Source organism: Weizmannia sp. FSL W8-1119 (assembly GCF_038008605.1).
Lineage (GTDB): Bacteria > Bacillota > Bacilli > Bacillales > Bacillaceae_C > Weizmannia > Weizmannia coagulans.
In genome coordinates this window covers 1,204,959-1,435,644 of the sequence record NZ_JBBOZL010000001.1, presented here as the reverse complement: position 1 = coordinate 1,435,644, position 230,686 = coordinate 1,204,959, and the positions used below count along the sequence as shown (strand labels likewise).

Genomic DNA, 230,686 nt, shown 5'->3' with positions numbered 1-230,686 from the left:
CTCATCAGCCAAAGCCAATTTTTCATCCCCGCCAAGCGTCGCCATTTTCGCTTCCGCTGCATCTACTGCCTGATCCCCCCATTTTTCGCGTGCCTCACGCTCATACGGATTGTTGTCAAAGCGGAAACCGGCAAATTTTTCTTCACTGGACATTTCCATTCCCTCTTTCTCTGATTGGATTGTTTTTTCGATCAAGGCAATCATTTTCGCGAGCCGCTTCTGTTTTTCAATCAGCAAATGGCGCTGGAGCTCGAGCGCCCCGAGCCTGTCAAACGAAGGGCTTTCCATGATTTCCTTGATCTTTTGCAAAGGGAAGCCCAATTCCTTGAAAAATAAGATTTGCTGGAGCGTTTTTAGGTTTTCTTCCGAATAGTGCCGGTAACCGGACGGTGAAACTTCAGCCGGTTTTAGCAGCCCGATGTCGTCATAATGGCGCAATGTCCGGATGCTGACGCCGGCCAGCTCTGCAACTTCTTTAATTCTCATCGTGCAGCCCCCCTTCCTTTTTTACTGTAAGGGGTGACGCAGCGTGAGGGTCAAGACATTTTTTCAAGTTTTTCCTGGAGGGCAAACAGCACTTCGTAAATTTTTACGAAAGCTTCCATGAGCGGCATTTCTTCCTTGAAACCGGGCACATCGTTCAACGGAAAGTTCACATCCCAGATGCCTTCATTGCCATCAAAAACGATTTCCCCTTTCCCGTCTCCTTCGAGCAGTTCAGACAACCCCGTTTGAATCGCCGGCCCGTATTTCTTCTGCACTTTGAGCCCGAGCATGCAATTGTAATGGCCGAAGACATCATCCAGCTCAAGGGCAATCCCGTCGATGCCGATGATGCCAAACCAGTGTGACGCGATGTAAACATATTCTTTCCTATGCTTTTTCAAATAGAGGACAGGTTCATTTAAAAACACCGCCGTTTCCACTGCAAGCGTCTCATCGGTTTCCTTGCTGCACCGTTCAATAGATGCATCGGCAAAACGGGCGGTACCCTCTTTTTCAACAATTTCTTTTTCCCTGACAGCATCTTTGAAAAAATCCTTATAGCGCTCCAAATACGCTATTTCTTGTTTACATAATATTATTATAGTATCCTTTTGGTTTTCGATATATGTTTTTAAATTTTTTCCCAGCATGGCAACCATCCTTTATGAGGTATTCTGCTAAACAGTATGTCCCAATTGGAAGCTTTTGTAAAGAAACAAAAAACTGTGCCCGGAGAATAAAATCCTTCTAGGCACAGTTTGTAAAATTATTTATTCACCGCTGCCGGTTTATGAAAATCACGTCCGTCACGGATCGCTTCTACAATTCCGGCGCGGATGACGAAATCCCCGAAATGTTCGCCTTCCTGCCGTTCTTTTGCATATTGCAAAAGAATCGGGCGCAGTGACGAGAGGATCTCTTCTTCCCCGATATTTTCCTTATAAAGGCAAGCAAGCCTGTCGCCGGTGAAGCTGCCACCCAAATACAAATTGTATTTTCCGGGGCCCTTTCCGATAAAAGCCATTTCCGCAAGCGCCGGCCTTGAACATCCGTTCGGGCAGCCCGACATCCGGATGACGATTTCTTCTTCGCGCAGCCCCGCTTCGTCCAAAATCTCCTCGATTTTTCCGAGCAGTTCCGGCAAGTACCGTTCTGCTTCCGCCATCGCAAGGCCGCAAGTCGGGAATGCGACACAGGACATCGAGTTTCTTCTGAGGGCGGAAGCATGCTTGCCGTCCGTCAGATGGTATTTTTCAACCAGTTCGTCAATCTTTCCTTTCATTTCGTCGGTTACATTGGAAATGATGACATTCTGATTCGGGGTCAGGCGGAACTCGCCCTGATGGATTTTTGCAATTTCGCGCAGCCCGGTCATCAAAGGATAGCCGTCAAAATCTTTGATCCTGCCGCTTTGGACAAATAACGTCAAATGCCATTTGCCATCGCCTTTGATCCAGCCGTAACGGTCGCCGTTATGGTCAAAATGGAACGGGCGGGCCTCCCCGAGATCCCAGCCGAGCCGTTCATTCAGTTCCGCCTTGATCCATTCAAGCCCCCGCGCGTCAATGGTGTACTTGAAACGCGCATTTTTCCGGTTCGCGCGGTTGCCGTAGTCGCGCTGGATCGACACCACTTTTTCCGCCACTTCAATCACCTGGTTCGGCGTGCAAAAACCGATGATCCGGGCAAGCTGCGGATATGTTTTCGGATCGCCATGGGTCATGCCCATCCCGCCGCCAACCGCGACATTAAACCCTTCAAGCTTCCCTTCATTCAAAATGGCGATAAACCCTAAATCCTGTGAAAAAATATCGACATCATTGGAAGGCGGCACAGCAAACCCGATTTTAAACTTCCGCGGCAAATACTTCGGGCCGTACAGCGGTTCGGAATCTTCCTGCTCTTTTGTATCAATGATTTTTTCATCTTCCAGCCAGATTTCATGATACGCGGAAGTCCGCGGCAACAAGTGGTCGCTCGTTTTTTTCGCCCATTCATACACCTCGGCATGCACATCCGACTGGTACGGGTTCGGGTTGCACATCACATTCCGGTTCACATCCCCGCACGCAGCAAGCGTCGTCATGAGCGCATCGTTCATTTCGCGGATGGCCTGCTTTAAATTCCATTTTAAAATGCCATGCATCTGGAATGTCTGCCGGGTCGTCATACGCAGCGTTCCGTTCCCGTATTTTTGCGCCAGTTCATCCATCACAAGCCACTGTTCCGGGGTCGCAACGCCGCCCGGAATGCGGACACGCACCATAAACTGGTAAGCCGGCTCCAGTTTCTTTTTGCGCCGCTCGTTGCGGATATCCCGGTCGTCCTGCTGGTAGCTGCCATGAAATTTCAACAGTTTATTATCGTCCTCGGATATCGCACCGGTCAGCGGATCTTTGAGTCCTTCCGCAATCGTTCCTCTTAAAAATCGGCTTTTTTCTTTTATCGTTTCAAGCGGATCAAGTTTTTTATCAGCCATCTTCCTGCCCCTCTCTGTTAATACACATCACGCTGGTATCGTTTTGCCCGTCGCATTTCCTGTAAATAATCCTCTGCCTCTTCCCTCGCCATATTGCCTTCTGTTTCAAGAATGTGAAGCAGCGTTTCCTGGACGTCGCGGGCCATGTGCTTCTCATCACCGCACACATACACACAGGCGCCTTTTTCAAGCCATGCATAAAAATCTTTGCTTTTTTCAAGCATCCGGTGCTGGACGTATATTTTTTCTGCCTGGTCGCGCGAAAAAGCCACATCCATCCGTTCGAGCACGCCATTTTTCAGCCAGTTTTGCCAGTCAAGCTGATACAGAAAATCCGTCGCAAAATGCTGGTCCCCGTAAAACAGCCATGTTCGGCCGGTGATCCCTTCCGCTTCCCTTTCTTCCAGGAAAGAACGGAACGGCGCCACGCCTGTTCCCGGCCCGATCATGATCACCGGCACATCCGGGTCAGCCGGAAGTTTGAAATTCGGATTGCGGTGGACATAAACCGGCAGCTTGTCTCCCGGTTTTATCCTGCCTGCGACTTGCCCGGAGCAAACTCCTTCGCGCACCCTTCCGTTTGCTGTATAGCAGTCCAGTGCAATGACAAGATGGACTTCATCGGGGTTCGCTTTCCAACTGCTTGCGATCGAATAAAGCCGCGGCGGCATTTTCCGGAGCATTTGTACAAAAGCTTGCACTTCCACTTTTTCCGGCGGATATTCCTCGACAAGATCGATCAGGCCCCGTCCTTCAAGGTATGCCTTTGCCTCCGCTTCATTTTCAAGCAAAGCCGTAAGCCCTTTGTTTCCGAAAAGCACGGCTGCCTGCTGAAGCAGTGGTTTTGTTAATCTCGTAATTTCATAATGTCTGAGCAATGCTTCCCTGGCCGGCAGTACTTCCCCTTTTTTATTGATCGGAACCGGTTCTTTTGGATCCCAGCCGAGCTTTTCGATCAGCCGTTCCACGAGTTCCGGGTCATTTTCCGGGTAAATCCCGATGCTGTCCCCCGGTTCAAATGTAAAACCGGAACCTTCAAGGGATAATTCGATATGGTGCGTTTCTTTATTGGACCCTTCCCAGTTCAAATTGATATTTTCCAGCACTTCCGCCTGGAACGGGTTGGATTTGGAATAATCGGTGTTTGCAGGCCGGGTGGCATCGGCAGCGGTTGAAGGCGGCAAGGCAGATGACTGGAGCACGCCTGTAACCCCTTCAAACCATTCCTGGGCGTCTTCTTCATAATCCACATCGCAATCCACTCGCGGATAGAGCCGTTCCCCGCCCAACTCTTCCAGCCTCTTGTCGATCTCTTTTCCGACCTTGCAAAAAAACTCATATGTCTGGTCCCCAAGCGCCAAAACGGAAAAAGGGACCCCGTCCAGTTTTGGGGCTTTTCTGCTGTGGATCAGCTCATAGAAAGACAATGCGTTGTCGGGCGGGTCCCCTTCCCCTTGTGTGCTTGTAATGATGAGCAGATACCCTGCATTTTTTAAATCTTTCGGCTTGGCCGCATCGAGTGCCGAAAAAGATACGGCAAACTGCATTTCTTTTAATCTGGCGGCGAATGCTTCGGCAAGCGCCTGGGCATTGCCTGTCTCGGAACCAAACAGCAGCGTAACCGTTTTGGTTGCCGTCTGTACCGGCTTTTCAGCAACAGCTGTACTTCCCGGGGGATTCGTTCCTTGTTCGGCAAACGGATAGGTTAAATATCCGCTCAGCCATAATTTTTGCTGATCCGTTAACATTTGCAGCAGTTCATTTAACTTTTCCGCCTGTTCTTTACTAAACGGGCTGTTTTGTACACTTAACGGCAAATCTTCCACCTCGCAATGTTTGCATGCACTTTTCATTTGTTTATTTATGTATGACATCCTAATCCAAATAGACATAGAAGTTTACTTGGATTTTAATCCGCTTCTTTCCATGAGAAGCACCTTCGAAAAAAGCTCTTCTTACAAAGATAAGAAGAGCCGGCGCACAATGGTCAACTTCTCTTATCTTTCAGACGATTGTCTGCAGGAATTGGCACAGTGTTTTTCAACCTGTTGCCGAGGCTTCAAAGGGCCTTTCCCTCCACCTCTCTGGATAAGAAGAACGAATCATTATTTAGAAATCATTGAAAACATTATACAATCAAATGCGGCGGGAGTCAATTCTTTTTTGAACAGACGGGGGCGATAAAAAAAGAAAAGGGTGGCAAGTTCCGCATCAAGCGTCCCTCCAATATACTTTATGTATCTTTTGCACAGAATGAGGGGGGAATGGATGAACATCCACATTTACCAGGGGAATGAGATCACGCCGGAAGACGGGGATGCCAATATTGTGATCGATGTGATCCGCGCGTTTACGGTTGCCCACCATGCCTTTTTGGGCGGCGTAAAAGAGATATGGCTGGCAGACTCAAAAGAAGCGGCTTTTTGTATCAAAGACAAATACCCGCATGTCTTGCTCACGGGCGAAGGGAACGGGCTTCCGATACCGGGATTTGATTTGGGCCATTCACCGGCCGCCATCGCCAAACAGCCGTTAGCCGGCAAAACGCTGGTGCAAACATCCACAAACGGGGTAAAAGCAGCCTTCCGCGCCCTTTGTGCAAAGGAAGTCTATGTTACCGGCTTTTCGAATGCAAAAATGACGGCAAAATGGGTCCTGCGCAAATGGAAAGGCAAAGACAACGCCCGCATCAACATGATCGCTTCCCATCCGACGGGGGAAGATGACCTGGCATGCGCATTATACATGGAAAGCATCCTTACCGGCTCCGGCACGATAAAGCCGGAATCAGTGATCAAGGAGATTGTAAATGCCAGTGTTGCAAAGAAATTTCTTGATCCCGGACAGCCTGCATTTAACCCGGCTGACCTAGAATTTTGCATCAACGAAAGAGACTGCGGGTTTGTTATGAAAATTGATCCAACAGGAGAATTTCCAACGATCGTGAGGGTTGAAGATGAATGACCATGGTTTGACACTGCCTTTACGCAATGAGAAACCGCGGGATTGCGGAATCACCATCTTAATTGACAATGGCATTCCGCTGAACTTTTTTAAAGATACCATGAACAGTGCAGCCCCTTATATTGATTTCGTCAAATTCGGCTGGGGAACATCGGTGGTTTCGCGCCATTTGGAAGAAAAAATAGATCACCTGAGGCAAAACGGCATTGCCTTCTTTTTCGGCGGCACTTTATTTGAAAAGTTTGCCAGCCAGGGAAAGACGGATCGGTACGTTCAATACTGCCGGCGGTTTGCATGCGAATATGTTGAAATCTCAAATGGCACCCTGCCGCTGTCCAATCCGGAAAAGTGCCATTATATTGCGGAATTTTCAAAGGAGTTTAAAGTGTTAAGTGAAGTTGGCTCAAAAGATACTGCCAAATCAATAGCCGACACGCCGGCGTTATGGCTGGAATCGATTAGCCGGGATTTAGAAGCAGGCGCATATAAAGTGATGACAGAGGCAGGGTGCCATTTGGAAGAAAAAATAGATCACCTGAGGCAAAACGGCATTGCCTTCTTTTTCGGCGGCACTTTATTTGAAAAGTTTGCCAGCCAGGGAAAAACGGATCGGTACGTTCAATACTGCCGGCGGTTTGCATGCGAATATGTTGAAATCTCAAATGGCACCCTGCCGCTGTCCAATCCGGAAAAATGCCGCTATATTGCGGAGTTTTCAAAGGAGTTTAAAGTGTTAAGTGAAGTCGGCTCAAAAGATACTGCCAAATCAATAGCCGATACGCCCGCGTTATGGCTGGAATCGATTAGCCGGGATTTAGAAGCAGGCGCATATAAAGTGATGACAGAGGCAAGGGAAAGCGGCACGAGCGGCATTTGCAACGGGGACGGGGAAATACGGGAGGAGATGTTTGCGGCCATCCTGGACTCGGGGATTCCCCGCGATGCTTTCATTTTCGAAGCACCCAACAAGCAGCTCCAGGCTTTTTTTATCCAACAGCTCGGCCCGGATGCCAATCTGGCCAACATCCCTTTTTCGGATGCCCTTGCGCTTGAAACATTAAGGCTCGGTTTGCGATCAGATACTTTTTTATTGGAGGAGATTCCCATGAGAGAAACGGATAAAATTTTTCATTTGGCGATCCCGTGCAAAGATCTTGATGAAACAGCCGATTTCTATCAGAAATTAGGCTGTAAGGTGGCGCGCCGGTATGATGACCGGGTCACTTTCAATTTTTTCGGGGACCAGCTTGTCTGCCATCTGAGCCCTGAAAAAATAGACCCCAACCCGAAAATGTATCCCCGCCATTTCGGCATTACTTTTTTGGATAAAGCAGCATTTGAGGAAACCCTCCAATCTGCAAAGAAAAACCGCTTGGCATTTTTCCAGGAGAAAATGGTCCGGTTTGGGGGCAGGCAAGAGGAACTTGGACATTTTTCCTCCAAGATCCCTCCAACAACTTGCTCGAATTTAAATATTACCACGATGAAAGCATGGTGTATTAACCAGTCCCATTCATTGCTCAAAGCATGCGATGCGGCTTTTTCCGGAAAGAGCCGCATCGCATGCTTTGCCATTTGGGCCAGGCGATAAGCGTTTTTTCCTGGCCCGAGACGTTTGATCGTTATGTTCAGCAGGATGGCAAAGCCCCGGAGGCCCTTTTTAGGCTTAACATGCAAACCGCAGGCATACAGCTGCGGTTTTTTTGCGGCTTCCCGCAGGAACATGCAGCGCTTGAAGCGAATAACATACTCTGCATGTTCCGCCACCCGGTTTTGTGATCCCATGCTGGCGGAAGCCAAAGCGATTTGGCTTCCAGAATGCTCCTTATTTATTTTCTAAATGGACAAAAGCTTTTGCGGCATTGACATGTGTTTTTGTGATCTTTGTCTGGTACAGCCAATCCGAAACGTCTTGCCATTTTTTCAGGCCCTGATCGGCAATCGTTTTATTTTTTTCGCTCATCAGCGGCAGCAAAATGTGCAGGCTCTTCGTTTCCACATTTTTATCCAGCGGTGAAGAGGCATCTTCATGTTTTAACAAAATGGCAAGCGCCTTTTCCGGATGTTTTTTGACATATTGCTGGCCTTTTTCGGCGGCAGCAAGAAATTTTTTAAAAATGTCTGGCTGCTGTTTCAGCTTATTTTCGTTTGCGATGAAAACGAGTTCGGCATAATCCGGAACACCGTATTTTGCCGGATTGAATGCTCTAACGGGTACGCCTTCCTTTTCCAGCAGCAACTGTTCATGATTAACAAAACCGCCGACGATCGCATCAGTTTTACGGGCTGTCAGAGCAGGGATTAAATCATAGCCAACATCCACTGTTTTCACCTTGTCCGGATCGCCCCCGTCTGCTTTGACCATTGTCCGAACGACTGCTTCTTCCAGCGGAATGGAAGAATAGCCGACCGTTTTGCCCGCCAGGTCTTTCGGTGAGCGGATACCACTTGAAGCTGGCACCATCACACGGTTCAGCGTATGGCGGACGACGGTGCCAAAAGATTGGACCGGAATATTCTCATCGCGCGCGATTAACACTTGGGGTTGATAACTTAATGCAATATCAATTCGATTCGCAGCCGCAAGTTTTAACGGGTCATTTGTGTCAGAAGGCATTTTGATGCTGACATCAAGGCCCTGCGCTTTAAAATAGCCTTTTTCCTTGGCTACATAAAGAAAAGAATGAACCGCATTTGGATACCAATCCAGCATGATCGTTACTTTTTGCGCATGTTTCGTTGCTTGCTGCGAATGATTGCTGCAGGCACCTAGCATACACGCCAGTACAGCGACCATTACCCATCGTTTCTTCATTGAACATCCCCCTAAATTTTTGTTCTGTTTTTCAATAAGCTTTTTTCCATCCCATAAATAAGCAAAAATAATCCCATGCCGAGTGCAGCCAAAAGAAAAACGGCCGAAAAAACAGCGCCCGACTGCAAATACCCAGACATTCGCTTGCTAAAAAAGCCAAGCCCCGCAGTTGCGCCAAGCCACTCCCCGATCGCTGCCCCGCTGACACAATATACAACCGATAATTTCAAGCCGGATAAAAATTGGGGAAGGGCCATCGGGACAGAAAGTTTTCGGAAAATATCCCAACGGCTGGCGCCCATTGTCCGAAACAAATTCAGATAGGCGGGATCGACGGTTTTTAATCCGTCAAAAGTGCTGATTACAATCGGAAAGATAGCCGTTAACACAATAATCGCTACCTTGCTCCAAACTGAATAGCCGAACCACATCATAAAAACAGGTGATACGGCGACAAGCGGGATCGTTTGCGAAATAACAAGAAACGGATAAAAGATTTTTTCAGCCGTTTTGGAGACATACATGATGACACCGATCATCACTCCACCCGCAACAGATAAAAGAAAACCGATGCCGACTTCCTCCACTGTCGCAGGCAAATGCACATTTATTAGTTGCCTGTGATTTTCTATGAAAGATGCATAGATTTGGGTAGGGGACGGCAAAATGAAAGACGGGATCACCCCTTTCTGTATGACCCACTGCCAGCCGGCTATCAAGACCAGCATCGTAACGCAAAAAAGTCCGTAATCCCCCAGCCATTTTCGCCACTTCATTTAGGAAACCTCCTTTCATCCGAACTTCCAATATGTACAAGCTGCAAACCGTTCCAAAGCCCGTTCAACCATTTGAATTTTTTCCTGCTATAGCAATCTTCCACCTACTTTTTGTTTTTATTTCTTCCTGCCCGTCGTCATTGACGAGGTTTTTCCGGTTACCGCCCTAAAAGCAGCTATTTTCCCTCCCTTCCAACAGAAAAAAGCCAGGCCTGTAAAAGACCTGACTTTAATAAGCAAGAAAATTTCCCAAAATCCCTACTTTCCTACGCCGGCATGATCCGGATCAGGTCCAAAGGGTTGAAAAACCAAATGTTTTTCTCTCAGCCCGCCAATCCGGGCACCCCTAGTAGTCTGAAATATTCACTTTCTTCCATTATAGGCTTTCTATTTGCCTGTGTAAAGTGGTGCAGGCTTTTTTTAATTCAATTTTCTTTCTTCCCTTTCTGCCCTCCTGCTGTTTGGAATAAAGGAGCCAACATTACAGGCCCCGGTAAAAAGAGATCCTGAACATCGGGAAAAGTTCGCGCTAACTGAAGGATTCCGCTTTCTCTCCGGCTTTCCCGTTTTAAAAATGGGCCTGATCGTTTTTTGTACCATGATACTGGCCTTGCAAATTTCCGATTCCCAGGCCATGATATTAATAACTAAAACTTGAAAGTACGAAAATCGTGCAAACTCCTTGTCGCCACTGCGGTTATCCCGTCTAATTTAGAGCTAAGCTGCTTTAATTAGGTGTTTTTGATAGCTGACAGATAACTTTTTTTAAATTGCTCAAAGTAGTATTTAGTACTTCTTCACAAAGGATATACTCATCCTTAAAAGCTTCTTTAAATAAATCAATCAATTGTTGAATCGCTTCTGCGAAGGTGATGTCAGTAAGTTCATCAACCATGAGATAAAACAACTCACCCAGGGTCCGATCATCTACCTGTTCACGGTGTTGGACTGCAAGGATTGAGTAACCAATTGCGACAAGAGCGGTATGTGCAAAGATACCGTCATAAGACAATCCTTGATATTTTGCCAGGCGGAGGTACTATTTACACATCTTGAAGTATACTTCAATCGACCAGCGCTTTCCGTAAAGCTGAATAACTTCATCTTCAGAGAGCCGGGTGTCCGTTGTCGCCAAGACAAGGTAATCATTTCGTTTATTGCGGTTGCGGATATAAACGAGTTTGACTGGCACCGACGTTTCCCCGTCAACTGCTTCAACAAGAACGGATAACAGATAGCGTGAACGTCCGCGACGTTTCTTCTGGGTGTTAAAGATCGTTTTCACATCCATCAGTCCACCGTTGAACTGGTAATAAACTTTCTTAGAACGTTTCACCATGGCTACTCCATGAAGTCCCATTTCACGCAACTGATGAAACATCTTAGGGCTAGAAAACCAGGAATCAAACAAGACGTAGGAAGCATTCACTCCTTGAGACAAGGCTGATGATAACAATTCCAACACTACATTGGTTGCTTTGCGCTGTGCCTGAATCTTACGCTTTCCTGAAAATGTACGGCCGTCAATGGATTTTGGGCTGCACACTTGATTCTTGCCAGAAAGCAAGGAAAAGTTAACAGGAAGGAATGTATTGCCGTCACTCCAACCGAGTTGAAGAAACCGAAAGCCACGGGTATGTTTGTGTTTCGCATGGTCAAACTGAAACGCCGCAAGTTCAACATACTTTGCGCTGGCTCGCTCATACATGGAATCATCCACAATGAATACATTCCGGCGTGTTGGTTCGGTCAAGGGTTCGATGAACACAATGATACGGCGGCAGAGCAAAACCAAGAACTTTTGCCAATTGATTTTGCCGTTATTCAGCAGATTACGGAAGGTCTTATCTGAGAATCCGAGCTGATCTTGATGCTTCAAATAATCACGGTATGCAGATCTGTTTGAGAAAAGTGTACTGATCAAATAACAGAACAGCGTTCGAAATGGAACACCTTTTGTCTTTACAGCGTTTGAAACCTTCGCAATTTGAGATAAGCGAAAACGCAAAAAAAAAATGCTTCGATTGAAGATAAAACTTCAAGAGACTGATGGTCGTTTTGTGTTATAATTTTCATAACATGAACACTCCTCGATTAATTGTTAGTTAGCACTTCAATTATACCGAGTTTCCAGTGTTCATGCTTTTATTTTTGCTCTAAACCCTTGTAAGACAAGTAATGAGAATGAATTTTAGTGTTTCAAGTTTTAGACGATAATCTATAAAGCCCAAACCTGTTTCTAATTAAAGCGGGTTTGGGAAACTTGATTACTATTTTTTGTAAAGTTCCCCTACCGCACACTTCATTTTTGTTTAACAAGACGATGAATCATAATAAAAAGCCGCAGATTATAATCTGCGGCTTACTTTGGCCCGGCAACGTCCTACTCTCGCAGGGGGAAACCCCCAACTACCATCGGCGCTGGAAAGCTTAACTTCCGAGTTCGGGATGTATTCGGGTGTGGCCTTTCCGCCATCATCACCGGACCTGTATAATTTTGGGATGTGTTCCCTGAAAACCGGATGGGAGAAAAAACTGTAAACGGAGAATAGCTTTGGTTTCTAACTTTGAAAATTGTCTAGCTCCAGCGCCTATCGGCTAGCGTATTTCTGCGCTTTCTCCCTACGATAAGCGGGCATCGACTCGCCTTTAGGGGCTCGCCGTGTTTCCTTTATCTCAGTCGAAAGCTCCGAAATCCGTACGCCGATGACCAAGGCGCTTCCGCTTTTCTATTGTCCAGCTCCGGTGCCTAGCCCCTCGAGGTCGAATAACCTGCCCGTCACGGAGCCAAAAGACGGCTCCATGCCGGTCAGAACATTCGCTTGTCGGGGCTAAACAAGGCACCTTCGCTTTTCTATTTGGTTAAGTCCTCGATCGATTAGTATCCGTCAGCTGCACGCGTCACCGCGCTTCCACCCCGGACCTATCAACCTGATCATCTTTCAGGGATCTTACCAGTTAAACTGTGGGAAATCTCATCTTGAGGGGGGCTTCATGCTTAGATGCTTTCAGCACTTATCCCTTCCGCACATAGCTACCCAGCGATGCCTTTGGCAAGACAACTGGTACACCAGCGGTGCGTCCATCCCGGTCCTCTCGTACTAAGGACAGCTCCTCTCAAATTTCCTGCGCCCGCGACGGATAGGGACCGAACTGTCTCACGACGTTCTGAACCCAGCTCGCGTACCGCTTTAATGGGCGAACAGCCCAACCCTTGGGACCGACTACAGCCCCAGGATGCGATGAGCCGACATCGAGGTGCCAAACCTCCCCGTCGATGTGGACTCTTGGGGGAGATCAGCCTGTTATCCCCAGGGTAGCTTTTATCCGTTGAGCGATGGCCCTTCCATGCGGAACCACCGGATCACTAAGCCCGACTTTCGTCCCTGCCCGACTTGTAAGTCTCGCAGTCAAGCTCCCTTATGCCTTTACACTCTGCGAATGATTTCCAACCATTCTGAGGGAACCTTTGGGCGCCTCCGTTACCTTTTAGGAGGCGACCGCCCCAGTCAAACTGCCTGCCTGACACTGTCTCCCACCCCGGTAAGGGGTGCGGGTTAGAATTTCAATACAGCCAGGGTAGTATCCCACCGATGCCTCCGCCGAAGCTGGCGCTCCGGTTTCCAAGGCTCCTACCTATCCTGTACAAGCTGTACCAAAATTCAATATCAGGCTGCAGTAAAGCTCCATGGGGTCTTTCCGTCCTGTCGCGGGTAACCTGCATCTTCACAGGTACTATAATTTCACCGAGTCTCTCGTTGAGACAGTGCCCAGATCGTTACACCTTTCGTGCGGGTCAGAACTTACCTGACAAGGAATTTCGCTACCTTAGGACCGTTATAGTTACGGCCGCCGTTTACTGGGGCTTCAGTTCAGAGCTTCGCCTTGCGGCTAACCCCTCTCCTTAACCTTCCAGCACCGGGCAGGTGTCAGCCCCTATACTTCGCCTTGCGGCTTCGCAGAGACCTGTGTTTTTGCTAAACAGTCGCCTGGGCCTATTCACTGCGGCTTCCCGGGGCATACACCCCAAAAAGCACCCCTTCTCCCGAAGTTACGGGGTCATTTTGCCGAGTTCCTTAACGAGAGTTCTCTCGCTCACCTTAGGATTCTCTCCTCGCCTACCTGTGTCGGTTTGCGGTACGGGCGCCTTTCACCTCACTAGAGGCTTTTCTTGGCAGTGTGGAATCAGGAACTTCGGTACTTTAATTTCCCTCGCCATCACAGCTCCGCCTTGGCGCGAAGGATTTGCCTCCGCACCGGCCTAACTGCTTGGACGCGATCAACCAGTGTCGCGCTTGCCCTATCCTCCTGCGTCCCCCCATCGTTCAAACGGTGAAGAGGCGGTACAGGAATATCAACCTGTTGTCCATCGCCTACGCCTTTCGGCCTCGGCTTAGGCCCCGACTAACCCTGAGCGGACGAGCCTTCCTCAGGAAACCTTAGGCATTCGGTGGAAGGGATTCTCACCCTTCTTTCGCTACTCATACCGGCATTCTCACTTCTAAGCGCTCCACCGGTCCTTCCGGTCCGGCTTCAACGCCCTTAGAACGCTCTCCTACCACGGACACCAAACGGTGTCCATCCGCAGCTTCGGTGATACGTTTAGCCCCGGTACATTTTCGGCGCAGCGTCACTCGACCAGTGAGCTATTACGCACTCTTTGAATGATGGCTGCTTCTAAGCCAACATCCTGGTTGTCTAAGCAACGCCACATCCTTTTCCACTTAACGTATACTTTGGGACCTTAGCTGGCGGTCTGGGCTGTTTCCCTTTCGACCATGGATCTTATCACTCACAGTCTGACTCCCAAGCATAAGTTTTTGGCATTCGGAGTTTGTCTGAATTCGGTAACCCGATGAGGGCCCCTCGTCCAAACAGTGCTCTACCTCCAAAACTCTCCGCTTGAGGCTAGCCCTAAAGCTATTTCGGAGAGAACCAGCTATCTCCAAGTTCGATTGGAATTTCTCCGCTACCCACACCTCATCCCCGCACTTTTCAACGTGCGTGGGTTCGGGCCTCCAGCAAGTGTTACCTTGCCTTCACCCTGGACATGGGTAGATCACCTGGTTTCGGGTCTGCGGCCTCATACTCTTTCGCCCTGTTCAGACTCGCTTTCGCTGCGGCTCCGCTTCTTCAGCTTAACCTTGCATGAGACCGTAACTCGCCGGTTCATTCTACAAAAGGCACGCCATCACCCGTTAACGGGCTCTGACTACTTGTAGGCACACGGTTTCAGGATCTCTTTCACTCCCCTCCCGGGGTGCTTTTCACCTTTCCCTCACGGTACTGGTTCACTATCGGTCACTAGGGAGTATTTAGCCTTGGGAGATGGTCCTCCCGGATTCCGGCGGGATTCCTCGTGTCCCGCCGTACTCAGGATCCACTCGGGAGAGAACGAAGTTTCAGTTACAGGGCTTTTACCTTCTCCGGCAGGCCTTTCCAGGCCGCTTCACTTACCCCGTTCTTTTGTAACTCCCATATGAGTGTCCTACAACCCCGGAAGGCAAGCCTTCCGGTTTGGGCTGTTTCCTGTTCGCTCGCCGCTACTTGGGAAATCGCAATTGCTTTCTCTTCCTCCGGGTACTGAGATGTTTCAGTTCCCCGGGTGTGCCCTTCCTGCCCTATGGATTCAGGCAGGAATCCTGTCCGATTAAAGACAGGGGGTTTCCCCATTCGGAAATCTCCGGATCAAAGCTTACGTACAGCTCCCCGGAGCATATCGGTGTTTGTACCGTCCTTCATCGGCTCCTAGTGCCAAGGCATCCGCCGTGCGCCCTTTCTAACTTAACCATAAAAGGTTTAAATCCAAAAATAAGCGATTCTCGGTTTACTTGGTTTATTTCTCCTATCCGGTTTTCAAAGAACACATACTGAAGGATTGGACCTTCAAAACTGAACAAAACGGAAACGCCAAACTTAATTTCGGAAAACCGAAGGTTTTCCTTTTATGTCTAGCTCCGGGCGCTATCGGCTAGCGTATTTCTACGTCTTCTCCCTACGATAAGCGGGCATCGATTCGCCTTTAAGGCTCATCGTGTTTCCTTTATCTCAGTCGAAGACTTCGAAATCCGTACGCCGATGAACGAGCGCCCTACGCTTTTCCCCTTAGAAAGGAGGTGATCCAGCCGCACCTTCCGATACGGCTACCTTGTTACGACTTCACCCCAATCATCTGTCCCACCTTCGGCGGCTGGCTCCGTAAAGGTTACCTCACCGACTTCGGGTGTTACAAACTCTCGTGGTGTGACGGGCGGTGTGTACAAGGCCCGGGAACGTATTCACCGCGGCATGCTGATCCGCGATTACTAGCGATTCCGGCTTCATGCAGGCGGGTTGCAGCCTGCAATCCGAACTGGGAATGGTTTTCTGGGATTGGCTTAACCTCGCGGTCTCGCAGCCCTTTGTACCATCCATTGTAGCACGTGTGTAGCCCAGGTCATAAGGGGCATGATGATTTGACGTCATCCCCACCTTCCTCCGGTTTGTCACCGGCAGTCACCTTAGAGTGCCCAACTCAATGCTGGCAACTAAGGTCAAGGGTTGCGCTCGTTGCGGGACTTAACCCAACATCTCACGACACGAGCTGACGACAACCATGCACCACCTGTCACTCTGTCCCCCGAAGGGGAAGGCCCTGTCTCCAGGGAGGTCAGAGGATGTCAAGACCTGGTAAGGTTCTTCGCGTTGCTTCGAATTAAACCACATGCTCCACCGCTTGTGCGGGCCCCCGTCAATTCCTTTGAGTTTCAGCCTTGCGGCCGTACTCCCCAGGCGGAGTGCTTAATGCGTTAGCTGCAGCACTAAAGGGCGGAAACCCTCTAACACTTAGCACTCATCGTTTACGGCGTGGACTACCAGGGTATCTAATCCTGTTTGCTCCCCACGCTTTCGCGCCTCAGCGTCAGTTACAGACCAGAGAGCCGCCTTCGCCACTGGTGTTCCTCCACATCTCTACGCATTTCACCGCTACACGTGGAATTCCACTCTCCTCTTCTGCACTCAAGCCTCCCAGTTTCCAATGACCGCTTGCGGTTGAGCCGCAAGATTTCACATCAGACTTAAGAAGCCGCCTGCGCGCGCTTTACGCCCAATAATTCCGGACAACGCTTGCCACCTACGTATTACCGCGGCTGCTGGCACGTAGTTAGCCGTGGCTTTCTGGCCGGGTACCGTCAAGGCGCCGCCCTGTTCGAACGGCACTTGTTCTTCCCCGGCAACAGAGTTTTACGACCCGAAGGCCTTCTTCACTCACGCGGCGTTGCTCCGTCAGACTTTCGTCCATTGCGGAAGATTCCCTACTGCTGCCTCCCGTAGGAGTTTGGGCCGTGTCTCAGTCCCAATGTGGCCGATCACCCTCTCAGGTCGGCTACGCATCGTTGCCTTGGTGGGCCATTACCCCGCCAACTAGCTAATGCGCCGCGGGCCCATCTGTAAGTGGCAGCCGAAGCCGCCTTTCCTTTTTCCTCCATGCGGAGAAAAAAACTATCCGGTATTAGCCCCGGTTTCCCGGCGTTATCCCGATCTTACAGGCAGGTTGCCCACGTGTTACTCACCCGTCCGCCGCTAGCCTTGTTAAAAGCAAGCTTTTAACAAGGCCCGCACGACTTGCATGTATTAGGCACGCCGCCAGCGTTCGTCCTGAGCCAGGATCAAACTCTCAGTAAAGATGTTTGATAAAAGCTCAAAAAGAATTTGACATTTCGTTTTGTCCAGTTTTCAAGGAACAATCTTTGCTGTTCTTAACAGCGACTTAATTATTATATCAAAATATCAATTCGCTGTCAACATCTTTTTTTAACCCCGTTGTTTATCCACCTAACGGGTCAGCTCATTTATCATAACATTTATCCGTAACTTAAGTCAATAAGATAGAGCAAGGTAATGTTTTCCATCTTTTTTTAAGATCCCTGCTCCTTAATATAATGAAGAAACAGGGATCTATGCTACAAGTTAAGATGGCGGAACAGCATTGAGCTTCCTCTGTTACATACGTACAGGTCGTTTTCAGGGAACCGCAGTACTCCTGTCACAGCAGCCGTTTCTTTTATCCATTCCCTTTTTTCAGCCATAATTTCCGGAATGGTTTTTGCCAGTCACTGGCAAGCACCTTTACACTTAAAATTTCTTCTATCGCATCAAAATTTGTTCTATCATGGTATCTGATGTTATTGATATGCAGGATGGAAAGCTGTTTTTCCCCTTTTTCAAGCAGGTTAAAGCTGTCATTTTTCCGGACAAAGCCTTCTTCAAGCACACGCATATAGAAGCCGAACCAGCCGGTTTCCACAATGTCAGCAGGAAAACTGTCCAATCCGTGTTTCGCAGCAATTTTATAGCAAGGCTCCCGCGGCTGTGATACCTGCACAACCGCTTCCCCCATTTGAAAAACATCGCCGATATGGATATCTGCTTCCGAACATCCCGAGAGCGTAATATTTTCGCCAAATGCCCCCGGCTCAAAAGTCCGGTTAAATTTCTTCCCCCATACTGGAAAATGATCAGCGGCATACACGCAGACTGCTTTATCCGCTCCGCCATGATGCACAAGGTCCGCCTGCTTGTCCCCTTCAAAATTATCTTTTGCCAGATATACCGGGCCCTCCTGCGGTGTTTTAAAAATGCCGCTCTGCACCACTTTTTGTTTATAGGCAAGCGCCTTTGGTTTGCCTGTATTTACCGAAACAACAACACCGTCTGCCATCATGCCTGCTCCTTTCCCAAATTGCTATCTAAATTTTACCATCATTTGCGTAAACTTTGAAAAACATTTTAAGAAAATCCCGCATGTCTCCCGTTTGACTTTCCGGATTCGCTGTTTTCAATCCTTTTGCAAAAAGGTTTCTAAAAGTTTTACCGCTTCATTATATTTTAGCGTAACTTTTCTTGTTGCCGCTGCCGGAATAATAGCAATTTCGCCCAGGTGCTTCAAACATTTCGTCTGGCCTTGTTCTGCCGGTAAATGAAAGGTGTAGTCTTCCAGCTGAATGAGCAGCAATTTCTTTCCATTCTGAGTATGATAGCCGATCATTTCAGCCTTATTTTCATCAAGCAACTTGCGGAGGACAGCATCTTTTAATGCATACAGTTTTAATTGCCGTGTTTTTGCTCTGTTGACCACACCATAATTCCTGTCAAAATAGTTTATCTTTTTTGTATCCCTGCTTTTTTTAGCTGACTTGTTGATAATATATAGAGATTCAGCGATGTTATGAATCGTCATTTCGAGTTTGGATATGTCCGTTTGTCTTTGTTTCACGACCTGTGTTTCGTTTATATCGTACAAAGGATATTTTTTTCCGCGATAGCCGATTTTCATCGCTTTGGGTTCCCCGACAGGCTTCCGTTTTAATGCTTTCAGCTGTGTTTTTGTTTTCAGATTTTCCGGTACATCCTCCCATTTTCTGTAATTTTCCACTGCCTCTCCCCCTTATTCGCATAAACCATTCTCTGCGCCTTGCCAGCACAAAAAACAACAAATGATGAGAGGTTATCTGGTTTTAACAGCCCTCACCTTCCCTTCCACCGGAATGTTTGTTTGTATTTTATCACAAGAACAAACGTTTTATCAACCAAGATATTGAAAAATTCTCGCAAAAAATTCACCGCCATTCAGCCTGCTTGGCACCAAAAAAGCCAGGCTCCTACACCCGGCTTATCTTGATTCCATTTTTAAACTGTCAAAAGGCGCAGGGCTTTACGCCTTCATTATAAAGCGAGCTCCCTTTTCAACAGGACAGCTGCCGCTTCTGCATCTTCCGCGCCTGCGATCGCAGAAATGACGGAAACGCCGTCTGCGCCCGCTTCTATGACGCTTTTTGCATTGCCCGGCCCTATGCCGCCAATTCCGACAATTGGAATCCGGATGCCATTTTGGCGGATTTCGCGAATGACGGTTGTCCCTTTCGCCGCTTTCGCATCTTCTTTCGATTTCGTCGGAAAAATGGGGCCAACGCCAAGATAATCCGCGCCTCCGTTTGCTGCCTGCCTGGCTTCCTCCAACGTATAGGCCGAGACGCCGATGATCTTATCCCCCAACTTTTCTCGTACGGATGCCAGCGGTTCATCTTCCTGCCCGACATGCACACCATCAGCATCCAGTTCCAACGCAAGTGCAATATCATCATTTACAAGAAAAGGAATCCCGTTTTTTTGGCATATCCACTTCAATTTTTCACCAAGCGCTTTCTTTTCTTCGCCTTTTCGTGCACCGTTCCCTTTTTCACGGAATTGAAAAAGGGTGACGCCGCCCCTGATGGCCTTTTCCAGCACTTGTTCCGGCGGCAGCGTGCAGTTCGGGCTACCCATAATAAAATACAGTTTCAATGCGCCACGCAAATATTCGGCTGTCATCCGTTTTTCATTCTCCTTTTTTGGTACGCCCAATGGTTTGTCGGCCCGTGCCCGTGTCCAATTTGAATGCCGTCTTCGATCGCGGCGGAAATGAATGCTTTTGCTGTCGACACTGCAGCAAATATATCCGCGCCTTTTGCCAATTCCGCCGTAATCGCCGAAGAAAACGTACAGCCGGTGCCGTGCGTATTTTTTGTTGCGTACCTTTTCGCTGTATATTCGTAAAAATTCACCCCGTCAAAAAGCAAGTCGCTCGAAACCGGGGAAGATGCGTTATGGCCGCCTTTAATAAGGACATACCGGGGGCCGCAATCCGCAATGATGCGTGCCGCTTCCTTCCGATCCCCGGCATTTCGGATGGGCATTCCTGCCAGTTCCTCTGCTTCCGGAAGATTCGGCGTCACAATGAAGGCGAGCGGAAGCAGCTTGCTTTTTAAGGCTTGAACCGCTTCCTTTTGCAAAAGGGTTTCCCCGCCTTTTGCAATGATCACCGGGTCCACAACGAGTTTTTCCCAGCGGTAGGTTTTGATTTTTTCCGCGGCCACTTCGATGATGCCGGAATCAAACAACATGCCGGTTTTTAGCGCATCCGTCCCCATATCTCCGGCAATGGACTCCAATTGGCGGGAGACGGCTTCGGGTCCGAGCGGAAATACCCCCTGGACGCCGCGTGTATTTTGCGCTGTCACCGCGGTAATCACGGACATGCCGTATACTTCCAATTCCTGAAATGTTTTCAAGTCCGCCTGGATGCCGGCACCGCCCCCGGAATCAGAACCGGCAATCGTGAGTGCTTTTTTCATGATGTTCACCCTTCTTTCTTTTCAAAAGAGGCATATTTTTGGATTTCTTCAGCCCCTATTTCTGCCAGCTGGTCTAAAAATGCCATTTGAAAACTGCCCGGCAAATCCCCGCCTGTTTTTTCTCTTGCGATTTCCGCAGCAGCGCCGTAAATCGCAAGCGCCGAAACGGATGCCTGAACCGGATCTTCCTCAACAGCGAGAAAGGCGCCGCAAACTGCGGACAAAAGGCAGCCTGTCCCGGTGACTTTTGTTAAAAGCGGGTGGCCGTTATGTACGAGATAGAGTTCGGAACCGTTTGACACCGCATCCGTCTTGCCACTTACCACGACCGTAGTATGAAGCGTTTTTGCCGCTTTTAAAGCGAGTTCGCCCGTATCCAGGCTGGTATCTCCTGCATCGACGCCTTTAACTTTGGCATCTATTCCGACCAGATTGGCGATTTCTCCGGCATTTCCCCTGATGGATGTGAAGCGGATTTCTTTCAGCAATTTTTTTGCCGTTTCTGTCCGGTAACGGGTTGAACCGGCAGCTACCGGATCAAGGACGACCGGAACGCCATTTTCATTTGCAGACTTTCCCGCCAAAATCATGGCTTCGACGGCTTTTTCATTCAAAGTGCCGATATTTAATACGACCGCATTTGCCGCTTTCGCCATATCGGCAACTTCTTCCACCGCATCGGCCATTACCGGAGATGCGCCAAGTGCCAGCAGCCCGTTTGCTGTGAAATTAGCCACCACAATATTCGTGATATTATGGATAAGCGGATTGGCTTCCCTGATTTTTTCAAGCAGTTCAATTGGTTTTTCCTTTTCCATTTTCATTCCCTCCTAATCCATTACAAGTCCGCCGTCAACGACGAGGTTTTGCCCGGTTACCGCCCTGGCCCATGGCGATGCAAAAAACAACACGGCATCCGCAACGTCTTCCGGTTCTGTCACCCTTTGCAGCGGGGTTGTTGCCTGAATCAATTGAAAAACCTCTTCAGATGTGGCCGCACTTGCATCCGTCGTTTTCAGAAGGCCGCCGGATACCATATTAACGGTAATGCCATATTGCCCCAGATCTTTCGCCATGCTCCGGGTGAAGCCGAGGAGCGCAGCCTTGCTCGTATTGTAATCATGGTAGGCGACAACCGGATTTTGAAACAGGTTTGTGCCAATATTGATCACCCTGCCGAAATGCAGCCGTTTCATTCCCGCAAGGCCGGCCTGGATGGTATTTAATGCGCCGCGAACCGCACCTTCCATCTGCAGGCTGTATTCCTCCCACGAAATCCGGGAAGCATCGTGCCGGGATTCCGGATCAAAGCGGAAATGCACAAGGGCATTATTTACAATCGTCGTGACAGGCCTGGAAAAATAAGCTTCGGCCTGCCGGAACATCTTTCTTACCTGGACCGGATCCCTTACATCCGCCTTCAGGGCAACCGCTTTTTCGCCTAAAATATGCTGAAGGTCCTTTGCCTTCCCCTCACTCTCAAAATAGTTGATGACAACGCCCGCCCCCTCTCTTGCAAAAGCTTTTACAAGCGCCTTGCCCAACCCCCTGCTTCCGCCGGTGACGGCAACCACCTGCTCATCGAGTTTCATTTGTCCCACCCCTTTCCATGCAAAAAAGCCAGGCCCGAAAAGACCTGACTTTATCAGCAAGAAATTTTTTACAAATTCCTACTTTCCTACGCCGGTATGATCCGGATCAGGTCCAAAGGGTTGAAAAACGCCGGTTTTTCTCTCAGCCCGCCAGATCCGGGCACCCCTAGTAGTTTGAAAGATTATTTTTTAGCTATTATATCCCTTTCCAACGAAGATGTAAAGTTTACAATCTTTTTAAAAAAACATAACTGACTTTATCATAATCCATTTTTTCTTCATAAAACCGGTGTGCGTCTTTTCTCTGCAGGCCGGATGACAGGGATACAATGCCGTATCCGTTTTCGCCGGCCTGTTTTTCCACATGCGCCAAAAGCCTGGCGCCGTACCCTTTTGATCTGTGCGCTTCATCCGTCACCAGGTCGCATACCCAAATAAACCGCCCGTTGTACAAGGTAATCATCGGCATATAGCCGGTTACCGCCACAATGTTTCCGTCATCTATTACTGCGGCCATCTTGTAATCCGATTTTTCTGCCGCCTCTTCCACCAGCTGGAGATAGTGTTCTTCGTCCAAATGTTTACGCAGCTGTTTCATCACCGGAAACGCTGCTTTCCACTCTTCCCGGTTTGCAAGTTCTTTTATTTCCATCTGTATATCCCTTCTTTGCCTAAATGGTAATGCATAATAATCAATTCGCCTTTTTTTCCAAACATCCTGCCCCCTTCATCCACAAACCCGGCTTGTCTGTACAAATTTTGGGCAGCAACATTTTCCGTATTCACCCCAAGAACCATCTGCTCTATTTCCGGAAAATGGGTACGGACAAAATGGGGCAGCTGTTTTAAACATTGCCTGGCGTATCCTTTTCCCTGCTGGTGGAAATCGGTTGAAAACGTCCGCAGCAATATGGCATGCGGATGACTTGTATATGGCCTGGCGCCATTTTTTTCATGAAGCACAAAAAAGTTTGTGATCATGTTATGGCGGACTGCAACAACAGGGTGCCGTTCCGGATCATCTTTTGCAAGGGCAATGGCTTCATCCGGATGGCCGGTGAAACGGAGCTGATCATCCGTTATTGTATAGTTGTCCAATTGCTGCTTGAAATCATCATTGTAAAAGACCAGTTCCAATTCCATTACCCCTTGCATGTCGTTTCTACCAAATCGAGGGATAACCGTACCATATCCCGGCAGCGAATCCCGTTTTCATATATCGTTTCAGCATAATGCCTGACGAAAAAGCCTCTGTCCACCCCGGAGATCCGGAAACCGCATTTTTGATACAAGGCCAGCTGGCTGATGCTGGAATTGCCGGTGCCTACTTCGATCGTTTTAAATCCTCTTTTTCCTGCCCTCCGGATGGCATCCAGCACAAGCCGTTTTCCAAAGCCTTTCCCTTGATGTTCTTTTGCAACCGCCACATTCGCCAATTCCACGATTCCCGGCCTCGCCGGTAGCAGGATGTAAACGCCGATCACCTTTTCTTCAATTTCCGCCACATAGCATTCTCCGCGGTTGGCATAAGCCATCACCATTTCGCGTGACGGGTCGGCAAGGAGCAGTAAATCCATCGGAAGTTTTTCCTTGCCGCCCAGCCGCCGGATGTTTAACGCATTTTTTGCTTCCAAAACTGCCAGCTCCCCATCCATATTTTGTTAAATTCTAACATATCTTTCTTTATCAGTCTATGATCCTAGGAACATTTCATCAATTCTGCCTTTTATGCAGGAATGCAAACAAAAGTTCCCCTTTTTATGATAAAATAATGGCAGACAGTACTTTTCGGGAATATAGGGAGGCGGAGATTTGGAAACGCTGTTTTTTAAAACTTTTGTTTGGCTTTGTTTTGCCGGTCTCGTGATCTATACTTACCTGTATGGAAAAAATGAAGAAAAGATAGATGCAAAAGTTTTTCTGATCCGGAAAATCTGGTATTTGGTTTATTTATTCGGTGCGCTGGTTTACTGGACGATCCATCCGGCGAGCATTTTCATGAATTTTAAAAACTATGCCATCACCGCGCTTATTTTTGCAGCAATCGACGGTTTTATTTTTTTAAATATGTATTTCCGCAAAGCCGGAAAATATGAATTGGAAAGATTTACGAAAACCGTTTCTGCAAATGAGTCTCTGATCCAGGACAATCTGTTAATGGCTAAAAATATGCTCGACATCTTGAATGATGAGGGCATCGTAGGGTATTATGGTAGTAAAGAAGGATATCTGTTAGGTTTAAAAGAAGTACTGTCATCTTATGCGGAAAAAGCGGATATGAGCGTTAATATTTTGCCGTTTACAACACCGTTAGAGAAAGATCAGGCATTGTATCGTTACAAAAATCCCGGTTCCGTCCGCGCAAAATTGGACAGGCTGGAGACGGTGTATCATGTCGATGGAAACGATGCGCTCCATCCGATTTATCTTTTTCATGATGCATTGTATCTATTAAAAATATCCGGTTCCAGAGCCATTACAGAAATGGATTGTATCCTGTTTGTCATCATGGCCCATGTTTATGATTTTGCGGCTCCGCCGGACGACATGGATTGAAAAACAAGGCGGTGACAAAAATGAAAAAAAACAGCGCGCTCCTGGCACAGAGAAATGAAACCGGAAATATCCGGAGAACTTTCAGAAGAAAATCAAGAGTCCGTGTTCCTTCGGTTGGCACAAGCCCGACGACTTTAAAAATCATGAAAGAAAACGAACAGATCCTGAAAAAGTACGGCAAAAAATCTTCAGGGCAATAACAAACCGGTTATTGCCCTTCATATTTTTTCGCAGCTTTGCATACACTATTGCAGATAATCAGCTGAGGTGATCATGTGAAAAAGTTCCATAAAGAAACAAGCGTTTACTCTCCGCCCCCTTCCGCTTCCCCAATGGAAAAAAACAGAAAAAAACAGACAGCGGAACTCCTCAGCTTTATGGATAAGCTGAAAAATAAGCGGGCAACATGAAATCAGATTAGCACCCGCAGATTTTTTGTTCTTGCAAATGGGATATGTAACATACCTCTCTTACGGCATTGAGCGGACAGTAAGGGTAATGAGAACCGTCAAAACCGCTAAACCGCAAAGCAGGACAGCGGAACCGAGTGCAAGCCGGCTGAAGACCATCACCATTTTTTCTCCGGAACTCAACTTTTTTAAGATCATATATAAAAGCAATCCTGACAAAAAGGCTATTCCCCAGCCCACCATACCGGGAATCGTTGCAAGTTTTTGCCATTTGGCAAGCCATATATACAAAATAGTAGCATCAGCAGCCAGTAAAAATACAGTCAGCACCAATAAGCATTTTTTTAACATCCAGTTGCCCCCTCATCTCCAGCGCTTTTTTATGTCAACTTGGCGATGTACTCCCCATTCGGCTCAAAACAACCGCAGGACGCCATCTTTTCGCGTTTTTCATCATCTTTCTTAATGCGTTGTGATCATGATGACACCCATCACAATACAGAATGCTGAAAGGTACATCAACCAGGTTGACAGGATGGGGACACCCGATAATACATCGAATATTTCAATCAGCACAAATACCTTTTGGGTTTTCGGGGAAAATTTCCGGTAGGCTTTCCATTCTTTTTTAAACTGCAAAATGCCAAACGGAAGAAGAATCACACCGATAACCACAAAAATCACGCCAGCCATTTTCAAAAAAATCATCCCCTGTCTGCAAGCGATACATCTAATATTAACTATTGTGGGCACACATGCAAAATTCCTTCTTGTAAATTGAATATTTTCATTTGTAGCAAAATGATAATCTCCAATATGGCAAAGCAGAGAAGCCGGACATTGATAACCGGATCAAAAGCAGGCAAACCGGTGTTAAGGCTTTTTTCAGTAATACGAAAATAACAATCCCACCAGCGCCACGGTTAAAACCAGGGCATTTATTTTCCTCGGGTATTACAACCATTTTATCACGCGGGATCTGCTCTTGGAAACGAATTCATGTGCCGGGCAGCAACCGCAATCCGGAAAAATAAAATTTTACAATCCTCATTTCCTTTTGATGTATGATATATTTTATTTAAACCCATATTATTTTTACTTTTCAGCAAAATAGAGAAGGAGAATCCGTAATGAAGCCAGCAGACAATTGGAATGCCGAATTGTATGATACCAAACACAAATTTGTATCGGAATACGGAAACACCCTGATCGGGCTGCTCTCTCCGCAACCCAGCGAAAACATTCTCGACCTCGGCTGCGGAACCGGCGATTTATCTTATAAAATCGGGGAAAGCGGCGCACATATTGTTGGCATCGATCAGTCGGAAAATATGATCCGGCAGGCTTCAAGCAAATATCCAGACATCGCTTTTGATGTACAGAATGCGGCAAAACTGCCCTATACGAACCAATTTGATGCTGTTTTTTCAAATGCTGTCCTCCATTGGATCAAGGAACCGGGCGCCGCATTGGAAGGTGTGTTCCGGAGCCTGAAACAAGGCGGCCGATTTGTCGCAGAATTTGGCGGCAAAGGTAATGTAGAATTGATCACGTCTTCGCTCATCCAGCAAATCACAGAAACCGGGTTCGAGTTCTCTCCGGAACAGTTTCCCTGGTACTATCCCAGCATTGGCGAGTATACCGCTTTGATGGAAAAAGCCGGATTTTATGTTACGTTCGCTATGCATTTTGACCGGCCGACACCGTTGGAGAGAGAAGACGGCCTGAAAAACTGGATCCGAATGTTTTGTACGCAGTTGCTGGAAGGCATCCCGGAACAGGAAACAGAAATGATCATTGCGAATACAGAAAAACAACTGAAAGGCAGTTTGTGGAAAAACGGGCACTGGATCGCAGACTATAAACGCATCCGGGTGATTGGAATCAAACCATCTGCACTTACATGGGGAGGAAAGATGAGCAAGTACCATGAATCGCAAAAGCCGGAAGATCAATAACAGATGGTCGAAAATAGAGACAAAATTATTCTCGCCTATTGAGGATTACGTCAAAATACAAAGCGGCGGATTATGGTACAAAAAAACTTTCAATTAGGCGGCGCGCCCAAAGGGATTACTGGGTGGGTATCCGGCTTGGCTTTATCATCATCCCTGCAATAATTTCTATTATCAACGCCATTTTTCAAAATGAAGAAGGAACCGGATCAGAAATGGATCCGGTTGGGTTTGTCCAAAATGCCAGACGTTTATTTTGTTTAATCCAAAAGGTTTCCAAATAACCCCTGCTGGCAGATTGCAGTCTCCGGTTGATCTCTTCCTTCCCCTTTTCTCACGCCCGGCCTCTGGCCATGAGAAATCAGGGCATTTTTCCGCCGGAAGTGGGACTGCTTGATCTTTGGCAACAATATTTTAAACCTTTATCTGATTTTTATAAAATGCTAAAATAATAGAAAAGGGACAAAGTAATTTTAGAAATTCAGCCCCGATGATCCATTGAACACTTCCCCAATACGGCTGTCCTTCCTGTAAGTCAAGATGATCACCAGGCACCCCCTTCGATTTTTTAAAACAGTTGAGAGGAGTTTGAAAGATGACAACGTATAAATTAGGTGTATTATATGGCGACGGGATCGGGCCTGAGATTGTAAGCGCTACTGTTAAAGTGTTGAAAGCTGCAGCTTCAAAAGCAGCAAACGGAACCGAATTTGTTTTCATAGAGCTTCCAATGGGCTGGGAAGGAATTAAAAAATACAATGATCCTATGCCGGACGTGACAAAACAAGGGCTGAAAGAAACCGATGGCTGGTTGATGGGGCCGCATGATTCCTCCGCATATCCGGATGAACACCGTTTATTCAAAAGAAATCCAAGCGGCGAGTTACGGCATTGCTTTGATTTATTTGCCAATATTCGCCCAAGTCGGACTTTTCCCGGGACAAAAAGTGTCGCCGGGTTTAGCGACCTGATAATTTTACGCGAAAACTCCGAAGGCTTTTTATCCGATCGGAATATGTACATCGGTACCGGAGAGTGTATGGTTACACCGGATGTAGCACTTGTAACCGGCGTTTTTACCAGAAAATCAATTGAAAGAATTGCCCATGAAGCATTTAAGCTGGCTATGTCCCGGAGAAAGAAGGTCACGATTGTCCACAAAGCCAATGTCATTAGATTGGCATTCGGGTTATTCCGCGATATTTGCTATGAAACCGGCAAAAAATATTATCCTGAAGTCAAAGTGGAAGATGTCCTTATTGATGCAATGGCAGCACGCCTCGTGCGCAGGGCCGGTGACTTTGATGTCATTGTGACAGAAAACTTATTCGGTGATATCTTGTCGGACCTGGCCGGTGAATTGGCGGGAAGCTTGGGATTATCCCCTTCCTTAAACACAAACGGGAAACAGGCAATGGCCCAGGCGGCACACGGTTCAGCACCGGACATTGCCGGACAGGATCTTGCAAATCCAACAAGCATGCTGCTGTCAGCTGTCATGCTGTTGCAATGGTTAAGTGCACATCACCGCGATCCCCGCCTGAATGAAATTGCGAAAAAAATGGAAGATGCATGTTTGGGTACCATTGCAGATGGGACCGTTACCCATGATTTGGGGGGCTCTGCTTCCACAACAGCTTTTACAGATGCTGTGATCAAAAAAATTTACCAGCTCTCATGATTTGTGCGAATTGCCTAAAGACTGTTGAACGGGCATTTTTACAGCTTTCCGAGATCCCGCGGACGGCGGATGATTCCGCAATTTCCCGCCGCCTTGAATGGCACAAATCGCTCCTGTGCCCCATCTCTTATGTTTATAACATGGAAATGTTGCATATTATTAAACAATATAAAGGATTTCCTGTCTTTCTGGAAGAATAGAATACGATGAAGATATGCATGGGAGCTGGTCAAATGAGCAAAGGGATAAAAACCTTGTTAAAATCATTCATATTTGCCATTCTGCTTGTTGCGGTCATCAGGGGATTTTTCATTGCCCCTTATATGGTTGAAGGGGAATCAATGGAGCCGACACTTCATAACCACGATAAAATTCTCGTTTATAAAGTCCATTCTGCTGCCGATTACCAAAGAGGCGATATCATCATCATCAAGGGAGAAACGGAAAACTATGTAAAGCGGATTATCGGCCTTCCCGGAGATACCATTCTAGTCAAAAATGACCATCTCTACATTAATGGGAAGTTGCACAAAGAGCCTTACCTTGCAAAAAACCTGAAAGCAGCACGTAAAAAAGGCAGCAAGTTGACGAATAACTTCGGGCCTCTCACCGTACCAAGAAATAAATATTTCGTAATGGGCGATAACCGGATGTACAGCGAAGACAGCAGAAACGGGCTCGGCCTTATTCCGAAGAAAGAACTGGCGGGAAAAACCGAAGCGGTATTTTACCCGCTCTCGCAAATCCGGGAAGTCCGTTAACTATTCTTGCGGGCAGAGCCGGTATCTATTAATAAAAAGCAGGGGGGGAATTTCCTTGAAACACGCTTTAGTGGCAGGCAGAACCGGCATGCTTCCCGCTTTACATCAATGAATTTCAAATTTCTTCCCCTAATGCTTTTAAAATATTGCTCCAATCAACAAGAAAATAATGCTTGCTAATAAGAAAGCTGAAGGAACACCTATTAAGCCTCTATTTAGATATAACTTAAATCCATCATACTTTGTATTAAACGATAATCTGGGGATATAATACGAAATCAAGATAATCACTGATACCACAATAAAGATAGCTGTAATACTGTCCATCGTTTTCATCACCTCTTCATAAGATTATCGTGCCCATTAATTTCCATTTTTTCTATCCTGAAAAATTGCACCGGCTGATTTTCATTCGTCTGCTGGTGCCGCGTTCACTGCGGCATGGGTGTCTAAATCCAAATAGTTTGCCACTCTTTATATTTGCACTCAGAAGAGCAAATATGGCTCCTAATATGGTTTCTGCTACAGTCCAGGCAATGACTGGACTTAACGCTACAGGTGGTGCCTTGATACCTCGTTTCATTGCCGGTAAAAATCTATAGGGATTGAGGCATTTTGCCCATGATTTCTTCAGCTTCTTTTATGACATGGTCAATCAATGCTTTTGCCGTTTGATGTTTTGCGAGCCGCGGGCTTTGGCCGGACCAAAGTGACATAAACTCACGGTTGTTCTGCTTTCCGGCAGCCTTTCTGATATCCTGTGTGAGCGCATTTTGCACGGGATAATCCGGAAAAAGCGCTTCATGCGGCTTCATTTCCGAGATAAACGCATTTTTTACGCCTCTTGCCCATTTTCCGGAAAATGACCGGGTGAGGACAAGCTCATCTTCTTTCGCATGGAGAACGGCTTCCTTATGGGCCTGATGTGCGCCGCTTTCCTTACAGGCCAGGAAGGCGGTTCCCATTTGCACGCCTTTCGCCCCCAAGCAAAGCGCTGCTGCAAGCCCCCTGCCATCCATCACGCCGCCTGCCGCAATGACGGGAATCCGGACATTGTCGGCAACCTGGGGAACCAGTGACATCAGGCCAATCATGCTTTCCTCATGGTCTTTCAAAAAGTTTCCCCGGTGGCCCCCCGCTTCACTGCCTTGCGCAACCACCATGTCCATCCCGGCCTGCTCCACTTCAACCGCTTCATCGACGGTTGTTGCCGTTCCAATAAGGAGGATCCCGTTTTGTTTCAGCCTTTCGATCACTTTCCCGGAAGGTATTCCAAAAGTGAATGAACAAACAGGCACTTTCTCTTCGATGGCCACTTGCACCTGTGCCAAAAATTGATCTTGTACGCTATATAAATCAGGAACTTCTATTTCCGCTTTTGCCTCTATTTTTAACTGTTTGCGGACCCGATTTAAAATGTCATTTGCGGCTGTTATTTTTTCATTTGCCGCTTCAAACCCGCCGGGAACAAAAAAATTGATGCCAAAAGGGTTTCCGGTTAACTGTTTGATTTCCCGGATTTGTTCTTTTGTTTGAGCAGCGGTTAAGTACCCCGCCCCGATCATGCCCAGCCCGCCGGCGTTTGACACCGCAGCCACCAACTCTGGTGTTGTGATGCCCCCTGCCATCGGAGCCTGAATCAACGGGTACCGTGTTTTCAGCCGTTTGGCCAAATCGTTTTTCAACATCCAAATTCCTCCCTTTTGCCTTTCCCCCATTGTAACAGGTTTCCATATTGTTTTAAACGTTTTCAAAATAACGAAAACATTATTTGGAGGAGGCAACCGTTCCTTGGTGAAAAACCATTTTCCAGCTCCTGTCCGTATATTTCCAAATGGAACTGCGCAAGGTTTGCTGCTTTCTTGTTCGGTCGTCCACCCTGCAGGTTGCAAGGACCACGCCATCAGCCAATGGATGCATTTCAAAATCTGTAAGCGCCATCTCCCTCACCCCAATGCCGCCCGGTCCGGTATATTTCCGTTTATGCCAGATGTTTCCCGATGAGCCGAATTCAAAAAAAGATTCCGCCAGCAATGCGCCCAATTTTGCCGGATCCGAACGTGTCGAAGGTTCAAGCAGCGATTTTTCCAATTGGAGGATATGTTCTTTAAGTGAGAAGATTTTGCATCCTTTCTTCTTTAAGATTTGTTTACTATGCTACATAAAGCGAACGAAATTTTGCCATTCTGTTGCCTGTCCAAATGAATGATGTGATTTTTATTAGTTTTAAAGCAGAGCTTTTCAAAATATGGGCAGAAAAAAACTTTTCCGTATCAATATGTTGTATTTACGTTGTTTTTCTGTTATAATTTTATAAGTGTAAAGCCCGAGTCCCGCAAAAAATTCCTGCGCACGACGGATAACATGAAACTGCCCGCTGCAATATTTTTACTACTAACTGCATCTTCAACTACTAACAAACTTTCCGAACGAAGCATATGTTTTAAAAAAAGAACAATGGGTAAACAAAGAAGAGGTGATAACATATGAGAAACAGAATTTTCAACTTCATTATTGACGGACGATTGATTACGGTAAAAGGAAAGTCCGTTAAAGAAGCAAAGCGCCATGCACAACAAATTGCGCGAAGTATGAAAGCGGAAGAAAACATGGGCAACCAGTCAGCCATCTGATTGGCTGCCTTTTCCATTTTTCCGGGTAAACAGGCATCTCAGCGGTAAAGAAATGTTTAGTTTTTTATAACATTATTATGTAAACTAGTTCCCGTTTTTTGGAGCGTGGCTGTCCCGTTCTTTTGAAAAATGGCGTGTATTCCACACGCCATTTTTTTAGTGCCGGTTTGTCGGCAGCTTTTCACTCGGGCTTCCGTTCCCCTGCCGTTTTTTATTTTGTTCCTGCTTCTTTTGCTGTTCATTCAGCTTCTGCACATATTCATTCGTGTTGTCCATGTTTATACCTCCTTCCGTCCTTGTTACTTTAACCAAGACCCGGGCAGGCATGCACGCATTTTGGATTTCCAGACGGATTTGCTTTCATGATTGCGCAATTTTACAGTGATATTGCCAATTTCTCATTTCACCATTTTGCACGTTTTTTTACTTGCTCTTCCATTCTAAAAATTCGAGCCGGTTTCCGAATGGATCAGTTGCGTAAATACGCGCTGCTCCTGGAAGCTTGCCGTCTTCTGCCCACTTAACTTGATAGCGGGCAAACCTGTCTTTCAAGCTTTCGAGATTTCTGACTTCAAATGCAGGATGCGCTTTTTTGGCGGGTAAAAAAGGTTCTTCAATGCCGATATGGATTTGTATTTTTCCGTTTTGAAACCAGCAGCCGCCGCGTTTTTTCAATTCTGCCGGTTTTCAAACTTCCGTAAATCCGAGGATTTCCGCGTAAAACTTTTTGGCTGTCTGTTCACTGCCACGTGGAGCAGCAAGCTGGACATGGTCGATTGCGATAAAATGAAATGCCACCCTCATCCCTCCTCCCCTTAATCTTACATTCCTTCTTTTATCATTATAAATAATGGCTTTTTCATCTTAATTGATATGTTTTACTTATGAGTTAGCACGCCCCGGCATGCTTTTTTCATGAGCCTGCCAGAAAAAAAGCACACGGGGGGGTAACCCGCCGTGCGCTTTGTAAAAAATGATTTATTTTGCAGCGACTGTCACTTTACCGGTGTCTTCTTTTTTGTTCCGGATGGTGGCCTGTGCAGCGGCGAGCCTTGCGAGCGGTACGCGGTAAGGCGAGCAGCTGACGTAGTTCAGGCCCGTTTTGTAGCAGAATTCGATCGAGCTTTTTTCACCGCCGTGTTCGCCGCAAATGCCGGTTTTCAAGCCCGGTTTTGTCTGGCGGCCGAGTTTGACGCCGGTTTCGACAAGTTTGCCGACGCCTTCCTGGTCAAGGACGGCAAACGGATTTTCCGGCAGCACTTTTTGCTCGATATACTGCTGCAAAAATTTTCCTTCCGCATCGTCGCGGCTGAAGCCGAATGTCGTTTGCGTTAAGTCATTCGTGCCAAACGAGAAGAAATCGGCTTCTTCTGCAATTTGGTCTGCGGTAAGGGCGGCGCGCGGTATTTCGATCATCGTGCCGACTGTATAATCGAATTTCAAGCCCTTTTCCTCCATGACCTGATTCGCCATATCCGTCACGAGCGCGCGCATCCGTTTCAGCTCATTCACATGGCCGACAAGCGGAATCATAATTTCCGGCTGGACTTTTATTCCCTTTTGCAGGACGGCAGCGGCAGCGTAAAAAATTGCTTTGACCTGCATTTCGTAGATTTCAGGGAAAATCATGCCGAGCCGGCAGCCGCGGTGGCCGAGCATCGGATTGAATTCAGCAAGATGCTGGACTTTTTTCAGCAAGTATTCTTTTTCTTCCAGTTCTTTTGAGCCTGGTGCCGTAAGCTGCAGTTTTGTTACTTCTACTAGCAGTTCTTCCTTATCCGGCAAAAATTCGTGCATTGGCGGATCGAGCAGGCGGATCGTCACCGGATGGCCGGCCATTTCCTCAAAGATGCCTTCAAAATCGCCCTGCTGCATCGGAAGCAGTTTATCCAAAGCTTTTTCGCGCTCTTCCAAAGTCTCGGCGAGGATCATTTCCTGAACGATCGGCACGCGCTTAATGTCCATAAACATATGCTCCGTCCGGCAAAGGCCGATGCCGTCTGCACCGAATTCGAGCGATTTTTTCGCGTCCGCCGGGTTGTCGGCATTGGCGCGCACGCCGAGATCGCGCACCTCATCCGCCCATTCAAGCAGCGTTTTGAATTCGCCGGAAAGCTCAGGGTCGATCATCGGGACTTCGCCGAGCATCACTTCACCTGTCGAACCGTCGATCGTGATGACATCCCCGTAACGGACAACCGTATCGCCGACCGTAAATTGTTCCGCTTTCAAATCAATTTTCAAAGATTCGCAGCCGCAGATGCATGCTTTCCCCATCCCGCGCGCGACAACCGCCGCATGGCTCGTCATCCCGCCGCGGCTTGTCACAACCGCCTGGGATGCAATAATGCCGTGAATATCATCCGGTGTCGTTTCGGGGCGGACTAAAATCACTTTTTTCCCTTCCTTGCCGAGCCGTTCCGCTTCATCAGCATCAAATACAACGGCGCCGGTTGCAGCTCCCGGGGATGCCGGCAGCCCTTTTGCAAGATGGTTTTTGGCCGCGACATCATCAATACGGCGGTGCAGGAGCTGATTCAACTGTTCCGGATCAACCCTTAAAAGCGCTGTCTTTTTATCGAGAATGCCTTCTTTCACCATTTCAACGGCTATGCGGATTGCAGCCTGCGCCGTCCGTTTGCCGTTCCGGGTTTGCAAAAGGTACAGTTTGCCGCGTTCCACCGTAAATTCAATGTCCTGCATGTCTTTGTAGTGTTCTTCCAGTAATTTGCTTGTTTTTACAAACTGGCGGTACACTTCCGGCATGTCTTTTGCCAGCACCTGGATCGGCTGCGGGGTGCGGATGCCGGCGACGACATCCTCGCCTTGGGCATTGATTAAATATTCGCCGTACAGCACGCGTTCGCCTGTTGACGGGTTCCGTGTAAAAGCGACGCCGGTTCCGGAATCATCCCCCATATTTCCGAATACCATGCTTTGGATATTGACGGCGGTCCCGAGATGGTCCGGAATTTTATTCAGGCGGCGGTATACAATGGCACGCTGGTTATTCCACGAATCGAAAACGGCATTTACGGCAAGGTACAGTTGCGTTTTCGGGTCTTGCGGGAAATCCTGTTTCGTATGTTTTTTAACGATTTTTTTATAGCCGGCTATGATGTCTTTCCAGTCTTCCGCAGTCATTTCCGGATCAGCTGTATACCCTTTTTGTTCCCGGGTTTGTTCAAGCAAGTGTTCGAAATGGTATACATCAATGCCGAGCACCACGTCAGAAAACATTTGGATAAACCGGCGGTACGAATCGTAAGCAAAGCGCGGATTGCCGGTCAGTCCTGCGACAGCTTCCACGGTCTCGTCGTTCATGCCGAGGTTCAGTACCGTATCCATCATCCCTGGCATCGAAAACACAGAGCCGGAGCGGACGGAGACGAGCAGCGGGTTCTCCTTGCCGCCCAGTTTTTTGCCGGTTTTTTCTTCCAGTGTCAAAAGCGCTTCTTCAATTTGCGTTTCGACTGTGCTCGAAATTTTTTTGCCGTTTGCATAATAGTCATTGCATGCCTCGGTTGTAATTGTGAAACCGAACGGCACCGGCAGGCCGATGTTTGTCATTTCCGCTAGATTGGCCCCTTTGCCGCCGAGCAGGTCGCGCATATGGCTGTTGCCTTCGTTGAACAAGTAGACAAATTTTGTCATTTGAGCAGCTCCTCCCTGTTTTTGAACATTTCAATAATAAGGCTTGCTGTTTCCTCCACCGCTTTATTCGAAACATCAATGACCGGGCATCTGAGTCTCCGCATGATGTTCTCCGCGTAAACGAGTTCTTCATAAATCCGTTCAAAGCTCGCATAATTGGCGTCCGATTTTAAACCCATTGCCCTGATCCGTTCTTTCCGGATTTCATTCAGTTTCTCGGGCGAAATCATCAGCCCGATGCACTTTTCCCGCGGGATGGAAAACAATTCATCAGGCGGCGCGATTTCCGGCACGATCGGGACATTCGCCACTTTAAAGCTGTGGTGCGCCAAATACATGGACAACGGCGTTTTCGACGTCCGGGAGACGCCGAGCAGGACAATGTCCGCTTTTTTCAGCCCGGTTGGATCGCGCCCGTCATCATATTTCACGGCAAATTCAATGGCTTCGATTTTTTTAAAGTATTCCTGATCCAGCTTGCGCATTAATTTCGGGCGATGGTACGGCTCCTTGTGAAACTTTTTCATAAAAGCTTCCATCAACGGATTCATCAGGTCGACCGCAATAACCCCCTCTTCGCCGGCGCGGCGGTCAATGTATGCTTTCAAAGGGGTAACGACAATCGTGTAAGCAATGATGGCATTTTGTTTTTTTGCCGCCTCAATTACCGGTTCGATATCGTCTGTTTCTTCCACATGCGGGTGCCGCCTGATTTCAATGTGGCCGCCGTTAAACTGCGCAGCAACCGCTTTTACAACAAATTCAGCCGTTTCTCCGACCGAGTCCGAGATGATATGCACTATTTCTTTTTGTTCCATGTATCGTTCCCATCCTTTTCGAACCGGAAAATGGCTCCGTATGTATGTGGTTTCTTTTCACTGCCCCTCCCGTATGCCACCAGTATATGCACTGTTTGACAAATGTGTTATACTTTTCGTTCATTAGTATAACACATTTAAAAGGATACGTGAACCATTTTACCGGTTTTTTTAAAAATTTTTATTATCATTCAAACGGGCAGCTGCTGTGCGCCGTTTCCCGGATCATCACCGTCCCGAGCACGCCAAAAAGCGAAAAGAACGCCGGGATTAAAAAGCCGTAATGGTAACCGGCCGCATCAGCAGCATTGAAATGGTCCAGCACTTTCCCAAACAAGCTCGGCAAGAGCACCGCGCTTAAAAAGCCGCCGGTATTGGCAAATCCGGAAACCGATCCGACTTCCCTCACGTCAAAGGAGTGGCGGACTTTCGCATGCGCATGTGCTCCCCCTTCCCGTTTTTGCGGCAGCCGGATAAGCACGGCATTACAGCATCACCGTACTTGCAAGCAGCAGGATGCCGGTTACAAAAAACGGCAGGCGCCATCCTGAAGCTGATATTCAGGCTGTCAGCGGAACGGTTGCGAGCAAAGAACCCACGCTTCCGCCCATGCCGGCATAACCGATCAGCCCGACAAACTCTTTCGCATAAAACCACTGGCTTAAGATCAGGACAAGATTAATCAAATGGCCGCATCCCCCATGCCGGCGAGCACCCGGGATATGAGCAGGCACGCTTCATTCGGCGAGATGCTGTATAAGAACGTGCCGATGCCGCTAAATAAAGTGCCTGTAACCAGAAAAATATTCGGCCCGAACCGGTCGGAAAACATCCCAATCGGAATTTGCAGCCCCGCATAAGCGAGAAACTGCACACCTGTCAACAAACCGATGACGGACGCTGTCAAATGAAACTCGCTCATCAGTTTATCCGGAATCAAGCCCGGTGCCGTTCGCTGGCTGACAATCACCATATAGGAAAACAGCACCGCGAAAAAAACAATCCATCTGTACTTGCTTTTTTGTCTGTCCAATCTGCTCTACCCCTGTTTTATTTGTAATTTATTACTATTATAATCTATTTTTGCGCAAAAACATTTTCAATTTTCAAATCCGCATAAAAAAACTCCCAGCGCGGGAGTTTTTTTATGCATTTGCCGGCTGCCATTTGGCACGGACCAGGATCCATTTGCCGTCTTCAAAATACCATGTTGCCTTGACATCGCCCAGTTTATCTGCATGATAGGCGCCGCTTATTTGCTGGTAACCTTCGAGCCCGCATCCTTTTTTGCCTTTTATTTTCACCGGTTTGTAAACCGCCACCGGATCGATCATCAGTTCAAACGGCTCATTGAGCATTCCATCCTTTTGGTAAATGCCGAGCCGGATATAATCTTTTTTCCGTTTTCTTAAATCAATCAGGAATGTTTCGTTCGTATTTTCAATGTTAAGCCTTGCCGACAGGGCATTTTCAAATTTGCCGCTAAGCTTTAACACGGGCGGCATCGGCAAATATTTTAAAATGCCGCCTTTCAGCGTATCGAGGCGGTACTGGTTTATGCCCCCGCTTCCGCCGCTATTGCTTGATCCGAGCATGTCCTTTACACCGTCATGGTTGAGGTCTTTGAACCGGATTTCCGGTTCATACCCGGGCTCATACGGCAGTTTATATTTCTTTCCTTCCGACGCGGCAATCCGCGCCCAAATCTTTTTCATATACGGGCTGCCAGCAGCAAACGGGATGCCTTCCAGTATAATCGCATCCTTTTTTCCGTCCCCGGTTACATCCGCCTCATACCGGTGAATCACCATTTTGCCGGCTTTCGTCTTCCCGCCCGCGTCCGCGATCACAACCGTGCCGGCTGCCATAAACCATAATGCGAGCAGTGCAAGCATGTATTCTTTTTTCATCTTCTCACCCCGCATCCGTTTTCCTTTAGGATACGCCGCAAGAATAGAATTATGTAAAACTTGCCTGAAGATGGAAAAAGTGTTTGCCGAAAACGGCAAACACTTTTTTCAATCGTTTTCTTCCGCGGCAGCCTCTTCCGGTTCCTGCTTCCATACTTCTGCCACTGTCCCGTTTTCTTCTTCATCAATGGCAAATGAGCCATTTGAATAACGGTCATGGTCGCGCAAGTCATGGAGTGGAATGTCTTCCTGATGCCCTTTTTCCGTTACGACCGAGACGGTTTCCCCATTGCCTGCAATCACGGCCCCGGCGATCCGGTGCGGATGGGCTTTTAATTCGCGCAGCATGAGGACGCCGCGTTTGGCCCGGCTTGTTTTGTCAAATTCGGACACTTTCATCTTCTTGACGGCGCCTCTTTGGGTCGCAATGAAAACTTTATCTTTTTCCGGATCTTCAATGATTTTCCCGCTAACGAGCCGGTCGCCTTCTTTCAGGTTCATGCCTTTTACCCCTGCTGCCCGCTGGCCGACAACGCTGATTTCCGCTTCATCAAACCGGAGCCCGTAACCGAGGCGGGAAGCGAGGAAGACTTCTTTCGAGCCGTCTGTCAGGTGGACATCGACCACTTCATCATCGCCCTTTAAGTTTATTGCGACAAGGGCTTTCGAATAGCGCTGTGCCTGGTACTGCTGCAATTCCGTTTTCTTCGCCATGCCGTTTTTCGTAAAAAACAAAATAAACTGCGGCTGGTTGAAATCTTCAATCGGGAGCACTTTGATGATGCTTTCATCGCGCTCAAGCGCCACAAGATTGGAAACATGCTGCCCGAGATCTTTCCAGCGGATATCCGGCAGTTCATGGACCGGCAAATAGATATAGCTCCCTTTATTTGTGAAAAGCAGCACCGTCTGGACGGTATTGAGCTGCCGTTTAAAGAGCAGGCGGTCGCTGTCTTTAATAGCAAGGTCCCGGCCGTTTGAAGCGGTGTAAGAACGGATGCTTGTCCGTTTAATATAACCATCTTTCGTAATGGTGACCATCACATCTTCATTCGGGATCATTGCTTCCAGATTGATTTTTAGTTCCTGTATTTCCGCTTCAATCGTTGTCCTTCTGTTATCGGCGTATTTTTTCCGGATTTCTCTCAGTTCTTTTTTGATTACCGTGAACAGTTTTTTCTCGCTGGATAAAATCGCGAGATAGGTCTCAATTTTTTTCTCAAGGTCTTCCGCTTCATTCTGCAGCGTCGTAATATCCGTATTGGTCAGGCGGTAGAGCTGCAGCGTGACGATCGCTTCAGCCTGGGGCTCGGTAAAATCAAACTTTGCGATTAAGTTCGCTTTGGCATCTTTTTTATCTTTGGATGCCCGAATCGCCGCAATGACTTTATCGAGAATGGAAAGTGCCTTCATCAGGCCGTCGACAATATGCTTGCGGTCACGTGCTTTTTTGAGATCGAATGCCGTCCTTCTTGTGACCACTTCTTTCTGGTGTTCAATATAAGCATCAAGCAATTCGCGGAGTCCCATCAGCTGCGGGCGGCGGTTATGGATGGCCACCATATTGAAATTGTAGGAAACCTGGAGATCGGTGTTTTTAAATAAATAATTCAGGACGCTGTCTGCATCCGCATCTTTTTTCAGTTCGATCACAATCCGGAGCCCGGTCCGGTCGGTTTCATCACGGACTTCGGAAATGCCTTCCACTTTCCGGTCAATCCGGAGCTCGTCGATTTTTTTGACAAGATTGGCTTTATTGACTTCATAAGGAATCTCTGCGATGACAATCTGCTTCCGCCCGCCGCGGATCTCTTCAATCGATGTCCTGCCTCTTACGACCATTTTGCCTTTGCCAGTTTCATATGCTTTTTTAATCCCGTCAATTCCCTGGACAATGCCGCCTGTTGGAAAATCAGGGCCTTTTATGACCGCCATCAGGTCGTCCACCGTGCAATCCGGGTTTTCCATCCGCATGATGGCCCCGTCAATGATCTCCCCGAGGTGGTGCGGCGGAATTTCGGTTGCATATCCGGCCGAGATGCCGGTCGAGCCGTTCACCAGCAGGTTGGGAAACCGGGCGGGCAGCACAACCGGCTCATTTGCGGTATCATCGAAATTCGGGATAAATTTAACCGTTTCTTTATCAATATCATGAAGGAGTTCGGATGCAATCGGGGCGAGCCTTGCTTCCGTATACCGCATGGCCGCGGCCGGGTCGCCGTCAATGCTCCCGTTATTGCCGTGCATCTCGATGAGCACATTTCGCAGCTTCCAGTCCTGGCTCATCCGCACCATCGCTTCATAAACGGAAGAATCCCCGTGCGGATGGTAGTTGCCGATGACGTTGCCGACCGTTTTTGCCGATTTCCGGAAATGCTTGTCAGCGGTGTTCCCCTCTACATGCATCGCATACAGAATCCGCCGCTGCACCGGCTTCAGGCCGTCCCGCGCATCCGGAAGGGCACGATCCTGGATAATATATTTGCTGTACCGGCCGAAGCGGTCGCCCAGCACCTCTTCCAAAGGCAAATCTTGAAAACGTTCAGCCGTCTTCATCCGTTCATGTCCCCTTCCTCAATCATCAAATTCTCATTGTCTAAAATATTGGTATCGTCTTCAAGCCCGAATTCCACATGATTTTCAATCCATTGCCGGCGCGGTTCGACCTTATCGCCCATGAGCGTGGTCACCCGCCGTTCGGCACGGGCCGCATCATCAATGCGGACACGGATCAAAGTCCGCGTTTCCGGATTCATCGTCGTTTCCCAAAGCTGGTCGGCATTCATTTCGCCGAGCCCTTTGTAACGCTGCAGGATATAGCCGCGTCCGACTTTTTTGATCGTTTCATCCAATTCTTTTTCGGTCCACGCATATTCCACGATTTCTTTCCTGCCGGTGCCTTTGCTGACTTTATAAAGCGGCGGCAGCGCGATGTAAACTTTTCCCGCTTCGATCAAAGGCCGCATATAGCGGTAAAAGAACGTGAGAAGCAGCACCTGGATGTGGGCACCGTCCGTGTCGGCATCGGTCATGATAATGACTTTGTCGTAATTGACGTCTTCCAAATTGAATTCAGGGCCGACACCGGCACCGATCGTATAAATAATGGTATTGATTTCTTCATTTTTAAAAATATCCGCAAGCTTTGCTTTTTCCGTGTTGATGACTTTTCCGCGCAGCGGCAAAACAGCCTGGAATTTCCGGTCGCGCCCCTGTTTCGCAGAACCGCCCGCCGAATCCCCTTCAACCAGATACAATTCATTCCGCTGCGGATTGCGGCTTTGCGCCGGCGTCAGCTTTCCGGATAAAGTCGTTTCCGATTTCTTCCGTTTTTTGCCGCTTCTGGCTTCTTCCCGCGCTTTCCTCGCTGCTTCCCTTGCCTGCGACGCCTTGATGGCTTTCCGGATCAAAAGATTGCTCGTATCCGGGTTTTCTTCAAGAAAATAAGACAGGTGCTCCGAAACAATCGTATCAACTGCAGAGCGGGCTTCGCTTGTGCCAAGTTTTCCTTTCGTCTGCCCTTCAAATTGGAGCAGCTCTTCCGGAATGCGGACGGAAATAATGGCGGACAGCCCTTCGCGGATATCCGTCCCTTCGAGGTTTTTATCTTTTTCTTTTAACAGTCCGGTTTTTCTTGCATAATCGTTCACGACGCGCGTCAAGGCCGTTTTTGCCCCAGCCTCGTGCGTGCCGCCGTCTTTCGTGCGCACGTTGTTCACGAAGGATAAAATGTTTTCCGAAAAGCCGTCGTTAAACTGAAAGGCAAATTCCGCTTCGATTCCGTTTGTTTCCCCTTCGATAAACACAACCGGATGGAGCACTTCTTTTCCTTCGTTCAAGTACTGGACAAAGGCTTCAATGCCGTTTTCGTAGTGGAACAGATCATGCCGCCCGAAACGTTCATCGGTGATTTCAATTTTTAACCCTTTTAAAAGAAAGGCCGATTCGCGCAACCGTTCGCATAATGTATCGTAATTAAAAGTGATGGTGCTGAAAATGGACGGGTCGGGTTTAAAGTGTATCGTTGTGCCGGTCTTATTGGTTTTCCCGGTTTTCTCAAGCGTTGTTTCCGGTTTGCCGCCGTCACGGAAACGCTGTTCATACACATAACCGTCGCGGTGTATCGTAACAACCAGCCATTCCGACAGGGCATTCACGACAGACGCGCCGACACCGTGCAGGCCGCCGCTCGTTTTATAGCCGCCCTGCCCGAATTTTCCGCCGGCGTGCAAAATCGTCAAGATCACTTCTGTCGTCGGTTTGCCGAGCTTGTGCATCCCGACCGGCATGCCACGCCCAAAATCCTGGACGCTGATGCTGTTATCTTTGTGAATGTTGACGATGATATGGTTTCCGTACCCAGACAGCGCCTCATCCACCGCATTGTCGACGATTTCATAGACAAGATGGTGCAAACCGCGCGCATCGGTCGACCCGATGTACATGCCCGGTCTTTTCCTTACTGCCTCCAGCCCTTCCAGCACCTGGATCGCATCATCGTTATATTCCAATATATTTTGTTTCTTCGCCACATCTATTCCCCTTTCAATTGCAAAGCACGTGCATCCGCCGTTCATAGGAACAAATATTCGTTCTCATTATAACATCATTTGCCGTTTTTATCATACTCATTTTATCGATAAAACGGAATTTGTAAAGGGTATGCGGAAATAACGCAGGGGCAAAGCAACGGTTATGGAACTTCTCCGGCAAACGGCCGCTTGATTGGGCAAATATAAAGAAAGCAAGCGCCCTTTAAGCTGGCGCCTGCATGAAAAAGCCTATTTTGTCAGGGCATGTTCCACTTTAATGCAGCGGTTCATCACTACCGTATAGCCTTTTTCTTTTAAAAACCGGTACGCTTCTTCGTTTTCGATGCCAAGTTGCGCCCAGAAAACATCCGCATCGATTTCATCAAACTCCCGTGCCAGCTCCGGCAAATATTCGGGCCGCCTGAAAATATCGACAATGTCCACATGGCCTTCGATATCTTTTAAAGACGGAACAGCCTTTTCCCCGAGAATTTCCGTTGCTTTCGGATTGACCGGAATAATCTCATAACCGGCATCCTGCATGGCTTTGGCTACCATATAAGATGTTTTTTCCGGGTTATTGCTCAATCCTACCACTGCAATCCGTTTTGCTTTTTGTAAAATTTCCCTGATTTCTTCCCTGCTCGGATTTTCTATTGCCATTTGATCAACCCCTCTCCTTTCTTGTACTTTCGCCAGTCCGGTCCCATCTTAAACATTCGCTTGATCTTTTCTAATTCCTGCCTGGCGCGAAAATCTGCACGGAATCGACAAAAAATATTCCTCTTTCCTTTAAGAACATGCTACAATAAGCATAGATTTTTTCCAAGGAGTTTTGCACATGACTATTGCCCTGATGGTCCTTTTGGCTTACCTGCTCGGCTCAATCCCGACAGGCCTGATCGTTGGTAAGCTTTTTTACGGGATAGACATCCGCGAGCACGGCAGCGGGAATCTCGGCGCGACCAATACGTTCCGTGTTCTCGGGGTCAAAGCCGGCAGTGTCGTAACAGTGGTGGATATTCTGAAAGGGACAGTCGCCACTTTATTGCCCCACTTTTTTGGCCTGGAGCATACGATTCACCCGCTTTTAATCGGGCTGATTGCGGTGATCGGCCATATGCTTCCGGTATTTGCCAAATTTAAAGGCGGCAAAGCGGTGGCCACTTCTGCAGGCGTTGTCCTTGCCTACCAATGGCCCTTGTTTGTTATGGTGATTATCGTCTTTTTGGTTACTTTAAAAATAAGCAAATATGTTTCGCTTTCTTCCATCATGGCGGCTTTTTTTGGCATCCTGTATACGCTCATTTATATGATCGTGACGCATGACTGGCCGCTGTTTGTCATCGTTCTGGCGCTCGCCTCTTTCATTATTTACCGCCATAAAGCCAATATTAAGCGGATTAAAAATAAGACCGAGCCGAAAGTCAAATGGATGTAAGGCAGCCATTTTTTCTAAAACCGGATATTTCCTGCAAACCCGGAACCGGTCCAGAGGCAAAAGGTTAGGGGAAAAGCGTGCTTTGGTCTATAATGAAAATGCAAAAGGCGCAGTTTGAAGGAAGTGGCGGCATGAAAATTCACATTACAGATGAGGCGGTAAACTGGTTTAAAAGGGAACTGGAACTGGATGACGGCGAATCCGTCCGCTTTTTTGCCAAATATGGCGGTTCCACGCCTATCCAGCACGGATTTTCACTTGGCGTTCAAAAGGACATTCCCGACGATCCGGCGGCGGCCGTTGAACGGAACGGCAATGCCTTTTTCATTGAAAGCACGGACGAATGGTATTTTGACGGCCATGATTTGTATATCGGGTACGACCCGGAACGGGATGAACCGGTATACGAATATAAAAAAGGTTAAAACCGGGATCATCCGGCAGCTGCTCTTTTGCTGCCAGTGATGCCGGTTTTTTATTTTAAAAATTTTTTTGCTTCCGCAAGGCGCCCTTCTTTTTGCAAAATTTCCCGCTGTTTTTGGCCAAGTAGGTCGAAATGGCTGTAACCGTCTTTGCGGACATGAATCCATTCTTTTTTCAGCTGGTAGCGCGCTCCCCATGCAGCGAGTTTCTCAAGATCTTTACAGCCGACTTTTGTGACCGATTTTGCGCTGGGGAAACGGTCATCCAGCCAAAAATGCGTTAAAAACGCAATTTCCCCGCGGTCAATCGCCGCTTTCCACGCTTTGACCTGGTTGCGGTGTATGCCAAAAGCCAAAATTCATCCCCCGCTTTATGATTTTTTTGCTTTTTCATATGCTTCATGCCATTTTGGGTAGAGGCGGCGGAACGCAACCGGGCGGAAACTGTCTTTTTTTACGCAGACATGCGTTGAACTCGCGGCCACGGCAAGGTCGCCGGTTTCTGTGTAAACCTCATAGCCGTACTTTACGCGCAGCCCGTCATATGCATCGACCCATGTCTTTACGGTCACCGTTTCCCCGTAACGGGCCGGTTTTTTGTATGAAATTTGAATATCGATGACCGGCGACAAAATCCCGTCTTTTTCCATATCTGCATAGCGGAAGCCAAGGTCTTCGATTAATTTCGTCCGCCCCACTTCCATCCAGACAAGATAATTAGCATGGTACACAACCCCCATTTGGTCTGTTTCCGCATATCGCACTTTGATTTCTGCTTCTGATACAAACATCCCGGACACCTCTTTCATATGTACAGTCAACATCTTTATTTTAGCATAAAGAAAATTCCCCCTCCTAAAAGGATGCCTGATACAGGGCCGGGAAAAGGTTCGCATGCACGCATGGCCGCAGCAAAAAGGGAGAAAAAACGGCCTTTCCGAGAGGGAAAAGGCGTGGTTCCAAAGAAACGCTGCTGTTTTCCGTCGAAAGGCCGTTTTCGTTTATTGCTGCTGTTTGTATGCGGCTTCGTCTTTTACCTCGGTTCTCATCGCTTCGAGGCTTTCACGGCGCCGCTCATTTTTTTCCTTTATTTGTTGGATTTGCGTTTCATCACTTGTAACAGCAAGCGATTCTTCCGCACTTTCCATGTTTTCGATCGTATTGTGGATCATGTTTTGCAGTTTTTCCACATTATCGCTGCGGTCGTCCGGTTTCGGCCGGTTATGCGCCATTGTGTTCTCCTCCTTCGGCTGTTGAAGCTACTCCCCTTTTGTCTGTATCACCTGTGCATGCTGTCCCGAACGGTCCTGCATCTTCTTCCCCTTATTGCCGGAAAATCCGCGCGGCTGCGTGCCAAGATGATCGGGAACGAAATATTTGCTTTTCTTGTTTGGATTGCTCATCATATCTCCCCCCTCCTCATACATTTTCCCCCGGAGGAAAGCGGATTATGATCCACAAACAGTGGCTTATTCTGCTAATTTCATCTCGTGTTTCCGGTCCAACCGTTCTTCTATCCGCATCAGCGCATCCCTGTCGCGCAGCAGTTCCTGTTTATTTTCGGCAACAAGATCCGAAAAGGTCTTTTTATGGGTTTTTCTCATATTTGCCCACTCCTTACAAGTATTTTTACTTAGTATGGGCAATTATGGGAAAAATTATAAATTTGGTTCAAAAAAAAGCTGCGGCTTCTGCCGCAGCTTTTTTAAACATTATGATTTTGATTGCACTTCATTTTTGGACTGCTGCAGTTTTTCGCGCAGCACCATTTGCAGGATGCCGCCGTGGCGGTAATAGTCAATTTCTACGTCGGAATCGAACCGGACAAGCGCTTCAAATTCCGTTTTCTTCCCGTTTTCGTCAGTTGCCGTAACCTTTACCCAGTCATGCGGTTTAACATTTTCGTCAATATGGACATCAAATGTTTCTTTGCCAGTTAAGCCGAGCGTGTCGGCATTTTCGCCTTTTTTGAACTGCAGCGGCAGCACGCCCATGAGAACGAGGTTGGAACGGTGGATCCGTTCAAAGCTTTCCGCAATCACGGTTTTAATGCCGAGCAGGTATGTGCCTTTTGCCGCCCAGTCGCGCGATGAGCCCATGCCGTAATCTTTGCCGGCGAGAACCACAAGGCCGGTGCCGTTTTCTTTATAACGCATGGCAGCATCATAAATCGACGTCACTTCATTCGTCGGCCAGTAAGTCGTATAGCCGCCTTCCGTACCCGGTGCAATCTGGTTGCGGATGCGGATGTTGGCGAATGTTCCGCGCATCATGACTTCATGGTTGCCGCGGCGGGAACCATAAGAGTTAAAGTCACGCGGTTCGACTCCTTTTGACAACAGATATTTTCCGGCAGGTGTGTCTTTACCGATCGCACCCGCAGGCGAGATATGGTCGGTTGTCACCGAATCGCCGAATTTGCCGATGACACGCATGCCTGAAAGCGGCTGTACTTCGCCCGGTTCAGGCGAGAGATTTTCAAAGAACGGCGGATTTTGGATGTAAGTCGATTCCGCATCCCATGTATACAGCGGTTCGTCGCTCGTTTCGATCGCATTCCACCGTTCATTGTCGGTAAAGACGTTTTCATATTGTTTGCGGAACAGTTCCGGCGTGACGACTTTTTGGACATTTTCTTTGATTTCATCCGCTTGCGGCCAAATATCCTTCAGGTAGACGTCTTGGCCGTTTTTGTCTTTGCCGATCGGGTCATGGTTTAAATCGATATTCACCGTTCCTGCGAGCGCATAAGCAACCACAAGCGGCGGCGAAGCCAGATAGTTGGCTTTAACAAGCGGATGGATCCGGCCTTCAAAGTTCCGGTTCCCGGAAAGGACACTCGTTACGAGCAGATCATTGTCCATGATGGTTTTTTCAATTTCTTCCTTCAACGGGCCAGAGTTACCGATACAGGTCGTGCAGCCGTAACCGACCAGGTTAAAGCCGAGCTGTTCGAGGTACGGCATTAAACCGGCGTCTTTTAGGTAGCCGGTCACGACTTTTGATCCCGGCGCGAGCGAAGTTTTCACATATTTCGGCACTTCCAGCCCTTTTTCAACCGCTTTTTTCGCAAGCAGGCCGGCCCCGAGCATAACGTAAGGGTTTGAAGTGTTTGTGCAGCTTGTAATCGCTGCAATGGCGACTGCGCCGGTTTTTATCACGGCTGTTTCGCCGTTGTTAAAATGGATAACAGCCTCTTTATCGAGCTCTTTTTCATCCAGTCCGAAACCCTGGTTGCCGGCAGGCGCCGTAATCGCTTTTTGGAAAGCGGACTGCATTTGCGATAACGGAATCAAATCCTGTGGGCGTTTCGGGCCGGAAAGGTTGGCTTCAATTTCAGAAAGGTTCAGTTCAAGCACATCCGTATAAACCGGGTCTTCTTTGTCCGGCGTAAAGAACATGCCGTTTTCTTTCAAGTAAGTTTCCACAACTTTTACATGTTCTTCGCTGCGGCCAGTTAAGCGAAAATAGGCAAGCGACTCATCATCAACCGGGAAGAAACCGCAAGTTGCCCCGTATTCAGGCGCCATATTTGCAATGGTCGCACGGTCTGCAAGCGGCAGCGTCGAGACGCCCGGGCCAAAGAATTCGACAAATTTGCCGACCACGCCTTTTTGGCGCAAAAGCTGGGTGACTTTTAACGCAAGGTCGGTTGCGGTTGCCCCGTTCGGAAGCGATCCGGTCAGTTTTACGCCGATGACTTCCGGAATCGGGAAATACGAAGGCTGTCCGAGCATGCCGGCTTCCGCTTCAATGCCGCCGACACCCCATCCGAGCACACCGAGGCCGTTGACCATTGTCGTATGGGAGTCGGTCCCGACGAGGGTATCCGGATACGTTTCATATTCGCCGTTTTCCAGTTCTTTTTCATGGACGACACTTGCCAGATACTCAAGGTTTACCTGGTGGACAATCCCCGTTGCAGGCGGAACGGCACGGTAATTGTCAAACGCTTTTTGTGCCCAGTTTAAAAATTTATAGCGTTCGGCATTGCGTTTGAATTCAAAATCCATATTCACCTGAAGGGCATCCGGCGCGCCGTATTTGTCAACCTGAACCGAGTGGTCGATCACAAGGTCAACCGGCACTTCCGGATTGATTTTATCCGCGTTTCCGCCCAAATCAGCCATCGCTTTGCGGAGGGAAGCAAGATCAACAACAACCGGGACACCGGTAAAATCCTGCAAAATAACGCGCGACGGTTTAAACGGGACTTCTTTGTCCTTTACTTCATCCGATCCCCATTTCGCCAAGTCTTCAACATGTTCTTTCGTAATCGCGCGGCCGTCCATTTGGCGGAGCACCGATTCAAGCAGCACTTTAATCGAATAAGGCAGGCGCGCAACATTGGCGACTCCTGCGTCCTCTAGCGCTGTCAGGCGGTAATAGTGATAGCGTTTCCCATTTACTTCAAAAACGGTACGCGCTTTAAAGACATCATTGGACATGTCTTTTCCCCCTTTGTCATGATTCGTATTTTCATCAATTAAAAGATTAACAGAATGATTCGTAAAAAACGCCCCACAGCTTCATCATATTACAATAAATGACATAAGTAAATAACAATAATATTATTGTCCGTGATAAGTTTTAATTATATCGCCTGCCATTTGGTTTGCAAAAAATTTATCGGCAAGGTATGATTTTCCCTTTATTCAACATACTGAAACTGTGGCCAGGGAGGTGAGCCTTGTGACAAGACAAAAAGCAAACCATATCCGGCCGGGCATGAATGCGGCAAAAGCGCAAGGGAAAGGCGCCGGATACAATGAAGAATTTTCAAACGAGCCTTTAACGGAAAAAGAAAGACAGTTTAACAAAAAACGCAAGAAAAACCAGTAGCATGGGATGGCAAAGAAATCAGCTTTATGGGCTGATTTCTTTGTTTTGGCCATTGAGAATCTTTATCAATATAATATTGATGTTTTTCTGATGTTTTTCTTTAGATGGCCCAGTCCCCATTGCGGAATACCGGCACAACGGTTCCATCCTGCTTGATGCCGTCAATATTCATATCAGCAGAGCCGATCATGAAGTCAACGTGGACATTGGAGACATTCATGCCGTGTTTTAACAGTTCTTCTTCGCTCATTTTCGTGCCGCCCTGGATCGTTGTCGGATAGGCTGCACCAATGGCCAGGTGGTTCGAGGCATTCTCGTCAAACAATGTATTGAAAAATGTAATGCCGGACTGTGAAATCGGCGACGGATCCGGTACAAGCGCAACTTCCCCGAGCCCTGTTGCACCTTCGTTTTCAAATACGAGTTTTTTGATCGCTTCTTCGCCTTTTTCAGCAGAAATATCGACAATTTTCCCGTCTTTGAAATGGACAACAATGCCTTCGATTAAAGTGCCTGCATAACTTAAAGGTTTTGTGCTGCGCACGACGCCTTCCATCCTGTGCGTATCCGGTGCAGTAAACACTTCCTCTGTCGGCATATTAGCAATGAATTCTTCGCCTTTCGGGTTCACGCTGCCCGCACTGGCCCAAATATGGTTTTTTGGAAGGCCGAGTGTAAGGTCCGTTCCCGGCGCCGTATAATGAAGGGCATCGAATTGAATGCCGTTTAGCTTCGCCGCTTTTTCATTTAACTTCTGTTTATGTTGTTCCCAGGCGGCAACCGGGTCGTCCGCATAGACACGGCATGTTTTAAAAATCTGGTCCCAAAGCGCATCGACCTGTGCTTCTTCGGTTTCTAAATCCGAAAACACTGCTTTTGCCCATCCGGCCCCCGCCGCTGCAGCAACCGTCCATTTGATATCGTCATTTTGCGTTGCAACCCGCTGCGCTTTGAAAGCTTTCGCCGCTGTATTTTGATAAGCGGCCACTTTGTGCGGATCGACCTCATTGAGCAGGCCGGGGTCGCTGGAAAGAATAGACAGCCGGCTCACTTTATGGTTGAGCACATGGTCTTCCGTCTCGGCAATTTTGTAATCCGGAATATGCGTCAGCACTTCCTGCGGCTGGTTCAGGTAATGCTGCTTTGTAATTTCATCATCCGACCATTCGACGATTACTTTTTCCGCGCCCAGTGCATACGCTTCTTTTACGACAAGGCGCGCAAGTTTTGCCTGGTCGACTGCAATATATACTTTTACCCAGTCGCCCTGCTTTACATTGATGCCCTTTGTCACGAGCAATTTCGCATATTTTTGTAAATTCTGTTCAAAATTTGGCAAAGCCATTTCGATTCCCTCCTGTTTATTATTTTTCATATGTATGAACCCCGCCCGGTCGCAGGCTTGATACCATTCTATATTATACCAGATCCGGGCGCAGATGAAAAAAAGCAGGGATCTTTCTCCCCGCTTTAATGCAAACCTGTATGTTTTACGATTTTATCCAAATCGCGCCGGAACTGTTCCAATTGCACCCGTTGCGTTTCGCTCGCCACTTCGAGCGCATTTTCGATCTCCTGGTACGTTTCGTTGATTTCTTCTTTCAAATGGGCGAGCTGGTGCCCGGCATCTTCACTGCCCATGTCCAAATTCTGCAGGATGTCTTCCGCCAGGGCCATGTGCTGCCCGGCCGCTTGAAACGCCTGCTGTTTGTCTTTATGGTAAGGCATTGTCATCTCTCCTTCAAAAGATAGTATGTTCAATTTTTTCATGATATGCTGCATAACCGCTTTGCAAAAAGCAAATTGTATAGTTGGAGGGATGAAAATGGTGAATAAAAATGATGGAAATGATATACGCAGAAACCAGCCAAAAACAACCAACAGCGGGCAGCCGGAACCGTTAAGCGGCTCAAAAAAGGTTAAAAACCGGAATCATTCAAGGCAAAAGCATAATCCCGGTCATGATATGTAAACTTTAAACCAAAGGATTGCCGGCTTTCCCCTGAAAAGTGCCGCATATTTGTCATTTTAGACGTTTTAGAATACGCCTGCGCATGTTTAGTCTGGTACAAAAAAGGTAATAAGTACACCAAGTTCGATAAAAAGACATGAAACTTAAGTTAACAGGAGGAATGTGAAAATGTCGTTTATTCTATATTTAATCGTAGGTGGGATTATCGGATGGCTTGCAGGATTGATCATGGGCCGGGACATCCCAGGCGGAATTATCGGAAATATTATTGCTGGGATTGTCGGTGCATGGCTTGGCGGCGCAATTTTCGGGAATTGGGGGCCGCATATTGCAGGGATGGCCATCATACCTGCTTTAATCGGGGCGATCATTCTCGTCTTTGTGTTAAGCTTCATTTTAAGAATAGCAAGAAAAGCATAACCGTAAAAAAGGGCGGCCAGAACCGCCCTTTTTTACTTGCTTGCTTTTTCTAAACCTTCTTTTTGATAAAGGTGTACATAATGCATCACTTCGGACACGTATTTACGGCTGTGGTTATACGCAAAAACCGCTTTTTGAATCTGCCCGTTTGCCGCCCCGTTTTTCGACAAATAATTTGCCGCGCTGAAAATCGCATCTTTATCGTTAAACGGGTCTGCTTTCCCGTCCCCGTCCGCATCGACGCCATATCCTCCGTATTTTTTGATGACAGCCGGGTTCGTTTCTTCATTTTTCGGGATGTCTCCTTTTCCAAGGCCGCTGCATGACGGATGTTTCCAGCCGACAAATGTGCACGGCATAAATTGCATCGGGCCTTGGGCGCCGGCCGGCGAGACCATCGGCTTCATCGTTGAAAACCTGGTTTCCACCCGGTGATGAGCGGCAAGCACATACCAGGGAACCCCGTATATTTTCTCCGCTTCCAAATAGATGGACAAATATTTTTCAGGGATTTGGGGATTCGTTTTTTTCTGGATGTTCTCTTCGAAAATAAAATAGGCGCTTAACACGATGACCGGAATAAGCAGGACGATCCACGTTTTACCCCGGTTCCGCTTCTTTTTCTTCCATGTTTTGGGCATTTCCATTTGAATCCTTTCGTCATTCCGTTAAAACCTCTCCCCTTTATATTATCGAATGAAAAAGCCGAAATCCATAGGAAGATTCCGGCTTTTTCCCACATGCATTACTGCACGCCTGCATAATGGTCCTCAAGCTGTTCGCGCAATGCCCGTTTTAAAAACTTGCCGACGGACGTTTTCGGGATTTCTTTCATAAACAAAATGTCGTCCGGGACCCACCATGAGGCAAATTGGGTTTTTAAATAATCTTTTAGTTCCGCGGCCGTGATTTTGTTTTCATATCCGCTTTTTAAAACCACACAGCCGAGCGGGCGTTCCTGCCATTTCGGGTGGGGAACGGCAATGACGGCTGCTTCAAAGACCGCTTCATGCGACATGAGAGCGTTTTCAATTTCCACAGAAGAAATCCATTCACCGCCGCTTTTGATCAGATCTTTTGTCCGGTCGGTAATCTTCAGGTACCCATCCTGGTCCACGACCGCAATATCCCCGGTATACAGCCAGCCGTCCCTGAATGCTTCCTGCGTGCGCTCGTCACAGTAATATTCATCCGCGATCCACGGCCCTCTTACGGTCAGTTCTCCCATTGTTTTTCCGTCCCATGGCACTTCCCCGTTCTCATTGACGACTTTTACCTCAACACCGGGAACAGGCAGCCCGGTTTTTCCTCTCACATCCACAATTTCGTCCACGGTAAATGAGTCCATACTGCTTTTTAACGTGGCCAGCGAAACAACCGGGGTCGTTTCCGTCATCCCGTAGCCGGTCATAAACGGCACTTTGTACGTTTCCTCGTAAGCACGGATCAATCCCTTAGGCGATGCCGCACCCCCGCTTACGATCAGGCGGAGGCTGCTGATATCATACGGCTTTTCCTGCAGCACTTTCAGCATGCCGATCCAAATCGTCGGGACGCCTGCTGTCATCGTGACTTTTTCTTTTTCAATGAGCTGTGCGAGAATTTCCGGTGTAAAAGAAGGCCCCGGCAGCACCTGGGTTGCCCCGAACCAGGTGGCTGCATAGGGAAGGCCCCAGGCATTGACATGAAACATCGGAACGACCGTCATGGCGACGTCGCGTTCCTGAACGCTGAGCTGGTCACTAAGCCCGAGCGCCATGCTGTGCAAATAAAGGCCGCGGTGGGAATAGACAACCCCTTTCGGATAGCCGGTCGTTGCCGACGTGTAGCACATCGCGGCTGGCGCATGTTCATCAAGGTCGTGTAAAAACGGATAACGCTCATCGCCTTCTTCCAGGATGGCTTCATAAGAGGAGACAGGAAACAAGGTAGTTTCCGGAATCGCCTTCTCATCGCTCATAATGATAAAATGCTCGACCGTTTTCAGGCGATCCCGGATTTTTTCAATCACCGGAACGAGATCTACATCAATAAGCAAAATTTTATCTTCCGCATGGTTAATGACATGGGTGAGGTGGTCTTCTGACAAACGGATGTTAACCATATGAAGGACAGCCCCACGGCATGGCACGGCAAAATAGGCCTCTAAATGGCGGTGGTGGTTCCATGCAAACGTACCAACCCGGTCTCCTTTTTTCATCCCGAGTTTTTCCAGCGCACTGGCAAGCCGGCGTGTCCGTTTTGCAATTTCACGATACGGAATCCGCTGAATCCCGGTGTGTGTCCGTGAAATAACATATTTTTCGGGAAAATAGCGTTCAGCCCTCTCGATCATAGTAGAAAGCAGAAGCGGCGTCTTCATCATCAGTATCTACCCCTTTAGCTGTAATATATATTTATCCCGGTTTAGAACAACCATGGCAGGATAAAAGAAGTTAAAATGGCGGCCATCCCCATTGCCACCCCTGATACGGCACCTTGCAGCTCCCCTTCCTTCACGGCTTCCCCCGTTCCGATCCCATGGGAAATCGTGCCGAGCGCAAGGCCCCGCGATACCGGGTCGTGGACGCGCGCCAAAGATAAGAGCTTCAGGCCGAACATGGCGCCGATCATCCCGGTAATCATCACAAACCCGGCGACCAGCACCTCATTGCCGCCGATGATTTTTGCTACCTCGCTTGCAACCGGCACGGTGACGGATTTCACGGCAAGGGAAGCAAAAATATTGTGCGACAGCTGAAAAACTTTGGCCAGGGCGAGGGCGGTCCCGACAGTCAGCATGCTGCCTGAAAGAATGCCGCCGACAACCGGCAGAAAATAGCGCGCAAGAATCGCCCTGTTTTTATAAAGCGGCACAGCCAACGCAACGGTGGCCGGGCCGAGAAAATAGGTCATGACCCCTTTTGCGGGAAGATACGCTTTATAGGATATATGGCTTGAGGCCAATAGCACGATCAATACCACCGTACTGAAAAATACAGGCGTTGTGAACGGGGAAGGAAACCTTCTCGATAACCGCAACGACAGCAGGTAAACGAAAACGGTGATGAAAATGCTATAAAGTGTCACGGCGTAACTGCTGCTCATGGCTTGCCTCACGCCTCCTTGCCAAAAGCTGGGCGGACATCCCCGTCCCTACAATGCCGGCTACCGCGCTGACAGCCAGTATCACGATCAGCACCACGCCATTATGGAGGAAAAATGAACCGAGCGACATCAGCCCGACGGAAATCGGAATAAAAAAGAAGGATAAATGTTTTAAAATCCATGTTGCGCCCGTATCGATCCACTGCAGTTTCAAAATGCCCGTGATCAATAAAAGAAACAGCACCAACATGCCAAATACATTCCCCGGTACCGGCAAATGCAGGATTTTGACTGCTTCCAGCCCGATTTCGTAAATGACCCAGAGCAACCCGATCTGCAATGCACCAATTACTGCTTTTTTCACGTTGCATACTCCCTTTTTATTTGCTGTATTATTACAGTTCTTATTATACAAATATTCCATACAGATTTTAAATATCCTGTATGATTTTTTCAAAAAAAACATTTTTCGTTTTTTCTCCCCGGCGCATAAAGGCAGCTGGCCATCCGCATCCTATTAAGGGGAGGGAATCCGCATGCCAAAACGAAAAAGAAAACCGCTTATCGCAGAATCAAGAAGCGCGCTTGACCGGTTCAAAACCGAAGTGATGGCCAAAGAAGGATATCGTACCGATACGGACCACCCGGACGATATCAAATACGAGGTGGCCAGTGAACGCGGCATTCCGCTTCAAAAAGGCTATAACGGCAAACTGACGGCTGAACAGGCCGGGAAAGTCGGCGGGCCGATCGGCGGAAACATGGTGAAAGAACTGGTCCGGATAGCCCAGGAACAATTAAAGAAAAAATAAAACGGGCAGAGAATTTCCCTGCCCGTTTGTTATAGTACAGATTTCGCTTCGCCTTGCCGGATTTATCCGGCTGCTTCCGTTCCGCCTGAATGCTGCATTTGGTACATTTGATAATACTTCCCTTTTCTTTCCATCAGCTCTTCATGGCTTCCGCGCTCCACAATCCGGCCGCGGTCCAACACCAAAATTTGGTCGGCATTTTTGATGGTGGAAAGCCGGTGGGCAATGATAAACGTGGTCCTTCCTTTTTTCAGGACATCCATGGCATGCTGGATGGCCAATTCCGTTTCCGTATCAATATTGGACGTCGCCTCATCAAGAATTAAGATAGCCGGGTCAAAAGCAAGTGCGCGGGCAAACGAGATGAGCTGGCGCTGCCCGCTCGATAAAGTGCTCCCCTTTTCAAAGACCGGTTCATCGAGCCCTTCTTCCAGATTTCCGATCACTTGATCGGCGCCGACCGCTTTTAACACGGCAGCCGCTTTTTCTCTTGTAATCCGCGGGTCCCCGAGGCTGACATTTGAATAAATCGTGCCGGTAAACAAATACGGGTCCTGCAGCACGATCGCCATATGTTCACGGACGGCCTGCCGCGGAAGCGACCGGATATCCGTCCCGTCAATCCGGATTTCTCCTTCATTACAGTCGTAAAAACGGAACAGCACATTCATAATGGAACTTTTCCCGGATCCGGTATGGCCGACAAGCGCGACCGTTTCACCCGGCTTTGCCTCAAAGTCAATGTCTTTCAGCACATATTCGTTTTCTTTGTAGCCGAAAAAGACGTGCCGGAACTCCACATGCCCTTTAAAGCGCGGTACGGATTTCGCCTCCGCATCCTCGCCTTTTTCGTCCAGCAGCCTGAAAACACGTTCGCCGGCAACAAGCGCCTGCTCAAGATTGCTGAACTGGTTGACAATATTGCTGATCGGGTTAAACAGCCGGTTAATATAGTCCACATAGGCATACAAAAGGCCGACGGAGAGCCCGGCTGACAAACCGGAAAGGGCGCTGTGCCCGAAATACCAGAGAAACGCCACAAGCACGAGATTTTTTAAAATGCCGGTTAAATTATGGGACGACAAGGCGTTTAACATCAGCATTTTGTTCTGGTATTTAAAATGCGTCCGATTCAGCTGTTCAAAGGTTTCCTTCGTTTGCTTTTCGCGCCGGAAAGCCTGAATGACCGGCATGCCCTGGATCGACTCATTGATCATGGCATTCATTTCGCTCACTTTCGAACGGATCATCCGGTTGTACTGCTGGGCAAACTTCCGGTATACCCGCATCCACAGCCATAAAATGGGCATTAACAACAGGCAGACAAGCGCAAGTTTCCAGTCGAGCAAAAACATCGCAATATAAATGCCGGCAATATAAACCAGGCCGCTGAAAAAGTTTGACAGCACGGCCACATACAATTCGTGGATGGCTTCCGTATCATTGGTGATGCGCGAGACAATCTTTCCGGCCGGCAGGTTGTCAAAAAATGGGATCGGCAATTTTTGCAAGTGGATAAAAAGGTCATTCCGCATTTTCTGGATAATCCGGTTTGCAGCTTTTTGCAAATAAAAATATTGCGTAAACTGGCCGAATCCCGACACAACATAAAGGCCGAAATACAAGATTAACAGTTTCAAAATATACGGGATTTCCGGGCTGTAAAAGCGGAGCACGCCCGCATAGGATATCTTTTCCGCCCGGTAAGAAGCCGTTTTGCCATTATAGGTCATATACAGTTTTCCGTCCCGGTACGTATTTTTCCCGCCGGTTTCAACACGGCCTTTTACGAAATAAAAGTTTCTTCCTGCCTGGACAATCGTCCGCTTCTTTCCTTTTTTCTCCTCAGCGGAAGCATAAACAAGCCGTTTGTAATGGCGGCCGTGATAAGAAACCGCCTGGCGGGCATCATGGGTCTCCACCCATACGCTTTCAATGCCGGTGATATGGCGGTCAATCATCGTTTTTGCCACGATCGGGCTGAACACATCCGCCCCAACGGCAACCATAAGGGCCGCGAGCGCAATCAAAATGGAACTTTTAAAGTTCATCGCATAGCGGAAAAGCCGTTTTGCAGCCATTATGCTTCCACCTCCTCACGGGACTTGAGCTGTTGGCGCATGTACTGTTCGTAATACCAGCCCTTGTTTTTCAACAGCTGTTCGTGCGTCCCTTCCTCTGTGATAAGGCCGTTATCGAGGACGACAATCCACTGGGCGTGTTCAATCGCCGACAGCCGGTGGGTCGCGATGATGGTCGTTTTATTTTTCCGCTCTTTCCGGATGTTCGCAATAATGGACGCCTCGGTCTTGGCATCGACAGCGGACAGCGCGTCATCCAGGATCAGAATTTCCGGATCTTTTATGACGGCCCGTGCAATCGAGATCCGCTGTTTCTGCCCGCCTGATAAAGCCACCCCTTTTTCGCCGACAAGCGTTTCAAGGCCGTCCGGGAGCATTTCAATATCTTTTTCAAGCGATGCGGTCCGGATTGCTTTCTGCAGTTCCGCTTCCCCAGCCGAATCGGTACCGAACAGAATGTTTTCTTTCACCGTTCTGGAGAAAAGCACATGGTCCTGCGGCACATACCCGATCCAGCCTAACACTTCTTCTTTGCTCAGTTGTTCAATCGGGACGCCGGACACAAGCAGCCGGCCGCTTCCAAGCGGGTATTCGCGCAACAGCTGTTTGATCAACGTTGTTTTTCCGCTGCCGGTTTTGCCGGTGATTCCGACCGTCTCCCCTTTTTTGATCTTTAAATGAATATGCTTCAGGTTCTCTTCCCGCGACTTCGGATAGTGGAAAGTATAATCGGCAAATTCTATGATATCCGGCTGTTCAACCGTTTTCGGGTTTTCCGGGTCTTTTACATCTTCCGCATACCGCAATGTTTCATTTACACGATCCAGCGAAGCATTGCCGCGCTGCATGACATTCATTAATTCCCCGATCGCAAACATCGGCCATGTCAGCATGCCCAAATAGACATTAAAGGAAACAAGATTTCCAAGTGTAATTTGCTGGTGAAAAACGAGATAAGTGCCGTAAGCAAGGCCGATCGTGTAACTCATCCCGGTAATGATCTTTGTCAGCGGGTTAAAAAGCGCGTCAATTTTTTCGACCGCAATGTTTTTTTGATAAACGTCCTCCGTCATCGCCCGGAATCTTGATACGTCCGCTTTTTCCTGGTTATAAGCACGGATGACACGGACGCCGGCAACCGACTCCAGCACCCGGTTATTTAAATCCCCGAAGGCGTCCTGGGCGACTGTAAAGCGTTTATGGATTTTCTCTCCCAGCACTTTAATGCCGGCTGCCAGAAACGGAAGCGGCAAGATCGAAACGAGCGTTAACTTCCATGAGATCAGCACGGCCATGGTCAGAATAATGGTCAGCATATACATTGTTGAATCAACAAGCGTCAGAATCCCGAAACCCGCTGTCTGGGATACTGCCCGCAAATCATTCGTCGCCCGCGCCATAAGATCGCCCGTACGGTTCCGTTCAAAAAAAGGGGGCGCCATTTTTAAAAAATGGTTCATTAACCGGGACCGCAGCATTTTTTCCACGATAAACGCCCCGCCGAACAAGTTATACTGCCATATATAGGTCAGGCCGTAAAGGGCAGCTGCAATCGCCAGCATAACGCCGATATAGAGGGAAAAAATGTGCGCTGTCATCTCCCCGGTGAATATTTTATCAATGGAATCGCCGAGAATCATCGGCGGGAGCACTTCCAGCAAGTTGACAACCGAAAGTGCAAGCACTGCAATCGCATATCTTTTCCAATATGCTTTAAAAAACCAGCCTAATTTCCCCAGTACACTAAACAAACCGTCGTCCTCCTCCCGTCATTTCTGTTCTCTAACCGCCTTTTTTCTCTCCGTAAGACAATAGCAAAACCGGATTATTCTTCATCCTCTTCATCCCCTTTTTCAAAATGTCCATAGCCTGGAAAAGCACAGCCCTTCAGCATAAAGTTCAAAAAAATCAATGGTGATGGTGATGACCGTGTTCGCGTTCAATCCTCGGGTTTGTAATCACGAATTCTTCCTGCGGCACGTAAAAATACTGGATCCAGATGCCGTCCAAATACGGATCGCGCGAATCAAGCAAAATATCAATGCCCTTATCCGTTTTGACAATTTCATCCTGTTCTCCCGGCGTATCCAGCGTAATATCGTAATGGGCATGGTCGCCGTGCATCTGGGCCACAAAGACGCGGATCATTTTTCCTTCCGCATCTCCTTCATCCAATATTTTTTTTAACATTTTTGCGGCATTCCGATTGATTTTAACGTTCATGTTCCTACCTCAATTCTTCTTGTTTTTGTTTCTTTATTATGACAGAAAAAACGGAAATCGCAAACCGGAATGCTTCGTGTGATGTGGCGAATATATACTCACAGGACAAACTGCTCTGTAATTAAGTTTACCAAGCAAACAGCCGGTGTTTTCCTGCAGTATTGGCTGAATTTATACGGCTTTAGAGGGCTTGCCATGATGGCTTGTTTCAGCTGCACTCCCGGGCCTGGCCAGATTCAGGCCGGGATACCGGATCTTCACTGGCATAATATTTGCACACTCGAAATATTTGTTGTATGATACTTCTGTTTTTGAACGGGCATGAAAGAAAATGAAAAGGATATTCTGTAGAAAGAAGTCTTTCATCTGAAGCGAGGGGGATTGTTATGGCTTTATCCAAAAGAACGGTTTTTTTAACGGCCATCGCTTCCGGTACGATGCTGAACCCGCTGAATTCATCGATGATCTCGCTCGCCCTTCACAGCATCCAAAAAGATTTCCATTTGAGTTTTTCAACTGTGTCGTGGCTCATTTCATCCTTTTATTTGGCAAGCGCGGTTGCCCAGCCTGTAACCGGAAAAATCGGCGATATGATCGGGCGCAAAAAAATGTTTCTTGCAGGGCTGTTGCTTGTTGCCGTTTCGGCAATCGGCGCGCCGCTTGCACCGGCCTTTTTCGTGCTGCTTCTCATGCGGCTTTTCCAATCGATCGGTTCCAGTGCCATTTATCCGTCCGGTGTCGCACTGATTCGTACCCATATTCATGAAAACCAGGCCTCGGCGCTTGCTGTCCTTTCCATTTTTGCGTCGGCCATGACGGCGCTCGGGCCGACTGCCGGCGGGATTTTAATCGGGATTGGCGGCTGGCCGTCGATTTTTCTCGTGAACTTTCCTTTTATCTTGATTAGTTTTCTGCTTGGCTGGTTTATCTTCCCGAAAGATCCGGAGAACAGGCATGCTTCTTTCAAAGATGTTGTGCACGAGCTCGACTGGACCGGCATTTTCCTGTTTGCTGCCGGGCTTGTGCTGCTTTTGTATTTTCTGCTGGAACTGGAATCATCTGTCCATATTTGGACCGGTGCGGCAGGCATTGTGCTGCTTGTCCTATTTGTGATCTATGAAACCAGAACGGACCGTCCGTTTATTGATGTCCGCTTTTTATACAAACACCGGTCCCTCTCTGTTGTGTATTTGCAATTTATCGTGTTGAATTTATTCAATTACTGTTTGTTCTTCGGGCTGCCGAGCTTCTACCAGGACGGGCTCCATTTCAGCGTGCACACCAGCGGGTTCATGATGCTCTTTATGTCCGGCGCAAGCATCCTCATTTCCCTCGTTTCGGGCAAATGGATCGACCATGCCGGAACCGCCGGGCCGATCCGTATCGGTGCTTTAACCATGATTGCCGGCGCCGTTTTCATGGCATTTTTCTTTATCCATGCCCCGGTCTGGCTGATGGGTGTGATTCTGTTTATCCTGGGCATCGGTTACGGGATCGGTAATGTTGCGCTGCAGGCGGCGATGCTGAACGAATCGCCCGAAACCATGGTCGGCACAAGCTCCGGCCTTTTCCAAACATGCCGGTATTTAGGCTCGATCCTGTCGTCCGTCGTGCTCGGCGTTGTGTTCGCAAGTGGCATGTCAACAGCCCGTTTTCTTATCCTGTCAGCTGTTTTAATTGCAGTGAGCGCATTTTTCTTTCTGCTCAGCTTAAAAACGGCGCGTGCCCGGGCAGTATAACAGAAAAAACGCGGCAAAAGGAAGCATGCCGCGTTTTTTCCTTACCGCCTCTTTTTTGCCAAAATAGAGAGCAAACCAATGCTCATCCAAATTAAAGAAAACAGAAACGCAATGCCTGAAAACGCCAAAATATATGAATTATAAGCCGAGATGCGCGCAATCAGGCCGCTTGTCCGGAATCCGAAGAGAAAACCGGCCACATTCAGGAAAACAAGAAAACCAAAAATTGACAGGCAGCCGTTCCATGCCCCTTTTAAATCCGCGGTGCTCAACGAAATATGCGAGGAAATGCAAATGCCGGCAATGGCAAAAATCCAAAAACGGGGGTTCATCAAGTTTTCGATTGAAAAAAGATAGCTGGCGAGTGCGCCGATAGAATGGCCAAAAAATGCAAAGAAACTTTCGAGGCCGGAATACGGATGAAGCCCTGTCCTGATTGCCTGCATGAACGGCCGGTATGTATCCGGCAATAAAACATACATGCCTAGCGACAAAATCAAAATGCCGATATACACCGGGGCAGTTCCAATGAAAAAATTTCCGATTTTCTGGTAAATGCTGCCCGGGTTGTATTGGTGGCTTACATACCCAAGCGTGCCATCACCGCTTTTCAGCTGGAGCCATTTGATCTCGACAATTTCATGCCTGAAAATGCCGCACATCAAGGCATGGCTAAATTCATGGACCGGCGTACCGAGCCATGCCGTCACCGCAATCCCCTTCCACCCGAAAACGTGGTAAATGAAGGCCGTTGCCCGCTTTTCCAAAAAACCGAGCACAAACCCGACCACAATGATCGTTCCAAGCAGGTTGACAAGTTCAACCATACTTAAAAGCAGAATATGTAAAAAGGTTTGCAAATCTCCACCTCTTTTTTCAAAAATCCGTTTTCCTATCCATTTTAATCCCGCAAATCATCCGCGTCCAGCAAGCACATTGTGGAAAACCGTTTTTTCAAGTAAAATAGTGCTCAGTGAAAAAAGAGAAACCGGGTGAAACGATTGGATTTTAACATCAATTTCCTTTCCTTTTATGTCATCCAGACAGACGGGGAGGGCGAACAAACGAGAAAACAGTTCAGGCACTTTCAAACTTTAGATCGCGAAAATTATGAGATAAGTAACGTAAAAGACTTTCTCGATGGCGAACTTGAAAAAATCGTAAAAAGGAAAGTGGATAAGCATCCGAAGTCCGAACAAGTACCGACGAAAATCGGCCGCTTTATTGTGGAACCGGGCTACGGCCTTGACTCCAACCCGAACTTCAATTTGTTTAACCGTGCGCGCATGGCCGGCACGATTGGTGATTTTCAAAAAGCAAGCGAAGCCTTTCTCGCCGCCTATCTGGACACCAATGCTGTCAGAGACGGCGCGTTTCTGATCGCAAATGCAACGATGCGGAAATACTTCGATGAACCGTTTGTTTTTTTGTTGAAATGCGATTTCGAACCGAAAGTCGCCGCGATTGCCGATGAATCCACATTGTTGAAAAAAGTGGAAATGGCGATTACCACAAAAGGCATGAAATCCATCCAGTATCCGCATATGCCGGAAGAAGGCATGATTGAAGAATCAGAGCTGAAAATTCACCAGGCATCCCACGCCCGTTATTTCGAAGAATTTTTAAAGTATGTGGAATATGGCGAATCGATGCCGGAAATCATGAAAGCGCAAGTGAAGACGATGGTGGAAGAACATTTTCAGGAAGTGCTGCATGAAGACAGCATCGAATACGAGCAATTGGAAAAAGAACTTGAGATTTGGGAAGCAAGCCCCAAGCGGGCGTTACAGGAGCGGTTGCCGGCGGAACAGGTCATTGAAGCCGCGGCCCAGATTGCCGAAACCGCTCCGGAAGCCGATTTGCAGATGAAACTGGACCATATTTCGGTGAATGCCCTCCTTTCTGATTTTGGTGAAACGGTCCATCTTGCCAAAATCGGAGACCGGTATATCACGATCGTCGAGTCTGAATCCATCCTCTTTGAAAAAGGGTTTTCGCCCGTTGAATTTCTGCAGCCGGACGAACTGGAGAAAGTGCTTGGACGGTTGAAGAAGAAAGCCGGAGCCGGGATAACGGACATCGTAAATGAACAAAAATAGCGTGCGCAAATCGCACGCTATTTTTGCCCATTATTGGGGGTGATCCAGTATCTTTTTCCCTTTGGATGCTGCAGGCTCCGCCGAACGGCCAATGCCGAAAACAAAATAGCAAACCGTAACAAGACCAAGAAAGACAATACCCGCAACAAGTGACATCCTCGTTTCATCATTAAACCACATGCCGATCAGGACAGCGATTAAAAATGCAATGGTTACATAGTTGGAAACAGGTGCAAACGGCATTTTAAACGGATGGTTTTTCATTTCAGCCTTTTTCATCTTTCTGAACTGGATCTGGCTGATTAAAATGACAAACCACGGCACCATCCCCGGCAGGACGCTTGCGCTGTATACATAGACGAACAGATTTTTCGGTGCGATATAGCTTAGCACCACACCAATCACGAGGCCGGCAAGCACACCGATTGTACCTAAAAGCGGGACGCCGTTGCCCGACACTTTCGTGAAAATCTTCGGCGCCTGGCCGTTTACGCCGAGCGTATACAGCATCCGGCCGGCGCTGTAGATGCCGCTGTTGCAACCGGATAAGGCGGCGGTGACGACAACAAAATTGATGATGCCGGCTGCGGCCGTAATGCCGATTTTTGCAAAAGTCGCCACAAACGGGCTGCCGATGGAATCCAGTTCATTCCACGGATAAAGCGTAACAATGACGAAAATGGCGCCAATATAGAAGATCAATATGCGCCAAATGATATTTTGGATCGCATTTTTCAATGTATGGCGGGGGTCTTTTGCTTCGCCCGCCGTAATCCCGATCAGCTCAACGCCCTGGTAGGCTGCCACTACCAAAGATAAGGCAAAGAAGAAACCTTTCAGCCCGCCGGTAAAGAAACCGCCATGCTCCCACAGATTGGAAAACCCGACGGCATGCCCCCCGTTGCCGATCCCGAATAAAATGATGGCAAGCCCGGCGATAATCATAAAAATAATCGTCACCACTTTAATCATTGCAAACCAGAACTCAAACTCCCCAAATGATTTTACAGATATGAGATTGGCCGTTCCGAGTATCACCATGGCTACAAACCCCGGAATCCATGCCGGCAGGTGCGGAAACCAAAATTGCATGTAAGATCCAACCGCAATGATTTCCGACATGCCGACAATCACCCACTGGAACCAGTTGCTCCAGGCTGTGAGAAAACCTGCGAGCGGATGGATGTATTGATGGCCGAATGTGGCAAAGGAACCCGTGCTTGGCTCAACGTAGAGCATTTCCCCCATTGCACGCATAATAAAAAAGATAAAAATACCGGCAATCGCATACGCGAGCAACACGGACGGACCTGTCCATTTAATGGTGCTGGCAGACCCCATAAACAACCCGACACCGATTGTGCCGCCAATCGCGATCATTTGAATATGCCGCGCATGCAACCCTCTGTTTAACTCTCTTCCTTCCACGCCATTCACTCCCGCTGTTTTTTTCAAACATGCTTAAAAAATAGAAAAATAGCATTGTCACAAATTACTTTTTAATTGTAATATGTTTTTACCCAGAATACAATTGTTTATATACAAGGAACAAATATTTTATTATCATAGAATAATTTAAACATTCCTTTTTTTCTTGTTTTAGAAAAAGACCGCCCCTGATGAAGAGAGCAGTCTTTTTCCGCCAATTCAAACCGTGCATCCGGTCTGGCTACCGGTTATTTTTTTCTCTTACATCATCATTCGGTGAATTTCCGGTTCCGTCTTTTGCTTTGCTGTTCGGCGTCCCGTATATTTGGTTGTCTTTCGTGACTTTCGCGCCTTCCAGAAAAGGATCTTTTTTCTTCATATGCATTCTCCTTCGAGGTTGATGGACGTTCAGCCGGGCCGCGCATGAGCAGGCTGCCCCGCCCTGCTTTCCCCGCTTATTTTACTATTTGCAGGCATGCGGCAAACATGCACGCCTTGTTTAAAAAAGCCCGGCGGATGCCAGCCGAGTAGGCATGCACAAAAGCGTGTCTGATGCGGCCGGCATCGGAATGGCACGCATCGTTTAAGATTTAAAATAATCCCGCAGCACCTGGAAATCTTCCGACAGATCTATTTCATTCGGTTCCGTCTGAAGCAGGCGGGCGATCAACGGTTCGAGTTCGTCTGGATCCTGCTTGTCCGTATACTGGATAAAATTCAATCCGGAAAGCCAGTCGGTATAGGAATGTTTTGCTTTCCCGTAGCTGTTGCCGAATACGAGGCACGGCGTTCTGGTGATAATCGAAAAAATCATCGCGTGCAGCCGGTCGGTAATGACAAGTTTGCGCGAGCCGATCCGGTGCAGCATTTTCATAAAATATTTTTCCCTGTCTGCGTAATCGATCGCGTCCACTTCCGATAACACGGTATCCGTGCGGTCAACAGGCCCGATGTTCGCAGCTCTTTCCATGAGCTCGGAAACAAAATTTTCATCTGTCACTTTTTCTTTATCGGCCCTTAACACAAAAAGCACGCCATCCCCTTCCAGATCCTGCGGCTCAATTTTTAACGACAGGACCATATCGGGGGTGTACAACACATTGGCACGAAAGGTTTCCTTGACGATTTGCAGGCTTTGCGATTCGCGGGCACATATGGTCAAATTCGGATTCATGCCATAGGCTTCCTGCGACTTCCTTTTCTCCCGCTGCCCTTTTTCGGTCGGTTCAAAATAAACGGATTGCGGCATAGAGATCGTTTTATAATTTTTAAAAGCCGAGATCACTTTTCGGCGGTCTTCTTCAATGTCCAGGTAGAGGCTGCCGAGATTGCCGCCACCGGTAAAGCAGACGATGTCATCTTTCCCGATGATGTTTTTTACAAATTCAATGCCGTCATCCGTCGCGTAGTCCATGATTTCAATGTATTCGTAATAAGGAAAATGGTTGCGGATAAATTTTTCCTCCGCATAGGCAATGGCCTGGTCCCCGATATTGGTGTAGCTTGGGGAACCAAAGAGGAAAATTTTTCTTTTATCATTGTATAAGGCATCGGATTCCACATTTGGGGCAATCCCCTTTGCCGGTTTTTTGCCATTTCGGATTTGTTCGCTCATACATTATCCCTCCGTCATCGTTACGTGATTATGCTTGCCGGATAATTTCTTGTACCCTTTTCTAAAGGGCAATACACTTGGATAAGCGAACAAATCTTAAAATTAGTTATTTTAATATATTATCTTTTTTTGTCTTTAAAAAGTTATGGTGTATTTGTAAACAGCAACGAGGGATTAAAAAGAACGGGGATTGAAAAAAGCTATAAAGGAACAACTACGGGCGTTAGCGATATCATCATAAAACCAGTTAGGTGAAAATAAATGACAGGCCATTTAGATATCACCATCCATCAGATATATGGTGCTTCAGGCTGATTCTGTATTTTGTAAGAGAATACCTGCAAATATAGCCTGCTGCCGCCTTTTCTTGTAAAATGGAGGGTAGCAAAAATAGAAAGAGTGGTCCGGTTGATAAAAATTCTAATCATTGAAGACGATGTGACGCTGTTTCGTGAGGTGAAAGAAAGGCTTTCGCAGTGGTCATTTGAAGTTGCGGGGATCCGCGATTTCGGGCATGTGATGGAGGAATTTGCGGAATTCCGGCCTGATCTGGTGGTCATTGACATCCAGCTTCCGAAATTTGACGGGTTCCACTGGTGCCGGCAGATTCGCGCACACTCCCATGTCCCGATCCTTTTCCTTTCTTCCCGCGACCATCCGACTGATATGGTGATGGCGATGCAGCTCGGTGCGGACGATTATGTGCAAAAGCCTTTTCATATCGACGTATTAATCGCCAAAATCCAGGCCATTTTGCGGCGGGTATATGCCTACACAAGCGAGCAGGCAGTTTTAAAAACATGGTGCGGGGCCACAATCGATTTGCAGAAAAACACGGTCGAAAACGAACATGGATGCATTGAACTGTCAAAAAACGAAATGTTTATTTTGAAAATTTTGGTGAACATGAAAAACCGGATTGTGAGCCGCACGCATCTGATCGAATGTTTATGGGACGATGAAAGGTTTGTGAGCGATAATACATTGACCGTGAACGTCAACCGCCTGCGGAAAAAACTTTCCACGATCGGGCTCGGTGACTGTATCGAAACAAAAGTGGGCCAGGGCTATATGGCGCTTGAAAAGGATGCCGGCCTATGATCCGGATGTTTCTTGTTGAACGAAAAAGCTGGGTAATATTTTTTGCCGCCTGCCAGCTGATGCTGCTTTTCATTGCCTGGCTTGATCCGCAAATCGCGCTTTCATCCGTTCTTTATATCGTTTTTTTAGAAACGATTGCTTTTCTTCTTTTCCTTTTCTTCCGCGCTCGGAAAGAAGTGAAATTTTATCAAAGCCTTTCAGAATGGGATGGGGATCTTGATACGAGCGAGATCACCCGCCCCGGAACCCCTTTTGAACAGATCGTGCATCAGGCTGTACAAGCGCAGGCGGAACATCTACGGGCGGAAACTGACCGGAACGCGTCCACGGTGCAGGAAGAACAGGATGAATTAACGGCATGGGTACATGAGGTCAAAACACCGATGACTGCCATGCAGCTCATCATTGACCGGCTTCAAGATGAAGAAGCAAAAGTGTCGCTCAATTATGAATGGCTGCGCATCCACCACCTGCTTGACAAACAGCTTCATGAAAAACGGATCGGCAATATGGAAAATGACGTTTATATGGAAAATGTTGACCTGAAACGCCTGATCTTCCAGGAAATCAAAGCGATTCAGCCATGGTGCATTCAAAAAGGCATCGGTTTTGACGTCTCACCGGGGGTTCCGGCAATTGTTACAGATGCAAAATGGCTGTCGTTTATCCTCCGGCAATTGCTGGTAAATGCGGTCCAGTACAGTTGCGGGACAGACATCTCCATTTCCGGAAAAATGGCAGACGGCCGCTTCCATTTATCGGTGGCAGACAAGGGGTGCGGCATTGACCCGAAAGATTTGCCGCGCATTTTTGAAAAGGGCTTTACGTCTTCTGACCGCAGCCAAAACAGGGGGGCAACCGGCCTCGGCCTGTACCTTGCCAAAAGGGCGGCGGAAAAATTAAATATTGTGCTTGCTGTCCAGTCAGTTCCCGGCGCCGGTTCCACCTTTACGCTCATCTTCCCGGAAAGAAATGGCTTGCAGCAAATTACAGGCATGTGACAAAACTGTCATATGCTTTTCTGTATTGTTAGCCGAAACGAAGGAAGAAGCATGCCGGCTTTTCTATAATGAAATCATATCAGAAAGGGGGAACCAATCATGATCCTTGAAGCAAAAAATGTTTATAAAACGTACGGCAACAAGTGGAACAAACAAGAAGTTTTAAAAGGGATTGATTTAAATGTTGAAAAAGGAGAATTCACGAGCATTATGGGCCCGTCCGGATCAGGGAAAACGACATTGTTAAATGTCCTTTCCTCGATTGACCGGCCCAGCCGCGGTTCCATTGAAATCGAAGGCAAAGCGTTGACGAAAATGAAAGACAAGCAGCTGGCGGAGTTCCGGAAAAGGCATTTGGGCTTTATTTTCCAGGAATACCATTTGCTCGATACGTTAACGGTGAAGGAAAATATATTGCTGCCGCTGTCTGTGAAAAAAGTTTCAAAACGGGAGGCGGACGAAAAATTCCTTGCGGTTGCGGAAGAACTCGGGATCGCCGATATCCAGGACAAGTATCCGAATGAAATATCCGGCGGGCAGAAGCAGCGGACATCAGCAGCGCGGGCGTTTGTCCATGAACCGAGCCTTATTTTTGCCGACGAACCAACAGGCGCGCTCGATTCAAAATCGGCATCCGACCTTTTGAATAAATTAAGCCGCCTGAACGAAAAAAGAAAAGCAACCATCTTAATGGTCACCCATGATGCGGCCGCAGCCAGCTATTCGGGCAGGGTCATTTTCATCAAAGACGGGCAGATTTATTCCCAACTGCATAAAGGCACCGAATCAAGGCAGGATTTCTATCAGGCCATCCTGAAAACACAGGCTGTGCTGGGAGGTGTGCAGCATGACGATTAACGGTTTGATTTACCGCAATTTTAAAAAGAACCTTCCGCATTATGCACTGTATATTTTCGCGCTCGCCTTCAGTGCTGCATTATACTTTGCGTTTGTGACACTGCAATACGCCCCTTCTCTCGACGAAGTAAAATCTTCCGTAAAAGGGCTGGCCGCGCTGAAGGTGGCGTCGGTTTTGCTGATCGTCATTGTGGCCGTTTTTCTCTTTTATGCCAACCATTTGTTTATCAAAAGGCGGAGCAAGGAAATCGGGCTTTTCCAGCTCGTCGGCATGACGAAAAGAGAAGTATTCCGGATTTTGGGCACGGAGAATTTTTTGCTCTACTACGGCTCACTCTTTGCCGGCATCTTTTTCGGGTTTGCGGCATCCAGGCTGCTGATGATGCTGCTGCTTCGGATTATTCAGGTTAAAACAAAGGTCTCTCTTTATTTTTCGATCCAGGCTTTCGAGCAGACGATCCTTGTTTTTTCCATCATTTTCGTCCTGATCCTGCTCATCAACAGCATCTTTATCAAACGGCAAACAATCCTTTCCCTCTTCCGCACCGTTTCATCCACGGAAGACCGGGCCGCACGGATGTCAAAAGCGGGGCTGGTGCTCGGGATAACCGGATTTGTCTGCATCGGGGCAGGATACTATATTTCATCAAAATTATTCAATGGGGACTTTCGAACGGCGCGTGCCTTGTTTACCGCAATGGGAACCATTTTAGCCCTTGTCATTCTCGGGACCTACCTATTTTTTAAGACTTCTGTCCGCTTTGTCTTTTACCTTATCCGGAAAAAGAAAGGCGGGTATCTGAATATCCGGGATGTCATGTCCCTGTCCGCCATCATGTTTCGGATCCGTTCGAACGCAGTGCTGCTGACCATCATCACAACCGTGTCGGCACTTGCGATCGGCTTATTATCATTAAGCTACATTACCTTTTACTCTGCCGAAGATACAGCCCATAATGTAGCAGCTGCGGACTTTTCTTTTATCAAAACGAATGAGGCGAAACAATTTACAAAACGTTTAAATGAAAACCGCATCGCCTATGAAAAAGAAGAAATTGCAGTCGTACGGGTTACAGCTGATTTAAGCAGCCTGTTCGATAAAAAAACAAAAGATCCGAAGTTTGATACCGGCGCCGTGCCGATCGCAGTTGTCAGCGATGCGGCAGTGAAAAGATTTGATGTAAAACCCGGGCAGGCGGTCTTTTCCGGCTATCCCGATGCCCTGGCAAAATTTATGCCGATGAAATCGGAAGGGATGATTGACTTAACAGGCAAGCGGAAAACAGCCAGACTCCGCATCGTTGCGCTTCGCAAAGACCAGATTCTTTCCAATTATTTCTCTGGCAGCATGCCCGTTCTAGTGACGGATGATGCGTTCTTCCAAGATTTAAAAAAGGATACGGACCCGAAAATTCAATTGGATTCAAAGCGCTTTACCGGCATCAATCTGAAGAAGGAGGAAGATCTTGGCAAAGCAGACCGACTGTTCCAAAGTCTGCACTTCCCTTCAGATTCCTTTGCCTATTCCAGCCCTGAAATCTTCAAAGCACAAAAAGAAAACATGGGCGTTGCGATGTTTATTGTCGGATTTCTCGGGCTTACATTTCTGGTCACGTCCGGCTGCATTTTGTATTTCAAGCAGATGGAAGAAAGCGAGGAAGAAAAGCCGTCCTACACCATTTTGCGCAAGCTTGGCTTTACAACGCAGGATTTGACAAAGGGCATCCGGATCAAGCAGCTTTACAATTTCGGCATTCCGCTTTTGCTCGGCCTTTCGCACAGCTACTTTGCGGTAAAATCCGGTTGGTTCTTTTTCGGGTCCTCGCTGTGGACGCCGATGCTGATCGTGATGGTTCTATATACATTGCTTTATTCGGTATTTGCCCTGCTTTCTGTGGAAGGATTTAAAAAGGCAATACGCGATTCCTTATAATGATCACCCCTTGGGTATCCAAGGGGTGATTTTTCCATTTCCGGGATTGGAAAAAGACAAGATCATGATGGGCCGTCTCCGTGCGGGCGGCATCTCATTTGTTTCCGGATTCATCGTTTTAACTTGGTAATTTCTTCCGACACCACAAAAGCCAAATCGTCATTGCCGAATAAGGATAATACATTCAACACGGTCCCGCTGCTGATTTCTTCTGCTTCTTCTTTCGGCACCGTCAGGGCAAGCGCTTCTTCCAGCAAGACGTTTTTTGCCTGTTGCGGGTACGCCCTGCTGTATAGTTCTTCCGGATCTAGCCCATTATTCACGCACCATTGGGCAAAAATGAGCGCCATCATTTTCTCATCCATTTTGTATTGTTGTATGATTTTTTCTTCCATGTCTTTTTTATCCATATATACACCCCTTTCCGAGATCCGGCTGCTATCATGATAGCGCACTTTTCTTTCTTTTGGCGTGTTTTTTCGGTTTTCGTATACAATACGCAACAGACGGAAATGAAGGAGGAGACCCGATGGCAAATATTGAACAGGGTGAAGTGTTTACAATTACGGAAAACGGGCGTGAGCAGGAAGTGGAAATCATCGGTGTATTGTCGCTGGAAGGAACCGAATATGCCGCCGTTTCATTTGTTGAAGATTTAGAGGAACAGACAGGCCGGGACCTGGATGTGTTTTTCTTGAAAACAGACGAAGAAGGCGACCTGGACGCCCTCCATTCAGACGAAGAATACGAAAAAGTTTCTGCCGCTTTCAGCCGGGTGCTGGGCGGGGAAGATGCCCCACAACCTGACGGCCGGGATTAAAAAACAGAAAGGGGCAGGGCAAAGTGTTTTGAGGCCATCGCCACTGAACAATTCGTAAAGCCGGCATTTGCTTGCCCCACCTTCCTGCTCCGGAACGCACGGCTGCCCGGCCTTAAGCCGGCGTGCGCGGGGCCGTAAAGCCGCGGCAGATCGTTTATTTTACCGTCCGGGCACGTTCCCCCGCCAAACGGGAGGCAATATGCTTTGCTGCAGCAGCCCCCTGCCCGGCCGCCCCTGCAATACTGGAATAAAGCGGGCCGAGGCAGTTGTCCCCGATTGCATACAGCCATTCGCACTCGGTTTTCCCGTAACCGTCCGATACGATGTACCCGTCTGCATCCGTCCCGGCAACATGCTGAACGAGGCCGCTGTTCGGTTCCATCCCGATCCGGACGAAGACCGCGGATACCGGCAAAAAACAAGATTCTCCGCTTAAACGGACCAGTTCCACAGCTTCGGTTTGGTCTTCCCCGATAATGGCTTTCACACGCCTATTCGGCAAAATCCGGATGTTCTGATAAGATTGGGCCCGGCTGAGATAAGCCTGCCTGGCCCTGAAACGTTCCGAGCGGTGAATGAGGTAGACGTGCGCCCCTGCTTCTGCAAGCAAACAAGCGCCCTCAAAAGCACGGTCGCCGCCGCCGACAACTGCAACAGATTTCCCTTTAAACAAATGGCTGTCCTTCGTAGCTGAATACATTTCCCCGCGGGCGAACATCTCTTTTTCCCCCGGCACGCCAAGTTTTCTCCGTACGGCACCGGCAGCGTAAATCAGGTAGCGAAAACCGATCCTGGTCTTAAGCCCGCCTGTTTCCGCCACCGCAACTTTTCCGGCGCCATCTATTTTTACGGCGCGCGTATTCACCCGGTACCGGCACTGCAACGACTCGGCATGCCGGACAAAAAGGTTGCGCATTTCCTCCCCGTTTTCCGCTTGCAGGCCGGGATAATCAATAATGCGATTATGGATCAGCCTGAGCTGCCCGCCAAGCATTTCTTTTTCCTCAATGAGCAGATGGTCCATGCCAAGCCGGCTGCACCAGATCGCTGCTGAAATGCCGGCAGGGCCGCCCCCGATGATCAATATGTCCACATCCAGCATAAACACCATCCTTCTTTTTCTATTTGAGCAAGGATAAAAATTCGGCGCGCAAATCCGCCCGCCCTTCAAAAATGCCGCGGTAGGACATCGTTGTCGTGGACGCATCCGCCTTTTTCACGCCCCGCCCGCACATGCACATATGCTTGGCCTCTAAAACCACCATTGTGCCCTGCGGTTCAAGCACCTCTTCCACCGCATCCGCAATTTGTTTTGTCAGCCGTTCCTGGACCTGAAAACGCCTGGCGTAGCCGTCGACCATGCGCGCAATTTTCGACAGGCCGGTGATTTTTTCGTTTGGCAAATAGGCGACATGCGCGACGCCGAAAAATGGCGCGAAGTGGTGCTCGCATATGGAATAAAATTCGATATCTTTTACGAGTACGAGCTCCTTATGGTCGTGGTCGACGTCAAATGTTTTTGCCAAATGCAATTTCGGGTCTTCCCGGTACCCCTCTGTATATTCCAAAAAGGCCTTCAGCACCCGGTAAGGTGTTTCCTGCAATCCGTCGCGGTCCGGATCATCGCCGCATAAATCAATCAGGCTACGGACGGCTTCCATAAATTGGCCTGACTGCTCGAGTTTTTTGCTGATCACAGCAGGATGATCTATTTGATCTTTAAAAGTTTCTTCTATTAGTTGATGTTCCTTTTGTCCGGAAACAATCATGAATGGGTACAGCTCCTTTTGCAATAAAGTTTTCACTATCCGGCTATTTAAAAGTTTACAACGGCTGCCCGATTATATCAAATGTTGATGCCGCAAAGTGTACCAAGCTTTTTCCAAATGGACGCTTATGCCTGGGATGGATGCGGCAACAACGGGGATGAAAACCGGCCGGCGCATATTTTCAGGACAGATGGACCCAAAAAAAGCCGCAAATTTTTGCCTGCAAGTGAAAAAGGCGTTTAAAACCTGGGATTCTGGATATATTAAAAGCAAGAAAGGTTAAAAATTAGGAGGCATTAAACGTGGAACATGGTACAGTAAAATGGTTTAACAGTGAAAAAGGCTACGGTTTTATTGAACGGGAAGGCGGAGACGACGTGTTTGTCCATTTCTCGGCCATCCAGGGTGAAGGCTATAAAACGCTTGAAGAAGGCCAGAAAGTATCATTTGATGTGGAAGAAGGATCACGCGGCCCGCAGGCGGCAAATGTTCAAAAAGAAGACTAACGGTGCCCTTTGCGGCATCGTTTTTTTGCATAAAAAAGGACTCCTTTCCCTCCGCTTTTAAATGTCAAGCCTTGATCAATCCGGATTGTTCGGCGCCCGCTTTTCCCCCCAAAAAAAGAAACCCCGTGTCTACAGGGTTCATGCTGTGCGAACGATTATCCCGCTTTTCTATATGACGGATCGAATTCCGGATATTCATTCGGCAATTCTTTCCCTGACGCGCAAAGCATCAGCAAGTACGCCATTCCGAGCCCGTAGGTAATCAGTCCCCCTAGCAGAAAACCCCAAAACAAAATCAAAGACCAGTCCGTTGTGTGATCGCTTACAATAAAGTGAATGGCAAGAAACACCACACTCATCACCAGCTCAGCGGTTGCAAGCAGATAGTACCCCTTAAATTCCTTCATTTCACAACCCTCCCTTTTGTATATTATATTACTTCATGTTCACAAAATGTTCAAATTTTAAACGCATTTTTTAAAAAAATTGCATTTTAGTGGACAATACAAAAAAGATATGTTCTAAAACCCAAAACTGGGCAGATGCAACCGGAATTTTTTGATTTTTCCGCAGCAGGCCGGGCATTCTTTCTTGTCGTGGTGCGCAGGAAATGTTACGATTTAGAAAAAGAACCACCTTGGAGGAGAAGAAATGGCGGAACAATTTCAGAAAGCAACTTTTGCCGGCGGCTGTTTTTGGTGCATGGTCAAACCTTTCGACCAGTGGGACGGCATCGAAAAAGTCGTTTCCGGGTACACGGGGGGAACGGTCGAAAATCCTTCGTATGAACAGGTAAAGACCGGAACGACTGGCCATTACGAAGCCGTCCAAATTACATATGATCCCAAAGTTTTTCCGTACGAAAAACTGCTCGAAATCTTTTGGCAGCAAATCGATCCGACCGATGCCGGCGGCCAGTTCCAGGACCGCGGTTCTAACTACCGGGCGGCCATTTTTTACCATAATGAAGAACAAAAGCGGCTGGCGGAAGCTACAAAACAGCAGCTTGCAGAAAGCGGCAAATTCAAAAAGCCGATTGTAACTGAAATTTTGCCGGCGAAGCCCTTTTATCCTGCCGAAGACTACCACCAGGATTTTTATAAGAAAAACCCGAATGCCTATCACGAAGACCGGGCGAAGTCAGGCCGCGACACGTTTATTGCCTCCCATTGGGGAAAATAGCCCGTTAATTATCCGTTTTTACACACCTTTCCGTTTGTGATTCCGGCCGGATTGGGCTATGATTACATTAAGATAGAGGAGAAAGGAAGGAATTGGAAATGCGCGATAAAGTGAACCAATTGTTATCACTCGGCCTCGGCATGGCGGTGCTCAGCAAAGAACAAGTAGAAAAGGCAGTCAACCGCCTCGTGGAAAAAGGGAACCTGACAAAAGCAGAATCCACACAATTGATTGATGAACTGCTGGAAAAAGGGGAACAATCCAAACAAGAACTGAATCAGGCCTTGAAAGACCGGGTCAACGAGATCCTTTCTGAAATGAATGTTGCGACAAAAGATGAAATCAAGGCGCTGGAACTTCGCATCCAGCAGCTTGAAGAACGGTTGAACCCGTAAACCGGTTGGCCCTTTTTCCTGGGGCCGGCTGTTTTTTTGCATAAAACAAAACCGGGGGTGGTTGCTTGCTTTCCAGAAAGATGAAGCACGGAAAAAGATACCAGGAAATTGCCGGCGCTCTAATTAAAAACGGCCTCGGTTATTTGATCAACGATTGGGGCCTTTCGGATTTCTTTCCTTTTCCCTCGAAAAAAGCGGCTCCCCGCATCCCCCATCGCAGCACCGGGGAAAGGATCCGGCTGTTTTTGGAGGAATTGGGCCCGACATTCATTAAACTCGGGCAGCTGGCCAGCTCCCGCCGCGACATTTTGCCGGAATCGATGATTGCTGACCTGGAAAAATTGCAGGATAATGCCACGCCGTTTCCGTATGAAGACGTAAAAAAGATTATCAGGGACGAACTCGGGGCGGGCGTTGAGGAGCTGTTTGCTGAATTTGATCCGGAACCGCTCGCAACTGCATCGATCGGGCAGGTGCATAAAGCCAAATTACATACGGAAGAGCCGGTTGCGATCAAAATCCAGCGCCCAAATATCCGCCCGGTCATTGAAACCGATCTGGAAATATTGGAAAGCCTTTCCCTCTCCCTTGAGTCCCGTTTTGAATGGGCAAGGGCTTACCAATTGCGGGACATTGTCGAAGAATTTTCCCAGGCGCTGTTGTCCGAGCTTGATTATTACCATGAAGGCCGGAATGCGGAACGGATCGCCAAACAATTTGAAGGCGATGAAAACATCCGGATTCCGAAAATTTACTGGGACTTTTCCACAAAAAGAGTCCTGACAATGGAGTACATAAAGGGCAGGAAAATCAGCGGGTTTTTCAGTGAAACCGTCCCCGGGTACCGAAAAAAAGTCATTTCTGAACGGCTGATCCATTCGATGCTCCAGCAGATTTTTGTGGAAGGATTTTTCCACGGCGACCCGCATCCGGGAAACATTGTCGTTTTGCCCGGCGATGTGATTTGCTATATGGATTTCGGCATGGTCGGCCGGCTTACGGAAGAAACCAAGTACCATTGCGCTTCGCTCGTCATTGCGCTGATGCGGGCGGATACGAATGCCATTATGAAGTCGGTTGATGCGCTTGCGGAAATTCCGGAAGAAACCGATCTTCATCTGCTGAAGGAAGATGTCGAAGTTCTCCGCGAAAAATATTATGATCTGCCGCTCAGCCAGTTAAGCTTGCGGGAAGCGATCAATGATTTGTACCATCTCGCATTTAAATACCATATCCGCTTCCCTGCCGATCTGACGATACTCGGCAAATCGCTGATTACGGTGGAGGGCGTCGTGGAATCGCTTGACCCGGAATTCAGCCTGATCGAAGCTGCGCGCCCGTTCGGGGAAAGGCTGCTGCGGGATCGGTTGCGGCCGGGCAGGGTCGCGCGGAAAGGATGGAAAACGTTTTTGGACCAGGCGGAAATTTTGCTTGAGCTTCCGAAAAATTTGCGCGATATTTCCAAAACGATGCGAAAAGGCAAGTTCAGGATGGAGGTCGTGATACCAGATTTGCATTTATTTTTGGAAAAACTTGACAGGATCAGCAACCGGCTTTCCTTTGCGATCGTCCTGCTCGCCTTTAGTATCTTGATGGTCGGGCTGATGATCGGAACGTCCATCAGCGGCCAGTCGACAGTGATCTGGAAAAACCCGATCATTGAGATCGGATTCGGTGTTGCGACATTGATGCTTTTATGGCTGCTGTTGTCCATTTTTAAATCAGGAAAGTTTTAAAGGAGTTTAGAAAAAGATGGGTGATCAGAAAGAAAAAGTATTATCCGGGCTGCTTGTGGCAGGCGTTATATGTATTGCAGCCAACCTCAGGCCGGCAATCACTTCCGTCGGGCCGGTTATCGGCACGATCCGCCACAGCCTTCATATGTCAAATGCACAAGCGGGATTTATTACGACGCTCCCGCTTCTTGCCTTCGCACTGATTTCACCGCTTGCGCCCAAACTGGCAAGCCAGATTGGCCAGGAGTTGACATTGCTTCTTGGGATTGTCATTTTATTTATCGGCATTTTGGCCCGCACGGCCGGGAATGCCGCCATGCTTTATATCGGTACAGCTTTTGTCGGGACAGGCATTGCAATCGGGAATGTGCTGCTGCCTAGCCTCATTAAACACCGGGTGCCTGAAAAACTCGGGCTGATGACGAGTATTTATACAACCGTTATGGGCGGATTTGCTGCGCTCGCTTCCGGCGTCAGCGTCCCGATTGTGGACGGGTTGGGGCTCGGGTGGAAATGGGGGTTGCTCGTCTGGGGCATCCTCTCTGTACTGGCTGCTTTGGTATGGATTCCGCAATTGCGCAGGCACGCGAGGGTAAAGTTTTCTGCCCATCAGGAAACGCCCGGAAGATCCGTCTGGCTGTCCCCGCTCGCCTGGCAGGTGACGCTTTTTCTCGGCCTGCAGTCATTTCTGTTTTACAGCACCATCGCCTGGCTTGCGGAAATTATGGTCAGCCATGGGGCAAGCCTCGTAGCGGCCGGTTGGATGGTGTCAATCATGCAGTTCGTCAGCCTGCCCGCTACCTTTATGACGCCGATTTGGGCGGAGCGGATGAAAAACCAGATTCCCCTTGTTTTCGGGATCACGATTTTTTATTTGTGCGGGCTTACAGGCCTTCTGTACGGCGGGCATATGTTTTGGATGTGGATTTGCATCATTTTGATCGGCATCGCCCAGGGCGCCAGCATCAGCCTCGCGCTTGCGTTTATCGGCCTCCGTTCGAAAACGGCCACTGAAGCCGCCAATCTTTCCGGCATGAGCCAGTCAGCCGGTTACCTTGTGGCGGCGGCCGGCCCGTTTTTGATCGGCTGGCTGTACGACCGTGCGCACAATTGGCATATGCCGGTCGTCATCATGATGATCTGCGGCATCCTCATGCTTGCCACAGGAACCGGCGCAGGGCGGAACAAATATGTATCAAGATAGAGTAAAACAGCCCGGCAAAATGCCGGGCTGTTTCTTAATCCACGTATGCCACCATGCCATCTTGATCCTCAATTTCCAGGCGGATGCTGACGGCAAACGGGTCAATGCTATATGCTTCTTCTAAATATTTGCGGATGGCTTGAATCAGTTTCGGCTCAGTCAGCGGCTCGAGATCTCTGCCGTTCAGTTCGACATCTGCGCCGTAGCCGGTATCATCATCGTATGTGAGCACCGCCATCACATTTTCCGGATAAGCATAATGCTGGTCTGCCACATACATGCAGACCGCGTTAATCAAATCCTGCTCCGACAGTTTTAATGTTTCCATCTGTCATAGGCCTCGCGATCTTTTTTCCTGTTGCCAAATATGGATTGGAACAATTTGATGACAATGAGAATCAGCGCAATAAAGATTAAAATATTGACCATTGCCGTCAAAGCCGTCCCCAAACCGCCCAGATGGCTGAACATTGAGCCGAACAGCATGCCGCCAAGTCCGCCGAGCAGCATCCCCTTGACAAAGCTGCCTCTCGATGAAGACGACGCCGAATTGGCTTTATTGCCGGAAATCGGATTTGTATTTTGGTTCGTTTTTGACTGGTAATGGGACTGTTGTTTTGACGACGGTGTTGTCGTCTTTGGCACCGACTGGTAAGACCGTTTAACGGAACGGTATCCTCTTGCGTCAACCGGGTTTGAAAAGTGAATCCCGACCACTGAAAAGGTAAACGTAAATGCCAGGAGCAACGCAAAAAATTTCTTCAACTTTATTTCCCCTTTTCTATTTTTATACTAAGTTCCTATGAACCTATTATATGAACTTATCAATTAAAATGCAAGTCTTTTTCACAAAAGAATGTGATTCCCGGTTTCTATTTCCCCTTAAAAGCCGTCTTTAAACTTTTTTCAAAACCGGGACAGGGGCAAGTCTTCTTCCCGGAAGCATGGAAAGTTTCGCCTGAAGAATAAGGCATCCCCCGCAGTCCGGCACAGCGGGGAAAACTTGACACCCAATGATCATTGACTTTTCCATCCATCAATCTTACGATAAAAAGTAGCATGCCAATGTTTGGGAGGTGCTGTTAATGGAACTATTTCAAATGACACGCAGGGAAATGGCAGATCTGCTGCTTGCGCTGAAGGGATCAGGCCCCATGACGCCTGCAGCGTTTTTACAAGGCTTATGGGCAAAGAAAAATGGCGGAAAAGACCCGCACCGTCCCTTTGCAGCTGCTGTAATGCCCCCCATTTTCACAAAAATACTGAAGAAGAACACGGATGACTTCGGTTTTTCGTTAAATGAAATCGTGGCGCTCGGAAGCCAGATTGAAAATACAAATTTTACACTGACCGCGATTCAAAACTGGGTAAAGCGCGATATTAAAGAAATGATCGTGGCGCCGGAAAAAGGGAAAAAATATTCGATTGACCAGATGGCGCTGCTGTTTCTGGTGGAAGACTTAAAAACGGCGCTTGATTTCGATTCCATCCGCAAGCTGTTGCAATTGATCGTCAATGACCCCGAAGACGAGCATGATGATTTGATTAATCCGGTACAGCTGTATGCCACTTATTCCCAGCTTTTTGAGGAACTCAATTCCATGCGGGAAGTCGGGCGGTTCCCGGCCGGAAAACATGAACATATGATTTCGGCAATGGAGGGTATGATTACCGAAAAAGCAGAAGAGATGATATCAAAATACATATCGCCGGATGACCCGAAAAAAGAAGCCATCCGCAACACCATTGTCATCGCGACGCTTTCCGTTTTTACGGCATATTTTCAAATGCTCGCAAGGCGGTATTTAACCGCAACGATTTTTTTGCAAAATATGTAGGGGGCAGGAGACTTATCTCCCGGCAGGTAAGTGTTTTTCCGGCTCCCGCGCCGCACGCCCCGAATGGGAAGCACCGCCCCGGAACAGCGGCAGCCCCCCATTTCAACTTTAACGCAGCCGGAAAACGCCTCACCCCGCTAGTAAAATTTCCGGCGCAGCCTCTCCAAATCTTTTTCCGCACCGACTGTGAAAATGGTATCCCCCGGCTGAAAGATATAATCCGGTGCCGGGGAGACAACCGGCGTTTCTTCAGACTGGGAAGTGACCATTACAACAAGGGCTTTGTACCTGTTGCGGAAATCGAGTTCTGCCAGAGACTTTCCGATAAAATCTTCCGGCACTGTCATCTCAAGGCCGGAGCAATACGGCGACAGGCGGATATACTGCAAAATGCCCGGGTTTGCAATATGGTAGGCAACCCAGCGCCCCGTTTCTTCTTCAGGGAAAAACACGTCGGTCGCACCTGCCCCTTTCAAGCCCCTCCCCCGCTTTTGATCATTCGCCTTCGCATAAACCGTTTCACAGCCAAGATCTTTTAGAGCAAGCACCGTTAAAATGGCAGATTCAAAATCGTCTCCTATGCTGACGACCACCGCATCGAAATTGTCCACATTCAATTCTTCCAAAAAAGCGGTGCTGGTCACATCGCCTTCCGCAAGGTACGAAGCGGCGTCCTGCAGTTCCTCATCCTGAAGCACCTTTTCATTTTTATCGGCGCCGACAACATCATATCCGAGCCTCGCCAGTTCTTTCAGCACACTCGACCCGAAACGGCCGAGCCCGAGCACAAGAAAACTTTCTTTTAAATGTTTCACAATCCCACCCCTAACCGATTAAAATGGATTCTTTTGCATATTTGATTGTGGATTTTTTTTGATTCATAAAGGTATAGATCAAAATAATCACCCCGAGACGGCCAATTAGCATGAGGAAAGCCAGCCAGATTTTGCCGAACACCGTCAGCCCGGCCGTGATCCCGAGGGAAAAGCCGCATGTCGACAGCGCCGACATAATTTCAAATGCAAGCGGAAACGGCGCTGCTTTTTCCGTAAAAGACAATACAAAAAACGAGAAAAAGAACAAAAAAAGAAAAGCGAAAAAGACGAGAAAGGCTTTGTTTACGTCTTCGGCAAACAACGTCCTTCTGAACATATGCGTCTCATTTGAACCGCGGATGACAGACCACAATTTGGCAAGAATGACGGCGAATGTGGTCGTCCGGATCCCGCCGGCACAGCTGCTTGGCGACCCGCCGATAAACATAAGCACGATCATAAACAGCAAAGACGGGAAAGAAAAAACGTGCAAATCGAGCGATGCCAGACCCCCGCTTCTTGGCGCCGCACTGAAGAAAAAGGACTGGATGATTTTATCTGTAAAAGAAAGCCCCGGCATATGTATAAAATCTACAAAAAAGAAGAATAGAAAGCCGGCCAAAAGCAAAATGCCGTGCATCAAAACATTTACTTTGAAATAAAGGCTTTTCTTTTTCCGGCGCGACTGCAAAAACTCCATTACAACGGCGAACCCGAGGACGCCCAGAATGATCATACAGGTTAACACGGCGAGCACGAACGGTTCGCCTTTGAAGTCATCAAGCCCGTTTCCGGAAATTTCAAAGCCGGCGTTTGTAAATGTCGACACTGAAAGAAAAAAAGCGGCAAAAGAATGGCTGCCGTGATGCAGCGCAGCCGGCAGAATCAGCAGAAAGCCTGCCGCTTCGACGATCAATGTGTACGTTACAATAAAGGCCATCAGTTTTGATATCGAACGGCTGCTGTTCTGGTTCTGGTCAAAAATCATCAATGTTTGTGACGGAACAGGCGCATTCGTGCGCAATACGATCAAAAGCGCGCCGACCAAGGCCATGACGCCGATCCCGCCGATTTCCATCTGGATGAGCAGGATGATTTTTCCGGCCGTTGTAAGTGCCTGCGCAACGGTAACAGTGGACAGCCCTGTTGCACTGATGGCGCTTGCGGACAGAAAAAAAGCATCTGACGGCAGCAACGGCTGTTTGTGTGAAACCGGCAGCAAATACAAAATCGCAAAAATAACCGTGCCCAGCAAATACATGAAGAAAACCATTTTAAACGTTGCCGGGCGGAACTGGAACCTGGACATAAACCAATCTCCCTTATGCATCAATCATCCCTATTATACCTGAAATTTTCTATTCGAAAAAAGCCGGCCTGAAAATCATGACCTACTTTTGTTTTTGGATTTTCGGCAGACAAAAGCGGCGGGGCACAATCCTGGTTTCCCGCCGCTTCCATCGCATTTTTTGTGCCATTGTTCCGGCATGGGCTGCTGATTCAGGCAACTTCTTCCACATGGAATTTTTTCTTCGGCAAAAAGCCGGAAACGGAAAACACGACGAGCGCCAGCCAGATAAAAGCAAAGGACAGCAGCTGCACATGTGTAAAAGGTTCCTTGAAAAAGGCAATGCCCATAATCAGCGTCATCGTCGGCGTCAAGTATTGGAAAAAGCCGATCATTGTCAGGGAAATTCTCCTTGCTCCCTGCGCAAAGCAAATGAGCGGGATGGCTGTCACAACGCCGGTGCCGATCAGCAGTACAGTAACAGCCGGTGAAACTGTTGCAAACGATGCAGTGCCTTTTACCTGGATCATCGTTAAATAGATAAACGCAACCGGCATCATAAAGAAGGTTTCGAATGTCAGGCCGATAAAAGCATCAATATCCACTTTCTTTTTCACAAGGCCGTAAAACCCGAATGTGAGCGCAAGGCCGATGGCGATCCAGGGAACATGCCCGAAGCTGAACGTCTGGATTGCGACGCCGCATGCTGCCAGCAGGAAAGCAATCAGCTGCCACCTGTTCAGTTTTTCCTTCAAAAAGATCATGCCGAGCAGGATGCTGACAAGCGGGTTAATGTAATAGCCCATGCTTGTTTCAATGACATGCCCGTTGTTGACCGCCCATATGTAGATAAACCAATTCCCGCTCACAAGCACGGATGCAAGAAGCAGTAAAAGCGGCGTGCGCGGGTGGTGAACCCCTTCTTTTATGCTGGTTTTTAAATCCCCCATTTTCCTTAAAAAGGCTAAAAGCAGGATCATAAAAATAAAAGACCAGAATATGCGGTGCGCCAGAATTTCAAGGGCAGGCACCTGTTCAACCATTTTCCAGTAGATTGGAAAAATGCCCCACAAAAAATACGCAAAAAACGCGTAAAACATTCCGCTTTTTTGATTGTTTCCCATTTGTTGCGTCGCTTGTCCGGGTATTACGCCTTCCCCCGGGCCGCCTCCCTCCTTTCGCATAATATATTTCATTATTTTACCATTATTTTCAGATTTGAAAAAGCAAACCGCTCACAGCCTTTGCTTTTATCAATGTGCCGGCGGAAATCTCTGCTATAATAGGGAATGTATGATTTTTCATGAAGGAGGCTGGGAACGCATGCGTATATGGTTGGAAAAAGCCCATGAAAAGTGGTTCAGCGGGTTTTGGAATCCTTTTATTGTCTTACTGTTGGCAGGGGTATTTGCTGCTTTTTATTTTGGGCTAACCGGAACGCTCTGGGCCGTCACAGGCGAATTTACCCGTTGGGGAGGGAATTTACTGCAGCTGTTCGGCGTTGATACAGCTGATTGGGCGTATTTTAAAGCGATCAAACTGACCGGAGAGCCGCAGGACCGGACTGACGGATGGCTGGTCATCGGTATGCTGCTTGGCAGTTTGTTCAGTGCCCTTGCCAGCAAGAATTTCAAATGGAAGATTCCCCGCCTGAAACGACGCTGGGTGTGGGGGTTCTTTGGCGGCATCATCGCCGGATTCGGAACGCGCCTTGCGATGGGCTGCAATTTGGCTGCCTTTTTTACGGGGCTGCCGCAATTTTCTCTCCACGCCTGGCTCTTTATTGCCGGCACCGCGATCGGCACTTATTTTGGCGTCAAACTTGCCGTATTGCCTATTTTTAAAGGAAAACCAAAAATTTCGTTCAGCCGGCATGCTGCCAAAAGCACACAGCCGGATCCGCAACACGGGAACTACCAGCTTTATGCTGCTGTTTTGGTTCTGCTTTTCATCGCGCTGATTGCCGCCTGGTATCTCATATCCGGCAAAGTGATGCTCGGGCTTGCCGCGCTGTTCGGGGCGGCATTTGGGATACTGATCCAGCGCGGCCAAATTTGCTTTACTTCCGGGCTCAGGGATTTATGGCTGACCGGGCGGGGCACGCTCGGAAAAGCGATCATTGCCGGAATGGCGATCCAGACGGCAGGCACCGCCATTTTCATTTTTAAAGGCGAAGCCCCTGTTATCCACTGGGCAAGCCCGGGTGCCCTTTTCGGCGGCGTCCTGTTTGGCATTGGCATTGTCATTGCCGGGGGCTGTGAAACAGGGTGGATGTACCGCATTACGGAGGGCCAGGTGCAATTTTTTGCAGTCGGCGCCGGCAATATCGTTGGGGCAACCCTCCTGGCATACGGATGGGATCATTGGGGCATTTTCAATGTTTTTGTCAAAGGATGGCCGGAAGTCAATCTTGTAACGTCATTCGGATGGGGCGGTGCGCTCTTCGGTACGGGCGCTTTTCTGCTGGCCCTTTATCTTCTCATCGTATGGCGGGAAAATTGGTATACGAAGAAAATAAATGCAAAACGCACGTTATTCGAAAAGAAAACGTCTGCGTAATCAGGAGGCGGCAATAATGGCGGAAAATTTTACTGTGGATGCAACACTGGATGTCCGCGGCGAATCATGCCCGTATCCGGAGCTTTACACGCTTGAGGCAATCGAAAAATTAGAAGGCGGGGAAATATTGGAAGTGATCGCCGACTGCCCGCAATCTTTTATCAACGTGCCGGCGTCGTGCAAACGGCACGGGCATGAAGTGCTCTCGAAAGTGAAGGACGGAACGACGCTGTATTATTACATCCGGGTTTGTAAATGATTCCGCTGTGCCGGGCATTTACATGATGGAAAAGGGGCTGTCCAAAAAGTCATTCTTTATGGCCTTTTGGATGCCCTTTTTTACATGATTCCCACAAAAAATTGCCCTTTCCAGTAAATGTAAGTGGCCAAGCCAACACTACAGAAAGGGCGATTTTTTTATGCGCAATCAAATCATTACGCTACTGCAAATGATCCCATGTAAATGTCACTTTTTCCAGAGGAACAAGAAAGAAAACTCCTTTCCATTACCATTTCTCGATTTTTTTCCGGTCGCCTTTGCTGTTGCCTTTTTTGGCGGAACGGGCCCGCAGTTCGGCTTCCACTTCCGATAGTTTTACATTCTGGTTGGACAGCAGGACAAAGGTATGAAACAACAAATCCGCCGTTTCGTAAATGAGTTCTGATTTGCTGTTGTTTTTGGCGGCGATGACGACCTCGCCCGCTTCTTCAATAAATTTTTTCGCGATTTTATCGATGCCCTTCTCAAACAGATAATTGGTATAGGAATTTTCAACCGGCTTTATTTTCCGGCTCTCCACCTCGTCTTCCAGCACGTCAAAGATGCGCCGGTTGGAGGGGATCTCCGATTCCGCCGCTTCCCCGTTTTCATCGAGCCTTGTATAAAAGCATGTCCTTTCCCCCGTGTGGCAGGCAGGGCCCTCCGGATCAACACGGATTAAAAGCGTGTCGGCATCACAATCCGCCTGAAGCGATTTTACTTTTTGCGTGTTTCCGCTCGTTTCGCCTTTATGCCAAAGGCTGCCGCGGGACCGGGAATAAAACCAGGTTTCTTTCGTTTCAAGTGTTTTTTCGTACGCTTCTTCATTCATATAAGCCAGCATGAGCACATCCCCGGTCGCATCATCGACCACAATTGCCGGAATCAGCCCTTTCGAAAAATCAAGCTTCACGGATGTTCACCCCTTCTTTGCTGCAAATGTCCTTTACTTCCCGGATGGTAAACGTGCCGTCGTGAAAAATGGAGGCGGCAAGGGCAGCAGAAGCCCCCGTTTCTTTAAACACTTCGGCAAAATGCTCCGGTTTGCCGCAGCCGCCCGAGGCGATCACGGGAATTTTTACGGCGCCGGCAACCGCTTTTGTCAGCGGCAGGTCAAAGCCGTCTTTTACCCCGTCGGTATCAACGCTCGTCAATAAAATTTCCCCGGCGCCGAGCCGTTCTGCTTCCTTCGCCCATTCAATCGCATCGATTCCGGTATCGATGCGGCCGCCGTTTACAATGACATGCCATTTGCCGTCCGGCATTTTTTTCGCGTCAATTGCCACGACGACGCACTGCGCACCAAACCGGACGGACGCCTTTCGGACCAGTTCCGGGTTTTTGATCGCAGCCGAGTTCACCGACACTTTATCGGCGCCGGCCTTTAACAGGCGGGTCACGTCAAAAATCGTCCGTACGCCGCCGCCGACCGTAAACGGGATAAACACATTTTCAGCTGTCCTTTCAACCATATTGACGACCGTATCGCGCTGTTCGTGGGTTGCGGTAATGTCAAGAAAAACCAGTTCATCAGCGCCGCTTTCCGAATAAAATTTTGCCAGCTCAACGGGATCGCCGACATTGCGGAGCCCGGTAAAATTTGTCCCTTTTACGACCTGCCCGTCTTTCACATCGAGGCAAGGAATAATCCGTTTTGCGATCATCCTGCCGCCCCCTTGAGCCGGATTTTGCCTTCATAAACCGCTTTGCCGACAATCCCTTCCCTGATGCCGATTGCATCCAGGTTTTTCACGTCTTCTTCGCTTGTGATGCCGCCGGAAGCAATAATGTCACAGCTGACCGCTTCAATGAGCACTTTTAACGCATCAAGGTTCGGGCCTTTCATGGTGCCATCCCTCGATATATCGGTAAAGACGATGCGCCGCACGCCCAAGCTTTCTATTTCTTTTGCAAAACCGATGTAATCCATTTCGGTAACTGCAAGCCAGCCGTGTGCCGCGACTTTCCCATTTCTTGCGTCAATGCCGGCGACGATTTTCTCCGGGTATGCGGCGACCGCCGCTTTAAAAAAATCCCGGTCTTCAATGGCGGCCGTCCCGATCACAATCCGGGAAACGCCCATTTCCGCATATTTGCGGACGGTGTCCAAATTGCGGATGCCGCCGCCTACTTCAACCGGAACGGCGGCATGCCTGCACAAAGAGGCAATCAGTTCAAACTGTGCGGGCCGGCCGGCCTTTGCGCCGTCCAAATCGACAATATGGACCATTTCCGCCCCCATTTCAATAAAGCGTTCCAGCTGTGCCACCGGGTCTTTCGCCACTTCTGTCGTTCGGTTAAAATCCCCCTGGTAAAGCCTTACGCATTTTCCGCCAATTAAATCGATGGCCGGGATGATTCTCATGCCTGTACCTCCAAACTGCTTTCCTGCAAAAATGTTTTTAACAGTGCCATGCCGGTTTTGCCGCTTTTTTCGGGATGAAACTGCATTCCGTACACATGCCCGTTTTTGACAATGGCCGGAATTTCCGCCCCGTAATCGGTTGAAGCCACAATATAAGACGCCTTTGTTTTCGCCTGGTAGGAGTGGACGAAATACACATGCTGATGCTGAAACGGCGCAAAAGCCGGAAAACCCGGTTTCACATCGAGCGTATTCCAGCCGATATGCGGTAAAATTTCATTTGCCGGAATCCGTTCCACTGTCCCCGGGATCAAGCCGAGCCCTTCGGAAACGCCGTTTTCAAATCCCGTTTCAAATAACAGCTGCATCCCGAGGCAAATGCCGAGAAACGGCTTTTTCTTCCCAAGCTCCGTCAAAACCGGCCGCAGCCCGCGCTTTTCAATCTCGTCCACTGCTGCTTTAAATGCGCCGACGCCGGGCAGGATGATGTGGGTGGCGGCGCCGAGTTTTTCCGGGTCGTCCGTTACGGCAACCTTAAGCCCAAGCGTGCGGAAAGCGTTCGAGGCGCTTGCAATATTGCCCATGCCGTAGTCGACAATTGCGATCATTCTATCAGCCCCTTTGTCGAATTGACGCCTTTGATTTCCGGGTCAACTTCCACTGCCTGGTGAAACGCCCGCCCCAACGCCTTAAACAGCGACTCGATTTTGTGATGGGTGTTGGCGCCGTACAGTACCCTGGCATGGAGGGTAACCGCCGCCTGGAATGCAAACGCCTGGAAAAATTCGCGCACAAGCTCTGTGTCAAAATTGCCGAGCTTCGGGTTTTCAAATTCCGCTTCAAAATGCAGGAAAGGGCGGCCGCTGATGTCGAGGGCGACAAAGCCGAGCGCTTCATCCATCGGGACATAGGCGGAGCCGTAACGGGTGATGCCTTTTTTATCGCCGAGCGCTTCACGCACCAGCTGGCCGAGCACAATCCCGGTGTCTTCGACGGTGTGGTGGCTGTCAATGTACAAATCGCCGCTCGCTTTTACAACAAGCCCGATGCGCCCGTGCCGCGCAAACAGTTCGAGCATGTGGTCAAAAAATCCGACGCCCGTACTCACTTCAACTTCCGCCGGATCGTCCAGATTGACAGCAATTTCAATCAATGTTTCATTTGTTTTTCTGCTTTTTGCCGCTTTCCGCAACGCACTCACCCTTTCACCCGTTTTTGGACCGCCCGCGCATGCCCGGCGAGCCGCTCTTGTGCAGCAATCGCCATCACATCCGGCGCCGCTTGCTGTAAAGCTTTTTCACCATAATACAAATAGGTGATTTTTTTATAAAAATCATCAACAGACAAACCGGAAGAAAACCGCGCCGTTCCCGATGTCGGCAGGACGTGGTTCGGGCCGCCGTAATAATCGCCGATGGCTTCCGGCGTGTTTTCGCCGAGAAAAACGGAGCCGGCATTTTTCACTTTCGACAGCTGCAAGAGCGGGTTTTCCACCTGGATTTCCAAGTGTTCCGGGGCAAGCCGGTTTGAAAGCGCAAAAGCTTCGTCTATCGATGCAACAAGCACGGCTGCGCTTTGCATCTTGATGGACACTTCCGCGATGCCGCGACGCGGAAGGACAACAAGCTGTTTTTCAAGTTCCGCTTTTGTTTCATTTATCAGTTTCTGCGACGTCGTGAGGAGAAACGTTCTTGCGCGTTCGTCGTGTTCGGCCTGGGCGATCAGATCGGCCGCTATATATGCCGGGTTGGCATTTTCATCGGCAATGATGGCGACTTCCGACGGGCCTGCGATCATATCGATGCCGGCCGTGCCGTATACAAGCGATTTGGCGGCGGCGACATATGCGTTCCCGGGGCCGGCAATTTTATCGACTGCAGGAATCGTTTCCGTGCCGTATGCAAGCGCCCCGATCGCCTGGATGCCGCCAAGTTTGTAAATGGTGCCGACACCGGCAATATCGGCCGCTACGGACAAAACAGGGGCAATTTTCGTGCCGTTTCTGGCCGGTGTCGCCATGACCACTTCTTCTACGCCGGCAAGGACAGCGGGGATCGCGTTCATAAGGACGGATGACGGATAGCAGGCGGTCCCGCCCGGCACATAAATCCCGGCTTTTTCCACCGGCCGGAACAGCTGGCCTGAAATGATATTTTCATTCATTTCCATGATCCGGGAGTTTTGCAGCTGTTTCGCGTGGAAACGGCGGATATTTTCCGCTGCTTTTTGCAAGGCGGAAATCACATCCTGCGGAACTTCGCGCCATGCCTGTATGCGTTCTTCCGGAGAAACTTCCCACGGTTCCGGCACTTCCCCGTCAAATTGGGCGGCATATTTTTTCACGGCGGCATCCCCGTTTAAGCGGATGTCTTCCAGCACTTCCTTCGCGGTGCGGAGCACGTCTTCATCGTGCGCGCCGCTCTTGTTTTTCGATTGCAGAAACGTTTCGGCAAATGCTTTTTTTGTGTATTCCCGTATCATTTTGCGACCCCTTCTCCCTGTAGTTTTTCAATAAACGGCCGGATTGCCTGCTTTTTTATTTTTAACGCCGACCGGTTGGCGATCAGCCGCGCTGTGACCGGCCGGATCTCCTCTATGACGGCAAGCCCGTTTTCTCTCAATGTGTTACCCGTTTCCACGATGTCGACAATTGCATCAGCAAGGCCGACGATCGGCGCGAGTTCAACGGAGCCTTCGAGTTTCACGATGTCTACCGATTCCCCTTTTTCGCGGAAAAATTGCTCTGTTACATTCGGGTATTTGGTGGCGATCCGGCATTTCCGGTGATGGCGGACAGCCTCCGGTTTACCTGCAAGGGCAAACCGGCATTTTCCGAAGGGAAGCGGCATTAAGTCGAAAACATCGGGATGCGTTTCCGCCAAAATGTCCTCGCCGACAATGCCAAGATCGCAAATGCCGTACTCTACATATGTTGCAACATCAAAGCCTTTTACGAAAATGCAGGTGAATGCATCCGTTTCAACGAGGAGCTTTCTCCCTTTTTCAACGAGCGGTTCAACATGAAAGCCGCGCGACTTTAAATATTGCAAAAATTGTTTTTCCACTCTCCCTTTTGTAAGGGCAATGCTGATCGTCAAATTTCTTCCGCCTCCCAATGGCCGCCCACGTTTTTAAACTTGAGGACCTTACTGAATTCGCCTTCTGCAGGCGGCCCGAAACGGATATCCACGATTTTCCCGCCGTATGCAGCCCGCAGCTTTTCTGCTTCCGCAAGCGTTTCTTCCCCGGCAATGATACAGATTTTTTCCGGCTTTTCTTCCTGAACCAGTTCCTCTGCCAGAATATCGGCGTCAAAAGCAATGCCGACAGCTGTTGTTTGGCGGTGGAACTGTTCGTACAGCATGTCGTACCGCCCGCCGGAAAAGCAGGAAGCGCCGGTTTGTTTTAAAAATCCCCGGAACAAAATGCCGGTATAATAGGGCAGATTTTTCACCCGGCCAAGGTCAATCATGATGTCTTCCATTCCGACAGCCATGCAAATTTTGCCAAGCTTTTCGATATGGGCAAGCATATTGAAAAGTGCCGGGTCCGTTTTCCATCTTTCCTGGAATGTCCGGATCATTTCGAACGGGCCGTACGCATCCACAAGCCCCGCCAATTCCGCGGCCATCGCTGCATTGCCGCATAAACTTGCAATCTCGTATACTTCATCTTTCCGTTTATCGTGCATGGCCCCTCTTAACCGGTCAACCTGGCCTTCTTCCAGGTTGAGGCGTGCGACCAGTTCCTCAAAAATGCCGGCATGGCCGAGCTCCACCATCACCCCGGTAACACCAAGCCTGTTAAAAAAGGCATGGGCAAAAAACAGGCATTCGCCTTCGCCTAAAAGTTCCGGCAGTCCCACCATTTCGATCCCGACCTGTCGGCTCTCAAGGCCGGGGGTATCCATCCTGAACACCGAACCCTGGTAAGCCCATTTACACGCCCGGAACGGTTTTTGCGAAAGCGCCCTTGCGATGGATGTTGTCCAGTCCGGGCGCAAAACTTCAATCTGGCCGCGGCCGTCAAACCATTTCAGCATATTTTGAAGCTTCATGCCGACCTTTTCATTTGTAAACGTATCCGCGTACTCAACAAGCGGTGTCGAGATTTCCATATAATTCCGCTCCTTTGCCGTGTGACGGAACATTTCAAACACGGTTGCGCGGTTTTTGACAATCGTGCCCATTTCATCCTGGCTGCCTTCCGGTAAAAACATCGGTTTCACATCCTGTACTTTCTCTTTATTATGTTATCACTCTAATACGCTAAAGGATTGGATTGCATTTAAGATACCATATTTCAGAAAAGCGGTCAAGGTGAAAATTTCTGGCGAGCCGGCTTGTCTTGGCCGATTTGGAAATAGAGCGGATAATGGGCGGCGCATCCGGGGTTAAAAGGCGCGCCGCAATGCGGGCAAGCGCTTGCCCCCATATATTCCCGGATGGCCATTTCATGCTTGCAGACGCCGCAAAGAACCGCTTTTGTATCCCATTCCCGTTTTTCCCACCGCTCGGCCGGGTGGGCTTCTTCTTCCTCATGGCATTTATAACACGGATAATACTTTCCGCAACATTTAAAGCGGATGGCTACGACATCCAACGGGGAAGCATAATGGATGCAGCGCGTCTCTTCATCTACAACCGGGCCGTACACTTTCATTGGAACCGCTCCTTTTGAAATCTTTTCTTTGTTTTTAACATACAGGAATTTGGCTTTCACATCAATGAAACGGGCGCAAAAAAAAGCGGGCAGTCCCGCAGCCGGAAAAGGGCTATTTAGGGCTTGCTGAATAAGCAAAATTCCTAGATTTGGCAAGAATACTGACAGCTTTGGCAAAAATTTAGATGCAAGGGTTTTATAAAGAATACAGGGAAAAGCTTGCACTTGAAACGCATCCTATGTTAAGGAAGGCCACCAATTTTCCACGCTTTCTTAACGTAGACGGGCTCTATATGAAGGAAAAACCTCGTTTTTTCGCGCTTTCTTAACGTAGACGGGCTCTATGTGAAGGAAAGTCTTCGTTTTTCCGTACTTCCTTAACGTAGACGCGCTCTATGTGAAGAAAGGCCGTCATTTTTCCGCGCTTTCTTAACGTAGACGCGCTCTATGTGAAGGAAGAGCCTCGTTTTTTCGTGCTTCCTTAACGTAGATGCGCCCTATGTTAAGGAAGGCCACCAATTTTCCACGCTTCCTTAACATAGGGCTTGCTAAAATAACCAAAATTCCTAGATTTGGCAAGGATGCTGACAGCTTTGGCAAAAATTTAGATGCAAGGGTGTTATAAAAATCCAGAGAAAAGCTTTCACTTGAAAGCTGATTCAATGTATAGAGAAGACAGAATCGTATTTTTAAAGATGGATTCTTCTAGAACTTACTGACAAATTGGGTACAAACTCAGAATCGGATTCGTTCAGCAAGGGCTATTTAAATAATGATTTTTTCTTATTCCCTTTTAAAATATCGCCTGTCCATCCTTTCCGGTACAAATAGATATAAAGCAGGATGGTATTTACGACAATCAGGCCGAGCGCTGCAATATAGCCGTAGCGCCAGGAGAGTTCCGGCATGTTTTTAAAGTTCATGCCCCATAAGGCGCTCCAGGCGGAAATCGGGGTAAACAGCGTCGTTAAAACGGTCAGAGTTTTCATAATCGAATTTCCCCTGTGGCCTGAAACCACTTCTTCCACTTTGAGCAGCGTATCGATTTCCTGTTGGTAATCCTGCAAAAGCGCAAGGCATCTTTCGATTTTCATGACCCTTTGCCGGACTTGCGGGTATTCCAAAATATCAGTGCCAAATCCTTCCTGCATGCCGTATAATATCTCTTTCACCGGGATCATCAAATTCCGGCAGACGAGCAGTTCGTGGCGGCGTTCGTATATTTTATCAAGCGTGTCAATATTGTTCCTTTTCTGGATCTCCCAGATCAGTTCGTTTAATTTAATTTCAAATTCGTCTATTTTATCTAGGTAATTGTTTACGATCGCGCCGATGATAATAAAAAATGCCTCAATGGCATTGCAGGAATAGGCCATCTGCCCGATCACTTTTTCGATTTCCGTATTTTTCAGCTTGGAAAAATCAAGATCTACCGTCAACAGTGTCTGTTCGGTAATGTAAAAGTGAAACATATCATGTTCCTCACGGTTGATCGTGTGCTGGTCAAAAATAAGCGAACCTTCGACAAACGGCCGGTCATTTTGGTCCGTATCAATCGTTAAAGTGTTTGTATCATCATTTTTTATATTTTCAATCCATGTTTTGCATTCCTCGTTTTCATCAATAATCCGTGCAATTTCTTTCTCGCCTACACTTTCCAGCTGATACCATTTCCAGTTGTTTTCCTTGTTTTTATACAGATGTAACAAACGTCTTCCCCCTTTCTCTTCCCTTCCTTATTCCCACTTGATTCCCACTTGCCTGCTAGACCAAACGTTTCTCTACTTTGCCGGCTTCTTTCCGGCCGCCCCGCCTTGCTCTGTATTCGGGCCTGTAGAAGACAGAGCAGAAAGAAACATCCGGGACTTGTACATAAACCGGCCTGCTTTATCAAACAGTATGTAAGGTAAAGGAGGGAACCGGGATGGGTAACCAGAAGCAACCATCTAAAGCGACAAAAAACGGCAGCCTGGCGTGGTGGCAGCTTTCGCTTGTCGGTGTCGGCTGTACGATCGGAACCGGATATTTTCTCGGATCAGGTATCGGGATCAAAACGACCGGCCCTTCCATCGTATTGTCATTCCTGATTGCAGCCGCCGGTACATACATTGTTTTCCGCGCGCTTGCGAAAATGACGGCACGCGACCCGCACGAAGGCTCGTTTTGCTATTATGCAAAAAAAGCTTACGGCAACTGGGCAGGTTTCAGCTGCGGCTGGAATTACTGGTGTTCGAATGTGCTCATTATGGGGAGCCAGCTGACTGCATTGTCTATTTTAACAAAATTCTGGTTTCATACGGTGCCGTTATGGATACTGGCCGCCATTTACGCAGCCCTTTCCATTGCCGTTGTCCTGCTTGGCACAAAAGGTTTTGATAAGGTGGAAAACATTCTCGCTGTCATCAAAACGGCCGCCATCATCATGTTTATTTTGCTTGCCTTTTGTGCCCTTTTTGGTTGGATTGACGGCGGGCGGGGAACGGGCGGGTGCCTCCCTGATGGTCTCCACGGCTATTTTCCCCATGGCGCGTTAGGCTTTTGGGCTTCGCTCATTTATGCGTTTTATGCGTTTGGCGGCATTGAAGTGATCGGGCTGATGGCGATGCAATTGAAAAACAAAGAAGATGCGCCGAAAGCCGGATCGATCATGCTAGTCGTTCTAACGATGATTTACGTGGTCTCGCTCGGGCTTGCCGTCACAATGGAACACTATACGGCTTTTAATGATAAAGAAAGTCCGTTTGTCAAGGCAATGGCGGACTATCATCTCACCTTTTTCCCCCACGTCTTTAACGGCGCCATTATCATTGCCGGATTTTCGACGATGACGGCCGCGCTGTTCGGGGTTACCAATTTGCTCGTAACCTTGTCGAATGACGGGGATGCGCCAAAATGGTTCGGCAAAAAAATAAAAAAATGGAAAAACCTTCCGCTTCCTTCGCTCGGGCTTGCGGCTTGCGGCCTGGTTCTTTCCATTATTACAGCCCTTTTGCTGCCGGGGAAAATTTATGAATACATTACAACAGCAGCCGGGATTTTGCTGCTGATGAACTGGCTATTTATTATTTTTTCGGCTTTCCGTGTTTTAAAACTAAACGGCGGCGGAAAAATCACGGCCATAGCCGGTATCCTTTTCCTGCTGCTTGCGATCAGCGGGACACTGGCGGAAAAAGAAATCCGCCCCGGGTTTTATGCCAGTTTCATCGTCATGGTGATCATCATTGCCATTGCCGTTTTCGTGAGCCGGAAGAAAAAACAAGCTTCGCACAAACCGGCCCCTGAATAATCAACGGCCGGTTTGTTGCTTTGCAAAAATAAACCGGAGTTTCCCGTCCTCCCATTTCAATTTTGCATCAAAGGTTTTGCCATTTTTTCGGAATCCCTTGATCATGTTTGTTTCTTCACCGGCCAGCAGTTTCCTTACATTGGCCAGGCTGATTTTCTTGCCAAGGATCGATTTTGACAGCGTAAAGGTGCAGCCTGATTTCCGATAGGCACTGCAACCGTAAAAATCGCCCTTGTCCACAATGTCGCCGCCGCATGCCGGGCATTTGCCGGCTTTTTTCCCGATTGTATATTTTGATTCCGGCCTTTTAATGTCATCCGTTTTCAAGCCGGAAAAATCCCATTCGGCCGCTGCCTGAACAGCATCTTGCACAATTTTTCTGGACAGCTTTTTCGTCTGTTCCATAAAAGCGGCTGCTTCTGCCGCCCCCTTCCCGATTTCGCGGAGCCGTTTTTCCCATTTTGCAGTCATTTCCGGAGAAGCCAGAATTTTGCCGCCAATGGCACGGATGAGCACTTTCGCTTTATCAGTGGCATAGACCTGATTCTTTTTCACCTCAATATACTTCCGGTCTTTTAAAATGGTGATGACGCCGGCCCTTGTTGCTTCCGTACCGAGCCCTTCCACTTCCGCCATGACTTTTTCTAGTTCCCTATCCTCAATATATTTTCCGGCCGTTTTCATCAGCGTGATGAGCTGGCCTTCCGTGTACCGTTTCGGCGGCTGCGTTTTGCCTTCTTTGACGTTTGTATCGATGACAACCCCTTTTTCCCCCTGCTTTACATCCGGCAAAATGCCATCTTTTTCCTTTTCTTTCGAAAAAATGACTTTGCGCCAGCCTTCCGCTTCCATTTGCGTGCCCTTGGAAAGAAATGTTGCACGGCTGTCCACGACCGTTTTCACCGTCGTATAATGAAAAACGGCATTGCCGTAATGGACAGCAATGAGGCGGCGGACGATCATATCATAAATTTTTTTCTCACCGTCCGGAAGACTGCCTGGTGCCACAACCTGTTCGGTCGGAATTATCGCGTAGTGGTCGGAAACCTTTTTCTCATTTACATAACGCTTATTTTGAAGGATGGAACGCTTTGGAAGCGGGAAATACGGAGCATATTCCGGGCAGGCGGATAGTTTTTCCAAAATACCGGGAAAAGTTTCGGCTTCCCCTTTTGTCACATACTGGGAATCAGAACGGGGATAGGAAACGATCCCTTTTTGGTAGAGGGATTGGACAAGATCAAGCGTTTTTTTCGGCGGAAATTGAAAAGCCCGGTTCGCGGCTGCCTGCAAAGATGATAAGTTAAACAACAGCGGGGGCTGGAATTCCTTTTTTTCTTTTTTCAATGCTGCAACTTCTGCCGGTTTTTGCCGGCAAAATGCGGCAATCCGCGCTGCCATGGCCGGGTCATTCAAACGCGATTCGCCATCTTTCACCCATTTGCCTTCGTATTGTTTGTCATCAAATTGAAACATTGCGGTGACTTCCCAAAACGGTTCGGGTTTGAAATGTTCAATTTCCAGCTCCCTTTTTACAATTAAAGCGAGCGTAGGCGTCTGGACGCGGCCGACGGAAAAGACATCACGCATGCCTTTTTGCCTTAAAAGCAGGCTGTAGACACGGGAGGCATTCATGCCGACCAGCCAGTCTGCACAGGCGCGGGCATGTGCTTCGTCATATAATGGGCGGGTGTCTTCATCATGTAATAAATGGCGGAACCCTTCCCGGATCGACTGAGGGGTTAAAGACGAGATCCACAAGCGCCGTAGCGGTTTTTTGGCGCCACACAAATGAAGGATGTTGCGGATGATCAGTTCTCCTTCGCGGCCGGCATCGCCTGCATGGATAATATTGGTCACGCGTGCGTCTTTCACCAGTTTTTTGACGATTTGAAATTGCTTGTATTTCGGCTTTGTCACTTCATATTTGAATTTTTTCGGGAGAATCGGCAGCGTTTCCAGTTTCCACTGCTTCCAGGCGGGATTGTAATGTTCCGGCGGGACGAGCTGGGTTAAATGGCCGATCGCCCACGTGCAGAAAGCGCCTTCCGGGAAGATCTCATTCGGCCGGATTTCAATATACCCCTCCCGTTTCACATGCGGAAAAACCGAGCAAAGGGTGCGCCCCTGGTCAGGCTTTTCGGCGATGATCAATGGAAAAGACAAACGGATCACTCCTTTCTTTTTCTAGCTCTACTTTACAATGTTTTTCACACGCTGCCAAGAAAAAATAAACGCCCGGCCGGGTAAATCCTTTTCCTCTGGATTTACGCGGCCGGGCGGTGTTTCAAAATGCGGTACTTTCCCCATCGTTCACGTCACTTCCTGAATGTTTTCTGTTTTGCCGTACCGGGTGCAAGTAACGGATCCCCATCTAATCCAGTACGGTGATTTGGATCGTACGGCGCCCCCAGTTGGCGGCTTTTCCTGAATCCGGGACGAGGACATCGATACGGTTTCCTTTGATGGCTCCGCCCGTATCGCCTGCAACAGCGGTCCCGTAACCTTCGACATATACTTTTGAACCGAGCGGAATTACATTCGGATCGACGGCAATCACTTTTGCATTCGGATTATTTTTAACATTGATGCCTGTCGCTGTAACGCCGGAGCAGCCCGGATCATTGGCTGTATAAGCGGTCGCGGTGACGGTCATCGTTTTTCCCTGCGGTTTTGGAGCCGCCTCTTTGGAAGATTCCACGTGCACGGTCGGCTTTTTCACGTCCACTTTTGCATTTTCCGTGTTTGTTTGCGGCTTTACGGAAACTTCCGCTGCACGTTCTTTTACTGTCACTTTGCTGTTCGGATTGGAACGAATCACGATTTGATCATGCGGGAAAATGACATCCGATGACAGATCGTTCCATTCTTTTATTTGTTCAACCGGCACGCCGTATTTTTTCGAGATATCCGACAGCGTGTCACCGGCTTTAACGACATAAACGTTTTTCGGGGAAATGGTTAACTTTTGTGAAGGATAAATCATTTCGGTAGAAAGTTGGTTATTTTGTTTTAATGTTTTAACGGATGTATTGTATTTTTGAGAGATCCCCCAAAGTGTATCCCCCGGTTTTACGGTATAAGTATCCGGCGCTGCGGCTTGTGCATTGACAGCCATTACGCTTGTGATTGTCACCGCAGCTGCAAGTGCTGATACTGCTTTTTTCATAAATTGTAACCTCCTCTTTTTGCCGGCTTTTGTGCCAACACCGTAAATCCTAACACACGGATTTAACAGGCGGATAACGGCAAAATGTTGATTTGGTTACACAAAAACGCTTCTTTGTAATCCCGTGAAAAATTTGTAACATAGGCATAAAGTCACGAATTCGCGCATAGAAGCAGAAAAACACCGTCGAATTGCGGCGGTGTTTGCAGCACTTTAGTCCTGTTGATCGATTTTTTTCAGCGGTTCTTTCGCCGGCCCTTCTACCACTTCGCCTGTACAAGCAAACCGCGAACCGTGGCACGGGCAGTCCCATGTGCGGTCTCCCGAGTTCCATTTCACTTCACAGCCCATATGGGTACATGTCGTATCGACCAGATAGAGGTTCCCGTCCTAGTCTTTGTAGGCGCCTGCCCGCTTTCCGTTAATACGGACAACGGCCCTTTCGTCATTTTTTAACGCATCTAAAGATTGATCCCGCATGTCAAGTTTTCCTTTGACGAGCTGCCCGGCAACGTCGGTATTCGCAGGTGTGTACAGATGCAAATGTATTTGCACGTCATGGTATGCCCTTTTTCCGTTTTGATTTTTAATGGGCTGCCAAAATCGATATCTTTCGCAGTGGTTTGTTCAAAAATCGGGACATTTTTGTCCATTAAATATTCAATCAGTGCTTTTAAGTACGAAAGCGGATGGAACTGTGCCTGCCCGGCCATTTTCACCGCTTTTTTCCCGGGAATCCCGTCCGGCAGCGAACCGATCCATTCTCCCGGGATGCCGAGGGTTTCATACGCCTGCATTTCTTTTTCCAGTTTTTCAATATATGCATCGGAATTGGTATAGAGAAAGGCATCCTGCCGCGAAAAATCACAGCGGATCCCGTGCTTCAGGTCGTTTGTTCAATGAACGATGCAGCTGTTTCGTTTGCTTTGTAATAAAGGGATGCTTTTTCTTTTCCTATATGCTGGATCAATTCATCATAAATGAGCCCGTGCTGTGCGGTGATTTTTGCCGTCGTATGCCCGCTTGTGCCATTTGCAATGGATCCGGCATCAAACAGGATCGTTTTATACCCTTCGTTTGCCAGCAAATAGGTAGTTACAATCCCGGCCATTCCGGCACCCACAACGGCCACATCGGCTTCCATATCCTGCGTTAACGATGGAAATTGCGGCATCGTGACCGTTTTGCGCCACAACGGTTCAGGAGATTGCGGCATTGAAGTTCCGTTCATGATTTGACCTCCCCGAAAGACTGTTATGTATAGTCTTCCCCGGGGAGGCCGGTCTAAACATTGCGATTTAGCTGTTGAGCAATTTATCCGTAATCTGGCGCATGATATCGCCTCTTGAGATGACGCCGACAACACGCCCTGCCTGATTGACGACCGGAAGCTTTTTAAAATGGTGTTTTGCCAGAATCCTGAGCGCATTTTCAAAATCGTCTTCAGGCCTTACCGTATACAGTTCCCGCCGTTTCATAATCTTTTCCACCGGGAAGTCCAGGCTGTGCACCAATTTTTCATTAAAGTCTTCCTGCTCATTTACCACGATCGTAATATAAAAATCGTAAACGGTCCGTGCCTTTGGCTGCAAAAAGCGGATGACATCCCCGTCACTGACCATGCCGAGCAGCTTTCCTTCCGCATCCACGACCGGTACGCCGCCGATCCGGTGGTGGGCAAGCACCTTTAACAGTTCCCGGATCGTCGTCTCTTTTTTTACCGTAATGACATCGCGGATCATAAAATCTTTGACTTCCAATTTTCTCGCTCCTTTTTATCCATCCATTTACAAATTATTGTAAACCTTTGCGGGGAAGGAAGCAATGAAGAAACCGCCTATTGTGCGCCATCCACGTACTTCCCGTGATCCGGGAGCGCGATTTCATCAAATCCGGAGACAAGGGCCTCAAGCCCTTCCCGCAAGCCGGCGCCGGACATCGGGATCCCGTGGCCGCAAAGAGCAGTTTCCGGCTTTAAGGCAGCCAATTTTTCAACTGAGCGTTTTGCCGCCTTCCAGTCGTTTGTAAAATAGCGCGGCGGCCCGTTTACTTCCTGCTTTTGCACCAGCACTTTCCAAAATTCATCCTGTCTGACGGTGATAAATGCGTCCCCCGCGATCAACACGTTGTCTGCTTCCCTGAAGAACGATACATGCCCGTTCGAATGGCCGGGCGTATGGATCCATTTCCAGCCCGGCAGAAACGGGACCGTCCCGTCTTCGGGAAGGGGTTGGACAGCCTTGCCAAGATCAACTGGTTCATTCGGATATATCATGGAAATCTTCGCCAGCAGGCCGCCTTCAACAGTCGGATCGGGATCCGGATACGTTTCACGCCCGGTTAAATAGGGCAGCTCCAATGGATGTGCAAAAACCGGCACGTCCCATTTTTCCAATAATGGCGCAATCGCACCCACGTGGTCAAAATGGCCATGCGTTAGTAAAACCGCTTTTGGTTTTGCCTTTTCCCCGAAGCGTTCCCGCACGGCTGAAAATATCGCGCCGGCGGAACCCGGCATGCCGGCATCCACGAGGACAAATGTACCGGTTCCGGCCCTGCCGATCAGACACACATTTACAATTTGGATGGTAAAGCAATAGATATCCGGCAGCAATTCCCTGCCTGTTCCGCTTTCAATCGAAGTCATCGGGATGATCCGGCGGCCAAACGGGTGATGAATGTCTTTATCCATAAAATCCCCTTTCTTTCATTATTCCTTCTTTTTATCCTTTCCCGTTTCTTACGGCCATTACCCGTTCTGCCGGCCATGATCAACTGAAAAAGCGGTGAAACCGAACTCCGGCTTTACAAGGCGCCTGTTTCCATAAAGCCTCCTGCCTGAAGTGAAAACGGCAAGGCGCAGTTGCCTTGCCGTTTTCAAGTTGCTTTTACGCCGCATGCCTGTGCTGATTGCGGTATTTTGTCAGCAGCTGCGGGGCGGCATTAAAGAGGATCGCCGCAACAGCTGCGCATAAAATGCCATTGCCAATCATCGTGACGCCGTTCGTGATGAAAGAATAGAGAAACGCCGACTGCCCTTTAGGCGCATAGGAACCCCAGAAAAACACGCCGGCCACGAAATGCCAGAAATAGCGGGCGAAACTGCCGGCAAGAACAGAAAGGCATATCCAAAAAGTCATCGTGCCCCTTTTGGCATGGCGGCAGCTTCTTTCGATAAGCGGCCGAAAAAGCCCGGCAAACCCGATGAATGAAAAAGCGACCGGATATTCCATGATGCCCTGAATCGGGTTGAGAATATCATTTGCATCACCGGTGACGATCTGCAGCAAGCTCCAAATAAATCCCGAAGCAACACTTGCTTTAAATCCCCAGCGAAAAGCGACTACAAAAACCGGCAGCATGGCAAACGACAGAGAAATCGCGGACGTCACCTTAATGGACGGCAATAAGTCCAACACGAGCGCGAACGCCGCAAAAATAGCCGCTTCAATCATAGCCTGTAAACTTAATTTGCCCATAAAAAAATCCCCCTTTTGGTATGCATGAACATAACGAACCATGGGAGGACAAAAGAAATTCCACATCCCTACGCCGGCATTAACCGGACAGGTTCAAAGGGTCAGAACATGGCGTTCACTCTCAGCTTAACGCTCCCCCTGTGGTTACGTTCATGAAATTGTCACCTTTATGATAAACTTTTTGCCACAACATTTCAACAAAAAATTTAATTTTTTGGCAATAACAGCTCTGGAAAATTGTTTTTCGGCGAATTGACGCGTTCAGATACGGCATACATTTCCATTAGGTCTGCATCATACTGCGAAAGGAGTGGCAACAGCCGGCCCGCCTCAGTGACCGATGTGTCCAGCCATTTTTCTTCATCTTCCCTGCGTAAAATCACCGGCATCCGGTCGTGAATTTTTGCCATCATCCTGTTCGCCTTTGTCGTTAAAATCGTGCAAGTAAAGACCGGATTCCCTTCCTGGTCCATCCATTTTTCCCAAAGCCCGGCCATCGCAAAAATGCCCCTGTTCTTAAGACTGATCCGCATCGGCGCCCGGGTGCCGTCTTTTCGGTTCCACTCAAAAAAAGAATCGGCCGGAATGAGGCAGCGCCGCCTTTTCACTGCCTCCCGGAAACCCGGTTTCTGAAATACGGTTTCGCTTCTGGCATTGATCATCTTATGCCCGATTTTCGGATCTTTTGCCCAGGAAGGAATCAAGCCCCATTTTAAAAAACCGAGTCTGTACTGCCCATGGGCGCTGATCACGGCAGCCACCATTTGCGAAGGCGCGACATTATAACTTTTGGCATATTCACTGCTTGAAAAAGAAGCTTTGGCATGGAACCTTTTTTCCAATTCATTTACAGATGCCGTTAACGTGTACCTCCCGCACATCCAAATCCCGCCTTTCTTTCTATCCTGAAAATATTGCCCGCTGATTTTCATCCTCTGCCATACCGCGTATGAAGCGGCAAAGATGCCCATTTTTCCCCATTTTACACAAAAAACAGGCAGATAAAAAGGATTTGGCCCAGTTGCACCAAATCCTTTCTCTGTTCCGGAACGCACCGCTTGTTAACCCTGCCCCCGAGCTGGGATGTTTGCAGCAGTTCCCGGTTTTTCTTCTCTTTTTCACATTCCGCTCTTTAGGCCTTGTTTCTTTCAAGAAAATGCCGTTTCCGAAGCAAGGAATCGTTCCGGCAGGGAGCGAGCACGGTTTCCATCCCCTTTTTCACCATCCGCTTTCCGAATCGTAAGGTTAAAAGCCGCGCCGGTTACCGGTTTAACGCCGCGTCTTCTTCTTCGATCCGGCGCAGCCGTTCAGCTACTTTTTCCGGTGTAAGGCCGTGTTCTTTTACATATAAATTATTTGGCACGGTGCGGCATTCATGCGAGCAGCTCCGCATATATTTATGTTCATTTTCTTCCGAGCATAAAAATTGCTTGTTGCAGGCTGGGTTGGCGCAGTTGACATAACGTTCGCACGGTTCCCCCGTAAAATAATCCCGGCCGACAACGACATGTTCCTTTCGGTTGACCGGAACGGAAATCCGTTCGTCAAATACATACAGTTTGCCGTCCCACAGCTCTCCCTGCACTTCCGGATCCTTTCCGTATGTCACAATCCCGCCGTGCAGTTGGCCGACATCTTCAAACCCTTCTTCCAGCAGCCAGCCCGAAAATTTTTCACAACGGATGCCGCCGGTGCAATACGTCACAATTTTTTTGCCTTTTAATTGATCCTTATGTTCGCGCACCCATTCCGGCAGTTCGCGGAAAGTGCGGATATCCGGGCGCAATGCCCCGCGGAAATGCCCGAGATCATACTCATAGTCATTGCGCGCATCCAGTACGACGGTATCTTCAGCCAGCAGCGCCTCGCGAAATTCTTTCGGAGACAAATATTTCCCCGTTTTTTCATTCGGATTGATGTCTTTTTCAAGCCGCAGCGTAACAAGCTCCTTGCGCGGGCGGACGTGCATTTTTTTAAACGCATGGCCGTCTGCTTCATCTTCTTTGAAGACCATGTCCCGGAACCGGGGATCTGCGTGCATCTTTTCTTTATATTTGGTTGTTTGTTCAACCGTTCCGGAAACAGTGCCGTTGATCCCTTCTTTGGCAACGAGGATACGCCCCTTTAAACCGGTCTCTTTGCAAAACTGCAAATGTTCAGCTGCAAAGGCTTCCGGATTTTCAATTTCAACATACTTGTAATACAATAAGACTCTGTACGGCTTTGTTTGTTCCATTATCGATAACCACCTATCCAATTATATTTGCAAGATATAATGCAGGCTTTCAGGTTACACTGTCTCTTACAAACCACCATTTTACCAAAAGCCCGTTTGCATTTCAAAATTTTCACTGTGAAAACAGAAGAAACGAAATCATTTATCAATCCTGTTTGATGCGTTATACTTGTTCAGACAGGAATAAAAGAAAGGTGTTATGCAATGAAATCGCTTGTACTCGCCGAAAAGCCGAGCGTCGGGCGCGAACTTGCGCGCGTCCTCGGCTGCACGGAAAATAAAAAATGTTATATTGAGGGGCCGCGCTATATCGTGACATGGGCGCTCGGCCATTTGATCGAACTGAAAATGCCGGAAGATTATCATCCGAAATATAAAGAATGGCGCATGGAAGACCTGCCGATTCTTCCGGATAAAATGGAAACCAAAACAATCCGGCAGACATATCCGCAATATAAAGTGATCGAACAGCTCGGCAAAAGAAGCGACATCAAAGACTGTATTATCGCAACCGATGCCGGGCGCGAAGGCGAACTTGTCGCACGCTGGATTCTGGAAAAAATGCGCTGGAAAAAACCGGTAAAACGGTTATGGATATCTTCCCAGACCGACAAAGCGATTAAAGACGGGTTCAAGCAATTAAAACCGGCAAAGCAGTATGACAATCTGTACCGCTCCGCCGTCTGCCGCAGCGAAGCAGACTGGCTGATCGGGTTGAACGTGTCCCGCGCTTTAACCGTGAAATACAACGACCCGCTCTCCGCCGGGCGCGTGCAGACGCCGACATTGGCGATGGTGCTCGAGCGCGAACGGGAAATCCAGTCTTTTGTGCCGAAAAAATACTGGACCATTGAAGCGCTCGCCGGAAAACTCGAAGTGTCATATGACCATAACGGCGAGAAACGGATATTTGATGAGCAAAAAGCAAATGCCATACACGCGGCTTTATCCGGGCAGACTGCCGTTGTAACACAAGTGATCCGCAAACAGAAGCAAGAGCAGCAGCCGCTCCCTTACGACTTGACGGAACTGCAACGCGACGCCAACCACCGCTTCGGTTTTACAGCAAAGAAAACATTGAACGTGCTGCAAAACTTATATGAACAGCATAAACTCGTTACCTATCCGCGCACCGATTCGAAATATTTGACGAAAGATATGGAAAACACGATGTACGACCGGCTGCTTGCGGTGAAAGATGCGTACAAAGAAGAAGTTCAGCCGGTCCTTTCCCGGAAAGGCAACATACTGGCCAAACGTGTCATCAATGATGCAAAGGTGACGGACCACCATGCGATTATTCCAACGGATGAACGCCCGGCCTTGCCGGATTTATCTGCCGATGAACGGAAAATCTATGATCTGATCGTAAAACGGTTCCTTGCGCTGTTCTACCCGGTTTATGAATATGAAACCGTCCAATTTAAGCTTCAAGCAGGCGGAAAAACCCTGGCCGGGCGGACAATGGCCGTGAAAAATGCCGGGTTTACCGCTGTTTTGCACCATGAACAGGAACGGGAAAATACGGCGCTGCTTTCGATCAAAGAAGGAAAAACATTTAAGCTGGAACAAATCCGGCTCAGCCAGCATCTAACCGAAGCGCCGAAACGGTATTCCGAAGCGGATATTCTTTCCAGGATGGAAAAATACGGGCTCGGGACGCCGGCAACACGCGCCGATATCATTGAACGGCTCGTCTCCTCCGAAACGATCAGCCGTGAGTCCGGCCGCCTTGTGCCGACACCGAAAGGCAAGCAGCTGATCGACCTTGTAAATGACGAGTTGAAATCGCCGGAACTGACCGCAAAATGGGAAGAACAGCTTGAAGCGATTGCCCGCGGAAAAGGCAACCCGAAGCAGTTTTTGGAAACCATCCGCCGGGAAACCGTACGCCTCGTCCGTGAAATCCGGACGAGTGACAAAAAATACCGCGCCCACAATTTAACGGGAACGAAATGCCCGGAATGCGGTTCCCTTATGAAAGAAGTAAACGGCAAAGACGGGAAAAAGCTTGTCTGTTCAAACCGGGAATGCCGGTTTACAAAGCGGAAAAGCCCGAAACTTTCCAACCGACGCTGCCCGACCTGCCATAAAAAGATGGAGATTCATCACGGCAAATCCGGCGTGTATTTCCAATGCCGCCACTGCAATATTGTCCAAAAAGCGGACGAAAAGAAAAAAACTTTGTCAAAACATGAAGAAAAGAAATTGCTGCAAAAATACACAAAGAAAGAGGAAAGTTTCGGCAACAGCCTGGCAGATGCTTTAAAAGCCGCCTTGGAAAAAGAATAGATTGGATGTTTAAAAAAGCCCGGCCAAGCCGGGCTTTTTTATAAACATTTTCGCGGCCAATACGGGCAATTCGGCCCCTGAAAGCGCGCCATGCCCCATGTTTCAACACGGCCGGAAAAAATTTGAACAACATGGAAATGCATATCCATTCACTTTTTAACTTTCTTATAATATAATTAAATTATAGATGTTTGTACCGGTTTTTCTCCTCTGTTATAAAAACCCGCTTTTTCTCATCTGTTTGTATCGGGAGCGTCCTTCATTATAAATGTATTTTTCGTTCTCCGGTTCAGGGAAAAATCCTAGGCTTTGGCAAACGCTGCTCTTAAAGGAACGGCTCATGTATGCGTATAATGTACATTTTTTCACAAAAATACTTGGAAAGGGGATAAAGTAAAGTATGGAAGAAACTGCAAAAACATATGCATCATTCAGGCAGAAGAAAAATAAGTGGGCGGTACTTGGCCAGCGTTTTATCTTTGTCAGCCTCGGCGCAATGATTATGGGGGTTGCCCTCGAGCTGTTCCTTGTCCCGAATCAGATTCTGGACGGCGGCATCACCGGCATCTCGATTATCCTCTCCCACCTTGCCGGCTGGAAACTGGGCCCTATTATTTTCATCTTAAACCTCCCATTCTTTTATATCGGGTACAAGCAAATCGGAAAAACTTTTGCCTTGACCACCCTTTACGGCATCTCCGTCATGTCGGTGACAACCGTCCTGTTGACCCCCGTAAAAGTGTTTACGGATGATTTGCTGCTGTGTACGGTTTTCGGCGGCATTATCCTTGGCATCGGCGTCGGCCTTGTAATCCGCTGGGGAGGCTGCCTTGACGGAACAGAAGCGCTTGCCATTCTATTAAACAAAAAGCTTCCTTTCTCTGTCGGTGAAATTATACTCGGCCTCAATCTCTTCATTTTTACCTGTGCCGGCTTTGTGTTCAGCTGGAAATATGCCATGTATTCGGTCATTACCTATTTTATCGCCACAAAAGCAATCGACGTGGTTGTACAGGGGCTGGATGAATCCAAATCGGTATGGATCATCAGCGACGAGATGTATGACATCGGCGAAGCCATTATGGCCCGCCTCGGACGCGGAGTAACCTATCTGAACGGGGAAGGCGCTTATACAGGAGACAATAAAAAAGTTATTTTCTGCGTCATCACCCGCCTTGAAGAAGCAAAATTGAAATCAATTGTAGAAGAATTTGACGAAAGCGCCTTTATTGCGGTTGGAAACATATCGGAAGTGCGCGGCGGCAGATTTAAGAAAAAAGATATTCACTAACGGCGTAAATGAGGACTGTCCATCCGGGCAGCCCTGTTTATATGCACATATAACTTTTTCCATTTTCACGCTGTCCGGCCATACTCCCCTTCCCTTAAATTAGGATTCTTTCGCAGTGTATGGTAAAATGATGATTACGATTGTAAAACAGATAAATTTAAAGTATACTTTGTACTGATCTCTTTAAAGTGAGTGAATAGCTTTGATTCAAAACATCATCGATTTTGTAAATGATCCGGCCGTCTGCACGCTGTCATTTTACGTACTGGCAGCAGGTTTTCTTTATCTCAGCCGGTTTGTGATCAGGCCGGCAGCGTTTGTTGAAGCAAGGCCCGCCGCCATCATGCAGGATTTTACTGTACACACCCGCCCGGCTGCGGAATGCCGGTGCAATTTCTTTACGGTTTGGATTTTAAGTTGTGTCAGAATACGGACATATCCTTCTGAGGATCCTGATCCGGAACCGGATTTAACGCCGGCCGGAGAGGGCAGGATTTGTGCAATATACTGAAGGAGGATATTTCATGAAAAGATTTTTCAGCTTCACATTGGTTTTAAGTGGTTTATTGTTCGTTTTGAGCGCATGTTCAAATACAAACGGCGGGCACAGCGGTGGATTTTTCCATCATTATTTTGTTGCCCCGTTTTCAATTGTCATTAAAGCAACGGCCCAGCTGCTTCATGGCGATTACGGGATTGCCATTATTGTTTTGACGTTAATCATCCGGCTGATTCTTATGCCTTTTATGCTGCATACATTCAAAAAAACGCAAATCATGCAGGATAAAATGAAAGTTTTGAAGCCGGAAATGGATAAGTTGCAGGCAAAAATCAAAACGGCAAAAACGAAAGAAGAACAGGCAAAGCTTCAGCAGGAAATGATGGGGCTGTACCAAAAGCACGGCGTTAACCCGCTGAATATGGGATGCCTGCCGATTATCATCCAAATGCCGATTTTAATGGGATTTTATTATGCGATCCGCGGCTCGAAAGAAATTGCGACCCACTCCTTTTTATGGTTCAATCTCGGACAAGTGGATATTCCGATGGCCATTCTCGCCGGTGTCATTTATTTCATCCAGGCCCAGATTTCCCTGATCGGGGTCCCTGAAGAACAGAAAAAGCAAATGAAATACATGATGCTCATGTCGCCGATCATGATCCTGTTTGTTTCTTTTTCAGCTCCGGCGGTTCTGCCGCTGTACTGGACGGTGAGCGGGCTGTTTATGATCGGGCAGACGCTGATTCAGAAAAAATTTTACCAGACCCACCCGCCGAAGGAAGAATCAAATTCATAATTGCATCTTGATCGTTTGGTAGTCACTAAAATACAAAAAAAGCGGCGGGGGCACAGTTAATGTGTTCCCGCCGCTTTTTGTTTTTCATCCCCGGATTTCCGGGGATTTTTTATGCCGGTTTACTTCTGTTCAGCAACTGCCTCGTTTTCCTCCGGCTCGTGTTCATTTTGTTCCATTTCCTGATGCGGTTCTTCCGTATTTGCTGTATCATTCACAAATTGATACAGCCCGCGGTCCGGTTTGCGGATGCGCGGATCGAGTTTTTCGACGGATTTCATAAAAGAGGTCATATTAGCGATTTTAAAGCCGGTTTTTTCTTCGATCATCCGCTGCAGTTCAGCCCCTCTGATCGGTTTCGAAACCTCTTTTAATATTTGGATGGCCTCTTCTCTCATCTTGCCCGACTTGCTTCTTCTTGACGGCCGCGATTTCCGCACCTTTCTTTCTTTCGTAAGGACTTCGCCGCCGGAGGTTTCCGGCGGGACGGACGCAAGCGTATTAAAAGATACATATTCCGGTTTGCCGGATGCTGCTTCTGCCTGCTGACCTTCTTTTTCATCCAGCTCCCTTAATCTTTTAAAAATATATTCCCGTTCTTTTTGAAATTCCTGTATAACCCGGATCTCAGCGTCTTCCAGCTGCTCCAGGCGGATTTTTAGTGCCATTCTCTCATTAATCGTCAATTTTATCCCTCGTTTCTTAAAATGTATGTATATATAGATTATAATATGAAACTAGTAAAATAAAAAGATAAAATAATTATTTTTTGTTAGAAAATTAGTAGCGAATAATTATTCATAAAGGAGCATGTCGAATTTTTGCGGTTTTCCACGAAATATATTCAAATTATTCGAATGATTTCTATTGCACCTATTTTTTAGATTTAGTATAATATTGATGTAAGCGCTGACAGACTGTCGCGCAAAGCAAGTGTATAAGGAGGCTTGTCTCCTTGAAATTAACATAAACGGAGGGGTTGAAATGGAACAATTAACCGTGCAGTTGGATGAAAGGGTTCAGCATTTCCTTCAGGGCAAAAAGAAGATGTTCATTAGCGGGCAATTTGTTGAAAGCGCATCCGGCAAAACATTTGACACGCCGAATCCGGCTACCGGCGAAACGCTGGCTACGGTCTATGAAGGGGATAAACAAGATATCGGCCTTGCCGTACAAGCCGCCAGAAAAGCATTTGATGAAGGCCCATGGCCGCGGATGAACCCTGCCGATAGAAGCCGGTTAATGTATAAATTGGCGGATCTGATGGAAGAGCACCGGGAAGCGCTGGCACAGCTCGAAACGCTCGACAACGGGAAACCGATCCGCGAAACGGCAAATGCCGATATTCCGCTTGCCATTGAACATATGCGGTATTATGCCGGCTGGACAACGAAAATCACCGGCCAGACCATTCCCGTAAACGGCCCTTACTTTAACTATACCCGCCATGAACCGGTCGGGGTTGTCGGGCAAATCATCCCTTGGAACTTCCCTCTTTTAATGGCAATGTGGAAAATGGGCGCCGCGCTTGCGACCGGCTGCACGATCATTTTAAAACCGGCTGAACAAACGCCGCTTTCCGCCCTTTATTTGGCGCAGCTGGTGAGCGAGGCCGGCTTCCCGGATGGCGTCATCAATATTGTGCCGGGCTTTGGGGAAACTGCCGGGGCCGCCCTTGTCGACCACCCGCTTGTGGATAAAATTGCCTTTACCGGTTCCACTGAAGTCGGGAAACTGATCATGGCCAATGCCTCGAAAACGCTAAAACGGGTCACGCTCGAACTTGGCGGAAAATCCCCGAACATTATTTTGCCGGATGCCGACTTATCGAAAGCGATTCCTGGCGCTTTAAACGGCGTAATGTTCAACCAGGGGCAAGTATGCTGCGCCGGTTCGCGCGTTTTCATTCAAAAGAAACATTTCGATAATGTCATTGCCGATATGGCCTCCCACGCCCAGTCAATTAAGCAGGGCTTCGGGCTGAATAAAGATACGGAAATGGGGCCGCTTGTTTCAGATGAGCAGCAAGCGCGCGTTTTGAATTATATTGAAAAAGGGCTTGATGAAGGGGCGGAAATTGTGACAGGCGGAAAAAAACCGCGTGAAGAAGGCTTCTTTGTTGAACCGACGATTTTTGCAGATGTCCGTGATGAGATGACGATCGCCAAAGAGGAAATTTTCGGCCCAGTCATTGCGGCAATGCCTTACGAATCCCTCGATGAAGTAATCAGCCGCGCCAACAACAGCGAGTACGGGCTTGCGGCAGGGGTTTGGACGGAAAATGTGGCCAATGCGCACTATATTGCAAACCGTCTCCGGGCGGGAACGGTTTGGGTCAACTGCTACAATGTGTTTGATGCTGCTTCCCCGTTTGGCGGTTATAAACAATCCGGCATCGGGCGCGAGATGGGTTCCTACGCGCTCCAAAACTATACGGAAGTCAAAAGCGTCTGGATCGCCAATCCTTAAAGGGCGGTTAAAAAGAAAAGCATCGGCAAAACCGATGCTTTTCTTTCATGCTTTTAAGATTCCAGCAGCAAATCTTCAGGATTTTCAATTAATGTTTTCACCGTTTTCAAGAAACCGACAGCATCTTTTCCGTCAATGACGCGGTGGTCATAGGAAAGCGCCACGTACATCATCGGGCGGATTTCAATCCGGTCCCCATCGACTGCAACCGGGCGTTTTTGAATGGTGTGCATGCCGAGGATGCCAACCTGTGTCCCGTTGATAATCGGCGTTGAGAACAACGAGCCAAAGACGCCGCCGTTTGTAATCGTAAAGGTTCCGCCCTGCAGATCGCTTAATGCAAGTTTATTATCACGTGCTTTTTGGGCAAATGCAGCAATATCCGCTTCAATTTCCGCGAACGATTTCCGGTCGCAATCCCGGACAACCGGCACGACAAGCCCTTCTTCCGTGGATACCGCAATGCCGATATCATAATATTTTTTCAAGAGCAGCTCATTGCCCTGAATTTCCGCATTGACATACGGATATTTCTTCAATGCCGCAACCACTGCTTTTGTAAAGAACGACATAAAGCCGAGACGGATGTCATGATCTTTAACGAACTGTTCTTTTTTTCGCTTTCTTAAATCCATGACGGCCGACATATCAATTTCGTTGAATGTCGTCAGCATCGCCGTTGTCTGTGTCACTTCAACGAGCCGTTTTGCGATCGTCTGGCGGCGGCGTGACATGCGGATTCTTTCAACCGGTTTGCCGGCTTCTTCTGCCACAGCTTTGCCGGCTGCAGGTTTTTCCGGTGCTGCCGGCGCTTTTGCCGCAGCTTGCGGATTGAAGGTTTCCACATCTTGTTTCCTTACCCTGCCAAGCGGATCCACTGTCGGCACTTGCGATAAGTCAATGCCTTTTTCACGTGCCAGTTTGCGGGCAGCCGGAGAAGCAACCGGGCGGCTTTCGCTTTCTTCCTGAGCCGGCTTTGGCTGCTCCGGGGCAGGCGCTTGTGTTTGCGCCAGCGCCTGTGCTTGTGCCGGTTGCGGTGCTTCCGCTTCTTTTGGCGGCGCGGAAGGCGTTGCGTTGTTTTCCCCTGTTCCTTCGCCGACAATCGCAATGACATCGCCGACTTGGACTGTGTCCCCTTCTTCAAAAAGGAGGGACTGGACGACGCCTTCTTCTTCCGAAATGACTTCTACATTTACTTTATCTGTCTCAAGTTCTACAATATATTCCCCTTTATCTACATGGTCCCCCGGATGTTTCAGCCATTGTGCAATGGTTCCTTCCGTGATGGATTCTGCCAGTTCAGGCACTTTAATTTCAGCCACAACACTTGTCCTCCCTTAAAAGTATCACTTTTTTTATATCAAAGCCTCCTCCTTCATCTTCCGAGCAGCGCGGGCTGCAGGATGAAGCGGGCAAAGCAACGGTTATTTTGCGCATAGGAAGCCCCCGCCCCTTGGGAAGGAGCGAGCCGCCGTTTAAGGGCGGGTAATGGCTTCAGTCAGAATTATGTTTTGTTCTTTTTTATGGACGACCGGGTCGCCTTCCGACGGGCTTGACCTTCTCGGCCGGCCGATGTATCGGATTTCTGCTCCCTGAGGCGCCAACTTTCTTAAATACGGTTCAACAAAAGACCAGGAACCCATATTCTCCGGCTCCTCCTGCATCCATACAATTTCTTTCGCGTTTTTAAAGCGCGCGAAGATTTCCTTCAATTCCTGTTCAGGGAAAGGATAGATTTGCTCGACCCTTACCGTATGCAGCCAGCTCATATCCGCACCGTCCAGCTTTTCTTCCAAGTCTACAGCCACTTTCCCGCTGCAAAGCAGGATTCTTTCGACTGCACCCGTATTTTCCGTATCCGGGCCTTCCAGCACGGTGTGGAATTTGCCATCTACCAGTACAGACGGCTCTACAGATGCCAGCGGGTGGCGAAGCAGGCTTTTTGGCGTCATGAGAACGAGCGGGCGGATTTCTTCTTTTGCCAGCCATTTTGCCTGCCTTCTTAAAATATGGAAGTATTGGCCGGCTGTCGAGACATTCGCCACTGTCCAGTTGTTTTCCGCTGCCAGTTGCAGGAAGCGTTCCACCCTGCCGCTTGAATGTTCAGGGCCTTGCCCTTCGTATCCGTGCGGCAGCATCATGACAAGCCCTGATTTTTGCCCCCATTTTGCCCTGCCGGATGAAATGAACTGGTCAAACATGACCTGTGCCATGTTTGCAAAATCGCCGAACTGGGCTTCCCAAATGACGAGCGTATCCGGCGAAAAGACGTTATAGCCGTATTCAAACCCGACAACGCCGGCTTCGGTCAGCGGGCTGTTATAAATGGCAAATGAAGTTTGAACGCCGGACAGATGATGGTGCGGAATATATTCTTCCCCCGTCTGTTCGTCGTGCAGGACGAGATTGCGCTGTGCGAACGTGCCGCGCTGTGTATCCTGGCCGGTAAACCGGATCGGCACGCCATCTTTTAAAATGGCTGCAAACGCGAGCGCTTCCGCATGGGCCCAGTCAATTTTCCCTTTGCCGTCAAAAACGTGTTCGCGGCGTTTCAAAATCCGCGCCAGTTTTTTAAAGACGTGGAAGTTTTCAGGCCAGGCGAGCAATTCAGCATTCCAAGCCCTCAGTTCCTGTTCCGGCACCCCTGTTTTCATGCTCAAATAGCCTTTTTTCACATTTTCTGGGGGCTCCATGGCCGTATCGGGTTCTGCTTCGCCGTCTGGCACTTTTTCGTAAGCCGCCTGCAGTTTTTTCTGAACGGCTTCATCAATCGTTTTAACCTCTTCGGCTGTCAGGACGCCTTCTTTTACAAGCTGTTCACCGTAGATGGCCCTGACCGTCGGATGATTGTGCACCGCATGGTACATTACCGGGTTGGTTACCATCGGTTCATCCATTTCATTATGGCCGTAGCGGCGGTAGCCGACCAGGTCGATCACAAAGTCTTTATGGAATTTTTCGCGGTAAGCATAAGCAAACAGCGCCGCCTGTACGCATGCTTCCGGATCATCCGCATTCACATGGAGGATCGGCACTTCATAGCCTTTTGCCGGATCAGAAGCATATTTTGTTGACCTCGAGTCGTATGTTTCGGTCGTAAACCCGATATTGTTATTGGCGATGATATGGATGGTCCCGCCTGTCCCGTATCCGTTCAGCTTGCTCATATTCAGCGTTTCTGCGACAATGCCCTGCCCCGCAAATGCGGCATCCCCGTGGACAAGAATCGCAAATGCGCGGTCCGGATCGCGGTCCGGATAGCCCGCTTTGTTCCGGTTATCCTGCGCGGCACGTGTATACCCTTCGACAACAGGGTTGGCAACTTCCAGATGGCTTGGGTTGTTGGCAAGCACGATACGCGCGCCGATCGGACCGCCGTTTTGCCCTTTTCTGTCCGCGCCGAGATGGTATTTAACATCGCCGGTCCATCCGTACGTAATGCCGATCGATCCTTCGGAAGGGATTAAATCTTTATTGGAAGCATGCTTAAATTCCGCAAAAATGAGCTCGTATGGTTTTTCAAGAATATGGGCAAGCACATTGAGTCGGCCTCTGTGCGCCATGCCGATATTAACGGTTTTCACACCCGTTTTGACCGCTTCCATAATCATTTGTTCCATCAGCGGAACGAGCGCATCAAGCCCTTCAATGGAAAAACGCTTCTGCCCGACAAATGTCCGGTGAATAAATTTTTCAAATCCTTCCACATCTGAAAGGCGTTTTAAAATCCCGATTTTCTGTTCCCGGCCGAGTTCGCGGAAAAAGCTGCCCGATTCAACTGTCCGTTGCAGCCAGTGCTTTTCTTCCATGTCATGAATATGGTCAAACTCAAAGGCGACTTTTTGGGTGTACACTTCTTTTAAATAATTGATGGCATCAAGCCCGTTTTTGACCCTTTTGGGTGCATCCGGGCAAATAAAGGATGCCGGCACTTTTTTCAAATCTTCTTCGGTTAAATCAAATTCTCCCAGTTCAATTCTTCTGACATCCCCAACAGGTTTTTGGAGCGGGTTGATATCCGCTGCGAGATGGCCAAAAGTCCGGATATTGTCCGCCAATTTGACAGCAGCGACCATTTTGCTGAAAATCGTCGGGTTTGCCGGCAATTGGAAAGAAATATCCGCCTGCCCCTGTGTCAGGCTCCCGCCTTCGGAAACAGCGGGCGCGCCCCACTGGTCAAATACTTTTCTCGCCTCTTCGTCGATGCTGTCCGGATCTTCCAGGTATTGTTCATATAAATCCATGACATACCCAAGATTAGGCCCGGAAAAACTTTCCCAAAATCCCTTTGGTGTAGTTGCATTCATTTTGAAAAACCTCCAGCTCTTCGTCCCTTATTCACTTTCGTATGGTTTCGCCTGGCGGATGCCAAAACGGAACCAAGAAATTATGTAACGATAAAGAATTTTGAAAGCTGTAACGCTTACAAACTCAATTTTAGCACTGTAAGCGTAATAGATAAAGTTAAAAACTCTTATTTTTAAAAATTTGCATGAATAGTGATTCATTCTGTTTTTTCCCGGAAAGTGCTGCTGCATTAGCCTCACCCGATTGTTCAAAACCGCATATTTTATGATATCCCCGTTGCAGAAAGGAGCAGAAAAATGTTCCCATGGAAAACGTTTCCGTTTACCGAAGAGATCTTCAAGATGATGAATATGCCGTTTCCACCTGTACAGGAACATATAAACCAAGCCCTTTCTCAATGGGACGAATGGGGGAATGCGTTTAAAAAGGGGGACGGGAATGGACCGGCGGCCTCTTCCCCGGATGCAGGCGCCCCGTCTATAGAAGTATTTGAAACACTGGATTTTATTTTTATCCGCGTCCCTGTCCAGGAGGAAAGCATGCTCACCGGCTTAAAAATCTTCCACACTTCTCTTCAGGTCATGTTAAAATCATTCCCAAAACCGGACGCGGAACAGGTGATACGGCTGCCTTCCCCGGTGCGCCGGAAAGGGACGACCGCAAAATACCGGGACGGCATCCTGGAAATCCGGCTCCTGAAAAAAAGTGAACATGAAATGACAGAAGTCGGCATAGATTTTTAACAGCCCGGCCCTCTGGATAAAACTTACAGTTGGTTCCATACGTATAGCTCCCGGTTATTTTGCGGATCAAAAAGGTTTATCCTTTTGGAAACGGGCGAAAGGCGGGCGCGGTTTCCAGGCACAGGCAAAACACGGCCCTCCCCTTTTCTTTAAAAGAAAAAGAACGTTTCATTTTTTCGAAACGCCCTCTTTTCCGCCTGTTTTTTGTTTTGCGGCAAGGGGGAATGTAAACCGGATTTCGGTCCCTTTGCCAACCTCGCTTGCTGCTTCTATCGTGCCGGAATATCCTTCTGTCAGTTGTTTGGCAATAGCAAGCCCGAGCCCGTTCCCGCCTTTTGCGCGGCTTCTTGCTTTATCCACCCGGTAAAAGCGGTGGAAAATTTGCGGCAAATCTTCTTTCGGGATCCCGATGCCGTAATCTTTTACCGTTAACACGGCCCTCCCCTTTTCCTGCTTGAGACGGATATCGACTTTGTAAATGCGGTCGGAATATTTTATCGCATTATCAAATACAATGATCAGCACCTGCTCAAGATGGTTCTCGCTCATCAGGATTTCATAGGCCTGTTTGGGATCATATTGAAAATTGAAATCGAATTGCTGGTGGATCATTTTAAAATTGCGGATCACCCTTTCTGTGACCGCCAAAAGATCTGCTTTTTCCTCATTGGCCAATATTTTGGCTTCTTCCACCCGGGAAAGATCGAGCAGTTCCTCCACCAGTTTTTTCATTCTGCTTAATTCCTGAAGCGAGGCCTGGAGCGACTCTTCAAGAATCGCAGGGTCATTTTTTCCCCAGCGGTTTAACAAATTTAAGTGCCCTTCCATTACTTGCACGGGGGTCCTTAATTCATGGGAAGCATCCTCGACAAACCGTTTCTGCTGCCGGAACGACTGTTCAATCTGGTCCATCATATCGTTAAAAATATTGGTCAGTTCCCCCATTTCGTCTTTGGAGGCGCTTGGCTCCATCCGTTCCTGGAATCCTTTTTTGCGAATGCTTTGCATGGTGGAAGAGAGTTTTTTCAACGGTTTGAGGAAATTTTTTGCCATCATAAACCCGAGAAAAGCACTCAAAAGCAAGCCCACACATCCGGCGACCATCATGACAAACAGAACATTCCGCATTAAATTTTCATACCGGTATAAAGGATAGATCACTTCAATATAGCCGTTGAACGACTGGGAGCGGAACGGGCTCCTTCCGACTAAAATTTGATGATTGCCCGCGCGGATCAGGCTGACCCGTTTTTCGTTCACCGGCATAAACGGCACTTTTGCATCGGTAGAATGAATGCTTTTTACGACAAGCATTTCCTTTCCTTCCGCATTGATGATCCGGATCGACTGGTCTTTTTCCAGCACCTGCTGAAAAAGCGTCCGGTTCGATAAAATGTCATCGATGTTTTCCCCCTTGTTGTTCAAATCATCCAGCGCCTCGGATACCGAAGTCGCTTCTTCATGCAATAGCCATCTACTGATTAGTGTATACTGGAAAAATCCGAAAATCAGAAACGTTAAAAAGATCGCTACACTTGCGCCGACGGACCATTTCACTTTCAAGGAACTTTTTTGCAGCCAGTGTTTTACCGCCCTCATTCGCGCATCACATATCCTGTTCCCCGCACTGTCTGGATATAGCTGTCTTCGCCTTCTGTATCAATTTTATTGCGCAAGTACCGGATGTACACATCGACGACATTCGTTTCGACCTCGGTTTCATATCCCCATACTTTGTTCAGGAGCGCTTCACGGGTCATGACAATATTTTTATTTTCCAAAAGCGTAAGCAGCAAATCGTATTCCCGCTTTGTCAATTCAATGGTTTTCCCTGCCTTTTTAACAAGCCGGCTTTCTTTTTCCAGCACAAGGTCACGAAACTTGTACGTTGTTAGCGCTGCTTTTTTGGGCTCGGCGTACTCCATCCTTCTGAAAATGGCTCTCAGCCTTGCGAGCAATTCTTCAATCGCAAATGGTTTGACAATATAATCATCCGCCCCATGGTCAAGCCCGGATACACGGTCCATAATGCTGTCCCGAGCGGTAATCATGATGACCGGTGTTTCTTTTTCCTGGCGCAGGCGGCGGCATACTTCAAGGCCGTTCAGTTTCGGCAGCATTAAATCAAGGAGAATCACATCCCAGTCCTCCTCCAAAGCCGACTGCAGCCCTTCCCGTCCGTCATACGCCACTTTCACTTCGTATCCTTCATGTCTTAACTCCAGCTCAATAAAACGGGCCAGATTTTTTTCATCTTCCACCAATAATATCCGTTTCATGACGATTCCCCCTCGAAGTTCTTTTGCCGGAACTCTTTCTTTTCCGCTGCCCTTATTATAGCTCCGGACAGCGCATGATCAAGGAGAATCCGCTTTTTCTTATATGCTAACCGAATGAAAAGAAAAAGATATGAATGGTTTGTTAAAAAATGATGAGAAAGAAAACCCGTTTTTTCCATTCATAAATGTCTCCGGTTCGGCAGATAGTAAAGAAGAGTGCTGACATTGAGAAGAAGAAAGGAAAATACAGACAATGGATCATTTGACAACGAACACACCTTTATCCGATAAAAACAATGAAATCCATCAAAAAAGATGGGCGATTGTTGCATTATCTTCCATTCCCCTGATTATGACACTGGGGAATTCGATGCTCATCCCGGTCCTTCCCCTCATGGAGGACAAACTGGGCATCTCCAAAGTCCAATCCAGCTATATTATCACCTTTTATTCAATTGTCGCCATTTTCCTTATCCCGGTTGCCGGATTTTTATCGGACAGATACGGCCGAAAAATGGTCATTATCCCGTCACTTGCGATTACGGCTATAGGAGGGGCGATTTCGGCATACGCGGCCTGGCAACTCGATCACCCGTATTCCCTTATTTTGATCGGCCGGACTTTGCAGGGCGTCGGGACGGCCGGCGCGGCACCGATCGTTTTGCCGCTTGTCGGCGATATGTTCCACCGCAACCGGGATGTGAGCACCACCCTCGGCATTATTGAAACGGCCAATACGTTTGGAAAAGTATTGAGCCCGATTCTCGGATCCTTCCTGGCAGGATTGATCTGGTTTTTGCCTTTTGCGGCCATCCCTGTCTTTTGCCTGATCTCTATCCTGTCTGTTTTGTTTCTTGTCAAAAGGCCGGCACACGAAAAACAGGGGCCGGGAATCAAAGCATTTATAGGGAATACGAAAAAGGTGTTCCGCCAGCACTGGCGCTGGCTGGCGTCCGTATTTGCGATCGGGGCCATCGTGATGTTTATTTTGTTTGCGGTGCTGTTTTATTTGTCGTCCAATCTGGAAGACCAGTACGGCTACCATGGCGTGAAGAAAGGGTTTATTTTGGCCGTCCCGCTCGCGGCATTGTGCCTTTCTTCCTTTATAACCGGGAAAATCATTAAAGAAAACATGGTACTGATGAAATGGATTATTTTCTCCAGTGTGCTCATTACCGGAGCCTCCGTGCTCGTGATCACTTTTTCGGACCGTTTTTTCTATTTAATCGGGACCTTTCTCATTTGCGGAATCGGAATCGGCGCCTCCCTTACGCCGTTGGATGCGCTGATTAATCAGTCGATTGAAAAAGAAGTCCGCGGGACGATCAGCGCCATTTACAGTTCTATGCGCTACATCGGCGTGGCGGCAGGTCCGTTATTTATGGCCAATTTTATGAAAGGGCGGGTTGAGATCAGCATGGTGATCATGGCCGGTTTCTGCCTGGTGGCGGCAGGACTTACATTTGCGGCGGTGAAACCGGACAAATCACGTGCTAAAGCCTCTTCCCCTGCTTAATTGCGGAGTCGTGCGATTTCAAGCATTTGTAGCGCCTTTTTGTTTCAGGTAAACTGATGATAAAGGAAGTGAAAGAAAGAAGGGAATGTCTTGGGTGAAAACAGACCATTTAATCGGTTAATTCATGAAAAATCGCCTTATTTGCTGCAGCACGCCCGTAATCCGGTTGACTGGTATCCGTGGGGCGAAGACGCTTTTGCGAAAGCGAAGCGGGAAAACAAGCCGGTTTTTGTTTCCATCGGCTATTCGACCTGCCACTGGTGCCATGTGATGGAGCGGGAGTCTTTTGAAAATGAAGAGGTGGCGCGGATCCTGAATGAGAAATTTGTGGCGATTAAGGTGGACAGGGAAGAGCGGCCGGATATTGATGCCATTTATATGCTTGTTTGCCAAATGATGACCGGGCAGGGCGGCTGGCCGTTGAGCGTATTTTTGACGCCGGAGAAGGTCCCTTTTTATGCCGGAACCTATTTTCCGCGGGAAAGCCGGTATGGGATGCCCGGTTTTAAAGAAGTGTTGCATTATTTATCCCAACAATACACCGAAAATCCGGACCGGATCAAGGATGTAGGCGCACAAGTCAAACAGGCGCTCAAGGCAAGCCGGAAAAAAGGGGGGCAAACGGCTTTAACGAAAGAAACGGCCGGGCGCGCTTTCCAAACTTACAAGCAGGCTTTTGATCCCCGCTATGGCGGTTTTGGCAGGGCGCCGAAATTTCCAATGCCGCATTCACTTGTATTTTTACTCATGTATGCCAAATTTTATGAAAACCGGGATGCGCTTGCGATGGCAACAAAAACATTGGACGGGCTGGCGCGCGGGGGAATTTATGACCATATTGGTTACGGTTTTTCCCGCTATTCCGTTGATGAAAAATTTTTGGTGCCCCACTTTGAAAAAATGCTTTATGACAATGCGCTGCTTGCACTGGCCTATACCGATGCTTTCCGGATGACGAAAAATGCCCGGTACAAAAAAATAACGGAAGAAATCATCAAGTATGTGCTGCGTGATATGGCCCATCCGGATGGCGGATTCTATTCCGCGGAAGATGCCGACTCGGAAGGCGAGGAAGGAAAGTTTTATGTGTGGACGCCTAAAGAAGTAAAAGATGTGCTGGGGGAACAGTTGGGCACGCTCTTTTGCCAGGCATACGGCATTACCGGGCAGGGAAATTTCGAAGGAAAAAATATTCCGAACCAGATTACAACCCATTTGGAAACAATTGCAAAAAAGGAAGGGTTTTCTCCTGCAGCGCTGGCGGAAAAATTAGAAACGGCACGGCAAAGCTTGTTCCAGCACCGGGAAAAACGGGTGCGCCCGTTCCGCGATGATAAAATTTTAACGGCATGGAACGGCTTAATGATTGCAGCACTCGCAAAAGCGGGGCGTGTTTTTTATCAACCATCTTATGTGCAGGCTGCAGAAAAAGCGGTTTCTTTTATAAGGGACAACTTGATCCAAAATGGCCGGGTAATGGTAAGATACCGCGATGGCGAAGTAAAAAACAAAGGTTTTATAGACGAATATGCCTTTCTCCTGTGGGGATATATGGAACTGTATGAGTCCACTTTTGCCCCTTTTTATTTGGCGGAAGCAAAAAGACTGGCCGGCAATATGATTGATTTATTTTGGGACGGACATGGAGGAGGCTTTTTCTTTAGCGGAAACGACGATGAGCCATTGCTCGTCAGGCAAAAGGCGTCTTATGACGGGGCACTGCCTTCCGGGAACAGTGTCGCAGCCTGCCAATTGTTAAGGCTGGCGAAACTGACCGGGGATTTTACGTTGGAAGAAAAAGTCCAGCAAATGTTTCAGGCCTTCAGCAAGGTTATCCATGATGATCCCAATGCCCACGCCATGATGATGCAGGCAGTGATGTACGCACAGCAGGCAACGAAGGAAGTGGTGATCGTTATGGATGATGAAACAGAAAAAGCTGTTGATTTTATCCGCCATATTCAGGAGAATTTTCACCCCGAAATTTCCTTCATGGCAGTAAAAAGGCGCGAAAAGAAGAAACTCTCCAAAATCGCCCCTTTTATTGAAGATTATGCCATGATAAACGGGCAACCAACCATTTATGTCTGTGAAAACTTCAGCTGCAATCAACCGACAAACGATTTTCAAACTGCCAGGGATTTGCTCTTTAAAAAATGATTGAAAACATGCCTGTTGAAAACCATAAAAGAAGCCGGAATGATGCATTCACGATATGCTTTTTCCTGGCACAAAAAACAAACCCCGGTTGCATTCCACCGGGGTTTGTTTTCTTTATTTATTCTTTTTGGCTGAATCCGGAATGGGGGTTTTCGGCAACCCGGCCATATCCGTCTGGTCAAAGGAATAGTCATACTTGTTCCGGTTCACCGGCGTAAAACCTTTTGGCGTATAGAAACGGAGCAGGTCGTCGTATACCACTTTATCAGACAGATTCAGCATCTCTTTTGCAATCTTTTCATCAGTTTTGCCTAGTTTTGGATTGACTTTTTCACCGGTCGCATTGTCGTAAAGCGTTCCGGATACTTGCGTGTACTTATTGGTGACAAAATCACCGTTACGGAATGGAACGACTTGGCGGTGCTGGCTGGACAAAAGATCAGACCCGAACTGGATGTAGTCTTTTGTATCAATGCCAAGCAAATGCATAACCGTCGGCATTACATCGACTTCACCGCCGTACGTATGCTTGATCCCGCCTTTTACGCCCGGAACATGGATAAACAGCGGCACCCTTTGCAGCTGTGCGTTCAAATATGGCGTAATTTCAGGAACGCCGAGCACTTTCGCCATCGCCGCATTGTGATTTTCCGAAATGCCATAATGGTCGCCGTACATGACAATCACCGTATGGTCATAAAGCCCGGATTCCTTCAAATAGGTGAAGAACTGCTGTATCGCTTCATCCAGATAATGGGCGGTTTGAAAATAGTTATCCACGGTTTTATCGCCGAAATCGCCCTTTGGGAAGTCTGCATCCTCTTCATCCAAAGGAAACGGAAAGTGGTTTGAAAGCGTAATAAACTTCGCATAGAAAGGCTGCGGCAATTTGGTCAAATACTGCATCGACTCATTAAACCAAGGTTTGTCCTTCATCCCGTAGTTTAACGTATTTTTGTCGTTCATATCGTAATACTTGGCGTCAAAGAAACGGTCATAGCCGAACGATTTGTACATTTCGTCACGGTTCCAGAAAGTCTTATAGTTTCCGTGGAAAACAGCCGATGTATAGCCTTTCTGGTCAAGAATAGCAGGTGCTGCCTGGTACGTATTTTGTGCTTTCGTTGTAAATACAGACCCCGTCGGCAGCGGGAACAGCGAGTTTTCCATCATAAATTCGGCATCAGACGTTTTCCCCTGGCCTGTCTGGTGGAAAAAGTTATCGAAATAAAAGGTGTTTTTGTCCTTTGTCAGCGAGTTTAAAAACGGTGTGACCTCTTTGCCGTCCAATTTGTAATTGATCAAAAAGTTCTGGAACGACTCAAGTGAAACGTAAATGACATTCATACCCTTTGCCGCGCCGAAATATTTGCTGTCCGGCTCGATATAGTTCGCTTTCACATAGTTTTCCACATCGCTCACGTCACTGCTATCAGCCATCGCCCGCTGCGCAGACGATTTTGTTGTCTGAACCGCATCATAAAGGGTGTAATTGTACATGCCGAGATATTTCACGATATAACTGCGGTCAAAAGTCCGCGTTAAAAGCTGCGGGCGGTCCGCTTCGGCAAGGCCGAGATTAAAAATGAAAAATGCAATTGCGGCAATCATCAGCCCGGCAAGCGAGCGGCGGCTGACCTTCTCTGCATTGGCCCTGACGGCTTTCGTTGCAATCAAGACAATGAGGATGATCGTATCAAAAAAGTAAAAAATATCATAAGGCTTCATTAATGCAGCGGCACTCCCACCGAGGTCGCCGAAGTTTTTCGTCTGCGACAGCACAGGCAGTGTAATGAAGTCATTAAAAAAACGGTAATAGCATACATTCGCGTACAGCAAAACAGACAAAAGCACGTCAATCACAGTTATTGCAATGATCCGGCCGCGTCCTTTAAAGAAAAGCGCAAGCGCAAAGAAGAACAGTGCCGAACTGATGGGATTGATGGCGAGCAAAAATTTCTGCATGCCGTTTTGCAGATCCAGATTGAATTCCGCTTTATAGACAATATAAGTTTTTACCCAGAACAAAAAAACCATGAGAAAGTACAGGGCGTATTTTTTATTTAGCAAACTTTTAATCTGGCTAAACGAGATCTTCATTCAGTATTCCCTCCCAATCGCCAAACTCTCCGGCAACAATTTCAGGACGCTTCTTCATTCATACCAACATATTGTAATACAATTTTTAAAAAAAGCAAGCGCTCATTAACGGCTTTTCCAGCACCGGGGCAGTCCTTTCCGGCTAAACGCGACTGCACGGTCCGAAAATCCGCATACCCACCGCCAAACATTTTTATTCCCACCATATTTTATTACAATTTCAATTTTGTTTCAAACAAGTTCAACGCAAGCGCAGATAAAATGACCCAAACAAGGCCGGCCGCATATCCGCCGGCAACGTCGCTCGGGTAGTGTACCCCTAAATAGATGCGGCTGATGCCGATGGCAAGCACCAGCAAGAGGGCAAACAGCGTCCCCGCGAACTTCACCCACCTGCGTTTTGTGATGCGGAACAGAATCAATACGAGGCAGCCGTATAAAATCATGGATCCCATCGAATGCCCGCTCGGGAAGCTGTAGCCCGTTTCCTGGACGATACGCATAATATCGGGGCGCTGGCGCTTGAATATGTATTTTAATATGGTGTTAAAAACCCCCGCTCCAAGCGCGACAGATACAGCGAGATAAAGGCCCAGTGTGCGGTATTTTTTGATCCAGAGCACAAGGGAAAGCACGAGGGTGACCACCGCCGCCCCTTTTACAGATCCGAGAAAGGTAACAGCCAGCATCACGCTCGTTAACCGGCCGGAAATATTCCCCTGGACAAATGAGATAATCGGAAGGTCAAAATGCCGGATCTCCCCCTGGTTGAAATGATCGGCGATTTCAAAAAAAATCCAGGTGCAGAGGGAAAGCACCAGTAAAACGAACAGCCATTGCACAATCGTCTGCCTTTTCATCATCAACCTCCAATATGAAATAATTTACCATATTGGAGGCTTTCCGGCAAATTTTCAGGCATTCCCCGCACCGGTATCCGCCGGTTTTTACGCTTCTTTTGCCTTTGTTTTAGCCGCTTTTTTTGGTTTCTTTGCCGGTTTTTTTGCCGGCTTTGCCCTGTCGATGGAAGCCTGGAGCGCCGCCATCAGGTCGGTCACATTATTTTCCGGTTCTTTCACTTTCGCCGTGACGAGTTTTTTCCCGGTCCGCTTCGATTCAATCAAAGCCATCAGGTTTGACCGGTATGCATCCGTATATTTTTCAGGCTCAAACGATGTCGTTAACTGGTCAATCAGCAAAATTGCCGTCTCAATTTCTTTTTTCGAGACTTCATCATCCTGCGGCACATTCGGAACGTCAGATGCCCTCCGGACTTCATCCGGGTAATGGATGGTTTCCATCAGCAGCGTATTTTCATACACGCGGATAACGGCGAGCTGCTCCTTTGAACGCATGACAATCCGGGCAAGCCCGACTTTCTCTGATTCGGTCAGCGCTTTCCGCAACAAGCCGTAAGCTTTTACACCCCCTTCATTCGGGGACATGTAGTAGCTCCGGTTAAAATAAACCGGGTCGATTTCCCGCATATCGAGAAAATCCATAATTTCCACTGCTTTTTCTTCTGTCTGTTTGCGCAGCTCTTCCAGTTCCTCCTCTTCCAGCACGACAAACTTCCCTTTCGCGATTTCGTATCCTTTTACAATTTCTTTCGCGTCCAATTCTTCCCCGCACACCGGACAAACCTTTTCATACCGGATCGGGGAATGACATTTTTTATGAAGGGAACGCAATTTGATATCTTTATCTTCCGTTGCGGCATGCAGTTTGATCGGGATATTGACGAGCCCAAAACTGATCGTGCCTTTCCACATCGTATGCATGAATGAAACGCCTCGCTTTTTGAAGATAATATATGTATGAATCCGCCCCGCTATGTACTTCAACTTTTGGAAAAAGAAAGGGTGCTCGAAATGAAACCGATGCTGCCGGTTTTAAAATGGTCTCTGCCTGATACAGGAAAGTGGGCATACGAAATCAAATATGACGGTTATCGCGCGATCCTCGACTGGACAAAAGGCGGCATGCGGTTATGGAGCCGCAACGGAAAAGATTTGCTGCCCCAGTTTCCGGAAATCCGCACCTTTTTGCAAACACTTGAAGGCCGCGTAAAAGGGCAGCTTCCGTTACGGCTTGACGGCGAACTTGTGCTGCTTGAAAATCCGTATAAAGCTGGCTTTAGGGAGCTGCAGCGCCGCGGGCGGATGAAAGCGAAGGCAGCTGCAGAGAAGGCTAAAGTGCGCCCCGCCCATTATCTCGTATTTGATTTGCTCATGCTTGGCGGGGAGGATATGGCCGGAAAACCGTATTTGCAGCGAAAAAAAGTATTGGAAAAGTTTTGTGAAACGCTTGCGCTGCCGCTCTCCCCCGCCCCGGGCGAAACGGCACGGGTCCAGCAGATCCCGTTTACCCGTGACGCGCCCGCCTTAAAGGAGACGGTGAAAAATTTTAACAGTGAAGGCATTGTCGCAAAACAAACGGACAGCAAGTGGGAAGCGGGAAAACGGGTTGAGACATGGATAAAAGTGAAAAATTGGAAAACAGCCGCCTGCTTTATTACAGCTTATGACGCGAAAAACGGGTATTTCGACGCAGCGGTGTTTAAAGATGGCGGCATTTTTCCAATCGGCCAGTTTCTTTTCAGCATGAATCCGGGCGAAAAACAAATCCTCGCAGAAGCAGTCAGGAAAAATGCCGCAAACGATGAAAACGGCGTCTATACGATCGATCCTTCGATTTGCGTCGAGTTATTTTATTTGGAATGGGACGGCGCCAACCTGCGAGAACCGCATTTCCACCGCTTCCGCTTTGATCTTTCCCCGGATGCCTGTACATTTGAAGATTTCAGGCTCCGTAACGCCGCCATTCCGGAAGAAGTGGAAGTGACGCATCCGGATAAACCGCTATGGAAAAAGCGCCATGTGACAAAGCTCGACTTTCTTACCTATATGCGGGAAATTTCCCCTTTTATGCTGCCGTTTCTTTCGGACAGGCTTTTGACCGTCATCCGTTACCCGCACGGCGTCTTCGGCGAGGCATTTTACCAGAAAAACTGCCCCGATTATGCGCCCGCTTTTGTGGATACGGCGATGCATGAAGACATCCGGTATATTGTCTGCAACCATTTAAAAACACTGATGTGGCTTGCGAACCAGCTGGCGGTGGAATACCATATCCCGTTTCAGACCGTAAACAGCCGTTTCGTCAGTGAGATTGTATTTGATTTTGACCCCCCTTCCCGGGATGCGTTTCAACTTGCAGTAGAAGCGGCTTTGCTGTTAAAACAGGTGACGGATGCCCTTCATTTGGAGAGCTTTGTCAAAATTTCCGGGAATAAAGGGCTGCAAGTCTACATTCCATTGCCGGACGGGCAGTTCTCATGGGAAGATACAAGGCTGTTCACGGAATTTGTGGCTGCTTATTTCATTTCGAAATCGCCTGAACATTTTACAATCGAACGGATGAAGAAAAAACGGGGCGGAAAATTATATGTTGATTTCGTCCAGCATGCGGAAGGAAAAACGATCATTGCACCTTATTCGATGCGCGGGCATGAGGATGCGCTTGTGGCGGCTCCGCTTTTCTGGGAAGAAGTAAACGCGTCGCTTTCGCCGTATGACTTTACTATTGAAACGGTCCTTTCGCGTGTGAACCGGTACGGCTGCCCGTTTGCGCGATTCTTTGCCTGCAAAAGCGGCCAGCCTTTTGCCCCGGTACTTGCATTTTTAAAGCAGAACAAAGGGCGCCCCATATAGTTTGGCGCAGCTTTCTAATCGAAAAAAATACGCCTCCCTTTTACAGGAGACGCAAATTTTAAGCCAATGCTTTCTCTACCGTTTCTTTTGCATGGGTTTCGAGCTTTTGATACAGCTTCTGTTCGCCGAAATCCTTTTTTTCCGCGATCCGGAACTGTTCCGGGTGCCCAACGTCAAAAGAAACAGTGGTTTCGTATAAATAGGTGGCATTACCGATCAGGTCAATCGTGTATGCCGGTTCCCCTTCTTTTTCAATTTTTTGGACAAAGCACCGTACTTTACCGCCATTATTGAACACGTCGATCATTTCACCGAACGGGCGCAATCTTAACAGGCAGGCCACAAGGCTTGAAGCGGACATCGCCGTTCCGCACGCATTTGTAAAACCGACGCCGCGTTCAAACGTGCGGACGTATAAGCCATTTTCACCAATCGGTTTGGCAAAGCTGACATTCACGCCGTCCGGAAAGATATCATTTGGTCCGTTCACATACTCGGACAATGTTTTTTGCGTATCAGACCGGAATCCTTCATTTTCGACAAAGGCGATCAGATGCGGATTCGGCACCGCAACTGCTGTAAACGACAAATCTTCCGACAAGGCCTTAACCGGTTCATTGATGAGCACTTCTTTATCAATATGCATCGGCAGTTTGTCCAAGTCAAAGGAGACAGGCGAGATTTCGACCCGGAACGTTGGGATGCCGTCCAATAGGGGCTCTGCTTTGCGGGCATATAGATTTGCTTTCATCGTTTCAATTAACAGATCGTCTTTCCCGCGTTTTTCGGATACGTACCGCGCAACACAGCGCAGGCCGTTCCCGCACATGGACGCCTCGGAACCGTCCGCATTGAATACCCGCATTTTTGCGTCTGCCTGCTGGCTTTCCGACACAAAGAGCAGGCCGTCCGCCCCGAGCCCGGCATCGCGCCGGCAAAATGACAGAGCCATTTTTTTGCGGATGTCGTCCGTTAATGGCGCAGAGATTTCCGTTTCATCGATCAGCAAAAAATCGTTGCCTGAGCCGTGGCATTTAATCAGTTTCACATGCATGATGGATTTCCTCTCTTTTTCTTTCTTTATTCTTACAAAAATTGTATCATCTCTTCTTTTTTTTTACACGAAATATTTATTATGCCTGTAAAAAAAGGCGAGCAGTGCGATGACGAGTACTTCGTCTTCTTCCGTCCCCCGTATAAAAGTAAGTACCGGTGCATTAAGCGGAAACTTCTGCTGCCAGCTGACCGGCATCACGCCGCGCGACACCACTGCTAAAAGTTGTTCGTCCCGGTAAAATTCCAAATCATGGTTTCCATTTTTCCGGATCGCGCAAGTCCGGCTGCCGTTTTCAAATATCATTTCTTTTCCTTTTGCTTCTTTTAATGAAAAGGCCAGTTCATATGCCGGAAATCTGATGCTGATTTCCCAGTTTTGCCGTTTGCGGACCGTGGCGCAAAATGTGGCGCCCGCTCCCCGTTCAAGGCGGAAATACCGGATTTGTTGTCTGAAAGCTTTTTCCTCAAGCAGCCACCCTAAGCGTCCGCTTCCGTCATAAAGCTGCACCGAGAGTTTTGCACCGGGAGGAAACTGGATCAAGTACTGCCCGCTGTCCGCTTGTCTTTCTTCCTCCCCTTTTTCTCCGGATATGTTTTCTTCTATCTTTTGATAGTAGAAATAGCGCGCAGCAAAGTAGAGAATGAACAGCCAGACGGCCAAAATCAGCCAGTTGAACATGCCGCCGCGCCCGATATACATCAGCGTGAGACAAAATGCGGAAAGGCCGCATGCAAGAATAACGGTTTGACACAGGTACATGTGAGACAACGTCGAATAGGTTTTTTTCAGCTCCATACAGAATCTCCCGTTTTTGTCTGGTCACTCTATTATATGAGACTTTTTATAAATCATGATGGTTTTACGGGTTTCCAAATCTTTCGCCGGGCATTTCCATTTTCATGGCAGGCTGTCCATGGCGGCCCGGAAAATGAATATGTTATAATTTTTTGGAGTCCGTGGAAAACAGTTGGGGGAATGAACATGAAACAAACTTTTACCTTAAAAGAAAAAATCGCACAGCTTTGGCATTTATTTCTGCCGATTCTCATCACCCAGCTTGCGATGCTGCTCATGAATTTTTTCGATACAACGATGTCCGGCCATTTTTCCAAAGCCGATCTGGCCGGTGTTGCGATCGGCGCATCCCTCTGGTTCCCCGTTTCAACCGGGCTGGGAACGGTTTTACAGGCGGTTACCCCGATCATTTCCCATTTGATCGGCAGCAAAAACACGGATGAAATCCCCCGTACATTTATCCAGAGCCTTTACGTCGCCGTCTGTATGGCCGTACTGGTGCTGTTTGCAGGCGGGCTGGTGATTGGGCCGGTCCTTGGCCGGATGGATTTAGCGCCGCATGTGGAGAGGGTCGCGCATCGGTTTTTATTTGCCCTGTCTTTCGGGCTGATTCCGTTGTTCTGTTACCAGGTTTGCCGCTCGCTGATTGATGCTACCGGGCTGACAAAAATATCAATGCTGATCACGCTGTTGGCGCTGCCCATCAATATTGGATTGAATGTTCTGTTCATCTTCGGGCATGCCGGATTTCCGCAGCTTGGCGGGGCAGGTGCCGGCGTTGCGAGCGCCATCACCTACTGGCTTATCTTGTTGATTGCAATCCTTGTGCTTATGCGTTTGCCACGTTTTGCTGAAATGCGGCTGTTCCGCACGTTTTACCCGGTTTCGATCCGCAGCTGGAAAGCGCTATTGTCGCTTGGGATCCCGATGGGGTTGTCGACTTTTTTTGAATCAAGCATTTTTTCGGTTGTGACATTGTTCATGAGCAAATTTGGCACTGACACGATCGCTTCCCATCAGGCTGCCATGAATTTTGAATCGCTTTTGTACATGCTTCCGCTCAGCATTTCGCTTGCGATGACGATTCTTGTCAGTTTTGAAGCAGGGGCCGGAAGATTTAAAGACGCCCGCCAGTACAGCACAATCGGGCTCATGACTGCTGTTGTGATCGCCACCTTGACCGGGCTGTTGCTCTACTTATTCCATGAACAAGTGGCAGCGTTTTACAGTGATGATCCGGCTGTCATCCGGTTAACCGGCCATTTTTTGCTGTATGCCATCTTTTTCCAATGGTCAGATGCGGTTCAGGCGCCGGTGCAAGGCGCGCTTAGAGGGTATAAAGATGTCCGGATTACGACCATTATGACGTTTGTTTCATATTGGGTCATTGGGCTTCCGCTCGGGTATTTGCTGGATGCCGCCACCGCCCTCGGCCCGTATGCCTACTGGATCGGGCTGATCACAGGCCTTGCTGTAGGTGCGGTAACACTTTTAGGGCGCTTGCATTATATCCAGCAAAAAGCCGGAGATTTGCTGAAAAAGAACGGATAAGGTTTGGCGCAAGCGGGGCTTATCCGGCAGATGGGTCAGCGTACAGGAAAGTGGACCCGTTTTCCGCAAGTGACGTTTCAAAAAGTGCGTACAAAAAAGCAGCCCCGTAAAAGAGGCTGCGATAAGCAATTTATTTTCCAATAAACTCTTGTGTCCAGTAGTGGCCGTTTTCAACATAGCCCACGCCGATATGGGTGAAGTTTTTATTTAAAATATTCGCCCTGTGGCCTTCGCTGTTCATCCATGCATTCATGACTTCCTGCGGTGTTTGCTGGCCCATTGCGATGTTTTCGCCGGCATATTGATACGAGATCCCGAATTGCTTCATCATATCGAACGGAGAGCCGTAAGTCGGGCTTGTATGGTCAAAATATTTATGGGTTGCCATATCATTCGATTTGACGCGCGCCATTTTGCTCAAAGCCGTATCAATTTTCAGCGCGCCTAGGCCGTTTTTCGCCCGTTCTTCGTTTACAAGGGTCACCACTTGTTTTTCATAGGCGTTTAACGTGTTGGCAGCCTGTGACTGCGTGCCGCCTGCCGGTTGCGTTGAAGTTTGTTTTGATGCCGATTGCTTTGGTGCTGCTGTTTGTTCCGGTGCCGATTGCTTTGGTGCTGCCGTTGTCTGGTAAGTTTTGCCCGCGTGGTTTGAAGCAGTTTGATGGGTTGCCGGTTTAAAAGAAAAACGGATGTTATGCTGCTTTAACCAGTTCTCCAATTCCTGCATGCTATGAAACTTGTATTCATGTTGAACAACCGTTTTCGGGCTGCAGTTTGTTTCGTTTGAGGCTGCCCCCGCCTTGCCGGAAACTGCCGGTGCAAGGATCAGTGCAAGTGCTGCTGCTGTTGTGAACATGGCCTTTTTCATCAATGATGTCCTCCCTCGTTTTCGTTGGTTTCTCTCTCGTACACAATAGCATCATAACATACGATTTTTGTAATATTTCTGGGAGAAAATAGAACAAGCAGCAAAGAAGGGGCCTGCTTGCAAACTGAAAATGAAAAAGCCGGCTGTATCAAAGGTTTCCATGCATCGTGCGAATTTCCTATCATTTCACACATTGGCACCGTCTTTTTAAATATCCAAAAGATGGAAGGATTTCGGGGTTGACAAGGCGGAAAACGGGCGGGTATTGTTACATTTTTTTCTTAAATGTTGCATGCTGCCACATTCATTTAAAAAAAGTGCCCCGAAGCCGGGCTTGCGGCTTCGGGGCGCTTTTTGTGTATATGGGCACGTTTTCATATCAGTGCATTTGATTGAGATGGTCTTCAAGCTTCCGGAACAGCCTGTACAATGTTTCCCGTTCTTCTTCCGTAAAAACGTCCAGCTGGTCTTTCAGAAACCGGGATTTGATTTCCTTCAACCTGCCGATTAACGATTTTCCCTTTTCCGTTAAAATTAAGTCGACCACACGTCTGTCTTTATTGGATCTTCTCCGTTCAATCAGCCCTTTTTCCACGAGCGAATCGGTTACAGAAGTAATATGGCTGGCGGACACTTGCAGCATTTTCGACAAATCGGATGAACGCATCGGGGATTCCGATAAAAGTTTTAACACCATAAATTCGTTAAGGGTTACATGCTCTTTTAACAAGCTATGCAGTTCTTCTTTAATTTTACGGTATACTCTGCGGAAGATGAATTCCAGATCGACTGTATCTTTTGTCTCCAACACTCCCATTCCTTTCCTTTCTTATAGGGGACAGGCGAATCTCCTGACTTTATTATATCATTTTTCGTGCATCGGATTGCACAAAATAAGCCGGGAGTAGATCTCCCGGCTTATTTTGCTATTTTTCTTTTTGGACAACTTCTTCCGCTTTTTTGAGCTGCGTATCGTGCTGCGTAATAAGATTGCTGACTTCAGACATCAGTTTTGTTGCCGTATCGCCATTGATGATGCCTGTCGGCTGCATTTTTTCATGCATTTGGAAAGCTTCGACAGCCGTTTTTGTATTCCAGTCGAAATACCCGTCAACCCTGCCCGGATTGTAACCGAGTGCTTTCAGCATTTTTTCCGCCGTCTTCACATCTTCCGAGACCGAATACAGTTTCAATTTCGCATCTGTTCCGATCACCGGAAGTTTGGCATAATCCGGAAGCGGCACTTTCTCATCCGGCTCAATCCCTTTTTTATGGATCCAGCTGCCATTTGGCGTCAGCCATTTTTGGACGGTGAATTTTAAAATCGATCCGTCGCTGAATTTTTCAGCAGACTGCACGGTGCCTTTGCCGTACGATTTTTCGCCGACAAGCGGAATGCCTGCCGATTCGTTCAGTGCGGCCGCCAAAATTTCAGAAGCGCTCGCGCTGCCGCCGTCGATCATCACAACCGCCGGGACCGTAATTTTCGTGCCACTTTCTGCCACATATTTCTCCCGGGAGCCGTTCCGGTCTTCCGTCTGCAGGATCGTACGCCCTTCCGGCACAAACATATTCGCAATTTTAATAGCCTGGTCAAGCAGTCCGCCCGGGTCCTGACGCACATCGACAATCATCGACTTCATGCCCTGCTTTTTCATGTTCTCAACGGCCGCCTTGAATTCTTTATATGTGCCGTCTGAAAATGTCGTAATCTGGATATGGGCAACCCCGTTTTTCAACATCTTCGCATAAACTGTATTGACCGGGATCGTGTCGCGTGTCAAGGTCACTTTCGTTTCGTCTTTCGATCCGACATGCTGGATCGTGAGTGTCACCTTTGTCCCTTTTTTGCCCCTGATCAACATGACCGCTTCATTGGCGCTCATGCCATGGACGCTTTTGCCGTCAACCGCGAGTATTTTATCGTTCGGCTTCAGGCCGGCTTTTTCGGCCGGAGAACCTTTAATCGGCGAAACAATCACAATATAGCCATCTTTTTCTTCCACTTCCGCACCGATTCCTTCAAAAGAAGAAGAAATGGTGTTATTGAAGTCTGATGCTTCGGTTTTTGACATATAATCAGAATACGGGTCATTGAGCGATTCCACCATTCCGTTAATGGCCCCGTCGACAAGCGTCTTCTGTTTTACTTTTGTGTAATATTTTTTCTGGATGCTGTCATATGCTTTATACAGTTTGTCAAACTCCGGCCGGTTGACAGTCGTCACGTTGACGGCTTTTTGGTCGCCGAACGCAAAGGCAGCGGTCGTAATGCCAGCTGTTATGAAAATCACGAAAAACAAAAGCATGACAAATTTAAATTTTTTCATACGGATATAACCGGTTTGTTCTTCCTGGCCGGATTCCGTCTGTTTCTTCTCATCGTCCAAAGGCTTCACCACTTTCATGCCGTTTTCCAAAAGTCATAGCTCCCGATTTCTAACTTCTTTATTCTACCAGCTTTTTCTTTTTAATAAAAGAGCCCAGGATTTATTCAGCCTTATGTACATGTTCGAAATACTCTTCAAGCGTCCAGCCGTGCTTGTAAATGACGGCTGCCGCCTCTTTTCCGACATACCGGAAATGCCAGGGCTCGTACTCATATTTCGTAATGTTCTCTTTGTTTTTCGGATACCTTAAAATAAACCCGTATTCATGTGCATGTTTTGCAAGCCAGATGCCTTCCTTCTGCTTCCCCATTTGCTGTGTGAGGAGAAAATGGGCGGTCTGGCTTGTAATATCAACGGCGAGACCGGTCTGATGTTCGCTCGACCCCGGGATGGCAACCGCCTGTTCTGCATGTTCTTCCCCCGAACTTTGCACTTCTGCCGCATACACAGCTTTCTGGCGGTTATACGACCGGTATGCGGAAGCGGCATATAATTCAATGCCGTCCTTTTCGGCGGCGGCAAACATTTTTTCAAGCGCCGCGGCTGCTTCTTTCCGCATATAGCTTTTTTCGATTCTTTCGTCGCCAAATGAAAAGCGGACATTCGGCCGGACGAGGTCTTTCGGTTTGTAATCCCCGAGAATATAGGTTTTATTGACAAGCGCCAAAATATTGTCCGGATTCTGGATCACTTTTTTCCCGTTAACCGTTTTGATTTTGTTAAAATATTTTGCATCAAGCACCAAACCGGAACCGGTTTTTTTTCCGGTATCCGTGTGGGCTGGTTTCGCCGGGGCGGTGCTTTTATGGGTGCCCGTTTCCGGCTCGTTTCCGTTTGTTACGCTGCAGCCGGCCAGCAAAATCGCGGCAAGGCCGGTATATACATATTTTCTCATGTTGTCACCTTTCTCTATCCTAAAAAATTTGTGCTTTTGATCCTTCTTCATGTGCCGCGTTCACTGCGGCATGGGCTTCTGTTCCAAAATGGATGCTGCTTCCCCATTCTGCAGCCGGTACTGCAAAAGAAGCGGCATGGATGCCCCATCCGGATCTTTCTGCGGCGGGAAAACCGGGCACATTCCCGTTAAGCGCACAACCGTCCGCATCCCGCTCTTTTGCCAAAACTTTTGCCAAAAAAAATCGCAGGTTTCTCCCCCTGCGATTTCTCTTTTTTTATTTTAAGGCAAATTCAAAGGGACATCAAGTGCCATTTCGTGCAGGACCGAAAAAAGACTGTCTCGGATACCGATGCTGCACCTTTCCCCATACGTCCTGCAAACAGGATCGCCTTACATGGAATCGTCTTCATATTCTTCGTCTATAATGCTTTTTGCAAGCAAGTATTCAAAAGTAATATCGGCAATTTCGTCCAGTTCTTCTTCACGGGGCGCAAATCCCCTTTTCACGAGCTCTTTAAAAAAGAATGCGGCGATTTCTTCTGTATCAATATAAACATCCATATTTTCCATTAAAAACGCCCCCTTTTTTCATCCCGCAGACACCCCGCGTTTCGTTCTGTTTGTTGATATAAATATGACCCCGTACGGCCTGATATGCCAAACCCGGCAAACTAATCCGGGCCGCCGTGCGCCGCAAGAACCCGGATTTGCATTTTGACCGCCTCAAGCATGGCCCTGTACGCCTCATCGCCAAACAGATTTAACAGCAGCGCATAATCATTGTACATATCGAGCAGTCGGTCGATTTTTTCCTGCGTTTTCAAATCGGAAGTGACAAGCTGGTACAGGGGGCTGCTTTTCATCGGGTAAAAAAATTGATAACGGCTGACAAACGAATCGGCCTGCCCGGCATCGGCGATCAACAACAGTTCGTCTTCATCCGCTTCAAGCCATTCGCCCTTTGGAATGCTGACCATTTCATAGATGACATCTTCCCATGCATCTTCTGCATACCGCCAAATCTCCGTGCGGAAACCGGCAATTTTAAAAAGGACGCCGCCGTAGCCTTTTACTTTTACAATATCCCCGATAAAAAATTTCAATTCTATATTGACTTCTTCTTTCTTGTACAGGATCCCATCATATTCTTCCAGGCGGGCGAGGCTTTGTTCGGCAAGGAGGCCTTCCCGGCCGTTGACCACATAGAAATACCCTCCTTCCAGCTGTCTGACAGCCGTAATTTTTCCCACCGTTCCGTATACTTTTACGACAACTGTATCTCCAATTTGAAACTTCGGCGCTTTTGCATCCATTTTTCATGCTCCTTGAAAACGAAACACGTTTTACTTCATTCTATGCATGCGGCCCGGAAAAAGCGAACAGCACAATTTGCGGCCGGTTATTTGCTTTCGCCTTTATAAATCTCCCATGCCCGGTCAAAAACCGACATTGACGGGATATAATGCCCGTTTAATTCGAGATAGGAACTGATTTCATGATAATTGGCTGAATGCTTCGGAAAGCTGTGATCATTGTATGCCCCGTTGGCAAAAACCGTCAACTCGTCACGGAGATGCGGATCCCTGTATCTCATTAAAAACTGGTAAAAAGATTTCATTGGTATCCCCCAAAATGATTTTTACTCCAATATAGTCGATCCGCTCCCCCGCGTAAAGTACGGAGGGCGGCATTACGGGAAGAGGGAATTTTTACAAAAAACTAGAAAAAGATAGAAAACATGTTTAAAATATAAATGATGATTTTGCGGTTCACAGGGTAAAAAGGAGGGGCTTTTGATTGAATAAAAAGAACATTTTTGCAAAAAGAAGACAAAAAAGCGAGAAACGGAAAAATTCCCGTCCGAACCGCCAGCTGCATCGACTTGCCCTTTATTATGTGCAGACGATCAGGGGGAAAATTGTGATTTCATTCGGGGTTTTAACCGCCTTGCTCATTGTATTAACCGTCACTTCATACATAAACATGCGCGAGCTGGAGAATGAAATCAATCATGTCGTCCAGCATGATCTCGCCGTACACGATCGTGTCCAAAGCCTGCTCAATCAGACCGGCGAAATCGAAACGGGCGCCCTGAACTACGCCATTTCCGGAAAGGAAGGTGCTTTGCGGCCGTATGACCAGGGGAAACAGGAAGCAAGCAGCACGTTAAGCCGCTTGCAAAAAATGCTGAAAGATAACCGGTTGCAGAGCAAAAAACTCGAAAAAATTTCAGAAGCCTATAATTTCTGGGTGGGCACGGTTGACCGGGTTGTCGAAGCAAGACAGTACGGATCGGAACAAGAAGCGGTTGCACAAGTGAAAGATTCCCAGGCATCCGGCTATATGAAAAATTTGAAAAGCAGCATCAATGATTTGCTCGCAAGCACCACACAAGCATCGGAAAGCCGGATCGGCGAATTGCATCGTTCCGTCCTGATTGCGCGGATCGCAACCGTCACCCTTTCCTTGCTTGCAATCGTTCTGGCCGTCATTCTCAGCATCAGCCTGACGAAAAACATCAAATCGAGCACGAGAAAAATCAGCCGGTCGATTTTGGGGATCGCAAATGCCGGCGGGGATTTGACAAGGCGGATTGAAGTGTCGTCCAATGACGAACTGGCAAAACTGGCAAAAGATACAAACCAGCTGATAGACGGCATTGCCCGGCTTGTAAAAGAAGTATCCGCAATGGCGGAAAGTGTCTCCGCCTCAAGCGAAGAACTGCTCGCTTCATCGGAAGAAACATCGAAAACGATCCACTCAATTGCGGAAACAGCCAATGAAATCGCGGCAGACAGCGAACAAACTTCTGCCAAGATGGATACATCCTTATCAAAAATGAAGTCGCTTGAAGAAGTGGTCGATACGCTTTTCCGGCAGGCGGAAACAGTAAAACAGGCTTCGCTCCATATGAAAGAATCCGCAGAAAAAGGCAGCCGATCCATCATGGAAACGTCCGGCAAAATGAAGAGCATTGAAGCGATCATGACGAATACGAGCAAAACGGTAGAAGCGCTCGGCGAAAAATCGGATGATATTACGAAGATCATTATGACGATCACCGGGATTGCCAAACAAACCAATTTGCTTGCATTAAACGCGGCAATCGAGGCAGCCAGGGCCGGGGAGCACGGACGCGGCTTTGCCGTTGTTGCAGATGAGGTCAGAAAACTGGCCGAACAATCCCAGTCCGCCGCCCAGGAAGTCACAAATATTGTGCGTGCGATCCAAAAAGAAATTAGCACCATTATCGACCAGAATCAGGAAGGCGTAGAGGCGGTTGCTTGCGGCGTGCAAATTTCCAATGAAACGATGCACTCGCTCGAAGTCATTCAAAAACAAACGAATGAAACGACAAATGTCATTATTGATATGGCCACCCAAATGGAAAAAACGCAGAAACTTGCTGTCGATGTCGCAGGTTCGTTCGATGCCGTCAGCAAAATTGCCATGAATACCGCGGCAAATACGGAAATGACCGCGGCAAGTACCGAAGAAGGGTCTGCATCGATGGAAGAAATCACAGCCGCAGCCTCGGAGTTGTCAAAACAAGCAGAAAACCTGCGCAATCTGATCGGAAACTTTAAAATATAAATGACACACGAAAAAGCCCGGGCATGGCCCGGGCTTTTTCCGCGTTTTAATTAGGGCCGATCCAGCATGCGCCGATAATGATCAGCAAAATAAACAGCACAACAATTAAAGCAAAGCCGTTTCTGTGCCCTGCATAGCCCCAGCCGTAACCGGAACCGTATCCATAACCGTATCCATAACCGTATCCGTAGCCGCAGCAGGAGTCATATGCAGGGTAAGCACCTTCATGGCCGTAATACATCCCATTCACTCCTCAAAAAAACTGTTTTTCTGTACAGTGCATCGTATGGGATACGGGCCCGTTTTGTATGTGCATCCGCCCAGTCGGCTTATTCTTTTTCTTCAAAGAGCGCAAGATACTCCCCATATCCTTCTTCCTCAAGCTTTTCTTTCGGAATAAAACGCATCGCGGCTGAATTCATGCAGTACCGGAGATGCGTGGGGCCCGGGCCGTCTGGAAACACGTGGCCCAAATGCGCGTCAGACGCCTTGCTCCTCACTTCCGTACGGATCATGCCATGGCTCGTATCAAGCTGTTCGTTGAGTTCACTGGCATCGATCGGCTTTGTAAAACTCGGCCAACCGCAGCCTGCGTCATATTTATCTTTTGAACTGAACAACGGTTTTCCGGAAATAACATCGACATAAATGCCGTCGCGGAACTCGTTCCAGTATTCATTTTGAAACGGCGGTTCCGTTCCGTTTTTCCGCGTCACTTCATATTGTAAAGGGGTTAGTTCTTCATCCTTCATGTTCATCCCTCCAATGGTTGCTTAAATAAGCGGCTCTGCCTGAACCTTGCCGGTAAGCCTCGTAATGGGCTGGGTTTTTCCGGTAATAGTCCTGGTGGTAACTTTCCGCCGGATAAAAGGCGGAAGCCGGTTCAATTGTAACAGCAATCGGCTTTTTAAACCGCCCGCTCTCTTCTAGCCTTTTTTTTGAAGCTTCCGCCGCCTGCCGCTGGGCTTCGTTCCGATAGAAAATAACCGGCCGGTAAGAGGACCCCCTGTCGTAAAACTGCCCGCCTGCATCTGTCGGGTCGATTTGCCGCCAGTAAATGTCAAGCAGCTTTTCGTAAGGAAAAATTTCCGGATCAAACGTAATTTCAACAGCTTCTGTATGCCCGGTCGCACCGGAGCACACTTCCTCATATGTCGGGTTTGGTTTTGTTCCGCCCGTGTACCCGGAAACGACTTTTTGAATGCCGGGCAACTGGTCAAAAGGATGGACCATGCACCAGAAGCATCCGCCGGCAAAAATCGCGGTTTCCTCTGCCATGCGGATCCCCTCCTTTATCTATAGATTATTTTTATTTTACCTGTTGGTGTTGTTTTCATCCAGTTTCGTGACTGCAATCCCATAATTCATTATAATGGATCATAGTGGCGATTTTAACGGAAAGGGGTCTCATAATTGGAATTACCTGAAACTTTTATGGAAAAGATGGGGCAGCTGCTCGGAAAGGAAGCCGCTGATTTTTTCCGTTCCTATGAGGAACCGCGGGCATCCGGATTGCGCCTGAATCCGGCAAAAGTGAGCGAAACGGAATGGCATGCGCACAACCCTTTCCAATTGGAAAAAATTCCTTTTGCCTCCGGTTATTATTTTGATGAGGAAAAAGACAAGCCTGGAAAACACCCGTACCATGCCGCCGGGCTCTATTATATCCAGGAGCCGAGCGCGATGTTTATCGCCGGGCAGCTCGGGCTTGAAAAAGGCGATAAAGTGCTTGATTTATGCGCCGCGCCGGGCGGCAAATCGACGCAAATTGCATCCGGAATCGGCGAGAACGGATTTCTGCTTGCAAATGAAATCCATCCGAAGCGGGCGCGCGCGCTTTCTGAAAATATCGAACGGCTTGGGTTCTCCAATACCGTTGTAACAAACGAAACGCCAGAAAAACTAAGCCGGCATTTCGAAAACTATTTCGATAAAATTTTGGTTGACGCCCCCTGCTCGGGGGAAGGCATGTTCAGAAAAGATCCCGAAGCAGCGCGGCTCTGGAGCCAGGAACATGTCGAAGCGTGCGCGGCAAAACAGCGCGCGATTTTGGAGCACGCCTGGAAGATGTTAAAGCCCGGAGGCACCCTTGTTTATTCGACCTGCACCTTTTCTCCGGAAGAAAACGAACAGACGATTGAAGCTTTTTTGGCGCGGCATGAAGACATGGCCCTGGTGCCGATTCCCCATGAACACGGCGTCGGACCGGGAAAGCCGGAATGGGCAACAGAAAAGCGGCAAGATTTGTCCAATGCGGCGCGTTTATGGCCGCACCGCTTAAAAGGCGAAGGCCATTTTGCCGCAAAAATGCGCAAACACCCGGGGGAAACGGGGCAAACGGTGCCGTTTGAAAAGACCGTGAAGCTTTCAAAGCAACAGGAAAAAGACTGGACAACCTTTGAAGAAAACACCCTCCAGCATTTTGATCCCGGCAGGCGCTCCTTTTTTCTGTATAAAGACGAACTTTTCCTGCTGCCCTTTAACTGTCCGCAGTTAAAGGGGCTCCGCCTTGTCCGGTGCGGCCTGCATCTCGGCGCTTTCAAAAAAAACCGGTTTGAACCGAATCACGCGCTCGCGCTTTCCCTGAAAGCCGGACAATGCAAACATCGGATGGACCTTAGCGCCGGAAGCAGTGAATGCATCCGCTATTTAAAAGGGGAGACACTGCCGGGAACAAGCGAGAATCGCGGCTGGGTCCTGATCACGGTGGACGGTTTTCCGCTCGGCTGGAGCAAAGAAGCGGGCGGCATTTTGAAAAACTTTTATCCGAAAGGGTTAAGGATCGTTTAAAACCCGTATAATGTGCACAGGCGGCGGCGAAACCTTCTGTGGCATATTGAAAAGCCGGCTTTTAAAGGCCGGCTTTTTGCGTTATTTTGGAAAACCAAGTGTAAACGAGATGTCATCATGCTGCAAATCAAATTGGTTGACTTTCACTTCGGCGCCGTTTTCCAACTTCATATTTTGCAGCTGGACATACACCAGTTTTTCACCCGGCTGGATGATCACCCACTTGGGCAGGTGGTAAGTCGTTTTGACGAATTTTAAAATATAGGATACCGGGAGATGGACGGAACCGAGGGATACCGATTTTTGCTTTAAAACGAGGTCCCCGTTCTTTAACGCTTTCGGCTTAAAAGTCATCTTATACTGCATTTTTTCGGAAAAGACCCCGACAGTTCCATAGTAGACGACTTCATCATTTAAAAGCACTTTCCCCTTTATTTTTTCTTCCCGCAAATAGCGGTTAATGAGCGCCGTTAAATCCGCCTTGTTTGTCTCTACCCGCAAATCAACCGTTTTTCCGGTTTTTTCCGGTTCCGGCACGCGGCCATCCGGCACAAAAAGAAAAAAGGAAAGCACAAGTACAAAGGCCACAACCACTGAAGCCAGTGCAAAAAAAGCGATTTTCCATGGGTTTCTTTTCACGCAAGCATCATTCCTTTACCACTTTGCTATTTTGGAATCCCCAAAAAATTCCCTTTTAGGAGATACCGGTAAATCCGTTTCGACATCCGTTTATACCCTTCATCGTTCGGATGGAAATGATCGTCATAAAGCAATGCATCTTCGTTATTCTCAAAAATATCCGCAACCGGGATAAAAACGGTATTTTTATAGCGAGATGCCACCGCTTTGCCGGCATTATTCCAGGCTGCAAGCATTTGGTCCATTTCCTTTATATCGGTCAGCCACTTTGAAAAAGGGTTATAGAGACCGACGAGTGCGATCTTTGCATCCGGATTGATCGCGCGGACGCGGCGGAAAATTTGATCGAGCCGTTGTTTGTACCCCGGAATGGCCGCCTCAAATTCCTGCTTGTTTAAGTTGGAAATATTTTCACGGAACACTTTCATCATATCATTGCCGCCGATGGTAATCATAACAACATCTGAATCCTTGATGGACTTCCGGATTTTTTCATTTTGGAGCCGGGCAAGCAATTGGTCGGTCCTGTTCCCTTTTACGCCATAATTGGCAATGGTGGTTTTTTTCACACCCTTTAAGGCGTCTAGTTCATTTTTCAAATAATAGGTGTAGCCGCCGCGCCCCTTGCTGTCGCCTACGCCTTCAGTCAGGGAGTCCCCGATCGAGACGATGTGCAGCGGAACGGGCACCATCTTTTTTTCGTTGCTTGCCGGTTTAAACAACAGGCCGGTTATGCCGTGTGAACAGCCCGATAAGGCAAGCGCAACGGAGATGAGAAGAGGAATGAACCATTTTTTCATGTTTGACACCACTTTTCAAGCCTTTCTGAATTTACAATGTACCCATTATAACATGAAAAACGGGATCTTCTGCTGATTTACGCATAAAATTGCACCCGCTTAAAACGCAAGATGTTTCCATTGCAGATTTCCCCGCCAAACACTATAATTAAGAGAAGCCCAAAGACAAAGGTGGTTTAAATTTTTGACAACTTCAACACTGCTTTCATCCTGGAAACAGGAACTGGCCAATGCCGTTACGCATGGCATCGGTTTTCTGCTCAGCATTCCGGCGATGGTTATGCTCGTCGTTTTCGCCGCAGAAAAGAATAACCCGCTCTATCTGGCAAGTTTTCTCGTTTTCGGGATCTCCATGCTGCTTCTGTATTTGTTTTCCACACTGCTGCACAGCTTTTACTGGACGAAAGTGAAAACATTTCTCGCCATTCTGGACCATTCTGCCATTTACATCTTAATTGCAGGGACCTACACGCCGATTGTGCTGATTACGCTGCATGGCACTTTGGGATGGGTGCTGTTTTCGGTCGTGTGGGGAGTGTCTGCCATTGGCATTGCCGGAAAATGTTTTCTCATTCACCGCTTTAAATTATTGTCCACGATGCTGTACTTAATCATGGGCTGGCTGATCCTTATTGCGATTGAGCCTTTGTATAAAGGGCTTTCGGCTCCGGGATTCTGGCTCCTTTTTTCAGGCGGAATCTGCTACTCGGTAGGCGCCGTGTTCTACACATGGAAAAACCTTCCTTATTCCCATGCGATCTGGCATATTTTTGTCATTGCCGGCAGCGCGTTTATGTACTTCACTATTTTATTTTATGTCTGATGGCACAGCGAAAAACCATGGGAATGTTTCCATGGTTTTTTACCTTTTCCGTACAAACACTTGAAATTCGTAGTCATAAGGATTTTTTTCGTTTTTTATCCCCTTCGTGCTGGAAGCCATTTCCCACTCCTCCCAGTCAACGGGCGGAAAATAAGTATCGCCTTCCATGTCAGCATGTATTTTCGTCCGGTACAATTTTTCCGCTTCTTCGAGCAGCAGGGCAAAAATCTCCGCGCCGCCGGTGACAAAAATCTCGCCGCCATGTGCATCCGCCCATTTTAACAATTCTGTTTTGCCGGCGACAACGACGCAGTCTTCCGCCTGAAAATCCGGGTCTCTCGTCATCACAATATTCGTTCTGCCGGGAAGCGGCTTTCCGATCGATTCAAACGTCCGCCTCCCCATGACGACCGGATGGCCCATTGTTACATTTTTAAAATACTTCAGGTCTTCGGGAAGATGCCACGGAAGCGCGTTGTTCTTTCCGATCACGCCTTTTTCATCTTCCGCCCATAAGAAGGAGATCATACACTCACCTTCCCCGGAATATGCGGATACGGATTGTAATCTTTTAATGTAAAATCTTCGTACCGGAAGGAGAAAATGTCTTTTACTTCAGGATTCAAAACCATTTTCGGCAGCTTGCGGGGCTCCCGTTCCAGCTGCAGCTTCACTTGTTCGATATGGTTCAAGTAAATATGGGCATCGCCAAGCGTATGGACAAAATCCCCTGGTTCCAGACCCGTGACTTGCGCAACCATCATCGTAAGCAGCGCGTAAGAAGCAATGTTAAACGGTACGCCGAGGAAAATATCGGCCGAACGCTGGTACAGCTGGCATGACAGCTTGCCGTTTGCCACATAGAACTGGAAAAAGCAATGGCACGGCGGCAGGGCCATCCTGTCAATCTCCCCGACATTCCAAGCGTTAACGATCAGGCGCCTGGAATCCGGATTGGTTTTAATTTGTTCAATGACCTGGGTGATCTGGTCAATTGTCCGCCCGTCCCGGGTTTGCCATGAACGCCATTGTTGCCCGTAAACCGGGCCGAGGTCGCCGTTTTCATCTGCCCACTCATTCCAAATGCGGACGCCGTTTTCCTGGAGGTATTTTACATTCGTATCTCCTTTCAGCATCCAGAGCAGTTCATAAATAATTGATTTCAAATGCAGTTTCTTTGTTGTCAGAAGCGGGAAACCGTCCTGCAAATGAAACCGCATTTGATGGCCGAAAACGCTGATCGTTCCGGTACCGGTCCGATCATCTTTTTTGACGCCGTTTTCGAGCACTTCGCGGCAAAGATCCAAATATTGTTTCATCATGATTCCATCCTTTGTCATTCAAATATCCGGGTTTCTATCCCGAAAAATTGCGCTGTAGAATATGAACCTCGGGGCAAAGCGATCCATTTGCATGATTATTCTTTGTTGCAGCCGGCAACAGAGCAGCCATATTTCGCTCATTTTATATCCTTCTGCTGGTGCTACATTCACTGCGTTTGCAAAAAGTGCATGGAATGTCCGCGTGGTTGTTGGGGTTGCCCGTCTCCACCCTGCTTTAGCCTTTTATCCGTTAAGGCGTTATTTGTTTCCAGCTGCTGCCGCGGCAGGCATTCATCCCGCCTTTACCCTTTCATCCATTGCGGCGGCATGTTTTTGCCCCAGTAAATGGTGCCAAGATGGCGGTGCGTTTGGAAATGGTCAAAGGCCACATGGTAATGGAAATTAAAATAGTAGCCGTCGCCGGGCGGATGGTCGCGCCGGACATGGAAACGGATAATGTCTTTATTTGTTTCCGTATTGTATATATGAAACATTTTTTCACCGGTTCCCGCACTCGGCTGGTCTGAAACAGCGAGCAGCGGCAGTTTGTCCTGCGGGTATTCCTGCAGCGTTTCCGCGATGGCGGTTTGAATATTTGGCAAAACGGCAGCACGGAACTCGTCTTCAATAACAGGCCTGATCCTTTCCCCGAATTTCAGATAAGCCCGTTTTTCTGCATCTTCAACGAACGACCGGACAAGCGCGGCACGGTCCATTTTGCGGCTTGTGGCAGCTGTCCGGTTGGAATAAGCAGCAGTCGTTTCCGCCGTTTCATTTCCTGTTTTATAAAGATGATTCCAGATGACATGGGAAGGGGGGACAAGGCCGAATGTTAAAACAGAAACAAGGATGACCATTGATTTTTTCAGCCAGTTTTTCACGCGATCCCCTCCATATCCCGACAGTTCGAATATGTATTTATTATATAATATTTACACAGAAAAAACAGGCCCCATTTTGCACCCGGAATGATGCAAACGGGGCCGCTATTTTACGCGCAGTATTGGTCAAAAGCGGCATGCAGATTTTCGATGATTTCTTCGACTTCATGCCCTTCGATATCGCTCCTCGGGATAAAATGGGCTACTTCTTTTCCTTGAAGAAGCGCTACGGAAGGGGAGGATGGTTCGATGCCGGTAAAATATTCACGCATTTTTGTCGTTGCTTCTTTGTCCTGACCGGCAAATACCGTGACAAGATGGTCTGGCTTCTTTTCAGCCGTCCGGATCGCTTCGACAATTGCCGGACGCGCAAGCCCGGCTGCGCAGCCGCAAACCGAATTCACGACAACCAGCGTGGTGCCTTCCGCTTTTTCCATATAGGCCTCGACTTCTTCCGGTGTGCGCAGTTCCGTAAACCCGTTTGCCGTCAATTCTTCCCTCATCGGGGTAATAAGCGCCCGCATGTATTCTTCATATGCCATTGACATGTTGATGTCCTCCTTTAATTATGGCTGGATTTGCCTTGCTTCTGTCATCTGCTTCCAGACCGAGCCTTTTGCTTCTTCACCCTTTGTAATCCGCTCAATCGCCATTCTGACCTGGAGCCTGACTTCAAATTCAGGGTCGTTTTCCGCTTCCCTTAAGGCCGGGAGAGAAGCCTCGTCGCCCGCTTCGTATAAAAACATGGCGGCGCGCCACCTGACAATTTTGCTTTTATCTTTAAGCGCTTTTGCCATTTCCCCGCATGCCTCTTTGAACCCGAGGTCGCTAAGGCAGTCGCCTGCCGTCCGCCGCACGCTTGCATTCGGATCGTGCAGGCCGCGGTATAATAGCGGCAGCACCCGCTTGTCTTTCACCATGCCCAAATAAACAACGGCAAGCCGCCTGATCGATGGTTTTTCATCTTCCAGGGCTTTCTCCAGGACAGGCAGGTCGGAAAGATCAGGGTCTTCCATTTGTTCAAGGAGCCGGTACCTTTTGCGCCAGTCATCCGTTTCCAGCATGCCGGGCGTTAATTTCAGCCTTTTTTTGGCGGCTTGAACCTGCTCCGGATGCTGCGCTTCATTGACAAGCCGGTTTAGCCTTTCTTTCGGATAAGCGGCAATGATTTCTTCTGTGACTTCCGCACCGATTTCTTGCATCTCCCCGTACCGCACGCCGAAGTCTTTCCATTTTCGCAAGAAAACATAATTGTCGCCTTCCAATTGCGCAGCGGCAAGCGCCTCGGCAAAATAAGCCGGCAGCCCGAAACGTTTTTCCTGTTCCCCGTCCGCCAGTTTGACCTGGAGCGGAATGCCTTTAAACATCTGGACAAACACCTGGACTTCCCCGAAATGCTCATTGGCACGGGGGCTGTTTCCGGTTTCTGCTTCCGCTTCCCCGAACACCTCACGCACTTTCGGCAGAATGTCCTGCCAGTCCGTTTTGCCATGCCGCTCCACCGCGAGAAAGTCCGCAACATGGTATACGCCTTTCACGCCTTCGATATCGAGGATACGGCGGATCAGCGGCGGCACGCCTTCTTCCTGCCCTTTCTTATAATTGCTGCGGGCGCCGTCCGGCAGTGCTTCCGTCAATACGACTTTCATCGTATTCGGGCTCGGCGTTGGTTCAATCGCTTTAATTTTCATCTCCACACCGCCTTTCCCATCAAGTCTACTTGCATTTTAACATAATCACAGTGGATACACGAATGAGTTGATTCTTTTCATAAATATCAAGCGTACCTTGAAAATCAGAAACATCTTTCGTGCGTTCGCCGGCGCATCCTTTTTTCCTTTCAAAAAACTTCCGGCTGCCGCCCATTCCTTCCCGTAGCCCGGAAAGCGGCGAGACATGCTACACTTCTGGGCAAAACGGGACTCCTTCCCCAAAAATGTTTACTTGTCTTTTCCTTCCTGCAGCTCGGAAAGATAGCTCCAGCGTTCAATGAGGCCTTCCAGCCGCCCGTTTTCTTCCTCGAGCGCTTTTGAAATGTCCTGGGCCCTGACAAAATCGGAGCCGGCTTGTTCCAATTGTTCGTTCAGTGCGGCAATGGCTTGCTCGCACGCTTCAATCTTTTCGTCTATTTCTTCCCATTCCCGCTGCTCGTGGTAAGACAATTTTTTCCGTTTCGGTTCCCGTTTAGGCTTCGGCACATCCATTTTTTCCTCCTGTGCCGGCGTTTCATGCGCGATTTCGAGGTAGTCGCTGTAACGGCCGAAAAAGCGGCTGATTTTGCCGCCGCCTTCAAAAATGAGCAGCTGCTCCGCAGTTTTATCAAGAAAATAGCGGTCGTGTGAAACCGAGATGACGACGCCCGGAAACTCACCAATATAATCTTCAAGCACGGTAAGCGTCTCCGTATCGAGATCATTCGTCGGTTCGTCCAAAAGCAGGACATTCGGCCGCGACATCAGGAGCCTGAGCAAATACAGCCTGCGCTTTTCGCCGCCCGACAGTTTCCTGACCGGGGTGCCGTGCGTGTGCATGCCAAAAAGAAATCTTTCCAGCATTTGCGCGGCGGAAATCGTTTCCCCGTCTTTTGTTGTCACCGTCTCCCCCGCTTCCCGTATATATTCGATCATCCGCTTATTTTCATCCATACCTGGTGTTTCCTGGCGGTAATACGCGATCTTGACGGTCTGCCCGGTGAGGCGTTCCCCGGAATCAAGCGGAATCCTGCCTGCGAGAATGTTCATCAAAGTGGATTTTCCGCTTCCGTTTTTCCCGACGATGCCGATCCGGTCACCCGGCTTTACGAGCAAATTGAAATCCTTTAAAATCGTCTCCGGTCCGAACGCCTTATTCGCATGCTGCAGTTCAAAAACCTGTTTGCCAAGGCGGCTTCCGGACAAAGCGATATCGGCTTCCTGCTGCCGGGGGCTTTTACTGAGGCTGGATTCCAGTTCTTCAAAACGCCCGATCCTTGCTTTTTGTTTTGTCGAACGCGCCTTTGCCCCGCGCTTCATCCAGGCAAGTTCCCGCCTGTACAAATTTTTCCGTTTTTCCTCCTGCTGCAGTTGCGCTTCTTCCCGCCGCGCTTTTGCTTCCATAAAATCCTGGTAATTCCCTATGTAACTGTACAGTTTTCCGCCGCTCAGCTCGAAAATCCGGTTTGCCGCCCGGTCGAGAAAATAGCGGTCATGCGTCACGAACAGGACAGAACGGGGATATTTTGCAATAAACTCTTCCAGCCACTTGACAGCCGGATAATCGAGATGGTTGGTCGGTTCATCCAAAATCAACAAATCGGGTGTTTCCATTAATACCCGGGCAAGGGCGACCCGTTTTTTCTGCCCGCCTGACAATCCCGAAATTTTTCTGTTCAAATCGCGGATGCCGAGTTTGGAAAGGACCGTCTGCGCATTGGCGCCGGCTTCCCATGCACCGGCGGCATCCATTTCTTTTTGCAGCCGGAACAATCGATCCTGTTTGCCTGCATTTCCCGGATCCTTCCCGACTTCAAGCAGCGCCTCTTCATAGGAACGCAAAAGCGCCATAACCGGGGACCCGCTATTATACACCTGTTCAAGAACCGTAAAGGCCGGATCCAGTTCAGGCTCCTGCGGCAAATAACCAATGGTATAATCGTTCGGCGCGCTCAGTTCCCCGCTATCCGCTTCGTCCTGCCCCGCGATGATTTTGAGCAGGCTCGATTTTCCGGTGCCGTTGACGCCGACAAGGCCGATCCGTTCCTGTTCGCCGATATGGAAAGAAAGATTGTCAAACAGCACTTTTTCCCCGTAAGATTTTGTCAACCCTTGGGCTTGAAATATTTTCATGATTCAACATCCATTCTTTGAAAAATTGCCGTCAAAACTGAAGAAGCGGCGTTCTCCTGCAAAGATAATCCCGCATAAGCGTTCCCTTCTTTGCCATTTTATCATGTTTTTGGACAAGGAAAGCCAAAAGCTGCACGGCGGGGCGTACAGCTTTTGTTAGAACCTCATCCGGCGCAAAGTCTTCACGGCATCTGCGGGCATCTCAAACAAATCATCCATTAAATCTTCCGTTATCAGCCGGGCAAAATCGATGGCAACTTCTTCGGTTACACCCGAGCGTGATGAATGGACAGTCCTTTCCTCGATGCGGCGCCGGTTGCCGTTTCCCCATGCGGAAAGGATCATCTGTTTATAATCAGCGGACCGGCCACTGTTTTTCCAGGAAAAGTTACGGCGGCACTGGCACCCGCTTTGGCGCCGGGCGCGGGATCCAGTATTTCCGCCGCCAGCTGCCCGAGCGAAGCCGAAAGACAGATCATCACGCTTGCTTCCTGCCATTCCGGAAGCTGAAGCGTAATGCGGTATTCCCGGGACATTTCCGCCAGGTCGACCAGGTCTTTTCTTCCGGTGATGGATGCTTCCCCTCTTAAATCAAGATCATAGGCAGCGCCTTCGAATACAGTCTTCATATTTCAAAAGCAGTCGGGTCAAACATCGCCTGTCCCCCGTGTGAACTACCCTCCACTTATCAACCTTACGGTTTGATTGAAGTGGGGGCTTCTCGACTTATCGTTGCTTTTACTATCCAACGAAAACTGACCGAGCTAACCCTCTTGTTCCAAGAGTTTTGTTACTTATGATAACGCGAATAAGCGTAATCCCTCATTTTTGATATTGATTGCAGAATTGTGATCGCGATCTAATACAAAGCCGCAAGAACATTTATATACACGTTCAGATAATGGCATTTCTTTTTCCTTGCCGCAACATGAACACTTCTTAGTGGAGGGAAACCACTTATCAATTTTCACAAGTTGTTTCCCCTGTTCTTTTAGCTTATACGCTAAGAAAGTAGTGAACATCCCCCAGCCGTTATCATGAACGCTTTTCCCAAAGTGAAGGGCTTGAGACATCCCTTTCATGTTCAAGTCCTCAATCACGACAGCATCAAAGTTAGAAGCTAATTCTTTTGACTTATGATGAAGAAAATTCATGCGTTGGTTCGCCACTTTCTCATGTAACTTAGCCACTACTAGTCGTTGCTTGTTCCAACGTGCAGAACCTTTCTTTCTTCGAGAAAGAATTCGTTGTGCTTTTGCTAATTTATCTAAGGCTTGCCGATAGTAACGTGGGTAATTGGCTTTCTTACCCTGTTCACTCTCGACATATAGACCATCCATAGCAAAATCCAAACCAACAACTTTCTGTATGTTAACTGGACGAATATCTTTCTCATATTCTGTCAAAATTGAAATGTAGTACTTGCCTGTCTTTGTTTTAGAAATAGTGCAAGATTTGATTTTATAATCAGCAGGTATCTCTCTATGCTGTTTCATTTTTATTGGCTTTTTGATTTTTGGCAGTTTGATATGACCATTTTCTAGCTTAATATTTCCGTTGACCATATTAGTTGTATAGGATTGTTTTGCTTTACGATTTTTGAACTTTGGAAAATCCGCATTTCCTTCAAAGAAATTCTTATAAGCAGTCTGTAAGTTCATTTGTGCATTTGCCAAAGCTAAAGAATCCACTTCTTTTAGGAATGGAAATTCACTTTTATATTTTGCAGGAGTCGGAAACTTTTGCTTTTTAAGCAATTCTTTATCATCCTTGAACTTTTCATACGTTTCTTTGCGTTCAGCTAACATCTTATTGTAGACAAAGCGAACACAACCAAATGTCTTAGCTAATAATGCGGATTGTTCTTTGTTTGGTAACAAACGAAACTTGAAAGCTTTGTTTTGCTTGGCCATATCAATTCACCTCACTTTGTGCGGAAAAATTTCGTATATATTGATTATATCGTAAAAAATCCGTACAATCAATATGAGGTGATAATCATGAGAGAAGAGAAAGAACGTGTAGAAATTCGTATGCCTAAGACGATATTAGAAAAATTGGAGCAATATCAAAAAGAAAATGGGATTCCAACTAGAACAGGCGCAATCTTAGAATTGTTGAGAAAAGGATTGGAAAAATAACTTTGGCTAAAGCCAACCGAAATTCATCTCCCACCTACTCATTGGTGCGATTCGCACCTTCACATTCCTTGAGGATGGGAGACTTCTTTCGGAAAAACGTTAAAAGAGCCCGGATGCGCGGCCGTCCGCATCAACATCCATCCGGTAAGCGGCCGGTTCTTTCGGAAGGCCCGGCATGGTCAGAACGTCTCCTGTCAGGGCAACAATAAACCCGGCGCCAAGCTTCGGAACGAGTTCGCGGACATGGATCGCAAAATCATGCGGGCGGCCCGTTTTGTGCGGGTCATCGGATAAGGAATACTGCGTTTTTGCAATGCAAACAGGGAGATGCCCCCATCCGAGCTGTTCAAATTCGCGGATTTGTTTTTGCGCTTTCGCGGAAAATTCGGCGCCGCGGCCACCATACACCTGGCGCACAATCGCCTCTATCTTTTCTTCAATGGTTGATTCAAGCGGGTAAACCGGCCTGAATGTATGCGGCTGTTTGGCGGCTTCCAGCAGTTTGGCCGCAAGATCCATGCCGCCTGCGCCCCCTTTTTCCCACACTTCCGTAAGCGACACGGGAATGCCGCGTTCACTGCACCAATGTTCTAAGACAGCGATTTCCGCATTGCTGTCCGATATAAACCGGTTGATGGCAACCACAAACGGCAAACCGAATGAAGCGATCGTTTCAACATGTTTTTGCAGGTTTAAAAGCCCGGCTTCAAGAGCCGCAATATTTTCTGCCGCCAAATCTTCCTTGCGCACCCCGCCGTGCATTTTCAAGGCTCGGATGGTGGCGACAATCACGACGCCGTCCGGTTTCAGGCCGGCCGCCCGCGCTTTAATGTCGAGAAATTTTTCAGCGCCGAGGTCGGCACCAAAGCCGGCTTCCGTGACGACATAATCGGCCAGTTTCAAAGCGGTTTTGGTCGCCATAACACTGTTGCAGCCGTGCGCAATATTGGCAAACGGGCCGCCGTGGACAAGGGCCGGCGTATGTTCGATCGTCTGGACAAGATTCGGTTTCAAGGCATCTTTCAGCAATAAGGCAATCGCGCCTTCGATCCCGAGGTCACCGACGGTTACGGGTTTCTTTTCGTAATTGTAGGCTACAACGATGTTCGCAATCCGCCTTTTTAAATCTTCGAGATCTTCCGCCAGGCATAAAACGGCCATCAGTTCAGAAGCCACGGTAATGTCAAATCCGTCTTCACGGGGCACGCCCTGGCCGGGACCGCCGAGGCCGACGACGACATGGCGCAGCGCCCGGTCATTTAAATCGACCGCCCGCTTCCAGACAATGCGGCGTGGGTCAATCTGCAATGGATTTCCCTGGTGGATATGGTTGTCCAGCAAAGCAGAAATGGCATTATTGGCAGCGGTAATCGCATGAAAATCGCCTGTGAAATGAAGATTGATCTCTTCCATCGGCAAGACTTGTGCATAACCGCCGCCCGTTGCGCCCCCTTTCAGCCCCATGACCGGCCCGAGCGATGGCTCCCTTAAGGCAATCATGGTTTTATGGCCCAGCTGTTTTAATGCATCGCCGAGCCCGATGGTGACGGTTGACTTGCCTTCCCCCGCCGGCGTCGGATTGATGGAAGTGACAAGAAATAATTTTCCGTCTTTTTTGGTTTGGAGCTGCTTGATTTTTTCATATGTAATTTTCGCCTTGTATTTCCCGTAATATTCCAGGTCTTCTTCTGCAAGCTGCACGGTTTCCGCAATTTCTTTGACCGGTTTCAGCGAAGCATGCTGCGCGATATCAATATCAGTCTTTCCAATCGAATGGCTTGGCAATGTCAAATCCTCCGCTTCATCAAAAATCTGCTTCCATCTTCTATTCTACATACCCCTGCAGCCCAATGCACCTGAAAAAAGCATTTTTCGCCCGCACCGGGAAATCGTTTGGCTTTATCCCTGATTTTCTACATGAAGGCTGCCATGCGGATTTTGTCTTCCGGCTGGCGGGGAAAAGCCCTGCTTGCATCATGCAGGGAGGACACTAAAATCCTGATGCGTGCCGGCAGACAGGCTTCCAGGCACCTATGCCCCATCATCCGGCAACAGCCGACGCATAAAAGGAATCAGCCCCATTTCATGGGCAGGCTGGCCGGAAAATTCAATCCTCGTTTTGTGCCTGCAGCCGGTTCAGGTCGTTCACCCGGCCCGGATCTTCCTCAAAGTACTGGACAAGGTCTCCGATCCGGTCAATGGAATTCCAGCTCAGGTGATGTTCAATCCCTTCTACATCTCTATAAATATTTTCTTCATCGACCCCGATGATCCTTAAAAACTGTTCAAGCAAATGATGGCGGTCGACAAGCCGTTTTCCAATTTTCTTGCCTTTTGGGGTGAGGACCAGTCCGCGGTATTTTTCATAAACAAGATAATCATCCTTATCCAGCTTCTGTACCATTTTCGTAACGGATGAAGGATGAACGGAAAGCGCTTCGGCAATATCCGAAACACGCGCATATCCTTTGCTTTCAATCAGAATAAAAATCTGTTCAATGTAGTCTTCCATACTAGGTGTCGGCATCCACGGGCCCCCATTCTTACAACAAATATTGAGTCTGCCGGTACAATACCATCAGTTTACTATAATCACGGATGATGTACAAGAATTCATAATAAATGTGCGCCTATTTTAAACCGCTTGCAAATTTAAGAATTCACAACAATTTTCCATCATTTTTGATTCCTTTGTCTTGACTATCCATACCGGTTGGAGTATATTAATTATAACATTAAACAAGTGATTTCCCAGACCTTGATGGCGGTTTTTCATCTGTTTAATGCAACACTTTTTGGCACGAACGTGCTTTTGATTTAGGAGGATTAAGAAATGCAAAACGGTAAAGTAAAATGGTTCAATAACGAAAAAGGCTACGGATTCATTGAAGTTGAGGGCGGAGACGATGTTTTCGTTCATTTCACCGCTATTCAAGGTGAAGGGTTCAAAACATTGGAAGAAGGCCAGGCTGTTTCTTTCGACATCGTTGAAGGCAACCGCGGACCTCAGGCAGCGAATGTAACAAAACTTTCATAAATCATAGAATGCAACCAGGCTGGCTTTTATGCCAGCCTTTTATTTTTGTGCAAACCGCCACAATACCGGGTTCCCCATTTTCCCCCGTTTTTGCATCACTAGGCATACTGTTTGCAGCCCGATGGCAATCATCAGCCGCCTGTTTCCCGGGACGGCATTGTTGCGGTTTAATACCGGCAAGACGAACAGCTTTCGGGTGCCGCCTGTTTCCTGGGACGGCATTGTTGCGGTTGTGAAAGCCGTCATGATAACCGGTCGCCGTATTTTTTCAGCTGTTCGCCTACCGTGCATTGCCGGATGCAAAACTGGTGGGCATATTTTTTCCCGCGTGTTTTCCGGAAATGCGATTTTAAAAAACAGCCTTCACAATACGTCTTTAATATTTTATCCACTTCCCGGATGAGTTGTTTTCTTTCCATTTTTATCCCTTCTTTCTCTCCGCCAGCTTTCCCATCCGCATTGCGCGTGCGTTTATTCCATTGGATACGCCGGGTTTGCCCGGGGATCATCCCTTTATCAAAATTTCCCCCGAATTGGGGCATGCTATAACAAGGGGTGATCAGGATGGCTAAAAAAGACAATACAAACCGCGGCAAAGCGGCAAATTCCGTTACGCCGCAAGGAATTGCACAGGATGCGGCATTCGCGCCGGATCCAAAGACAACCCTTGAAAACCGCGCGAAAAAATCCAATACAAAAATCTGACAATCGCAAAACGGAGAAGAAAAACAGCATTCTTATCCTGAATGCTGTTTTTCCGCTTTCCGTGCCGTTTAAACCGGGCAAAGCGATTAAGAAATGAAGCTTGCGTTTATCCGGGCTGTAACCAAATGGCGTTTTACCATTTTTAATTCCAGTTCCTCCATCAGTTCCATAAACGTTTCCGGAATCTGGCCAAACCGCGCTTTTTCCAAAGAAAAAGCCACCGGCACATCACAACGGATTTCGGCAAGTTTTCTGCTCAGATGTAGCATCTCCAGCCCCGCTTCGATTTTTTTCTGCTGCGACGGCGTGAGCTCCCCGAGATGCTCCAAAATGCCGCTGAGGTTTCCATACCGGCTGACGAGCTTAAACGCTGTTTTTTCACCGATCCCCTTCACGCCTGGATACCCGTCGCTTGCATCGCCCATCAGCGCTTTTACATCGATGAACTGCCGCGGCGTCACCCCGTATTCGTCCATAAATGCCGCTTTTGTATAGGTTTTATAATTTCCGAACCCTTTCTGGAGGAGATGGACTTCCACATGGTCATCCAAAAGCTGCAAAATGTCGCGGTCGCCGGTCAAAATGGAAATATCCGCCTCGTCTTTGAACCGGCAGCTAAGGGTGCCGAGACAGTCGTCCGCTTCATACCCGGCCACTCCGACATTTGGAATTTCAAAAGCTTCCACTGTTTCTTTCGCCAGACCAAATTGCGGAATCATCTCAACCGGCGGGACGTCCCGGTTTGCTTTATATTCACCGTACAAGTCGTTGCGGAACGTTTTGCTCCCCATATCCCAGCAAACGGCCACATGCGTCGGTTTTTTGTTCTCAGCCGCCAAAAGCAAATGGCGCAAAAAGCCCTGCACGCCGTTTGTCGGCATTCCTTTGGAATTCACCATAAACTGCCCCGTCACGGCGGTGGCATAAAACGCCCGGAAAAGAAGCGCCATCCCGTCAATTAAAAGCAAATGCGGCCTCTTATTCATGCGATCACCTCATCAAATATCATCCTGTTATTATAACACAACCGGCAAACCGGCCGCATTAGAAAAAGGCGTCCCTGCACGGGCGGAACATGGTGCCCGGTTAACATCCAGCCGGCCGTGGATCAAAGTAGGGAAAAATTCAATTGGGATCGACAAGGTTTTCTTCAATCAGCCGGTCGAGCGCGAGCAGGACGGCCATTTTGACATGCGCATACGTAAGGCCGCCCTGAACATAGGCGGTGTAAGGCGGGCGGAGCGGGCCGTCGGCGGAAAGCTCGATGCTTGCCCCCTGAATAAATGTGCCGGCTGCCATGATGACATCGTCCGCATAACCGGGCATATCACTCGGATATGGCGTCACATAAGAATTCACCGGTGAAGCAAACTGGATCGCCTGGCAAAAAGCGACCATGCTGTCCGGGTCGCCAAATTCAACGGACTGGATAAGGTCCGTCCTGGGCGCATCCCATTTCGGATAAGTATGCATCCCGGATTTTTCCAGGATTGCCGATGTAAACACCGCACCTTTTAATGCCTCTGCCACAACATGCGGCGCCAGAAAGAAGCCCTGGTACATCTCAAGAAGGCTGTAAAGCGATGCTCCTGCTTCCGCGCCGATTCCGGGGGATGTCATCCTGTAAGCGCAGCTTTCCACCCATTTTTTCTTCCCGCAAATGTAGCCGCCTGTTTTAGCAAGCCCGCCACCTGGATTTTTGATAAGCGAACCGGCCATTAAATCCGCGCCAACATGGCACGGCTCCTTCTCCTCTACAAATTCGCCGTAGCAGTTGTCGACAAACACAACTGTATCCGGCTTGATTTCTTTTACAAAGCGGATCATTTCCCCGATCTCATCCACTGTAAACGAAGGCCTTGACGCATACCCTTTTGAGCGCTGGATCGCAACCATTTTTGTATGGGGATGGATCGCTTTTCTCACCGCTTCAAAATCGACTGTGCCATCTTCCTTCAAGTTTACATAATTGTACATTATGTTAAACTCCTGCAGCGAACCGTTGCCGCTGCCGTGCGCCCCTGTAATTTCATCAAGCGTATCGTACGGCTTCCCGGTTATGTATAACAATTCATCCCCCGGGCGGAGGACGCCGAAAAGCGCAATCGTAATCGCATGTGTCCCGGAAATGATTTGCGGGCGGACAAGCCCAGCTTCCGCGCCGAAAACATCGGCATATATGCGCTCAAGTGTTTCCCTGCCGGCGTCATCATAGCCGTATCCGGTCGACGGATAAAAATGCGACTCGCTCACTTTATGCTTTTGAAAGCTTTGCAATACGCGGAACTGGTTCGTTTCCGCCCGTTTTTCTATTGCACTGTGGACCGGGCGGATTTGGCGCTCGGCCTCCTCTGCCATTTGCCTGAGTTTGGCACCGTGAGTCAAATACTGGTACATCTTCTACACCTTTCCGTTCAAAATGTCGGGTGCATGCAACAAGGGAACCCGCTGCATGCACCCGCGCACAAGATTTTTATTCAGCATATGGTTGTAACGCGCCCAAAACTGGATGGCCCGGAAGCGCATATCCCTTGCACTGGTATGCCTCATTTTCTTCTTTGAAAATCAGTTCTCTTAAAATGGTATCACTTTTTAAAACCGAAAGCAGCTTTCCTTCCGTTTGCGGGACAAGCGCGCTGTACGGCACCATTTCGGCCAGCACCTGTTTTTCAATTTCCAACAGCAGCCGGTGGATATCTTTTTCGTCTTTCGCGCTGATCATGATGCTGTTTTGTGCATTGGGCATGAAATGGCTGTCTTTTATATCCATTTTATTGTAAATGGCAAGCTGCGGCAGATGGTTCATTTCCAGTTCGGAAAGCAGGCGCTGCACCGTTTTTTGATGGTTGTCATAATCCGGGTTGGAACTGTCAATGACATGCAAAAGCAAATCGGCTTCCCGCACTTCTTCCAAGGTCGAGCGGAACGCCGCAATCAGCGTCGTCGGCAAGTCCTGGATAAATCCGACCGTATCCGTCAGCAAAGCCGTGTAACCGCTTGGCAGCACAACTTTTCTTGTCATCGGATCAAGCGTGGCAAACAGCTGGTTTTCTTCATAAGAATCTGCGGCAGACAGGCGGTTAAACAATGTCGATTTTCCGGCGTTAGTATAGCCGACAAGCGCAATTTGAAACACATGGTTCTTTTTCCGCCTTTCGCGGTAACGCTCCCGGTGGCGGACAACCGTTTCAAGCTGCGCCTTAATTTCAGAAATGCGGCGGCGGATATGACGGCGGTCCGTTTCAAGCTGGGTTTCCCCCGGCCCCCTCGTGCCGATTCCGCCACCGAGCCGTGACAGCTCCGTACCGCGCCCGCCAAGACGCGGCAGCAAATACTCAAGCTGCGCCAGTTCCACCTGGAGCTTCCCTTCTTTTGAGCGGGCACGCGTCGCAAAAATATCAAGGATAAGCTGTGTCCTGTCCAGCACGCGGCAATCCACTGCGGCCTGGAGATTGCGGAGCTGGCTCGGCGAAAGTTCCGCGTTAAAAACGATCAGATCGGCTTGCAATTCTGAAACAAGCGCCTTTAGTTCCGCCACCTTGCCTTTTCCGATATACGTGGCGGCATCTGCCCTGTCCCGTTTTTGTACGACTTCAAGCACCGCTTCCCCCTGCGCCGTTTCGACAAGCCGCCTCAGCTCCTCCATTGAATAAGCAAAACGGCTGTGGCTGCCGCCGCTCAATTCGCATCCGGCAAGAATCGCTCTTTCTTTATTATTTTCCATTTCATCACCTGTTCCGTCCAGTATACCTGTTATCTTACCAAAAAACGCACAAAGATAACATGTCCGGGCGCCTTTTTTTGGAAAACAGGGCATGGCTTCGTGCGATATGGCTTTTTTTCCGCCCGCATTAAAAAAGGCCGGGCGCTGTTATGCCCGGGCCCGCATGACTTGAAAATGTATCCCCAAGCTGCTTATTTTCCGGGCGAAACAGCTAGCCGGCAAAACCGGCTTAAGCTTTCGGACGGAAAATAAGCGCCTGCGGAAAACCGCAGAGGGCGCAGGGGCGTCAGTCCGGAAAAACAAGGTCACTGCTGTGCAGCGTGACCAGCTCATGGCGGTCATAGCAAGCCTGCATCAACAGCCGCATCGCCTGGGCGCGCACTGATTTTTCAATTACATTCCGCACATACCGGCCGTTTGAAAAACTGGCAGGGTTGCTCGTTGTTTTGACAAAAGCCAGATGGTCGCGAAGCTTCCGTTCTGCATCCAAACTGAGCGTATACTCTTTTTCAGTCAGCATCCTTTTCCCGATATCCATGAGCTCCTCTACCGAGTAATCGGGAAAGTTGAACACAATCGGGAACCGGGAATGCAGCCCCGGATTCAGGCTCAGGAAATAATCCATTTCGTTTGAATAGCCGGCCAAAATTAAAATAAATTCGTGCTGTTTGTCTTCCATATGCTTTACAAGCGTATCGATTGCTTCTTTCCCGAAATCTTTCTCGCCGCCGCGGCCAAGAGAGTACGCTTCATCAATAAACAAAATGCCGCCGATCGCTTTTTTAATCAAATCCCTTGTCTTTTGCGCCGTATGGCCGATGTATTCGCCGACAAGATCGGCCCTTTCCGCTTCAATCAAGTGGCCTTTTGACAATACATTCATTTTATGGAACAATTTCCCGATCAATCGGGCGACAGTTGTTTTGCCTGTGCCGGGATTGCCTTTAAACATCATATGGAGAGCCTGCTTTCCCGTTTTTAACCCGGCGGCTTCCCTTTTCTTGTTAATATAGATCCAGGCATAAACTTCTTTTACCATTTTTTTGATTTCTTCCATTCCGACAAGCGTGCCAAGTTCATCTTCAATTTCTTTTAAAATTTCATGTTCCGCTGATAAATCTTTTTTGCTGGTTTCTATTTTCGGCTGGGGAATAACGGCCTCCCTTTGGCCCGCATGGAGGACAATATTGATCTGGCCGTTATTTTTCATACGAATCGGTTGATCCATCACCGCCACCTCGCATTCTACAGACAATATACGCGGATTGGGCCGGGAGTGTGACAAATGCCCACGTACAAAAACTTGTTGTTCGGCATAAGAAAACCGGTTGTTTTTCAAATCCGCACCGGCCGAAAATCAGCATCATCCAAAATGGCGGGGGAATTTGTCGGTTTTTGCGCTTTCCCGAGAAATAATTATCTGTATTAGTTTATGTTTCGGGGTCGGATAACAGTACACCATATTTAAAATGCCCGGCAAGTTGCCGGACATTTTGTTTTAATTTTCCTCAAAATTGATTTGAACATTTTTTTGCGGCTGGAACGTTGAAATCGCATGTTTGAAAACGAGTTGCTGTTTGCCGTCTGTTTCAATCAGCACGGTGAAGTTATCAAAGCCTTTTACCTGGCCGCGAAGCTGGAAGCCGTTCATCAAAAAGACTGTGACAACCGTACCGTCTTTCCGCAATTGGTTTAAATACTGGTCCTGAATATTGATAGCTTTGTTCATTACAAATCCTCCTCTTTCTCTCTATTTTAACCTGCTCATGACTAAAGCCGCGAGATTCCTGCAAACGCCGGTGGATCTCCGGTGATTTTTGGCAGGCAGCCCCCGCAGTTTCTGCGGTTCGGTGCCCGGAGCATCTCATGACTGAAGTCACGCGTGTTCCCGGCTATACTCTATATTATAAACTATTCGATTTTAATTGTAGCTTTCCTGCTATGAAAGCGGAAATTTCTTCAATTTTTTTTTCCTTTTCTTCCTCTTTTGTCATGTCAAACCACTCTATTTCCAACTTATTGCGGAACCAGGTGAGCTGCCTTTTGGCAAAACGTCTTGTATTTTGTTTTAAGCGGGAAACAGCCTCATCAAGGGTCGTGCGCCCGTCAAAGTAATCGTACAGTTCTTTGTAGCCGATCGCCTGGATGGACTGGACACCACGCAAATGTTTGTCATACAACTTTCTCGCTTCCTCGATTAAGCCGCGTTCCATCATTTGATCGACCCGTTCGTTAATGCATTGATACAGCTTCTCCCTCTCCATCACAAGCCCCACCAGCGCCGCACAATAAAGCGGTTCATGCTGTTGCTGTTTCTGGTAGTCTTGCATCGTCCTGCCGGAAAAATGGCATACTTCCAGCGCCCGGATCACCCTTCTCACATTATGCGGATGAATCTTTGCGGCACTTTCCGGATCGGTTTTTTCCAGTAATTTGTAAAGCAGGCCGGGCCCTTCCCGCTTTGCGATCTTTTCAAGTTCCGCGCGGTATGCCGGGTCTCCGGCAATGTCCGAAAAACGGTAATCGTATAAGACAGATTGTATGTAAAGCCCCGTGCCGCCGACGATCATGGGCAACTTGCCGCGGGAAGCAATATCGCTTATTTTTTCCCGTACCAGTTGCTGGAATTCAGCAACCGAAAAAGACTCATCCGGATTTTTAATGTCGATCAGGTGATGGGGAACCCCTTCCATTTCATCCTGCGTAATTTTTGCTGTGCCGATATCCATGCCTCTGTATACTTGCATCGAATCGCCGCTGATAATTTCAGCATCGAATCTTTTCGCGAGGCGGATGCTAAGCGCCGTTTTTCCTGATGCTGTCGGGCCGATCAGTACGATCAGTTTTTGTTTTGCCATTCGTACCCTACCTTTTATGCTGGAGATTGCAGCATTCTTTAAATCCCCGGATTTTTCTGTCTCTATCGTACCATAAAACAGCAAACAGAACATCTATACAGTTTCCCTTTTTTCGGGATTTTATTCATCATTGAAAATTCGCTTACAAAAAAATATTTAAAAAATGCATATAGGTCTAAAGTCCTGCTTCACATCCAATCCATTTATACTATATAATAAGGATAATGATTATGATCCATGTAAGGCAGGTTTTTGGTATGGTCAAAAATGACGAGCGTTTCTTTTTTATTATTGAATTAGGGCGGCTTTTGGATGAATACCACAAATGCCCGTATAAGGCTGTGAAAAAAAGCATATATGAAGATATCGTATTGCTCAGGCATGCCATTGGCCCTGATTCAAATGATATGCCTGCCGGCTCCGCTAAAAGGCCATCTTAAGCACAACCGCCTCCGAAACACGCTTATGTTGCCTTTTCTTCAAAACTGTTTTTCTAATCTTCTTATATTTCTCCGAAAGGGATGTTTGCATGGAAAAAATGAATCAGTATCCCACACTTTCCTCTGCCCATCTGCCCCGTATTATTTTGATCCTCCGCGAACAATTGATGCAGTGTGCCAAACAAAATGGCATGAACCACCCGGAAACGATCCGCCAAAGCCAATTATTGGACAAACTGATTTATGAATACCAGCTGGGCATGCTCGCACAAAGCAAGGGCGGCTCATTCCGTGATTAAATCCTTCAGTCCGTTTTCTCTCTTTTCAACAATAATATGGAGTGTGAAACCAGTTTTTTGCACGCAATGATTGCGTTATAATAAAATGACAGACTGCGAAACAAGAACTGAAATCTGACGGGAAAACGGCGTTCCTTGATTGATTACTATAACACCAATTAAGGTGAACCAAAACAAATGGAAAGGAGATTGGCAATGGATCAGAGGCTGGACATTATTCTGGATAAATTAAACTCGTTGGAATCAGGCCAAGTGGAATTGAACAAAAAATTGGAAGTTATGGAATCAGGCCAAATAGAACTGAACAATAAATTGGAAATTATGGAATCAGGCCAAGTGGAATTGAACAATAAATTGGAAATTATGGAATCAGGCCAAGTGGAATTGAACAAAAAATTGGAAGTTATGGAATCAGGCCAAATAGAACTGAACAAAAAATTGGAAGTTATGGAATCAGGCCAAGTTGAACTGAACAATAAATTGGAAGCTATGGAATCAGGCCAAATAGAACTGAACAAAAAATTGGAAGTTATGGAATCAGGCCAAATAGAACTGAACAAAAAATTGGAAGTTATGAAATCCGGCCAGGATGAACTTTATCAAATGGTTCGGGCAATCCGCGACCGCCAGGAAGAAACCGATGCAAAGCTTGATGCCCTGTCAATGGATGTCCACCATGCCCATGGCGAAATTGCAGGTGTCAAGGACGCTGTTAAAGAACTGCGTGAAGGGGTTATTTTTGTAAACCGTAAAGTCGCCGATACGGAATATGAAGTCAATCTGCTAAAACAAAGAAAACAGTAATCCATTTTGCGAAGCGCTCCGAAAGAACAGCGTCCAGCAATAAATGTAGCCAAATTGTAGTCAAACATCCGTTAAAAAGAACGAAACCCCTTGTTTAACAAGGGGTTTCGTGATCGGGGATTACATGACACGTTTGAACATTTTTTCGAGTTCGTATACCGAATAGTGGATGATGATCGGGCGGCCGTGCGGGCATGTAAACGGGTCGGATGCCATCCGGAGCGCATCAAGCAGCGCCTGGATTTCGTCATTGCGCAAATGCCGGTTCGCCTTGATGGACCCTCTGCAGCTCATCATAATCGCCGCTTTTTCACGCAATTTTTTTACATCGACTTTTTTTATGGAAAGGACATGCTCGATCATTTCCTCAATGACTTCTTTTTCCTCATTTTTCGGGAACCATGTCGGATGGGAACGGACAATAAAGCTGTTATGCCCGAATGGTTCAAGGAAAACGCCGACCTCTTTCAGCGCTTCAAGGTTCTCCTGAATTTTAATCGCTTCATCCGTCGCGTATTCCAAAGTCAGCGGCACAAGCATTTCCTGCACCTCTTTTTTCACTTCGCCGACTTTTTCACGGAAAAATTCATACTTGACCCGCTCCTGGGCAGCGTGCTGGTCAATGATATACAGGCCGTTTTCATTTTGTGCAAAAATATACGTGCCGTGCATCTGGCCGATCGGATACATCGGCGGAATGCGGGATGCCGGCTGCTGTGCCGCCAGCTGCCCCTTTGCCTCTTTAACATCCAATGCAGCACGCACCGGTTCGCGGATCTCTTCCGGTAAAACGGGATCCGAATTTCCTCCTGAAAATGGCGGGAAATCGGCGGTCGGCTGTTCCGCATCCGGGCTTTTATAAGGCTGCCCCGTTTTCGCTTCCTCCGGCCGGGGCGATGGGTGCGGCGCAACCGGCGCAGAGAAAGCTTTCGGGGTTTCCGGTTTCGTTTTTTCCGGCAAATGGTCAAGCTGGAACGACACCTGTTCCTGTTTTAGCTTTTCTGCCTGCCGCACCATGCCGGACGGAATCAATTCCTGCTTTTTGAAAGCAGCTTTAATCGCGTCCGTAATCGCCCGGCACAGTTCCTTTTCTTTGCTGAACCGCACTTCCAGCTTGGCCGGGTGGACATTCGCATCGACTAACACCGGATCCATTTTCAGCGATAGCAGCACAATCGGGTAGCGGCCGATCGGGAGCAGTGTATGGAATCCTTCCAATATGGCTTTTACAAGCGCGTAATTTTTAATAAACCGGCCGTTTACCATCGTGGAAATATAATTGCGCGAAGCCCGCGTAATTTCCGGCAAAGCGATAAAACCGTTGATTTCAAAATCAAGCGTTTGGCTGTGTACCGGAATCATTTTTTTGGCAATGTTCACGCCGTAAATGGCGGCAAGCACCTGGCGCACATCGCCGTTCCCGCTTGTCTGAAGCAGCATCTTTCCGCCGTGGCGGAGGCGGAAAGACACCTCGGGATGGCTGAGCGCGAGGCGGTTCACCACATCGGTAATATTGCCGAGCTCGGTATGGATCGACTTCATATATTTTAACCGCGCAGGCGTGTTAAAAAATAAATCGGTGACCGTAATTTCGGTTCCTCTCCGGCTCGGCGCCTGTTCGCGGGCCACCCATTTCCCGCCTTCAATGACCGCTTTTGTCCCGGGCCCGTTTCCGGTTGAGGTGACCATCTCAACACGGGCAACAGCCGCAATGCTCGGCAGCGCTTCGCCGCGGAATCCGAGCGAACGGATCCGGAACAGATCATGTTCGTTTATAATTTTGCTTGTGGCGTGGCGTGAGAAAGCAAGCTCAACATCTTCAGGCTCGATGCCGGTTCCATTATCAATCATACGGATTTTTTCCATACCGGCTTCCCAGACATCAATTTCGATGACCGTGCTTTCCGCGTCAATGGCATTTTCCGCCAGTTCCTTCACGACAGATGCCGGCCGTTCAACCACTTCACCGGCTGCAATCCTGTTCGAAAGCGACTCGTCCAGTTGTGCAATTTTTCCCATCGCGGACAACACCACCTATTTTTTTAATTTTTTCTGGATTTCATAGAGTGCATTCATGGCCGCAAGCGGCGTCATCTCAAGCAGATCGAGTTCCCTGATTTGCTTGAGCACCTTTCTTTCCTTTGCTTCAACGGTTTTCTGGCGCGGCGTTTCTGGCTCTTCAAAAAAGGACAGTTGCGCGGGTTCGCTGGTACCAGCCGCTTCCGGGGGGTTCATTTGCGTCTCGCCATTATCCTGGTTTTCAAGCGCATGGAGGATTTTTTCGGCGCGACGAATTACTTGTTCCGGCAGGCCGGCCAGTTTTGCCACATGGATCCCGTAACTTTTATCTGCAGGGCCTTCTTTGATTTTATGGAGGAAAACAACTTTGCCGTTTTGCTCCATGGCGGTGACATGGATGTTTTGCAGCTTGCCCAGATCTGCAGAAAGCGCCGTCAGCTCATGATAATGGGTGGAAAAAAGCGTTTTGGCCCCGATTTCATCATGGATGTATTCGATCATCGCCTGGGCAAGTGCCATCCCGTCATATGTAGACGTTCCGCGCCCGATTTCATCAAATAAAATCAGGCTTCGTTCCGTTGCGTTTGCAATCGCGTTTTTCGCTTCCAGCATTTCGACCATGAACGTACTCTGACCGGAAATGAGATCATCAGCTGCGCCAATCCGTGTAAAAATCCGGTCAAAAACCGGTAGCTCCGCCTCGCGTGCCGGCACAAAGCAGCCGATTTGCGCAAGGATTACCGTCAGTGCAATTTGCCGCATATACGTGCTTTTCCCGGACATGTTTGGCCCGGTAATCAGCAGAATCTCCCGGTTTTCATCCATCAGGCAGTCGTTTGGCACATAGCTTTGCGAATCGAGCACTTTTTCAACAACCGGATGGCGCCCTTCCGTAATCTTCAGCACGCCGTCTGTCCGGAATACCGGCTTTGTGTAGTGGCGTTTTTCGCTTACGACGGCAAAGCTTTGCAGCACATCAATCGTGCTGACCGCTTTTGCGAGGCGCTGCAGCCGCGGAATAAATTCTTTTACATGTGCCCGGATTTCCGTAAACAGCTCGTATTCCAGGTCGATCATTCTTTCTTCCGCCTGCAAAATAAGCGCTTCTTTTTCTTTCAATTCCGGTGTAATGAACCGCTCGGCATTCGCCAGCGTCTGTTTCCGTTCATACCGGCCTTCTTCGAGCAGGTGGAGGTTTGCCTTCGTCACTTCGATATAGTAGCCGAACACGCGGTTGTATCCGACTTTCAGCGACTTGATCCCGGTCCGCTCGCGCTCTTCGCGTTCGAGGCTTGCAATCCACTGCTTGCCGTTTTTGCTTGCGTCGCGGTAACGGTCCAGCTCTTCGTTATAGCCGTCACGGATCATCCCGCCTTCCTTCACGGAAACCGGGGGACTGTCCTCAATGGCGCGTTCGAGCAAATCTGTCAGCTCTTCGCACGGGTCAAGAAGCGCCGCCAGTTTTTTGCTTTCCGGGCTTTCCATGCTCTCCATGACCGCCCGGATGCCCGGGATTTGCTGCAGCGAACATTTCAGCTGGATCAGGTCGCGCGCATTCACATTGCCGAATGCCACCCGGCCGGCAAGCCTTTCGAGATCGTATACTTCCTTCAGGCGCCCGCGAATATCCTCCCGTTCAAAGTAATGGTTTAAAAAGGTTTCCACCATTTGAAGCCGCGCTTCAATTTTTTCTTGCTTAAGAAGCGGCCGGCCGATCCACTGTTTTAAAAGCCGTCCGCCCATGGCCGTCATCGTTTCATCGAGCAGCCATAAAAGCGATCCTTTTTTTCCTTGCCCGCGGATCGTCTCTGTCAGTTCGAGATTGCGCTTGGAATAATAATCGATGTTTAAAAACCGGCGGACTTCATACATTTCAACCGGCTGTAGATGGTCGAGGCTCCTTTTTTGCGTGCGGAATAAATAGTTTAACAGCCTTGCCGCAGCCAGCTGCAAAAGCTCCGGTTTAAGCTGGGGCAAAAGCTTTTCAAAGCCTTCCTTGACGGCGGTATCCGTTTCGAAGGAAATGGTGATATTTCCTGTATTTTTCATCAGCCGCGCGTACTCATCCGGAAATTCCGGATCTACCACAGCTTCTTTTGCGCCGATCGACGCCAGTTCATTCAGCACTTCTTCAAACGGGCCTTCCAACAGGCAACCCTTGCCCTCCCCTGTTGACAAATCAATATAGGCAATCGCGAAATGCCCGTCCGCCGGGGATGCAACAGACGCAATATAGTGGTTTTCTTTTTCTGCGAGCGATTTGCCCTCCATCAGGGTGCCGGGGGTAATCAGCTGGATGACTTCCCGCTTGACAACGCCCTTTGCCAGTTTCGGGTCTTCCATCTGTTCACATATTGCCACTTTATAGCCTTTATCAATCAGCTGTTCAATATAAGTGCTGGCGGAATGGTACGGTACCCCGCACATCGGGATTTTTTCGTCGCCGCCGCCGTCCCTGCTCGTTAATGTAATTTCAAGTTCCTGGGACGCTTTAATGGCATCTTCGAAAAACATTTCATAGAAATCGCCGAGGCGGAAAAATAAAAAGGCATCCTGATATTCCGCCTTCACTTGCAAATATTGCTGGATCATTGGGGTATACGCAGCCATTCTTACCAAATTCCTTTCCTGCTTATCAATCATTCTTCAATCCTGTTTATTATAACATATTTGCATAAAGGCCTTCATAAATTGAAATACGGATCATTTTACAAAAACCGGGCCTTGTCTGTTGATTTTCAATGCCTCCTCCGGGGTGCCGGGTTTTTTCTTTCCTGTGGCAAAGCCCGCTGTGGGGATCCGGGAAAAACTTTAATCGCATTCTAAGCGGCACAAGCGTTTTGGTGGTGAAATCCGCCGCGCCCAGAAAAAAACTAGGAGTGTATGCCTCCTAGTTTGCGGCTTCTATTCTTCTTCACTTCCCACTAAAAAGTCAGGGTTTAATTCTTCAAACTCGTCGCTGCTTTCTTCCCATTCATCATCATCGCTGCACCCTTCAGGCGAGATGGCAACACAAACTTTTGTTTCACCGATGACTTCCACGAGAAACTCTCTTTCGACACTGACAATGATTTTATTGCCGTTTGGCGAAATGACCGCTTCAATGCAATTCGGCTGCTGCAGGACGCTTGCGATGACTTCTTTGTCGTCCAGGCAATCCGGATCCCTGTAATGCAATTTAACGGTATCGGTATACTCGACTTTTTCCGTCATGACCGATGTCTTCGTATTGTCATTATGGGAGTACCAGATGTTCACATCATAAGAGCCGCGGATTTTAACTTCTTTATCTATTTTCCTGGCTTCGTACTTATGGTTGATAATCCAGCAGCCTAAAATGCTCGAAGGATGCTGCGGCGGGCAAATCGTATGATTGGACTGCGTAAATTTGCGCCCTTTCGCAACGACTGCTTTTGTAATGATTTCTCTATATTCTGCCATTCGAGCGAACCCTCCTCATCTATTTTCAATTCATCCTATGCTTTTACCCAGGCCGGTGTGCCAATTCTTTTTCCCGCCACCTCCGGGTAATCCTAACATATGCCGCGGCTCTGAAGGAGTGCCCGTACCCGGGAATGGATTTGCCTTGGGCGTGCAAAAAAAAAAAAAAAAAACGGTGTGCACCCGGGTGCACACCGTTTTTTTCAGTGGAGGGTGCCGGAAGAATATTTCACCTGGGATCCGGTTTGGCCTTTTAAAAGATCGCCGCCGGTGGATTTGATGATTTCATCCGTAACCGTATTGGAAATGGTGTTTGTTACAAGCTGGAGCAGGTCGTTTACGTCCGTCTGCGACTGCTTGAACTCCTGGACGACCGGGATGCCGTCCAGTTCTTCTTCCAGTTCGTCTATTTTGGCTTCCACTTGTTTTAACGCTTCTTTTTTTCCATAATGCTGCAAATTGACAGCCTGCTTTTGCAAAGCTTTGATATTGGCAATTAAATTGCGGACTCTCTCATTTTCATTGATTTGCGCTTCCGCCCGTTTAAAAAAATCCACTTCTTCCGTTTCCGCAATCATTTTCGCCAGTTCGGCAGCTTTTGCGACAATATCATCTTTTGTAAACTTCTGCATCACGCTTCCACCCCGGCCGGATCAAGCACAGCCACCATTTCCCCGTCCAGTGACCATGTTTTCGCCTTCGTAATTTTTACCTGCACGAGTTTTCCAATCGCTGATTTCGGGCCTTTGAAGTTGACAAGTTTGTTTTTGCGTGTGTAACCGGCTAAAATTTCCGGATTGTTTTTGCTTTCGCCTTCTACAAGCACTTCCACAACCTGGCCTTCGTATTTTTCCATGGCTGCTTTTGAATAGGCATTGACGAGTTCATTCAGGCGCTGCAGCCTTTCCTTTTTCACTTTCATCGGGATATTGTCTTTCATTCTCGCTGCCGGCGTGCCTTCGCGTGGGGAATAAATAAATGTATAGGCCGTTTCGAACCCGACTTCTTTATACAGGGACAATGTTTCTTCAAACTGCTCTTCGGTTTCGTTCGGGAAACCGACAATAATATCGGTGGACAGCGCCACATCCGGAATCGCGGCTTTGATTTTTCTGACGAGTTCCAAATATTGTTCCCGCGTATATTTGCGGCCCATAATTTTTAAAATTTCGCTTGAACCGGACTGGACCGGAAGATGGATATGCTCGACGAGGTTTCCTTTTTTCGCCAGCACTTCGATCAGGCGGTCGTCGAAATCGCGCGGATGGCTCGTGGTAAAGCGGATGCGCGGGATGTTGATTTTGCGCAGATCATCCATCAAATCACCAAGGCCGTATTCAAGGTCGTCAAAATCTTTTCCGTAGGCATTGACGTTCTGGCCGAGCAACGTGATTTCCTTGTAGCCTTTGGCGGCCAGTTCGCGCACTTCCTGGATGATGTCTTCCGGGCGCCTTGAACGCTCTTTTCCGCGCGTATACGGCACAATGCAGTACGTGCAGAATTTATCGCATCCGTACATGATGTTCACCCATGCCTTGATGTTGCCTTTGCGCACTTTCGGCAGGCTTTCGATCACGTCGCCTTCTTTGGACCATACTTCCACAACCATTGCCTTGGACATATACGCTTCTTTTAAAATGTACGGCAGGCGGTGAATGTTGTGGGTGCCGAAAACCATATCGACATGCGGGTGTTTTTGCAAAATTTTATTGACGACGGATTCTTCCTGCGACATACAGCCGCAAACCCCGATCAGCATGTCCGGTTTTTCCGTTTTCAACGGTTTCAGGTGGCCGATTTCGCCAAACACTTTATTTTCGGCGTTTTCACGGATGGCGCATGTATTCAGCAGAACCACATCCGCATCTTCCACCGTTTCGGTCGGCGTGTAGCCAAGCTGCATAAAAATGCCGGCCATCACTTCCGTGTCATGTTCGTTCATTTGGCAGCCGTAAGTCCGGATGTAAAATTTCAATCCGTCGCCCATGCCTTTTAAGTCTTCATCGATTTCAAAGTCTTTAAAATACTGGACCGGTTTCCGGCTGCGTTTTCTTGCTTCTTTTAAATTTGGCGGAATATAAACCGATTGGAAATATTTGCTGTAGTCCTTTTCGGATTTTTTGTCCGCAGGCTCTACAGGGTTCACTTGCTGCTGTTCCAAACGCTGTTTCTCGTTCATGGCAATCCCCTTTCTGTTTGCACCATGCCGCGCTATTGCGGCAACCATATAAAAATCATGCGTATAACCAGTATAAATGGTTTTTTCTCCTATTACAACAAACCTCGTGCCCGGGTATGTGCCAAGTTTTTCACGATCTAGGAACAACCGGGCTTCAAATCCCGGTTGTTTAACCAATTAACACGGATCTGTTCGCGGTTTGTGCCGGAGTCGCATTTGGCAAAACGCCGGGGATTTGCGCTTTACCGGAAAAAAGGGGGCTTACCTCCGCGCCCGGCGCAAAAAGCCTCTTCCTGTATCAGGCAGAGGCTTTTTGCGTTTCTCATCCGTTTTGGATTTTATGCCTTTACTTGCGATAAAACATGTTTAAACGTGCGGATAACCTGGTCGACTTCTTCATAGCTGATCGTAAGCGCCGGTTCAAAGCGCAAGGTTTTTGAATTAATCAATGTTCCCGCAACAAGCACACCCCCGTCAAACATGCCTTTTGCCACTTCATAACCGAGTTCATCCGAGTGGAATTCTACTCCGATCATTAATCCTTTCCCGCGGACTTCCTGGACAATGTCTTCGTGGCCTTTTGCCGCCTCTTTTAAGCCGTTTAAAAAATATTCCCCGCAAGCAGCCGCGCGTTCCGGCAGTTTTCCCTCGATGAGGACGCCGATCGTGGCAATTGCCGCTGCACAGGCAAGCGGATTTCTGCCGAAAGTGGTGGTATGCATGAACGGATTCGGGAACCAGCTTTTGAACACTTCTTCTTTCGCGACCACCGCGCCGGCCGGCATCACCAGGTAAGAAAACACATCTTTTGCCGTTTTATAGCGCTTTTTCCGGAAGACAAAGAAGGCAATAACAGATAAATTGACGAATGTAAAAGCAATAAGAGCGCCAAAGTTGATAAACGAGGAAATGAGCTCCAGGCTGGGCGTGATCGCAAGCAGCGACACCAGGCCGACAAGGATTACATTCCAAGCGGGGGTCCGGAATTTTGGATGCACGTATCCAAACCATTGCTTCGGCAGGACGCCGTTTCTCCCCATCACATATAACAGCCGTGAAACACTGGCATGGGAAGCAAGGCCGGACGCAACCGTGGCGGCAAATGCACCGGAAATAAACAATAACTTAAACAGCGTTCCGCCCACGTACAATCCGATTTCGGGCAATGTGTCATCCGTGTTTTTAAAATGAGAAACGTCCGGAAACAAGGCTTGCGCGAAATAACTGGCGATAAAAAAGACCGCTCCGCCGATAAAAACCGTCAGCATGATCGCTTTCGGCATGATTTTGGGATCTTTCGCTTCCTCCGCATACATCGTCACCGCATCAAAGCCGATAAACGAGAAACATACGACTGTCGCACCCGTCAGGACCGCGCTCAAACGGACACCGGAGTGGTAAAGCGGATCGAAAGTGATAACCGTGCCTTTTCCCATCCCGTGCGAAAATTGTACAATGGCCAGCACAAGAAAAGCGGCGATCAGCACCAATTCAAAAGCAACAAGAATGGTGTTCATATTGGACGTTTTCCCCATGCTCCATACATTGATGCCCGTCACGCCGGCTACATACGCCACCACCCAGACCCAGGCGGGCACGTTTGGAAAGACGGATACCATATAAATCCGGATAATTAAAGCATTCACCATGGGCAACAGCAAATAGTCGAGCAACGCCGCCCATCCGACAAGGAACCCGAGATGGGGGTTCATCGTTTCCCTTGTATACGTGTAGGCAGATCCGGCGTTCGGGAAAACTTTTACCATCTTCCCGTAACTGATAGCGGTAAACAGCATGACAATCAAAGCTGTGATATAGGCAAGTGGCACCACCCCATTGGTTTCCTTTGATACGATGCCAAAAGTATCAAACACAATGGTAGGCGTCATATACCCTAACCCGAGTCCGACGATGGCCCATAAACCGAGTGAACGCTTTAATGTCACATTCTCCAATTTTATCATCCTCCCTCTCTATTCCACAAATCAAAGATGTTTGCTTTTTGGTACGCCAATAAGGCAGATCCGCTTCCATCCACGCGGAGGACTATTATTCTACATCTTTGCAATTTTCATACCAATTGCCAGAAAAACAAAGGGAGGATTTAAAAAACTCAGAATTTGGGAAAAGCAGCCGCGGGATTTCGGAGGGACAGGCGGGAAAAAGGAAAACTTCTTATGCAAAAATGCATAGCATAATCTATTTTGCATACCATTGGAAGGCAAATTAACGAAAGCCGTGGATGCAAAAAACGGCGGGGACATGTTTTGATATCCCGCCGTTTTGAGGTAAATTTTCATTCACTTGGAGCCTGTACAGGGAAGTTTGAAAAGCGCGCCGTACTCACCGGCATTTTGCGTATCCGCATCAAATCATAAGGTTTTACAGGATGGTCGGTGATCGTTTTCACGGTCATCAGCGCATTCGGGGCACGTTCAATGCATTTGCCGTCTTCATCCCAAAGCTTGCGGATGGTTTGTGTGAAACGGGAAAACCCCGGCCCGTAAAACTCCACTTCTTCCCCTGCCGCAAAATGGTTGCGCTGTTCAAGCGTGGCGATTTTTGTAGCCGGGTCGTAATCCAAAACGCGGGCAGCGAAAGTATATTTCGGGATTTTGCGGGGGCGCCCGAACAGTTGCTGGCGGGCATCCGGTTCCCCAAAGTAAAAACCGGTTGCCAGTTCCCGTTGTGCCACTTTCCAAATTTCTTCTTCCCACGCCGGGTCAAAAACAAAATGGCCTGGATCTTCGCAATAGGCATCGACAATCGCCCGGTACACATTCGCCACAGTCGAAACATAGTGGATCGACTTCATTCTGCCTTCAATTTTAAAACTTCCCACACCCGCTTCAATCAATTCCGGCACGTGATGGATCATCGTAAGGTCCACCGCACTCATGGAAAACGGCTCGCCGCCGGCTGTTAAGATGCCGGCCCCATCATTTTCAAACAAGTCATATTTCCAACGGCACGACTGGGCGCATCCGCCCCGGTTTGCGTCGCGGTTTGCCATATGGTTGGACAGCACGCAACGCCCGGAATACGAAATGCACATCGCCCCCTGTACAAACGCTTCTATTTCCATACCGGTATTTTTCCGGATTTCGCGGATTTCTTCAAGGCTGACTTCGCGGGCCAGAACCACCCTTTCGACCCCTTCCTGCTCCCAGAACTGAAGCGCTTTGTAATTTGTTGCAGAAGCCTGGGTCGACAAGTGGACGGCAAGTCCGGGCGCCTCTTCCATACAAATGGTGATAAAGCCCGGGTCGGAGATGATGACAGCGTCAATCCCGATCTCCTTTAGTGTGCGGAAAAAATCCCCTGCCCCTTCATCATCGCCTTCATGGCCGACCATATTTGCAGCTACATACACTTTTGCGCCGCGGGCATGCGCAAAGCGGACCCCTTCCTTCATCTCGCCGTACGTAAAATTGCCGGCTCTCGAACGCAAGCCGTAAGCCTGTCCGCCAATATATACGGCATCCGCGCCATAGCGGACGGCGATTTCCAGTTTTTCAAGATTTCCGGCCGGCGCAAGTACTTCCGGTTTTTTGATGATGTTTCGCATATTCTCCCTCCTACTGTACTTCATCCGGCTGCCGCAGGAAAAACCCCGTGCCAAGCTTCCGCGTTTCCGGCTGCAATTGCAAAAGCTCAGCTGAAAAACGCGCCGCATCAAATGTGCCGGACAGCACCGCTTCTTTTGCCCGGACATAAAGGGCGGCAATGTCCGTAAAGGTTTCCCCTTCGGCCAAAATGCCGTCGAGTTTCCACGTATCCAGCCCGGCCCTGTGCAGATCCGGCAAATACCGAATGAGCGCAATGTCTTCTGCGGAAAAAATATGGGTGCCATTTTCATCCTCAAAAAGCGGATACTGCTTTTCCCGGTCTTTCTTCTCGCTGATGCTGAGCCTGTCACGGACAGTTGTGCCGGCATCAAGATGCGCAAATTGGGTGTAATTCGAAAGCAAACGGCGCTTCGAATGGTGGATGCATGTCGGGCCGTATACTTGTACCTCGACGGGCTGCCTGATTTGCGCCTGTATTTCTTTTAATTCAATAAAAGTACATTCGCGTGCCGCCACGGCACCTATTGCCCCGCGTTTGAGCCAGAACTTTATCTGGTTTGCCGATGTGACAAGCGTCTGCGCATCGTAAATATAAGGCAGATTCAGTTTCATTTCTTTTAAGAGCTGTATCACGCCCGGATCCCCGGCAGTGATCGCATCCACTCCCGCTTTTTCAAGCGATGACAAATATTCCGGAAGCGCCTCTATATGTCCGTTGTGCATCAATCCGTTAACGGCTGTATACACTTTCCTGTTCTGCCGGTGTGCAAACTTTGTAATGTCGCCTATTTCTTCAAGCGTGATATGGCCGGGCATGCGCAGGCCGAAACGGTTCCCTCCGATATAGAGGGTATCCACTCCGGCCGCAATCAGCGCTTCAGCCTGCCCGGCCGATTCAGCGGTAGCAACGATATGGATCAACTTCCACCCCTCCTTCAGCCGCTTTTTCAGGCTGCAGTAAAAAAACCGCCAAAAAGGCGCAAAGATAAAGTGCGCCACGATTTTACTTTATCATGGGTACGGGTCTTTTTTGCCGGCAAAGTATGACAGTTTCCGCAAACCTTTTTTCCATGCAAAAAAAGCTGCCTGCTTCTGCAAACAGCGTTTCTTTCCAATCTATATCAGCGGGGTTCAACGATGAGTTTAATAGCGGTTCTTTCTTCTCCTTCAATCTGAATGTCCGTGAAAGCCGGGATGCAAATTAAATCCACACCGCTCGGGGCCACAAACCCTCTTGCAATGGCAACGGCTTTTACAGCCTGGTTAATGGCGCCCGCCCCGATCGCCTGGATTTCCGCCCCCCCTCTTTCACGAAGAACACCGGCAAGTGCACCAGCTACAGAATTAGGATTAGATTTTGCTGAAACTTTTAATATTTCCATTCCTTCTCCTCCTTGTCTCCTTCCGTTAACCGAATGTCCGTTCAGAGTGACGATTCATGTTCGAACGTGAAGTATCTCTTGCCCGTTTCCAGCCCGGCCTTTTGCAGCTTCGCTGGAAATGGGGCGGCTGCCTTAAAATCCGGCAGCCGCCCCGCATATCAGGCTGCTGATTCTCCTGCTTGTCGTGCGGGCTTTCATGAACGTCTCTTGCTCAAAAAACTCCGGGGAGCTGCCCCCGCACAGCGGGAAAAATCATTTCACTGCTACTATATTCCTTTGTTTTGCGAGTTATGCCATCCTTCATAAGCGCCGGTACATAAAAAGAGGCGCTCTTCTGCCCGGCATCCATCCGGAAACAGAAAAAACCCGTTTATTCAGAGATAAACGGGCGGTCTTCATTGATTAAAATATTTTGGATTGTTGCAGCTTTGCCTGTTTTTTTATCAAGGCTGATGATGCATCCGCTTAATATTTTCCTTCCCGACTTTGGTACTTCGAAACGGACGGGAAGCGAAGTCAGAAATTTTTTCATTACTGCTTCTTTGTCCATACCGAGAATGGCATCGTACGGACCGGTCATGCCGGCATCGGTCAGATAGGCAGTACCGTTTGGCAAAATTCTTGCATCGGCGGTTTGCACATGCGTATGGGTCCCGATCACGGCCGACACTTTGCCGTCCAGAAACCAGCCCATTGCCTGTTTTTCGCTTGTCGTTTCGGCATGGAAATCAACAAAGATAAAATGGGTTCTTTTTCTTGCCAGCGCCACCATCTCTTCTGCTTTCCGGAACGGGTCATCGAGCGCATTCATAAACGTTCTGCCCTGCAGGTTGATGACTGCAAACTCCGTTCCTTCCGCTTTGATCAGCGCCATCCCTTTTCCTGGGGTCCCGTCCGGAAAATTGGCCGGACGCACCATCCATTTTGCTTCCTCAATAAAGTCAAAAATCTCTTTGTTGTCCCATGCATGGTTTCCGAGCGTGATGATATCCGCACCTGCATCCAGCAGACCACGGTAAATGTTTTTGGTAATCCCGCGCCCGCCGGCTGCATTTTCCCCGTTTACGATGGTCAAATGCGGCCTGTATTTCGCCTTTAACTTCGGCAAATATTCGTTCACCATCTCACGCCCTAATGACCCGACAACATCCCCTATAAATAGAATCTCCATGCAATAAATCCTTTCTTTGCTTTATAAAACCATCTTCATTTTCTTTCAAAACGTTTAAAGAAAATAAGCGGTGAACACGTCACCGCTTATTTTGCATATTCAACAGCCCGCGTTTCCCGAATGACCGTTACTTTAATATGGCCCGGATAATCCAGCTCATTTTCAATTTTTTTGCGGATATCACGTGCCAGGCGGTGGGCTTCCAGGTCGTCGATCTGTTCCGGTTTCACCATAATGCGTACTTCTCTCCCCGCCTGGATAGCGAACGATTTTTCAACGCCTTCATACGATTCGGCGATTTCCTCCAGCTTTTCAAGCCGCCTGATGTAATGTTCAAGCGTTTCGCTGCGCGCCCCAGGCCGTGCAGCGGATAAAGCATCAGCGGCAGCGACAAGCACCGCGATAATAGAGGTCGGTTCCGTATCGCCATGGTGGGAAGCAATACTGTTAATGACCACCGGATGTTCCTTGTATTTGGTTGCGAGTTCGACGCCAATTTGCACATGGCTTCCTTCTACTTCATGGTCTACCGCTTTTCCGATATCATGAAGCAGGCCGGCACGGCGGGCAAGGATTTCATCTTCCCCGAGTTCGGCAGCCAGCAATCCGGAAAGGAATGCGACTTCTATCGAGTGCTTGAGGACATTTTGCCCGTAGCTCGTGCGGAATTTTAACCGGCCAAGAATTTTGATTAAGTCCGGATGAAGGCCATGGACACCGACTTCAAAAGTGGTTTGTTCCCCCACTTCGCGTATATGTTCATCCACTTCCCGCCTTGCTTTTTCAACCATTTCTTCAATGCGGGCCGGATGGATGCGGCCGTCTTGAACCAGTTTTTCCAGTGCAATGCGTGCCGTTTCCCGGCGCACCGGATCGAATCCCGAAAGAATCACCGCTTCCGGCGTATCATCGATGATCAGGTCAATCCCGGTCAGCGTTTCAAGCGTCCGGATATTGCGCCCTTCCCTTCCGATGATGCGGCCTTTCATTTCATCATTCGGCAAATTGACAACCGATACCGTTGTTTCAGCAACATGCTCGGCTGCACACCGCTGAATGGCTAGCGAAAGAATGCTTTTCGCCTTTTTGTCGGCTTCTTCTTTTGCCCTTGTTTCCGCTTCCTTTACCTTAACGGCAATGTCATGGGAAAGCTCGTTTTCCAGTTTTTCAATAATGATGGCTTTCGCCTGTTCGCGATTGAGGCCCGAGATTCTTTCCAGCTCAGACTCCTGCTCGTTAACCATCTCCTCCAATTTGCTTTCCATCTCTTCAATATGTTGTTGTCTCAGGTTTAAAGAATCCTCTTTCTGTTCAAGCATCGATTCACGCTTATCGAGCGATTCATCTTTGCGGTCGAGGTTCTCTTCCTTTTGCAATAAGCGGTTTTCCTGTCTTTGCAATTCATTTCTTCGTTCACGCAATTCCCGTTCCATATCCGTACGAAGTTTATGATTTTCATCCTTCGCTTCAAGCAGGGCTTCTTTTTTCAGGCGGTCAGCTTCGCGTTTTGCTTCATCGACGATCTGATCCGCCGCATTTTTCGCCCCTGCAATTTTTGCTTCATAAATTGATCTCCGGATGAAATAGCCAACAACTACACCGACGATAAGGACAAGCAAAAGGGAGATGATCCATATGAGAGACTCCATCAATCTCACCTCCTCTTGCTATGAACTTCTTCCACGTTAAAAAATGTCGGCTGTTACATTAATCCTTAGGTTTACAGTATACAGCGCCTGGCTTAAAAAGTAAAACGTCGATCCCGGGGCAATCCCCTCCGGTGTATAGGCATGAAAACATCATGCGTTTCGTCCCGGTCCGGCTGAAGACAAGGATGTTCTGTCAGCCGTACGCGGAAAAGCTGCCGGATTAAAAACCGGCTCCCTTCCGGAAACTTCCGGGAGGGTTTGCTTTCCGTACAGGAGAAAGTCGTTTTTAGAAAAATAAAATATACATATTAATTTTAAAGGTGGGAATTTTTATTGTCAAGTGAAGCGGAAAGATTGCCATCGTAATTTGTGTTGATCCCTTTCAGCCATGCAGCTTTTGCGGCGCAAAAAAGCCCGGTGGAAAAGGACGGCAAAAAGCGCCTGGATGCGGTCAGCATTTCAGGCGCTTATAGGTTACTCCAAATTCAATTCTTCCTGTCCTTCCACAGCTTCCTTTTCATCTGCAGCATTTTCGGTTTCATGGGAACCGGCATCTTCCGCCAGGTCGTAATGTTCCCGGATTTTTGCGGCAATCTCGTTTTTCAAATCCGCATTTTCCTTTAAAAACTGTTTCGCATTTTCACGCCCCTGGCCGAGCCGCTCGCCGTTATAAGCATACCAGGCCCCGCTTTTTTGGATGATGTCAAGGTCGCTTCCCATATCGACGATCTCGCCTTCTTTTGAGATCCCTTCTCCGTACATAATATCCACTTCTGCCGTTTTAAACGGAGGCGCTACTTTGTTTTTGACAACCTTGATTTTCGTTTTGTTGCCGACAATGTCGCTCCCTTGTTTGATCTGTTCGGCACGGCGCACTTCAAGGCGTACGGACGAGTAAAACTTGAGCGCGCGTCCGCCCGGTGTGACTTCAGGATTGCCGAACATCACGCCGACTTTTTCCCGGATTTGGTTAATGAAAATCGCAATCGTGTTTGATTTGTTGATCGCACCCGATAATTTCCGCAGCGCCTGGGACATTAGCCGTGCCTGGAGGCCGACATGGGAATCGCCCATTTCTCCTTCAATTTCCGCTCGCGGCACAAGCGCAGCAACAGAGTCAACGACAATAATGTCCACTGCGCCGCTGCGGACGAGCGCTTCTGCAATTTCCAGCGCCTGTTCGCCCGTATCCGGCTGGGACAGGAGCAGTTCATCAATGTTGACACCGAGCTTTTGGGCATAAACCGGGTCAAGTGCGTGTTCCGCATCAATAAAGGCAGCCTGTCCGCCCTGTGCCTGGACTTCCGCAATCGCATGCAGGGCAACCGTTGTTTTACCGGAACTTTCAGGGCCGTATATTTCAATGACGCGGCCGCGTGGGTAGCCGCCGACACCAAGGGCAATATCAAGCGCAAGCGAACCGGTCGGGATCGTGGAGACAACCCGGTCGGTCTGCTCGCCCAGCCGCATAATGGAACCCTTGCCAAATTGCTTTTCTATTTGTTTCAGAGCCTGGTCTAAGGCTTGTTGACGATCATTCACAAAATTTCCTCCTTTTATTCATCACGGACTCTTGAAAGCAATAAATCTATATCTATACTATACCCGTTTTTTCCGTGTTTGCCAAGCAAAATGTCGAACGCCTATTCGTCTCTTTTTTGCAAAAATCCGGCAAAAAAATGGGGTTTTTCCCCTGCAAAAATGGAAATTTCCCCGGCAAAAAGGGCCGAAAATTGAATTTTTGGCAAACAAATTTTTTCCGTAAAAAGGCCGCTTCCGCCATTTGCAATGAGCAGAAGCGGCTTTCGGACTAAAGCAGTTTCAGCAAATGCCAGCAGCCGTATTTCACCGATCTCGTGCGGACGTTGTTCCGGGATCCGGAAAGTTCCAACAGATAGGCGGCCGTTTCTTTCCCTTTTATGGCAATGCCGATCCACACGGTTCCCGGCGGATGGCCTTCAAGGGAGTCCGGGCCGGCCACACCTGTAAAACTGATGCCAATGTCGGCATCCATGATGCTGCGGATATTTTCCGCCAGTTCTTTTGCACACTGGCTGCTGACGGCGCCGTACTTGTCAAGTGTTTCTTTTTTCACTTTGGCAAGCTTCATCTTCGCTTCGTTCGAATAGACAACAACGCCGCCTTTCAGCATCGTGCTGACACCCTGGATGGACGCCATTTCCGCTGCAAATTTGCCGGCAGTCAGGCTTTCCGCGCAGGCCAGCGTCAGCTGTTTTTCTGAAAGTTTTTCAATCAGGGCCTCCATTAACGTCGTATCGTTATAACCGTAAAAATACGATCCGGCAATTTGCAGAATCTCTTTTTCCACTTGATCGATCATTTGGTTCGCCGTTGCCACCGACTGGTGTTTCGCCGTAATCCTGAGTGTCACTTCCCCTTCTTTCGCAAGCGGAGCAACAGTCGGATTGCTCTGGGTTTCCAATATTTGGCGGATTTCTGTTTCCAGTTGGGATTCGCCGATCCCGAAGAAACGGAGAACGCGCGATTCGATTTTTTCGATCGTTTCCAGTTCATCCTGGATCGCGGGACTGGCATAATGGATAAACATCGGTTCCAGTTCATGCGGCGGGCCGGGGAGCAGCATGTAATAGTGGTTTCGGCTTTTGGCCAGCATGCCCGGCGCCATGCCGTGGTCATTCGGAAACACTTTCGAGCCTTCAATGACAAGCGCCTGCTTTTTGTTGTTTTCCGTCATTTTTCGTTTTGTACGGATAAAAAACTGTTCGATGGAACGCATGGCATCTTCGTCTGTGACCAGTTTTTTTCCGATATGCGATGCAATCGTTTCTTTTGTTAAATCATCCTTTGTCGGACCGAGCCCGCCAGTAAAAATCAATAAATCGGCGCGGCCCTCCGCTGTACGGATTGCCGCTTCGAGCCGCTCTGCGTTATCGCCGACAACGGTCTGATAGTACACATCCACGCCGATTTCCGCCAATTGCGCAGCAATAAATGTGGCGTTTGTATTGGTGATCTGGCCAAGCAAAAGTTCCGAACCGACTGCAATTATTTCGGCATTCACTTTCCATTCCTCCCTCTCTTTTAAAGCAAAAAACGAACACATGGCGGCACCAATCCAGAAGACCCGAAATCCGCCCCGCAATGCCGCCTTTTCCCGGAAATCCTGCGGCCCGTGCCGGGTTAGCATCAGCGCCGGCGGGCAAAAAAGCAGTGAGAGGCTCTCACTGCTTGGTTATTTCGAGCGGGCAAATACGCCCCGGTTTAAATAGAAATAATCAGCGCCTGACCAGATGGTAAAGATGAGCGCCACCCACAAAGCGACCAGATCCATGCGGAATGAGAGTGCCGAAAACGGGAAGTTATGCAACAGCAATAAAAGGATGGCAATGATTTGCGTCCATGTTTTGATTTTTCCAAGCATATTGGCTGCTGCAACTTCCCCGCCCTCTGCCAAAATTAGCCGCAAACCCGTCACGGCAAACTCGCGGGCAATGATCACGACAACAATCCATGCCGGCGCCAGCTTGAGCCCGACGAGCAAAATAAACGCCGTTGAAACAAGCAGTTTGTCCGCAAGCGGATCGAGGAATTTCCCGAAGTTGGTAACGAGATTGTATTTGCGGGCATAATGGCCGTCGATCCAGTCTGTCATGGATGCAACTGCAAAAATCACCGCACCGGCAAAATGGGTGACCGGAATTTCGGCTCCCAGCCATTCAAAGGTGCCCCAATCGAACGGCACCGCCATGATGAGTAAAAAAACAGGGATTAAACATACGCGTGATACAGTAATTTTATTCGGCAAATTCACTGGATTTTCCTCCAACTGTCCATATATTTTCCAAAGAAAAAGCCTTAAACAAGGCTTATTCCGTTTGTGGGCCGTTAAACTGGATGATCATATCCTGGCGTACTTCTTTGGATGCCGGAATATGGTATTTTAGTTTTTTGCCATTGATATACACTTCCGTATTGACGGTGTTTCCGACCGTAATCGTGACTTGTTTTTGTTTTGACAGATCCGCTGTCCGGCTGTCCCCATCATTCAGCAATTGTTGAAAGTTGGTTGAACCGTCGCTGTTTTTCACCTGTACCCATGATCGGCCGCCGTTTGCTTTCAGTTCAAGTTTGAACTGGCTGGTGCCGGCCAGTTTATAGGTGGTCGTGTACCCGCTTGAAGACACGGTTTCCAGTTTTTGGGCTGTTTTCTTCGTTTCCGATGCCGGTTTTTTTGGCGTTTTCGCCGCATTTTTTTCGGAAGAGCTACCGGTATTTCTGCCGGATGACACCTTTTCAGCCGATTTTATGCTTTCTTTTTGCACGCTTACATTGCCGGAAGCCCCGCTGTTTAATTTTTCCTTCGTGTTGTGGCCGGCAAGCTTATATACAACAAACCAAAGCAAAAATAAAATCGCGATGATGGCGGCGACGACAAGAATCCTCGGCAGCACGTTCATCATCTTGACGGTATCCGGTGCAGCCCTTTTGTTGGACATCTGCACCCGCGAAAGTTGCTCGGGAAATTCTTCCTGTTCCGTACGGGGGATGTCACTTTCATACTCTTCAAATAAAGTTTCCGGGTCAAGCCCGACTGCCTCGGCATACTGCTTAATAAATGCCCGGACGTAAAATTTTCCAGGCATTGAATCATAATTTCCTTCTTCAATGTTTTTCAAATATCTTTTTTGGATCTTGGTCATCTCCTGCAAATCATCCAGGCTGATGCCCTTTTCTTTCCTCGCTTCTTTTAAACGATTCCCTAATTCCGTCATGGTAACACCTGCCAATCTAGTAATCAAATCCTCCAAATCCACCTTGAAACATCCGGTTTTGCTGGAGCAAGTCGTATGTAATTTCCTGTGACGGGTCTTCTCTCAACTCAATAATGTAATCAAAATCATCGAGCGTATATTCCGAACGCTGCACGAAAATATCCGGGTGTTCCACCACTTTTACAGCCGGGAGCCGCATGATTTCACGGATCATCTGCCAGTGCCGTTCGTTTCCCCTCTCAGCGGATACGATGCCATCCAGGATAAAAATATTGTTTGGATTATATTCATCCTCAATCAGGCTGCTTCTCACCGTCTGTTTGATCATCGTGGAGGAAAGAAAAATCCACTTTTTATTGGCACACACGCTTGCCGCCACAATTGACTCTGTTTTTCCGACGCGCGGCATCCCGCGAATGCCAATCAGCTTATGGCCTTCCTGTTTAAAATGCTCGGCCATAAAATCGACCAGAATCCCGAGATCATCGCGCACAAAGCGGAATGTTTTCCGGTCGTCATGATCGCGCTGGATATACCTTCCGTGCCGGACCGCAAGTCTGTCCCTGAGCTTGGATTCCCTGATTTTCGTTACTTTTATCGTTTCCACTGTTTGCAATATCGATTCGAGCCGGCCGATCTGTTCTTCATTTTTGACAAGCAGCAGCAAGCCCCGTTTTTTATGGTCAACGCCGTTAATGCTTCTGATATTGATCGCTAACATGCCCAAGAGGGAGGAAACATCACCCAAAAGCCCCGGCCGGTTGATCGTGATTTCATATTCCAAGTACCACTCTTTCCTGTCATCCACTCAAAACCCCTCCCGAAATCCGGATCCCAACGAACATATCTAGGTTATATGATATATGATTTTTCAGCAATAAGGAAGTGAAAGCTCTAAAAATCGTGAATTTTGTCGGGACATGAAAAAAACCGGCGGCATCACCAAACAGCCGGCTTTTAAAAAGCCGCCAATTGTTATTGTGATGCGCCAGTATTTCTTTATGACTGGGTACCGTTATTTTGAACGAGTTTTACCATTACATTGGCAATGGCTTGCTGCTCTTCCTGCGATGCCACTGACCATAAATCGGCAAGAACGCGTTCCTGTTCATTTTTCGGATCTACTTGTGCGGCCAAATAATCGCCGACCTGCTCAGCAAGTTTGTTAATCGTTTCCTGGGGCATCCCCTGTTGCTTTGCCTGGTTGAGGCGGTCCCCCAAAAAGTTTTTCCATTGGTCCCAGTTTTCAAATACGTTCATGTCACAGCCTCCTTTCAAGTTGTTCAACCTTAGTTTGTGACCCGGCTTGGAAGGCTATGCATGGAAAATGGAACCCGTGCTTCTTTCAAGGCACCGGCCGGGCGGAACGGTGCTGCGGTTGGCAAATTTGCCCGTTTTTTGGTTAACCCGCGTGAAAAAACAATGCGGATTCCTTTGCATCTTTTGCCGGGTGGGGCTACATATACCAGCCCCCGTTGACGCCAATCGTCTGGCCGGTGATGTAAATGCTTTTTCCCGAGAGCAGGAAAGAAACTGCGCCGGCAATTTCTTCCGGTTTGGCAAGCCGGCCAAGCGGGATGTCCGCTTCGAGATCTGAAATTTCTTCCGGCGCAAACCTGGCAAGCATGTTGGTGCCAACCGCCCCGGGTGCGACTGCATTCACGCGTACGCCGCTTCTTGCCGTTTCTTTGGCGAGCGCTTTTACAAATGCGATCTGTGCGCCTTTCATCGCCGAATATACGGCCTCGCACGCCGCGCCTGCCTGCCCCCAGATTGAACTGACAAGCACAATGTGCGAAACCTCATTTTGCCGCAATTTGGGCAACAGCTGCCTGATAATCAGAAGCGGCGCCTTTACATGAATCCGGTAAAGCTTGTCAATGGCTTCGTCATCGATATCCGAAAGTAGCCCGTAGTGGGAAATGCCGGCCGCATGGATGATCGCATCGAGATGAAAAACATTTTCTGCTATCGTTTTCACGGTGCCGTCTGTTGTGAGGTCGGCGCGGATCGGGATCGCTTCCGCCCCGAATTGCCGGCAGATGGAAAGCAGTTCTTTGATCGCCGCTTCATTTTGGTGGTAGTGCAAATACAGATTCCATCCCTCTTTTGCCAGCATTTCAGCTGTGGCCTTTCCGATTCCGCCGCTCGCACCCGTAATCAATGCAAACTTTTTCAATTTTCTCCCCCATTTAAAAACCCGGGGCTGCCCCGGGTTATTTCGGTAAAACCTGGCAAACGGTAAACCGTTCTTCATCAAAAAAAGCTTCCGCCGTTTCCAGCACATCGCTGAACCGGATTTGTTCAAGCACAGGGACGACGTCAAATAAATTCATATCATTAAACGCGTATCTTGTAAACTGGTTGGCGATAAATTCAGGTGAATTCAGCTGGCGCAGAAATCCCCCGATCTTTTTCTTTTTCGTCCGTTCAAGCGCTTCTTCTGCCAACCCTTTTCCTTCTTTTGCCCCAACCATCACCTCTTTCAGCCGCTTTGCCAAAAGATCCGGATCTTTCGTATCCCCTCCGGCCATCGCAAATCCGAATCCCTGCTCCTGGGAATAGTCAAAAGAAAAACTGGTGTCGATCAGGCCGTCATTGTACAACGCATTGTACGCATCTGAACTGCGGCCGAACAGCATGTCAAGGAGAAGATTGACCACCAGTTCGTTCTTTTGCATTTCAGCGCCGCGCTGGCTCGTATGAAGCGCCTTTACGCCAACAAGGCATTTTGGTATCTGCACATTCATATGCAATTTTTGCTCTTTTTCGGCCGCCTGTTCCGGTTCTTCCGGAAAACGCCTTTTAATCTCCGGTGCTTTTTCGTACTTTTTCTTCGCCTGGTTTTCTCTCATAAAAGAAAGCACCTCATCCGGCGATACATTTCCGACGGCAAACAGCAGCATATTGCTCGGATGATAAAATGTATGGTAACACTCGTATAATTGCGCTGCGGTGATTTTTGCGATCGAGTCAACCGTGCCGGCAATGTCAATTTTTACCGGGTGGTTTGCATATAAATTTTCAATCAGGCCGTAATACAGCCGCCAGTCCGGGTTGTCATTGTACATCATGATTTCCTGGCCGATAATCCCCTTTTCTTTTTCAACCGTCTGTGCGGTAAAATACGGCGTTTGCACCATATCCACCAGCGTTTCCAGGTTTTTCATCACCTGATCGGTGCTTGAAAACAGGTAGGCCGTCCGGTTAAAACTCGTGAAAGCATTGGCCGATGCGCCCTGCCGGCTGAATTGCTGAAACACATCCCCGTCTTCTTTTTCAAACATTTTATGTTCAAGAAAATGGGCAATGCCATCCGGGACCCGCACAAAATCGCTTTTCCCAAGCGGGACAAACGTGTTGTCAACTGAACCGTATTTTGTCGTAAACGTAACAAATGTTTTGTTAAACCCGCGCTTCGGGAGCACATATACTTTTAATCCGTTATCAAGTGTTTCACCGTAAAGCGTTTCGCCAAGCTGACTGAATTGTTGGGTTTCCATTTATTTCCCCTCCATTCCGGACAAGAAGTAGATCGTATCGGGTTCAATTTTTGCGGCCACTTTCACAATTTCCCCTTTTTCGACTGCCTTGATTTCCCTTATCCAATCTTCCACGCCGGTTTCGGTGCCGGCAATGACGTTATGGTACAAAATTTCAACGAGGCCGCGGGATGTATCCGTTGACTCAAGCAGCTGGTTGCGGATAACGGCTTTCGTTTGCCCGATTTCCTGTTCGCTGAAATCCCCGTTTTTCATTGCTTCCAGCTGTTTTTCAATAATGGAGACGGCCTTGTCAAAATTCGCGGATTCAATGCCGCTCATCACCATCATCAGCCCTTTATGGCTCTCGATCTGGCTCGCGACATAATAGCAAAGGCTTTCTTTCTCCCGTACATTCAGGAAAAGCTTGGAGTGGGAAAAACCGCCGAAAATGCCGTTAAACATCTGAAGCGGAAAATAATCGCTGTCCCCGAACGTAATATTGGTGCGGTAGCCGATATTGAGCTTGCCCTGGCGGATATCCTGGGATTCCTTGATTTTTTTGACGCCGGAGACCTTTTGGAGCGTTCTTGAGGCAGCCCGTTTCGGCTCGCGGTCCGGAAAACGCAGGCATTCGCAAATGGCCGCAAGCCGGTCTTCATCGACATCGCCCGTCACAAACAAGTCCAGTTCATCTTCCCGGATCGCTTTTTGATAATATTGATAAAGCGAAGCGGGCGTGATGGCGTCCACATCATCAAGAACGCCGTTTGCCTGCAGTGCGTACGGCTCTTCTTTGCACATTTCTTCAATCAGCCGCATGCTTGCATACCGCATTTTATCATCGTATACAGACTGGATCCGCTGTTTCAGCACCCGTTTTTCCTTCTCCACCGTTTGGCTGTCAAACTGCCCGCCGTCTGCATGCGGGTTCAGCAAAACTTCCGCCAAAAATTCAACTCCCCGTTGGAGCAGCGGTTCTGCATCCTGCAAAAATTTTTCGTTCGCAATTTCAATCGTAAAGGTCAGAATATGGTATTCCCCTTTTTTGGCCGTATCGACATAAAAATGAGCGCCGTACAAATCATCGAGATACGCCCTTAATTTTGCGGTCGTCTTCAATCGCCCCGTGCTGCTTTGAAGAACATTCGGGAGCAGGGCCCGCAGCGTAACCGTGTCTTTTTCAAGTGGCGCTTTCATTTTCCATACAAGCGTATTCGTTTTGTATTTGTCCGTTTTGATGGTATGTAGTGTGTACCCTTTCATTTTGCGAACCGTCTCTTTTGAAATGGCCATATGGATCCTCCTTTTTCAACGAGCTTCGTGCCAATAGTAAAAGTATGCCTGACTGCGGGGTTGTTTAACCTGTAAATGCATTAATTTTACTATACAGGGGAGACAGGTGTCCCGGCAAGTTTTACGGCACATAAAAAGAACCGGCACCAGACGGGGAAAGCAGCCTGATGCCGGATGGAATAAATTAGCGTTCACCCTTGATATAAGGGACACCGTCCGCTTTCGGGGCTTCCGCACGCCCGATGAACCCGGCAAGTGCCAGAATGGTCAGGACATACGGCGCAATGAGCAAATAAACGTTCGGAATTTCTTTCAAATACGGAATGCTGTTGCCGACGATGCTGAGGCTCTGCGCAAATCCGCGCACCGCGGCGTTTTGCGGCCGCTGCGGTGCGCGCAAGCTTGCGGGGCGTACTACGAGCTCTGTTCTTCAGACGGTTTCGGGATCAAAACCGCACGCGGCTTGCTGCCTTCATACGGCCCGACAACCCCTCTTGCTTCCATTGCATCAATTAGCCGCGCCGCCCTTGTATAGCCAATCCGGAAACGGCGCTGCAACATGGAGACGGAAGCAGTCTGCATTTCCGAGATTAAGAGAACTGCTTCATCATATAATTCGTCGTCGAAATCCGGCTGGTCCTGGGGCTCTTCCGGAATCATCTCTTCCTGGTACTGGGCTTTTTGCTGGGAAATGACGAAATCAACGACTTCTTCCACTTCTTCATCGGAAAGATAAGCGCCCTGGACGCGGACCGGTTTGGAAGCCCCGACCGGCAAAAACAGCATGTCCCCCCGGCCAAGCAGTTTTTCCGCGCCGCCCGTATCCAAAATCGTTCTCGAGTCAGTCGCCGAAGATACGGCAAAAGCGATTCTTGACGGGATGTTGGCTTTAATGACACCGGTAATGACATCAACGGACGGCCGCTGCGTGGCAATGATCAGATGAATGCCTGCCGCCCGCGCCATTTGCGACAGCCGCGTAATGGAATCTTCCACATCGCCGCTTGCCACCATCATTAAATCGGCAAGCTCATCAATAATGACAACGATATAAGGCAAAAGCGGCTGCTTGTCCCCTGTTTCGATATTGCTTTTTTTAATATGGTCGTTGTATCCTTCGATATTGCGCGTGCCGGTATGGGAAAAAAGCTCATACCTCCGTTCCATCTCATTCACGACTTTTTTCAGCGCCTGGGAAGCTTTTTTCGGATTGGTCACAACCGGCGCAAGCAAATGCGGGACACCGTTATAAACATTCAATTCGACCATTTTCGGGTCAATCATCATCATTTTCACTTCATGCGGTTTGGCGCGCATTAAGATGCTCGTAATGATGCCGTTAATGCACACGCTTTTCCCGCTCCCCGTTGCGCCGGCCACAAGCAGGTGGGGCATTTTATTCAGCTCCGCGAGCACTGCCTGCCCTGTAATATCCCGGCCAAGCCCGATCTGCAGTTTTGCCTGCGGGTTATTTTCCTTTCCTTCGAGCACTTCCCTGAGCGATACGACCGCGATTTCCTTATTCGGGACTTCGATGCCGATCGCTGATTTCCCCGGGATCGGCGCTTCCATCCGGATATCTTTCGCCGCCAGCGCAAGGGCAATGTCGTCACTTAAACTGACAATCTTGCTGACTTTCACGCCGACATCGGGGTGCACTTCGTATTTTGTAACGGCAGGCCCTAAATGCACCTGTGTCACACGTGCCTTGACCCCGAAGCTTTGGAAAGTCCGTTCGAGTTTTGCCGCATTGGCATGGATCGCTTTATATTCGCTGCTCTGGTCCGCTGCCCGCGGCCTTTTTAACAGCGTCAGGGGCGGCAATTGATAATCTTCATTTTCATATTCCGTAAACTGGATCGGAGGCGTATGGTCCTCTTCCGCTTCTGTATCCGGCGTTTCCGGCTGCGCCTCTTCCGCTTGCGGAGCCGCGCCGGTATATTGCTCCGTAAAGCTGGAAATAATCGGGGGAGGCGTTTCCCCGCTTGCCGGCCCGGCATCCCCGTCATGGCCTTCCCCATCTGCGGAGGCGGATTGCGGCTGCAACGGCGCTTTCTGCCGTTTCTTTTCCTGTTTTTCTTTTTTGGCTTCCCGCCATGCCCCGAACTCTGTTTTCATCTGGTTCCATTGCTTTTTTAAAAACAGCCAGAGCCCTTCCAGTGCCTTTTCCACATACGGGCTTACGGGCTTGCCCGTTAAAAGCATCAGGGCGATGAGCGCGAGTAAAACGCAAATGATTTTCGTACCCGCCGAGTCAAATAAAAAATGGGAAGCCGCATATAAAACCGCACCTGCCATGCCGCCGCCGATCTGCGTGCTGAAAATATTGCCGTGCACATCCCCGCCGAGCACAAGCTTCCACCAGATCTGCTCCTCCTGATGCCAGATCCTGATCGTATTGACGACCGCACTGTTGCCGGACAGTTCATGCGCTTTTGCCAATGACCCGATAAGCCGCTCATGGCAGTAAAGGAGGGCGCTCGCAAATAAAAGATAAAATCCGGTCATGCGGACAGTGAAAAATGCAGGCCATGCCCGTTTGATCATGAGAAACACGCTGAGCACGACCAGATAGGCAACCGCAACCCAGTACAGCCGGCCGAAGAAAAACCGGAAGAACAGAATCAGGGTTGTGCCCGTTTTGCCGATATGGTAAAGGGTAAAAATGCCGAGCGTAAGCAGGCTAATACCGAGCAACTCAAACTTTAAATCTATCTTAATTTGTTCAGCAGCTTTTTTTCTTCTGCGCCGCTTTTTTTTCGCCATATAACCACCTTCGATAGTGAAAACGTATTTTTCAGCTTTGCCTGCCGGAACGGGATGCAAGAAAGCAGCCTGTGTGGCTGCTTGTTTTAACATATTATAGCATATTTGCGGCCCGGGTGGTTTACGGCCCGAAATGGCGGATCACATTTCCGGGTGCAAGCTCCGGGTTCAGATAGTCGAAAGGATTGGAGCTGAGAATACGGGTAATCCGGTATCCTTCATCAAGCTGCTCCGCCAGTACTGGCACGCCTTTTACGTTTAACATTTCAATTTTATTCCAGGCGTTTGCATCTTCAGGAAAAATCAGCTCCTGCGGCATCATCGTGTAGAGAATCATTGGATCAGCCCCTCTTTCCCTTTTTCATCCCGGTATTTTTCAATGAGGCTGTTTAATTTGCCAAGCGCTTTGCCAATCCCGCCCACTTCATCAATCAAACCGTACTCAACGGCTTCCTGGCCAACAATATTGGTGCCGATATCCCTTGTCAAATTCCCTTTCGCAAACATTAAGTCTTTAAAAACCTCTTCTTCTACATGCGAATGCCGTGTCACAAACTTGATCACCCGTTCCTGCATTTTATCCAGATATTCAAATGTTTGCGGGACGCCAATGACAAGGCCTGTGAGCCGGATCGGGTGAATCGTCATCGTCGCGGTTTCAGCAATAAAGGAATACGAACAGGATACAGCGATCGGCACGCCGATAGAATGCCCCCCGCCGAGCACAATCGAAACAGTGGGTTTGGAAAGGGATGCAAGCATTTCGGAAATGGCAAGCCCGGCTTCCACATCCCCTCCGACCGTGTTCAGAATGACGAGCACCCCTTCAATTTTCGGATTTTGTTCAATCGCGACAAGCTGGGGGATCATATGCTCATACTTTGTCGTTTTATTTTGGGGCGGCAGCTGCAGATGCCCTTCAATCTGGCCGACGATGGCCAGGCAGTGGATATTGGAGTCCTGCGCGAGCTGCGGCACATTTGTCTGGCCGAGCTGCTGGATTTTCTCTACAAGCGCGGATGCCGCATTTCCTTCTTTCGGTTCTTCTTTATTCGGTTGCTGGTCGCTCATTTTTCTAAAACCCCTTTCGCCTGTAATGTAAGGGCTTAACGCCTTTACGCCTTATTATTTGCACGGAAGGGGTTTTCATACGGAAGCCCCGCGTTTTCCGGAACCGGAAGCGGGGCTTTGCCTTGCATTTTTAATGGTGCACCAGGCGGGCCTTGTGCCACAAAGAGGGCGGGCACGCGGGAACCCCCGCCCCGCCCTCTGTCCGGCATGGGCATCAAACTTCCATAATAATTGGCAGGATCATCGGGCGCCTTTTCGTCTGCTCATATAAAAAGGAGCTGAGATGGTCGCGGATCCCCTGTTTAATACTCGTCCAGTCAAAAGCATCTTGTGACGTGTTCTGTTCCACCACTTCTTTTACGATGTTGGATGAATGGCTGATCAGCTTTTCGGATTCGCGGACATAGACAAACCCGCGCGAGATAATTTCAGGACCGGCAGCCAGTTTTTTATGCTTTTTATCAAGCGTGACGACGACAACCAATATCCCGTCCTGGCTTAAAAGTTTGCGGTCCCGCAACACAATATTGCCGACATCGCCAACGCCGATTCCGTCAATGAGAATATTGCCGGAAGCAACCCGGCCGCTCGCCTGGAATTTGCCGTGCTTGTATTCCAATACTTCCCCGTTGCTTGAGATGATGACCGATTCTTTCGGCATCCCCGTTTTGTACGCCAGTTTTGCATGGGCATACAGGCTCCTGTATTCCCCCTGGATCGGGACAAAGTATTTTGGCCTCATTAAATCAAGCATCAGCTTTAAATCTTCCTGGCAGCCGTGGCCGGTCACGTGGATTTTCCGGTTGCCCGCGTAAACATCGGCTCCTGCACGGTAAAGCATGTCAATCGTTTTCGCCATGAACAGTTCCAGCCCCGGAGACGGCGTTGTGGCAAGGATGACCGTATCCCCTTTTTGAATATTGACCTGCTTATGGTTCTTTTTCGCCATTTTTTGAAGGACGAGAAACGGTTCCCCCTGACTCCCTGTTGTCAAAATCGCCAGTTCTTCGTCCCGGTATTTTGAAATTTGCTGCAGCGGGATAATGAGGTCATCTGTCCGGGCCTGCAAGTATCCCAATTTTAATGCAATTTTATATACTTTTTCAAGATAATTTCCGACAAACGCAACTTTGCGGCCGGTAGTAGAAGCCGCATCGAGCACTTGCTGCACTCTGATTAAGTTCGAGGCAAAGCTCGCGATAATAATCCGGCCCTTTGCATCGTAGAAAGCATCCGTAATTTCTTCCGCCACAACAGACTCATGGGTCGTATATCCCGGATGTTCCGCTTCCGTGCTGTCGGATAGTAACAGGAGCACGCCTTCTTCGCCGATTTTCGACATTTTTCCGATTTCCGAACGATAATGCCCGCCCATTTCCTGGTCAAATTTAAAATCGCCGGTATACACAATATTGCCTTCCGATGTGGAAATGCAAATGCCGACCGAGTCGGGAATGCTGTGTGTTGTTTTGAAAAAGTAAATATCTGCAGCATCAAAATGGAGAACCGTATCGGCATCAATTTCCTTAAAGCGGATATGCTTTTTCACTTTTAGTTCCTTCAACTTTTCTTTCGCCAGCGCGATGGTAAACTTTGTGGCAAACACCGGCACGTTGAGTTTCATCAGGATATATGGCAGGGCGCCGATCGCGTCCTCATGCCCGTGTGTCAAGAAAATTCCCTTTATCCGCTGCCTGTTTTCCATTAAATAAGTAAAATCCGGGATGACAATATCGATCCCGAGCATTTCGTCTTCCGGCAGCATCAGCCCGGCATCAAGCACAAACAGGTCTTCTCCGGTTTCCACCACGTACATATTCTTTCCGATTTCACCAATTCCTCCTAAAGGAATGACCTTAATGGTTTCGTTTTTTTCCTTACGCAAAATTCTTTTCCTCCTGTGTTGTTTGAAATTCTAGAGCAGGAATCACGTTTCTTTTTGATAGATCGCAAGGGGTTGCCGGATTCCATCCGATACGGCCTTACGCATATCCAAGTTCCCGGCATAAAAAATAAGCGGCCGGCTCTTCCGCCGCATCCCTTTTAAAACGCCATGCCTGGCACCAGGCGCCCGCACGTCCACTTGCACCGTCCCGGTTCTATCGAAAAAGACTTTCCGAGCCTGTAAAAATAAATTGCTGTCCGTTCCTTTCTCTTATGTATAGCTTAACCGAAAAGGGTATATCCGGTCAATGAAGAGAGCGTGATATTTCCATCGACAAATGCTGCCTATTTCCGCCAATCTGCTGTTTGCCAGCAGATTGGCGGGAGAGGGCCTGCTTTTTTTCCCTGGAGCCGGCATGGGGGCTTTCTTCAAAACCCGCTTAAGCAAAAAAACGACCCTGTCCGTTTTTCCGGAAGGGCCGTTTTTTTTGCTTAAAGATCGCCAAGCAGGTGGTGAATGGTTTCCCGTTCTTCTTTTGTTAACGGAACGAGTGGGAGGCGGACGCCGCCGGCATCCATCCCTTTTAATTGCAAAGCGGTTTTGACCGGTGCCGGATTAGGCGCCATAAACAAACCGCGCATTAATGGAAGCAGCTTTTGGTGCAGCCTTGCCGCTTTTGTTACATCCCCGGCAAAAAAGGCTTGCACCATTTCCTGTATGGCCGGGCCGGCAACATGGGAAGCAACCGAAATCACACCCGCTCCGCCGATTGAAAGCACGGGAATCGTCAGGCCGTCATCCCCGCAGTATAATTCAAAATCATCCGGCGTACGGGCAATGATTTGCGCCATCGCATCCAAATTCCCGCTTGCTTCTTTTACCGCAACAATATTCGGGATTTTGGAAAGTTCGATGATCGTTTCCGGTTCAATATTGACAGCCGACCGGCCCGGGATATTATAAATGACAACCGGGAGGCTGGTGGATTCCGCAATCGCTTTGAAATGGGCATACATGCCGGCCTGGTTCGGTTTGTTGTAATACGGGCCGACAGCCATGACGGCATCAACGCCGCATGATTCCGCACGCTTCGTCAATTCGATCGAAGCATACGTGTTATTGCTCCCTGTTCCAGCAATGACCGGCACCCGCCCGTTTGACGTTTTCACAACCTGCTTGAACAGCGCGGTTTTTTCTTCAGGCGAAAGTGTCGGGGATTCCCCCGTTGTTCCCGCAACGACCAAAGATTCTGTCCCGTTTTCAATTAAATAATCAACCAGCTTTGCCACCTTTTGCAAATCTAGATTCCCTTTATGGTCAAAAGGCGTCACCATTGCCGTTGAAACTTTTCCGAAACGACTCATACTTACACTCCTCATCCTGCCGGGTTTTGCAAGATGAAAAATAAAAACACCCGGCAGAAAATCTTTCATTTTTTACGCATGAATATCATACGTTTCCGTTTCGCTTTCTAAACTAAAGGCATCATGAAGGGCATTGACCGCTGTAACGAGATCTTCCTGCTTCACCAGCACCCAGATGGTCGTGTGGCTGTCAGCAGACTGTAAAATCCGGATCCCTTTTTCGGAAAGCGCCGACACGATTTTATACGTAATGCCCGGCACGCCCGCAATCCCGGCGCCGACAATTGATACTTTGGCGCAGTTCCGTTCAATTGCCGGTTCATGCCCCAGTTTTTTCAGCACTGCTTCAGCCCGGTTTGCCACTTCTCCGGAAACCGTGTAGACAACGCTTGTCGGGGAAATATTGATAAAATCGACACTGATATTTTCAGCTGCCATCGCTTTAAACACAACCGTCTGCAAATCATACTGCCCGTCTTTTGCATATACTTTGATCTGCGAAACATTCGGTACATGCGCAATCCCGGTAACGGTGCGTTCTTTTATATCGGTCCCGAGTTTCTGGCGGTGGCTTAAAGATGTGACAAGCGTACCGATATCGTCGGAATAAGTGGACCGGATGCGGATTGGCACTTTTGACTGCATCGCGATTTCAACGGCGCGCGGGTGGATCACTTTTGCACCCTGGTAAGCCATATTGCAGACCTCGTTATACGTGACCACCTGAAGCTTCCGCGCATTTTCGGCAATCCGCGGGTCAGCTGTCATGATGCCTTCCACATCGGTAAAAATATCAATCCACTCCGCTTGAAGCGCAGCACCGAGCGCTGCAGCGGATGTGTCGCTGCCCCCGCGCCCGAGCGTGGTTACGTCCCCGTTTTTTGCGGCCCCCTGAAATCCTGCAACCACGACAACATCGTGCAGTTTCAGTTCACGCAGGACGCGGTCGCACTTCATGTCCGTAATTTTCGCATTGGTATGCTCCGCGTTCGTGCGGAAACCGGCTTGCGCGCCGGTCAGGGCGCAAGCGCTGATGCCGTGCGCGTTTAACATATTGGCAAACACAAGGCTGGAGATAATTTCGCCGGTTGACAACAGCAAATCCTGCTCGCGTCTGTTTAAACAGGTTTCGGACCCACCAACGAGCGACAGGAGCGTATCGGTTGCATACGGTTCCCCTTTGCGGCCCATCGCCGAAACGACGGCAACCACCTTATAGCCTTCTTCCAGTGCTTTTTCTACATGATGTTTGGCATGCATTCTTGCATCATGATCCCGTACGGATGTGCCGCCGAATTTTTGGACAACGATTTTCAATGAAGAACACCTCTGTTATAAACTGATAAATAAGAACAGTGATTCCGGTAACGAGCGGGCTTTGCCGGCCGGTTTTTTGACAAAGCCATGTTTAAAGGGCCGGCCGTTTTTAAACCGTTCCCTTCCCGGCCGGAAAAAGCCGCGGCATATTTTTTGGCATACGTGTCCATAAAATATATCGGGAAATGGAACCCTCTCCGATTACCGGATTCCGGCATAAACTTCGCTTTCCCTATATCTTATCACCAATATTGCAAAAAGGTCAGCCTAAATTGCCCCCCAATCAGATGAGCCCCATCCTAATCAGGCTTTCCGCAATCTGGATGGAATTTGAGGCAGCGCCTTTCAGCAAATTATCGGAAACAACCCACATATGGAATCCGTTGTCTTCATCCGGGTCTTTGCGGATCCGCCCGACAAAAGTGTCATACTTGCCGACCGCATTGACAGCCATCGGGTAAATCTGTTCTTCGGGGCGATCTTCCAGCACAACACCGGGCGCAGACGCGAGCACTTCCCGGATCTGCCCGGCACTTGTGCCGCCCTTTTCGGTTTCAAAATAAACAGATTCCGAGTGGCCGGTTGCAACAGGAATCCGGACGCATGTGGCGGAAACTTTTAATTCCGGCATATGCATGATTTTTTTCGTTTCATTGATCATTTTCATTTCTTCAAATGTAAAGCCGTTGTCCGTAAACACATCGATTTGCGGGATGGCATTAAACGCAATCTGGTAATGCTTCTTGTCGCCCTTTACCGGCAGTACCTGCGGCTCGTAAGCCCGCCCTTCAATGAGCGCCTTCGTCTCGTCGTTCAGCTCCCGGATGGCAGCCGCGCCCGAACCGGAGACAGCCTGGTATGTGGAAACGAGCACCCGCTTCAGGCCGAAATTTTTGCGGACGGGTTCCAACGCAACAACCATCTGGATCGTCGAACAGTTCGGATTGGCGATAATGCCGTTATGTTTTTGAATGTCTTCTTCGTTTACTTCCGGGACCACAAGCGGCACTTCCGGGTCCATGCGGAAGGCGCTCGTATTATCGATTACAATTGCCCCGCGTTTCACCGCTTCCGGCGCAAACTTTTTCGACACGCCCCCGCCTGCGCTGAAAAGGGCGATATCCACGCCTTCAAAGCTTTCCGGCACCGCTTCCCGGACCGTGATTTCTTCCCCGTTTACCGTTATTTTTTTGCCGGCGGAACGCGAAGATGACAGCAGCGTCAATTTGTTATACGGAAATTTGCGGTTTACCAAAGTTTTAATCATTTGCTGGCCGACAGCGCCGGTTGCCCCGACAACGGCTACGTGATAACCTGATGTGTTTGCCATTGGCGTATTCCCCTTCCAATTCCAAAACCAAATTCATTTTTATAGCTATTATTGTATCACAAGTCTTCCGGCACCGTGTGTATTTTTTAATTTTAAATCGTTTTCAAGGCGATTTTCCGTCGCGGAAACGTTCGACAATGACAGGCTGGATTTGTTTCCCCTCGAGTGCAAGCGAAACCGTATCGGCAAGGGCAGTCATTCTCGCCACCATTGAATTTGGTTTGTTGTCCGGGTCGTCCTGCCCGTACGGAATAAAATAAATGTTTTTTGTTGCCATCAGCCGCATCAAATTCACGCCGTTTAATCCGAGCGCATCATTGGTCGAAATGCCGAGCACAACCGGTTTCAAATTGCGGAGCGTCGCTTTGGCGGCCATCAGCACCGGGGAATCCGTGAGCGCGTTCGCCAGTTTGCTCATCGTAAATCCGGTCAGGGGCGCAATCACCATGCAGTCAAGCGGGAGGGTTGGCCCGAGCGGCTCGGCCTCGACAATCGAATCAATCGCTTTTTGCCCGGTGCATTTTTCAATTTTTTCCACCCATTCTGAGCCTTTGCCGAATCTTGTATCCGTCGTTTTCACCGTGTGCGTGACCACCGGGATGACTTCCGCCCCTAATGCCACTAGCTTTTCGATTTCAGGAAAAACGGCCGCATAAGTGCAATGGGAGCCGGTTAAGCCGAAGCCGATTCTTTTTCCCTTTACATCCATGGCGATGACCCCTTTCTTTTTAAAACGTCTTCTTCAATCAGCCGGCCGAGCACATTCCCGAGTATCCGCCCGGCTGTTTTCGGCGCGACAATGCCAGGCAGGCTCGGCGCCAGCATCGCTTTAATGCCGCGCTTTTCGGCATACCGGAAATCCGTTCCGCCCGGTTTGGAAGCAATATCCAGAATGAGCGTATGCGAAGGCATCTTTTGGATAACGGATGCGTTCACAATCAGGTGCGGAACCGTATTAATGCAGATGTCAATGTCTTTTACTTCCTGTTCAAGATCGTTTAAATGAAAAGGCACAAGCCCCATCTCCGTTATCCTCGCAAGATGTTCGCTTTTTCTCGCGCCGACTTTCACCTTCGCGCCGAGATGGCGGAAAGCCCGGGCAACGCTCATTCCCACCCTGCCAAGGCCGAGGACGGCAACATTTGAGCCGTGAATCGTAAATTCCGTGTTCTGAATGGCCATCATGATCGTTCCTTCGACGGTCGGAATCGAATTATAGATTGCCACATCGTCCCGCTCGAATAGTTTCACAAGGCGGCGGCCCGCTTTTTTAGCAATTTGTTCCAAATACGGATTGCTGATGCCGGTATAGATCGTAAAATAAGGCGGCGTTTCAGCCAGCATATCACCGGTCAGCACAACTTCTTCGTTCGAAAAAATCAAATCGATTTTCCCGTCGTCCGCTGTCCCGGTAATCGGCAAAATGACGCAATCCATTTCCGAAAACCGGATATCTTTAAATTTTTCTTTCGTGACGCCGGAATACACAAAATCGAGCTGTTCAAATCCGATCAATGAAATTTTCGCATCGAGATCCGCAAGTTTCCGGATCACTTCCAGCTGGCGTGCATCTCCGCCTATGATGGCAATTTGGACGCCGGTCAACAAATGCCTCACCTTCTTTTCCATGTGCATGGGGGATTCCCCATATCTTATGGCGGCAGCATGTTTTTTGTGAAAAAAGGCAAAGAAAAATGCCGGGGCACCCGGCATGCTTCTTTGCCTTTTTAATAGCTGTACTGGTTTTCAGGCACTTCCAAAATCATCATATCGGCACCAATCGTTCTGATCCGGTTCCACGGGACACGGATCTCGTTCGCCTGTTTTTTAAACCGCCTTCCGACCGGGATGATCAGGGCCTCCACTTTTCCGCTCGCTTCATCAATTTCAAGGTCCGTGGAGCCCAATACCCCGAGCCGTTCCGCTTTTTTAAAATCGACCATTTCTTTTCCGCTGAGTTCGCTGAGCCGCATATTCCCCCTTCTTTCTCTCATGGACTGATTCCATTTTATGCGGGGGATGGAAAAGATATGCCGTTTTTAAGACAACCGCTCCGGCAATTTTCCGTCCGGGCTGATTAAAGAGGCCGAATACGGTTTGGAGAAAATCTCCCGCGCACAGGCATTGACTTTTTCCACGGTGACGCGGTCGATTTCCTCGAGCATTTCATCAAGCGAACGGTGCTTCTTTAACAGCAGTTCGTTCTTTCCGTTCCGGCTCATGCGGCTGTTTGTGCTCTCCAGGCTGAGCATGAGGCTCCCTTTTAACTGTTCTTTGCAGTTTCGCACTTCTTTTTCTGTTACCCCTTTTGCTTTCAGCGTCTGCAGCGTCTCCTGTACCGTCTCAAACAGCTCGTCCAATTGGGAGGCGCCCGTTCCGCCGTAAATCGTTAAAATGCCGCTGTCCTTATAGGCGGTATGGTAGGAATACACCGAATATGCAAGCCCCCGCTGTTCCCGCACATTTTGGAAAAGGCGGGAGGACATGCTGCCGCCTAATATATTATTCAGGACAATCAGCTCATAAATATTGTCACTGCCGATTTTCTTCCCCTCAAATCCGAGGCAGAGATGGGCCTGTTCTGTTTCTTTTTTGCGTGCAAGGTCATTCGTATGAAAAACGGCCGTTTCGCCGCCCGTCTCTTCCTTCCCGCCTTCATAGGAGCCGAACAAGGCTTCAATCTCCCTTACGAAAGACGGCGGCACATTGCCGGCAACGGAGACGACAACGCGGTCAGGGGTATACATATCATATACATACTGATGGAGATCGTCGCTCGTAAACGATGCAAGCGTTTCTTCCGTCCCTAAAATCGGATAGCCGAGCGGATGGTTTTCATAAATGGCCTTGCCAAGCAAATCGTGGACAATATCGTCCGGCGTATCTTCATACATTTTGATTTCTTCATTGACAACGCTTTTTTCCCGTTCCATTTCTTCTTCTGAAAAAGTGGAGTGGAAAAACATGTCCGACAGAATGTCAAGCGCGAGCGGCGCGTGCGTGTCGAGCACTTTCGCATAAAAGCATGTATATTCTTTCGACGTAAAAGCATTCACCTGGCCGCCAATGGCATCAAAGGCCTCGGCAATGTCTTTTGCGCTCCTTTTTTCTGTCCCTTTGAAAAACATATGCTCAAGAAAATGGGAAATGCCGTTGTTTTTTTCATTTTCATTTCTCGAACCGGTGCCGATCCAAATGCCGATCGCAACCGAACGGACAGTTGGAATTTCTTCCAGTACAATCCTTAAGCCGTTATTGCAAGTATATTTTTGTATCATGTTGTGCCTCCTCGAAAGTCTCATTTCACTCTGTGCCGTCTTTTGTATCAGCGGGATCCTTTTCGCTGTCTAAAAACGTTCCGTCCTCATTTTTAATGATTCTTTCCTCATCGAGCAATTTTGAAACGGTCCCGATTTGTAAATTTTTCTTTTCCAGCCTGACAATCAACGGTTCCAATGCTTTTGCTGTGGAAGCGGTCGGATGCATTAAAATAAGCGAACCGCCCTGTGCTTTTGCGATTACGCGCTCTACAATCGCCCCTGGGGAGGGGTTCTGCCAGTCGACCGTATCGACCGTCCACATGATCGTTTCCATTCCCATTGATTTTGCGATGCTTACCGCTTCATCCCGGTAACTGCCGCTCGGCGGGGCAAACCACTTCACTTTTTCTTCCGTAATCGCTTCAAGCACCCGGTTTGTCTTCACCAGCTGGCTTTTGATCTTTGATTCCGGCAAAGTGCTAAAATCGGGGTGGGTATAGGAATGGTTCCCGGTTTCATGCCCGCCGCTTACAATCATGCGGGCAAGCTCAGGGTTTTCTTTTGCCCATCGCCCCTCTAAGAAAAAGGTAGCATGAAGATGATGTTTTTTTAAAGTTTTTAGCATATCCGGCAAATATTCATTTCCCCATGCGACATTGATTAAAAAAGCAACCATTGGTTTATCCGGATTTCCCGTATAGACAGGGGCCGGATCCAGATCTCCAAGGTGGACGGCAGGGGGAATTTGTTTAAACACCAGTTTGCGTTCGTCATAACGGCCGTCCTGTTTCATTTTCAAGTAAGAAGCTTTTTGATCCACTTCCACCCCATTGTAGCCGGGGACCGCCTTCCAAACCCTGTCAATCCGGGCATTTTCCGGCGGGCGGTAAAATCGTTTTGCAGCCTGTTCAATTTTTTCCTGAAGCTCGTTCTCTTGTGTGCTAAAAGCGGCCCGCTCCCTTAAATACCGGGCGGAAAGCGGATTTCCCGCAAGCAACAATGCTAGAATAGCAATCAAGCCAAGCGCAATCAAGCGTTTTGCTTTATTCACGTTATTTTCCCCCTTCTTTAAAAAAAGTATGAAATGGGGAAGGGGCATAGAACGGGCGCGCGGGACAAATAAAAAAAGCCAGGACTCCCTGACTTTCATCACGATTTATTTTCTTTTTTTTGCTGCTCCTTTAAAACGGCTTTGCGGGAAAGGTTGATGCGCCCGTGGCTGTCAATATCCGTCACCTTGACCAGAATTTCATCGCCGATCTTGACAACATCTTCGACTTTCCGGACGCGTTCTTCGGCGAGCTCGGAAATGTGGACGAGGCCGTCTTTGCCGTTAAAGATTTCCACAAAAGCGCCGAATTTTTCGATCCGTTTGACTTTGCCGAGGTAAACCTTGCCGACTTCGACTTCCCGGACGATATCTTCAATCAATTGCTTCGCTTTGTTGTTTGCGTCTTCGTCCGTCGAAGAAATAAAGATGGTGCCGTCCTGTTCAATGTCAATTTTCACGCCGGTTTCGTCAATGATTTTATTGATTTGTTTGCCGCTTGGCCCGATGACGTCGCGGATTTTATCCGGATGGATTGTCATGGTTAAAATCTTCGGCGCATAAACGGACAAATGGTCGCGTGTTTTCGAAATCGTCGACATCATATGGTCGAGAATCTGCATTCTGCCCTTTCTCGCCTGCTGCAGCGCCTCTTCCAGTATCTCCCTCGACAGCCCTGCAATTTTAATATCCATTTGCAGCGCGGTGACGCCTTTGGATGTGCCGGCCACTTTAAAGTCCATATCGCCGAGATGGTCTTCCATGCCCTGGATATCGGTTAAAATCGTATAATGTTCACCGGATTTCACAAGTCCCATCGCAATCCCGGCAACCGGCGCTTTAATCGGAATGCCGGCATCCATCATCGCAAGGGTGGAAGCGCAAATGCTTGCCTGTGAAGTGGATCCGTTCGATTCCAGCACCTCGGATACAAGTCGGATCGTGTACGGAAATTCTTTTTCATCCGGAATGACCGGTTCCAGCGCACGCTCGCCCAGTGCCCCGTGCCCGATTTCGCGGCGGCCCGGCCCTCTCATCGGCCCGGTTTCCCCGACGCTGAACGAAGGGAAATTGTAATGGTGCATAAACCGTTTCGACTCTTCAATGCCGAGCCCGTCCAAAATTTGCACATCGCCTAAAGCGCCTAACGTACAAATGCTTAAAGCCTGTGTTTGCCCGCGGGTAAACAACCCGGAACCGTGCGTGCGTGGCAAAACCCCGACTTCGGAGGAAAGCGGCCGGATTTCATCGATTTTGCGGCCGTCCGGGCGGATTTTATCGACTGTAATCAGCTTGCGGACTTCTTCTTTTTCAATATCGTGCAAAATTTGTTTAACCTGCTTGACCGTTTCTTCATCGGCTTCTTCCGCTTCAAACCGGGTGAGCACCTCATCGCCCACTTTTCTGATCGCTTCTTCGCGCGCTTTCTTTTCATGGACCTGGATGGCTTCGATCATCTCATCCCGGCACATGCCGCTGACTTTTTCCACCAGTTCTTCGTCGAGTTCGAACAATTCGACAGCCATTTTCTCTTTCCCGATTTCAGCCACAATTTTTTCCTGGAAAGCAATCAGGCGCTTGATTTCCTCATGCCCGAACATAATCGCTTCAAGCATCACTTCTTCCGGCACTTCTTTCGCGCCCGCTTCGACCATATTAATGGCGTCTTTTGTGCCTGCGACGGTTAAATGGATATCGCTTTTTTCCATCTGTTCCACAGTCGGGTTAATGAGGAACTTGCCGTCCACCCTTCCGACGATGACGCCGGCAATCGGGCCTTCAAACGGAATATCGGAGACGGAAAGCGCAAGCGAAGACCCGAGCATTGCTGCCATTTCCGGCGTGCAGTCCTGGTCGACGCTCATGACCATGCTGACGACCTGCACTTCATTGCGGAAGCCGTCGGCAAAGAGCGGGCGGATCGGCCTGTCAATCAGCCGGCTTGACAAAATGGCTTTTTCGCTCGGGCGCCCTTCTCTTTTGATAAAACCGCCCGGAATTTTCCCGACAGCGTAAAGCCGTTCCTCATAATTTACGGTCAGTGGAAAAAAGTCCACATTTTTCGGTTCTTTAGAAGCGGTTGCTGTACTGAGGACAGCCGTTTCGCCGTAACGGACGAGCGCAGCACCGTTTGCCTGTTTTGCGAGCTGGCCGATTTCCACGGTGAGCGGGCGGCCGGCCCAATCTATCGTATAGGTATGTTTATCCTGTACCATACAGATCAAAATCTCCTTTCTTTTTGCATATATTGTTTCACATTCATGAAAAGATAAGCGCGGGTAATGATTCAAAAACGAACCAACCGTTTGCTATGTATGTACAAGCCGCGCCGGGGCAGTACGGGAAACCCGGCGGCAATTTGAAATACATCTGTCCCAAAATTTGAGGGAAGAAAAACACATTGCAAAAAAGCGGGAATACTCCCGCTTTTTGCATTCTGCATTTTTTTATCGGCGCAAGCCCAGCCGGTTAATCAATTCACGGTAACGATGCACATCTTTATTGCGCAGATAGGTCAACAAATTACGCCGTCTCCCTACCATTTTCATCAAGCCGCGGCGTGAATGGTGGTCTTTTTTATGGACACGCAAATGATCGTTCAATTTGTTGATTTCTTCTGTCAATACAGCAATTTGCACTTCCGGAGAACCGGTATCGTTCTCGTGGATTTTAAATTGGTTGATGATTTCATTTTTACGTTCTTTTGAAATCGCCATCCTGTTCACCTCCTCTGTTTCCTATCCCCTGTTGCCGAGCAGGCGTCGGTGAGTCGCGCTGCCAAGCACAGGTTCCGGTACTGTAATAGAATACTACTTTTTCGCATAAAACTCAAGTGGCAGTTCCCTGTTTTTCAAAGTAACGCCTTGCCGCCGTTTCATCCCGTTTCATTTCTTCAATCAAGTCCTCAACGCGGGCGAACTTTTTCTCTTCGCGGATGCGCGCAAGCCATTTGACAACTGCTTCTTCCCCGTAAATGGTGTCGGAAAAATCAAGCAGATATACTTCTGTCGTTTTTTCATATTCTTCCGGATTTTTAAACGTAGGATTGTAGCCGACGCTGCATAAGCCGTTATGCCATGTATCTGCGACTTTCATTTGCACAATGTATACCCCGTTCGGCGGCAGCATATACGGCGCGGTGAGCTGTAGATTTGCCGTCGGGAATCCGAGCTGCCGGCCCCGTTTTTCGCCATGGACGACGATGCCTTTGATCTCGTAATCGCGCCCGAGCAGCGGCTTCACTTCCCCGACTTTTCCTTCCCTGATTTTTGACCGGATCAGGGTGGAGCTGACTTTTTCCCCGGTATTTTCAAGGGCCAGTTTTTCGATCACCGTAATCCCGAACCTGCCGTTTGCATATTCAGGGAGATTCTCCATATTGCCTTTCCCAAATTTGCCGTATGTATAATCGAAACCGGCAACAACATGTTTCACGCCGAGTGCGGCCAGATACTGGTCGACAAATTGCTGCGGCAAAAGAGATGCAAAACGGGAGGTAAAACGGACGACAAACAGGTAATCGACGCCCAGTTTTTCGATTAGCTTGATCTTGTCTTCAAGCGGTGTAATCAGTTCAATGCCATCCTTTTTCTTTCCCAGTACAACGGAAGGATGGGGTTCAAATGTCATGACGGCACTCTTCCATCCGTTTTTTTCAGCGATCCCGCGGGCTGTTTTGATCACTTTCTGATGCCCGAGATGGATGCCGTCAAAATAACCCAATGCGATGGCAAGCGGCGGAAAATCGCCGGGCTTAAAGGAATGGGGATGATGGACCGTTATAGTTTTCAAAATTTCTCACCTTTTCCCTTTTACAAATTGAAGCAGCCGCCTTCCCGTTTTATACCCGGAAGGCTTTTTACAACACTTTCGCCGGTTTGATAAAGCCGGGCCGGCCGGGATACGCCACGTATACCGCGAGCATTTTTCCGCGGAAAAAGACAGCAAGCCTGTCTCCCGTTTCCGGCCAAGTCTCCGGTTTTTTCAACACGGCACCGTTCTTTACTTTCTCTGCTAATGTATCACTAATTTCCCATTTCGGCAAATGGCGGATCCCGGCCTCCAGCGGGAAGAGCAGGCTTTCCTTGATGCCTGTTTCCACGGCTTTTTTGATCTCCTGAAATGTGGCGCATTGTTCCTTTGAAAAACCGCCGGCTTCCGTTCTTGTAAGATTGGACATATGTGCGGGATAGCCGAGCTTTTCCCCGATCATAACAGCAAGCGTGCGGATATACGTCCCTTTGCTGCATGAAGCGCGGAAACGGAACGATACAACCGGCCCTTCAAAACACTCCCGCCCGTCCAATAGTTCAAGGCTGTAGATTTCCACATCCCTTTTAGGGCGTTCCACTTCGATGCCCGCCCGCGCATATTCATACAGCCTTCTCCCGTTCACTTTGACGGCGGAAAACATCGGCGGGATTTGGGTAATATGCCCGGTAAGCGAAGCGAGTGCGGCTAAAATTTCTTCCCGGCTGATCGGACGGCCAATTTCTTTTTTTTCAATGATGTCGCCGGAAGCATCCTCTGTCGTCGTTGAAACCCCGATCGTTGCTTCGCCTTCGTAAGTTTTGCCGGCATCCTGAAGATATTCGGCAATCTTTGTCGCACGCCCGATGCAAACCGGGAGCACCCCTTCCACATCCGGATCAAGCGTGCCGGTATGGCCTGCTTTTTTTGTGCCGAAAAGCTTCCGGATTTTAAAAACACAGTCATGGGAGGTCATCCCCGCCGGTTTCCAGAGCGGTAAAATACCATCCATGGCGCCACTTCCTTTCGCAAATCCAATAAAATCACCCTAAAAAAGGAAACTGACCGGACCGTGTCCCGGCCCCGATCAGTTTCCTGAAACATTCATTCATCCGTGTCATGGATTTTTTTTATCAGCGTCTCAATGCGGTTGCCGTATTCGATGGATTCATCGATTTCAAAAATCAGTTCAGGTGTTTTGCGGAGCCGGATTCTTTTGCCAACTTCCGAGCGGATAAAGCCTTTCGCTTTTTCCAGGCCGTCAAGAGTGTCTTTCTTTTGTTCCTCATCGCCAAGGACGGTCAGATACACTTTTGCCTGCTGAAGATCGCCTGTTACTTCCACATCGGTTACAGTGACAAAGCCGACACGCGGATCTTTCAGTTTTCGTCCGATAATGTCGCTCAGCTCTTTTTTCATTTGCTCGCCAACCCTGTTTGCACGAAGATTCATCACTCACACCTCATTTATAGCCATTCAATATTTGTTTCAAGCCGTTCCCATTCAGGAAAGGAATCCAGAAACTGAATTGCCCGCTGCAATTCTCTTTCAGCCGCCGCCCGGCTCGAAGCAACGGTCACGACTTCAACGAGGGTCCGCTGCCAGATATCCTGGAAATCCATTTCACCGGCTGCAACATTATATTTTTGCTTCAGCCGCGTCAATATTCTTTGCAGCACTGCCCTTTTTTCTTTCAATGAACGGGCATCGTAAATGCGGAATTCGCAACGGGCGCTCCCAATCATGCTCTTTCAATTTCCTCCATGATAAAGGACTCAATGACATCTCCTTCTTTGATGTCATTAAAGTTCTTAATCGTAATCCCGCATTCATATCCCTGGTTGACTTCTTTCACGTCATCTTTATAGCGTTTCAGCGTATCAATTACACCTTCATAAATGACCACGCCGTCACGGATGACGCGCACACCGCTGTCACGGGTGATTTTTCCGTCTGTGACATAGCCGCCCGCAATCGTGCCGATCCGTGATACTTTAAATGTCTGCCGCACTTCAACCTGGCCGATGATTTTTTCTTTGTATTCCGGATCAAGCATGCCTTTCATCGCAGATTCAATTTCTTCGATCGCTTTATAGATGATGCGGTGCAGGCGGATATCCACTTTTTCCGTTTCGGCTGCGCGTTTGGCGTTGTTATCCGGGCGGACGTTAAAGCCGATAATAATCGCATTGGAAGCGGAAGCAAGCGTCACATCGGATTCATTAATGGCGCCGACGCCTGTATGGATGACGTTAATGTTGACGCCCTCCACATCAATCTTTTGCAAAGCGTCGGTCAATGCTTCCACGGAACCTTGCACATCCGCTTTGACAATCACATTTAATTCTTTCATTTCCCCGTGCTTCATTTGCTCAAACAGCGTGTCGAGGCTGACACGCGCGGTTTCGTTGCGGTGCGCCTGGACAGCCTGTTGTTTCCGTGCTTCCCCGACCTGGCGGGCTGTTTTCTCATCTTCAAAGACAACAAAACGGTCGCCGGCTTCCGGCACATCATTTAAACCGGTAATTTCAACAGGCGTGGACGGCCCTGCTTCTTTTACGCGGCGGCCAAGATCATTGACCATCGCACGGACGCGCCCGTAAGTGTGGCCGACGACAATCGGGTCGCCGATGCGCAAGGTGCCGTTTTGCACGAGCAAAGTGGCAACCGGGCCCCTGCCCTTATCGAGGCGCGCTTCAATGACCGAGCCGAGTGCGCGGCGGTTCGGGTTTGCTTTCAGTTCTTCCACTTCGCTGACAAGCAAAATCATTTCAAGCAGATTGTCAATCCCTTCGCCGGTTAGCGCGGAAATCGGGACAAAAATCGTATCCCCGCCCCAGTCTTCCGGAACCAGATTGTATTCCGTCAGTTCCTGCATGACCCGTTCGGGGTTCGCTGTCGGTTTATCAATTTTATTGACCGCAACAATGATCGGCACGCCGGCTGCTTTTGCGTGGTTAATGGCTTCCACTGTTTGCGGCTTCACGCCGTCATCCGCCGCGACAACAAGCACGGTAATGTCCGTCACCTGCGCCCCCCGCGCACGCATCGTTGTAAATGCTTCATGCCCCGGGGTGTCTAAAAATGTAATCTTTTTGCCGCCTACTTTCACCTGGTATGCACCGATATGCTGGGTAATCCCGCCTGCTTCTCCGGCGGTGACTTTTGTATGGCGGATGAAATCGAGCGTTGTCGTTTTCCCATGGTCAACATGGCCCATAATGGTGACAACCGGCGGGCGGACTTCGAGGTCTTCTTCACGGTCTTCCGTAAAATACGTTTCCAGATCCGTCTGGTCAACGATCACTTCTTCTTCCACTTCAACACCGTATTCCGAAGCAATCAGTTCAATGGCATCTTTGTCAAGCTGCTGGTTGATCGTTGCCACAACGCCGAGCAGGAACAGTTTTTTAATGATTTCGGAAGGTTCCCTGTAGAGCTTCTTCGCAAGTTCCGCAACGGTCAGCGATTCTGTGAACGTAATTTTTTCAGGCAGTTCTTTTACCTTTTGGACCGGTTGCGGCTGCGGTTTGAAGTTTTTATTTTTCCGGTTATTTTTCTTTTGTTTGTTGAACGGCCGTCCATTGTTGCCGCGGTTTCCGTTATTGCCGCGGTTTCCGTTGCCGCCGTTTCGGTTATTCCCGTTGCTCCGGCTGTTTCCGCTGTTCCCGCTATTCCGGTTGTTGCCCGCGGCCTGGCCGTTTCCGTTATTCCGGTTGTTGCCCGCGGCCTGGCCGTTTCCGTTATTCCGGTTGTTGCTTGCGGCCTGGCCGTTCCCGTTACTCCGGTTGTTGCTTGCGGTTTGGCCGTTCCCGTTATTCCGGTTGTTGCTTGCGGTTTGGCCGTTTCCGTTATTCCGGTTGTTGCCGCCCGTGCGGTTATTGCCGCCCGTTCCGCTCCTCCCATCGCTGCGGTTGCTGCCGCCAGCACGGTTATTGCTATTATTTCTGCTGTTTCCACTGTTCCCTTGGTTTTTGCTGTTTTGGCCGTTTCCGTTTGCCCGGTTCTCGCCGGTTCCGCGATTTTGCTTCTGGTTTTCGTGCCGGGTGCGGTTTTCAGGTTTGTTTCCTTGCCGGTCCCCATTTTCGGTCCTGGTACTTCTTTCTTTTCCGGACGGACCGTTTTGCCCGTTTTTCTTGCCATCTTGCTGTTTGTTGCCGCTGTAAACCGAATCCAGCTTCCTTACTGTTTCCCCATCGATCATTGACATATGATTGGATACCTCTATATTCATTTGTTTTAGTTTCGTGATAATTTCCTTGCTTGATGTATGATGAGCTTTCGCATATTCGTAAACACGTATTTTGCTCATGTCGTCACCCCCACCTATGATTCATCGAGCAGTTCAGCAAGTTTTTCCGCAAATCCGCGGTCACTTACTGCAACTGCGACTCTCGCCTCTTTCCCAATGGCTTTTCCTAGCATTTCCCTCGTCTCTATCCACCGGACAGGCACATGATAGAAACGGCATTTGTCTAACATCTTTTTTGACGTATTGGATGAGGCATCTTTTGAAAGCAATACAAGTTTTGCCTGGCCTGCCCGGATTTCTTTCAGGACAGGCTCCTCTCCCGAAACAATCTTTCCTGCCTTGAACGCAAGGCCTAAAAGGGACATTGCCTGCTTCCCGTTCATGATTTTTGTTTATTCTCCTTTTTTTCCTTTTGAATAAACGCCATGATTTCATCGTAAAAAGCATCGTCTATAGCGGCACCAAGATGGGATGAGAGAAGATCTTTTTTCTTTGCCAAAAGCACCGCTTCCTCGTCTTTTGAAAGATAGGCGCCTCTTCCTGACTTTTTCCCGGTCGGGTCAATCGAAACATCGCCTTCCTTAGAACGGACGATACGGACCATTTCTTTTTTTGGTTTCATTTCTCCCGTTGCCACGCATTTTCTCATCGGAATTTTCTTACGTGTCGCCATCAGCCCCACTCCTTATTCGATCTCTTCATCTTTCCCGCCGTTTTCAGGCAGATCCGCTTCTTTCGCATCCGGTACGGCCAGTGCTTCGGGAGTACGGCCGGGATCGCCATCTTCAAAAAGCTCCGGTCCTTCTCCGTCGATATCACCGGCGGTTTCAGAACGAGGATAAATGCCTAAACCCCTTGCATCCGTTTCGCTCTTAATATCAATTTTCCAGCCTGTGAGTTTCGCGGCAAGCCGGGCGTTTTGGCCGCGTTTCCCGATTGCAAGCGACAACTGGTAATCCGGAACGATGACCGTTGTAGCCTTATTATTTTCATCAACAAGCACATCAAGCACTTTTGCAGGGCTTAACGCGTTTGCTACAAATTTAGACGGATCATCCGACCATTTTACAATATCAATCTTTTCCCCGTGTAGTTCATTTACAATCGCCTGGACGCGTTGCCCTTTAGGCCCGACGCATGCGCCGACAGGATCAACTTCCGGGCGGTCAGTGTAAACCGAAATTTTCGAACGGTCCCCTGCTTCGCGGGCGATCGAACGGATTTCCACGATGCCATCGTATATTTCCGGCACTTCAAGTTCAAACAGCCGTTTTAAAAGGCCGGGATGGGTGCGCGAGACAAAAATTTGCGGCCCCTTTGTTGTCCGTTCCACTTTTGTAATGTAGACCTTAATCCGGTCATGCGGGTTATACGTTTCATTCGGGGATTGTTCCCCCGGCGGTAGCAGCGCTTCTGTTTTTCCGAGGCTGACATACGTAAAACGCGGATCTTTCCGCTGCACAATCCCGGTCATGACCTCGTCTTCACGGTCGATGAATTCATTGTAAATGATTCCCCGTTCCGCTTCCCGGACGCGCTGCGTGACAACCTGTTTCGCTGTCTGTGCGGCGATCCGGCCAAAATCTTTCGGCGTGACTTCCAATTCGACAACATCGCCGATTTCATAAGACGGATTGATTTTCTGGGCATCTTCAAGCGAGATTTCAAGGCGCGGGTCAAATACTTCTTCAACCACGTCTTTGCGTGCGAATACACGGATCGTCCCGTTCGCCAGATTTAAATCCGTCCTTACATTCTGTGCCTGGTTAAAATTGCGGCGGTATGCCGATACAAGCGCGGCTTCGATGGCTTCAACGAGCACATCCCGCGAAATTCCTTTTTCTTTTTCGAGTATCGTAAGCGCATCTACCAGTTCTGAGCTCATGGAAATTGGATCCCCCTTCATTTTTTGAAAAATGATGCATTTTTAAAATTCAACGGCAAGCCGTGCGTTGGCAACTTTGTCATACGGAATTTCCTTCTCGATTTTCTTCGTTTTCACTTTACATTCTAATGTTAAGTACCCGTTGTGAAAAGCAATCAATTTTCCCTGGAACGTTTTCTCCCCGTCAAGCGGTTCATACGTTTTCACGAGGACGGTCCGGCCGACAGCACGTTCAAAATCACGCGCTTTTTTTAACGGGCGTTCCGCACCCGGAGAGGAAACCTCAAGGAAATAATTATGGGGAATCGGGTCCGCTTCATCGAGCTTTTCCCCGAGCCGTTCGCTGACGAGCCCGCATTCTTCGATATCGACCCCGTTTTCCTTGTCAATATACACGCGAAGAAACCAGTTTTTTCCTTCTTTGACGTATTCGATATCAACAAGTTCAAGGCCGAGCCCTTCCACAACCGGGGATGCCAGTTGTTCCACCACTTCAACGACTTTACTCATGCTGACCTCCTCAAAAATCCGATTTAAAACACGAAAGAGCGGGGTGATGGCCCCACTCTTTCGCACGAGCGTTTATCCGTAGTATTTCCATAAAAAACTATACCATAACAGGCAAAAAAAAGCAAACAGCGGGCTTTAACCCGTATTTAGAAAAGCGACAGCTGGTTCTGCTCCGGCAGCGACTCGAGGCAGCCGTGCCCGTCAAGGTATTCCATAATCGTTTTGGATACTTTTCCGCGGCGCTGCAAGTCTTCTTTTGAAAGGAATTCGCCTTCTTCGCGCGCTTTGACGATATTGACCGCAGCGTTTGTGCCAAGCCCCGGAATCGCATTAAACGGCGGGATGAGCGAATCGCCGTCAATGACAAACTTGTCTGCTTCCGACCGGTACAAATCAATCGGCTGGAAGCGGAAGCCGCGCGCCGTCATTTCAAGCGCCAGTTCCAGCACGGTCAGCAAACTTTTCTCTTTCGCCGATGCGTCCATCCCTTTTGCATTAATTTCACTGATTTTTGCCTTGATGGAATTCGAGCCGTGGATCATTACATCCAGATCGAAATCCTCCGCTCGCACCGTAAAATACGTCGCATAGTAGATCAGCGGATGGTACACCTTGAAGTAAGCGATCCTTATCGCCATCAGCACATAGGCGGTGGCGTGGGCTTTCGGGAACATGTATTTAATCTTTTTGCACGATTCAATATACCATTTCGGCACGTTTTGCTTGATCATTTCCTCTTCCATTTCAGGCGTGAGCCCTTTCCCCTTCCGTACCGATTCCATAATTTTAAAAGCAAGGGACGGCTCTAAGCCCTGATAGATTAAATAAACCATAATATCGTCGCGGCAGCCGATCACTTCAGGCAGGGTGCAGGTGCCGTTTTGGATCAGTTCCTGGGCGTTGCCGAGCCATACGTCCGTCCCGTGCGAAAGCCCTGAAATCTGAACCAGTTCCGCAAAAGTCGTCGGTTTTGTATCTTCCAGCATCTGGCGCACAAACTTTGTGCCAAATTCCGGGATGCCAAGCGTACCGGTTTTGCACATAATTTGCTCTTCCGTAACCCCGAGCGGTTCCGGCCCGCTGAAAATTTTCATCACTTCCGGGTCATCGGTCGGGATCGTTTTCGGGTCAATCCCGCTTAAGTCCTGGAGCATGCGGATGACGGTCGGATCATCGTGCCCGAGTATATCAAGCTTCAAAATATTATCGTGGATCGAGTGGAAATCAAAATGCGTTGTCCGCCATTCCGAATTGTGATCGTCCGCCGGATACTGGATCGGCGTAAAATCGTATATATCCATATAATCCGGCACGACAATAATGCCGCCCGGATGCTGGCCGGTCGTCCGTTTTACCCCGGTGCAGCCCTGGACAAGCCGGTCAATTTCCGCGCTCCGGAATGTCAAATTGTGGTCCTGGGCATACCCTTTTACATAGCCGTAAGCCGTTTTTTCCGCAACTGTGCCAATCGTGCCGGCGCGGTATACATACTCTTCGCCGAACAGCACTTTTGTATAGGCGTGGGCGCGCGGCTGGTAATCGCCGGAGAAGTTCAGGTCAATATCCGGCACCTTGTCCCCTTTAAATCCAAGGAACGTTTCAAACGGAATATCATGGCCGTCCTTTTTGTATTTTGCCCCGCATTCCGGGCAGTTTTTATCCGGCAGGTCAAAACCGGAACCGACCGAACCGTCATTGAAAAACTCGGAATGCTTGCAGTTCGGGCACACATAATGCGGCGGGAGCGGGTTGACTTCGGTGATTTCCGTCATCGTTGCGACAAGCGAAGAACCGACAGACCCCCGCGAACCGACAAGGTAACCGTCATTCAATGATTTCTTGACAAGTTTATGGGCAATCAGATAAATGACCGCAAATCCGTGGCCGATAATGCTTTTCAGCTCTTTTTCAAGCCGTGCTTCGACAATTTCGGGAAGCGGGTCCCCGTAAATCATCTTCGCGCGCTTATAGCTTTGCTCGCGGATTTCTTCTTCCGCCCCTTCAATTTTCGGCGTGTACAGCTCGTCTTTTACCGGCTTGACGTCCTCGATTAAGCCGGCAATTTTATTTGTGTTTTCAACCACAATTTCTTTTGCCTTTTCGTCGCCTAAAAACGAGAAGCATGCAAGCATTTCATCCGTTGTGCGGAAATGCACGTCAGGCAGCCGGTGCCGATTCAGCGGATTGGCGCCGCCCTGGGAGCTGATCAGGATTTTCCGGTAAATTTTGTCTTCGGGGTTTAAATAATGGACATTGCCTGTTGCGACAACCGGCAGATTCAATTTTTCCCCGAGCCGGACGATTTTCGTAATGATTTCTTCAAGCGCCTTTTCGTCCCTTACCAGTTCCTGGTCGATCAGCGGGGCGTACACTTCTTTCGGATGAACTTCAAGGTAATCATAAAAGCGGGCCATCTCCTCTACTTCCGCCGGATCTTTCTGCATCATGCCTTCAAATACTTCGCCTTTGTCACAGCCGGACCCGACGAGAATGCCTTCCCGGTACTTTTGCAGCTCGGAACGCGGAATGCGCGGCACACGGTAAAAGTAATCGATATGGGACAGGGAAATCAGTTTAAATAAATTTTTCAGGCCTTCCTGCGTCCGGACAAGCAACGTACAGTGCGACGGGCGTGCCCGCTTGTACGCGCCGCCTTCGCCCATATACTGGTTCAGTTCGTCATGGTATGTGATCCCCCGGTTGCGGGCGTCATTCAGCATTTTTAAAAAGATATGTCCTGTTGCTTCCGTGTCATAGATCGCGCGGTGGTGCTGGGTCAGTTCCACATTGAACTTTTTCGCGAGCGTGTTCAGCCGGTAGTTTTTGAAATCCGGATATAAAAACCGCCCGAGTTCAAGCGTATCAATGACGGGATTATTGGATTTCGGCAGCCCGGCTTTTTTCAGGCCGACATTTAAAAACCCGGTGTCGAACGAAGCATTGTGGGCAACAAGCACCGCGTCGCCAATCCATTCATTGTATTCTTTCAACACTTCGGAAATGTCCGGCGCATCTTTCAACATATCGTCGGTAATATGGGTCAGCTCAATAATCGTATTGGACAGCGGGCGCCCGGGATTGGCAAACCGTTCAAACGTATCGACCACTTCGCCGTCCCGGATTTTAACCGCGGCGATTTCGATGATCGTATCATAAACAGCAGATAATCCCGTTGTTTCGACGTCAAAGACGACATAAGTCGCTTCATCAAGATGGACGTGCGCATCATTATAGGCAATCGGCACCCCGTCGTCGACAAGATTGGCTTCAACACCGAAGATAACTTTTATGCCATTCTTTTTGCCGGCGCTGTATGCTTCCGGAAAACTTTGCGCAACGGAGTGGTCTGTAATCGCAATCGCCGGATGGCCCCATTTTTTCGCCTGGGCGACAAGGGCAGACGCAGAAGTGACCGCATCCATCTGGCTCATCGGCGTATGGAGATGGAGTTCGACCCGCTTCTCATTTTCCGGCGCATGGTCTTTCCGGACGCGCGGGGCCACTTCAGAAAGATCGTTAGCGATCATGACCAGATCACGGACAAACGTATCATTCTGGATGCTGCCGCGCGCACGGAGCCACATCCCTTTTTTCACGCGGGCAAATTGTGCGGCATCTTCCTTATCCCGCGAAAACATCTTCACGAGAATGGAGCTTGTATAATCGGTGATTTTTAACGTCAAAAGCGTCCGCCCGCTGCGCAGTTCTTTCGTTTCGACATCAAACACATAGCCTTCCACCGTAATCCGCCGTTCTTCATCGACAATCTCGGAAAGGCGGCGGATATCATCATCGGGCGGAATTCTCAGCCCGATCATAAGCGGTCCTGCATCGTGCGTTTCTTCCCCGCCCTGTTGCTCATTCACGTGCTTCTGCATTTCGAGAACGGCCTGTTTTGCCCGTTCTTCATCTTCTTTTTTCTTTTCTTCCATAAATTTGGCGTATGCTTCGCTTGCTTCAGGCGCCGTCGAAATTTCCGTGTCAAACATCAATTTCGGAAAACCGGCCCGTTCGTAAAAACGGATAATCCATTCCCCGTATTTTTGTTTTAATGCTGCTGCTTCCGGTTCATTGCGGCCGGTTACCACCAGCTTATTGCCGGAAAGTGACGGAACCTGATCCGCAAGCAGGGACAAAAGCATCGGCGACATGCCTTCCAGTTCTCCAAGGCAAGTTTTCCAGTAATCGGCAATCAGTGCCGGCCCAAAAGAAGGGTCTTTCGCCCGGATTGAAAAACGGACGTCGGCAATATGCTGAAAAGCCTGGCGCAAACGGGTTGTAAATGTCAGATATACCTCAAAAGGAAGAATTTTTTCGAGCAAAAAATAAAAATGCCATCGCCTTGACTGGCGTTCCACAACAAGTTTTTCAATTTCCCCATATTTAAAATGCTCGTAAAACCTGTCATCCAGCAGTTCCAGCTGCCGGAGCAAAATCTGGAACCTTTCTTTCTTTCCGGCGGGATTTTCAATCATCTTGTCCTCTCCCATCCTTTTTCATTCAATCTATCTTTATCTTAAAAAACAAGCGTCCTGAATGCAATCTTTCCGGGATTTTTCCCGGTAGTATTGAAAGGTTCGAGTGCCGGGATTTTCCAAATAAAACATTTTCTGCCTCTTTTTTGCAGGAAAAGAAGAGAAGCACCGGCCGGTCAGCCGATGCCCCTGTCATGAAGCAAGTTCTGCTAAAATATTGGAAAGTGTTTCAGCCAAATCCTCTTTTTTCACTTCGAGCACTTCCCCGGTTTTTCTGATTTTCACTTCGACGATTGCCTCAGCCGCTTTTTTCCCGACGGTTACCCGGACAGGCAGGCCAATCAGGTCGGAATCTGCAAATTTCACACCCGGGCGCTCGTTTCTGTCATCCATCAAGACGGTAAACCGTTTTTCAAGTTCCGCATGGAGCGTTTCTGCAAGGGCGGCTTGTTGGGCATCCTTCATATTTACCGGCACGAGATGCACGTCAAACGGCGCCAGATTGACAGGCCAAACGAGCCCTTTATCATCGTTATGCTGTTCGCACACTGCCGTTAAAGTGCGGGAGACGCCGATCCCGTAACAGCCCATCAGCATGACCTGTTCCCTGCCGTTTTCGTCTAAAAAGGCGGCGTGCATTGCCTCGCTGTATTTTGTGCCGAGTTTGAAAATATGCCCGACTTCTATGCCGCGCGCAAACCGGATCGTTCCCTTTCCGTCCGGGGACGGGTCGCCTTCCTGAATATTGCGGAGATCCCCGTATAAATCGACGCGGTAATCCCTCCCCGGATTCGCATTCACATAGTGGAAGTCATTCTCATTGGCGCCGCAAATGCCGTTTACCACATAACGGACGGCGTTATCGGCCAAAATCCGGATCTTCTCCGGCGCGCCGACAGGGCCGAGCGAACCGGGATCCGCCCCCATGATCGACTTGATGGCTTCCGGATCTGCCATTTCAATCGTTTCAGAACCGAGAAGGTGTTTGACCTTGACTTCATTTACGTCATGATCGCCCCTGACCAGCACGATTACATATTCGTCGTCCGCTTTCAGCACGAGGGTTTTCAGGCATTTTTCAGGATCTGCCTGCAGGAAGTCCGCAATTTGCGCGATCGTTCTTTGTCCAGGGGTCGGAATTTTTTCGAGCGGTTTTTCCGCTTCATCCGGCTTTGTGTAAACGGTCTTCACTTCCGCCATTTCAATATTCGCCGCATAATCGGATGAATCGGAATACGCAATGGTGTCTTCCCCGATTTCAGACAGCACCATGAACTCCTGCGTATCTTTCCCGCCGATCGCGCCCGAGTCCGCCAATACGGCACGAAAATCCAGTTTGCACCGCGAGAAAATATTGGTATAGGCCCGGTACATATCCTTATACGTCTCATCGAGGCTCTCTTGATTGGCGTGGAAAGAATACGCGTCTTTCATGATGAATTCCCGCCCGCGCAGCAAGCCGAAACGCGGGCGCTTTTCATCCCGGAATTTCGTTTGGATTTGGTATAAAGAAAGCGGCAGGCGTTTATACGATTTTACTTCGTTCCGGATTAAACTTGTGATCACTTCTTCATGCGTCGGCCCGAGCGCAAAGTCTCGTTCATGCCGGTCCCTAAGGCGCATCAGATCCGGTCCGTAAGAATACCAGCGCCCCGATTCCTGCCACAATTCCGCCGGCTGGAGGGACGGCATCAGCAATTCCATGGAACCGATGGCTTCCAATTCTTCACGGATAATCGCTTCAATTTTATGTAAGACTTTTTTCGCGAGCGGCAAATACGTATAAACGCCGCTTGCAATTTGCCGTATGTACCCGGCACGGAGCAGCAGCTGATGGCTTTTCACCTCGGCTTCGGCCGGTACGTCCCGCAATGTCGGAATAAACAATTTGCTCTGTTTCATACATCGCACTCCCGTATTCTTTTATTATAGATCAGTTGAGTTTGTAACGTTTATTTGTTTCTATTCCCCGATTCAGCAAACCAGGCCCGGGGTTGGATGATGAGAGATTGTAAATGAAAAGCCAGGCCAGGGTGCGTAAAAATGCAGATTTTAAAAGTAATCCAGCCGCTACAAATTGAACGAAGATTTGGCGCTGCTTGTGAAAACGGGCGGGCCAAACCGGGCTGATGGTGGACCAGCAATTCAAGTCCATTTTATAACCACATCCGTAAAGCAAACAAATTTACGGAGGAAGCAGGCCCTTTTGCAACAGGGCCCGCCGGAACCCCCTGCAAACCGGAAGCTTTACAAGAAAAATCTTTGGATATCATTCCAGGTGACAATGATCATCAACAGCATCAGGAGCGCAAAACCGATAAAATGGACGATGCCTTCTTTTTGCCGGTCAATCGGTTTGCCCCGCAATGCTTCGATTCCGAAAAACAGCAGCCTGCCTCCGTCCAAAGCCGGCAGCGGGAGCAGGTTCATAATCCCGATGTTGATGCTCAACAATCCTGCCCATTTAAACAAATAGATGATGCCCGACTTGGCGACGGTCTCTGTTGATTTATAAATGCCGACAGGGCCTGACAGCATATCAATGGAAAAGCCGCCGCTGATCAGGTGGCCAAGCAGTTTAAAAATTTCCACCGTCCAGACGTATGTCTGTGTAATGCCGTACGTGGCAACTTTCAGCGGGGAATGGTCAACCGGGCTGTTCACGCCGATTCTCCCGAATGTTTTCCCGTCCTCTGAAATGCTTTTTGGCGTCACCGGAATGTCCATTGTTTTGCCGTTCCGTTCCACTGTAAACGTGATTTTTTCATCAGGGTGTTTTTGGATGACGTCGACAATGTCATTCCACGTCGAGATTTCCGCACCGTCAATGCTGATCACCGTATCCCCTTTATGGAGCCCGGCCTTTGCCGCAGCACTGTCCTTTACAACGGTTCCGAGCACTGGATCGGTCATCGGCACCCCCTGCACCACCGCCATAAGGGTAAAGACAACGGCTGCCAGGACGAAATTCATGAGTGGCCCGGCAAAAATCGTGAGCGCCCGCTTCCCGAGCGATTTGGAGGCAAACTGGCGGTCCCACGGCGCGATTTGCATTTCCATCCGGTCTTCGACAAGCACGGCATCCCTTTTCACTTTAAACGTCCGGAGGTGTTCATCATCGCCTTCTTCATAGCCTTTGATTACAAGCGCACGTTCCAGATCTGCAGATTCCGTTTCAATCATGCGCAATCCAGTATACCGGTCTTTTCCGTTCACCACGATTTTTTCAACGGCTTCGTTTTCATCGAAAAGCAGCCCAACCCGCTGGCCTGGCTTCAACTCCGGCATATCCGGGTCTTCCCCCGCCATCCGCACGTATCCGCCGATCGGAAGCAGGCGGATGGTATACTGCGTTTCGTTTTTCTTAAACGAAAGAATCTTCGGGCCGAATCCGATCGCAAATTCGCGGCATAAAATCCCGGCTTTTTTTGCAACAAAGAAATGCCCGGCTTCATGGAAAATGACTAGCGAACCAAAAATCAAAATAAAGGCTATAACTGTCGTCAAATGAATACCACCTTACTTTAAAATAGTCTCCGCCTTTTTCAGGAACTCCGGGGAAGCCCCCCGCTTACATGAGCGAGGCCACATAGTCCCGCGTCTCACGGTCAACGGCCCGGATCGTTTCCAAATCAGGGTGTATAATTACATTATGCCTTGCAAGCGCCTTTTCAATCAACTGATCAATTTGCAAAAACGCGATTTTTTCCTGCAAAAAGGCATGGACCGCCGCTTCATTGGCCGCATTCAGCACGGCCGGCATCGATCCGCCGGCTTTTCCGGCTTCATAGGCAAGTTTCAGGCAGTAAAATCGTTCTTCATCCATTTTTTCAAAATGAAGCCGGCCGATTTCCGCCAAATGGAGCCGCTTTGCATCCGGAAGCGGCAGCCTTTTTGGAAACCCGAGCGCATATTGGATCGGGATGCGCATATCGGGCATTCCAAGCTGCGCCTTCACACTGCCGTCACGGAATTCCACGAGAGAGTGGATGATGCTTTCGCGGTGCAGGATCGTATCAATTTTTTCAAAGGGAAGGCCGAACAGCCAATGTGCTTCAATGACCTCGAGCCCTTTATTCATCATCGTTGCCGAATCAACCGTGATCTTGGCACCCATCGACCAGTTCGGATGGTTCAGCGCATCTTTTACAGTGACAGTTTCAAGCTGCTCCCTTGTATAATCACGGAAGCTGCCGCCGGATGCGGTAATGATGAGCCGTTCGATTTCATTCCGGTTTTCCCCTTGCAAACATTGAAAAATGGCGGAATGTTCACTGTCAATTGGAAGAATGGCAGTGCCGGCGCGCTTTGCTGCATCCATAACGAGATGTCCAGCTGTGACGAGCGTTTCTTTATTGGCGATTGCCACGGTTTTCCCCGCCCGGATCGCCTCCAAAGTCGGCAACAGCCCGACACTGCCAAGCACCGCATTGACCAAAATATCCGATTCGGCATATACTGCCGTTTCGACCATCCCTTTTTCCCCGCAGAGTACAACCGGGCTGTCCCCGAATTCAGTTTTCAGCCGGGCACAGTCCTCTTTGTCAGCGACAGAGACAAGCGCCGGATGAAACTCCGAAATGATTTTCCTCGTTAAGTTAAGATTTCTCCCTGCTGAAAAAGCAGCGAGCCGGAATACTTCCGGATGGTTCCGGATCACATCCAGCGTTTGCGTGCCGATGGAGCCCGTCGCCCCTAACAGGCTGATTCGCTTCAATGTTTTCCACCTCTTTTTCTATCCCGCCATCATTTTTAAAAAATGGATAAGCGGGAGGACAAACAATAAACTGTCGAAGCGGTCCAAGATGCCGCCGTGACCGGGCAGGATCTTTCCTGCATCTTTTACCCCGTAATGCCGTTTATAGGCGGATTCCACCAAATCCCCGATCTGGCCGAAAACGGAGAGGACGACCGTGGACATCATGAGCCGCCAGAGCCCGAGGCCGATATTGGAGAAGAAAAAAAACAGCACAGCAACAACGGCAGCACACAGCACGCCGCCAAGCGCGCCTTCAACCGTTTTATTCGGGCTGATCTCCGGCCACAGCTTATGCTTTCCAAAAGCCCGCCCGATGAAATAAGCGCCGGAATCCGTAGCCCAAATGAGAAACAGGGCGTAAAGAATATAGGTAATGCCCACATCCGGCGCATTTCTCGTTTCAATAAAATAATAAAAACCGATGCCAACATAGATGGCGGACAAAATGTGGAAACTCGCCTGTTCAAATGTAAACCGGTTTTTCGTCACCACCATATAGGCGAGAAAAAGCAGCACGATCATATACACCAATTCAAGCTTGGAAAAGCCTGTTTGTGCGATGACATGCATATACTTTGATGGAAATAAAATCAGCCAGAGCAGCAGGACGGAAAGGATGCCGCCAAAGGAAAACAATGGCTGTTTTCCCATCCGCAACAGCTCGTACAGCGCGACGGTCGCCATGGCATACACGAGCAGGACAAACGGCCATTTCCCGTATATCACAAAAGGAATAAAAAAAGCTGCTGCCACGATGGCTGTGATGATTCTTTGTTTCATTCAGACTTCTCCTCACTTTTTAAACCGCCGTATCTTCGGGAACGTTTTTGATACTCTTCAATTGCACTTAAAAAATGTTCCTCATCAAAATCCGGCCATAACACATCTGTAAATACAAACTCCGTATATGCCAGCTGCCATAACATAAAATTGCTGAGCCGGATTTCCCCGCTCGTCCGGATTAAAAGGTCGGGGTCCTGCAGGCCGTGCGTCATTAAGTACTGGTGGAACACTTCCTCTGTCAGCTCGTTTTCATTCATTATACCATTTTTTACATCCATTAAAATATTTTTCACGGCGCGCATAATTTCATCCCTGCTCCCGTAATTCAACGCAAAATTGAGAATCAGCCCGTCGTTTTGCGCCGTTTCACTGATCGCTTTATTGATGGCCCTTTGGGTATGGGGCGGAATTTTTTCTTTGCACCCCATCATCTGCACTTTCACATTTTCCGCTTTCAGCTCGGGAAGATAAGTGGATAAAAATTCTTCCGGCAGCTTCATTAAGTATTCCACTTCCAATTTTGGCCTTTTCCAGTTTTCTGTTGAAAAAGCATAAAGCGTCAATACTTTGATCCCGAGCCGGTTGGCGGTACGGGTAATTTTCCGGACGGTTTTCATGCCTTCGTGATGGCCGGCCACCCGCGGCAAATGGCGTTTTTTCGCCCATCTTCCGTTGCCGTCCATGATGATGGCGACGTGTTCCGGGATGGCGGCAGCTTTCACTTTTTCGCCGCGGGCGATCGTGCCGCGGCCTTCTTTATCGAAAGATTTCCATCTTTTTAAATTCATATGCACATTTGCCCTCCAAATGGTATCCGCCTGCATCTCCATGCACGGTACCGCGGCCATACGGTGTTCAGTCGTTTCCGGCAAAAGTGGTATGGCCTTTATATTCCATTTGCCAACCTCTATTATAGAGAAAATGGATGCGTTTGTGTAGTTCTGTTTTTAAATGGTCCGGCCATTTGGTTTTGTGGCGTATGGAAAACCGGCTTTGTATCCCATTTTAAAGCGCGTGTGAAGCCCGTTTTCCCGGCAGTATGGCAAAGGTCTTTTGGAGCCGGAACTTTCCATGCTCCCGTGAAAACGCGCATTCCTGTTAACATAAAAAAACTTCCATTGGCCGCTTGCCAACGGAAGTTTTTTGTCCGGCAGTCAGACTTCCATGATTTCCTGCTCTTTTGTTTTTGTCATTTTATCGATTTTTTGGATGTGCTGGTCGGTGATTTTCTGGACGTCTTCCGCAAAGCCGCGGTGCTCGTCTTCAGTAATCTCGCCGTTTTTTTCCTGCTTTTTCAGCTCATCATTGGCATCGCGGCGCACATTGCGGATCGCAACTTTTGCTTCTTCTGCTTCTTTTTTGATGAGCTTCACCAGTTCTTTTCTCCGTTCTTCCGTTAAAGGCGGGATGGAAAGGCGGATCACGGATCCGTCATTATTCGGCGTAAGGCCGAGATCCGATTTTAAAATGGCCTTTTCAATTTCACCCAGCACCGTTTTATCATACGGCTGGATCACCATAAGGCGCGCTTCCGGCACGGAAATGGACGCAAGCTGGTTTACAGGTGTCCTGGCGCCGTAGTAATCTATCGTGATTTTATCGAGCAGGGCCGCGTTTGCACGCCCCGCCCGGATGGAGCCGAGTTCGCGCTGAAAAGCTTGGATTGCTTTTGCCATTTTATCTTTTGCAGTGTCAATGACCTGATTTGCCATCATATTTTCCCCCTAACGATTGTCCCAATGGTTTCGCCCAAGACGGCGCGTTTGATGTTTCCTTCCTCCATAATTGAGAATACTATAAGCGGGATGTCATTGTCCATACATAAAGAGGACGCAGTGGAGTCCATGACAGCGAGGCCATCTTTGATGACATCCAGATATGAAAGCTCTTCATATTTAACAGCGTCTTTGTCCAGTTTCGGATCAGCAGAATAAACACCATCCACATTATTTTTTGCCATCAAAATGACATCGGCTTCAATTTCTGCTGCACGCAGCGCGGCGGTCGTATCGGTGGAGAAAAACGGATTGCCGGTGCCGGCGGCAAAAATAACGACACGCCCTTTTTCCAGATGGCGGATGGCCCGCCTTCTGATATAAGGCTCTGCCACCTGGCGCATATCAATGGAAGTCTGCACGCGTGTTTCCACGCCGCTCTGTTCCAGGCTGTCCTGAAGGGCCATTGCATTCATGACAGTGGCGAGCATGCCCATATAATCGGCTGTTGCCCTGTCCATTCCCATCTGGCTGCCGATCTTGCCACGCCAAATATTGCCGCCGCCGACGACAATCGCCACTTCAACGCCAAGCTCGACAATTTCTTTTACTTGCCGTGCGACGGACTGGATGACCGTCGGATGGATCCCAAAGCCCTGCTCTCCGGCCAATGCCTCGCCACTTAGTTTCAATACGACACGTTTATATTTAGGGGTGTCCATTTTGAACCTCCAATATGGTTATGTAAAATTTCCCCGGTCCATCTTTGCCAGTAAACGGGGCATTTTTTTGCAAGGTTAAAATCCTGCTCCTGCCTTCTTTTAAAAAGAGGAACACACTGTGTTCCCCTTTTTAAAACTAGTTTTTCTTCACTTGATTCATGACTTCTTCAGCAAAGTTTTCCTGGCGTTTTTCAATGCCTTCGCCGACTTCATAACGGACAAAATCTGCCACTTTTGCGTTATGGGAAGCGACAAACTGCCCAACCGTTTGATCCGGGTTTTTGACAAACGCCTGGTCTGCCACACAAATTTCCTCGAAGTATTTCTTCAAGCGCCCTTCCACCATTTTTTCCACAATCTTTTCCGGTTTGCCTTCGTTCAGCGCCTGTTGTTTTAATACTTCGCGTTCATGGGACACTTCTGCTTCCGAAACCTGGTCGCGGGAGATGTATTTCGGATTCATCGCTGCCACGTGAAGGGCTACGTCTTTTGCAACAGAAGCATCGGTTGTGCCTTCAAGAACGGTGAGCACGCCGATGCGGCCGCCCATGTGAAGGTATTCGCCGAATGCGCCGTTATCTGTTTTCGTTTTCAGGGCAAAACGGCGGAGCGAAATTTTTTCACCGATTTTGGAAATCGCCTGTGTAATAAAATCATTGACAGTCGATCCGTTTGCCATTGTTGATTGTAAAGCGGTATCCAGATCGGCCGGTTTGCTTTTGAGCAAATGTTCAGCGATTTCTTTTACAAGGTTTTGGAATTCTGCATTTTTTGCAACAAAGTCTGTTTCAGCATTGACTTCGAGAATAACGGCGTGGTTGCCTTCGCTTAATACGTAAGTGGTTCCTTCTGCAGCAACGCGGTCTGCCTTTTTCGCCGCTTTTGCAATCCCTTTTTCACGAAGATAGTCCACTGCTTTTTCCATATCGCCGTTCGTTTCTGTCAGTGCTTTTTTGCAGTCCATCATACCTGCGCCGGTTTTTTCACGCAGTTCTTTCACCATTTGAGCTGTAATTGCCATCGGATTTCCTCCTTCAGGTTATGTACGTCTCCCTAAAAAAGGTGATAAGCACAAACCTTCTTATCACCTTTTTTCATTGGGATATTTTTGGTAAGGTGCGGTGCTGTCAAACCCCGGCCGGAAAACGGATCAGGCTTCGACAGTCGTTTCTTCCGTGCCCGCTGCTTCGCCGGATTCAGCCGAAACTTCAGCAGCGCCTTCTTCACCCTGTTTTGCTTCCACAATGGCATCCGCCATTTTGCTGGTCAAAAGTTTGACTGCACGGATCGCATCATCGTTTGCCGGAATGACATAGTCAATTTCATCCGGATCGCAGTTTGTATCCACAATCCCGATAATCGGAATGTTTAATTTTCTTGCTTCCGCCACCGCGATGCGTTCTTTGCGCGGGTCGATCACAAACAAAGCATCCGGCAGGTTCCGCATATCTTTAATGCCGCCAAGGAATTTCACCAAACGGTCGTGTTCTTTTTTCAACTGGACGACTTCTTTTTTCGGAAGGACATCGAACGTGCCGTCTTCTTCCATTTTTTCGATTTGTTTCAAACGGTCAATCCGTTTTTGGATCGTTTCAAAGTTGGTTAAAGTTCCGCCAAGCCAGCGGTGGTTCACGTAAAACATGCCGGAACGTTCTGCTTCATCTTTAACGGATTCCTGGGCCTGTTTTTTCGTGCCGACGAACAGAATATTTCCACCGTTTCCTGCAAGTTCTTTTACAAAGTTGTAAGCTTCTTCCACTTTTTTGACCGTTTTTTGCAGGTCAATAATATAGATGCCGTTCCGCTCCGTGAAAATGTATTTTTTCATTTTCGGATTCCAGCGGCGCGTCTGGTGGCCGAAATGGACACCGGCTTCGAGCAGCTGTTTCATTGAGATCACTGACATTTTATTTCCTCCTATGGTTTTTTTCCTCCGCCCCAATCCTTTTCAAAAGGAGACCGCTTAAAAGCAGCACCGTCCTTTAAATCATGAAGCGTGTGTGATAACACCAACGATTACTATAACATAAAAAAAAATGCGAATCAAGCATTATCCGCGTCCTGTCTGAAATTTTAGAAGCAGCTCGATTTCCGTGCGGCCTTTATTTAATTTTTGGGCAATTTCATCAACAGTATACCCGTTTTGTTGCAAATCATTCACTTTTTGCAAAAGGCTTTTTTCTTCCTGAAGCTGCCCTTCGCTTTGTTCCCCTGAAATTTGCCGGGCCGCATTCCGGTACGCCCGGTTTGCGGACGTCCGGATGAGCGCGTCCGGCTTCGGTCCCGCTGTTTCTCCTGTTTCAGGCGGCTTTTTTGTTTCTGGAGCCGGCTGTTCCGTTTCCGGCCCTGCTTTTTCCGCCGGCCCGGTCTCCTTCATCCTGCCTGCTTTCATTTTTTTGATAAAAGCATCGTTTTCTTCTTTTAGCTCCATCAGGTATACGGAAAAGATGTCTTCGATTTCCTTTACCATTTTATTGACGTTCTGTTCTGCCCGAGCAAAGCGGTTTTGCCGTAAATAGAGCAGGATGATGGCAAAAATGGAGAGCGCATTAAATAGGAAAGAAAGAATGAGGAAAAAAATAACCGTTTGATTCACCCCCTCTGATTACAGCAACCGTTTTTCCAAAAT

Annotated in this window: 215 protein-coding genes, 3 rRNA genes, 8 pseudogenes and 4 riboswitches (2 of these 230 only partly in view); of the genes and pseudogenes, 50 read left to right on the top strand and 176 right to left on the bottom strand. The window is 48.5% G+C overall.

The annotated features are described in order from the left end of the window. The 4 genes from NSQ19_RS06885 to NSQ19_RS06870 form a co-directional block, all read right to left on the bottom strand. On the bottom strand, nt 1–486 hold the 5' portion of the coding sequence (locus tag NSQ19_RS06885) for a MerR family transcriptional regulator (RefSeq protein ID WP_019721303.1). Its footprint begins 258 nt before the window's first position; the window shows 486 of its 744 coding nt (coding positions 1–486); it begins with the start codon at nt 484–486; the stop codon falls past the left edge of the window. A 50-nt stretch (nt 487–536) separates the two neighbouring features. Then, the gene (locus tag NSQ19_RS06880) at nt 537–1,055 is read right to left on the bottom strand and encodes a hypothetical protein (RefSeq protein WP_340702616.1); all 519 of its coding nucleotides are present in this window, start codon (nt 1,053–1,055) and stop codon (nt 537–539) included. A gap of 197 nt (nt 1,056–1,252) precedes the next feature. Continuing rightward, on the bottom strand, nt 1,253–2,965 hold the full coding sequence (gene cysI / locus NSQ19_RS06875) for an assimilatory sulfite reductase (NADPH) hemoprotein subunit (protein WP_340702615.1): 1,713 nt from the start codon (nt 2,963–2,965) through the stop codon (nt 1,253–1,255). Between the two features lie 17 nt (nt 2,966–2,982). Beyond that, nucleotides 2,983–4,839, bottom strand: coding sequence for an assimilatory sulfite reductase (NADPH) flavoprotein subunit (locus NSQ19_RS06870; RefSeq protein WP_340702614.1), 1,857 nt, complete (start codon nt 4,837–4,839; stop codon nt 2,983–2,985). 120 nt (nt 4,840–4,959) lie between these two features. Continuing rightward, nucleotides 4,960–5,060, bottom strand: a riboswitch (SAM riboswitch). A gap of 173 nt (nt 5,061–5,233) precedes the next feature. Here NSQ19_RS06870 and NSQ19_RS06865 point away from each other — a divergent pair. The 4 genes and pseudogenes from NSQ19_RS06865 (at nt 5,234) to NSQ19_RS06850 (ending at nt 7,432) form a co-directional block, all read left to right on the top strand. Then, nucleotides 5,234–5,929 (top strand): 2-phosphosulfolactate phosphatase, encoded by a 696-nt coding sequence (locus tag NSQ19_RS06865; protein ID WP_340702613.1) that lies wholly within the window; start codon nt 5,234–5,236, stop codon nt 5,927–5,929. Then, nucleotides 5,922–6,434 (top strand): annotated as a pseudogene (locus tag NSQ19_RS06860) (phosphosulfolactate synthase); the annotation flags it as partial. The gene NSQ19_RS06865 and the pseudogene NSQ19_RS06860, both read left to right, overlap by 8 nt. 9 nt (nt 6,435–6,443) lie before the next feature. Continuing rightward, nucleotides 6,444–7,022 (top strand): annotated as a pseudogene (locus tag NSQ19_RS06855) (phosphosulfolactate synthase); the annotation flags it as partial. Nucleotides 7,023–7,034: 12 nt separating this feature from the next. Further along, nucleotides 7,035–7,432: pseudogene (locus NSQ19_RS06850) on the top strand (VOC family protein). Between the two features lie 322 nt (nt 7,433–7,754). Here NSQ19_RS06850 and NSQ19_RS06845 read toward each other — a convergent pair. The 15 genes and pseudogenes from NSQ19_RS06845 to NSQ19_RS06775 all read right to left on the bottom strand — a co-directional run bounded on the left by NSQ19_RS06845 (nt 7,755) and on the right by NSQ19_RS06775 (nt 23,920). After that, on the bottom strand, nt 7,755–8,744 hold the full coding sequence (locus NSQ19_RS06845; protein WP_019721297.1) for an ABC transporter substrate-binding protein: 990 nt from the start codon (nt 8,742–8,744) through the stop codon (nt 7,755–7,757). An 11-nt stretch (nt 8,745–8,755) separates the two neighbouring features. Continuing rightward, the gene (locus NSQ19_RS06840; RefSeq protein WP_013859347.1) at nt 8,756–9,520 is read right to left on the bottom strand and encodes an ABC transporter permease; all 765 of its coding nucleotides are present in this window, start codon (nt 9,518–9,520) and stop codon (nt 8,756–8,758) included. Nucleotides 9,521–9,766: 246 nt separating this feature from the next. After that, nucleotides 9,767–9,878, bottom strand: a riboswitch (TPP riboswitch). 359 nt (nt 9,879–10,237) lie between these two features. Next, nucleotides 10,238–11,596, bottom strand: a pseudogene (locus tag NSQ19_RS06835) (IS4 family transposase). Nucleotides 11,597–11,890: 294 nt separating this feature from the next. Then, nucleotides 11,891–12,006: ribosomal RNA gene (gene rrf, locus NSQ19_RS06830) — 5S ribosomal RNA — on the bottom strand. A 372-nt stretch (nt 12,007–12,378) separates the two neighbouring features. Continuing rightward, nucleotides 12,379–15,310, bottom strand: a 23S ribosomal RNA gene (locus tag NSQ19_RS06825). Nucleotides 15,311–15,629: 319 nt separating this feature from the next. Beyond that, nucleotides 15,630–17,185, bottom strand: a 16S ribosomal RNA gene (locus NSQ19_RS06820). Together the 16S, 23S and 5S rRNA genes form the textbook arrangement of a ribosomal RNA operon. A 379-nt stretch (nt 17,186–17,564) precedes the next feature. Further along, nucleotides 17,565–18,221, bottom strand: a complete 657-nt coding sequence (locus tag NSQ19_RS06815) for an MOSC domain-containing protein (RefSeq protein WP_340702612.1) — start codon at nt 18,219–18,221, stop codon at nt 17,565–17,567. A 117-nt stretch (nt 18,222–18,338) separates the two neighbouring features. Further along, nucleotides 18,339–18,935 (bottom strand): YkyB family protein, encoded by a 597-nt coding sequence (locus NSQ19_RS06810; RefSeq protein WP_013859340.1) that lies wholly within the window; start codon nt 18,933–18,935, stop codon nt 18,339–18,341. Between the two features lie 290 nt (nt 18,936–19,225). Next, nucleotides 19,226–19,870, bottom strand: coding sequence for a thiamine phosphate synthase (thiE, locus tag NSQ19_RS06805; protein ID WP_013859339.1), 645 nt, complete (start codon nt 19,868–19,870; stop codon nt 19,226–19,228). Further along, on the bottom strand, nt 19,867–20,673 hold the full coding sequence (gene thiD, locus NSQ19_RS06800) for a bifunctional hydroxymethylpyrimidine kinase/phosphomethylpyrimidine kinase (protein WP_013859338.1): 807 nt from the start codon (nt 20,671–20,673) through the stop codon (nt 19,867–19,869). Before thiD ends, thiE begins: the two co-directional genes overlap by 4 nt. Nucleotides 20,674–20,678: 5 nt before the next feature. Beyond that, complete coding sequence (gene thiM / locus NSQ19_RS06795) at nt 20,679–21,491, bottom strand: hydroxyethylthiazole kinase (RefSeq protein ID WP_237349281.1); 813 nt, start codon at nt 21,489–21,491, stop codon at nt 20,679–20,681. Nucleotides 21,492–21,503: 12 nt separating this feature from the next. Next, complete coding sequence (locus NSQ19_RS06790; protein ID WP_061566653.1) at nt 21,504–22,265, bottom strand: 3-oxoacyl-ACP reductase; 762 nt, start codon at nt 22,263–22,265, stop codon at nt 21,504–21,506. Nucleotides 22,266–22,331: 66 nt separating this feature from the next. Next, a riboswitch (TPP riboswitch) is annotated at nt 22,332–22,443 on the bottom strand. A 48-nt stretch (nt 22,444–22,491) separates the two neighbouring features. Next, nucleotides 22,492–22,917 (bottom strand): GNAT family N-acetyltransferase, encoded by a 426-nt coding sequence (locus NSQ19_RS06785; RefSeq protein WP_013859333.1) that lies wholly within the window; start codon nt 22,915–22,917, stop codon nt 22,492–22,494. Beyond that, nucleotides 22,908–23,408: a GNAT family N-acetyltransferase gene (locus NSQ19_RS06780; RefSeq protein WP_340702611.1), complete on the bottom strand. Its 501-nt coding sequence runs from the start codon at nt 23,406–23,408 to the stop codon at nt 22,908–22,910. The genes NSQ19_RS06785 and NSQ19_RS06780 overlap by 10 nt, the downstream gene beginning before the upstream one ends. Next, on the bottom strand, nt 23,408–23,920 hold the full coding sequence (locus NSQ19_RS06775) for a GNAT family N-acetyltransferase (RefSeq protein WP_013859331.1): 513 nt from the start codon (nt 23,918–23,920) through the stop codon (nt 23,408–23,410). The genes NSQ19_RS06780 and NSQ19_RS06775 overlap by 1 nt, the downstream gene beginning before the upstream one ends. A gap of 157 nt (nt 23,921–24,077) precedes the next feature. Here NSQ19_RS06775 and NSQ19_RS06770 point away from each other — a divergent pair, with 157 nt between their 5' ends. Next, nucleotides 24,078–24,821 (top strand): type II toxin-antitoxin system SpoIISA family toxin, encoded by a 744-nt coding sequence (locus tag NSQ19_RS06770; RefSeq protein WP_340702610.1) that lies wholly within the window; start codon nt 24,078–24,080, stop codon nt 24,819–24,821. 20 nt (nt 24,822–24,841) lie between these two features. Beyond that, the gene (locus NSQ19_RS06765; RefSeq protein ID WP_029141588.1) at nt 24,842–25,021 is read left to right on the top strand and encodes a hypothetical protein; all 180 of its coding nucleotides are present in this window, start codon (nt 24,842–24,844) and stop codon (nt 25,019–25,021) included. Nucleotides 25,022–25,291: 270 nt separating this feature from the next. Here NSQ19_RS06765 and NSQ19_RS06760 read toward each other — a convergent pair whose 3' ends face one another. Continuing rightward, nucleotides 25,292–25,582: a hypothetical protein gene (locus NSQ19_RS06760; protein WP_014098333.1), complete on the bottom strand. Its 291-nt coding sequence runs from the start codon at nt 25,580–25,582 to the stop codon at nt 25,292–25,294. Between the two features lie 111 nt (nt 25,583–25,693). Continuing rightward, on the bottom strand, nt 25,694–25,924 hold the full coding sequence (locus tag NSQ19_RS06755; protein ID WP_035184928.1) for a hypothetical protein: 231 nt from the start codon (nt 25,922–25,924) through the stop codon (nt 25,694–25,696). A 437-nt stretch (nt 25,925–26,361) separates the two neighbouring features. On the opposite strand from NSQ19_RS06755, the gene NSQ19_RS06750 reads away from it, so the two are divergent. From NSQ19_RS06750 to lepB, 3 genes are all read left to right on the top strand, one after another. Further along, nucleotides 26,362–27,189 carry a class I SAM-dependent methyltransferase gene (locus tag NSQ19_RS06750; protein ID WP_340702609.1) on the top strand — a complete coding sequence of 276 codons (828 nt, stop codon included), beginning with the start codon at nt 26,362–26,364 and terminating at the stop codon, nt 27,187–27,189. 592 nt (nt 27,190–27,781) lie between these two features. Beyond that, complete coding sequence (locus NSQ19_RS06745; protein WP_014098336.1) at nt 27,782–28,867, top strand: isocitrate/isopropylmalate dehydrogenase family protein; 1,086 nt, start codon at nt 27,782–27,784, stop codon at nt 28,865–28,867. Between the two features lie 233 nt (nt 28,868–29,100). Then, on the top strand, nt 29,101–29,628 hold the full coding sequence (gene lepB, locus NSQ19_RS06740) for a signal peptidase I (RefSeq protein ID WP_340702608.1): 528 nt from the start codon (nt 29,101–29,103) through the stop codon (nt 29,626–29,628). A 138-nt stretch (nt 29,629–29,766) separates the two neighbouring features. Here lepB and NSQ19_RS06735 read toward each other — a convergent pair whose 3' ends face one another. From NSQ19_RS06735 to NSQ19_RS06725, 3 genes are all read right to left on the bottom strand, one after another. Further along, nucleotides 29,767–29,955, bottom strand: a complete 189-nt coding sequence (locus NSQ19_RS06735; protein WP_340702607.1) for a hypothetical protein — start codon at nt 29,953–29,955, stop codon at nt 29,767–29,769. Between the two features lie 269 nt (nt 29,956–30,224). Next, nucleotides 30,225–31,316 (bottom strand): NAD(P)H-dependent flavin oxidoreductase, encoded by a 1,092-nt coding sequence (locus NSQ19_RS06730; RefSeq protein WP_061566842.1) that lies wholly within the window; start codon nt 31,314–31,316, stop codon nt 30,225–30,227. 79 nt (nt 31,317–31,395) lie between these two features. Further along, nucleotides 31,396–31,719 (bottom strand): nuclear transport factor 2 family protein, encoded by a 324-nt coding sequence (locus NSQ19_RS06725; protein ID WP_340702606.1) that lies wholly within the window; start codon nt 31,717–31,719, stop codon nt 31,396–31,398. Nucleotides 31,720–32,114: 395 nt separating this feature from the next. Here NSQ19_RS06725 and NSQ19_RS06720 point away from each other — a divergent pair, with 395 nt between their 5' ends. Beyond that, nucleotides 32,115–32,261, top strand: a complete 147-nt coding sequence (locus NSQ19_RS06720; protein ID WP_013859324.1) for a hypothetical protein — start codon at nt 32,115–32,117, stop codon at nt 32,259–32,261. 156 nt (nt 32,262–32,417) lie between these two features. On the opposite strand, the gene NSQ19_RS06715 is transcribed toward NSQ19_RS06720, so the two are convergent. From NSQ19_RS06715 to NSQ19_RS06675, 9 genes and pseudogenes are all read right to left on the bottom strand, one after another. Beyond that, on the bottom strand, nt 32,418–32,537 hold the full coding sequence (locus NSQ19_RS06715) for a DUF4023 family protein (protein ID WP_029141592.1): 120 nt from the start codon (nt 32,535–32,537) through the stop codon (nt 32,418–32,420). Between the two features lie 147 nt (nt 32,538–32,684). Beyond that, nucleotides 32,685–33,059, bottom strand: a pseudogene (locus NSQ19_RS06710) (VOC family protein). 180 nt (nt 33,060–33,239) lie between these two features. After that, nucleotides 33,240–35,915 carry a pyruvate, phosphate dikinase gene (gene ppdK, locus NSQ19_RS06705; RefSeq protein WP_340702605.1) on the bottom strand — a complete coding sequence of 892 codons (2,676 nt, stop codon included), beginning with the start codon at nt 35,913–35,915 and terminating at the stop codon, nt 33,240–33,242. Next, complete coding sequence (locus NSQ19_RS06700) at nt 35,912–36,733, bottom strand: pyruvate, water dikinase regulatory protein (RefSeq protein WP_013859320.1); 822 nt, start codon at nt 36,731–36,733, stop codon at nt 35,912–35,914. The genes ppdK and NSQ19_RS06700 overlap by 4 nt, the downstream gene beginning before the upstream one ends. Nucleotides 36,734–36,920: 187 nt before the next feature. Beyond that, nucleotides 36,921–37,766, bottom strand: a pseudogene (locus tag NSQ19_RS06695) (MFS transporter). Nucleotides 37,767–37,878: 112 nt separating this feature from the next. Further along, nucleotides 37,879–38,742: a hypothetical protein gene (locus NSQ19_RS06690; RefSeq protein WP_195850344.1), complete on the bottom strand. Its 864-nt coding sequence runs from the start codon at nt 38,740–38,742 to the stop codon at nt 37,879–37,881. 9 nt (nt 38,743–38,751) lie between these two features. After that, nucleotides 38,752–41,199 carry a DNA topoisomerase IV subunit A gene (parC, locus tag NSQ19_RS06685; RefSeq protein ID WP_013859317.1) on the bottom strand — a complete coding sequence of 816 codons (2,448 nt, stop codon included), beginning with the start codon at nt 41,197–41,199 and terminating at the stop codon, nt 38,752–38,754. Further along, entirely contained in the window at nt 41,196–43,175 is a 1,980-nt protein-coding gene (gene parE / locus NSQ19_RS06680; protein ID WP_026104551.1) for a DNA topoisomerase IV subunit B, read from the bottom strand. The genes parC and parE overlap by 4 nt, the downstream gene beginning before the upstream one ends. Before the next feature lie 249 nt (nt 43,176–43,424). Continuing rightward, nucleotides 43,425–43,838: a CoA-binding protein gene (locus tag NSQ19_RS06675; protein ID WP_013859315.1), complete on the bottom strand. Its 414-nt coding sequence runs from the start codon at nt 43,836–43,838 to the stop codon at nt 43,425–43,427. A gap of 178 nt (nt 43,839–44,016) precedes the next feature. Between NSQ19_RS06675 and plsY the strand changes: the two genes are divergently transcribed. Both plsY and NSQ19_RS06665 read left to right on the top strand, forming a co-directional pair. Beyond that, nucleotides 44,017–44,616 carry a glycerol-3-phosphate 1-O-acyltransferase PlsY gene (gene plsY, locus NSQ19_RS06670; protein ID WP_340702604.1) on the top strand — a complete coding sequence of 200 codons (600 nt, stop codon included), beginning with the start codon at nt 44,017–44,019 and terminating at the stop codon, nt 44,614–44,616. Between the two features lie 131 nt (nt 44,617–44,747). Continuing rightward, nucleotides 44,748–45,041, top strand: a complete 294-nt coding sequence (locus NSQ19_RS06665) for a HesB/YadR/YfhF family protein (protein ID WP_013859313.1) — start codon at nt 44,748–44,750, stop codon at nt 45,039–45,041. A 50-nt stretch (nt 45,042–45,091) separates the two neighbouring features. On the opposite strand, the gene NSQ19_RS06660 is transcribed toward NSQ19_RS06665, so the two are convergent. The 6 genes from NSQ19_RS06660 to acnA form a co-directional block, all read right to left on the bottom strand. After that, the gene (locus tag NSQ19_RS06660) at nt 45,092–45,394 is read right to left on the bottom strand and encodes a hypothetical protein (RefSeq protein ID WP_017552378.1); all 303 of its coding nucleotides are present in this window, start codon (nt 45,392–45,394) and stop codon (nt 45,092–45,094) included. Between the two features lie 15 nt (nt 45,395–45,409). Beyond that, nucleotides 45,410–45,829: an acyl-CoA thioesterase gene (locus NSQ19_RS06655; protein WP_013859311.1), complete on the bottom strand. Its 420-nt coding sequence runs from the start codon at nt 45,827–45,829 to the stop codon at nt 45,410–45,412. Nucleotides 45,830–46,039: 210 nt separating this feature from the next. Then, nucleotides 46,040–46,270 (bottom strand): small acid-soluble spore protein Tlp, encoded by a 231-nt coding sequence (gene tlp / locus NSQ19_RS06650; RefSeq protein ID WP_013859310.1) that lies wholly within the window; start codon nt 46,268–46,270, stop codon nt 46,040–46,042. 27 nt (nt 46,271–46,297) lie between these two features. Continuing rightward, a complete protein-coding gene (locus tag NSQ19_RS06645; protein ID WP_013859309.1) occupies nt 46,298–46,441 on the bottom strand; it encodes an acid-soluble spore protein N in 144 nt (47 codons plus the stop codon). Nucleotides 46,442–46,507: 66 nt separating this feature from the next. After that, nucleotides 46,508–46,642 (bottom strand): FbpB family small basic protein, encoded by a 135-nt coding sequence (locus NSQ19_RS06640; RefSeq protein WP_013859308.1) that lies wholly within the window; start codon nt 46,640–46,642, stop codon nt 46,508–46,510. 108 nt (nt 46,643–46,750) lie between these two features. Beyond that, entirely contained in the window at nt 46,751–49,486 is a 2,736-nt protein-coding gene (acnA, locus tag NSQ19_RS06635) for an aconitate hydratase AcnA (RefSeq protein ID WP_340702603.1), read from the bottom strand. 244 nt (nt 49,487–49,730) lie between these two features. On the opposite strand from acnA, the gene sspO reads away from it, so the two are divergent. Then, complete coding sequence (gene sspO / locus NSQ19_RS06630) at nt 49,731–49,880, top strand: small acid-soluble spore protein O (RefSeq protein WP_013859306.1); 150 nt, start codon at nt 49,731–49,733, stop codon at nt 49,878–49,880. A 100-nt stretch (nt 49,881–49,980) separates the two neighbouring features. Here the strand turns inward: sspO and NSQ19_RS06625 are convergent, their stop codons facing one another. Then, a complete protein-coding gene (locus NSQ19_RS06625) occupies nt 49,981–51,225 on the bottom strand; it encodes an aminopeptidase (RefSeq protein WP_340702602.1) in 1,245 nt (414 codons plus the stop codon). A 125-nt stretch (nt 51,226–51,350) separates the two neighbouring features. Further along, on the bottom strand, nt 51,351–51,608 hold the full coding sequence (locus NSQ19_RS06620) for a hypothetical protein (RefSeq protein ID WP_061566580.1): 258 nt from the start codon (nt 51,606–51,608) through the stop codon (nt 51,351–51,353). A gap of 97 nt (nt 51,609–51,705) precedes the next feature. Between NSQ19_RS06620 and NSQ19_RS06615 the strand changes: the two genes are divergently transcribed. Continuing rightward, nucleotides 51,706–51,852, top strand: coding sequence for a small acid-soluble spore protein P (locus tag NSQ19_RS06615; protein ID WP_185740933.1), 147 nt, complete (start codon nt 51,706–51,708; stop codon nt 51,850–51,852). Nucleotides 51,853–52,020: 168 nt separating this feature from the next. Next, nucleotides 52,021–52,272 (top strand): GlsB/YeaQ/YmgE family stress response membrane protein, encoded by a 252-nt coding sequence (locus tag NSQ19_RS06610; RefSeq protein ID WP_013859301.1) that lies wholly within the window; start codon nt 52,021–52,023, stop codon nt 52,270–52,272. A 32-nt stretch (nt 52,273–52,304) separates the two neighbouring features. Here NSQ19_RS06610 and NSQ19_RS06605 read toward each other — a convergent pair whose 3' ends face one another. From NSQ19_RS06605 to NSQ19_RS06590, 4 genes are all read right to left on the bottom strand, one after another. Beyond that, nucleotides 52,305–52,913 carry a lytic transglycosylase domain-containing protein gene (locus tag NSQ19_RS06605; protein ID WP_026104550.1) on the bottom strand — a complete coding sequence of 203 codons (609 nt, stop codon included), beginning with the start codon at nt 52,911–52,913 and terminating at the stop codon, nt 52,305–52,307. 104 nt (nt 52,914–53,017) lie between these two features. Continuing rightward, nucleotides 53,018–54,637, bottom strand: a complete 1,620-nt coding sequence (locus NSQ19_RS06600) for a long-chain fatty acid--CoA ligase (protein WP_340702601.1) — start codon at nt 54,635–54,637, stop codon at nt 53,018–53,020. Nucleotides 54,638–54,678: 41 nt separating this feature from the next. Continuing rightward, nucleotides 54,679–55,359 (bottom strand): LrgB family protein, encoded by a 681-nt coding sequence (locus tag NSQ19_RS06595; protein ID WP_195850334.1) that lies wholly within the window; start codon nt 55,357–55,359, stop codon nt 54,679–54,681. Then, complete coding sequence (locus NSQ19_RS06590) at nt 55,328–55,723, bottom strand: CidA/LrgA family protein (RefSeq protein ID WP_340702600.1); 396 nt, start codon at nt 55,721–55,723, stop codon at nt 55,328–55,330. The genes NSQ19_RS06595 and NSQ19_RS06590 overlap by 32 nt, the downstream gene beginning before the upstream one ends. Before the next feature lie 172 nt (nt 55,724–55,895). Between NSQ19_RS06590 and NSQ19_RS06585 the strand changes: the two genes are divergently transcribed. Continuing rightward, nucleotides 55,896–56,171, top strand: coding sequence for an alpha/beta-type small acid-soluble spore protein (locus tag NSQ19_RS06585; protein WP_013859296.1), 276 nt, complete (start codon nt 55,896–55,898; stop codon nt 56,169–56,171). Between the two features lie 62 nt (nt 56,172–56,233). Here NSQ19_RS06585 and NSQ19_RS06580 read toward each other — a convergent pair whose 3' ends face one another. The 3 genes from NSQ19_RS06580 to NSQ19_RS06570 all read right to left on the bottom strand — a co-directional run bounded on the left by NSQ19_RS06580 (nt 56,234) and on the right by NSQ19_RS06570 (nt 60,475). Then, nucleotides 56,234–58,252, bottom strand: a complete 2,019-nt coding sequence (locus NSQ19_RS06580; RefSeq protein ID WP_340702599.1) for an ABC transporter ATP-binding protein — start codon at nt 58,250–58,252, stop codon at nt 56,234–56,236. Further along, nucleotides 58,252–60,003: an ABC transporter ATP-binding protein gene (locus tag NSQ19_RS06575; protein ID WP_029141605.1), complete on the bottom strand. Its 1,752-nt coding sequence runs from the start codon at nt 60,001–60,003 to the stop codon at nt 58,252–58,254. The genes NSQ19_RS06580 and NSQ19_RS06575 overlap by 1 nt, the downstream gene beginning before the upstream one ends. A 157-nt stretch (nt 60,004–60,160) precedes the next feature. Then, nucleotides 60,161–60,475 carry a heme biosynthesis protein HemY gene (locus NSQ19_RS06570; RefSeq protein ID WP_029141606.1) on the bottom strand — a complete coding sequence of 105 codons (315 nt, stop codon included), beginning with the start codon at nt 60,473–60,475 and terminating at the stop codon, nt 60,161–60,163. A 386-nt stretch (nt 60,476–60,861) separates the two neighbouring features. On the opposite strand from NSQ19_RS06570, the gene NSQ19_RS06565 reads away from it, so the two are divergent. Beyond that, nucleotides 60,862–62,214: an MFS transporter gene (locus NSQ19_RS06565; protein ID WP_340702598.1), complete on the top strand. Its 1,353-nt coding sequence runs from the start codon at nt 60,862–60,864 to the stop codon at nt 62,212–62,214. Between the two features lie 41 nt (nt 62,215–62,255). Here NSQ19_RS06565 and NSQ19_RS06560 read toward each other — a convergent pair whose 3' ends face one another. Then, the gene (locus NSQ19_RS06560) at nt 62,256–63,074 is read right to left on the bottom strand and encodes a hypothetical protein (protein ID WP_340702597.1); all 819 of its coding nucleotides are present in this window, start codon (nt 63,072–63,074) and stop codon (nt 62,256–62,258) included. 141 nt (nt 63,075–63,215) lie between these two features. Between NSQ19_RS06560 and NSQ19_RS06555 the strand changes: the two genes are divergently transcribed. Next, nucleotides 63,216–64,313, top strand: a complete 1,098-nt coding sequence (locus tag NSQ19_RS06555; protein ID WP_328194356.1) for a DUF3900 domain-containing protein — start codon at nt 63,216–63,218, stop codon at nt 64,311–64,313. A 30-nt stretch (nt 64,314–64,343) separates the two neighbouring features. Here NSQ19_RS06555 and NSQ19_RS06550 read toward each other — a convergent pair whose 3' ends face one another. From NSQ19_RS06550 to NSQ19_RS06540, 3 genes are all read right to left on the bottom strand, one after another. Further along, nucleotides 64,344–65,741 carry an amino acid permease gene (locus NSQ19_RS06550; protein ID WP_340702596.1) on the bottom strand — a complete coding sequence of 466 codons (1,398 nt, stop codon included), beginning with the start codon at nt 65,739–65,741 and terminating at the stop codon, nt 64,344–64,346. A gap of 241 nt (nt 65,742–65,982) precedes the next feature. Beyond that, nucleotides 65,983–66,120 (bottom strand): hypothetical protein, encoded by a 138-nt coding sequence (locus NSQ19_RS06545; RefSeq protein ID WP_017552812.1) that lies wholly within the window; start codon nt 66,118–66,120, stop codon nt 65,983–65,985. A gap of 204 nt (nt 66,121–66,324) precedes the next feature. Next, entirely contained in the window at nt 66,325–67,356 is a 1,032-nt protein-coding gene (locus NSQ19_RS06540) for a polysaccharide pyruvyl transferase family protein (RefSeq protein ID WP_340702595.1), read from the bottom strand. Between the two features lie 408 nt (nt 67,357–67,764). Between NSQ19_RS06540 and NSQ19_RS06535 the strand changes: the two genes are divergently transcribed. The 4 genes from NSQ19_RS06535 to NSQ19_RS06520 all read left to right on the top strand — a co-directional run bounded on the left by NSQ19_RS06535 (nt 67,765) and on the right by NSQ19_RS06520 (nt 72,249). Further along, nucleotides 67,765–68,457: a response regulator transcription factor gene (locus NSQ19_RS06535; RefSeq protein ID WP_340702594.1), complete on the top strand. Its 693-nt coding sequence runs from the start codon at nt 67,765–67,767 to the stop codon at nt 68,455–68,457. After that, complete coding sequence (locus tag NSQ19_RS06530; RefSeq protein ID WP_340702593.1) at nt 68,454–69,458, top strand: sensor histidine kinase; 1,005 nt, start codon at nt 68,454–68,456, stop codon at nt 69,456–69,458. The genes NSQ19_RS06535 and NSQ19_RS06530 overlap by 4 nt, the downstream gene beginning before the upstream one ends. Nucleotides 69,459–69,554: 96 nt before the next feature. Continuing rightward, complete coding sequence (locus NSQ19_RS06525; protein WP_026104738.1) at nt 69,555–70,316, top strand: ABC transporter ATP-binding protein; 762 nt, start codon at nt 69,555–69,557, stop codon at nt 70,314–70,316. Beyond that, nucleotides 70,306–72,249 (top strand): ABC transporter permease, encoded by a 1,944-nt coding sequence (locus tag NSQ19_RS06520; RefSeq protein ID WP_340702592.1) that lies wholly within the window; start codon nt 70,306–70,308, stop codon nt 72,247–72,249. The genes NSQ19_RS06525 and NSQ19_RS06520 overlap by 11 nt, the downstream gene beginning before the upstream one ends. A gap of 110 nt (nt 72,250–72,359) precedes the next feature. Here the strand turns inward: NSQ19_RS06520 and NSQ19_RS06515 are convergent, their stop codons facing one another. Continuing rightward, the gene (locus NSQ19_RS06515) at nt 72,360–72,659 is read right to left on the bottom strand and encodes a hypothetical protein (protein WP_013859277.1); all 300 of its coding nucleotides are present in this window, start codon (nt 72,657–72,659) and stop codon (nt 72,360–72,362) included. Between the two features lie 119 nt (nt 72,660–72,778). Here NSQ19_RS06515 and NSQ19_RS06510 point away from each other — a divergent pair, with 119 nt between their 5' ends. Beyond that, nucleotides 72,779–73,069, top strand: a complete 291-nt coding sequence (locus NSQ19_RS06510; protein ID WP_019721199.1) for a DUF1292 domain-containing protein — start codon at nt 72,779–72,781, stop codon at nt 73,067–73,069. Between the two features lie 154 nt (nt 73,070–73,223). Here NSQ19_RS06510 and NSQ19_RS06505 read toward each other — a convergent pair whose 3' ends face one another. Together NSQ19_RS06505 and folE are read right to left on the bottom strand one after the other, a co-directional pair. Further along, entirely contained in the window at nt 73,224–74,171 is a 948-nt protein-coding gene (locus NSQ19_RS06505) for an NAD(P)/FAD-dependent oxidoreductase (RefSeq protein WP_328194340.1), read from the bottom strand. Between the two features lie 19 nt (nt 74,172–74,190). Further along, entirely contained in the window at nt 74,191–74,838 is a 648-nt protein-coding gene (gene folE / locus NSQ19_RS06500) for a GTP cyclohydrolase I FolE (protein ID WP_195850327.1), read from the bottom strand. A gap of 302 nt (nt 74,839–75,140) precedes the next feature. Between folE and NSQ19_RS06495 the strand changes: the two genes are divergently transcribed. Next, complete coding sequence (locus NSQ19_RS06495; RefSeq protein WP_013859272.1) at nt 75,141–75,344, top strand: cold-shock protein; 204 nt, start codon at nt 75,141–75,143, stop codon at nt 75,342–75,344. A 155-nt stretch (nt 75,345–75,499) separates the two neighbouring features. Here NSQ19_RS06495 and NSQ19_RS06490 read toward each other — a convergent pair whose 3' ends face one another. Continuing rightward, nucleotides 75,500–75,751: a hypothetical protein gene (locus NSQ19_RS06490; RefSeq protein ID WP_340702591.1), complete on the bottom strand. Its 252-nt coding sequence runs from the start codon at nt 75,749–75,751 to the stop codon at nt 75,500–75,502. Between the two features lie 244 nt (nt 75,752–75,995). On the opposite strand from NSQ19_RS06490, the gene msrA (NSQ19_RS06485) reads away from it, so the two are divergent. The 4 genes from msrA (NSQ19_RS06485) to NSQ19_RS06470 all read left to right on the top strand — a co-directional run bounded on the left by msrA (NSQ19_RS06485) (nt 75,996) and on the right by NSQ19_RS06470 (nt 79,861). Further along, complete coding sequence (gene msrA, locus NSQ19_RS06485) at nt 75,996–76,526, top strand: peptide-methionine (S)-S-oxide reductase MsrA (RefSeq protein WP_013859269.1); 531 nt, start codon at nt 75,996–75,998, stop codon at nt 76,524–76,526. 98 nt (nt 76,527–76,624) lie between these two features. Next, nucleotides 76,625–76,921, top strand: coding sequence for a phasin family protein (locus tag NSQ19_RS06480; protein ID WP_014098395.1), 297 nt, complete (start codon nt 76,625–76,627; stop codon nt 76,919–76,921). A gap of 65 nt (nt 76,922–76,986) precedes the next feature. Next, complete coding sequence (locus NSQ19_RS06475) at nt 76,987–78,657, top strand: ABC1 kinase family protein (RefSeq protein WP_340702590.1); 1,671 nt, start codon at nt 76,987–76,989, stop codon at nt 78,655–78,657. 16 nt (nt 78,658–78,673) lie between these two features. After that, nucleotides 78,674–79,861, top strand: coding sequence for a CynX/NimT family MFS transporter (locus NSQ19_RS06470; protein ID WP_195850325.1), 1,188 nt, complete (start codon nt 78,674–78,676; stop codon nt 79,859–79,861). Nucleotides 79,862–79,895: 34 nt separating this feature from the next. On the opposite strand, the gene NSQ19_RS06465 is transcribed toward NSQ19_RS06470, so the two are convergent. Together NSQ19_RS06465 and NSQ19_RS06460 are read right to left on the bottom strand one after the other, a co-directional pair. After that, complete coding sequence (locus NSQ19_RS06465) at nt 79,896–80,189, bottom strand: YxcD family protein (protein WP_061575380.1); 294 nt, start codon at nt 80,187–80,189, stop codon at nt 79,896–79,898. Beyond that, nucleotides 80,177–80,626 carry a hypothetical protein gene (locus NSQ19_RS06460; RefSeq protein WP_340702589.1) on the bottom strand — a complete coding sequence of 150 codons (450 nt, stop codon included), beginning with the start codon at nt 80,624–80,626 and terminating at the stop codon, nt 80,177–80,179. Before NSQ19_RS06460 ends, NSQ19_RS06465 begins: the two co-directional genes overlap by 13 nt. A gap of 320 nt (nt 80,627–80,946) precedes the next feature. Between NSQ19_RS06460 and NSQ19_RS06455 the strand changes: the two genes are divergently transcribed. Then, a complete protein-coding gene (locus NSQ19_RS06455) occupies nt 80,947–81,699 on the top strand; it encodes a DUF1836 domain-containing protein (protein ID WP_195850323.1) in 753 nt (250 codons plus the stop codon). A gap of 137 nt (nt 81,700–81,836) precedes the next feature. On the opposite strand, the gene NSQ19_RS06450 is transcribed toward NSQ19_RS06455, so the two are convergent. From NSQ19_RS06450 to rarD, 3 genes are all read right to left on the bottom strand, one after another. Further along, entirely contained in the window at nt 81,837–82,514 is a 678-nt protein-coding gene (locus NSQ19_RS06450) for a potassium channel family protein (protein WP_340702588.1), read from the bottom strand. A gap of 10 nt (nt 82,515–82,524) precedes the next feature. Next, nucleotides 82,525–83,823, bottom strand: coding sequence for a TrkH family potassium uptake protein (locus tag NSQ19_RS06445; RefSeq protein WP_013859261.1), 1,299 nt, complete (start codon nt 83,821–83,823; stop codon nt 82,525–82,527). A gap of 191 nt (nt 83,824–84,014) precedes the next feature. Then, nucleotides 84,015–84,926, bottom strand: coding sequence for an EamA family transporter RarD (rarD, locus tag NSQ19_RS06440; protein ID WP_340702587.1), 912 nt, complete (start codon nt 84,924–84,926; stop codon nt 84,015–84,017). A gap of 199 nt (nt 84,927–85,125) precedes the next feature. Between rarD and yedE the strand changes: the two genes are divergently transcribed. Both yedE and yedF read left to right on the top strand, forming a co-directional pair. Continuing rightward, a complete protein-coding gene (yedE, locus tag NSQ19_RS06435) occupies nt 85,126–86,361 on the top strand; it encodes a selenium metabolism membrane protein YedE/FdhT (protein WP_017553232.1) in 1,236 nt (411 codons plus the stop codon). Nucleotides 86,362–86,377: 16 nt separating this feature from the next. Beyond that, nucleotides 86,378–86,620, top strand: a complete 243-nt coding sequence (gene yedF, locus NSQ19_RS06430) for a sulfurtransferase-like selenium metabolism protein YedF (protein WP_017553233.1) — start codon at nt 86,378–86,380, stop codon at nt 86,618–86,620. 247 nt (nt 86,621–86,867) lie between these two features. Here the strand turns inward: yedF and hisIE are convergent, their stop codons facing one another. The 10 genes from hisIE to NSQ19_RS06380 form a co-directional block, all read right to left on the bottom strand. Continuing rightward, nucleotides 86,868–87,533, bottom strand: coding sequence for a bifunctional phosphoribosyl-AMP cyclohydrolase/phosphoribosyl-ATP diphosphatase HisIE (gene hisIE / locus NSQ19_RS06425; RefSeq protein WP_017553234.1), 666 nt, complete (start codon nt 87,531–87,533; stop codon nt 86,868–86,870). Beyond that, the gene (gene hisF, locus NSQ19_RS06420; protein WP_340702586.1) at nt 87,523–88,284 is read right to left on the bottom strand and encodes an imidazole glycerol phosphate synthase subunit HisF; all 762 of its coding nucleotides are present in this window, start codon (nt 88,282–88,284) and stop codon (nt 87,523–87,525) included. Before hisF ends, hisIE begins: the two co-directional genes overlap by 11 nt. Next, nucleotides 88,281–88,985 carry a 1-(5-phosphoribosyl)-5-[(5-phosphoribosylamino)methylideneamino]imidazole-4-carboxamide isomerase gene (hisA, locus tag NSQ19_RS06415; protein WP_013859254.1) on the bottom strand — a complete coding sequence of 235 codons (705 nt, stop codon included), beginning with the start codon at nt 88,983–88,985 and terminating at the stop codon, nt 88,281–88,283. Before hisA ends, hisF begins: the two co-directional genes overlap by 4 nt. Then, nucleotides 88,982–89,593, bottom strand: a complete 612-nt coding sequence (hisH, locus tag NSQ19_RS06410; protein WP_061575376.1) for an imidazole glycerol phosphate synthase subunit HisH — start codon at nt 89,591–89,593, stop codon at nt 88,982–88,984. Before hisH ends, hisA begins: the two co-directional genes overlap by 4 nt. After that, nucleotides 89,590–90,177 (bottom strand): imidazoleglycerol-phosphate dehydratase HisB, encoded by a 588-nt coding sequence (hisB, locus tag NSQ19_RS06405; RefSeq protein ID WP_026104772.1) that lies wholly within the window; start codon nt 90,175–90,177, stop codon nt 89,590–89,592. The genes hisH and hisB overlap by 4 nt, the downstream gene beginning before the upstream one ends. A 5-nt stretch (nt 90,178–90,182) precedes the next feature. Then, entirely contained in the window at nt 90,183–91,466 is a 1,284-nt protein-coding gene (gene hisD, locus NSQ19_RS06400) for a histidinol dehydrogenase (protein ID WP_340702585.1), read from the bottom strand. Then, nucleotides 91,463–92,083, bottom strand: coding sequence for an ATP phosphoribosyltransferase (hisG, locus tag NSQ19_RS06395; protein WP_013859250.1), 621 nt, complete (start codon nt 92,081–92,083; stop codon nt 91,463–91,465). Before hisG ends, hisD begins: the two co-directional genes overlap by 4 nt. Then, nucleotides 92,080–93,204 carry an ATP phosphoribosyltransferase regulatory subunit gene (locus tag NSQ19_RS06390; RefSeq protein WP_017553240.1) on the bottom strand — a complete coding sequence of 375 codons (1,125 nt, stop codon included), beginning with the start codon at nt 93,202–93,204 and terminating at the stop codon, nt 92,080–92,082. The genes hisG and NSQ19_RS06390 overlap by 4 nt, the downstream gene beginning before the upstream one ends. Nucleotides 93,205–93,299: 95 nt before the next feature. Then, entirely contained in the window at nt 93,300–93,647 is a 348-nt protein-coding gene (locus NSQ19_RS06385) for a CHY zinc finger protein (protein WP_019721180.1), read from the bottom strand. A 761-nt stretch (nt 93,648–94,408) separates the two neighbouring features. Continuing rightward, nucleotides 94,409–95,356 (bottom strand): magnesium transporter CorA family protein, encoded by a 948-nt coding sequence (locus NSQ19_RS06380; protein WP_340702584.1) that lies wholly within the window; start codon nt 95,354–95,356, stop codon nt 94,409–94,411. 215 nt (nt 95,357–95,571) lie between these two features. Here NSQ19_RS06380 and NSQ19_RS06375 point away from each other — a divergent pair, with 215 nt between their 5' ends. Continuing rightward, a complete protein-coding gene (locus tag NSQ19_RS06375) occupies nt 95,572–96,933 on the top strand; it encodes an amino acid permease (protein ID WP_340702583.1) in 1,362 nt (453 codons plus the stop codon). Here the strand turns inward: NSQ19_RS06375 and NSQ19_RS06370 are convergent, their stop codons facing one another. The 8 genes and pseudogenes from NSQ19_RS06370 to trhO form a co-directional block, all read right to left on the bottom strand. After that, nucleotides 96,934–99,099 carry a DNA topoisomerase III gene (locus NSQ19_RS06370; RefSeq protein WP_340702582.1) on the bottom strand — a complete coding sequence of 722 codons (2,166 nt, stop codon included), beginning with the start codon at nt 99,097–99,099 and terminating at the stop codon, nt 96,934–96,936. 208 nt (nt 99,100–99,307) lie between these two features. Then, nucleotides 99,308–100,102 carry a LysM peptidoglycan-binding domain-containing protein gene (locus tag NSQ19_RS06365; RefSeq protein WP_017553246.1) on the bottom strand — a complete coding sequence of 265 codons (795 nt, stop codon included), beginning with the start codon at nt 100,100–100,102 and terminating at the stop codon, nt 99,308–99,310. A gap of 213 nt (nt 100,103–100,315) precedes the next feature. Further along, nucleotides 100,316–101,333: pseudogene (locus tag NSQ19_RS06360) on the bottom strand (FAD-dependent oxidoreductase). Between the two features lie 67 nt (nt 101,334–101,400). Beyond that, complete coding sequence (locus tag NSQ19_RS06355) at nt 101,401–101,862, bottom strand: CBS domain-containing protein (protein WP_340702581.1); 462 nt, start codon at nt 101,860–101,862, stop codon at nt 101,401–101,403. Nucleotides 101,863–101,939: 77 nt separating this feature from the next. Next, nucleotides 101,940–102,794 carry an MBL fold metallo-hydrolase gene (locus NSQ19_RS06350; RefSeq protein ID WP_017553248.1) on the bottom strand — a complete coding sequence of 285 codons (855 nt, stop codon included), beginning with the start codon at nt 102,792–102,794 and terminating at the stop codon, nt 101,940–101,942. A 196-nt stretch (nt 102,795–102,990) separates the two neighbouring features. Continuing rightward, nucleotides 102,991–103,581, bottom strand: a complete 591-nt coding sequence (gene thiT, locus NSQ19_RS06345; protein ID WP_340702580.1) for an energy-coupled thiamine transporter ThiT — start codon at nt 103,579–103,581, stop codon at nt 102,991–102,993. Between the two features lie 48 nt (nt 103,582–103,629). Further along, nucleotides 103,630–103,730, bottom strand: a riboswitch (TPP riboswitch). Nucleotides 103,731–103,787: 57 nt separating this feature from the next. After that, entirely contained in the window at nt 103,788–104,462 is a 675-nt protein-coding gene (locus NSQ19_RS06340; protein WP_340702579.1) for an SOS response-associated peptidase, read from the bottom strand. A 380-nt stretch (nt 104,463–104,842) separates the two neighbouring features. Then, nucleotides 104,843–105,817 carry an oxygen-dependent tRNA uridine(34) hydroxylase TrhO gene (gene trhO, locus NSQ19_RS06335; RefSeq protein WP_013859237.1) on the bottom strand — a complete coding sequence of 325 codons (975 nt, stop codon included), beginning with the start codon at nt 105,815–105,817 and terminating at the stop codon, nt 104,843–104,845. Nucleotides 105,818–106,021: 204 nt separating this feature from the next. Here trhO and NSQ19_RS06330 point away from each other — a divergent pair, with 204 nt between their 5' ends. From NSQ19_RS06330 to yidC, 4 genes are all read left to right on the top strand, one after another. Next, nucleotides 106,022–108,109: a DNA topoisomerase III gene (locus NSQ19_RS06330; RefSeq protein WP_340702578.1), complete on the top strand. Its 2,088-nt coding sequence runs from the start codon at nt 106,022–106,024 to the stop codon at nt 108,107–108,109. A gap of 400 nt (nt 108,110–108,509) precedes the next feature. After that, nucleotides 108,510–109,400 (top strand): YitT family protein, encoded by an 891-nt coding sequence (locus NSQ19_RS06325; protein WP_340702577.1) that lies wholly within the window; start codon nt 108,510–108,512, stop codon nt 109,398–109,400. A gap of 202 nt (nt 109,401–109,602) precedes the next feature. After that, nucleotides 109,603–109,911, top strand: a complete 309-nt coding sequence (locus NSQ19_RS06320) for a hypothetical protein (RefSeq protein WP_017554079.1) — start codon at nt 109,603–109,605, stop codon at nt 109,909–109,911. 13 nt (nt 109,912–109,924) lie between these two features. Beyond that, complete coding sequence (gene yidC, locus NSQ19_RS06315) at nt 109,925–110,698, top strand: membrane protein insertase YidC (RefSeq protein WP_207368806.1); 774 nt, start codon at nt 109,925–109,927, stop codon at nt 110,696–110,698. A gap of 119 nt (nt 110,699–110,817) precedes the next feature. On the opposite strand, the gene NSQ19_RS06310 is transcribed toward yidC, so the two are convergent. After that, the gene (locus NSQ19_RS06310) at nt 110,818–111,381 is read right to left on the bottom strand and encodes a Rok-like winged helix domain-containing protein (RefSeq protein WP_340702576.1); all 564 of its coding nucleotides are present in this window, start codon (nt 111,379–111,381) and stop codon (nt 110,818–110,820) included. Between the two features lie 298 nt (nt 111,382–111,679). Between NSQ19_RS06310 and NSQ19_RS06305 the strand changes: the two genes are divergently transcribed. Continuing rightward, a complete protein-coding gene (locus NSQ19_RS06305) occupies nt 111,680–113,164 on the top strand; it encodes an aldehyde dehydrogenase family protein (RefSeq protein ID WP_340702575.1) in 1,485 nt (494 codons plus the stop codon). Between the two features lie 53 nt (nt 113,165–113,217). Here the strand turns inward: NSQ19_RS06305 and odhB are convergent, their stop codons facing one another. Both odhB and NSQ19_RS06295 read right to left on the bottom strand, forming a co-directional pair. Further along, nucleotides 113,218–114,486: a 2-oxoglutarate dehydrogenase complex dihydrolipoyllysine-residue succinyltransferase gene (gene odhB / locus NSQ19_RS06300; protein ID WP_207368805.1), complete on the bottom strand. Its 1,269-nt coding sequence runs from the start codon at nt 114,484–114,486 to the stop codon at nt 113,218–113,220. 153 nt (nt 114,487–114,639) lie between these two features. Then, the gene (locus tag NSQ19_RS06295) at nt 114,640–117,471 is read right to left on the bottom strand and encodes a 2-oxoglutarate dehydrogenase E1 component (protein WP_013859230.1); all 2,832 of its coding nucleotides are present in this window, start codon (nt 117,469–117,471) and stop codon (nt 114,640–114,642) included. Between the two features lie 297 nt (nt 117,472–117,768). On the opposite strand from NSQ19_RS06295, the gene NSQ19_RS06290 reads away from it, so the two are divergent. After that, nucleotides 117,769–118,215 carry an HSP20-like chaperone gene (locus NSQ19_RS06290; RefSeq protein ID WP_202622498.1) on the top strand — a complete coding sequence of 149 codons (447 nt, stop codon included), beginning with the start codon at nt 117,769–117,771 and terminating at the stop codon, nt 118,213–118,215. 168 nt (nt 118,216–118,383) lie between these two features. On the opposite strand, the gene NSQ19_RS06285 is transcribed toward NSQ19_RS06290, so the two are convergent. Together NSQ19_RS06285 and NSQ19_RS06280 are read right to left on the bottom strand one after the other, a co-directional pair. After that, the gene (locus NSQ19_RS06285) at nt 118,384–119,814 is read right to left on the bottom strand and encodes a HAMP domain-containing histidine kinase (RefSeq protein ID WP_061566207.1); all 1,431 of its coding nucleotides are present in this window, start codon (nt 119,812–119,814) and stop codon (nt 118,384–118,386) included. Continuing rightward, a complete protein-coding gene (locus NSQ19_RS06280) occupies nt 119,811–120,494 on the bottom strand; it encodes a response regulator transcription factor (RefSeq protein WP_014098436.1) in 684 nt (227 codons plus the stop codon). Before NSQ19_RS06280 ends, NSQ19_RS06285 begins: the two co-directional genes overlap by 4 nt. A 253-nt stretch (nt 120,495–120,747) precedes the next feature. Here NSQ19_RS06280 and NSQ19_RS06275 point away from each other — a divergent pair, with 253 nt between their 5' ends. Further along, nucleotides 120,748–122,010: an MFS transporter gene (locus NSQ19_RS06275; protein ID WP_340702574.1), complete on the top strand. Its 1,263-nt coding sequence runs from the start codon at nt 120,748–120,750 to the stop codon at nt 122,008–122,010. Nucleotides 122,011–122,100: 90 nt separating this feature from the next. Further along, nucleotides 122,101–124,170: a thioredoxin domain-containing protein gene (locus NSQ19_RS06270; protein ID WP_340702573.1), complete on the top strand. Its 2,070-nt coding sequence runs from the start codon at nt 122,101–122,103 to the stop codon at nt 124,168–124,170. Nucleotides 124,171–124,284: 114 nt separating this feature from the next. Here the strand turns inward: NSQ19_RS06270 and NSQ19_RS06265 are convergent, their stop codons facing one another. From NSQ19_RS06265 to ku, 3 genes are all read right to left on the bottom strand, one after another. Then, entirely contained in the window at nt 124,285–126,270 is a 1,986-nt protein-coding gene (locus tag NSQ19_RS06265; protein WP_340702572.1) for an LTA synthase family protein, read from the bottom strand. Between the two features lie 212 nt (nt 126,271–126,482). Further along, the gene (locus NSQ19_RS06260; protein ID WP_340702571.1) at nt 126,483–127,130 is read right to left on the bottom strand and encodes a phosphatase PAP2 family protein; all 648 of its coding nucleotides are present in this window, start codon (nt 127,128–127,130) and stop codon (nt 126,483–126,485) included. 87 nt (nt 127,131–127,217) lie between these two features. Beyond that, nucleotides 127,218–128,051 (bottom strand): non-homologous end joining protein Ku, encoded by an 834-nt coding sequence (ku, locus tag NSQ19_RS06255; RefSeq protein ID WP_035180876.1) that lies wholly within the window; start codon nt 128,049–128,051, stop codon nt 127,218–127,220. Nucleotides 128,052–128,141: 90 nt separating this feature from the next. On the opposite strand from ku, the gene NSQ19_RS06250 reads away from it, so the two are divergent. After that, on the top strand, nt 128,142–129,983 hold the full coding sequence (locus NSQ19_RS06250) for a DNA ligase D (RefSeq protein WP_340702570.1): 1,842 nt from the start codon (nt 128,142–128,144) through the stop codon (nt 129,981–129,983). 58 nt (nt 129,984–130,041) lie between these two features. On the opposite strand, the gene dapF is transcribed toward NSQ19_RS06250, so the two are convergent. Both dapF and NSQ19_RS06240 read right to left on the bottom strand, forming a co-directional pair. Then, nucleotides 130,042–131,037 carry a diaminopimelate epimerase gene (dapF, locus tag NSQ19_RS06245; protein WP_061566212.1) on the bottom strand — a complete coding sequence of 332 codons (996 nt, stop codon included), beginning with the start codon at nt 131,035–131,037 and terminating at the stop codon, nt 130,042–130,044. A 63-nt stretch (nt 131,038–131,100) separates the two neighbouring features. Beyond that, nucleotides 131,101–131,835 (bottom strand): hypothetical protein, encoded by a 735-nt coding sequence (locus tag NSQ19_RS06240; protein ID WP_340702569.1) that lies wholly within the window; start codon nt 131,833–131,835, stop codon nt 131,101–131,103. 186 nt (nt 131,836–132,021) lie between these two features. On the opposite strand from NSQ19_RS06240, the gene NSQ19_RS06235 reads away from it, so the two are divergent. Continuing rightward, nucleotides 132,022–133,386, top strand: coding sequence for an MATE family efflux transporter (locus NSQ19_RS06235; protein ID WP_340702568.1), 1,365 nt, complete (start codon nt 132,022–132,024; stop codon nt 133,384–133,386). 130 nt (nt 133,387–133,516) lie between these two features. Here the strand turns inward: NSQ19_RS06235 and NSQ19_RS06230 are convergent, their stop codons facing one another. The 8 genes from NSQ19_RS06230 to NSQ19_RS06195 all read right to left on the bottom strand — a co-directional run bounded on the left by NSQ19_RS06230 (nt 133,517) and on the right by NSQ19_RS06195 (nt 139,160). Next, on the bottom strand, nt 133,517–134,254 hold the full coding sequence (locus tag NSQ19_RS06230) for a CAP domain-containing protein (protein ID WP_340702567.1): 738 nt from the start codon (nt 134,252–134,254) through the stop codon (nt 133,517–133,519). A gap of 379 nt (nt 134,255–134,633) precedes the next feature. Then, on the bottom strand, nt 134,634–135,071 hold the full coding sequence (locus NSQ19_RS06225) for a MarR family winged helix-turn-helix transcriptional regulator (RefSeq protein WP_340702566.1): 438 nt from the start codon (nt 135,069–135,071) through the stop codon (nt 134,634–134,636). Between the two features lie 109 nt (nt 135,072–135,180). After that, nucleotides 135,181–136,674 (bottom strand): lmo1851 family serine protease, encoded by a 1,494-nt coding sequence (locus NSQ19_RS06220; protein ID WP_207368794.1) that lies wholly within the window; start codon nt 136,672–136,674, stop codon nt 135,181–135,183. 70 nt (nt 136,675–136,744) lie between these two features. Beyond that, a complete protein-coding gene (locus tag NSQ19_RS06215; RefSeq protein ID WP_340702565.1) occupies nt 136,745–137,539 on the bottom strand; it encodes a M15 family metallopeptidase in 795 nt (264 codons plus the stop codon). Nucleotides 137,540–137,558: 19 nt separating this feature from the next. Further along, nucleotides 137,559–137,777 carry a hypothetical protein gene (locus tag NSQ19_RS06210; protein ID WP_340702564.1) on the bottom strand — a complete coding sequence of 73 codons (219 nt, stop codon included), beginning with the start codon at nt 137,775–137,777 and terminating at the stop codon, nt 137,559–137,561. Nucleotides 137,778–137,932: 155 nt separating this feature from the next. Continuing rightward, a complete protein-coding gene (locus NSQ19_RS06205; protein ID WP_013859210.1) occupies nt 137,933–138,112 on the bottom strand; it encodes a YozD family protein in 180 nt (59 codons plus the stop codon). Nucleotides 138,113–138,213: 101 nt separating this feature from the next. After that, nucleotides 138,214–138,855 (bottom strand): hypothetical protein, encoded by a 642-nt coding sequence (locus NSQ19_RS06200; RefSeq protein WP_017554652.1) that lies wholly within the window; start codon nt 138,853–138,855, stop codon nt 138,214–138,216. Between the two features lie 86 nt (nt 138,856–138,941). Beyond that, nucleotides 138,942–139,160, bottom strand: coding sequence for a YozE family protein (locus tag NSQ19_RS06195; protein WP_017554653.1), 219 nt, complete (start codon nt 139,158–139,160; stop codon nt 138,942–138,944). A 179-nt stretch (nt 139,161–139,339) separates the two neighbouring features. Between NSQ19_RS06195 and NSQ19_RS06190 the strand changes: the two genes are divergently transcribed. After that, complete coding sequence (locus tag NSQ19_RS06190; protein WP_340702563.1) at nt 139,340–141,136, top strand: methyl-accepting chemotaxis protein; 1,797 nt, start codon at nt 139,340–139,342, stop codon at nt 141,134–141,136. Nucleotides 141,137–141,182: 46 nt separating this feature from the next. Here the strand turns inward: NSQ19_RS06190 and NSQ19_RS06185 are convergent, their stop codons facing one another. From NSQ19_RS06185 to msrA (NSQ19_RS06175), 3 genes are all read right to left on the bottom strand, one after another. Then, nucleotides 141,183–141,377, bottom strand: coding sequence for a YjcZ family sporulation protein (locus NSQ19_RS06185; protein WP_133537431.1), 195 nt, complete (start codon nt 141,375–141,377; stop codon nt 141,183–141,185). Nucleotides 141,378–141,465: 88 nt separating this feature from the next. After that, a complete protein-coding gene (gene msrB / locus NSQ19_RS06180; protein ID WP_017554655.1) occupies nt 141,466–141,888 on the bottom strand; it encodes a peptide-methionine (R)-S-oxide reductase MsrB in 423 nt (140 codons plus the stop codon). Beyond that, a complete protein-coding gene (gene msrA / locus NSQ19_RS06175; protein WP_041818998.1) occupies nt 141,878–142,414 on the bottom strand; it encodes a peptide-methionine (S)-S-oxide reductase MsrA in 537 nt (178 codons plus the stop codon). The genes msrB and msrA (NSQ19_RS06175) overlap by 11 nt, the downstream gene beginning before the upstream one ends. Nucleotides 142,415–142,549: 135 nt before the next feature. On the opposite strand from msrA (NSQ19_RS06175), the gene NSQ19_RS06170 reads away from it, so the two are divergent. Beyond that, nucleotides 142,550–143,926 carry an RsmB/NOP family class I SAM-dependent RNA methyltransferase gene (locus NSQ19_RS06170; RefSeq protein ID WP_340702562.1) on the top strand — a complete coding sequence of 459 codons (1,377 nt, stop codon included), beginning with the start codon at nt 142,550–142,552 and terminating at the stop codon, nt 143,924–143,926. Nucleotides 143,927–144,007: 81 nt separating this feature from the next. On the opposite strand, the gene NSQ19_RS06165 is transcribed toward NSQ19_RS06170, so the two are convergent. Both NSQ19_RS06165 and NSQ19_RS06160 read right to left on the bottom strand, forming a co-directional pair. Next, entirely contained in the window at nt 144,008–144,565 is a 558-nt protein-coding gene (locus tag NSQ19_RS06165; RefSeq protein WP_340702561.1) for a YpmS family protein, read from the bottom strand. A 26-nt stretch (nt 144,566–144,591) separates the two neighbouring features. Then, on the bottom strand, nt 144,592–145,365 hold the full coding sequence (locus NSQ19_RS06160) for an SGNH/GDSL hydrolase family protein (protein ID WP_340702560.1): 774 nt from the start codon (nt 145,363–145,365) through the stop codon (nt 144,592–144,594). Nucleotides 145,366–145,549: 184 nt separating this feature from the next. Here NSQ19_RS06160 and trhA point away from each other — a divergent pair, with 184 nt between their 5' ends. Continuing rightward, entirely contained in the window at nt 145,550–146,188 is a 639-nt protein-coding gene (gene trhA, locus NSQ19_RS06155; RefSeq protein WP_133537425.1) for a PAQR family membrane homeostasis protein TrhA, read from the top strand. Nucleotides 146,189–146,227: 39 nt separating this feature from the next. Here trhA and NSQ19_RS06150 read toward each other — a convergent pair whose 3' ends face one another. The 8 genes from NSQ19_RS06150 to NSQ19_RS06115 form a co-directional block, all read right to left on the bottom strand. Then, nucleotides 146,228–146,716 (bottom strand): dihydrofolate reductase, encoded by a 489-nt coding sequence (locus NSQ19_RS06150; protein ID WP_237349234.1) that lies wholly within the window; start codon nt 146,714–146,716, stop codon nt 146,228–146,230. Then, the gene (locus NSQ19_RS06145) at nt 146,713–147,507 is read right to left on the bottom strand and encodes a thymidylate synthase (protein WP_041818991.1); all 795 of its coding nucleotides are present in this window, start codon (nt 147,505–147,507) and stop codon (nt 146,713–146,715) included. The genes NSQ19_RS06150 and NSQ19_RS06145 overlap by 4 nt, the downstream gene beginning before the upstream one ends. Before the next feature lie 305 nt (nt 147,508–147,812). Beyond that, nucleotides 147,813–148,391, bottom strand: a complete 579-nt coding sequence (locus tag NSQ19_RS06140; RefSeq protein WP_340702559.1) for a YpjP family protein — start codon at nt 148,389–148,391, stop codon at nt 147,813–147,815. 110 nt (nt 148,392–148,501) lie between these two features. Continuing rightward, nucleotides 148,502–148,939, bottom strand: a complete 438-nt coding sequence (locus NSQ19_RS06135) for a BrxA/BrxB family bacilliredoxin (RefSeq protein ID WP_013859198.1) — start codon at nt 148,937–148,939, stop codon at nt 148,502–148,504. A gap of 18 nt (nt 148,940–148,957) precedes the next feature. Next, on the bottom strand, nt 148,958–150,082 hold the full coding sequence (locus tag NSQ19_RS06130) for a conserved virulence factor C family protein (protein WP_013859197.1): 1,125 nt from the start codon (nt 150,080–150,082) through the stop codon (nt 148,958–148,960). Between the two features lie 249 nt (nt 150,083–150,331). Next, nucleotides 150,332–152,215 (bottom strand): ABC-F family ATP-binding cassette domain-containing protein, encoded by a 1,884-nt coding sequence (locus NSQ19_RS06125; RefSeq protein WP_258921638.1) that lies wholly within the window; start codon nt 152,213–152,215, stop codon nt 150,332–150,334. Between the two features lie 341 nt (nt 152,216–152,556). Further along, entirely contained in the window at nt 152,557–152,844 is a 288-nt protein-coding gene (locus tag NSQ19_RS06120; RefSeq protein ID WP_340702558.1) for a hypothetical protein, read from the bottom strand. Nucleotides 152,845–153,009: 165 nt separating this feature from the next. Next, nucleotides 153,010–154,128, bottom strand: coding sequence for an RNA-guided endonuclease InsQ/TnpB family protein (locus tag NSQ19_RS06115; protein ID WP_340702557.1), 1,119 nt, complete (start codon nt 154,126–154,128; stop codon nt 153,010–153,012). Nucleotides 154,129–154,215: 87 nt separating this feature from the next. Here NSQ19_RS06115 and NSQ19_RS06110 point away from each other — a divergent pair, with 87 nt between their 5' ends. Then, entirely contained in the window at nt 154,216–154,356 is a 141-nt protein-coding gene (locus NSQ19_RS06110) for a hypothetical protein (protein ID WP_014095675.1), read from the top strand. 99 nt (nt 154,357–154,455) lie between these two features. Here NSQ19_RS06110 and NSQ19_RS06105 read toward each other — a convergent pair whose 3' ends face one another. Together NSQ19_RS06105 and mntR are read right to left on the bottom strand one after the other, a co-directional pair. Continuing rightward, nucleotides 154,456–156,141: a formate--tetrahydrofolate ligase gene (locus NSQ19_RS06105; RefSeq protein ID WP_061575773.1), complete on the bottom strand. Its 1,686-nt coding sequence runs from the start codon at nt 156,139–156,141 to the stop codon at nt 154,456–154,458. A gap of 322 nt (nt 156,142–156,463) precedes the next feature. Then, nucleotides 156,464–156,883 carry a transcriptional regulator MntR gene (mntR, locus tag NSQ19_RS06100; protein ID WP_041818986.1) on the bottom strand — a complete coding sequence of 140 codons (420 nt, stop codon included), beginning with the start codon at nt 156,881–156,883 and terminating at the stop codon, nt 156,464–156,466. 306 nt (nt 156,884–157,189) lie between these two features. Between mntR and cspD the strand changes: the two genes are divergently transcribed. After that, nucleotides 157,190–157,393: a cold-shock protein CspD gene (gene cspD / locus NSQ19_RS06095; RefSeq protein ID WP_013859190.1), complete on the top strand. Its 204-nt coding sequence runs from the start codon at nt 157,190–157,192 to the stop codon at nt 157,391–157,393. 39 nt (nt 157,394–157,432) lie between these two features. On the opposite strand, the gene NSQ19_RS06090 is transcribed toward cspD, so the two are convergent. After that, a complete protein-coding gene (locus NSQ19_RS06090; RefSeq protein ID WP_237349230.1) occupies nt 157,433–157,639 on the bottom strand; it encodes a hypothetical protein in 207 nt (68 codons plus the stop codon). Beyond that, the gene (locus NSQ19_RS06085; RefSeq protein WP_064485126.1) at nt 157,636–157,812 is read right to left on the bottom strand and encodes a zinc-finger domain-containing protein; all 177 of its coding nucleotides are present in this window, start codon (nt 157,810–157,812) and stop codon (nt 157,636–157,638) included. Before NSQ19_RS06085 ends, NSQ19_RS06090 begins: the two co-directional genes overlap by 4 nt. 145 nt (nt 157,813–157,957) lie before the next feature. Here NSQ19_RS06085 and sspL point away from each other — a divergent pair, with 145 nt between their 5' ends. Then, nucleotides 157,958–158,098, top strand: a complete 141-nt coding sequence (sspL, locus tag NSQ19_RS06080) for a small, acid-soluble spore protein L (protein WP_013859188.1) — start codon at nt 157,958–157,960, stop codon at nt 158,096–158,098. Between the two features lie 86 nt (nt 158,099–158,184). Here sspL and NSQ19_RS06075 read toward each other — a convergent pair whose 3' ends face one another. The 6 genes from NSQ19_RS06075 to miaA form a co-directional block, all read right to left on the bottom strand. Then, a complete protein-coding gene (locus NSQ19_RS06075; RefSeq protein WP_019721137.1) occupies nt 158,185–159,084 on the bottom strand; it encodes a 5'-3' exonuclease in 900 nt (299 codons plus the stop codon). Nucleotides 159,085–159,223: 139 nt separating this feature from the next. Beyond that, a complete protein-coding gene (locus tag NSQ19_RS06070) occupies nt 159,224–160,495 on the bottom strand; it encodes a methionine gamma-lyase family protein (RefSeq protein ID WP_340702556.1) in 1,272 nt (423 codons plus the stop codon). A gap of 76 nt (nt 160,496–160,571) precedes the next feature. After that, a complete protein-coding gene (gene hflX, locus NSQ19_RS06065) occupies nt 160,572–161,822 on the bottom strand; it encodes a GTPase HflX (protein WP_061575775.1) in 1,251 nt (416 codons plus the stop codon). 286 nt (nt 161,823–162,108) lie between these two features. After that, nucleotides 162,109–163,050 (bottom strand): stage V sporulation protein K, encoded by a 942-nt coding sequence (gene spoVK / locus NSQ19_RS06060; RefSeq protein ID WP_207368780.1) that lies wholly within the window; start codon nt 163,048–163,050, stop codon nt 162,109–162,111. A 270-nt stretch (nt 163,051–163,320) separates the two neighbouring features. Continuing rightward, complete coding sequence (hfq, locus tag NSQ19_RS06055) at nt 163,321–163,551, bottom strand: RNA chaperone Hfq (protein ID WP_013859183.1); 231 nt, start codon at nt 163,549–163,551, stop codon at nt 163,321–163,323. 175 nt (nt 163,552–163,726) lie between these two features. Then, the gene (gene miaA / locus NSQ19_RS06050) at nt 163,727–164,680 is read right to left on the bottom strand and encodes a tRNA (adenosine(37)-N6)-dimethylallyltransferase MiaA (protein ID WP_166633757.1); all 954 of its coding nucleotides are present in this window, start codon (nt 164,678–164,680) and stop codon (nt 163,727–163,729) included. A gap of 529 nt (nt 164,681–165,209) precedes the next feature. On the opposite strand from miaA, the gene NSQ19_RS06045 reads away from it, so the two are divergent. Beyond that, complete coding sequence (locus NSQ19_RS06045) at nt 165,210–165,419, top strand: aspartyl-phosphate phosphatase Spo0E family protein (protein ID WP_340702555.1); 210 nt, start codon at nt 165,210–165,212, stop codon at nt 165,417–165,419. Nucleotides 165,420–165,614: 195 nt separating this feature from the next. Beyond that, entirely contained in the window at nt 165,615–166,223 is a 609-nt protein-coding gene (locus NSQ19_RS06040) for a hypothetical protein (protein WP_340702554.1), read from the top strand. Between the two features lie 120 nt (nt 166,224–166,343). On the opposite strand, the gene mutL is transcribed toward NSQ19_RS06040, so the two are convergent. The 56 genes and pseudogenes from mutL to NSQ19_RS05760 all read right to left on the bottom strand — a co-directional run. Next, a complete protein-coding gene (mutL, locus tag NSQ19_RS06035; RefSeq protein WP_340702553.1) occupies nt 166,344–168,242 on the bottom strand; it encodes a DNA mismatch repair endonuclease MutL in 1,899 nt (632 codons plus the stop codon). Between the two features lie 15 nt (nt 168,243–168,257). Further along, a complete protein-coding gene (mutS, locus tag NSQ19_RS06030) occupies nt 168,258–170,885 on the bottom strand; it encodes a DNA mismatch repair protein MutS (RefSeq protein WP_265115370.1) in 2,628 nt (875 codons plus the stop codon). Nucleotides 170,886–171,146: 261 nt separating this feature from the next. Then, on the bottom strand, nt 171,147–171,683 hold the full coding sequence (locus NSQ19_RS06025) for an outer spore coat protein CotE (RefSeq protein WP_013859176.1): 537 nt from the start codon (nt 171,681–171,683) through the stop codon (nt 171,147–171,149). Nucleotides 171,684–171,886: 203 nt separating this feature from the next. Next, nucleotides 171,887–172,315 carry a RicAFT regulatory complex protein RicA family protein gene (locus NSQ19_RS06020; protein WP_019721128.1) on the bottom strand — a complete coding sequence of 143 codons (429 nt, stop codon included), beginning with the start codon at nt 172,313–172,315 and terminating at the stop codon, nt 171,887–171,889. Beyond that, nucleotides 172,315–173,862, bottom strand: a complete 1,548-nt coding sequence (miaB, locus tag NSQ19_RS06015; protein ID WP_265115371.1) for a tRNA (N6-isopentenyl adenosine(37)-C2)-methylthiotransferase MiaB — start codon at nt 173,860–173,862, stop codon at nt 172,315–172,317. The genes NSQ19_RS06020 and miaB overlap by 1 nt, the downstream gene beginning before the upstream one ends. 338 nt (nt 173,863–174,200) lie before the next feature. Then, entirely contained in the window at nt 174,201–175,808 is a 1,608-nt protein-coding gene (locus NSQ19_RS06010) for an amino acid permease (protein ID WP_340703172.1), read from the bottom strand. 350 nt (nt 175,809–176,158) lie between these two features. After that, the gene (locus NSQ19_RS06005) at nt 176,159–177,430 is read right to left on the bottom strand and encodes a peptidase U32 family protein (protein ID WP_013859171.1); all 1,272 of its coding nucleotides are present in this window, start codon (nt 177,428–177,430) and stop codon (nt 176,159–176,161) included. Nucleotides 177,431–177,440: 10 nt separating this feature from the next. Further along, complete coding sequence (locus NSQ19_RS06000) at nt 177,441–178,352, bottom strand: peptidase U32 family protein (protein WP_061566937.1); 912 nt, start codon at nt 178,350–178,352, stop codon at nt 177,441–177,443. Nucleotides 178,353–178,552: 200 nt separating this feature from the next. Continuing rightward, a complete protein-coding gene (spoVS, locus tag NSQ19_RS05995; RefSeq protein WP_013859169.1) occupies nt 178,553–178,813 on the bottom strand; it encodes a stage V sporulation protein SpoVS in 261 nt (86 codons plus the stop codon). A 370-nt stretch (nt 178,814–179,183) separates the two neighbouring features. Beyond that, nucleotides 179,184–179,984 (bottom strand): TIGR00282 family metallophosphoesterase, encoded by an 801-nt coding sequence (locus tag NSQ19_RS05990; RefSeq protein WP_013859168.1) that lies wholly within the window; start codon nt 179,982–179,984, stop codon nt 179,184–179,186. An 86-nt stretch (nt 179,985–180,070) separates the two neighbouring features. After that, nucleotides 180,071–181,633, bottom strand: coding sequence for a ribonuclease Y (rny, locus tag NSQ19_RS05985; protein WP_013859167.1), 1,563 nt, complete (start codon nt 181,631–181,633; stop codon nt 180,071–180,073). 474 nt (nt 181,634–182,107) lie between these two features. After that, nucleotides 182,108–183,175, bottom strand: coding sequence for a recombinase RecA (gene recA / locus NSQ19_RS05980; RefSeq protein WP_195850473.1), 1,068 nt, complete (start codon nt 183,173–183,175; stop codon nt 182,108–182,110). Between the two features lie 268 nt (nt 183,176–183,443). Beyond that, nucleotides 183,444–184,676, bottom strand: coding sequence for a competence/damage-inducible protein A (locus tag NSQ19_RS05975; protein WP_187287473.1), 1,233 nt, complete (start codon nt 184,674–184,676; stop codon nt 183,444–183,446). A 171-nt stretch (nt 184,677–184,847) separates the two neighbouring features. After that, entirely contained in the window at nt 184,848–185,426 is a 579-nt protein-coding gene (gene pgsA, locus NSQ19_RS05970; protein ID WP_019721121.1) for a CDP-diacylglycerol--glycerol-3-phosphate 3-phosphatidyltransferase, read from the bottom strand. A gap of 55 nt (nt 185,427–185,481) precedes the next feature. Then, nucleotides 185,482–186,387 (bottom strand): helix-turn-helix domain-containing protein, encoded by a 906-nt coding sequence (locus NSQ19_RS05965; RefSeq protein WP_328013940.1) that lies wholly within the window; start codon nt 186,385–186,387, stop codon nt 185,482–185,484. A gap of 16 nt (nt 186,388–186,403) precedes the next feature. Next, nucleotides 186,404–187,195 (bottom strand): DUF3388 domain-containing protein, encoded by a 792-nt coding sequence (locus NSQ19_RS05960; RefSeq protein ID WP_017554614.1) that lies wholly within the window; start codon nt 187,193–187,195, stop codon nt 186,404–186,406. Nucleotides 187,196–187,386: 191 nt separating this feature from the next. Then, complete coding sequence (locus NSQ19_RS05955; protein ID WP_013859159.1) at nt 187,387–187,647, bottom strand: DUF3243 domain-containing protein; 261 nt, start codon at nt 187,645–187,647, stop codon at nt 187,387–187,389. A 196-nt stretch (nt 187,648–187,843) separates the two neighbouring features. After that, nucleotides 187,844–188,566 carry an elongation factor P 5-aminopentanone reductase gene (gene ymfI, locus NSQ19_RS05950; protein WP_026104883.1) on the bottom strand — a complete coding sequence of 241 codons (723 nt, stop codon included), beginning with the start codon at nt 188,564–188,566 and terminating at the stop codon, nt 187,844–187,846. Between the two features lie 37 nt (nt 188,567–188,603). Then, nucleotides 188,604–189,890, bottom strand: coding sequence for an EF-P 5-aminopentanol modification-associated protein YfmH (gene yfmH / locus NSQ19_RS05945; RefSeq protein WP_013859157.1), 1,287 nt, complete (start codon nt 189,888–189,890; stop codon nt 188,604–188,606). Next, nucleotides 189,891–191,165: an EF-P 5-aminopentanol modification-associated protein YfmF gene (yfmF, locus tag NSQ19_RS05940; RefSeq protein ID WP_013859156.1), complete on the bottom strand. Its 1,275-nt coding sequence runs from the start codon at nt 191,163–191,165 to the stop codon at nt 189,891–189,893. 184 nt (nt 191,166–191,349) lie between these two features. Further along, nucleotides 191,350–191,526, bottom strand: a pseudogene (locus NSQ19_RS05935) (ABC transporter permease); the annotation flags it as partial. A 53-nt stretch (nt 191,527–191,579) separates the two neighbouring features. Next, the gene (locus NSQ19_RS05930) at nt 191,580–193,931 is read right to left on the bottom strand and encodes a DNA translocase FtsK (RefSeq protein WP_340702552.1); all 2,352 of its coding nucleotides are present in this window, start codon (nt 193,929–193,931) and stop codon (nt 191,580–191,582) included. A gap of 121 nt (nt 193,932–194,052) precedes the next feature. Beyond that, nucleotides 194,053–194,268, bottom strand: a complete 216-nt coding sequence (locus NSQ19_RS05925; RefSeq protein ID WP_013859150.1) for a YlzJ-like family protein — start codon at nt 194,266–194,268, stop codon at nt 194,053–194,055. After that, the gene (locus tag NSQ19_RS05920; protein ID WP_013859149.1) at nt 194,265–195,002 is read right to left on the bottom strand and encodes a ClpP family protease; all 738 of its coding nucleotides are present in this window, start codon (nt 195,000–195,002) and stop codon (nt 194,265–194,267) included. Before NSQ19_RS05920 ends, NSQ19_RS05925 begins: the two co-directional genes overlap by 4 nt. Before the next feature lie 214 nt (nt 195,003–195,216). Then, nucleotides 195,217–196,887, bottom strand: coding sequence for a ribonuclease J (locus NSQ19_RS05915; protein WP_061566941.1), 1,671 nt, complete (start codon nt 196,885–196,887; stop codon nt 195,217–195,219). Between the two features lie 491 nt (nt 196,888–197,378). Continuing rightward, nucleotides 197,379–198,251, bottom strand: coding sequence for a 4-hydroxy-tetrahydrodipicolinate synthase (gene dapA / locus NSQ19_RS05910; RefSeq protein ID WP_019721112.1), 873 nt, complete (start codon nt 198,249–198,251; stop codon nt 197,379–197,381). A 72-nt stretch (nt 198,252–198,323) separates the two neighbouring features. Further along, on the bottom strand, nt 198,324–199,568 hold the full coding sequence (dapG, locus tag NSQ19_RS05905; protein WP_013859146.1) for an aspartate kinase: 1,245 nt from the start codon (nt 199,566–199,568) through the stop codon (nt 198,324–198,326). A 283-nt stretch (nt 199,569–199,851) separates the two neighbouring features. Next, complete coding sequence (locus NSQ19_RS05900) at nt 199,852–200,898, bottom strand: aspartate-semialdehyde dehydrogenase (protein ID WP_013859145.1); 1,047 nt, start codon at nt 200,896–200,898, stop codon at nt 199,852–199,854. A 103-nt stretch (nt 200,899–201,001) separates the two neighbouring features. Next, a complete protein-coding gene (locus NSQ19_RS05895; RefSeq protein WP_013859144.1) occupies nt 201,002–201,607 on the bottom strand; it encodes a dipicolinate synthase subunit B in 606 nt (201 codons plus the stop codon). Next, on the bottom strand, nt 201,598–202,506 hold the full coding sequence (dpaA, locus tag NSQ19_RS05890; protein WP_258433328.1) for a dipicolinic acid synthetase subunit A: 909 nt from the start codon (nt 202,504–202,506) through the stop codon (nt 201,598–201,600). The genes NSQ19_RS05895 and dpaA overlap by 10 nt, the downstream gene beginning before the upstream one ends. Before the next feature lie 119 nt (nt 202,507–202,625). Beyond that, on the bottom strand, nt 202,626–202,871 hold the full coding sequence (locus NSQ19_RS05885; RefSeq protein WP_017554506.1) for a YlmC/YmxH family sporulation protein: 246 nt from the start codon (nt 202,869–202,871) through the stop codon (nt 202,626–202,628). A 66-nt stretch (nt 202,872–202,937) separates the two neighbouring features. Next, complete coding sequence (locus NSQ19_RS05880; protein WP_340702551.1) at nt 202,938–204,176, bottom strand: M16 family metallopeptidase; 1,239 nt, start codon at nt 204,174–204,176, stop codon at nt 202,938–202,940. Between the two features lie 25 nt (nt 204,177–204,201). After that, the gene (locus NSQ19_RS05875; protein ID WP_195850479.1) at nt 204,202–205,308 is read right to left on the bottom strand and encodes a polysaccharide deacetylase family protein; all 1,107 of its coding nucleotides are present in this window, start codon (nt 205,306–205,308) and stop codon (nt 204,202–204,204) included. After that, nucleotides 205,308–207,422 carry a polyribonucleotide nucleotidyltransferase gene (gene pnp / locus NSQ19_RS05870; RefSeq protein WP_013859139.1) on the bottom strand — a complete coding sequence of 705 codons (2,115 nt, stop codon included), beginning with the start codon at nt 207,420–207,422 and terminating at the stop codon, nt 205,308–205,310. The genes NSQ19_RS05875 and pnp overlap by 1 nt, the downstream gene beginning before the upstream one ends. A 231-nt stretch (nt 207,423–207,653) precedes the next feature. Continuing rightward, nucleotides 207,654–207,923, bottom strand: coding sequence for a 30S ribosomal protein S15 (rpsO, locus tag NSQ19_RS05865; RefSeq protein ID WP_013859138.1), 270 nt, complete (start codon nt 207,921–207,923; stop codon nt 207,654–207,656). A 112-nt stretch (nt 207,924–208,035) separates the two neighbouring features. Next, nucleotides 208,036–208,998 carry a bifunctional riboflavin kinase/FAD synthetase gene (gene ribF, locus NSQ19_RS05860; protein ID WP_061566946.1) on the bottom strand — a complete coding sequence of 321 codons (963 nt, stop codon included), beginning with the start codon at nt 208,996–208,998 and terminating at the stop codon, nt 208,036–208,038. 67 nt (nt 208,999–209,065) lie between these two features. Next, entirely contained in the window at nt 209,066–209,968 is a 903-nt protein-coding gene (truB, locus tag NSQ19_RS05855) for a tRNA pseudouridine(55) synthase TruB (protein WP_340702550.1), read from the bottom strand. A gap of 92 nt (nt 209,969–210,060) precedes the next feature. Next, nucleotides 210,061–210,408 carry a 30S ribosome-binding factor RbfA gene (gene rbfA / locus NSQ19_RS05850; RefSeq protein ID WP_013859135.1) on the bottom strand — a complete coding sequence of 116 codons (348 nt, stop codon included), beginning with the start codon at nt 210,406–210,408 and terminating at the stop codon, nt 210,061–210,063. 14 nt (nt 210,409–210,422) lie between these two features. Continuing rightward, a complete protein-coding gene (locus tag NSQ19_RS05845; protein WP_013859134.1) occupies nt 210,423–210,701 on the bottom strand; it encodes a DUF503 domain-containing protein in 279 nt (92 codons plus the stop codon). Then, nucleotides 210,698–213,268 (bottom strand): translation initiation factor IF-2, encoded by a 2,571-nt coding sequence (infB, locus tag NSQ19_RS05840; protein WP_340702549.1) that lies wholly within the window; start codon nt 213,266–213,268, stop codon nt 210,698–210,700. The genes NSQ19_RS05845 and infB overlap by 4 nt, the downstream gene beginning before the upstream one ends. 14 nt (nt 213,269–213,282) lie before the next feature. After that, nucleotides 213,283–213,591, bottom strand: coding sequence for a YlxQ family RNA-binding protein (locus tag NSQ19_RS05835; protein ID WP_013859131.1), 309 nt, complete (start codon nt 213,589–213,591; stop codon nt 213,283–213,285). Further along, a complete protein-coding gene (rnpM, locus tag NSQ19_RS05830; protein ID WP_013859130.1) occupies nt 213,588–213,881 on the bottom strand; it encodes an RNase P modulator RnpM in 294 nt (97 codons plus the stop codon). The genes NSQ19_RS05835 and rnpM overlap by 4 nt, the downstream gene beginning before the upstream one ends. A 12-nt stretch (nt 213,882–213,893) precedes the next feature. Next, a complete protein-coding gene (gene nusA, locus NSQ19_RS05825) occupies nt 213,894–215,093 on the bottom strand; it encodes a transcription termination factor NusA (RefSeq protein ID WP_013859129.1) in 1,200 nt (399 codons plus the stop codon). Nucleotides 215,094–215,135: 42 nt separating this feature from the next. Further along, nucleotides 215,136–215,603 carry a ribosome maturation factor RimP gene (rimP, locus tag NSQ19_RS05820; RefSeq protein WP_013859128.1) on the bottom strand — a complete coding sequence of 156 codons (468 nt, stop codon included), beginning with the start codon at nt 215,601–215,603 and terminating at the stop codon, nt 215,136–215,138. Nucleotides 215,604–215,749: 146 nt separating this feature from the next. After that, nucleotides 215,750–220,078 carry a PolC-type DNA polymerase III gene (locus NSQ19_RS05815; RefSeq protein WP_340702548.1) on the bottom strand — a complete coding sequence of 1,443 codons (4,329 nt, stop codon included), beginning with the start codon at nt 220,076–220,078 and terminating at the stop codon, nt 215,750–215,752. Between the two features lie 192 nt (nt 220,079–220,270). After that, the gene (locus tag NSQ19_RS05810; protein ID WP_019721105.1) at nt 220,271–221,980 is read right to left on the bottom strand and encodes a proline--tRNA ligase; all 1,710 of its coding nucleotides are present in this window, start codon (nt 221,978–221,980) and stop codon (nt 220,271–220,273) included. A gap of 345 nt (nt 221,981–222,325) precedes the next feature. Beyond that, entirely contained in the window at nt 222,326–223,585 is a 1,260-nt protein-coding gene (gene rseP, locus NSQ19_RS05805; RefSeq protein WP_013859125.1) for an RIP metalloprotease RseP, read from the bottom strand. Nucleotides 223,586–223,649: 64 nt separating this feature from the next. Further along, nucleotides 223,650–224,795 (bottom strand): 1-deoxy-D-xylulose-5-phosphate reductoisomerase, encoded by a 1,146-nt coding sequence (locus tag NSQ19_RS05800; protein ID WP_340702547.1) that lies wholly within the window; start codon nt 224,793–224,795, stop codon nt 223,650–223,652. Nucleotides 224,796–224,813: 18 nt separating this feature from the next. After that, nucleotides 224,814–225,617, bottom strand: coding sequence for a phosphatidate cytidylyltransferase (locus NSQ19_RS05795; protein ID WP_029141559.1), 804 nt, complete (start codon nt 225,615–225,617; stop codon nt 224,814–224,816). Next, the gene (locus NSQ19_RS05790; RefSeq protein WP_029141560.1) at nt 225,614–226,408 is read right to left on the bottom strand and encodes an isoprenyl transferase; all 795 of its coding nucleotides are present in this window, start codon (nt 226,406–226,408) and stop codon (nt 225,614–225,616) included. Before NSQ19_RS05790 ends, NSQ19_RS05795 begins: the two co-directional genes overlap by 4 nt. A 366-nt stretch (nt 226,409–226,774) precedes the next feature. Then, the gene (gene frr, locus NSQ19_RS05785; protein ID WP_026104870.1) at nt 226,775–227,332 is read right to left on the bottom strand and encodes a ribosome recycling factor; all 558 of its coding nucleotides are present in this window, start codon (nt 227,330–227,332) and stop codon (nt 226,775–226,777) included. Further along, nucleotides 227,332–228,057 (bottom strand): UMP kinase, encoded by a 726-nt coding sequence (pyrH, locus tag NSQ19_RS05780; RefSeq protein ID WP_013859120.1) that lies wholly within the window; start codon nt 228,055–228,057, stop codon nt 227,332–227,334. Before pyrH ends, frr begins: the two co-directional genes overlap by 1 nt. 136 nt (nt 228,058–228,193) lie before the next feature. Further along, nucleotides 228,194–229,078, bottom strand: a complete 885-nt coding sequence (gene tsf, locus NSQ19_RS05775) for a translation elongation factor Ts (RefSeq protein ID WP_029141562.1) — start codon at nt 229,076–229,078, stop codon at nt 228,194–228,196. Between the two features lie 129 nt (nt 229,079–229,207). Continuing rightward, on the bottom strand, nt 229,208–229,963 hold the full coding sequence (rpsB, locus tag NSQ19_RS05770; RefSeq protein ID WP_017554490.1) for a 30S ribosomal protein S2: 756 nt from the start codon (nt 229,961–229,963) through the stop codon (nt 229,208–229,210). Nucleotides 229,964–230,107: 144 nt separating this feature from the next. Further along, nucleotides 230,108–230,653, bottom strand: a complete 546-nt coding sequence (locus tag NSQ19_RS05765) for a hypothetical protein (RefSeq protein ID WP_029141564.1) — start codon at nt 230,651–230,653, stop codon at nt 230,108–230,110. A 9-nt stretch (nt 230,654–230,662) separates the two neighbouring features. Continuing rightward, nucleotides 230,663–230,686: the final stretch of a FliA/WhiG family RNA polymerase sigma factor gene (locus tag NSQ19_RS05760; RefSeq protein WP_013859116.1), read on the bottom strand. The gene runs 750 nt beyond the window's last position; 24 of the gene's 774 nt are visible here — the last part of the coding sequence; its start codon lies beyond the right edge, outside the window; the stop codon is at nt 230,663–230,665.

Excerpts from the sequence above, each read along its gene's own strand:
- NSQ19_RS06240 (WP_340702569.1), bottom strand. The coding sequence starts at position 131,835 with ATGGAGCTGAAAAAAACCTATTCGACGTTGTCTCACATGTACCTGTGT.
- tsf (WP_029141562.1), bottom strand. The coding sequence starts at position 229,078 with ATGGCAATTACAGCTCAAATGGTGAAAGAACTGCGTGAAAAAACCGGC.
- NSQ19_RS06490 (WP_340702591.1), bottom strand. The coding sequence starts at position 75,751 with ATGAAGGAATTTAAGGGGTACTATCTGCTTGCAACCGCTGAGCTGGTG.
- rbfA (WP_013859135.1), bottom strand. The coding sequence starts at position 210,408 with ATGAATCTTCGTGCAAACAGGGTTGGCGAGCAAATGAAAAAAGAGCTG.
- NSQ19_RS06235 (WP_340702568.1), top strand. The coding sequence starts at position 132,022 with ATGAAACAAACTTTTACCTTAAAAGAAAAAATCGCACAGCTTTGGCAT.
- NSQ19_RS06205 (WP_013859210.1), bottom strand. The coding sequence starts at position 138,112 with ATGGAAAATATGGATGTTTATATTGATACAGAAGAAATCGCCGCATTC.
- thiM (WP_237349281.1), bottom strand. The coding sequence starts at position 21,491 with ATGGAAAAGGAAAAACCAATTGAACTGCTTGAAAAAATCAGGGAAGCC.
- NSQ19_RS06150 (WP_237349234.1), bottom strand. The coding sequence starts at position 146,716 with ATGATCTCCTTCTTATGGGCGGAAGATGAAAAAGGCGTGATCGGAAAG.
- NSQ19_RS05990 (WP_013859168.1), bottom strand. The coding sequence starts at position 179,984 with ATGGAGATTCTATTTATAGGGGATGTTGTCGGGTCATTAGGGCGTGAG.
- NSQ19_RS06250 (WP_340702570.1), top strand. The coding sequence starts at position 128,142 with ATGAAACCGATGCTGCCGGTTTTAAAATGGTCTCTGCCTGATACAGGA.
- NSQ19_RS06735 (WP_340702607.1), bottom strand. The coding sequence starts at position 29,955 with ATGGACAGTATTACAGCTATCTTTATTGTGGTATCAGTGATTATCTTG.
- NSQ19_RS06260 (WP_340702571.1), bottom strand. The coding sequence starts at position 127,130 with ATGAAAAGGCAGACGATTGTGCAATGGCTGTTCGTTTTACTGGTGCTT.
- truB (WP_340702550.1), bottom strand. The coding sequence starts at position 209,968 with ATGGATGGTATTTTACCGCTCTGGAAACCGGCGGGGATGACCTCCCAT.
- NSQ19_RS06390 (WP_017553240.1), bottom strand. The coding sequence starts at position 93,204 with ATGTTTTTACCGGAAGGCAGCCAGGATGAAATGGGCACGATTGTCAAA.
- NSQ19_RS05920 (WP_013859149.1), bottom strand. The coding sequence starts at position 195,002 with ATGAGCGACCAGCAACCGAATAAAGAAGAACCGAAAGAAGGAAATGCG.
- NSQ19_RS06785 (WP_013859333.1), bottom strand. The coding sequence starts at position 22,917 with ATGGAAATAAAAGAACTTGCAAACCGGGAAGAGTGGAAAGCAGCGTTT.
- NSQ19_RS06445 (WP_013859261.1), bottom strand. The coding sequence starts at position 83,823 with ATGTCCAGGTTCCAGTTCCGCCCGGCAACGTTTAAAATGGTTTTCTTC.
- thiD (WP_013859338.1), bottom strand. The coding sequence starts at position 20,673 with ATGAAAAAAGCACTCACGATTGCCGGTTCTGATTCCGGGGGCGGTGCC.
- rpsB (WP_017554490.1), bottom strand. The coding sequence starts at position 229,963 with ATGTCAGTGATCTCAATGAAACAGCTGCTCGAAGCCGGTGTCCATTTC.
- NSQ19_RS06570 (WP_029141606.1), bottom strand. The coding sequence starts at position 60,475 with ATGAACGTTAAAATCAATCGGAATGCCGCAAAAATGTTAAAAAAAATA.
- NSQ19_RS06470 (WP_195850325.1), top strand. The coding sequence starts at position 78,674 with ATGGGTGATCAGAAAGAAAAAGTATTATCCGGGCTGCTTGTGGCAGGC.
- NSQ19_RS06565 (WP_340702598.1), top strand. The coding sequence starts at position 60,862 with ATGGCTTTATCCAAAAGAACGGTTTTTTTAACGGCCATCGCTTCCGGT.
- NSQ19_RS05835 (WP_013859131.1), bottom strand. The coding sequence starts at position 213,591 with ATGAACGGGAAGCAGGCAATGTCCCTTTTAGGCCTTGCGTTCAAGGCA.
- folE (WP_195850327.1), bottom strand. The coding sequence starts at position 74,838 with ATGATTGTTTCCGGACAAAAGGAACATCAACTAATAGAAGAAACTTTT.
- NSQ19_RS06865 (WP_340702613.1), top strand. The coding sequence starts at position 5,234 with ATGAACATCCACATTTACCAGGGGAATGAGATCACGCCGGAAGACGGG.
- NSQ19_RS06200 (WP_017554652.1), bottom strand. The coding sequence starts at position 138,855 with ATGGATGCAAAAGCGCCGAAGTTTCAAATTGGAGATACAGTTGTCGTA.
- NSQ19_RS06185 (WP_133537431.1), bottom strand. The coding sequence starts at position 141,377 with ATGTATTACGGCCATGAAGGTGCTTACCCTGCATATGACTCCTGCTGC.
- spoVK (WP_207368780.1), bottom strand. The coding sequence starts at position 163,050 with ATGGATCAACCGATTCGTATGAAAAATAACGGCCAGATCAATATTGTC.
- yfmH (WP_013859157.1), bottom strand. The coding sequence starts at position 189,890 with ATGGAAACCCAACAATTCAGTCAGCTTGGCGAAACGCTTTACGGTGAA.
- NSQ19_RS06775 (WP_013859331.1), bottom strand. The coding sequence starts at position 23,920 with ATGGATGGGGAGCTGGCAGTTTTGGAAGCAAAAAATGCGTTAAACATC.
- NSQ19_RS06640 (WP_013859308.1), bottom strand. The coding sequence starts at position 46,642 with ATGAGAAAAACCCATAAAAAGACCTTTTCGGATCTTGTTGCCGAAAAT.
- NSQ19_RS05845 (WP_013859134.1), bottom strand. The coding sequence starts at position 210,701 with ATGATTGGGAGCGCCCGTTGCGAATTCCGCATTTACGATGCCCGTTCA.
- NSQ19_RS05880 (WP_340702551.1), bottom strand. The coding sequence starts at position 204,176 with ATGATACAAAAATATACTTGCAATAACGGCTTAAGGATTGTACTGGAA.
- NSQ19_RS06595 (WP_195850334.1), bottom strand. The coding sequence starts at position 55,359 with ATGAGCAGCAGTTACGCCGTGACACTTTATAGCATTTTCATCACCGTT.
- NSQ19_RS06265 (WP_340702572.1), bottom strand. The coding sequence starts at position 126,270 with ATGAAGATCTCGTTTAGCCAGATTAAAAGTTTGCTAAATAAAAAATAC.
- NSQ19_RS06160 (WP_340702560.1), bottom strand. The coding sequence starts at position 145,365 with ATGAAAAAATGGTTCATTCCTCTTCTCATCTCCGTTGCGCTTGCCTTA.
- NSQ19_RS06515 (WP_013859277.1), bottom strand. The coding sequence starts at position 72,659 with ATGGATAAAAAAGACATGGAAGAAAAAATCATACAACAATACAAAATG.
- NSQ19_RS06730 (WP_061566842.1), bottom strand. The coding sequence starts at position 31,316 with ATGTTGAAAAACGATTTGGCCAAACGGCTGAAAACACGGTACCCGTTG.
- NSQ19_RS06480 (WP_014098395.1), top strand. The coding sequence starts at position 76,625 with ATGCGCGATAAAGTGAACCAATTGTTATCACTCGGCCTCGGCATGGCG.
- NSQ19_RS06505 (WP_328194340.1), bottom strand. The coding sequence starts at position 74,171 with ATGCTGGATGTGGACATATTGATCATCGGGGGCGGCCCTGCCGGCATT.
- lepB (WP_340702608.1), top strand. The coding sequence starts at position 29,101 with ATGAGCAAAGGGATAAAAACCTTGTTAAAATCATTCATATTTGCCATT.
- NSQ19_RS06135 (WP_013859198.1), bottom strand. The coding sequence starts at position 148,939 with ATGTCAATGGCATATGAAGAATACATGCGGGCGCTTATTACCCCGATG.
- NSQ19_RS06275 (WP_340702574.1), top strand. The coding sequence starts at position 120,748 with ATGGATCATTTGACAACGAACACACCTTTATCCGATAAAAACAATGAA.
- NSQ19_RS06145 (WP_041818991.1), bottom strand. The coding sequence starts at position 147,507 with ATGAAACAATATTTGGATCTTTGCCGCGAAGTGCTCGAAAACGGCGTC.
- NSQ19_RS06715 (WP_029141592.1), bottom strand. The coding sequence starts at position 32,537 with ATGGACAACACGAATGAATATGTGCAGAAGCTGAATGAACAGCAAAAG.
- NSQ19_RS06765 (WP_029141588.1), top strand. The coding sequence starts at position 24,842 with ATGAAAAAAAACAGCGCGCTCCTGGCACAGAGAAATGAAACCGGAAAT.
- NSQ19_RS06285 (WP_061566207.1), bottom strand. The coding sequence starts at position 119,814 with ATGAGGGCGGTAAAACACTGGCTGCAAAAAAGTTCCTTGAAAGTGAAA.
- acnA (WP_340702603.1), bottom strand. The coding sequence starts at position 49,486 with ATGTCCAATGATGTCTTTAAAGCGCGTACCGTTTTTGAAGTAAATGGG.
- NSQ19_RS06385 (WP_019721180.1), bottom strand. The coding sequence starts at position 93,647 with ATGAAAGTGTACGGCCCGGTTGTAGATGAAGAGACGCGCTGCATCCAT.
- NSQ19_RS06110 (WP_014095675.1), top strand. The coding sequence starts at position 154,216 with ATGAGAGAAGAGAAAGAACGTGTAGAAATTCGTATGCCTAAGACGATA.
- mntR (WP_041818986.1), bottom strand. The coding sequence starts at position 156,883 with ATGCCGACACCTAGTATGGAAGACTACATTGAACAGATTTTTATTCTG.
- plsY (WP_340702604.1), top strand. The coding sequence starts at position 44,017 with ATGACTATTGCCCTGATGGTCCTTTTGGCTTACCTGCTCGGCTCAATC.
- ku (WP_035180876.1), bottom strand. The coding sequence starts at position 128,051 with ATGCATACGATGTGGAAAGGCACGATCAGTTTTGGGCTCGTCAATATC.
- NSQ19_RS06815 (WP_340702612.1), bottom strand. The coding sequence starts at position 18,221 with ATGGCAGACGGTGTTGTTGTTTCGGTAAATACAGGCAAACCAAAGGCG.
- NSQ19_RS06040 (WP_340702554.1), top strand. The coding sequence starts at position 165,615 with ATGGATCAGAGGCTGGACATTATTCTGGATAAATTAAACTCGTTGGAA.
- NSQ19_RS06675 (WP_013859315.1), bottom strand. The coding sequence starts at position 43,838 with ATGGCAATAGAAAATCCGAGCAGGGAAGAAATCAGGGAAATTTTACAA.
- msrA (WP_041818998.1), bottom strand. The coding sequence starts at position 142,414 with ATGGCAGAGGAAACCGCGATTTTTGCCGGCGGATGCTTCTGGTGCATG.
- NSQ19_RS05795 (WP_029141559.1), bottom strand. The coding sequence starts at position 225,617 with ATGAAACAAAGAATCATCACAGCCATCGTGGCAGCAGCTTTTTTTATT.
- NSQ19_RS06745 (WP_014098336.1), top strand. The coding sequence starts at position 27,782 with ATGACAACGTATAAATTAGGTGTATTATATGGCGACGGGATCGGGCCT.
- miaA (WP_166633757.1), bottom strand. The coding sequence starts at position 164,680 with ATGGCAAAACAAAAACTGATCGTACTGATCGGCCCGACAGCATCAGGA.
- frr (WP_026104870.1), bottom strand. The coding sequence starts at position 227,332 with ATGGCAAATCAGGTCATTGACACTGCAAAAGATAAAATGGCAAAAGCA.
- NSQ19_RS06070 (WP_340702556.1), bottom strand. The coding sequence starts at position 160,495 with ATGTACCAGTATTTGACTCACGGTGCCAAACTCAGGCAAATGGCAGAG.
- rimP (WP_013859128.1), bottom strand. The coding sequence starts at position 215,603 with ATGAGTAAAGTCGTTGAAGTGGTGGAACAACTGGCATCCCCGGTTGTG.
- NSQ19_RS05955 (WP_013859159.1), bottom strand. The coding sequence starts at position 187,647 with ATGAACGTATTTGAAAACTGGGACCAATGGAAAAACTTTTTGGGGGAC.
- NSQ19_RS06600 (WP_340702601.1), bottom strand. The coding sequence starts at position 54,637 with ATGATGAAGACGCCGCTTCTGCTTTCTACTATGATCGAGAGGGCTGAA.
- NSQ19_RS06465 (WP_061575380.1), bottom strand. The coding sequence starts at position 80,189 with ATGGAAACATTAAAACTGTCGGAGCAGGATTTGATTAACGCGGTCTGC.
- NSQ19_RS06545 (WP_017552812.1), bottom strand. The coding sequence starts at position 66,120 with ATGAAGAAAAAAGATCCTTTTCTGGAAGGCGCGAAAGTCACGAAAGAC.
- dapA (WP_019721112.1), bottom strand. The coding sequence starts at position 198,251 with ATGAGTCGTTTCGGAAAAGTTTCAACGGCAATGGTGACGCCTTTTGAC.
- NSQ19_RS05790 (WP_029141560.1), bottom strand. The coding sequence starts at position 226,408 with ATGAATTTAAAAAGATGGAAATCTTTCGATAAAGAAGGCCGCGGCACG.
- NSQ19_RS05900 (WP_013859145.1), bottom strand. The coding sequence starts at position 200,898 with ATGGCAAACACATCAGGTTATCACGTAGCCGTTGTCGGGGCAACCGGC.
- cysI (WP_340702615.1), bottom strand. The coding sequence starts at position 2,965 with ATGGCTGATAAAAAACTTGATCCGCTTGAAACGATAAAAGAAAAAAGC.
- yedE (WP_017553232.1), top strand. The coding sequence starts at position 85,126 with ATGCGTATATGGTTGGAAAAAGCCCATGAAAAGTGGTTCAGCGGGTTT.
- NSQ19_RS05885 (WP_017554506.1), bottom strand. The coding sequence starts at position 202,871 with ATGCGGCTCAGCGAACTCAGCGGAAAAGAAATGGTCGATTTTAAAAAA.
- NSQ19_RS06120 (WP_340702558.1), bottom strand. The coding sequence starts at position 152,844 with ATGAAGACTGTATTCGAAGGCGCTGCCTATGATCTTGATTTAAGAGGG.
- NSQ19_RS06645 (WP_013859309.1), bottom strand. The coding sequence starts at position 46,441 with ATGAGCAATCCAAACAAGAAAAGCAAATATTTCGTTCCCGATCATCTT.
- NSQ19_RS06655 (WP_013859311.1), bottom strand. The coding sequence starts at position 45,829 with ATGTTTGTATCAGAAGCAGAAATCAAAGTGCGATATGCGGAAACAGAC.
- mutS (WP_265115370.1), bottom strand. The coding sequence starts at position 170,885 with ATGATTGATAAGCAGGAAAGGAATTTGGTAAGAATGGCTGCGTATACC.
- hisF (WP_340702586.1), bottom strand. The coding sequence starts at position 88,284 with ATGATCGCAAAACGGATTATTCCTTGCCTCGATGTGAAAGACGGGCAG.
- NSQ19_RS06115 (WP_340702557.1), bottom strand. The coding sequence starts at position 154,128 with ATGGCCAAGCAAAACAAAGCTTTCAAGTTTCGTTTGTTACCAAACAAA.
- NSQ19_RS06005 (WP_013859171.1), bottom strand. The coding sequence starts at position 177,430 with ATGCGAAACATCATCAAAAAACCGGAAGTACTTGCGCCGGCCGGAAAT.
- dapF (WP_061566212.1), bottom strand. The coding sequence starts at position 131,037 with ATGCATGTGAAACTGATTAAATGCCACGGCTCAGGCAACGATTTTTTG.
- NSQ19_RS05895 (WP_013859144.1), bottom strand. The coding sequence starts at position 201,607 with ATGGATGTAAAGGGAAAAAGAATCGGCTTCGGCTTAACCGGCTCCCAT.
- NSQ19_RS06075 (WP_019721137.1), bottom strand. The coding sequence starts at position 159,084 with ATGAATAAGAGGCCGCATTTGCTTTTAATTGACGGGATGGCGCTTCTT.
- NSQ19_RS06045 (WP_340702555.1), top strand. The coding sequence starts at position 165,210 with ATGGAAAAAATGAATCAGTATCCCACACTTTCCTCTGCCCATCTGCCC.
- NSQ19_RS05815 (WP_340702548.1), bottom strand. The coding sequence starts at position 220,078 with ATGATTGAAAATCCCGCCGGAAAGAAAGAAAGGTTCCAGATTTTGCTC.
- NSQ19_RS05930 (WP_340702552.1), bottom strand. The coding sequence starts at position 193,931 with ATGGCGAAAAAAAAGCGGCGCAGAAGAAAAAAAGCTGCTGAACAAATT.
- NSQ19_RS06540 (WP_340702595.1), bottom strand. The coding sequence starts at position 67,356 with ATGAGCGAACAAATCCGAAATGGCAAAAAACCGGCAAAGGGGATTGCC.
- NSQ19_RS06845 (WP_019721297.1), bottom strand. The coding sequence starts at position 8,744 with ATGAAGAAACGATGGGTAATGGTCGCTGTACTGGCGTGTATGCTAGGT.
- NSQ19_RS06280 (WP_014098436.1), bottom strand. The coding sequence starts at position 120,494 with ATGAAACGGATATTATTGGTGGAAGATGAAAAAAATCTGGCCCGTTTT.
- NSQ19_RS05965 (WP_328013940.1), bottom strand. The coding sequence starts at position 186,387 with ATGACGGAATTAGGGAATCGTTTAAAAGAAGCGAGGAAAGAAAAGGGC.
- sspL (WP_013859188.1), top strand. The coding sequence starts at position 157,958 with ATGGCTAAAAAAGACAATACAAACCGCGGCAAAGCGGCAAATTCCGTT.
- NSQ19_RS06230 (WP_340702567.1), bottom strand. The coding sequence starts at position 134,254 with ATGAAAAAGGCCATGTTCACAACAGCAGCAGCACTTGCACTGATCCTT.
- mutL (WP_340702553.1), bottom strand. The coding sequence starts at position 168,242 with ATGGGAAAAATTGCACAACTGGACGAGTCGCTTTCGAACAGGATTGCA.
- hisH (WP_061575376.1), bottom strand. The coding sequence starts at position 89,593 with ATGATCGCAATTGTCGACTACGGCATGGGCAATATTGCAAGCGCCTCG.
- NSQ19_RS06580 (WP_340702599.1), bottom strand. The coding sequence starts at position 58,252 with ATGGCTGCAAAACGGCTTTTCCGCTATGCGATGAACTTTAAAAGTTCC.
- miaB (WP_265115371.1), bottom strand. The coding sequence starts at position 173,862 with ATGAACGAGAAACAGCGTTTGGAACAGCAGCAAGTGAACCCTGTAGAG.
- NSQ19_RS06530 (WP_340702593.1), top strand. The coding sequence starts at position 68,454 with ATGATCCGGATGTTTCTTGTTGAACGAAAAAGCTGGGTAATATTTTTT.
- NSQ19_RS06090 (WP_237349230.1), bottom strand. The coding sequence starts at position 157,639 with ATGACGGCTTTCACAACCGCAACAATGCCGTCCCAGGAAACAGGCGGC.
- ppdK (WP_340702605.1), bottom strand. The coding sequence starts at position 35,915 with ATGACAAAATTTGTCTACTTGTTCAACGAAGGCAACAGCCATATGCGC.
- hfq (WP_013859183.1), bottom strand. The coding sequence starts at position 163,551 with ATGAACAAAGCTATCAATATTCAGGACCAGTATTTAAACCAATTGCGG.
- tlp (WP_013859310.1), bottom strand. The coding sequence starts at position 46,270 with ATGGCGCATAACCGGCCGAAACCGGACGACCGCAGCGATAATGTGGAA.
- NSQ19_RS06290 (WP_202622498.1), top strand. The coding sequence starts at position 117,769 with ATGTTCCCATGGAAAACGTTTCCGTTTACCGAAGAGATCTTCAAGATG.
- NSQ19_RS06615 (WP_185740933.1), top strand. The coding sequence starts at position 51,706 with ATGGTGAATAAAAATGATGGAAATGATATACGCAGAAACCAGCCAAAA.
- NSQ19_RS06720 (WP_013859324.1), top strand. The coding sequence starts at position 32,115 with ATGAGAAACAGAATTTTCAACTTCATTATTGACGGACGATTGATTACG.
- NSQ19_RS06295 (WP_013859230.1), bottom strand. The coding sequence starts at position 117,471 with ATGAATGCAACTACACCAAAGGGATTTTGGGAAAGTTTTTCCGGGCCT.
- NSQ19_RS06330 (WP_340702578.1), top strand. The coding sequence starts at position 106,022 with ATGAAATCGCTTGTACTCGCCGAAAAGCCGAGCGTCGGGCGCGAACTT.
- rnpM (WP_013859130.1), bottom strand. The coding sequence starts at position 213,881 with ATGGCGACACGTAAGAAAATTCCGATGAGAAAATGCGTGGCAACGGGA.
- NSQ19_RS05925 (WP_013859150.1), bottom strand. The coding sequence starts at position 194,268 with ATGATTCTCTACACGATGATGCCGCAGGAGCTGATTTTTCCTGAAGAT.
- NSQ19_RS06750 (WP_340702609.1), top strand. The coding sequence starts at position 26,362 with ATGAAGCCAGCAGACAATTGGAATGCCGAATTGTATGATACCAAACAC.
- NSQ19_RS06585 (WP_013859296.1), top strand. The coding sequence starts at position 55,896 with ATGCCAAAACGAAAAAGAAAACCGCTTATCGCAGAATCAAGAAGCGCG.
- NSQ19_RS06520 (WP_340702592.1), top strand. The coding sequence starts at position 70,306 with ATGACGATTAACGGTTTGATTTACCGCAATTTTAAAAAGAACCTTCCG.
- msrB (WP_017554655.1), bottom strand. The coding sequence starts at position 141,888 with ATGAAGGATGAAGAACTAACCCCTTTACAATATGAAGTGACGCGGAAA.
- NSQ19_RS06225 (WP_340702566.1), bottom strand. The coding sequence starts at position 135,071 with ATGGGAGTGTTGGAGACAAAAGATACAGTCGATCTGGAATTCATCTTC.
- NSQ19_RS05875 (WP_195850479.1), bottom strand. The coding sequence starts at position 205,308 with ATGAAAGTCAGGGAGTCCTGGCTTTTTTTATTTGTCCCGCGCGCCCGT.
- NSQ19_RS06215 (WP_340702565.1), bottom strand. The coding sequence starts at position 137,539 with ATGAGAAAATATGTATATACCGGCCTTGCCGCGATTTTGCTGGCCGGC.
- NSQ19_RS06840 (WP_013859347.1), bottom strand. The coding sequence starts at position 9,520 with ATGAAGTGGCGAAAATGGCTGGGGGATTACGGACTTTTTTGCGTTACG.
- NSQ19_RS06020 (WP_019721128.1), bottom strand. The coding sequence starts at position 172,315 with ATGCAGAAGTTTACAAAAGATGATATTGTCGCAAAAGCTGCCGAACTG.
- rny (WP_013859167.1), bottom strand. The coding sequence starts at position 181,633 with ATGGAGTCTCTCATATGGATCATCTCCCTTTTGCTTGTCCTTATCGTC.
- cspD (WP_013859190.1), top strand. The coding sequence starts at position 157,190 with ATGCAAAACGGTAAAGTAAAATGGTTCAATAACGAAAAAGGCTACGGA.
- pnp (WP_013859139.1), bottom strand. The coding sequence starts at position 207,422 with ATGGTACAGGATAAACATACCTATACGATAGATTGGGCCGGCCGCCCG.
- NSQ19_RS06455 (WP_195850323.1), top strand. The coding sequence starts at position 80,947 with ATGGAACTATTTCAAATGACACGCAGGGAAATGGCAGATCTGCTGCTT.
- thiE (WP_013859339.1), bottom strand. The coding sequence starts at position 19,870 with ATGACAGCCGAATATTTGCGTGGCGCATTGAAACTGTATTTTATTATG.
- thiT (WP_340702580.1), bottom strand. The coding sequence starts at position 103,581 with ATGGGCAAATTAAGTTTACAGGCTATGATTGAAGCGGCTATTTTTGCG.
- NSQ19_RS05810 (WP_019721105.1), bottom strand. The coding sequence starts at position 221,980 with ATGAAACAGAGCAAATTGTTTATTCCGACATTGCGGGACGTACCGGCC.
- spoVS (WP_013859169.1), bottom strand. The coding sequence starts at position 178,813 with ATGGAAATATTAAAAGTTTCAGCAAAATCTAATCCTAATTCTGTAGCT.
- NSQ19_RS06085 (WP_064485126.1), bottom strand. The coding sequence starts at position 157,812 with ATGGAAAGAAAACAACTCATCCGGGAAGTGGATAAAATATTAAAGACG.
- hisD (WP_340702585.1), bottom strand. The coding sequence starts at position 91,466 with ATGATACGGGAATACACAAAAAAAGCATTTGCCGAAACGTTTCTGCAA.
- hisA (WP_013859254.1), bottom strand. The coding sequence starts at position 88,985 with ATGAGAATCATCCCGGCCATCGATTTAATTGGCGGAAAATGCGTAAGG.
- pyrH (WP_013859120.1), bottom strand. The coding sequence starts at position 228,057 with ATGGACACCCCTAAATATAAACGTGTCGTATTGAAACTAAGTGGCGAG.
- rarD (WP_340702587.1), bottom strand. The coding sequence starts at position 84,926 with ATGGGAAACAATCAAAAAAGCGGAATGTTTTACGCGTTTTTTGCGTAT.
- NSQ19_RS06195 (WP_017554653.1), bottom strand. The coding sequence starts at position 139,160 with ATGAAATCTTTTTACCAGTTTTTAATGAGATACAGGGATCCGCATCTC.
- hflX (WP_061575775.1), bottom strand. The coding sequence starts at position 161,822 with ATGGAAAATAATAAAGAAAGAGCGATTCTTGCCGGATGCGAATTGAGC.
- NSQ19_RS06130 (WP_013859197.1), bottom strand. The coding sequence starts at position 150,082 with ATGAAAATTAAAGCGATTGAACCAACGCCGAGCCCGAATACGATGAAA.
- NSQ19_RS06870 (WP_340702614.1), bottom strand. The coding sequence starts at position 4,839 with ATGTCATACATAAATAAACAAATGAAAAGTGCATGCAAACATTGCGAG.
- NSQ19_RS06760 (WP_014098333.1), bottom strand. The coding sequence starts at position 25,582 with ATGTTAAAAAAATGCTTATTGGTGCTGACTGTATTTTTACTGGCTGCT.
- NSQ19_RS06375 (WP_340702583.1), top strand. The coding sequence starts at position 95,572 with ATGGGTAACCAGAAGCAACCATCTAAAGCGACAAAAAACGGCAGCCTG.
- NSQ19_RS06780 (WP_340702611.1), bottom strand. The coding sequence starts at position 23,408 with ATGGAATTGGAACTGGTCTTTTACAATGATGATTTCAAGCAGCAATTG.
- NSQ19_RS06755 (WP_035184928.1), bottom strand. The coding sequence starts at position 25,924 with ATGGCTGGCGTGATTTTTGTGGTTATCGGTGTGATTCTTCTTCCGTTT.
- NSQ19_RS06510 (WP_019721199.1), top strand. The coding sequence starts at position 72,779 with ATGGCAAATATTGAACAGGGTGAAGTGTTTACAATTACGGAAAACGGG.
- trhO (WP_013859237.1), bottom strand. The coding sequence starts at position 105,817 with ATGGAACAAACAAAGCCGTACAGAGTCTTATTGTATTACAAGTATGTT.
- rpsO (WP_013859138.1), bottom strand. The coding sequence starts at position 207,923 with ATGGCGATTTCAAAAGAACGTAAAAATGAAATCATCAACCAATTTAAA.
- NSQ19_RS06325 (WP_340702577.1), top strand. The coding sequence starts at position 108,510 with ATGGAAGAAACTGCAAAAACATATGCATCATTCAGGCAGAAGAAAAAT.
- NSQ19_RS06790 (WP_061566653.1), bottom strand. The coding sequence starts at position 22,265 with ATGAAACTCGATGAGCAGGTGGTTGCCGTCACCGGCGGAAGCAGGGGG.
- msrA (WP_013859269.1), top strand. The coding sequence starts at position 75,996 with ATGGCGGAACAATTTCAGAAAGCAACTTTTGCCGGCGGCTGTTTTTGG.
- yidC (WP_207368806.1), top strand. The coding sequence starts at position 109,925 with ATGAAAAGATTTTTCAGCTTCACATTGGTTTTAAGTGGTTTATTGTTC.
- NSQ19_RS06605 (WP_026104550.1), bottom strand. The coding sequence starts at position 52,913 with ATGCCCAAAACATGGAAGAAAAAGAAGCGGAACCGGGGTAAAACGTGG.
- NSQ19_RS06700 (WP_013859320.1), bottom strand. The coding sequence starts at position 36,733 with ATGGAACAAAAAGAAATAGTGCATATCATCTCGGACTCGGTCGGAGAA.
- NSQ19_RS06625 (WP_340702602.1), bottom strand. The coding sequence starts at position 51,225 with ATGGCTTTGCCAAATTTTGAACAGAATTTACAAAAATATGCGAAATTG.
- NSQ19_RS06340 (WP_340702579.1), bottom strand. The coding sequence starts at position 104,462 with ATGTGCGGGAGGTACACGTTAACGGCATCTGTAAATGAATTGGAAAAA.
- NSQ19_RS06665 (WP_013859313.1), top strand. The coding sequence starts at position 44,748 with ATGAAAATTCACATTACAGATGAGGCGGTAAACTGGTTTAAAAGGGAA.
- NSQ19_RS06125 (WP_258921638.1), bottom strand. The coding sequence starts at position 152,215 with ATGAAAATATTTCAAGCCCAAGGGTTGACAAAATCTTACGGGGAAAAA.
- NSQ19_RS06025 (WP_013859176.1), bottom strand. The coding sequence starts at position 171,683 with ATGGCAGAATATAGAGAAATCATTACAAAAGCAGTCGTTGCGAAAGGG.
- NSQ19_RS06610 (WP_013859301.1), top strand. The coding sequence starts at position 52,021 with ATGTCGTTTATTCTATATTTAATCGTAGGTGGGATTATCGGATGGCTT.
- nusA (WP_013859129.1), bottom strand. The coding sequence starts at position 215,093 with ATGAGCTCAGAACTGGTAGATGCGCTTACGATACTCGAAAAAGAAAAA.
- NSQ19_RS06620 (WP_061566580.1), bottom strand. The coding sequence starts at position 51,608 with ATGCCTTACCATAAAGACAAACAGCAGGCGTTTCAAGCGGCCGGGCAG.
- NSQ19_RS06350 (WP_017553248.1), bottom strand. The coding sequence starts at position 102,794 with ATGGATAAAGACATTCATCACCCGTTTGGCCGCCGGATCATCCCGATG.
- yfmF (WP_013859156.1), bottom strand. The coding sequence starts at position 191,165 with ATGGCCATTTCAAAAGAGACGGTTCGCAAAATGAAAGGGTACACACTA.
- infB (WP_340702549.1), bottom strand. The coding sequence starts at position 213,268 with ATGAGCAAAATACGTGTTTACGAATATGCGAAAGCTCATCATACATCA.
- yedF (WP_017553233.1), top strand. The coding sequence starts at position 86,378 with ATGGCGGAAAATTTTACTGTGGATGCAACACTGGATGTCCGCGGCGAA.
- NSQ19_RS06305 (WP_340702575.1), top strand. The coding sequence starts at position 111,680 with ATGGAACAATTAACCGTGCAGTTGGATGAAAGGGTTCAGCATTTCCTT.
- parC (WP_013859317.1), bottom strand. The coding sequence starts at position 41,199 with ATGAAGACGGCTGAACGTTTTCAAGATTTGCCTTTGGAAGAGGTGCTG.
- NSQ19_RS06365 (WP_017553246.1), bottom strand. The coding sequence starts at position 100,102 with ATGAAAAAAGCAGTATCAGCACTTGCAGCTGCGGTGACAATCACAAGC.